Genomic DNA, 230686 nt, shown 5'->3' with positions numbered 1-230686 from the left:
GCACCCCATCGTCGGATCCTATAGAGAAAATGAACTCACCCTTCGTTTGACAATAAGCAAACTCAAAGCTCTCTTTTAGTAGCAGTTCTCGATCAGGACGGTAGTATTTAATACGTGGATCATCTAAGCGCTGAATAAGGTGTAGAGTGTCATCGTTATCAAGAGAACTGTTATCACTAATAACAACTTCAAAATCATTCCCTTGATCGTAGAGGCATGTTTTGAGTGTATGTTCCAATGTTTGCGCATTGTTACGGGTTGGAATCACAATGCTTATTAGTAAAGAGGGTGCACTCCAATCTTTAGAAACACTAACATTGTAGAGCTTATTTAAAGTATTATAGTAATCACCAAAAAAACTATAGGATAATACATCTTTCACTTCACGATCTGCAGGAGCAAATACAATCTCGAAACGATTACCTATGCCATCAACAGTATCAACGTCCTCAATCCTATCAAGTAATATTGAATTGCAAATGATACTACAGTGCTGATGGATACTACGTTCATCAGTAATTTTCTTAATAATATAAGGTGTAGTATCGAAAATATTATTTTTCGATTGAAACATCAGTGGCCGGATGAGATGAACACCATCTTTGTTCTCTATATTTTCGAAGATAATTTTCATGAAATCGCTCAACTCAGGTTGAAGAGAATCGTGAAGTTCAACTTCAATAGGATCAGAAAGATAAAAAATTCGGTTGTCCCACATCCTTAAGATAAAAGTTAGCAACATAAATACTATGTCTTCCCCAAAAGGTTTCTCAGTTATAAGGACAAAGTCTTGGTCCGTCGCAGTTCTGAAGCTATTGAAAACAATATAAATCTTCGAAATTTGCTTCATCTTATTTTCAATATCAGCTATTATACTTTTAATATCTTCTGAAGAATTATCTGCATAACGACAGTAAGCAGCGAAGCAAATGGCGCTTCCCACAAAAAGTTCATTTTCGAAGTAAATATAACCTAAATTGTAATATAGATCACTACACTCCGGATATCTGGATAGACCATCTATCAAAGTATCTTCTGCATCTTTGAGCTGTCCCATACTTAAGAGAAGTATAGCTTTAGCACTAATAAATTCTGGATCAGAAAACATAATTTCATCAAGAGATCTCATAATTTCAAGAGCAAACTCTAAATTTCCAGCCTCTATATATCCTTTCATTTGTACCACAGCATTTTCAGGATTCATTATTTCAGCTCCGCTCAATCGTAAGTAAGTTAATATAGGTTAGCAAAATTTCCATAGGTCTGGTATCTTCTCATACCAATACCTCTTAACAGGTCTAATAAGTTATATCGGCAATGTTCATTATAAACTTTACAAGGTACGGGTAGTTAAACCAAGAGGATAAATAATTTCAACTTGTTGAATCTGTTTTCAAATTGTCTTCGTAAAAAATGCTCACCTTTTTGAATTAAAAATCCATATAATAAACTCCGTTATTTGTGGCTCAAAACCTTCATCAATCATGATTAATACGAGAATTATCCAAGTCAGCACTTGACACAACTTGTGCCCAAAGACTGTCAACCACTAATTATGAGGTAGAACTTTTATTGTTAACTATAAAATTGTTTTGCTCTAACCAAACTCGTCGCTTTAGCTCTTATTATATATTTCGGTGTAATCCTCAATTTTTGTTAGCAATTTCACTAATAAAGAAAATTGAAAATATACCCATTTAAATATCAATCAAGTCCTTATTTAGTAGTCTAAAAAGTGCATATTTCGAGCTAGAAACAGACGAACATCTGTTAACCTTGCAGTGTTGAAAGCAAGCTTTACAGTTTATCAACGACAAAGACCCTTACACTGCTAATGAACAGCGAGGGTCTTTATCGTAATCTATAGTCTATTTTTACTACTTCCGTTTATCCATTAGATAGCTCTCTGATCCATACTTAGTTTCATATACACTCCGTTGTGTCTTCGCCGTATTTCTCAGGAGCAACCATTCTTGCGCTTCGTTTTTGAGCGAAGAAATACATTCCTCTATTTTCGCATCATATGTCAAAATACTTCTAATTTCTTCTTTTTGGCTATTAGTCATCCCTTGAACAGCAAAAATCCCCTGTAACTGTTGTACTAATAATTGACGCTCATTGATAAAGGTTTCTACATTCTCAGGAGTCTTACTTCCTATTTCATAGCTAAACTTCTGGGTCAATTCAACAAGTTGGCTGAGAACAACATCCATCTCATCCTTATTATTATTCATTTAGCAGAGTTCCTTGGGCTTGTTTACTAGCAACAGCCCAAGTTTCCCGCAGTTCCTGCAAGTATCCCAAAACCTCTTCCCCGTGCCTAACATCTTTTTTGATATTCGTTTGAATCAGTAAATAATTCATATATTCATACAGTGAAAATAAATTTTCAGCTACAGGATAGGTTCGATTTAAGGTAGACATCAACTCACTAATAATAGTTTGAGCTTTACTCAGGTTGACATTGGCTTTGAAGTAATCTCTAGTTTCAATTCCCTCCAAACCGATTTTTGTAAACCGGATGGCTCCATCATATAGCATAATAACCAACTGTCCAGGCGTAGAGGTTTGTACCGAGGATTGTTTATATTTCTCATAAGGAGATGTAATCATATGGAATTATTCCTCCTTTAATTATTGAAAGTAACTTGATAAACTCGACGACTGTGATTGGAACTGGTTCATCGCTTTTTCCATGGCAGCAAACTGCTTATAATACCGAGTTTCCCAAGCTGTCATTTTTCTTTCCAGATCAGTAATTCTTTTGTTGTAATTCTTTAATTGCTCACCCATGATACTTTCAGTCTTCAATGTCATGCTGGCGTCAGCATCTCTATTGGAAGTACCTACCTTTTTCACAAAAAGGTCTAATGTTGAATTTAACTCAGTTCTCAATCCACTAAAGATCCCTTTTCCATCGATATCCGAAATGGAGCCACGGAAAATACTCAAAACTTTATCTGGATTGCTTGACAGTGCATCATTAAGTTTGGCTTCATCTATTTGCAACTTACCTTTTTCATAATATTGCCCTGTTGTTATTCCCGCTTCACTCAAACCCTTTAAGTTACTAGTAATTAAAGTTCTCATTGAAGCTACTGCCGAGCTTAAAATAGTGTCATTTTTTAAAAGTCCACTTTTAGCTCTCTCTTCCCAGTTCTTAATGTCATCTTCTGTCATATCTTTCTTTTGTTCTGATGTCAGCGGAGCATAATCTCTATACTTTTGTTCTGATAATTTAGAGTTCATTAACCCCAATAATTCGTTGTATGTGTCAACAAATGATTTGATTGTTTCTATAGCTTTAGATGGGTCAGACTGTGTAGTAATTTTGGAAGGAGTTCCAGACGTCTCTTCCAGAAAGGTCAATTTAACGCCATTTACTGTTAGTGTATCGCTATCAGTGTCGAAAAGCTTACGAGTGGGATCTAAAGCACTAGTAACATAAACCTTACCTTTTGTAAAATTAAGAGTACCCCCTTCACCAAACTTTTTCCCGTTACCTAATGGATCTGCAGTAGTATCAGAGAAATTGAGTACTGAGAAAAGAGAACTGGATGTAGACTCGTTAACAACCGTTTCTTCACCTGTATCTGGATCGGCAACCTTTTTTTCGCCCAAATCCGTGATCGTTTTGCCAAACTCTTTACTAGTAATTGTGAATTTACCGCTTACCTCATCAAAAGCTGCGGTTACTGTAGGAATTGAAGAGTTAATACGTGCAACCACAGTGGATATTGAATCCCCTTTTAAAAATTGAACTGTTTTCCCATTTATATTAAGGTCAAACTCATTTTGTCCTGCATTACCTGATAACTCCCCCAACGTAGTGCTTGACTTCGCATTATCGCCACCCGTTGTAAGCAAGCCCGAATTGCTCTGTATACCAGATTTTTTGGCGAGTGACTCCACTTCAACAGTCAAACCTACAGTGCTAGCATCCGCGTTTGCTTCTGCTCTAACTGCTGTTGTATTACCACTGACCGTTGATTTTTGAGTATTTGTTGCTTTAGACATATTCATATCTGCAAGTTTTTGAGTAAACTGAACGATTTTGCTGTTTAACTCCCTGTAGCTGTTTCTTGTCCAATCGAGAATTTGTTTTTGTTGATTCAATTTATCCAGCGGAACTCTCTTCACTGTCATCATTGATTTAACCATACTATCGATATCCATTCCTGAAAAACCATTAATACGCATATTCATCTACTCAACCCCCTATACCTTTTCATCTATTATAATTCCGGCTATTTCCATCATCTTTGCAACTAGATCCAATGTTTTTTCTGGAGGAATCTCACGAATCAGTTCACCAGTTTCCTTGTTAAGCACCTTCACCAAAATTTGATGAGTCTTCTCATGAACACTCATCTCCAGAGTAGTTGTAGGTCCCTGTAGAGCTTTCACAGCCCGATCAATTGCTTTAATGAGATGTTCGTCTCCAAAAGGAATGCTAACCCCTTGTTGCTCAAGCTTAGATAAATCCACTCCATTCTTGACTGCTTGCAAAAGTTTACTACTTGAATTTATTGTTATATCGCTTGGCTGACTTACTGAACCTGACGTACCATTCACCATATTCGTTGAAAGTGAAAATTGTAGATTCATCGTTCATCCTCCGATGGAATTATTTAATATATATATCGGCTAAACAAGTTTTAAAATTTATAGACAAAGTTTAAAATGAGTGAGTTAAAGTGGAATTATCACTTATACTCTAGTGTCCAGATACATTTCAAAATTCAACCCTTCAAGCTAAATAATTCAATTTAGTAAAGAGTAAGTAAACAAGAAAATTTAAAGACATCATTTGACCTCTACTCAAATTTCATAATGAGAGGAAGACTTAATACTAGATACGTATCTAATTTAACCAAAAAGCATTACTTGCTATAAGACACACATTAGAAATTTTTATGTGGCTCATTTTAAACGAATTAGGTTTCATTCAAGGAAAACTCAATCAGTTTCTCTCTTTCATCCAGTTAACCATAGGAAACTTATTCATTAGTTCAAGTTTAAGTGTTGCCGAACTTTCATAATTTCCCATTGCTTTATGCAGCATATAATTTCTCTCATATGAACTATACTGTGGCTCTAGTTTTAAAAGTTTTGTATAGAACAGTTGGGCATCTTCAAAATAGTTATTTCTATAGCAAATATCCCCCAGTAATCGAACAAGTACTACATTATTTGAGTTTATCTTGAACATTGAAACCAATATATCAATTGCCAACTCGTCAAATCTATAATCGCTTAATAACTTACCTATTTTAAGTCTTAATACAGCCTTATTTTCAATCATTGTTTCAGCAAGCACCTGAAACTGTTCGAATTCTTGTAAGATAATCATTTGACGACAAGTTTCTAGTAATAATTCCTCAACCCTCGGAGTTAACATGAATTTGCTACCTTGATTGCAGATTACTTTTTCCAGGTACACCCTTTCTTTATCACTGAAATTCAGGATTTTTTGGATATTAGACAACTTACTCGCATCTTTAAGCAAAAATGCTAACAATAACAAATCTCGCCCATTCTCCTCTTCTATTATTTCTATATCAGAACATAACAAGTTAGCCTCTGTGTAGTGCTTACTGTAGATTTTTGAAGCGGCGAGAACATTAGGTTGCACCGTTATATTATATGTTGAAAGATAATAGTCTAACAGTGGACTTCGCACACCATACATAGTATCTAACAGCTGTTGTAGATCCCCTACACTTTTTATCGTATAAAATTGTTGAATTTCATTTTTTATTATTTCTGAACTCATATTCAATTTAAGTGTAAGGTTTAAGTAGCGCTGGATAGCTGGGATAAAATTCACCTTTGAATTCAATACTATATTTAACTCTCTATAACTATCTTCTAAGCGTCCGGTATCCTCATATAGTTCTGATAACCTCATATGAGCCATGTAACCACCACTACCTTCCGTAATAAGAGAACCCTGATCTCCCAGTTCTATACACTTACGGAAACAATCCTCAGCATCCAGATGATACTCAGCTTTCTGGTACAGCATCCCTAAAATATATCTCATTTCAGTTTCTTTCGGAAACATTACGATAGCATCATTTAGTATAGACAGAGCTGGTTCCATAAGGTTAGTTTCTGCTAACGAATAAGCGAGTTTAGTGAGCAGCTCTGGAAGGAACATTCTATTTTTGCTTATGGGATAAGCTTGTTTAAAATAATCTATTGCTTTAGTATACTCTTTTATAGCAAAATAGGTCTTACCCATATTGTAAAGATTATAAGCTGTTGGATTTTCTGCTACTTCAAGTTCCATAATAGGCAAATTCCGTTTATGCTTATCTTTTTCGAGCATCTTATCATCGGTATACCCAATATGGTTAATTAAAAAATTTGACTCCCCCTTGCTATATTCTATCCCACTGTGTATGTTCAAATGTTCATGTAATCTATTCTCATATCTTAACGATATATGATTTTTAAACATCCTGATCGCTCTAAAAATGAAATTTCGATTCAAAGAGATTTCATTCTTTATTCCGAATAAATAATAATCATAGTTTTTTTTTATATCTTCCTGTAAATTCACTCCTTCTTCTAAATATTCATCTGCATCCAAAATTAATATATAGTCAGAATTTGCATATTTCAATGACTCATTTCTCGCTGCAGAAAAATCACTAATCCAGTCGAAATAATATATTTTATCAGTATACTTTTTTGCAACGTCAAGAGTTTTATCAGTTGACCCCGTATCTACTATAATAATTTCATCAACGATACCTTGGACACTTTCAAGACATTTACTCAGTACTTTTTCTTCATTTTTGACAATCATACATAAAGATATAGTTTTACTCATGGTTGTCCTCTCATCTCTAATAGTCTTATACTATATGTCGGAGAATAGTTTACCTTTTGTTAGATCAATAAGATTCAAATTATTTGAAGTTACATTGAGTAAAACAAAAAAACTGCCAAGAAAACCTGGCAGTTTTTTTGTTTTGATATTTACGAAGATTAACGAAGCAATTGCAGAACAGCTTGTGGCTGTTGGTTTGCTTGTGCCAACATTGCTTGGGACGCTTGAGCCAAGATGTTGTTTTTCGTTTGATTCATCATTTCTTTAGCCATGTCTACGTCACGAATACGTGATTCAGCTGCAGACAAGTTCTCGGAAGTTGTTCCCAAGTTGTTGATTGTATGCTCCAAACGGTTTTGATAAGCACCCAACTTCGCACGCTCAGCGGATACTGTTTCGATTGCATCATTGATAGTTGTAATCGCTGCATCTGCAGAAGCTTGACTAGAAATACTGATACCATCATTTGCAACAGCTGCATTGCCAGCTGAAGCAGCTGCATTAGAGCCGTTAGCTCCAGTTACGCCCAATGTATCAGCATCCATAGCTTTAATTGTGAGGGAGATATTTTGTCCTGCATTTGCACCAATATGGAATGTCAAGTCCGCTGCACTTGTAACGCCTGAAGAAGTACTTGCAGATCCATCCAACAATTTCTTCGTATTGAACTCAGTTGTGTTGGAGATACGAGTGATCTCTTTAGCCAACTCATCAACTTCGTTTTGAAGAGCTTCACGGTCTTTATCTGTGTTCGTGTCATTGGAAGATTGAACTGCCAATTCACGCATACGTTGCAGGATGGAGTGAGTTTCGTTCAAAGCACCCTCAGCTGTTTGGATCAAGGAAATGCTGTCTTGACCGTTTTTAGTAGCCATATCCAAACCGCGGATTTGACCGCGCATTTTTTCGGAAATTGCCAAACCTGCAGCATCGTCACCAGCGCGGTTGATACGCAGACCGGAAGACAATTTTTCGATAGCCTTGTTTGTGTTAGTTGTGTTTGCACCCAGTTGACGGTGAGTGTTCATTGCAGCAATATTGTGGTTGATAATCATTAGAAATTTCCTCCCTGAAAATAAGTTAGTTCCACATCCTTGTGGTAAACGCCGCGACATTAAGGTCGGCCGCCCTGCCGAAGCAGCGTCTAAACTATATATCGACAGGAAGAGAAGAACTGTTAATAGTAAATTGGAATATTTTTATTTTTTTTTGTTTTCAATGCCTTGAAGCAATTCCATAAAAGCAGCGACACTAGGAGCATCGGGTTTTGCAGACTCTCGATTAGCCTCCTGAATAGATGCATATACCTCTTTCCGAAAGATATCAATGTGCTTGGGGGCGGAAATACCAATCCGTACTGTATCACCTTCCACGGCCAATACAGTTACCTCAATGTTATCTTGAATGATAATAGATTCTCCCTTTTTACGTGACAATACTAACATTTCAGACCCCCTCCTTCGCCGAAGTCGCTTCTTCTGTCCATATGAGATGTTTAGTCACATAACCTGTTTGCTGGAGAACTACTTGCTTGCCTACCCGATGTGCAGGATTAATTATAACTGGGGCCAAGAGATTCATCGTTGATTTTGTCACATCTGAATGTATAGTGACTATGGAGTAAACAGCTACGTCTTCTTCAATTTTAAGTTCTTCTTTATCTTCTTCACTTAGTTCAAAACTATAATCATGCTTAAACTCAAAAGGATTGACTACCAAGAAAGACAACTCTTTCTCCGTTAATGATTGTAAGTAACTAAATGGCGTGTCTTCCCAAGGGATTAGTGCAAAACTAGTTTCGTTTTCAAAACCAGGTAAACCTCTTGGAAATTGATATGTGCTGTTTTCATCGACTTCAATTTTACCCCACGTACTTGTCTCAATAAAAATAATAAACGCCTCCTTGGCGATGATTTTATAGAAAAAAGCTATAGCGGGGTATTATAACCGTCTATAGCTCTACATTATATATTATAATCCCATATCAATCGTAGGCGGAGTGTATTGTATGGAAGCATATTGCTGCACATAAATATCCAACTTACCACGTTGATATTCAATCTCTGGCTTGTTCACAATTACATTCATCTCGGATTCCGCTGCTTCAAAGCGAATGTCCGGTGCTTGCGTAAACACACGTACATCCACATTATCAGAGGAAGCTGCCGTGCGTGTCTCCGGGAACGGCTTAGCTTGCCAATTGGTTCCTACAATATTGGCAATTGTATTGCCTGGTTTGTGGATGGCTGCCATATCATTCCCTTGTTGCACACGTTCAGCCATATTCTGCATGAATAATTGCTGAATACCCGAATATATTCGGGCATTCATATCAATCATATTCCCACCATGATAGGCAGAAAAAGCCTTGGACTGATCCACATTCAGCTCTATTGCATGGCTTTGCACCGTTAATTTACTAGGCTTGGTATGGAGTTGGACCTCCGCCTTCGGCTGACGAATCGAATACTGACCAATGTCCGCATCGATATGTAATAGCGTGGGCGTTGTGTGTATTTGTACCACTGGAAGAGTATTCATCAGATGATCTCTCCTTTGTTATCTAAGAAAATCAACTAATGACTGAGATATAATTTTAGCACCAGCAGAAAGTGAAGCATTATATATGTTTTCCTGGATTTTAGACTTGATTGATAACTCAGCGTAATCTGCATCCTCAACCTTTGCTTGCAAATCCGTTAAGTTCACTTCAAGATCACTTAAACGACCTTGCATAAGTTCTACGCGATTGGTTTTCGCCCCAATTTCTGCACGGATAGCGAGTATCTTGTTTGTTCGAGTATCAATGTTTGCAAGCTGATTAGACAATTCCTTTTGATTCCCGCTGGCAAGTGCCTGACTAATCGTATTAAAGATTACGAATAGATTATCAGCTTCCGCAGTATCACCAAATACTTCATTACCGGTCACGTTAATTGGTAATTGGATACTCTCACCCACGATAAAATTAATTTTACCGGAATCAGTAACAACGGAAGCAGCATTCGTTGTATCAAACGAACCGTCAGCATTGGTAGGAAAGTCATAAGGTTTAACATCGTAGGTTTCACCATTGAATACATACTTCCCATTCAACGTGCTGTTTGAAATATCAACAAGTTGTGCTTTTAATTGCTTCACTTCTTCATTGATACTATCTAGTGCAGATTGCGGGTTAGTCCCCGTAGCTGCCTGCACCGTCAGTTCTCTCAACCGCTGAACTACGCTGCCTGCTTGATCCATAACGGTATCATTAAAATCCAACCATGATACCGCGCTATCCACATTTTTTTGATACTGCTCATTGGAAGATAGCTCTGCACGATAACGAAGGGAGTACGTAATCCCTACCGGATCGTCAGACGGTTTGTTGATCTTCCGTCCCGTTGCCAATTGAGTTTGTGTATTGTTCATCTGTTGTGCATTCCGGTTCAGGTTAAGAATCAATTGCGAGCTCAACATATTATTCGTAATTCTCATCGTCTGTTATGTCACTCCTTCCTTAATTATCTGCCAACCATACCGGTAGAATTAATCAGTTTATCAAGCAATTGATCATATGTGGTCATAAAACGTGCAGAGGCACTATAAGCATGCTGGAATTTGATCATATTGGCCATCTCTTCATCCAGCGATACACCGCTAACGGACTGACGTCTAGTGTCTACTTGCTCTACCAAAAATTCCGAGTTTGATGTCTGACGAGCAGCTTCCTGAGATTGAACACCCAACTGTCCAACGATTGCACTAAACTGAGCACCAATCGTTGCATTCCGCAATCCATCAACAGATTTCATTGGAGTATCCTTCAAATTAGCCAGTAGATTAGCTAGTGTATTGTTACCTTTAATCACACTTTCTGCTCCTGAAGAATCCGTAGTAGTTCGGAGGGAGGTTGCGATCTTATTCGGATCAGCCAAGATTTCGGCATTCAATGAAATATTGCCAGCTGTGATGGCTGTTCCACCACCTGCTGCTGTAAAGAAAGGTAATCCTGGCGAATTCGTTCCGTCCATACTGTATCCAAGCTGATGCAATCCGTTTAGGCCTTTGACTGTAACCTTCAGATCAGTTGCCAGTGTCCGTGCTGCACCTGTGTATGTAACACCATCCAGGACAGTATTGTCCGGCAAGACAGAGCCCGCAGGAAGAGTGATCTCAATATCCCCATTGGCAAGGGTATTAGCTAAGTCATCCATTTGTTTCTGATAATCAGTGACCAAAGTGTCTCTAGACTTAATCATGCCGTGGACCTCACCGTTGGTGAGCGTGCCAGCTGTATACGCAGCATTCAGAAAAGCAGGATCTACCGCTACTTGTACCGCCCCGCCAGTGACGAGTGCCTGTCCATTCATCTGAACCTGGTATCCTTGCGGAGAATCCGTAACGGTAACGTTCATGATTTTGGACAGCTTGTCTGTCATCAGATCACGTTGGTCACGTAAATCGTTGGCATTGTCGCCAAGAGATTCAACTTTTACAATGGCACTATTAAGGTTCGCAATATTACCAAGGTAGCCTTGAATTTCATTGCTTTTCACAGCAATATTACTGTCCAAATCCTGACTGAGTGCATCCAGCTGGCGGCTAATCTGGTTCATCGCATCGGTCAGAGCCAACGTCGTTTCTTTTACGATCCGCCGTGCTGTAACATCCTCAGGATTTTTACTCAGGTCTGACCATGATTTGTAGAAATTATCCATAACGGTTCGAAACCCGGTGTCCGATGGTTCGTTTACAATAGCTTCAAGTTTCTCAAGTGTATCTCGTTGAATGGACCAACTCCCAAAGTTGGTATTTTCATTGCGATACTGGTCATCCAGAAATTTCTCACGCACACGTGTAATAGAGTCGAATTCTACCCCTGTACCAAGCTGTCCTGGTGTTGTGCTATGCAGAAATGCGAACGGCTCCATTGGAATAGATGCCTGCATGTTTACCTTTTGTCGTGAGTAGCCTTCCGTGTTGGCATTAGCTATGTTATGGCCTGTTGTGCTAAGAGCTGTCGTCTGTGTGAACAAACTGCGTTTAGCCGTTTCGATTGAATGAAATGTAGATGTCACCTGGTTTCCCCCTAATTAATCAGGCACGCGTGTCAAACAGACCGATTCGCCCTGGATTACCGTTCTTATCAGCAGGATGCTGATATGTGGCATCCTGTTCTGGTCGAGAAGCGAAGATGTCCATTGAGAGATCAATAAACATCAAGGATTGCTCGATCAGCATTTGATTCAGTTGATTAATCTCTTTTAATTCATGCAGTGTTCCCGCCAGCTTTTTCTGGACTTCAAGCAATCGCAGTTTGTCAGCCGGATCAAAAATCAGCTTCGAGATCTCAGTAATATTCAGGTTCAGCATAGATTTGATTCCACGCTCCTGTAGCAGTTCGTGTACTGCACTCTGCCGTTCGATCTCCAATGGCTCCTGTTGTTTCATGAAACGAGATTCTTTGTTGAGGAGGGCAATGAGTTCATCTACATCATTTTTGACAATGACCTGTCTCTTGACCTCACTGAGTGCCAGCATATCGCGGTGACTTTGTTCCATTTGCTGCAAAATTGCAATCAATCTGTCCAGTGCTGCCATTACGTGATCACCTATTCCTTATCAAAAGACTTAAAATACGGTAGCAGCTTGTCAGCAAGCTTGCTACTATCTACCTGATACGTTCCCGAACTCACCTGTTCTTTGAGTTCCTGTATCCGTTGTATGCGTCCTGCATCCTGTGTACGACTTTGTTCCTCAAGCATCTTCATCGCCTCCGGAGAAATGGATACTTCGTCCTTACGGCGGCTCTTCTTGGCATCAGCCTGCTGATTGGATTCAACGTTCCTTTGATATGAATTGATGGCGCCAATTCTACTCGGTTCATTGATTTTCATTCAAAATACACTTCCTTCCATGATTAGGAGTTTATGTTGATATACGTTTTTCTTACTTTAATCTTTATGTTGTCAAAATGATTAGGATAATAAAAAAAACCGATAATCTTTAATAAGTTTATCGGTACGTTTCAAAACATTTGTTATAGCAAAACATGTATTTGAGCCCTCGCTCCTATTAATCGCGTAGTTTGTCGACAGCATTGTAGGTTCGTCCGCCTATATTGCCGTTATCCTTCTGACCTACTTCACGAGCTGCTCCTGCCAAGTCTTTCGTTAAACGATTACGGCAAGAGTCGCACATATGACCTTCACGAATCAATGTTCCGCATACTTCACAAGGATACATCATATTTGGGGCATTCTCGATGGAAATTCGTCCCTCACGGATGAACTTGGTAATGTTTTTAATTGAAACTTCTGTTGCATCGGATAGCTCCTGTATGTTGGTGCCCTTGTTTTCGCGCAAATAATCTACACAGATCTGATATTCCTTCTCTATTTCCTTAATACAGTTTGAACATACATCTCGAAAATTCAACGCATATAATTTACCACAGCGAGGACAATTACCTAGATTCATCGCTAAAACGCCCCTCTCAAACTTCCATTTCCGAATAGATAATAACTATACATTACCTTATTTTCTCTGATGAAGCCATAGTCTATTTACAAAACAAAAAAGGGGAACAGGATGCACATATATGCAACCCCGCTCCTCCTTATACATTACTAATTCAATGTTCTAATACTTAGTACAGAAGACCATATGCTTGTGTTCTGATCGTTGAATGCCCGAATGCGATATTTATGCGAACTGGACGGTAACAGGTCAGAATGAATAAACGTTGCATCACTGACAGTCGCCACAATTTGCCCATCTGCTTCAATTTCGTAAGACGAAGCACTCCCAACCGCGTCCCAAGTCAGAATAACGTTTGTTCTGTCCGAAGTTCCCTTCAGCACAGGTGTAGTTAATTGAGTCATTCCACTTATACTCTCACTCCAAGCTCCTGCACCAGAAGCATTTTTAGCACGAATTCGGAAGGTATGTTCCGTATTTGGTGCAAGTCCGCTCTTCGTATAAGCAACTCCACTCACGGCAACCACCGTACCATCAATCTCCAGATCATACCCTGTAGCTCCAGTTACAGCAGTCCATCTCAGCGCGATAGCCGCTGTAGTTGCAGAGTTAATACTTAAACCTGAGACACTGGCAGGTAACGTAGTTTGGGACAATATTGCTGTCCATGCACTCACATTAGTGTCGGTCAGGGCACGAATACGGTATTTATGCGCCGTCCCACCAAGTAATCCATTATGGACATACAAGGGATCACTCACCGTAGCAACCAATATGCCATCTGCCTCAATCTCATATTTTGTTGCACCAACAACTTCATTCCATGTTAGCGTAACTGCCGTTTCTTCAGGTACAGCTTTCAGCGTTGTTAGTACATTTAATTGGGTCGAAGCGGTTACAAACTCACTCCAGCTACCCATGCCAGCAGCATTTTTCGCACGAATACGGAAGGTGTGATCTGTATTGGCTAGAAGTGCTGTTTTGGTATAAGCCAGAGCCGTTACAGCGACTATTTTACCGTCAATTTCCAGATCATATCCTATTGCTCCCGTAACTGCATTCCATTTCATAGCAATGGCTACTGTTGTTGCAGAATTCATGCTCAATCCGGTCACAATGCCCGGGAAAGTGTTTTGAGTCAAGACCGTAGACCAAGCGCTACTGTTCTTATCCGTTAATGCACGCACACGATACGTGTGCGATGTTCCTGCAAGCAAATTACTATGAACATATGAGGGATCGGTTACTGTAGAAACAATTGTTCCATCTGCCTCAATTTCATATTTGGTTGCATCTTTAATATCAAGCCAATTCAAAGTAATAGCTGTTTCCTCTGATGTTGCTTTCAGAGCAGGTGTGGTTAACTGGGTGGTAACACCTGTTATATCGCCCCAAGCCCCAGCACCAGCAGCATTCTTGGAACGAATACGGAATGTATGATCCGTGTTGGCGATAAGTCCCGTTTTGGTGTAAACCACTCCACTAACAGGTACCACCGTGCCATCAATTTCAAGGTCATATCCTGTCGCTCCTGAGACTGCGTCCCACTTCAGAGCAACAGCTGTGTTCGTTACGCTTGTTACCGTTAGTCCGGTCACAGAACCAGGCAACGTATTTTGTGTCAAGACCGCAGTCCAAGCTCCAACATTGTTTTCGGTCAGAGCGCGTACGCGGTATTTATGTGCTGTTCCAGCTATAAGATTATTGTGAGTATAAGTAGGCACCTTAACAGTCCCCACTAAGCCTCCGTCCGCTTCAATCTCATATTTGGTTGCATCTTTAACTTCAGGCCATGTCAAGGTGACCGCTTGTTCCTCAGAAGAAGCCTTCAACACAGGTGTGTTCAGTAAAGTTGTGCCATCTACAATCTCACTCCATATGCCTGCACCTGCTGTATTTTTAGAACGAATACGGAACGTGTGATCCGTATTTGTCACAAGCCCACTCTTTGTATAAGCTACTCCCGTTACTGGTACAACTGTACCATCGATCTCAAGATCATATCCTGTTGCTCCCGTTACTGCCGTCCATTTTAAGGCAATGGCTACATTGGAAACAGAGCTAATACTTAAACCAGTAACCGAAGCAGGTATCGTATTTTGCGTCAGCACTGCAGTCCAGGCACCTGTATTAGAGTCCGTCAGTGCACGTACACGATATTTATGCGCCGTTCCTGGAAGCAAACTAGTGTGCACATATTTCGGTTCGCTAATTGTACCAGTAACGACTCCATCTGCTTCAATCTCATACTTGGTTGCATCTGCTACATCTGCCCATGTCAGTGTAATCGCAGTCTCTTCCGAGGAAGCTTTTAGAACAGGGGTATTTAATAACGTTGTACCACTTACCTCATCACTCCATGCTCCGGTCCCTGCCGCATTTTTGGAGCGAACGCGGAACGTATGATCCGTATTAGCCGCAAGTCCGGTCTTGTTGTAGGTTAATCCAGTAGCAGCTACTACCGTGCCATCAATTTCAAGCTCATAACCTGTTGCTCCAGTTACAGCATTCCATTTCAAAGCCATTGTTGTGTTCGTTACAGAGGTAATGCCCAATCCAGTAACTGAACCTGGTAGTGTATTTTGATTTAAGACAGCAGTCCAAGCCCCGTTGTTTGTATCTGTCAGTGCTCGTACACGATACTTATGCGCTGTTCCTGGCTGAAGACTTGAATGCACATATTTCGGCTCATTAACTGTTGCCACAATTGAGCCATCTGCTTCAATCTCATACTTGATCGCATCTGATACATCTGCCCATGTCAATGTAATCGCAGTCTCTTCCGAGGAAGCTTTTAAAACAGGGGTATTCAACAATGTCGTACCATCAATGAGATCACTCCATGCTCCGGCACCTGCCGTATTTTTGGAGCGCACGCGGAACGTATGATTCGTATTGGCTGCAAGACCTGTCTTGTTGTATGTTAATCCACTTACAGCTACTACCGTGCCATCAATCTCCAAGTCGTAACCGGTTGCTCCGGTTACAGCATTCCACTTAAGCGCGATAGCGACATTGGTTGCAGAGGTTACACTCAACCCTGTGACTGAACCCGGTAAAGTATTCTGAGTGAGAAGTGCAGTCCAAGGGCTAACGTTCATCTCCGTCAGGGCTCTTACACGATACTTATGCGTTGTTCCTGGAGTCAAACTTGCGTGCGTATATACTGGTGTCGTAACCGTAGCTACAACAATACCATCTGCCTCCACTTCATATTTGGTTGCATCAGTAACATCTGCCCAAGTTACTGTAATTGCATCTTCTTGGGAAGATGCTTTCAGAACAGGCGTATTGAGTTGAGTCGTGCCACTTACCACGTCACTCCACACACCCACACCTGCCGTATTTTTGGAACGGATACGGAACGTATGGTCCGTATTAGCTGCAAGTCCACTCTTCGTATATGTTAAACCAGTAACTGGAACTACCACTCCATCAATCTCCAAGTCATATCCAGAGCTACCGGTCACTGCACTCCATTTCAAGGAAATTGCAGCATTCGTTGTGGATGCTATATTGAGACCTGATACTATTGCAGGCAATGTACTCTGTGTCAGGACAGCTGTCCAAGCACTTGTGTTATTGTCAGTAGCTACACGAACACGATATTTATGAGAAGTACCTGGTAATATATTTTCGTGTGTGTAGTTTGATTCACTTACATTCGCAACAATTACACCATCTGCTTCAACTTCATATGCAGTAACATCTGGTATGGATGTCCACGTCAATGTGATTGCTGTTTCCTCAGAGGATGCCTTCAATACAGGCAAATCAAATTGCGTACGACCTGTTACTATTTCGCTCCAGGCTCCTGCACCTGCAACGTTCTTCGAACGAATACGGAAAGTGTGCTCCGTGTTTCCAGCGAGTCCACTCTTCGTATAACTTGTAGCTGTCAAAGAAATCGGGGTGCCGTCAATTTCCAGATCGTAGCCTGTAGCGCCGGTAACCGCATTCCATTTTACCGTAATGGCTGCATTGGAGACTGCACTCACATTCAACCCACTGACAGAGCCGGGCAAGGTATTTTGCGTCACTACTGCTGTCCAAGCACTCGTATTCGTCTCATTGATTGCCCGCACACGATATTTATGCGCTGTGCCTGGTGTCAGATTGGTGTGGTTAAAGATTGGATCTTCTAAACCTGAAGAAACAACTCCATCTGCTTCAATTTCATACGAAGACGCACCTTCAATTGGAGCCCACACAAGCACAACTTCCTCCGCCGTGGCATTAGACTGAACTACAGGTGTGCTCAATTGAGTGGTGCCCATTACTGGATCACTCCAACTTCCTACCCCACCTGAATTTTTGGATCTGATTCTGAAGGTATATTCTGTATTGGCTGCTAGTCCAGTCTTGTTGTATGTTGTTCCTGTTACCGCAACAACCGCCCCATTGATCTCCAGATCATATCCAGTGGCTCCCTTAACAGCAGTCCAAGATAACGACAATTTATTCAATGTAGCATCTGTGATTTTCAAACCATCTGCACGGTTAGGTACTGTCAATTGACTTAGTGGTTTACTCCATGAACTCTCATTGTCAGTTGAGAAAGCTTTCAGCACATAGGTATGTGTTGAATTGGCCTCCAAATCGTCATGCTCATATGAGTTCACATTGCCCAATTCAATAGGTTCTCCTCCGTCAATTCGCAATTGATATCGATCTGCAAATTCAACGGATTTCCAATTCAATGTATTCTTTCCCTCTTCGCCTTTTACGGTTAAGATCGGTTTTTCAAGTAAAGTTCTCAGAGAGACTGGATCACTCCACTCACCTATACCTCTTTGATTACTACCACGTAATCTGTAAGTATAGTTTGTATTATTTCTATAAGGACTACTTGTATAGTTCAGACCATAAAATGGACCTTTAGTTACACCATTTTCTTCAATCTCATACTGAACTGCTTGTTGTGCAGCTGACCAATTAAGGTTGATCGTCGCATCATTCGCAGTGGCTACCAGGCCAGTTGGAATAGCAGGAACCGTCGTAATTGGCTCCTTTGTTCCCGACTCCTTAACAAAGCTGAATGATTCTGCCTTGCGTGTGTAATATGGATTAAGGTTGGATACAAAATCTACCACAGCACCTGTATCCGCACTAATCACCAAACTAAGTTGAGAGGCTTCATAACTTTGTACATATCTGGGTGTTTCCATCCCAAATTCATCGACTCTGGAAATGTCCCAAACACCTACATTCATACCTGATTGTCTATATTCCATGGTACTGTAATATTCCCAAACCTCGGAAAAGTCAACGATAAATGCATTAGTCACTTGCCCAGTATAGGTAGAAGTATACTTACCAAAGGTGACATTCGTCATATCTTCAACAGTTCCTCTAATAGACTGACTTCTTGAGAAGGAATATCCTGTTGCTGAAAAGCTGTATGATCTTACCCAACCCAAATCAACCGGTTTCTGATTCACCATCAGATTTCCATTCTGTTCTGATAATACAAAACGATAATCATTACTGGATGCGATAATTCTATTACTCGTTGCAGCATCTGCACGGTTCCCCCCGTACACGCCAAACTGTCCGAATACCAGCATGAATACTAGTAGACGGACAGTCCATAAGTAAAATCCATTTTTTCTTTTTCCTGCGACCACTTTTGTTCTCCCCTTCAACAGATATGTTGTGCCACTCCCTATGCTGTCACCCTGTGGTGAACGACAAAACTATCTATTCTGCGCGAGAAAACCAATTCCTCTTTTTTACATGTAAAAAATTTCTTATTGCGCTTTCATTTATAATTTCATCAAACAACTAAATTCCATATGGTATAAATACGAAAACAGGAATTCGCAAATGTGAAATTATTAATACAGGAACACATTTTCCTATCTATTAGAATGTAAAGCGTAGGTTGTGTATGCAGGGAGACTTGAAGAATATTAAACATAGCTCAATATACTGATTTGCCGATTAGGATCTCGCCAGTGTCAGCGTGTAAATCTCGACTGGAATCTCCATGTAAAAGCCAGCATTTAGAATAACCCGCCCACAAGCGTCCAAGGTGCTACCTGTTGTGTAAATGTCATCAATCAGCAGTAACTGTATGGGTTTGGCATGTGTCATGCCCATATGTGTTGGTAGATGAGATCCCCTGTATAGCTCTTCAATTAACTTCATGCCATCCGGGTTGATGGAAAAAGCGTTCTTCATCGTTTCAATACGCTCACCGCGTGATTTGAAGCTTTGTTTGGTGGTGTTGATCTGGCGCTGCAACAGATCAAGGATGGGCAGGCGGCAGGCGGTGGCGAGCCCAGCAGCCAGCCGCTCCGCCTGATTGAAGCCACGTTCGGCCAGCCGCTCGCTGCTCACCGGGACATAGGTGACCGCGTCAGGCCGCCATTGTGGCTTCGTTTGTTGAGCATGTGTGGCGGAATGAGCCACGGGGGCTGGGGGTTCTTTTGCCAAAGCAGAATTCTGCTCCTCTCTCATCGCTTGAAAGGCTTGAATCAACAGCGCGGTTAAGAGCGGCGCGTATCTTTCATGGCCTCGAAATTTGTACATTCCAATCCATTCTCTCATAAGAGTGTTGTATTGTACGGCGCTGCGGTTGGCGATAAAAGAACGGTTTTGCATATGTGGACGAGCACAGTCCGGGCATCCGACACCCCGACCACAACGCAGGCAACGGATGGAACGGATCCATGGAATCTGCTTCACACAACGTGGGCATATGCCTGGATAGGTAGAAGACAGAATTGCTCGAGTCCCACATGTCAGACAAGTCGCTCCCGGCGGGGCGAGCAGATGATGAAGACGCTGGGTCAGGTACTGCGCGTGATCGGTTATGTTGCTGAGCCAGTTGAACATAGGGGGCATACCTCCAGTCTCGGGAATGTATTGTGATATGTGGATACGAACTGGGCAGATGACAATTATGTCTGGGATGGTGGATGCAGGTAGCCTTTGCGACGAGCGATGGTGTTCATTTTCCGAATCTGGGCAACGGCCTTCACCTGTGAGCGCGTCCGACGAGACGATGCAAAAACCACTCTACCCGCCGGGTCATCCATGGAACGCCCTGCTCTACCCGCCATCTGGACCAGTGAAGCTTCATCAAAGAGACCATTGTCTGCATCCAATATAAAAACATCACTGCGCGGAATGGTCACGCCACGCTCCAGAATTGTGGTGGTTACGAGCAGACGAATGTCGCGATCACGAAAGGCTGTAACTTTGCTAGCGCGATCGGGGTCTTGGGATGAGGTTCCTTCGATATGGATTCCAGGAAAAGTACGACGCATCAGATTCACAAACGCCTCAATCTGGGCAATACGTGTCACAAAAACAAATACCTGGGCGTCACGCTCCAATGAAATTTGGATGTTAGTCCTCAAGGCAGAAGGAAGATTTCGTTTCTTAATACATTCAGCAACGGTAACCATTTTGATCAAGCGCGGGACAGGCAAAGGATGACGGTGAAAACGTACCGGGACTTTGGCATGATTGAGTTTCCCCCGTGCTGCTTCCCTCTGAAGCCGAGCAGGCGGTGTGGCAGATAGATAGACAAAATTCCCGGCCGGTTTACAAGAGGATGCCGCCGCGTGAGCGAGCATGGGATCATTGTGATAAGGGAACGCATCCAGTTCGTCGATGATAACAAGATCAAACCCCTGATAAAAACGCATCAGTTGATGTGTGGTCGCAAGCGTGAGCTGAGCGTCTTTCCAACGTTCATCACTACCTCCGTAGAGAGTAGCGAGCGAGGTGTCCGGAAAAGCTTTCGCCAGACGCGGAGCTAGTTCCAGCACCACATCCCTGCGCGGCGTAGCGACCAAAGCTCGTCCGCCACGATCCAATGTATGTTGGAGTAGAGGGAAAATCATCTCGGTCTTGCCGGCCCCGGTCACGGCCCACAGCAAGAACCGCCCCGGCCCTTCCCCTGCGGGTGGCCGGGCCAAAAACGCAAGCGCCGCGGCAGCTGCCGCGCTCTGCGCTGCGCTAAGCCCCCACCGGGCGAGCCCGCCGCCGGTGGGGGCCAAGGCCGTGCCACGCGGTGCTTCGCCGCGTCGTTGCACGGCCCCTTGCGCTGCACTGCGTAGCAGCAGCGCACAAGCACGGCTGCGCCCCAGCGCGAGGCAAGCCTCGCAGTAGGCGCAAGCCGCCAGGCCGCAGGCAGCGCAGGGCACGCGCTGCCTGGCTTCGCTGCCACAACGGTGGCAGCGGGACGCGCTCCGCGCGCGTCCAAGCCACGCGTGCCGACGGCGCGTGGCAGGCCCTTCGAGGGCGGCTGTGATACTCAGCCGCCCGTGCAAGCGCGCGAGCTGCGCAGCCGCGCGCCATTCCCTTGGCGGCTGGGCGGTATCCGCCAGCAACGCCTCCGCCTCGGCCGCCAGTAATTGGCGGCCGTTGATCCGCTCAGCCAGCAGGGCCGCGTCCCGCTCCAGCTGAGCCCACTGCCCGGCGGGATACGGCTCTGGCATCCCGCCTACCTGATTGCCACGCACAGCAACACTCCCCGCTTTGCCCGCTATAACTTTTCTCGCCTCTGTTTCCCCCGAGGCCAGTTCATACACATCCAGTTTCCGTGCAAGATAGCTCTGCCATTCGTACTGCCCCCACCGATCCATACCTCGCTCCATCTCAAAATGTTCAACCAACCAGGATGCCTGGCTTAACGGCACCATCTTATCTAACAGCAACCAACGCAGCACATGTCGCCCACTTCCTCCCTCGAGCCACCAGGCCACATCCACTCGAATATCGAGGGACAAGATCATGCTCCACCCTTCCCCTACACGGTACACATACAAAGCGACCTTCATTTAATCTCCTCCCCCATCGCACTTTCTCCTGAACGCAAAAAAAAGCACATGCCAACCCGGCTGTTCGCCGGAGCATGTGCTTCATGTCCATATTCCATCTTCTTATGATTAATCTACATATCACTATACCAATTGAATCTTTACATCACAAGGTTAGTCACATTACATGATTCCATCATACAATTCTGCTAATAACCAGAATCTTTCTTTAAAATTGCGAAACTTTTTCCAATCTGAATCGTCTATACTTTTAAATTAAGAGTTCTGACTTCGAAAATCTTATTTCTGTGATCAAGAACTCCTCATACCCAGGCAATAACCATAGATTGCATAAAAACCCATTTTTAATTTAAAAGCAGACTTGGCTACAATTACAAAAAAAGACTACAGCTTCTGCTGTAATCTTTTCACTGTAGATCTGCGAAATGTTAATCCCATTTCCCGTTCACATGATGATTTATTGCTCTGACTCACGCAAATCAATCAGTCGAAAAGTGTGATCGGTCTGTGCTACCCGTTCAATATCAGCAGGGACAGCAGGCAGATAAGATGTCTCCATTCCTTGCCTTTGCATAAGCTTTTCAATAATCGTAATTGTTTCCGCTTCTGTACGATCAGCAACAACGGTTAATCTGAAGCTTTTTCCACGGTATAATAATTCCCGGCAAAGTTCTCTTACAATGCCTTCGATCCGCCCTGCCTGATTGGAAGGGATGAGCAGGATCTGCTCGAATCCTTCAGATTCCGGACGGGAAAGATGGCGCTGGTGCATGGCATGAACGGCCATTGCCGCCAGGAAGTATATGAGCAGAATCATAGTCAGATGAGCAACCATGGCAACTGCACCTCCTCGGAAGGTCATGCTCACCCATGGCGAACATCCCTGTATACAACAAGTATATGCTGTACTTCCTGAAGGGTTACACTTGCATTTCCTATCACTCATATTCCACGCTGATCGACACCGGACGAAGAAAGACAGGCCAGGTCATTCATTCACGCCTAAGCTTGAACATATGTTCCGCATAACCTTACGCTTTGCTCATTTGCAGTGATAAAGTCCATTAACCCGCAGACCAATCCAACATTCTGGAAAGGGCGCGAGTGAACACCAATCTATACTTCGTCAAGGTTGAATCAACCAATGGACTGACTTACCGTAAGAATACTGCTTTACGAAAAACATAAGGTATTAGAGCGTAACCCAACCATATTTGATCGAATTGATAACGGCTTGTGTACGGTCATCCACTTCCATCTTCTGCAGAATACTGCTGACATGGTTTTTTACTGTTTTTTCACTGATGAACAGGAATTCACCAATCATTTTATTGCTCTTACCTTCTGCCATCAAGCGAAGTACTTCAGCCTCACGACGTGTGAGCGGGTTATTGTCGCCAGCGACAAATTTAACGCCTGCTTCCTTCGAAGCTCCTTCACTCATTGCCCCTGTTTCATTAAGATACGTCATACGACGCAGCTGCATGATCAGTTTGCCTGTTACTTTCGGATGAATGAACGCATGTCCTTCATGCACGGAACGAATCGCATTGATCAGAGACTCAGCCTCCATATCCTTCAGCAAGTATCCGTTAGCCCCTTTACGAAGCGTCTCAAACACATAACTTTCATCATCATGAATGGACAAGATAATTACTTTGACATCAGGGAACAGCTCACGCAATTTCTCCGTTGCCTCAACCCCGTTTTCGATTGGCATGTTGATATCCATCAATACGATATCAGGTTTATCCTGATTGCAGAATTCGAGCACTTGAATACCATCGCCGCATTCGCCGATGACCTCAATGTCGTCCTCCATATTTAAAATGCGTTTCAGTCCCTCACGGAACAGCTGATGATCATCAGCCAAAAGAACTTTAATCGATGCTTTACCAGTATCACGGTTTTCCATCATCCTGCTACTCCTTTCCCTTATCCACGTTTGTCGGGATATGAATCACTATTTTGGTTCCTTGATTTTCTCCGGATTCAATCTCTATTCTTCCTTCTAACAGTTCAACCCGTTCTCTCATCCCAATCAGACCGAAGTGGGTATGATCCTTGCTTTTCTTCGCAAGAAGCTCCGGTTTGAACCCAAGCCCATTGTCCTGAACGACAATTTTGACGAGCTGAGCCTGGTATGTAATTTCCACTACAACATAAGTGGGATAAGCATGCTTTGCAGCATTCGACAGACCTTCCTGCACGAGGCGGTAGATCGCTGCCTCCATCGCGGAAGATAAACGGTGTTCTTTACCTCTTGTTTCAAAAAGCGACCGGATTTTCGTTTTTACCTCAAAATCCTGCACGTACTTCCGAAGCGTTGGAATCAGTCCCAGATCATCCAGTGCCATAGGACGCAGATTGAAAATAACTTTTCTCATTTCTTCAAGACTGGAACGAACCTGGCCTTTCAAATCTACTATTTCGGCCTGGACCATCTTAAAATCCTGCTTAATGAGCATTCTTTCTACAATTTCCGTCCTAAGCACTAGATTGGCGAGCATCTGCGCAGGCCCGTCATGAATCTCACGAGCAATACGTTTCCGCTCTTCTTCCTGGGCCAAAATTATTTTCAAACCAATCATTTGTCGATTTTTGGCTGATTCGATGATCCGGGTCACTTGACCCAGTTCACCTGACAGGTACTCGAGTACAACACCCATCTGCGAACCGATGGTCTCGGCACGCTCCACAGAAGCTTCCACATTTTTGGCACGCTTCTGCAGATCATCCCGACGAGCCTTCAGATACATTTCCTTCTCACGATAAATCATCAGATCCAGCTGCAGCTGTGTTGCTTTCTCATACGCCTGCTTGATATCATGCTCGGAATAACGGACAAAGTCGCGGCTAACCTCAGTCAGCCGGATCCGGGAACGGCGGTAGTTCAGCTCCAATTGATCTACTTTCTCGATCGTTTCCGCCGTCTCCTTCAGTACCGACTTTAACTCCTCGTTGAGTGTTTTCAGCTCATCACGAGTTGCGTCCATAATCTCGAACATTTGATATTTGCTGTTTTCCATGACTTGTATGGCGTTTTTAATGACGCGGTCTATGGCATCGGCTTGTAAATCCACGTTTGTTCGACTCCATTTCTATCGTTTCCGGTATATATCATACCATATCACGATGAGATGGTAACGGTCTTCGTTTTCTGTTCCCATTTTACAGTCAGACCAAGTTGCTCGGAAACGAGTCTAAGTGGGACTAAAGTCCTACCACCTGTTACGTATGGTGCAACAGTTGCGCTCTGTCTTTTACCATTCAGAATGAATTCTTTCTGCCCTACAACCAGATCAATCAGCTTGCCACCACGTAATACCGTGATTCGCTGATTTTTGCTATCCCAGCTTGCCTGACCACCAAAAGCGTCCAAAACATGTTTGATTGGCACATACGTCGTACCATTTTTCAGGACTGGTGCTGCATCAATCGCTTTTTTCGTTCCATTCACCGTCATCGATTTCTGTCCAAGCACAAGCGAAGCTGTTCCCGTAGGCAATCCGACTTCACTGGACTTGGAAGGCATCGTGAATGCGATGTTGTCAAAAGCAACCATACCTGATTTCGCACGCTCATCCTGCCCTTCCTCTACGTTCACCACATACACCCGCTTCAGCTTCGCCGGATAGGCGATGTTCAGTCCGTTCAGGTCCACACTCAGCTTCTTCCACCCGTTCCAGTCAATCGCCTTGGCGAGATCGGCATATACCGTTTTGCCATTGGCATCCGTGAATTCGGCACGCAGCCAGTTCAGGCTCTTATCTCCCAAAACATCCATGGACATTGATGTAGCTGCTGCAGATACCTCTTTACCTGTGGAACCGTTCAGTTGTGCATAAGCATACATTTTGCCTGTTCCAGCAGTCATATCATAATCGAGTTGCAGCACATTGGAGCCAGCTTTTTCACCAGTTCCTGCAGTAACAGTTGCCGAACCAGTCACACCCGCTGCGTTTGTCGTGAAGTTGATAGGATAATTCACGTTGTCGAAATTCTCCCAGATCGTTTCGCTGGCAGAAGCCGAGAGGACTACGACTGTGCTGTAACCATCGTAACGACCAATCGCATATCCCACTTGTGCACCAGAATTGACGGAAGATACGGTTAATTGGTCAGCAGTAACTTTACCTTTGAATCCGATAAATTCCCATGTCAGCGAGTCTGCCGGAACCGTAACACTTTGTCCGCTCTTCGTTGTTGCCGTTACAGGAATGGACATCGTTGTGCCTGCTTTGAGCGAACCGAGACCTGATCCTGCTGTCAGGGAAGCCAGTTCACTTCCACCCAATACCGATACTTTGATGGAGGATGAAGCTCCATTGCTCGTTGCTGTCAGCGTTGCTGTGCCTGGCTTCACGCCTTTGATTGTGCCGTTGCTGACACTCACGATGCCGTTGTTGCTGGACTTCCAAGACATGCTGATATCGCCTGTTGCGATCGGGTTGTAGTAGGTGTCATATCCTTTGGCTGTGTACTTGCCCTCTTGTCCCACCAGCAGCGTTTGGCTGCCACTCACGGCAAAGCCCTTCAGTTTACCTACAGGAGCCGTAGAGAACACACCCAGCGTGTTTACAACCTGACGTTGCTCGGTGCCATACTCTGTGTTGAACGTCAGACCGGCGGTTTGCTCACCTAACGGACGGGTTACCATTGTTGTGGAGCCGCCTCCGTCCAGGTTCATGCCTTTCCAGACACCCACACTGGTCATAAAGGATTGTAGTTCCGTCAGCGACATCCCGCTGCTGTTACTGTTTTTCTCCGCTGCAATGATGTAGACGTACCGACCATCCTGAGAGTATCCTACTGCCGTTCTTGCACGAATACCACCAATGCCAGAAGATGCGATATCACGGGAAAAGGAAGCTGCCTTACCACCATTCACAAGAATGGTGTGACCACCAATCATCATCTCCAGATTGCTTGGATCGACCGATTGCCCGGTTGTTTTGGCTTTCAGTTTGTAATCCGCATCCAGGGTTTGCCCAACGGATAGATGGCTCATGATCCATGTCGCCGCTGTTCCATGCGCACGCAAAATGTACCCATCCTGCGGCACCGTCATGTTTAACGCTTTTTTATCCGAGATTTGGGTAATTACCTCGTTCTGCACGAGAACCTCTGTTGGCGTTGTGGAAGGGTCATTTGGACGTTTGGTGGATGTCCATGCCGGTGTATAAATATACATCGAGTTGGCATGACTATATTTCACCGCGCCCGACTCTACTGTATAATCCTCTTTATTTATCCCACGCAAAGCAAAGGTTGAACCATCCTGTGCCTTCACGGTTCCGTCAAAAGAATACTCGTCGATCATTGGCTTGCCATCCTTGGTCACCGTGAGGGCATACATGCCCGACAGTTCAGAAGGTGTGGAGACCAGCACGCCATCGGAGACCTGTCCACCAATGGGCGCGAGCTCGCCGGATACATTAAAGTAATCGCCATTCACAGCAGCAACTGCGCCATTTTCTTTAGCCATGGCACCTGTGCTCTGTTTACTGTTCAGATTACCGCCCTTGCCTGTCATCACATCCAGCTTCACATACGGATTCTGCAGATCCACCTGGATGACATCCGCCAGTACGTTGACCTTGGAACCGGAACGTGTTGTTGTATATCTGTATTTCATGAGCTTCGCACCCGAAGTCAGAATTTCTTCACTCAACTTGCTTGTATTCGTAGATGCCGCTGCGGCCACCGATTGCCACGAAGTGCCTGACCACATCTGCCCGCCTGCACTCATCACCGGTGCAATCCAGATCACACCCGCCAGCGTCACAATCGCCCATTTCTTCACCTTACTGCCCTTAACGTCTTCCAGCTGTTTCCCATGTTTCCCCAGCATGTCTGAAACGTCTCTCCCATCTTGTATATCAATCTTAGACATCACGAACACTGCCAAGTAGGCAGCAGATAGCGAGATCTCTAGTATACTCTTCTATTAATAGACTGCTTTTTGTGGAAAAAGTTACGTTTGTCCCCTATATTAGCATGCATAGATTATGAAAATAGCACACTTTCATATCTCGGATGTAATATTCCATTCATATGTAGGTCTATATAAAAAGAAACACATCAGCGTGAGTAGTTCGGCTGATGTGCTTTTTAGATACATAACAATGATTATCTCTTTAAGATTAGCGGTTACAGATAACCAATTCTATTTAGCATACGTTTTAGCATGACTGCCGCTTGTGCTTTTGTTGCATGTGCCAGCGGCTTAAATTCAGTATCCGACACACCATTAATAATTTCTGTCTGTACTGCTTTGGCAACAATGTCCTTGGATTTAATAGATTTCTTATCCTTGAATTTAGATAAGGTATCCTCAACTGACAGTTGAAGGGTTGCTGTTTGCCCAGCGTAATTCATTGCTCTCATCAACATAATGGCCATTTGTTCCCGGGTGATGAATCTATTGGGTTGGAATTTATTATCGCCAACACCCTCAATAATTTTCGCCTCCACCGCAGCGCCTATATATGCATAAGTTGAACTGTTTGCATTCAAATCTCGGAACTGTTGTGCAGCTGCACGATTGCCTTTTAGCCCTAATCCTTTGGCAATCAACTCAGCAAACTCTGCTCTAGTGATTTTCATATCTGGCTTAAATGCAGTAAGGTTATCAGCACTTATGATCCACTTGGAGGCCAACTCTGTAATAGCATCTCGTGCCCATGGTTTTGCATTCGGGAAGCTTACCAAATGAGTCACGGGGGCTACGATCTGATTACCGTTTAATTTACCTCTAGCAACCAATCCAGATGTTATAGTTCTGAAAGTTGTTGGTACATAGGATAACGTCTGTGTGTTTGAATCAACAGCAGTTAATCCGGATAAGACTGTTGACGTGTTCCCAGGAAGTTGCATCCAAAAATGACTTTTGATATTCTGTTCTACAGTTTGCCCGGTATTTCCGTTATAGAGCTCAATATGAACTTCTGTCACGTTAGCCAGTCGCTGAGCGTTAGAACTTGTTAACATATACTCTAACGTTCCTAAGGAGAATATAGGAAGAGCCTCTAACTGCACATATAATATGGCAGTACCTGGGGCTGTTGTTATCCCTGCACTTTGTCCCATAGCCACAACTTCCAGTTGTGACAAGGACACAAGCCAGACACTATCACTATATTTAATGCCAAATGAACCAGTGCGGTAAGTTGCAGCTATCCGAGAGAGCGTATGGAACGGGATTCCTACAGATGCTGTTGCTTCACTCTCTGGAACTTCGAACATGACGGGTTGGTTTAGTTTCCCGCTAGAATACGCATATTCAAATGCTTGGGCAAGCTTGGTCTCATCAATGGTAAACTGCCGTGTTGGACGATTGTTCCGTGAAGTTATGGTTTCGACAGCAGCTGTATCACTTTTCATAATGTACATTGATTGTCCAAAACCGGATTCAGCTGCACCTACTTCACTAATCCATGAAGGACGCCCCTCCAATGGAGTAGTGGGTGTAGCTGTATTTACCTCTTTTACTTGTAATGAAAGTGGACCAAACGCCTCTACTTCAGTATTAAGAGCATCCCGAAGCGAAACTGCCCCCGGTGTATAACTAACGATACCTGTTTGTCCTGCAGATGCAGAAGTGGGCAACTTTAAAGTAACAACTGAGCCGGATGCCGATGCGGAGCTAACAGCTACGTTATTGCTACCAATCTGTACTCTGAACTGAGCTGGACTTAATGCAGAATCTGCCTTTAAAGCATTACGGAAGTTAATGAGTATCGTGTCTCCTTGTAACACACCAGACAGGATCGTTCCATTTCCATATGTGTACGTAACGGGGGTTAAATTCAAGTATCCCGCCGGGTTTCCGTTTAGGTCCGTTAGACGGCTCGTTCCAGGAACGTAAGATAGCGTCACAGTCTGTGTACTTGTAACTGGCGAGGCCAATGTCAGTGTAACGACATCATCTTCAATTTCCGAATCATTAACAAACACAGCTTTCCCGTCTACCAGTACCGAATACTGACTTTTCAAAGGTTTATTTGATCTACTTAGCGGTTCGTTGTAGCGAATCCATAGTTTATTGCCGCTGACCTCAGCGCTTTGGAACTCAGGGTTCTTCGTGTCAATACTATTACGAACGTAAAATTCGCTAAATCCGGCAAGCGCTTGACCGCGACTATCCTTTACAGCCCATTCACCCGGCTGATAGGATACACGGACGACTTCACCATTCGTAATCGAACGACTAAGGTTCAGGGTGACAAGTGAACTGTTATTGGTAGACATGCTACTTACACCCACAGACGTTCCATCCGCTGTCACGCTGAATTGTTTATATGCTTCACTAGAATTAATATATACGGTCTCAGGATAATAGAGATTAAGCGTACTGCTATAGACGCTGCCTTCTCTAGGTTTGGACATGATTGATTCCAAACTATTTTCCACGTCTCGGGCTCCGAAGGCTGCTGCCGAATTCATAGATAAATCCTGAATTTTGCGCGTTGATGATCCAGGTGAGTATCCAATGCGAACCACTTGTCCTACTGCTACACCTGTATCTAGAACAACGTAAACACTATCTCCAGACACATAAGACGTAGATACATTACGTGACTCCCCATTAACAGTAACGGAGAAACTGGATGGCAGAGGATCAAGACTTGAGAGCAATTTGTCATAGGTCAGACGAATGATGGTATTACTGTACATTTTGGAAGTTTTGAGAACAGGAGCAGTTCGATCTAACGTTAGTGTACGGAATGTCCACGATGTGGCTCCGTTAAGTCCTGTATACAGATTACCTGATTTGTCTCGCAACACTCCCCCTGGAATATCCACGGTATAGCTTGTATTGCTAGTTAGACTACTCGATGGGATAATTCGCAGCTGGCGATGATTCGAGCTATTGACAGACGTAGATGTTGTTATTACTGCTCCGCTCGCATTTCTTAGCGTTACTGATCCGGGATAGCGAGGATCAAGCTCTTTGTTAAATGTAACTGTTAGCTCTCCTGTCAGCGCGACTCCACTCACTCCGTTAGATGGTGATAGAGAAGATACCACTAAGGAAGTTGGGTCAGATTGAAAAACTGTAAATTGCCACCCGTTAATTCCTGTTCCCGCGACATCATGCCCTGCCTTGTCTCTTAAAGCTCCTTGATCTATGTCAACTGAGTATGTAGCATTATTGGAAAAACTTTTCGCGGGATCAATTGTAAGCGTATTGCCGCTAATCACGACACGAGACTGCGGTAGCGCCATGTCATACTTCTCAAATTCTGCACCGTTTTCGTAAATCACAATTTCTCCAACACCAGCATCAATTGGATTGCTAAAATTTGCTTGTAAATTGGAATCACGTGTAACAGACACTGCACCATTAATTGGAATTAGGGAATTTATAGTCGTAGCCCCAAGTCCCAAGGTGAAGAATGACCAAGCTTCTTCATTTAAGCCATTAAAAGGATCATTATCTCCGTATTCAAAGGATTTCGCTCCGATTCGAATGGCGTAGTGCCCACCTTTTAATGCTTCGTTCAACTGAAAATTTATAATTTTCCCTACACCCGGGATATCAGCGGAATCAGCTATAACGTTTACTTCAGAATTTACAGGAACTTCTGCAACCAGCTTGTTCTCCGGTAATCTGTATATGGATATGTTCTCTAGCGTACCTGTAACTTTTCTTACTGGCTTCTTGAAGACAAGACTAAACGGTAATGTACTATCAACGTTTCGAGCACCTAATGCTGGCATAGATGACTCAATCCCCAAGCCAGTTAAATCGTCATCTGCATATGCAGTACTCTCTTTCAACCCCAAACCACTATACCAACCTTGCGTAGTCAATAATACAATTAACAATCCGATGATCCCCTTGCGGATCAATCCTTTTATACTCACCTTTCGTTCCTCCCCATCCAGATTCAACTCTTTATTCCATGTATAGACCTCTTTAAGTATTTCGGCAAAAAGGAAATATTTGATTAGCAATTAGTTATAATATGTAAATCTATTTCCCCTTTTCGTAATGCAGAGATATTCCATGACGCTAATGTAAAAAGAAGCCCACGATTCCTTAAAGGAATCATGGGCTTCTACATGTCTTGGACAGGGTCTTACAGACCTGCTTGAGTTTTCAAAAGGTCTACTTTGTCCACTTGCTCCCAAGGTACATCCAGGTCTGTACGGCCGAAGTGACCGTATGCAGCGGTTTGTTTGTAGATTGGGCGACGCAGATCCAGCATACGAATGATGCCAGCCGGACGAAGATCGAAGTTGTTGCGTACAAGCTCAACCAATTTCTCGTCGCTGACTTTGCCAGTTCCGTATGTATCCACGTTGATCGATACCGGGTTGGCTACACCAATCGCGTAAGCGAGCTGGATTTCCACTTTGTCTGCAAGTCCTGCAGCTACAAGGTTTTTCGCTACGTAACGAGCCGCATATGCTGCGGAGCGGTCTACTTTTGTTGGATCTTTACCAGAGAACGCACCACCGCCGTGACGTGCATAACCGCCATAGGTATCTACGATGATTTTACGTCCAGTGAGGCCTGCATCTCCCTGAGGTCCGCCAATAACGAAACGTCCTGTTGGGTTGATGAAATATTTAGTCTGTTCATCCAGCAATTCAGCTGGAACGACAGGCAAGATTACATGTTCTTTGATATCTTTTTGGATCTGCGCAAGTGTAGTCTCTTCAGCGTGCTGAGTAGACACAACGATTGTATCTACACGTACCGGCTTGTCACCGTCGTATTCAATCGTTACTTGCGTTTTACCATCCGGACGAAGATATTCCAATGTACCGTTCTTACGCACTTCCGCCAGACGGCGTGCGATACGGTGGGACAGAGCGATTGGCAAAGGCATGAGTTCTGGTGTCTCGTTCGTTGCAAAACCGAACATCAGACCTTGGTCACCTGCACCAATGTTTTCTGTTTCACGAGCGACTTGTTCCGGGTCACGATTCTCAAGCGCTGCGTTCACGCCTTGGGCAATATCAGCGGACTGCTCATTCAGAGAAGTCAGAACTGCACAAGTGTTATAATCAAATCCGAATTTGGCACGTGTGTAGCCAATATCCTTAATTGTATTACGAACGATGGACGGAATGTCCACGTATTCAGAAGCTGAACTGATTTCACCGATGACAAGCACTAAGCCTGTGGCTACGGAAACTTCGCAAGCTACGCGAGCATTAGGATCGTTCGCCAGGAACGCGTCCAACACGGCGTCTGAGATCTGATCGCAGATTTTATCCGGATGTCCTTCGGTTACAGACTCCGATGTAAATAGATGCCGGCCTTTAACAGACATGAAGTTTCAACCTCCCATAACTAGTAGTATGGCGATTGCCCGAACAAAACATGACAGCGATTCGTTCACTGTACCCTCGAAGCTTTCCAAAAAGGAATAAGGACGCGGAGTCCGCAGTACCGAAGATAAGGATTTTTCAGGTAATTGCCTCAAACGAAAATCAACCTTTCCCTAGTGGAAAAGGTTGCATACCTCAAGTGCCATCTTAACGTATTTGTCAAGACGTGTCAAACGAAATGGGGTAAGGAAAATGCCCTATAAGTGCTGCTCTGCCTGACGAATTAGCCTTTTGGTGATCTCTCCACCAACCGATCCATTCTCGCGGGAAGTCAGATGTCCCCACCCTTTGTATTGCCCATAAGAGTGATCACTTACTTCACCCAGTTCAGATCCAAATTCTGTATCCGCACCAGCTAAACCTCTGCCACCATAACCCACATTGAGACCAAACTCTGCAGCAATCTCATACTTCATCTGATCCAGCATTTGACGACTTTCGGGTACCACTTTACGATTGCTTCTAGCCATGGTTCCTGCACCTCCATTAATTGATTGTCAACAGTTATAGAGTGAGCAGGAACAAGGTTGGCTAGCCGTATTAATGTTTGTTAGAACTGGGTAATCTGAGCAAATGAAAAGTATGACTAATGAATAATTCATTTAGCAGCTACAAATCCTATTTCAAAGTATATCCACCACGAACCATTACGGTTAGGCTATATTTGTTTCCTTCCAATACAGTTATTCCCCGTCCATCCCTTGGAAAAGAGAGCAAGTGATTGGTCGGCGCTGCCTGTCCATTCGTCAGGTCAATCCCGTCCGTCAGATCCGCTACACCATTCGTACCTTCACTGACGATCACAGCTTTGCCGCTACGTACAATGAACTCCGCGCCAGACTTGCCGATCAGCTGTTGCCCCGGCTTCACGGTTACGATCTCAACGGCATCAGAAGCGCCTGAGACCAGTGGAGGAAGTGAAGTGTCTCCTCCTGTGCTACCGGAGTTCCCTGTTCCCGTAGAGCCGGAATTATTACCGGATGAGTTACCAGAACCTGTGCTAGCACCGCCACCCAATGCTTTTTGAATCTGCTGATCTACATAACTCTTCGTTACAACCGGATCGTCTGCTGTTCCTGGCTGGCTTGTACCTGCACCGATGGCCGTATTGCTATATACCGACCCAACCCACACGCCAACACCAATCGCGAGCGCAGCAAGGGATACTTTCATATAAGGTTTCATGTGAATCATTTTCCTCCTCTGGTAATCTATTAACTTTAACTATAGAGAAAAAATAGGGATGCCACAAGCAAAACCTCGTTTCCGTTGGTGTGGAAACGAGGTTTTGTGGACAAATCTAACGATTATTCGAATCTATGCATCTATCTTATATCGACGGGTTCTTCCTTCGGAAGTTTGGTCAGGTCATATCCATAGCTTTGCTCCGCAAGACGAAGACGTTGCCCTTGGAACTGATCATCTACGCTTAAGCGATACGAACCACCACGCAACTTCTCGAAGAAGCTGTCTTCTACGCTCCAGCTCAGTGTTTGGTTGGTCCCCACTTTCAGATCGGTTCCCAAAGTCAGCTCTTTCTCATATGATTTACCTGCTTGATCCGTCATTGTAAGGATTAACTTATGCTCGTTCTCGCCCATCTCAATCTCTTCATTACGTGATAAGCTGTAATTCATCTCGATCTGTACAGACGAGCTGCCTGCCAGGTATGCTCTCACACTGTTGGCAGTCCAAGAGTAAGGATAGAGATCAATATTGGTTAACGAGCCTTGAACACTAATGGAGGTTGGCGGCACTTCGAATGCCAGAGCATTCACATAAGCAGTTGCTTCCCCTTCGCCCGTTACAAACTTGCTATCTGCAATACCTTCACCCACAATCAGACGCAAGTCTGAGAAGGTCACCGACTTCGGAATCTTAGCCCAGAATGTAACAATCGACTTCTGGCCCGGCCCAGGCAGACGCTCTGCTTGCTTCGCAGTTGCTCTGTAATACTGGCCATCCGATGTTTTGAAGTAACCTACAAGTTTGCCAAGCCCACTTTGACGCAATGATTTGTTCGTCATTTCGAATTCGGTATATACAATGTCCGATGACGTTCCTGGATAACGAATCGTTCTCCGCACACCCATTTCGGTCTCTTTATCCGCTGTACCCGATGTGTATGTCTTGCCGCTTCCAACATAAGATACAGGTGAAATCAGTCCAGACGTATTGAGCGTGATCCACTCATTCGTTTCTTCTTCACTAACTTTCTCGTTCAGACTAAGTTCCAGACGAGAGATACGTAATTCAGAAGGAATCTTGGTCAACAGGTACGCCTCGGTTGTCATGCCTGCTCCAAGTAGCTTGCCACTTTGTGTATAGATTAGCTTCTTGTCTCCCTCAATCTCAGCAGAATCAATCATAAACATTGCTTCAAGTTCAGGAAGTTGGACTGTTTTGTTACCTGCGTTACGAATGGTCACTTTTGCCGCAATAATATCACTGTCAAGCCACGGCAACCGCTGTAGCGATCCAAAAGACACACCAAATGTACCTTTGTTATTCTTAATGACCGTTTCGGTCGTCAATCCATCTCCGCTGGATACCGATTCAGGGATTGCGTAGACGCCTACAGGATAGGAAAAAACAAATCCATTGGTTGGAGAAGAAGCTGTTGCTGACTCTGTACTTTCATTTTTGTCCACCGGACTCATGACATAGAGCTTGATCTTTTTTGTATCACCATCACCCTGAAGAGTTGCACTGAGCTTAATCGTCTTGATATCGCCTGGGTTCAACTTCAATGTATCCAGAGCTTTGGTTTCGATCGGATAGACTGTTCCGTCGTTATTTCTTATTTCAAAGGTATACGTCGGCACCTTAATGGCTTTCTTGCCTTCATTCTTGAGTTTCATTTGTAGGTTAAGACTATATTCACCATCATCGATTCGAACTTTGGCAGATTCAAGCAATGTGGACAGTCGTTGTCCTTCAACAGAAATGATATTCGGCTGATTGGCAGCAACCTCTACATTCGTCTTGCTAGCCTCTGGCAATTGCAGAGCAGCAACAGGCAGAACACTCTTCTCTTCACCCTGTTCTTCTACCAGCAACAACTCAGACTTTTGCAGTTTCACTGACGTAGGAAGAGATGCCATCAGACTGAGAGCCTTATTAGCTTGAGCCTGGATGCTGACACTCGTGCTGTCTTTATCCGGGGTTAGCGGATAGTTTGTACCACTTGGCGTGCGCAAAATCCATTTGATATTCGGATTTTCAAGCAATTTATAACTGATATTGTTTAAATTCACGCCAATTTTCACATACTGTTTCTTATCTTCACCTGGGAACACTTTAATGCCTGACACTTTCACCTTCACGGCAGAGTCGCTTAGACGAACCGTCTTCGGCTTACCTACGGGTGTGGTAATGCTATAGGATGCGGGCACGTTAAATTTACCCAGCGTACGTTCATAGTTGGCTTGACTGAAATCCCACTTCACGATGAGGAAGTTCAGATCACTGAGTTTCACCTCGCGACCCACTTTCATAACATAGGTCAAGTCAACTGTTGATCCAGGCGCGACTGTTTTCTTTTCCTGATCTTTGGCGATCAGTTTAGGCGAGAACGATGTTCCACCCTTTGTCTTTACCTTGCTCCAGTAATCGAGCATCATCATTGGGGTGCTGTCATTGTTCTTATAAGACAATGTATACGTAACCACATTGCCATCGTCCTGGGCCAAAATATTGACATCTGTTAATCTTACGGAACTTCGTGCTGTCACTTTAACAGCCGATAGGTTACCGAGTGTATGTACAACCTGTTTCGTGGTTGTTGTCGTTTTCTTCGATGTACTGCTATTTGAACTGGTCGCAGACGTTTTATTGGTTGTGCTCGCCGCCATGGCAATGCCAGCCGTTGAACTGATCAACAAGACACTCGCGAGCAAGCTTACAAACATTTTCTTTTGATTCACTTCCAAACCTCCCATAAGTTGCTTGTTGCTCTTATAGTATAAACGTTTGGAAAGGTTAGAAAGTTACGATGTTGTTGTGTTTTATTGAATAAGCCACAATAAAAAAAGACCCTTAGATTCCTCTAAGGGTCTTCTCTGAAAAACTTATAAATTAGTACTGTCTTTGTACGGAAACGTTGGAAGCATCAGCAGCGTTACCGGATTTGTCAGTTACGAATTTGTTAGTTGCATTTGTAGAATTGAGGTACAGTTCTACATAAGAACCAGCCAATTGTGTAGTAGAAGCAGCTTCAAATGTAACTACTACTTGATTATTAGCACCAGCAGCAACTGCAATAACGGTAGCTTCGGATCCGCCAAGACGAGCCAAGAAGCCAGTAGTGTTGTTAGCAACATTTAGGTCTTCGTTGAATGTCAATGTAGCAGTGTATTGTTTCTTACCGTTTTGAACAGCACCTTCAACAACACTGAAGTTGTTGTTTGCTGCCAATTTAGGCGCGATACCATCAGTCAAAGCTTTGCTCAGACTTCCTGCAACTTTAATACCGTTAGGGCTTACGGATTGAATGTTTGCAGCAGTAATGGAAGTGAAGTTTGCATTTGCAGGAACAGCAGCCAAAGATTCACCAGTAGAGATTTCGAAGTGAGCCAATGTGTTACCGTCCTTAGTGTCAACACTGTTCAATTTCAAACCATAAGTTGCTCCAGTCGCACTAATAGCGAAGTCACTTGCACTTACAGAAGACAGGTATCCGTCAAATTGAACATCAATCTTTTTGTCAGATACAGCTTTAACAGACTCAACACCGATTGTTCTTTCAGCTTTAGCCACTACAGTTAAATCACTAACTACGTTACCAGCGATGTAGTTATCTTTAGTATCTGCAACATTAGCGATACGCAGTTTCAAAGTATCATTTGCGCCCAAGTATCCATTTTCTTTAGCAGGCAAGGAAATGCGTACTTGCTGTGCATTTACTTGAGTTACCTCAGTATTGTTTGGAAGTGGCAACAAAGGTCCATTGTTAATTTGGTAGTTATATTTGTTTGCATCGATAACGCTACCGTTACCAGTTGCAGCCATTTCTTTACTGAATGTAACATAGATGTCAAGATCTCTCAGAGAACCATTGCCAGTGTTCTCTTGAACGAACCAAGCATCGTTAACTTTTGGTTTAGCAATGTCACTTACATCCACAGTTGTGGAGTACGGCAACATTGTGTTTGCAATTGCAGCGATATCACGGATACCAGCGATTTCCAAAGTGTATTTACCTTGTGGCAACTCACCGATTGTAGTGATTTGAACACGCTTGTTACCAGTACCATCTACGAATTTAGGAGCATTAACTGGGTGACCAGCTGCTGTGAAGCCTCTAGTAGTAACCAGTTCGCCTTTTTCATTTTTCAAAGTGAAATTAGCGTTAGCTGTTTTCAGAACATCAGTAGATTCAACAGCTTTGCTGAATTCAATAGTGAATACGTGGTTGTTGTTGTAAACTTCAGCAGTTACAGAAGCAACTTCTGGACGAGTAGTGTCAATCACTGGAGTCACTTTAGAAGTACGTGTAGCAGAGTTGTTGCTATAGTCTGTTACGCCTTCCAAAGTAATTGTGTTTTCACCCAAGCTAAGCTTGTTGTCGTTTTCGAAGTCAACAGTTACTTTGTTATCTTCAACAGTAACAGTTCCTGTTTTACCAGAAGACGTGTGGTAAGCTTTGCTCACGGATTTAACAGACTCGTTAAACTCGATTTCAACTTTATTCAGGTTTGTAGCTTTAGCACTAACTACTTCTGGAGCTGTAGTGTCTTCAACTACTTCGAACTCAACTTCTTTTTGCAGAAGTTTGTAACCTGCATAGTCTTCAACACCATTTACTGTCAATGTGTGTTTACCAACGCTCAGGTCAGTTGTGATAACTGCAACACTTGGATAAGTGAAGTTAACATATCCAGAAATTGCTTTACCGTCGATGCGGAAGTTAGAAGTTGTGTTTACAGAAGAAGCTTTAACCGGCTCAGAGAATACAACTTTGAAAGCTTTAGTTCCGAGGCCTTTTACTTCTGAAACTTCTGGCAAAGTAGTGTCAACTGGAGTCACTGTTACTGTCTCTTTGAACACTTTTGATTTGTCAGAGTTTTTAACATTGCTTACATTCAACTTGTAAGCTTTTTGGGAAGTGAATGTTTGCTCTGCTGGCAGCAACAAAGTTACTGTTTTCTTGTCAGAAGACAATGTAGCAGATTTGAATTTGAATCCGTCTACTGTGTAGTTAGACTCAAGTTCAGCGCTATCAGCATCAACATCACCATCAAATGTTACAACAACTTGTTTAAGGTTGTTAGCAGTTGCACTAACAACTTTTTGAGCTGCAGTTACAACATAAGTAACTTTTTCAGTGAAAGTTTTATCTTTGTAAGTAAATTTCACTTCAGTTTCTTTGTTAGCTTCAAGAGCTTTATCCAAAGTTACTTTTACAGTTTCGCCGTCGCTGATTTTGAACTCAACTACTTTACCAGCTTCGGATACTGTGTAAGATTCAACTTTAATGCTTTGAGCTTGATCGATGGAGTAAGCTGCACCTACCAACAATTCACGGGAAGCATTACCAGAGAAGTTAGCGTTAGCGTCGATCAGACCTGCGTTGATCGCTGCTTGAACATAACCTTTAGCCCATGCTGCTGCGTTGTTGTTAGTTTCAGTTGGGATTTCAAGATCAAGTGCACGAGTCAAGATTGTAGCCATTTCAGCTACTGTCACTTTACCATTGAAGTCGAAGATTTTTTTCTCTACGTTTTTACCTTCCATGATACCTGCAGCAGTTACTGCTTCGATGTAAGGTACAGCCCAGTTTTTAGCTGTGTAGTTTTTGTCGTTGTAAGAAAGAGTTCCAGTGATCTCTTTCAGACCCAACAATTTAGTGATAACTTTTGCGAACTCAGCGCGAGTCATCTCTTTGTCCAGACCAGCTGTGCCATCTGGGTAACCATTGAAGATACCTTTTGCTTTCAATGCATCAAACTGTTGTTGTGGTGTTACTGCTGTGTCACCGAATGCTACAGATGCAAACATTGAGAATGCCATTGCTGTAGACAGTGCTACGGATAAAATTTTCTTCATAACCTTTTTGTCTCCTCCTTGGGCGTTCATAACATTGGAATTTTCTTTAATAGGGTCGCTCGTATTCCTCATTCTATTGTCGCACCCCCTTTCCAGAGTTATGAGCAAGTTAATATAAATGATGTCTGTGAGCATATCACAGAAACTTGTAAACAAGAATAAAAGATAGAATCATACGTAAATAGAGTAGTTTCCTAATCCTACCTTACGTATTATACAATGGGTCTCTCGTGCCGTAAAGCAATTTTTTCTAATAAATAGACAAGATTCTTCACGAGGTCATTCTTGGTAAGTTGCCCAATGTTTTCGACTCTACATCTTAAACGCAGCAGATTTCAAAAAGTTGCGGATTCCTCAAAAAAAGTTTTGAATTTATTTATGTATTGATGCAGTGCGGGTCTATAACGGGTTCAAAACCATTAATGCAGATGTATTTATGACGCTTTGTTCGAAATCACCATGTGTAAGAAATGATTTAGACGTTTATTTATACCCGTTATTTTCCACGATGAAGCGACAAATTCTACAAAATTAAAAATAAAAGAAGAGGGCCCTTAAGGGCCCTCTTCTTGGATAAGTGACTATAACTTAGCGGATCTTCATCGCTAGCTCAATAATCTGAGCACGCATATTCGGATCACTATTCAATCTCAGATACATATCGTCAATTGGTTGTCTGTTCTCCCGGTATGTCTTCTCATGCTTCATCGTGGTGTGAGACCATTCAATCAATTCATTCTCGGCCAGAACCAGACTGTTATACGCATCATGGAAACCAGTTGACTGTACAAGTCCTTCCATTACTTCCTGAGAGATCTCCTCTGTCTTACGTGTATCTTCCAACTTTTTCTCCAGAATGACTGCCTGCTTCTCGAACTGTGTCTTTGCCTTCATGTAACCCAATTGGGCTCTCGAATAAATCGGTTTCATTAGCTAACTTCACCCTCTAGATCATTGTGTATTTACCGTTATTGTATCTTAATCTCTAGCAAATTACAAAAATAGTTATTGGTAAAAAACAGATTTCTTCTATTATAAAAGAGTTCTATATCAGTTGCTACACAGTCATAAAAAGAACCCGCCCCTTTAGTATGAGGGACAGGTCCTTCCTAAAATTCATCAATTCATCTCAAAACTAGCTTAAGTTTTTAGGGAATACTTTTGTGCTCTTTTTCAGTAATTCAACAGCAATTTTACCTGCTTCTGCACGCGTGAGATTACCTTTCGGGTTAAATGCATATTGTGGCTTCTTCTGTCCAGCCACTGTAACCGGAGAACCCTCCATGATCTTGGCTTTGGTCACAGCTTGTACCGCTGGTCCAGCATAACTCTCCATGCTGCCGGAATCGATGAATGCCTTCGCAAGGGCACTTTGAAGTTTGCTATCATTAGCAGCCATTTTCAGTTCTAGTGCCCGTGCAATCATCACTGCAGCCTGTTCGCGTGTCAGCGGACGATCCGGTCCGAATACACCATCTGTCAAGCCAGTAATGATACCCGCTCTTGCTGCGGTCTCGATACTGTCATAATCCCATGTGAATGAACTTGTACCTGGTGCAACATCCGTAAATGTTCTTCTACTATCGGACGTAATTGGTAAATTCAGACCTTTCACAAGAAGAGTTGCAAACTCTCCACGTGATGTACGGTCATCTGTACCGAATTGTTCAAAGCGCAATGGAGCCATGAATCCTTTAGCATAGAGTGCATTTAGAATGTTTCTTGCCCACCCATGGTTCGTAATATCGTTATAACTTCTTCTCAGCTTCATTACTTTATAATAACCAAACTCATCAAAAGGAACGGTCACTGTATGCTTCTTCGAATCCACTTCGCCGCCAATCCGTCTCCACTCTCTGCTTGGAGAATAATAAAATACAGAGATTGTTGAACCAGCATCATCTACTACATTCGGATCATAAGCAAGAGTTAATGTACCCCGTTGTGACGGTTTGATTTTTCGCTCTGCAGGCGTCAAAGGATTACCGTATAACGAATCTACAGTATAGGGGCCAATTCCATTCGTTGGCTCTTTGTAATTATTATCTCCTCTTGTACCCGACTCCCCAAGGCCGCCGCTTACCCAGTAAATTTCGGAAATTGGGCTAAAGTTGACCGAGTCCCCTACAATTGCGGAGAACCTTCTATAATAGTCATCGGGAACGCTTAATGGATTCGGATCCTCTGCTTCTGTTCTGAAACCAACGATGCTGCCATAGTCGTTCTTCCGCTCCACAATTCCTGTGTTCGGATCAGCAATACCAAACAACAGCTTGTTGTTCGGATAGAATTTAGCAATCCCGCTGAGGTCTGTGCTCTGCATTACCGTGCCTTTCGGGAAACTCAGTTCCAGCTGTTTATTGAATGCTGAATATTTGTTGGCTACCTTAGGCGCCATATACTGAGAGTCAACACCTGTGTTGCTTGTATAGTACACTTCCACTGTATCATTTGTTTTGACACCATTGCGATCAATCGTCAATTTGATTTTATTCACTTTGTCAGCCTTAAGCCCAACATAATCCAAAGCAAAACGATCTGTTTCTGTGCCTTGAAGCTTTTTAGCCGTTTCTTTATCAATAACAACGGAAGTAGCTCCTTCAGCCTCAATATCAAAATGAACAAAGTTTTTGCTTACAACAATTTGACTGCCTGAAGTAGGACGTGGGGCCAAGATGCGATAACCCGCTGCTTCTCTGACCACTTCTACTTTTTGGCTCGTTTTTGCACCTGTTTTATTATACAAATCCAGTGTGTAGATGTATGTTCCTGGTGTCTCAGCTTTTAAGTCTCTCAACCGCACCACAAAGTCCTTCTGACTTCCGGAACGATCCACAATAACATTACCATTGTTCAGTGCATACTCAGGAGAGATTATTGGATCTTGCCAAGTTGTATTAGTTGCCGATCCATCTGGTATGTTCAAGTCAAAAATCGTTTGAGTACCCATACTCAAGCTCATTCGAGTCGCACCTGCACCACGGATAGCCAAGTCAAAGTTTTTCAGGCTGGTCGTATATTTCTTGTCCGCAAATGTGAAATCCGTGGACAGGTTAAACAGGTTCTTCACCCATTGGTCATCCGGATTATATGGATCAAGGAATGTCGAGCGATTTTTACTTGGTGCAGGCTGAAAATTGTTGATTGTAGATACATTGTTATCATTGATGTAAATACGCAATTCTTTAGTTACTTCATTCAGTTGGCCTTTATCTCCAGTCCCTGTTCCCGTTAATACAATACGGTTTTCCCCAAAGAATAATGGTCCTGTGTCTCCATCGATATCAATCTCAACATCCTTGAAACTTCCATCAGCACCCAAAGTCAATTGTTTTTGCTTAGTGTTCGCTACAGGATGTGTTGAATACACTTTAACCCCGTTCGCAAAAATCTCTGCTACAAAGTAGTTGCTATCTAATGTAGCAAAATCAACGTACTTACCTTCAAGCAACAATTTATCTGTTTTTTTGGAATTCATATCATATGTTTGGCCATCCGTCAGGTTGCTCACAAAAATATAGTTTTTGGACGCAAATGAGATCGTTGCGTTTTTGCTTGATTTTGATCCAGTAAATTTAAACTGAACGGTTTGATTTCCGTTTTTGAAACCTTTAATTTGATAAATATATTTCGTTGGAGATACCTGTATAGGCGTTGGTGAAAGTTCAATTGGGCTTGTGCTCCTTGGAAGATATTCCGCTGTCAACAAGCTTCCATTAGGATTTCTGCTAGTCTCTACGAGGATATAGAAATCTGCAGAAGTGACACTAGAACCTGAAAGTGGTACCCCTTCTGGTGCAACGCCAGAACCGCTGTAGTCTTTAAGGTATCTTAAATCCGTAATTACCGTTTCGTTCTCAAGATATTGAAAATTCATGTTTGCACTCGCAGTGTTTTTTCCATATTTGACAGTCAACGAATGATTCTGTAAAGAATCAATCGAGGTGACTGGAGGTGTGCCAATTGTTGATTCTGTAAACTTCAAAGATGGAATTTCGAATGAAAACAGAGAATATGAAGGTGTGTTGATCCCCACACTAGGAATAGGTTCAATCTTGGGAACAATGCTAGTCAACGTACCATCCACAGAAATTTCAGGAATAGCAGTGGTTTTATCATCCGGCAAAAGCAATTCAACCATCACACTGGCTTGTGCAGGATCCCCCCCATACGTAGGCCGATCAGTTAACATGCTCTGAGACAGCCCATCCGCGCCCTCTTTCAGATCGAGCTGAGAGAACGGATTTTCTTCATCATAGTAGAGCAGAGAATACGTGAATTTATTTTTGTCTACTCCGCTTTCAATCGTTACAACCAGATCATTCTTACCTGATTTTAATCGAAGCATTGGTGAGAAGAATGTACCATCTTGTGTAGATAAAGATGTTGGTAAAGCCTCACCATTATTCAGTGTTACTGTTACTTTGGAGGAGTTGTGAGCTACACCTTGAATCGTCACATCACCCGTATCCACAACAACCTGCGATCCTTCATTCAGATCGAGGTTATCCGCTCCACCCAAAACTTGCAGTTTCTCAATGTAGGGTACAGAGTCATACAAAATATAAAAGCTTTCGGAACGCTCACTTGGGCCTTGGGAGCCGGTAAACGTCACTTTGTTCATTCCGGGGAACAAGGTAAGTGTTGCGTTAAAGCGATTATCCGGTCGATTAGGATCAACTGTGACAACAGCTGGTGCTAATCTTGAACTATCTGGAACCCATGTTCCATCTTTTAAATTCAATAGCTGTACGTTGGCACCCAACGTTGAGCCAGTAACATTCGTAAACGTACCTGTTACAGCTTGCTCCGCGCTAGTTACCACAAAAGCAGTCGAACGAGAAAGAACATCAGAGCCTGTTCCAGTCATTTTGAGTCCTACTGTACTTTTCAATGGAACGTTGGCTGTATTATCAGGAGTAAAATAACTCGTCTGTCCCGCCGCCGATGCGACTGGTGCAAGGCCAGCTGGTATAAGAGATACAACCAGTGCCACCATCATCAGCCAGATTAACGGCTTTTTCGTACGTTGCATTCAATCATCTCTCCTCTTTTTAAGTCAGTTACCTTTATATATCGGCAAAAGGTTCCAATTATTTAGTAAAAACCTCAAAATAAACAAAAAACCTTATCCACAAGGGATAAGGTTGGGTCTGGAATAATATTCAAGAATAGCTGTAACCATTACATTTATCTATTTATGATTTCGAACGGGTCTCCGGATTTAGCTTGACGCGCATGCGCATCAGGAAGTTAATAACCGGTCTTCTCGTTTTGCTAACAAGTCCGATGACTTCTGCTCCCACCTGGAGGAAGAACATCATGATACAGATGACCACGAATGTTACCCAGTTCGCTTCAAACATGGCAGCGGACGATTGGATAATCGCCAGAACTCCGAAGAATGCGGCAATTCCATAAATGATCAGTACCGTCTGACGGTGACTGAATCCAAGTTCACGCAAGCAGTGATGCAGGTGACCTTTATCCGGTGCGAAAATCGGTTTCCGCTGTACTGCACGACGGATAATCGCGAAGAAGGTATCCGAGAGCGGCACACCGATAATGATCAGCGGGGTAATAAAGGACACGATAGCAATTTGTTTGAATCCGAGCATAGAGAGCATCGCCAGAGAGAAACCAAGGAATAGCGATCCGGTATCTCCCATAAAGATCTTGGCTGGGTGGAAGTTGAAAAACAGGAATCCGATAATACTACCCAGCAATACAAGACACATCAAGGCAATCATCATGTTACCCATTAGGAAGGACATCACGGCAATGGTACCAATTGCAATACCAGATACACCGGCTGCCAGACCATCGAGACCATCAATCAGGTTAATCGCATTGGTTACACCAACGATCCATAAGATCGTCAGCGGAATGGATACCCAAGCTTCGAGTGAAGAATAGGAATCCTGAAAAGGAATGTTAACGAAATCTACCCGGATATTAAATCCGAATACAACGACAGAAGCAGCAACGATCTGACCAAGCAACTTCACTTTGGCCGACAGTTCAAACCGATCATCGAGTGCTCCGATCAGCACGATAATTGTTCCACCAATCAGAAATGCGCTGACAAAACTCATGTCCCGAGTTGTGAACCATGCCGATACAAAAGGAAGCAATGCGGCAACTGTAATAATAAAGGCCAGGAATATCCCCAGACCACCAAGACGTGGCATGATCCGTGTGTGTACTTTACGTGCATTCGGCGTATCCATTGCGCCAATGCGGACTGCGAACTTTTTGACAAGTGGTGTCAGGGCAAGAGCCAGTCCCATTGACACGATAAATCCAATGATAAAGATCGCTACCATTTGAACATTCGACCCCCAATTATAATACCTGTACGAAATTATAAATCCCCTGATCTCTTTTTATATATAAAAAATTATTGTTAGTCACTTTTGATGAAATGCCATTTGCACCAGAACGGAGAGGGCAGAAATAACCTGTAGAAGCGAAGCGTTCGCCTTTATCGCGGGATTTCAACCTTGTAAAGGTGGATAAAAGAAATCCAGAGATAACAGCGATCAAAAGGTTATTCTGACATCGAAGTGGCAACGTGCAACTTAAAGTTTCATTTGAGTGGCACACATGTAATCCGGAATGAATTATACGCCGATCCCACCCGAAAAGCCATCCTCAATTTCTAGCAAAAACACGCATTTATCTCGCAATTACCTGTTTTTAACGGACTTTCGTCACGTTTTCTTTGTCCCGCATCACCTTAACAGCGAATTTCGGAAGCGCAAGCATCCGGCCAGCCCGGCTTGGTTCACGCAACAAGCGATAGAACCACTCCAGTCTTAACTTTTGGAACAGGATAGGTGCACGTTTGGTTTTACCCGAAATCACATCAAAGCTGCCGCCAACGCCCATGGTTACGGGAACTTGCAGTGCATCTTTGTATTTGTGAATCCACGGTTCTTGGGTGTCGGCCCCACGTGCTACAAACAACAGATCAGGTGCCGCTTCCCGAATGGAAGCAATGACCTGTTCATCCTCAGCCGGACCAAAATAACCGTCACGATAACCCACAATTCGAATCGCCGGATATTGCTGTTGTAACCGAACTGCCGTTTCTTGAATCACCTCAGGGGTGGAACCCAGCAGATATACGCCCCATCGATAGTTTTCTCCAACACGCAGCAATTCATGTAAAAGCTCAAAACCCGGCACACGCTCAGCTACAGGATCTCCACAATAGTTTGCAGCCCATACGACACCTGTTCCATCAGGAACAATCAAATCCGCAGCTTGCATGACTTCCATGATTGCGGGATTTTCCAGTGCAGCCATAACCATAATCGGGTTAGCTGTAATGACTTGGTGTGGTTGCTTGGACAGCACAGCATCCTGAAGAACCTTCACCGTTTCTTTCATCGTCAGTTTGGAAAAAGGAATGCCGTAGATCGAAACGGTAGGTATTGATCCGGTCTGACTCATCTTTATCTCATCCTTTGCGGCCTAAATAGTTAATAATCTGCTGTGCAGGCACTCTGGCTTCCTGCTTCAGTTCGGTGATGCCTTCTTCATGTTCCTTCAACCACTGTGAACGTTGATCCAGCAATCCAACAACAGTCTTCGCGAGTTTGTCGCCATCGAGTGTATCCGTATTTCCTGCTGGTTCACTGTCCAGACGAAGCAGGAATTGATCAATTTTCGGATCATACGAGATGCCCACCGGAGGCACATATTGCGAAGCCGCATAGATCAGACTGTGCAGACGCATACCGATGACGAGATCACACTTGCTGACTTCCTCCAGCATAAGCTGAGGATCGGTCAGGTCCTGTGTGATGCTAATCTCACTGCCTTTACTGGTCACATCACCGAGCATTTCCATAAGGAATCGTGAAGCCTGTTCATCAACTGGCAAGTGAAATGGCAGAAAACGCAAGTGCACAGCTCTTTTGGAGCACAGCTTTTTCAATCCTGCGGCAATAGCCGTAAGTTCCTTCCGGTCTGACTCCCAAAAACGTACCGAAACGCCGATCACAGGAAGCTTGGTACGTCCTTCAGTTGAAGGTTCCACTCGATTAGCCTGGTTAACAGCATCTGCTGAAGTAGAGCCTGCTACAGCTTTCGACTTTGTTTCAGGTAATGGCAAGCCCATTACTGGGTCGGGTACAACATGGATCTGATTCCACTGTAATCCAAGCCCACGCAGGTAATCCGCCGATTGTTCATCCCGAACGGATACATAGGTGCAGGCCTTAAAGACTGATTTGATCATCGGATTAAAAATTTTACGATTCACAGGGCCAATCCCCTGTGCATAGATAAACGTTGGTTTTTTCAGCCACTGGGCCAGCTTGATTACACCCAGATAATAAGGAATGGATTTCAGTCCAGTTGCATCCTGCAATAGACTTCCTCCGCCACTGATTAACCCGTCGCTCTCCTTGAGTGCTTCACGGACTTCCTTCAATTTCATACGATGCACGGAGCGGACACCGTACATGGCGGTTGTCGACTCGGGATCACCTGAGAGAACAATAGGTTCAATCGTTATGTTCGACCTTTGGCTTTCCTCTTCCAGCGCTGTCAAAATCGACTTTAGCACCGCTTCGTCTCCGCTATTGCGGAATCCGTAATACCCCGAGATGACTAACTTTTGAGAAGTGGTGACCATTTTTTCCAACATCCTTCCGCTACTTGCCACACACCCACAGCAATGATACCGAAGATTAAGCCAAGTCCCAATCCCATCACTCCACGAATGAGTGACAATACAGCCGGCGTATGGATATGCGCGAACGTATCCACCATGGACAATTGTCCAATCGCTGCAATAATGAGCACAAAGATGACTTTACGATATTTTAAAGCGGCGAACACGCCAACGATAAATAGCGGGTGTCCCAGCATAAATTCTTTGAATCTCGGACGTACACCGAACGTATCTTCCAACACAACACGAAGGAACATCTCAAATGGTGTTACCGAACCCGAGTTGCCTGTACGGCTCAAATAGTAATATCCAACAACGGCAGCAACAAGTCCCAGCACAACCATCACAACGGTAATCGGTGTACGAAGGATATTTTTAATTTGTTTAATGGAGAACGAACCCGCACCCCGGTAAAACACAATATAGATCGCTACCAGTGCCATAGGTGCAAAGTGCAACAGACTCACGCCGCGGAACTGGTTAATCACCAGACTGTACGTAATACTGTTAAGCAATGCGATGACAAAAGGTACCGCCAGGAACGACAGAATTGACGTTCTTACATATAAAACTAATGTCTGTTTCAAACGACGACCCGCAGATGCGTCGGGTTGACGCTGCTGCTGATAGTTCACTGTACGAACGGCCAGCACCATCGCTATGGTCGGCGCCGCTATGGCCACAAGCAAGGCAATTCCTTGCTCCAGCAGCGTTGGTTTCAAAAGGAACAATCCGGCACTGCCCACCAGTGCAACTACAAATGCGATCAAGGTCAGTAGTGGGATAAAATAAGAAACCATAAGTGCAATCATGGCAATTGCACCAACAAGAGCAACCAGCTTGGCATAACGCTGAATCGAAGAATCCTTAACTGTGAATGCTTCAGCTTGTCCTAGCTCGAATCCATGCTTCGCCATGCGTTCTACCGCATGACCTGGCTCACCCAGGCTGTTGATCAGATTCTCAATTGGATCTGTAATCATAGCCTTTGCTGTATTCCGGCTTGGCGATGCATTCATATAGAGCATACGAATGTTGCGATCCTTGGTTGCGAGAACAAAACGGTCAGCAATCGTGTCTACATCCAGGTTGGCATCTCCATCACTAAGCGAGTACAGACGCGTAACGTTGTAATCTGTTTTATAAGCGAGGGTCTGGAATCCAGACTGCGGTTTCTTCAAGTTCTCGATGGCTGCAAGACCAATATTGTGCTTGTTCAGCAACTGTGCAAATTGGTCGAGACTTTTCATCTCTGCATTATCATTGTACCCTTTCACAGCATCACCATCAAACAAGATGCGCTTTACGCCATTCTCTTCGAAGAAGGTAAGCAAGCGCTCCATCGATTCCTGGCTGTATGGCACACTGTCCGAGATCCGCGGCAAAATGTAGAACCCTTTATCACGCAGCATCTTCACGGCAACCGGATCGGGCTGCAAAGGCTGCATGTTGGCATTCTCCGGAGGAGTCTGCAATATTAAGCCGCTACGACCTTCATATTCCCATGGTACTACCGGAATCTGCCGATCAGCGAACGTTTGTTCAATAATAGGGGTATACGTCTGTGCGTTTTCCTCCGATGTAAATAACACATACGTGTAATTTTCATTAGAAGGAATCACATTTTTGGTCAAGTTCGCGAGATCTTGGCCATTGTACACCATCAGTCGGCGTGTCTTTCTTAGCTCGTCCAATGTACTTTCGAACACTGCCATCGTTGTTACGCCTGCGTCTTTTAGACGAGTCAATTGTTCATTCATGAAATCTTGCGGATGTGCCTGATACGCAGAGATATCCAGCAGACCTCTATAGTTGAAGACAAGCTCCACCTTTTTGGCAGAAGATTCTGTCTGCACCCGATCACTGATGACAGGGATGGACGCAACCAGACCGATAATAACGACGAGCCACAACCACTTCCGAGAAGCGTTATTCCAATAAAGCCATTTTTGACGCACTACATGTACCTCCTCAAGTGTTGGAACCAAATGCACGTTCAGCTCAAGTAATTCGTTCATTTAACATTCATACAATAGGTTACAAACAGCTTGTGTCAACAAGCCTTCTTATATGCTAGATCCAGCTGTAATATTATTTCAAAGAAAAACCCCTCCGCCAACCAACCTTACGGTGCGGAGAGGCCTTCTCATGTTCTTGCTCATTGTTGCATTCGTATTATTGTGCGTCTACACGCGACATCACTGTAGTCACCAGACGTTCGATCCGGCTTTCCGCATCTTCCAAGTTTTCTCCACGCACGGCGAAGTATACTTTGATCTTCGGCTCTGTTCCCGAAGGGCGCAAGCAGAACCATGAACCGTCTTCCAAAATGAACTTCAGTACGTTCTCCTTCGGAAGACCGTCCAGACCAAGGGAATAGTCCAGCACATCTTGTACCGCAATTCCCGCTACTTCTTGTGGCGGATTGGAACGCCAGTCCGTCATTTTGGCTTGAATCTGAGCCACGCCGTCTTTACCTTTCAGCGTACGGGACTCCAGCTTCTCCAAGAAGTATCCGAATTGGTTGTACAGCTCTTGCAAGACATCATACAGCGTCTTGCCTTGGCTCTTATAATACGCAGCTGCTTCAGCAATTAGCATCGAGGCAAGGACAGCATCCTTGTCACGGGCATAGTTGCCGGAAAGGTAGCCATAACTCTCTTCATATCCGAACAAGAATGTATGACTGCCTGTTGCTTCGAACTGGTTCATTTTTTCACCGATATATTTGAAGCCTGTCAGTGTGTTCATCACTTCTGCACCGTAATGTTCAGCAATGACAGCACCCATCTCACTTGTTACGATTGTTTTGACAACCGCACCGTTGCTTGGCAATGTACCCGTCTCTTGAAGGCGACTGAGCAGGTAATGTACCATAATGGCACCAGACTGGTTACCGGACAAGACGAAATATTTGCCATCGTTGTCTTTCACGACAGCACCCATACGGTCTGCATCCGGATCTGTACCGATCAGAATGTCAGCGCCCACGGATTCTCCCAGCTTCATCGCAAGCGTAAACGCTTCGCGTTCTTCCGGGTTAGGGGATTTCACGGTAGAGAACTCAGCATCCGGCTGTTCTTGTTCAGCCACAATGTGCACTTGCTCGAATCCGATCTGCTCCAGCACGCGACGTACAGGGATGTTGCCTGTTCCGTGCAGCGGTGTGTAAACGATTTTGAAATCACGGCCTATGCCGGATTGAATCAGTTCGCGGCTCAGACTGCGGCTTGCTACGGTATCCACAAACGCTTGGTCTTGGTCTTCACCCAACCAGATCAGGAGCCCTTGAGCTTCTGCTTCTTCTTGCGTCAGTTTCTTCACGTCAGCAAGGGAAGGCACTTCCTGGATGTACTGAATGACTTTTTCCGCTTCATCCGGTACCAATTGACCGCCCTCATGATTGTACACTTTGTATCCGTTATATTCCGGTGGGTTATGACTCGCTGTTACAACGATTCCGCCAGTTGCCTTCTGATGACGCACCGCAAATGACAACTCAGGAGTTGAACGCAGGGATGGGAACAGCTTGGCTACAATGCCGTTTCCAGCCAGTACAAGCGCAGCATCCAGTGTGAATTCAGGTGAGAAATGACGGGAATCATGAGCTATGACAACAGAAGGTTTGCCTTCTTGGTCACCATGCTGCTCAAGCAAATAACGCGCAAATCCTTGCGTCGCCCGACCTACGGTGTAACGGTTCATCCGGTTGCTTCCGGCACCAATGACTCCGCGCAATCCCCCTGTACCAAACTCCAGGTTTCTATAAAAACGCTCCTCCAGCTCTTTCGGCTGATCCTGCAAGTCACGAAGCTCTTGTTTCGTTGCTTCATCAATCGAAGCATCCTCCAACCATTGCTGCAACGTCTCTGCTGCTGCTGTGCTTAACTGTTCCATTCCGATAAACCCCTTCCGTCTATATAAATTCAGGTGTGCTGAGTTACTTCAGCATCTTGCATCATTCGGTCCGTCTACGTTCCTGCATGATGTAAGTGCTCACGTATGTAATCAGCTTGGGTCAGACAGTGCAAACATAATCTCGCCTTCAGCGACCACTTTGTCGTTCACTCGGGCAGTTGCTTTACCTTTACCGATAGAACCCTTCAGACGTGTAATCTCCACTTCCAGAATCAACGTATCTCCGGGCACAACTTGTCCACGGAATCGGAAATTGTCCAGTCCCGCCAAAAAGCCGATTTTGCCTTTGTTTCCTTCCAAATTCAGAATAGCTACTGCACCAACTTGTGCCAGCGCTTCTGTAATCAGTACACCCGGCATTACCGGATACTCTGGGAAATGACCAATGAAGAAAGGTTCGTTAATGGTTACGTTTTTCAAACCAACGGCACGTTTGCCATCCTCAATCTCTAGAATCTTGTCCACCAGCAGAAACGGGGGGCGGTGCGGGATGATTTCTTGAATCTGTTTGATATCGAGCACAGTGTAATCTCCTCTCGGGATGTTTATATGAGCGTTCTTCATCATGGATTGACTCTTAGCGCTACGGTGGTCGTTACGGTTACGGATCGTCCCTCTGATCGCTGTTGTCTCCGAATTTTTTTGATCAACCTCAGAGAGGTCAAAATTCGGTGACAAAGGCGAGCGCTTTGCTTCTTCTGAACGATTCCGTTCCCTCCACTTACTTCGGTGCTGCAAGGTCAACCCCCACATGACAAAGTCGAAGCTCATATAAAAGGTTTTTAATTTTAAATTTTGTATGGAAAGCATATTTTCGGTTAACACTAGTTATATCCTTCATGACTGCAGTAGTGAAGGTTAAGATAAGGGGTCTCTCTTCGCGATGACGAATGTCTTTCGCAGGGGAGGCCTCTTTTGTGACGTCAAACGTCATCCATCATTATACTGTTTTCAACGTCAAAAAGAAAACTCCTGCCTGAGCAGGAGTTTTCGCTTAACTCGTTACATTATGGAGCGAACACCAGATTATATACATGTTCCCATGTACTCCATTGCCATACGGAACCGATATCCTGTTTGCCCAGTACCACATATCCAGCTACCATTCCGCCAGCGAGGGCAAGAACAAGCAGGACCGGAACCAGGAACCATCTTGCGATGCGCCATCCACTCTTCTTCTTCTTGACTTCCTTTTTCTCCGGCTTACCGTTCTGCTGCTGTGTTTCTGTCATCACATTCACCTTTTACGCTCTCATATTGTTGGCAAGACCCAACATGGAATCACTTGATGTTAGCGCCTTTGCCGCCAGCTGATATGTCCGCTGTCCTTGCATAAGCAAAGACATCTCCTGTGTCAGATCCACATTGGATTGCTCCAGAAATCCTGGACGGATCAAGGCAGCCGCTTGACGTGTAGCTGCATTAGCGCCAAACACATCATCCTCGGTTAATCCCGCATCCAGTCCAAACAGGTTATCCGCATACTGTACGAGCCCCTCAGGGCGTTCAATGTCTACCACTTGCAGCTGTGCTCCAATGGTTGCATTTGCCGCATTACCGCGTCGGATTAACAGGTTGCCATTTTCATCAAAAGCAACTTTGCTATTATTCGGTGCCGTAATACGATTGCCTTGACGATCCAGGGCAAAGTGGCCTTCGCCATTGACCATCACCATCATATCAGGTGAATTCGGAGTAGGCTTAGGTCTTGTATCAGGTACAAAATGAAATGCACCCTGACGTGTCCACATTTTCTCCCCATTCGCTTCAACTGCAAACATCGCATTTCCTTCAATCGCCAGATCGGTCGGAAGGCCAGTCTCGTTCATGGGGCCTTGAGACATATCCTTCGTTACATCTGCCAAACGAGCACCAAAACCGAGGTTATATCCCATCGGTGTGGAACGTCCATCCAGTTTGTACTTGTCCGGTTGTTGTTGAACCCGGGTCAGCACATCCTCGAATGCCGCCTGCTTGCTCTTATAGCCTGCCGTATTCACGTTGGCAATATTATCGGAAATGACATCCAGACGCTGCTGTATGGCAGTCATGGAAACCTTGGCACTAATCATGGAATTATTCATTGGTGGTATACCCTCCCTTGTGTCCTGTCCACCCTCCCAAACCCTCCCTAGTAGGGAGGGCCCCAGATGGCGCTGCCCTCTGGACTCCCGAAACAGGCGGATTAGGTAAGTGGGGTACGATCTTGCTAAGTGGCGGTGGTGTGTGTGCGCCGCGACTGCCGCGCTATGATTAACGCCATAGTTTCACATGGCTGAATCATAACCCGGCACGCTCTTTATGCGGCTTTTAGCTCCGCGTGGTCTCTCCTTGCTTTGCTTCGCAAAGGACTGTCGAGACCGTCGCTGCGCTCAGGTAATGCTGCGCATTCCTCGCATAAGCTCGGCTGCGTCTAGGCTCTTGCGCTCCGCGGGGTCTCTCCTTGCTTTGCTTCGCAAAGGACTGTCGAGACCGTCGCTTCGCTCAGGTACTGCTACGCATTCCTCGCATAGGCTCGGATGCGTCTAGGGTCTTGCGCTCCGCGGGGTCTCTCCTTGCTTTGCTCCGCAAAGGGCTGTCGAGACCGTCGCTTCGCTCAGGTACTGCCACGCAATCCTCGCATAAGCTCGGCTGCGCTTAGTTTGCGCTTCACGTGAGCCTCTCTGCTTTGCTGCACAAAGGACGTTTGGCTCTCCGCTGCGCGGTTATATTTAAACGTCGGCGTTATACACGCCCGACTTCATTGACGGCTTTATCCAGACTGCGGTCGTAGAATTGTACGATCTTCTGGTTTGCTTCATACGCACGGAATGCGGCGTTCATGTCAACCGTTGCCTGTGAAGCATCAACATTGGAGCCTTCCAGGTAACCTTGACGGATCTGCACATTATCACCGGCAGCCATCATCCGGGCTGTTGCCCCATTTTGATCACTCAGACTGAAATTGCCATCACCTTGACGAACCAGTTGATTCGGCTGGTCAATGACACTGATGCCAAGAGTAACCCCTGTTGGTTCACCCGTTGCTGCATCCACCAAACGGCCTTGCTCATCCACTTTAAATTGCTCTACGGAACCTGTCAACACAACAGGTTGTCCATTATTATCCAACACTTGTGAACCTGTTGAGCTCAGCAATTGTCCCGTTCCTGTAATCTCGAAGTGACCATCGCGAGTATATCTGGTGTTACCTTCTGCATCCTGAACTGTAAAATACGCCTGAGGCTGGTAAGTTACCGTGCCATCGGCCCGTACAAATTTGCCTGATGCGTCAAACGGGACAGGTTGTCCAGTCTGCGGATCATTGACCGACATATTGGATGAAATCGAAAAATCATTTTTCTGCCCAGTCTCCATAATGGTCCCCTGCAAATTCATGGACAAACTCTCTTCCGCGAACACCCCCGTGTTCAGCTTGCCCAGCCGCTTTGTTGGAAGATTTGCATCTCCGCCTACCAAAGTAATGAGCATTTCCGGGAAGGAACGGCTTACGCTGTTCACCTGTTTGTATCCCGTGGTGTTCATATTTACGATATTCTGTGTTGCTGTGTCATGGCGGCGTTGTTGCGTAATCATTCCCGCAGTAGCGGTGTACAGACCTCTTAACATGAATTAACCCCTCTCCTCAAGCGCTTGACCTGCATCACAGGTTGGCTGCTTGTCCGTTCTGCTTTCCGAGCATGGCGAACCTTTGCTATTTATATCGGCAGATTAGAACTTTTTCTTAACTACCTGATCCAAATTATTAAGCATTATGCCTGTCCCCTTCACGACACAGTGCATTGGATCTTCCGCCACCCATACCGGTACATGCAATTCATTGGACAAAAGCTCGTCCAGTCCGTTCAGCAATGCACCTCCACCAGTCAATACAACACCACGGTCGATAATGTCCGCGGACAATTCAGGCGGTGTACGTTCCAATACCGACTTCGCTGCCACGATGATGGATTGTACGGAATCCCAGAGTGCTTCCTGTACTTCATTTCCCGATACCGTTACGGTAACCGGCAGACCGGATACCATATCGCGTCCGCGAATGTCCATCTCCGTTTGATGTCCACCCGGATGTACGGTACCAATCGCAATTTTGATATCTTCAGCGGTCCGTTCACCGATCATGAGCTTGTACTTGGCTTTGATAAACTTGATAATGGCTTCGTCGAACTTGTCCCCTGCGACTTTAATAGAAGAGGCGGTGACCACGTCGCCCATAGAAAGGACTGCAACGTCAGTCGTACCGCCGCCGATATCCACGACCATATTGCCGCTCGGCTGAAAAATATCCATTCCCGCACCGATCGCTGCCGCTTTCGGCTCTTCTTCCAGAAACACTTCTTTGGCACCGCTGCGTTCTGCCGCCTCACGGATGGCCTTCTGCTCCACGGAAGTAATGTTCGTTGGTGCACAGATCAGAATCCGAGGGTGGCTGTACCAGCTTCTTGCACCCACACGATTAATGAAATGTCTGAGCATCGCTTCTGTAATCTCGAAGTCCGCAATAACGCCGTCACGCAGCGGTCTAATGGCAACAATGTTACCTGGAGTACGCCCCACCATACGACGCGCTTCTTCCCCAACAGCAAGGACACGCTTCGTATCTCTTTCAATGGTCACGACGGAAGGTTCATCGAGGACAACCCCACTTCCTTTCACGTGAATAAGCACGTTCGCCGTGCCAAGATCAATACCGATATCCTTGCTAAACATAAAAGAGCCCCCAAAGTGATATTATTTGGTCAGCGTATCCTGTGAAAAAGAGTCCCTTATCACGTCACCGCTCGTTCGACAAAGTGCAACATATATATGTAAAAATCGGGCTGATAAGATGTCATAATTCGATCCTGTACCAGCTTTTAACATATCATACTTCAGGGGAGGGATTCAATGCATGTGTGAGCTTTTTGGCCTACGTCTTTGTGAAGATGCTTACGATTTGGCGGAAGCCAACACCTCACGTTTCTTGCCACTCGTTTTTTTGTATTTAATTTTGGTCGCTTCACCGCCCCGCAAATGGCGGATGGACTTGTGATACTCCAAAATGTGTTTCACCTGGTCAGCAAGATCAGGGTTGATTTCCGGCAGACGCTCCGTCAGATCCTTATGCACAGTACTCTTTGACACGCCGAATTCTTTGGCTATGGTACGGACCGTATTCCTCGTCTCAACAATGCAGCGACCAATTTTGATGGTCCGTTCCTTGATGTAATCGTGCACGCTCCCGCCTCCCTACTGTGTGGATAGTTTGGTACATTATATGAGGAGCATGCCTATATATTCGCGGTTTAGAGGTGTGACAAGCTTCGAAGGTCCCATTATTTTCTGAAAAGCACAAAAAGAGCAGAGGTTCAACCCTCTGCCCATCATGTTGCTGCGGTAAAATTCATTTATTTTTCCGGAAGATATCCTTGCGGGTTAACCGGCCGTCCGTCTTCGTACACTTCAAAGTGAAGGTGGTTGCCAAGCGTTTTACCCAATTCATTGACGCCAGCGGATGCAATCGCATCTCCCTGTTTCACTTCGTCGTCCTGTTTCACTTTGACGTCTGCCAAGCTTTGGTATACCGTCTTCAGGTTATCGCTGTGTGTGATTTCCACAACCTGACCTGTGAGCGGATTTTGCTCCACCCGGGTAACTTTACCGGCTAGCGCTGCTTTTACTTCAAATGTTTTGTTATCCCCACGTGCCAGATCCACACCCGTGTTTGGGATGAATGTATCATTGTACTGCACCATCGCCGCTTCATGTTCCTCGGTTGAAGCTTCGCTATCATAGAAAGGTTTCACTACCGAAATTTCGGACGGTACCGCTACCGGCCATACAAAATTCTCCGACTTTGCAACAACTTCCACACTTTCTTCTTCGCCTACTGCTGTTCCTTCTGTACCCGCCGATGCGCCTGTTTCTACTACCCCGCTAGCAGGGTCCGAGTTCAGCGTTTTGTCGCCTGTGCCCTGATAGACCCACACTAAGGTTAGTATAATGCCTGCTGCTGCGATGTAGGCTGCCGGGAAGACCCAGCGTTTGGACATTGCTCTTTTCCATGAAGAGGGCTGACTAGCCGGTACTCCTTGAGTTGTTTTAGGAGTTTCTTCTTGGACTGATTTTTTGTTTTGTTCATTCATCTTAATCACCTCAGTAACAAGTGTTACCGGGTGCAACTCTTTTATACACGCGCGACTCTAATTATTTTCACGGAGGTTTCAGAGAGTGCTATATATGTGAGGGGTGAGTGGTTAGTGCGTGCGCCGCTTCGGGGCCAGAAAACCTTTCGACCGGCTGTTCTCCCCGGATTTCCTGATTATATTCTCCCAAGGGAGAAATCCGGTGATAAAGGCGGGCGCTTCGCTTCTACAGGTCTTTTCTGTCCCCTGCGCTCTCCATACGCTAGCACTCTCGGCATATATAGCCTAATCTCGAAAGCTCCGGAATGGGTGTTGGTAGACTGGTCCGGATTGGTTGTAGAGGCCAATCCTTCTATGAAGTGCAATTATCGGTGAGAGCAAAATGATATAGGTTGTGACTGGATAATGCAGATTTAACCGCCCAGGTTCTTTAAAGTGAGATGTGAGATTAGAGATAGACAAGGCGCCCCACTACTGACTGTTCCATTTAACATCTAGATTTGAAAGAAGCTGAATCATGAATGGTTACAGTATAGTTAGAAGTTACCCGGTATACAGGGAACAAAAATCATTTTTTTAACCTTAGGGCTTGGAAAATTGATTTCAACGTTCTGATTTTGGTTTTGGTTCAGCTTGCTTATCGCGAATGAACATGTAGTGAATGACAGCACCCTCAATTTTGCTAATGATTAGATAATAAAATATTCTAACGAACTCAGGCGGCCTTATTGGCGGGGAAATCGTGGCTTAGGAATTTTAACGAACCGTAGACACGCTAATTACTCTTTTGGGCGCTAGTAATGGATCAGTTCGGTGGTATGTCGTGATATAACGTGTCTGAGATTCGTTAGAATTTTCATTCGTTGTGATAACGCCTAATAAGATCTATCAGATTCGTTAGCGCGCCAATGGTATATGGGGAGTCTGATGATTTCCAAACCTAAACTGCTCTCATCCCCATACATTTGCATACATTCACACACTTTCGTATCCATTCGAATTATTTCGCTTTATCCATCCGTGTTCATCTCTCCTACTTCGCTGCAAGCATCTTGGATGCCTGTCCGAATGAAATGCCGGTATAGTAGTGTTTGAGAATCTGGGTGGCCGTGTGTCCCTCCTGCGCCATGCCGTTTGCTCCCCATTGGCTCATGCCAACCCCATGCCCATACCCGAACGTTGTAATCTGGACCTCATCACCTGTGGTCTTCCAACTGAACTGGCTGGATCTTAATCCAAGCAACTTACGGACCTCGGGTCCGCTGAATGTTTCACCTGCGATCTGCATTTCTTTAATCCGATGCCCTTTGGTTGTAGACAATACTTCCATCCACGATCCACCCTTCTGAGCGGTAACCGGAATGGCATCCAGGTTTAACTTCTGCAGAATCTCATTACGCTTCATGGTAACGGTCTGCTTGAATCCTGGTGCCAGATTTTTGTCCCACGGACTGTCTACACTTTGCAGATACGGCACAGCGTTCCCCCATACATCCTCGGCATTCTCGGTATACCCATTACTTGTGGAAAAAAAGGATGCAGTGATTGCCTTGCCCTGGTAGGTCATCACCGTATCTCGACTTTCGCGTACAGCCTGTTGCAGCTTCTCCCATTCCTTTGCCTTCCCTAGACGCGTCCAATCCGCTTTCACCTGATCTGGCGGAATAAACACCTGATGGCTGACCGTATCCGTCACATCCGCCGCACCTGATGGAACACCGCTTGTATCACTAGCAGCAAGTCTTCGCACGATAAATGTGCGAGCTGCTATCGCCTGCGCCTTTAACGCCTCCAGTCTGAATTCAGCCGGCATCTCAGCTGCCACAACCCCGGTAACATAGTCTTCCAATGGCAGATTCATCGTTGTGCCCGTTGCAGACAGGTATACGCGCACTTTAGGTTCAGGGTAGGTAACAGGAACGGCTGGCGCAGGAGCTGGGGTTCTTGTACTGCTTGAATCTGTTGGAGCAGGGATCGGCTTTGGTGATTCGCTTGTCCGCGGCCATACCAAAATTACCGGAATCAGCAACGCCATTGCCAATAAGGCAGATACAGCGGCAGCAGGTTGCCATCGCGTCGTATTTCTTCCCCATCGGGGTTTTCGTCCAAATGTCCGCATTCGACGACGCTTCACACGGCGGAACTGGTCCAGCTCAATAACAGGTATATGAATATGCTCGGTTGTCTTTCGGTTCAGTTCATCTGTCGACACCCGTCCTGGATTGGATAATCTTGCAGGCTGTGATGGAACAGTCCTCAGGTTCGATGGGGCAGGCTTGTCTTTTTCCACTCTAGAAACGGTATTTCCCTCCGGCTCTTGCATACCTGGACGAGGGACAAGGGGGACCTTTACCTGTACACGAGCTTCTTTCATTCGAATATAACCCTCCGTTATCTATGGCCGGTCATGTGCCGGTCGTGTTGTTCAAATCCATAGTTTAGGTTATGAGCTGGCTTGATCTGATAGAACCTAATTTAAGAGAAACGAGGCCCTATTCGTTCTGTTTAATTTCCTGTTTTCTTTTGCTATGTACCTCTTAGAAACGTTGATCTGTCGCTGAATACCGGTGTTTAGCTGGATCCGACACCCTATATAAAGTTCGCTCTTTCATTTGGTTCAGAATCGATACAGAATACGATGTTATGCTATACAAGTTAGGACCAGCTATTAATAGAATCAGGTATCAAATATCTCGTTGTCTTCTTAAAAGTAAACACAAAAAAAGCCAAGCCAGATGGCTTAGCTTTATCATTTTTTACAATATACGTTCCTTCGCATTCATAATCCACACAACTGTGTGACTCATCATAGGGGGACCATATTTTTTCTATTCAATCCAGTGTTAAGCCAAAGTTGGTTGCACCTTAAACATCGGTACTTCTTTCTCCACTTTTTCACTAGGTGCTTTGGTTGCTTCAAGCTTAGGCTCATCAACAGAGATCCGATAGATGTCAGCGCCAAGTCCGTTAAGCTTCTCAGCGAGATGTACATAGCCACGGTCGATGTGATGAACACCGCCCACTTCCGTTGTACCTTCAGCAACAAGACCTGCAATAATGAGTGCGGCACCCGCACGCAAATCGGTAGCCGTTACTTTGGCACCCTTCAGTTTGGCATTACCTGTGATGATGGACGAACGTCCTTCAACTTTGATCTCCGCATTCATCAATTGGAATTCATCCACATGCATGAATCGGTTTTCAAAAACAGTCTCTGTCACGACACTTGTTCCTTCAGATGCGAGCAAGAGTGCCATCATCTGGGATTGCATATCTGTCGGGAATCCTGGGTATGGTAATGTTTTCACATCCACAGCCTTAAGAGGACGATCTGCGATTACACGCACGCCATTCTCATCCGGTTGGATTGTTACACCCATCTCTTCAAGCTTCGCGATAACGGAGCCTAAATGATCCGAGATTGCACCTTCAATGTACACGTCACCACCAGAGATTGCAGCAGCAGCCATATACGTACCAGCTTCTACCCGATCCGGAATAACTGTGTGTGTAACGCCTGTAAGTTTCTCCACACCTTCAATGCGGATCACTCCAGTACCAGCACCACGTACGATGGCACCCATTCCATTCAGGAAGTTGGCAAGATCCACAATCTCAGGTTCTTTTGCCGCGTTCTCCAGAACAGTTACACCTTCGGCTAATGTTGCAGCCATCATAATATTTTGAGTGGCACCTACGGAAGCCACATCCAGATAAATTTTCGCGCCACGCAACCGTCCTTGGCTACGAGCTTCGATATAACCTTGGCCCAAGCTGATCTCTGCGCCCATGGCTTCAAAACCTTTCAAATGCTGATCAATAGGCCGTGTACCGATGGCACATCCACCAGGAAGTGAGATTCTTGTATGACCCATTCGAGTCAACAAAGGCCCCATGACCAGGAAAGACGCCCGCATTTTACTTACCCATTCATACGGGGCTTCACAGGAAGTAAGTTTCTCCGCATTTACGGTAATCACTTCGTCCCGGTATGTAACTCCCGCTCCCAGCGATTCCAACACCTTGTTAATCGTCATCACATCGTCTAGAGGAGGCGCGTCAATAATAACGCTTTGTCCTTCTTCCCCTAAGAGAGAGGCAGCGATGATCGGAAGAACAGAATTTTTAGCGCCGCTAACTTTGACACTTCCGGTCAACCTTTTGCCACCGCGGACGATAAATTTGCTCATCATGGTTCCCTCCGCGCTTTTATTCCCTTTTCTTCATTCCGGAATACGTAAGCCCCACTATGCTAGAAAGGACTGTTGCTGTGTGTGGAATTTCGACATATTCTGGCATATTGCCACAGATGTCTGTTCAGAAAAGAATTGGTTTTTATAATCCATATCAATGATACCATGTGCCGTGCATCTTGCTATTCAGCATGTAAAATTAGTGTCTTACAAGCCAGCAGAGCATCAGAACAGACAGAGTGGGATGGTTATTAGCCGGCATGAACCGGATATCCCGTTTATAACTACAAAATAAGTGAACAATTGTGAATTCCCTAACTTCCATCATAACATTGTTGAATTGTACGATACAAGCATTTTTACATAAAACATCTCAAATTCATCCAATTTTACGTCACATTTTTTTCTTAATTTCTTTACCGACAACTCATACTCTAATTGTTAACACAATTAATCGATGTTATTCGACAATGAGCAGCTTGAAGAACCTAACAGATGATTAACCAACCATCTCAACATTAAAACAAATTACGCAACATTTGAGTCCAGGACAAGTAGTCAATGACAAAGCCAGCAACGGCATGCCCCAAAATGATGGCGAGCAACAAATGCAACAGTCTTCCCTGAGCACCTCGTGGTTGCCTGATGATTAATTCCAGTTTGAGATTTGTCAAAGCCCACCAAGACAATGCTATACATAACAGGGAGACGATGATTGAGACCAAGCCATTGGTGCTTAACGCTTGGTTCACCTGATTCGTCAGATCAGTATCCATATATTCTTTACCTCCACATTTGTTGCAGCGATCAGCATATCATATGCCCGGCACCCATAACTTGTTAGTATACTGGAATGTCTTAAGCACAACATACTGAGCGTACTGTCAGATTTACTCCTGCCAGGCAGGAATCTCCTGATGCCCAATCACCGAGCAGCAACAATGCGGCTGTGCATGACTATGGAATCTACTACGCAGCTTCCTGCTTCTGCTGACTCTATGGAATATAGGCTCTTTCATCATACATTGTCAATTACATTGATTTCCACTTCTAAAATATTTTAATTTTAAAATGCCGGGATTTTGTGACTAAAACGACATAAAAGAGCGCTATTTCGATATCGATTCTGTCATTTCCTCGGAAATAATTTATATTTATTCATGAAAAAAATGGTTCTCTTAGTGGTAAATGCGCCCACTACTTTAGTCCTACATTCTATTCAAATCCTCATCATCGGTGAATAATTTGCTTAAAATACTTCTGTTTACTGAAGGGATATGATGGAATTTGTGTCAGCCTTTTCGATATGTTCGATAAAACAATTCTATCAAACAAACTCAAAAAAGCCCGGCAGACTAAGCCGCCGGGCTTCCAAGAATCGTTTATTTGCCGAACACATTAATCCGGTTAACCGCTTTTTGCAGCGCAATCTCTGCACGACGGTGATCAAAGTGGTCCTGATTGCTTTGGCTTGCAAGCCGACGTTCTGCCCGCTCTTTCGCCGCACGCGCACGATCCACATCAATGTTTTCCGGGAATTCAGCACTCTCTGCGAGTACAACAACCTTATCTTTACGTACTTCAATAAACCCGCCACCGATAGCAACTCGTTTATTTTCTTTTCCGTTATGGATATAGATCGGTGCAATCTGCAAAGGTGTAACCATAGGAATATGACCGGGCAGAATGCCCAGTTCCCCTTCAATACCACGAGCCGTAATGCTATTCACCTGTTCTGAATAGACCAAACGCTCAGGTGTTACGATTTCCAACAAAAAGGTGCTCAATTCCATCCCTCCTGAAATATCCGAAGGATAGCCCGCTTCATAAGGACAATCCTGGATTCAGACTAAACCAGTGTTTTGGCTTTCTCCACTGCCTCTTCAATTGTACCAACAAAGAGGAAAGCTGCTTCCGGAAGATCATCATACTTACCTTCGAGAATCTCTTTAAAGCTGCGCACCGTTTCTTTAACTGGAACGTATTTACCCGGAATACCGTTAAATGCTTCAGCAACGTGGAAAGGCTGGGACAAGAAACGTTGGATTTTACGAGCACGGTATACAAGCGCTCTGTCTTCTTCACTCAACTCGTCCATACCCAGGATTGCAATGATATCTTGCAATTCATTGTAACGTGCCAAGATGCGTTTAACGCCTTGAGCTACGCTGTAGTGTTCTTCACCTACAACTTCAGGGGACAAGATCCGGGAGCTGGAAGCCAGTGGATCTACCGCAGGGTAGATACCCATCTCGGAAATTTTACGCTCCAAGTTCGTCGTTGCATCCAAGTGAGCAAACGTCGTTGCAGGAGCCGGGTCAGTGTAGTCATCCGCAGGCACGTAGATGGCCTGGATGGATGTTACAGAACCTTTTTTCGTTGATGTGATACGTTCTTGCAGCTGACCCATTTCTGTTGCCAGTGTAGGTTGGTAACCTACCGCGGAAGGCATACGTCCAAGCAAGGCAGATACTTCTGAACCCGCTTGGGTGAAACGGAAGATATTATCGATAAAGAGCAACACGTCACGGCCTTCTTCATCACGGAAGTATTCCGCCATCGTCAGACCTGTGAGGGCTACACGAAGACGTGCGCCTGGAGGCTCGTTCATTTGTCCGAAGACCATTGCTGTTTTGTTGATAACGCCGGAATCACTCATCTCGTGATACAAGTCATTACCTTCACGTGTACGCTCACCAACACCCGCAAATACGGAGATACCGCCGTGCTCTTGTGCGATGTTGTTGATCAATTCTTGAATGGTTACCGTCTTACCTACACCGGCACCACCGAAGAGACCGATTTTACCACCTTTAGCGTAAGGAGCGAGCAAGTCGATAACTTTGATTCCTGTCTCCAGCATCTCTGCTTGGGTAGTCAGTTCATCAAATGCAGGTGCTGAACGGTGAATCGGGTTCTTGTGCTCAGCAGCTACGGCACCGCCAGTGTCAATTGCTTCGCCGAGTACGTTAAATACACGACCCAGTGTTGCTTCTCCGACGGGTACAGAGATTGGTGCTCCTGTATCTAAAGCTTCCATACCACGAACAAGTCCATCCGTGGAGGACATCGCAATACAACGTACTCGGTTGTCACCCAGATGTTTCGAAGCTTCGAGTGTAAGGTTTACACTAACGCCGCTCTCACTTACTGTAGTGATCGTAATGGCATTGAGGATTTCCGGCAGACCGCCGCGATCAAACTCGACGTCAACAACCGGACCCATGATGCTCACAACGCGTCCTTTGTTCATCTTAACGTTCCCCTCCTACAAGCCTGCTACTTTTGCAAAAATAATGTACCGTTCGTTTATCTTTGCTCTGCAAGCCTTCATTAATAAAAAAACGGTTAGCCTTGTGCTGCGTTGGCACCTGCCACAATTTCCGTAATCTCCTGCGTAATCGCCGCTTGACGGGCACGGTTGTAAGTCAATGACAAGTCATTAATGAGTTTGGATGCATTTTTGGTTGCATTACCCATTGCCGTCATTTTCGCGCCGAGCTCACTTGCCTTACCGTTCAGAAGTGCACCATAGATCAGCGTTTCCGCGTAACGCGGAAGCAAAACCTCCAGTACAGCTTCAGCAGACGGCTCGTATTCGTAGCTTGCCGTTGGTCCTTCCGCAGCAGTTACCTCAGGTGTTTCCATCGGAAGAAGTTTTTCTACCGTAGGAATCTGGGTCAACGCATTCACAAAGCGGTTATAACAAATGTACAATTCATCAAATTCAGCCAGTTCAAACCCATGAACAGCTTCGTGTGCGATGGATTTGATGTCTGCAAATGAAGGCGAATCCGACAGATCCGTTGTTGTGGATGCCATCGCCATCTCACGACGTCTGAAGTAATCGCGTCCTTTACGTCCAATGACGAACAATTCGTAGTCATCCTGGGAGTTGTGGCGCTCTTTGAGCGTCTGATTAACCTGACGCAAAACGTTCGCATTGTATCCACCTGCAAGACCACGGTCCGATGTAATGATCAGGTAAGCTGTCTTTTTGACCGGACGGCTCTCCAGCATCGGATGCTGTATCCCTTGCGTGCTTGATGCAATGCTAGCTACAACCTCTTTCAGTTTCTCCGAATAAGGACGGGCTGCTTCCGCTTTTTCCTGCGCTTTACGCAGTTTTGCAGCAGCTACCATCTCCATTGCTTTGGTGATCTGCTTGGTGCTTTGTACGCTTTTAATTTGCCGCTTAATTTCGCGCATGCCTTTTGCCATGATTTCACCACCTTAAAGTTTTGACAAAGTCAAAACTACATCGTAAGCACAACCCTACTTTGACGGGGTCAAAGTTACTTCGTAAGCATCATCTTTTTTTTGACAGAGTCAAAGTATTACATGCAGACATGCGGAATCGGTTAGACAACTCCGCACCTGCAATCATTTATTTAGACAGAGACAGCAAAGCTCTTTCTGAACTTCTCAATTGCACCTTTCAGTGCATTTTCGTTGTCTGCAGTCAATTCTTTAGTATCACGGATGGATGCAAGAATCTCCGGATGGCTGCTCTCCATGAACGCGAGGAACTCACGCTCGAAACGAGTAACATCACCTGTTGGAATCTCATCCAGGAATCCTTTAACCGCAGTGTACAAGCTGACAACCTGTTGTTCTACAGGCAGTGGCTGGTTAACACCTTGCTTCAGGATTTCCATCATACGCGCACCACGATTCAGGCGGGCCTGAGTCGCTTTATCCAGATCGGAACCGAACTGGGAGAACGCTTGAAGCTCACGATATTGAGCGAGGTCGAGACGCAGGGAACCTGCAACCTTTTTCATCGCTTTGATCTGAGCAGAACCACCGACACGAGATACGGAAATACCTACGTTGATCGCCGGGCGTTGTCCAGCATTGAACAGGTCGGCTTCCAAGAAGATTTGTCCGTCCGTGATGGAGATTACGTTCGTTGGAATGTATGCAGATACGTCGGAAGCTTGTGTTTCAATGAACGGAAGTGCGGTTAAAGAACCACCACCAAGTTCATCATTCAGCTTCGCAGCACGCTCCAGCAAACGGGAGTGCAGGTAGAAGACGTCACCCGGATAAGCCTCACGGCCCGGTGGACGACGAAGCAACAAGGAAAGCTCACGGTATGCAGAGGCTTGTTTGGTCAAGTCATCATAGATGACCAGAACGTGCTCGCCTTTGTACATGAAGTACTCACCCATCGAACAACCGGAATACGGTGCGATGTACAAGAGTGGTGATGGATCAGAAGCTGCTGCAGTTACAACAATTGTGTACTCCATTGCGCCTTTACGACGAAGAGTTTCCACAACTTGAGCAACCGTAGACTGTTTCTGACCAATAGCCACATAGATACACTTCATGCCGCTACCTTTTTGGTTCAGGATCGCATCAATCGCGATTGATGTTTTACCTGTTTGACGGTCACCGATGATCAACTCACGTTGTCCGCGACCGATTGGAACCATTGCATCAATGGCTTTGATCCCTGTTTGCATCGGCTCATGAACCGATTTACGATCCATTACACCTGGTGCTTTACCTTCAACTGGACGGAATTCCGTTGTAGCGATTGGCCCTTTGCCATCTACAGGAATACCGAGCGGGTTCACAACGCGTCCAATCAATGCTTCGCCTACAGGCACTTGCATGATTTGACCAGTACGTTTCACTTGGTCACCTTCACGAATATCGTAGTAAGGTCCCAGGATAACGACACCGACATTGCTTTCTTCGACGTTCATGGCGAGTCCCATAACACCGCTTGGGAATTCAACCAACTCGTTGGACATGACGTTCTCAAGTCCGTAAACACGAGCGATACCATCACCAACCTCGATTACCGTTCCGACTTCGACTACATCGATATCGGTCTTGTATTGTTCGATTTGGCTCTTAATTAATGTACTGATTTCTTCTGGTTTGATACTCAAGTGTCCTCACCCCAATCTACTGTACTCGTCTGTTAAAAGACTGCTCAAGACGTTCGAGCTTGCCAGCCAAGCTGCCGTCATAGATCGTATCGCCAATGGCGACTTTCAATCCGCCCAGCAGAGTCGGATCAACAATGTTCTCGATACGAATCTTTTTATTCACACGGCCACCGAATTCACGGGCTACCGCTTCTTTTTCTTCATCATTCAACGCATAAGTCGAATAGACACGTGCATCAGCGATGCCCAGCGACTCACCTTGGATCTTCCGATAATCATTCAGTAAGTCTCCCAGCAATTCAACGCGTCCGCGCTCAATCAACAACAAGACTGTACGAAGGACTGAATCGGATACCTTGCCATCAAGACTTGAGTGAATTACGTTCTGCTTGGCTTCATCAGAAATGTTAGGGGATACGATAAATTTCTCGATATCTGCATCTCCGGTCAATGCACTGACTACTGCAACCAGTTCCTGTTCAACCTCAAGCACCTGCTGTTGCTGAAGAGCAACTTCGAACAATGCTTTCGCATAACGCTTGGCAACTATCGTATCGCGGCTCATTGTCGGCCTCCTACCTCATTGAGGTATTGGTTCACAAGCTCTTCTTGTGCAGGACCGTTCTCAACTTCTTTTTTGATCAACTTGGATGCAATCTGAACGGAAGCTGTACCCAGTTCGCTGCGAAGTGCTGCGACTGCTTTGTTCTTCTCGCTCTCGATTTCGCGTACTGCATCGTCTTTCAGACGATTAGCTTCAGCTTTTGCATCAGCCAAAATCGATTCAGCTTGTTTGCCACCTGTTTGTTTGGATTGTTCAATGATGTCGTAAGCATCTTGACGAGCTTGCTCAAGAGCTTGTTTTTGTTCCTCCACATAGGCAATGGCCTGTTCCCGAGTCTGTGCAGCCTCATTCATCTGCGTCATCACGAGTTCACGACGTTTTTCCATAATGGAGAACAAAGGCCCGAAGGCATAACGGCTAAGCAGCCAATATAAAATTGCAAATGCAACAATCGCAAGAAGCGTATTTTCCCATATGAAACTCAATCTGTTCACTCCTTCCTGGAGGTATCCTTGAAACGTCATCCGTTAGAACGGACATTACCTAAAAAGAAGGCGCGGATGGCTATGGCCTTCCCCGCCAAACCTTTAAAATTTAATTAAGCCATACCGTAGAACATGAACGCGAGTACCACACCGATGATCGGCAATACCTCGATCAAACCTACACCGATAAACATTGTTGTTTGAAGAGTGGATTTTGCTTCCGGTTGACGGGCAATACCTTCCACCGTTTTGCTGATTACCATACCGTTACCAATACCTGCGCCAAACGCGCCCAGTCCTGCAACAATTGCTGCTGCGATTAATGCCATTGCTCCCATTTGTATATCCTCCTTAAAATGATAAATCGAATTTTTTATTGTTCAGCCTGGTGAAGAAATCTTCGTAGGGCTTGAAACTTAATGCTCGTCGTGCGTCTCGATGCTCTGTGAAATGTACACCATCATCAAGATAACAAACACAAATGCCTGGATCGCGCCGATAAAGATACTGAAGCCTTGCCACACCATTAGTAGCGGAATCGCTGCAATAGCACCAAACACTTTAAATGTGGTCAGTTTCAGGATCGTTGCGATCAGTACCTCACCCGCGAAGATATTCGCGAATAGACGCATACCGTGTGTCAACAGCTTGGATGCCGTCTCAATCAAGTTGATTGGCAAGAACAAGGCGAATGGCTTAAGGTAATGCTGGAGATACCCTTTTGTGTTGCGGAACAATCCTAGTCCATGAGATACAAGGAACGCTACGAGAGCGAGTCCCATCGTTACAGACAAGTCGGCTGTTGGTGATTTCCACCAGGCCAGTTCAACGTGTGGGTGTGCTTCAGGGTCCTTGGCATGCGCTTCTTCAAACGCCTCCACCGCTGTAACAATCGGCTTACCGAATACCTGTGCCTGACTAACATCTGTTACCTCAGATACAGCTACGAGCGGAAGGCCTAGCATATTCCCTACAAAAATGAACATAATCATGGAAAGAGCGAGAGAGATAAAATGTTTACCTTTCTTCATATCCATTGTGCTGGAAATCAGATTGCGGACGAATTCTACTGCCCACTCCATAAAATTTTGCAGCTTGCCGGGATTTTCAACGGATAATCTCCGTGTTGCCAGTACAGCAAAAATAAAAACAATTGCACCTGTAACTACCAGCATCAACAGAACCGATAGATCCAGTCGAAATCCGCCAAGCATAATAATTGGAGCTTCATGCATATTTTTCTCACCCCTTTCTCGACTTGAAAGCTGCAGCCCTTAACATCATTCTGCTCTGCGGGAATGGACAATCCCTATAATCAGTAAGGAAAATTGTGCAATGACGAGACCGCCTGCAACCGCATATGTATTGAAGTACTGCGGAAAGCGCATCGATATGAATATACCGAGCACAGCGAGTGCCGCTCTTGTCAAAAATCCCAGGTTCACACGCTTCAAGTTACCTTCTGCCGCATCATCAGACATTTTCCTTACTTTGTAGCCCAAGTAAAATGCATTGATCCAGCTAATTCCTGTACCCAGGGCTAGTCCCAAAGCAATTGTCTCCACACGTGGCATAAAGGCCGCTGCGAGAAAACAAATCATAAGAAAGTACATGATGAAAACAGTCATCGATCTGCGGTATCTGGTTAGTTCACTCATCACTTTCCCCCATGAATTTTTTCGCGATAAAGTAGATGCTTACACCGCCTGCCGCAAGAAAAAAGAGAACGCTTACGGCGATCCATATTCCGTTACCTCCGATGGTCTTGTCCAACCAGGAGCCAGCGTAATATCCGGCAACAGCGAGAATGGCAATCTCGATCCCAAAAGCTGTCACGAGTCCCATCGCTTTCCATACATTATCGTCATGGTTACGGGATGAATTTGGTTTGTTCGAATCGGCCATTTTCCACGCCACCCTTGCAATCCCAGTTAATTTTACTGAATGATGAGAGCCTTTGTCAATTGAATGATTTTAGCGTTTTAAAGGGGAAAACGACGGGAATACAGACCCTCAAAGCCCATAAACCCGCGTAAACCGTACAGTTTAACTGTATGCTATGCCCTTTATAAATCCGTCAGAAAAAATGTATTATTTTTTGAATTTTCTGTGAAATGATTCCGGACGCTCACTATTTACACCAAAATGGTGCAAAATCGCATTGACAATTCTTTCCGAAGCATGTCCATCACCGTATGGATTGGCAGCCTGACTCATGCTTGCATACAGGGTTTTGTCTGTAAGCAGAGCTTTGGTCCGTTCATACACACGTTCCTCTTCGGTACCTACCAATTCCAGCGTTCCGGCTTCAATACCTTCCGGGCGTTCTGTTGTATCGCGCAATACGAGCACAGGCACACCAAACGAAGGTGCTTCTTCCTGCAAACCGCCTGAATCGGTCAAAATCAAGTGAGTGTGCGGGTAAAAGTTATGCAAATCCACCACGTCTAGTGGATCAATTAATTGAATACGGGGATGATTCCCCAAAATCGCGTGAGCCGGCTCCTTCACAGCAGGACTTGGATGCACCGGGTACACGATGGCAATATCTTCGAATTCGTCGGCAATCCGTTTGACGGCCTGGAAAATGTTGCGGTGAGGCTCGCCTTGAGATTCACGGCGATGAGCTGTCATCAGCACAAGGCGTTTGCCTTGGGCCCAATCAAGTACCGGGTGTGTGTAGTCCTCCCGTACTGTATATTGAAACACATCTGTTACCGTGTTGCCTGTGACGTACGTACTAGACTCCGATTTATTTTCTTTGGCAAGATTGGAAGAAGACCAATCCGTAGGCGCAAAGTGTAGATCAGCCAGTACTCCCGTCAGCTGACGATTCATCTCTTCCGGATATGGAGACAACTTGTTCCACGTCCGCAGCCCCGCTTCCACATGCCCTACCTGAATCTGTTGCAGGAATGCTGCATAGCTCGCTACAAAGGTAGTTAATGTATCCCCGTGAACCAGTACAATATCCGGCTTAGCTTCGGCTAACACCGGCTCCAGACCACCAAGCACACGAATTGTGATTTCATTCAATGTCTGACGGTCCTTCATCACATCCAGATCATAATCGGGATGAATGTCGAAAACTTCAAGTACCTGATCCAACATCTGGCGATGCTGCGCAGTTACGCAAACAATAGATTCAATAGACTCAGGGTGTTTTTGCAATTCCAAAATAAGCGGAGCCATCTTGATGGCTTCCGGACGCACCCCGAAGATCGTCATGACTTTAATTTTGTTGGACATTCGAGCAAAGCCCCTTTTCTATAAGTTCCGATTACAAGCATGCGATATGCTTATTTAGTGCCGTATAGACGGTCTCCTGCATCTCCAAGCCCTGGAACGATATAACCATGATCATCCAGACGGTCGTCCAATGCTGCTACATAGATGTCCACATCGGGATGTGCATCTTGCACAGCTTTTACGCCTTCCGGTGCTGCAACCAGGTTCATCATCTTGATTTGGGTACAGCCACGTTTTTTGAGCACGTCAATAGCTGCAATTGCCGAACCACCCGTTGCCAGCATCGGATCAATTACAATCAATTGACGCTCTGTTACGTCTGTAGGCAGTTTGGTGTAGTATTCTACCGGTTGCAGTGTTTCCGGGTCACGGAACAGACCAACATGTCCAACTTTTGCCGCTGGCAACAATTTCACAACGCCATCCAGCATTCCGAGTCCTGCACGCAGAATCGGCACCAGTCCGAGCATACGTCCAGAGATGACTTTACCTTGTGTTGCAGCTACAGGTGTCTGTACATCAATCGTTTCCAGTTCAACATCTCTTGTAATCTCATAAGCCATCAACGTTGCTACTTCATCCACCAATTCACGAAAATCTTTCGTATTCGTACGCATGTCGCGTATAAACGTCAGTTTGTGTTGAATCAAAGGGTGATCACATATTACTAATTTTCCCATCTAATTTGTCCCTCCGGTAAGTTCTTCATGTTAAGCATTTCCAAATATACCTAGCCACCATTCATGGGCTCGATAAATCCTGTATATTATATCATCACCAACAACGAATTACACCATCAAAGGGCACCCAATCATTACAGATTACCGAATCCTATAAAAAACAGGACCGGAAAATGATCCATCCGGTCCTGTTTTGCTCTTGCTGTTATGTCGTTGAGTATGTTCAAAAACGTGTAAACACTAATGGTGCTCCGCAAACCGAATGACCTTCCGATCGCTGTTATCCCCAGATTTCTTTGATCCAATTATAATTGTTGAAATCTGGGGATAAAGGCGAGCGCTACGCTTCTTCAGGTTCTTTCGGTTTGCTCCGCCTGCGTGTGTACATTAAGAACACTCAAATACAAACACCATTAGCAAAGTTTTTTAGTATTTAAGATCGGTATAGAGCGGGAATTGGTCTGTCAGTGCAGTCACTTCTGCACGGGCTTCATCCAGCTTCGCTGTATCTTTTGGATTTTTCAGTGTTTTGGCAATGATCTTACCAATAGCAACCATTGCTTCTTCGTTCATGCCACGGGAAGTTGCAGCAGGTGTACCAATTCGAATACCACTCGTTACAAACGGGCTTGTAGGGTCGAATGGAATTGCATTTTTGTTCACGGTAATACCGATGGAATCAAGCACATGCTCAGCTTCCTTACCTGTGATGTTCACACTGCGTGTATCGATCAGCATCAAGTGGTTATCTGTACCACCAGATACAATGTTCAATCCTTCAGCGATCAGTGTTTCAGCCAGAACCTGTGCGTTTTTCACAACGTTCTGTGCATATGTTTTGAACGAAGGCTGCAAAGCTTCTCCGAATGCTACCGCTTTGGATGCGATCACGTGCATCAGAGGTCCACCTTGGGAACCAGGGAATACGGCTTTATCAATCGCTGCTGCCCACGCTTTACGGCACAGAATCATACCACCACGAGGTCCACGCAGCGTTTTGTGTGTTGTTGTTGTTACGAAATGCGCATGTGGAACCGGGTTTGGATGCAAACCAGCAGCAACCAGTCCTGCGATGTGAGCCATGTCCACCATGAACAAAGCGCCTACATCATTGGCGATGGAAGCCAGCTTTTCAAAATCAATGGTACGCGGATATGCACTTGCACCAGCAACGATCAGACGAGGACGGTGTTTGAAAGCCGCTTTGCGTACTTCATCATAATCAATCAGGAATGTATCTTCCTGTACGCCGTATGCTACGAAGTTGTACAGCAAACCGGATGCGTTCACCGGGCTACCGTGTGTGAGGTGTCCACCATGGGCAAGGTTCATACCGAGTACAGTATCACCAGGTTTCAATGCTGCAAGATAAACTGCCATGTTCGCTTGTGCGCCGGAGTGAGGTTGAACATTCACGTGTTCTGCTCCGAACAATTCTTTTGCACGATCACGCGCGATGTCTTCAACGATGTCCACATGCTCACAACCGCCATAGTAACGTTTGCCTGGATATCCTTCAGCGTACTTGTTGGTCAGAACAGATCCCATTGCTTCAATTACTGCTTCACTTACGATGTTCTCGGATGCAATCAGTTCGATGTTGTTCTGTTGACGTTTCAGTTCAAGATTCATCGCTTCCAGTACTGCCGGGTCATTCTTGCGCAATTGTTCCATGATTAAATTCCTCCCAGTTTATAAGTGAATTTATAAAGTGAAACTAATGTTTACACGAAAACGGCGAGTGCAACACCAATCTGAAGAAACGAAGTAGTCGTCAAAAAGCTTTCTTTAGAAAGCTACTCCGGAAGCATAGGCTATCACCGGATTTCCCCTTTAAATAGGGAATAAAAAATCTGGGGATAACAGCGATCGGAAGATGGTGATGCAATCAAAGTCAGGAGTGTAACCCAATTAGTCTCGCTTTATATGTTAGTCACAAAATGTTGAATCTGGTTGTTCTTCCATACGATACACCGCGCGTTCGCCGCCAATCAACTTCGGACGAGTCAACGCTGTGGTCACACGTGCATCTCCAACATAGCGGAGCGCTGTACGATAGGGTACGGCTACATGCCGGAGATGCATCCCAATCATCGTCTCCCCAATGTCCAGTCCCGCATGGGCCTGCACATGTTCAGCCAGGCATGGATCGGTCAGCGAACGATATGCTGCGGATGCCATTGAACCTCCGGCCTTGGGCACGGGTACTGCACCAACCTCGGTCAATCCAAGACGAGTAAGCACAGAACGCTCCATTACCAGCGCACGGTTCAGATGCTCACAACATTGGAATACCGTGTCAAAACCGAATTCCTCCTGCACCTCGCGTATACCCGCAAGAAGCTGCTGTGCCACTTCAATGGCACCACTCGTACCAATCCGAGCGCCTGCGACTTCACTTGTGCTTGTACCGATCACAACGATCTGTCCAGGCCCAAGCTGTCCAGCAAGCGCCAGTTCATGCAGAATAGACGCGGTCTGTTCCTGCAATCCGGGTTGTTCCGAATCTAACTCTATAGTCATCCTATCATCGCCTCCCGATAAAATCATGCCCGCTGTCTCTTGGTTGTCCTTCGTATTCTTGCACGGCATCTCAGGTACTATTATAGCGAATAATCAGATGAAAGACGAAAAAAAGAGCAGTCTGCGGGTAACGCAGAATTGCTCTTTTGCCCAGGCGACCGGCCGTTTGTTCCGGTGCTCCATCGTGGTTATGCCCACTTCGTCGCCAGTTACACCGGATCCCTGTTTTCCCCTTCATCATAAAACAACCCGCGGCTAAAATCAACGGTTAATTTACATCACGTGTCCTATTTCTATAACCTGCCTCGCAGGATCAGAATTATCTCAGCTTATCCAAAAGCCGGTCCAATGCCGTCCGAATCTCAGCTGCAGCTATATTGTAATCATCACGACTTCCCCCAAACGGATCAGAGATGTCGAAACTTGGAATTCGTTGTCTAATCTCAATGGCTCGCTCCCGCTCCGATGCCAGGATCTCTTGCCCAAGGGCACGTTTCATCTCCAGCGTTGCAAACAGGCTGTCCAACTCCTGGACATCACTTAATACCTGTTCATCATCCTCCACATATTCTTTCAATGTATAGGTTTTGTGGACTGAATCGGGAAAAACCTGCATGACATGCTGCTTGTGACTCCGTGTTAATGTTAGAACCAGATCGGCCCAACCTACCAGGTTAGAGCTAAGTTGTGTGGAATGAGGTGGACCTTCAACGTTATGATCTCTCAAAACGGCTTCAGCATGACGAGAGATCGGCATACCCGACGTTGCTGCCACACCTGCGGAACGAACTTCTACCTGAATGCCACGCTCCGATGCCAGTTTTCGCAAAAGCCCCTCTGCCATGGGGCTGCGGCACGTATTTCCTGTACATACGAATAAAATATGTTTCATTGTGTTAGCCTCCCCATTTTAAGTATGATGCGAATGATATGATATCTCAAGTTTTATTCTAAAATATAAACAAAAGTCCAAACGCAAGCAAGATTGCGCCACCAATAGCTTCGCCGTAATCCCCGAGATTCTGACTCACCCGACGGCCTAATAGCAGACCCATAACCGACATCACCCCGCCACAAAAGCCGAAAGCAAGTACGGTTAAGATCAGATCACTGCTAAACATCCCTAAGGAAACGCCAACGGAGAACGAATCCACACTTACACTGAGGGAGAACAAAACAACGCCGAGCAGGGAACGGTGGTCCACCAGCTTAGTATCGCCTTCACGGAATGCATTCAGAATCATATGAGCACCCAGCAAAACAAGTAATCCACCTGCCGCATATGTTGTAATGTCACCGAGCAGGGAGCTGACGTATTTGCCCATATACATGCCGATGAGCGGCATGATGATATGAAATAGCGCCGTTACAATACTGATTCGCAATACATCCCTCAGCCGAATGCCCTTCATGCCAATTCCGATTCCGAGTGAGAAGGCATCGAGGCCAAGCGCAACAGCCATGATCAAAATGGTTACCAACTGCCCTACATGGGCAGACACATCCCACATCCCCATACCCCCAAGTCACGTAAAGGTTCTTGTACACGATATGCGGACAAGGACCTAAACATGACCGATGAAAGGCAAACGGCGGCGACGGATCTACTCGATATCCGTGGTGCATAAAGCTAGATTGGCGTGAAAGTGGATATGGTGGTTTATTGATTGTTTTGAAAAAGAGTACGTAGCTCTCCTGATATATGATCAGGAGAGGTTAAGAGGGTTGCTGGTTGCCAACTTGTATGAGTTGGTTCCCCGCAGCCTTGAGCAGCCGATTCATGACGGCTGCTCCCAGCCCTTCGCGTGAGCAGGCTTCAGCCACAATATATGTGGCGCCTTGCTCATCGCAGCTGCGCAGCGCGGCGTATAGCCTGCGCGCTGCCTCTTCCAGCTCGCTGGCGTCGCCCAGCGAGAACACGGCATCGGCGCGGTACTGCTCCGCGTGCTCGGCGAACGCCAGCACAGCGGTGCGCTCTCCGCGCTGCGCCGCCTCTGTGAGGGCGGCGCTGATCCAGGCCGCCACCGCTGCGGGCGGCCCTTCCACCACGCACAGCGCCCCTGCGGGTGCGTAGTGCGTGTACTTCATGCCCGGCGAGCGCGGCGCCGGGCTGCCCACGCCATCGGCCCCCTCCGCGAGTAGCGCGGGGTCCGTGGCGACACGGGCGGCAACGGCGGACAACTGTTCCGCCGTAATGCCGCCAGGGCGCAGGATGGTGACGGTACCGTCGTCACCGACCTGCACCACCGTGGACTCGACGCCCACCCCGGTGGGGCCGCCGTCCACGATGCCGCCGATGCGGCCATCCAGATCCTCGCGTACATGAGACGCGAGTGTCGGGCTTGGCCGCCCGGAGCGGTTGGCGCTTGGTGCAGCCACAGGGCACGCCGCCGCCGCGATCAACTGCAAGGCCACCGGATGGTCCGGCATGCGCACAGCCACCGTGTCCAGACCAGCGGTGACACGCGGGGACACCGCCCCCGGCCTAACCGGCAGCACAAGCGTCAGTGGTCCCGGCCAGAAGGCCGCCATCAGCGCTTCCGCCGTTTCGTTCACTTCCGTGACCAGCGTATCCAACTGGTCACGGTGCGCGATATGCACAATCAGTGGATTGTCGGAAGGTCGGCCTTTGGCGACAAATACAGCCTCCACGGCTGCTGTGCTACGCGCATCGGCACCCAAGCCATAGACCGTCTCCGTCGGGAAGGCCACCGTCTCACCTTGACGAATGCAGGCTGCGGCAGCCTGCAAGTCGGCGAGCGCCTGTTGATCGGCGCTCCCCTTTTTCACATCCAACATTTCAATATTACCCATTCCGTGATCATTTTCAGCGCTCACCAAGACGCGTACATCCCACATCTCAGTGACCAGCTCTCCCCGAGCTTTCATATCACGTTCTTCTCTACCATCCCTCATCTCAGAGGTGCGTTGCAATGGTTCATTTTCTCTGCTCATATATCATCATTCCTAAATTTCAAGTAGGTTAGTTCATATCCATATTCAATATAAGTAATTATAACATACCTGTACCGCCTCGGATGCCCTTCACACTTCACTCCACGCATAAGTCTCGCTATATCCTCGCCACTAATTCATATCAAAAGGGCAGCTCCCTGAATCGAAGTCGCCCTTATTCATAGTATAAATTCGTTGTTATGCGAACAATCCAGTTATCCAACTCCACAGTTTCACAGCCATATCCCACAGAAAGAATCTTGCTTCCGGTGTATCTCCCTGCACAGATGCCTCTGCATCTCCAGGTTCAGCTGCAGCGGCCGATAACGTTGAAGGTTTCGCCAGTGCATCCCCGGTCCCTGCATCAATGAAGCACAACGGCGGGAACAACACACACCACCAGTTCTGACCTTTGCCTTCCCCCAGCGTGATCCGAACCGCTTCATAATCTCCGGCAGGATAGACGGTGCCCCCATACAGCTTGGTCGGAAACGGAACGGAACCCAGCTCCACCTGATACTCATAATTTAAACCGCGACTGGCCAACTCTTCTCCTACTCTATTCTCAATCTCGGACAAATGCTCACGAATAACCTTGCGCGCTTCATCCAGACTTTGCGGATTCTCCAGTTCGGCTACCCACTCACCCATCTGAGCAACGACAGCATCCCGAATCTCGCGTTTCACCAATTGATCTCCCGGTGCATCCGAGTTTGCTAGAATACGCAAGCGAATCGATTGTTCCGGAATTGCTGTGGCCGCCACAGCTGCATCCGTTTTCTGACCTTCCCACATCATGATAATCATCATAAGACATACAATAATAAGTCCAATTTGCTTTACAATTCTTCTGCTCATTCCGTTCTCCCCCTCGGCTCTCTGATCACGTTGCCTGCAACTCTCTCATGTCTATCAGTATGCCCCAGAGAACCGGAAGTAAACCTAGCATTTGCAATAAATCTACTAGAGTTTGTTCTAAAAGCCTCGAAGTCTGTGCTGGCCGAACTTGGGCGAATGACTCTCGCGAATGAACAGTCGATGTTTTAAGGAACCGAGGAAGTCTTATTTGGCCTTCAGGTCTTCTTTTGAAATTGTAAGGAACACCAGACACGTTATTTCCCAAAATCATCTGACCAACAAGCTACAAAAGGCTGTTTATGCTGACATAACGTGTCTCAGATTCCTTAGCTTTCTCCGGGTACTTCCAATCCCCGAATAAGATGTGCGAGGTTCGTTAGCTCCTAACTTTTAACTCTTAACTCCTAACAGCTGGCACCTGAAATCCACACCATGCTTAACACTCTGTTCCCGATTCTTTTCAGGTACATTTCTACTTACGACAAGCTTGAAGACACCCTCTGCATTGATTCTCTCTTCTACCATCTCTCATTCACACTTTCTCACCCATCATGTTAAAAAGGCTGATCTGCACCTGGTTACAGGGCAAATCAACCTCTTCATTCCTACGAACGATTACGTTATACGTCCCACCACTTTACTTTTCACTGCACCGACTCAACAGTTACACAGCACTTTTCTCTTTCTTAAGCATATTCCATAAACGTTCCGACAACCGGGGTTGCTGCTCCCCCATCAGAAGTTCATCCTCCTCTTCCTGTCCATACAACTTAATGCTCATGACCACCCCAATACAAGCCATATTAATGAGCAAGGAGGTGCCACCGTAACTGATGAACGGTAACGTAATGCCTGTGAGTGGCATCAGTCCGAGGAACGCCCCCACGTTCTCAAACACCTGATACAACAACATTCCGATAATACCTACAATGATGACGGGTCCAGCGCGATCTCTGCAAGTCAGAGCAATCAGCACCATACGTTGAATCAGAATAAAGTACATCAGAATCAGTACAGATGCACCAACAAAGCCAAACTCCTCTGCGATCACGACAAAAATGGAATCAGAATACGTATAGGGGACTCGTCCACTCTGAACGGATGTTCCTTGCAAGTAACCTTTTCCGATGATACCACCTGAACCAATGGCTAATCCTGCATTTTTCGTATGCCAGGAAGCTTTGGAGGTAGCCTTTTCCGGTACAAGCCAGGGATCAATTCGCTCCGCCCAATGCTCACGTTTTATCTTTTCGAGGAAAGTGAATACTTCATCATGGTAGAAAGTATAGGCTTTAACAAAGCCAAAAAACGCCACGCCCACAATCGCCAGCGCAATCAATGCGTGCTTCAACCTCATATTCCCGATCCAGAATACCGCAGCCAGAATCACCACATACCCCAGCGCATTTCCCAGATCATTCTGAGCCATAACAAGGGCAAACGGAATAAACGTCCAGCAGCCAATCGGCACAATATCTCTCCAAAATTTCAGCGTGCCTCGTTGTCTCTTCACAATCAAATGGGCGAGGAACAGAATCAGAATCATCTTGAACAGCTCTGCCGGTTGAAAAGAAAAGTTATCGCCCAGCTTTAGCCAACCGTTGGCGTTATTGATCGAACTTCCCAGGACATTGGCCAGGATCAGTAGTATAATTCCCAAGCCATACAAATAAAACGCATATTTCACATATAACTTGTAATTCACAAGCCCAATCACAAGCACCGCAATGAACCCGGCCACATAGAAATAAATCGTTTTGACATGATGATTCGCCAGTTTGGCATCTGTCTGCGTTCCGCTATAGATCGCAAATACACTAATAATCATGAGCAACAGCATTACGAAGAGAATCACACCGTCCATCTTTTTCAACATTCTCACCATGACCCCGTCCATCCCCCTGAATCTAGCATTCTATGATTTCCAATTGAACTCAATATTACCATTGTATATAATTGGATAATAAAATGGAAATCTGGATCGCTTCAGGTTAAAAAAGTGAACTATTCAATGGCCTGAATTACACCGTAAAAACAATAAAAACCCCAAAACATCCACCCCAATGTGACTTGGGCTGATCTGTTCCAGGGTTCTATAGTTATCTAGCTTATATACATAAATCTAACGTGTTTCACGGTTTGATTCGAGAACGTTATTGCTCCTGCTGGGATGGCTTGCGTCTTAGCAATTTCATCACCAAATCGGTAATACTTGGTTGTTCCGCAGAGCCAAGAATATCCTCGTTCTCTTCCGTGTGGACCTTAATACTCATCACAAGACCCATGCTGATCATGTTGATCATAATGGAGGTACCACCTGAACTAATAAACGGTAGGGTAATCCCTGTCAATGGCATCAGACCAATGAACGGACCAATATTGACAAAGATCTGGTAGAGCAGCATCGCTATAATACCTACAATTAGATATGGCCCCGCGCGATCCTTACACTCCAGTGCAATCAGCACAAGCCTGTGAATCAGGATAAAGTACAGTAGAAGCAATACCGAGGCACCGATAAAGCCAAATTCTTCACCGATCTGTACAAAAATGGAGTCAGCATAGGCCAGCGGCACCCGATTTGACTGAATCGTCGTGCCTTCCATATACCCTTTGCCTGTAATCCCGCCAGAACCAATCGCAAGTTTTGCATTATACGTCTGCCAGAGCACATCTCTTGAGGTCAGCTCTGGTACAAGCCAAGGGTCAAAACGATCCGCCCAGTGCGAACGTCCAATGTCATTCAGGAATTTAACAATCTCATCATGATAATGAATATATGCCTGTGTACCGCCGATAAAGGTAGCCACAGCAATAATAAAGCCAATGAGGGCATGCGTAAATTTAATGTTGCCGATCCATAATAGGCCCACAAGAATGACAACATAACTCAACGCATTTCCCAAGTCATTTTGAAGCAATACAAGTAGTAATGGCGGCAGAACACAGAGTGAGATCGGAATAACATCACGTCCAAAATAGAGCGGACGATTCTTCTTTCGGGCCAAAAAGGCCGATAAAAACACAATCAGGCATAACTTGAACAACTCAGCAGGCTGCAAACTGACCCCGAAGATGGACAGCCAGCCTTTTGCCCCGTAGTACTCTTTACCAAAGAACATTACGAAAATGAGCAGCAGCATACCCACGCCATAGATATATAAATAATTTTTGATTATGAATTTATAGTTGATCATCGACATCCCAAAAAAGACTACGAATCCCAAAATATAAAAGATCACTGCACTTTTCGGGAGTCCCTCCAGCTTTGGACGACCAAACGTTGTACTGTAAATCGACAAAATACTGATAACCATTAGAATAACCAGTATAAACACAATAGAATAGTCTATCTTTTTAAATTTGTGCAGCATGTAATTATGTTCCCCCAAGCATTCAGAAATCTTCGGTATATCTCATTGTAGAGGATTTCACGGCAAAAAGAAAACCCGCGGAACCTTACATTTTCGTCACCTGTTCCGAAGTACGAACACCCAGGACATGCCGCTCGATTCCGGCAAGGTCCGGTACAATGATTATTTCCGGCCAATGTCCCGCCGATTCAAGCAAAGCTGCGATGTCGCGAGCTTGCCCCTGGCCCAGCTCAAAACCAATGATCTGTGGCGGCGCAGACAGCAGCGCCAGTTGCTCCAGCATGATACGGTACGGTGCAAGCCCGTCCGGACCGCCGTCCAGTGCCATACGCGGCTCATGATCGCGCACTTCTTTCTGTAACCCGGCGATGTCTGCCGCTGGGATATATGGCGGGTTGGACACCAGGATGTCCACCCGAGCCCCGGCGAACGGGGCCAGCAGATCGCCTTCACGGAAGTCGATCTGTACCCCGTTCGCGGCCGCGTTCCGCGCGGCCACTTGCAGGGCAGCCGCCGAGAGATCCCCGGCGCCGACCTGCCAGCGCGGGCGCAGTGAAGCCATCGTCACCGCGATGGCACCACTGCCCGTGCCAATATCGACGGCGAGCGGAGCGCCGTCAGGAAACACACGGTCGGCTTCGCGTAGCACAGCCTCGACCAACAGCTCGGTCTCCGGCCGCGGAATCAGCACGGCCGGCGTGACCTCGAACGGCAGCCCATAAAATTCCTGGCTGCCGATAATGTATTGTGCCGGCTCACCCGCAGCCTTGCGCGTGACGGCGTCCTCCCAGCGGCTGCGATGCTCGCTGGGAAAAGGCTCCGGCTGCATCATGTAATACGCGGCGCCATAGACGCCGAGTACATGTTCCAGCAGCAGCCGGGCATTGTTTTGCGGCTCGTACACGCCGCACTTCTCCAAAAAAGAGGAAGCCTCCACGAAGGCTTCCCGACAGCTCTGTTCCGGCGTCATGACAAACTGCGCGCGGGTCACAGATTATTCTCCTCTATCCATCAACTCGGTCTGCTGAGCAATCGTCAGTGCAGACAAGATATCTTCAATCTCCCCGTTCATGATCTGATCCAGCTTGTGCATCGTCAGACCGATACGGTGATCCGTCACACGGCTTTGCGGGAAATTGTACGTACGAATCCGCTCACTGCGGTCGCCCGTTCCCACTTTACTTTTCCGCTCAACGGAGATCTTCGCTTCCTCTTCCATACGTTTCATATCGAAGATACGTGTACGCAGAACCTGCAACGCTTTTTCCTTGTTGGAGTTCTGTGATTTTCCATCCTGACATGTCGCCACGATTCCCGTTGGAACGTGTGTTACCCGTACTGCGGATTTCGTGGTATTAACCGATTGTCCACCGGCACCACTGGAACAGAAGGTATCAACACGGATGTCTTTGTCATGAATTTCAATATCAAAATCTTCGGCTTCAGGCATAACCGCAACCGTTGAAGTTGACGTATGAATACGTCCGCCAGACTCGGTTGTTGGAATACGCTGCACACGGTGTGCGCCGCTTTCGTATTTCATTTTGCTGTATGCGCCGCGTCCGTTGATCAGGAAAACAACCTCTTTGAATCCACCGAGATCATTTGTGTTAACGTCCATCAGCTCTACACGCCAGCCTTGTGCATCTGCATAACGTGTGTACATCCGATACAGATCTGCTGCAAACAACGCCGCTTCATCTCCACCAGCTGCTCCGCGAATCTCAACAATAACGTTTTTGTCGTCATTCGGATCTTTTGGCAACATAAGCACACGAATCAATTCGTCCAGTTCCTTCTGGCGAGTGCTCAGTTCGTCAATTTCCATTTTGACCATTTCGCGCATCTCATCATCCAGTTTCTCCCCCTGCATTTCCTTCGCAGCTTCGAGATCCTGACTTACCTGTTTGTACTCATTGTACGCTTCATAAGTTGGTTGCAGATCGGATTGTTCTTTGGAATATTCCCGCAACTTTTTGTTGTCGCTTGCTACATCCGGGTCACACAAAAGCTCGCTCAACTTGTCATAACGGTCGGCTAACGCCTGTAATTTATCCAACATGTATAGTCACCTCACGCATTATTTTGTCCAAGCACATCACATTTTCAATACTTATTTCAATTCAACATTAATTACATCTATAATCTATATTCCACAACGCACAGGATTCTCACCGAATCCCCTGACCGCAGCATGTATTCACATTCATGTATGATCGACGTATAACATCGCTACAACGTCATCAAATCCTTTACTTTTAAAGTGATATCAAGAAATCGTGTACCCTGTGTGAAGCCCGCTTCAGCTCATCCGTTCGAGCGCGAAATTCAACGTGGTATACGACTCTTAATTATAGCATATTCTTATGGTTCTGAATAGTAACTGTTCCGCATGCGGATGAACTAATTTTTGTGTTGCAAAATACAAAATGAAATTGTTGTTCGATGTTGTTCCGAAATGTTCCTACTGTGGTATAAGTATAGCAAGTGTAAAATAAACAAAAGCCTCGATGCGCTAACATCGTGACTTCTCTAACAAAGGCCGGTGGGCGACCAACCTAATCCCGGTGGTTTTTCTTGTTCTGCGCTACTTTCCACGCACTGCATAAGGCTGTTAACCCCACTGCAAAACTCTAAGTCAAAGACCCCACGAACTTCACGAGAAGGTCGCAGGGTCTTGTTATTAAATCTACATATAAACGAGTAACAACCTATACGTTGAAACGGAAGTGCATAACGTCGCCGTCATTTACAACATACTCTTTACCTTCAAGACGAAGTTGTCCGCGCTCTTTGGCACCGTTCATGGAACCCGCTGCAACCAGATCGTCGTAGGAAACAACTTCTGCACGGATGAATCCGCGTTCGAAGTCGGTGTGAATGACACCCGCTGCGCCTGGTGCTTTCGTTCCTTTACGGATTGTCCACGCACGAACTTCCTGCACACCTGCTGTAAAGTATGTGTACAGACCGAGCAATTTGTAAGCCGCTTTGATCAACAGGTTCAGACCGGAATCCTCGATACCGAGTTCTTCCAGGAACATTTGTTTATCTTCGCCTTCCAGCTCAGAAATCTCTTCCTCAACCTTCGCACTGATTGGCACCACTTCTGCATTTTCAGCAGCTGCGAATTCCCTTACTTTTTGCACATAAGCATTGTTTGCCACATCACCGATTTCGTCCTCAGCTACATTGGCTGCGTACAGAACTGGCTTCAGGGTAAGCAAGTGCAGATCACGTATGATCAGAAGCTCATCATCGGTAAGTTCCATGCTGCGTGCCGGCTTGTCATCGTACAGAACAGCCTTCACTCTCTCCAATACTTCTACTTCTTGAGAGGCAGTCTTGTTGCCGCCCTTCATGTTTTTCTTGGAGCGATCGATTTTCTTCTCAACACTCTCGATATCGGCCAGGATCAGCTCCAGATTGATCGTCTGGATGTCGCTTACCGGGTCAATTTTACCATCGACGTGTGTAATGTTCTCATCTACAAAGCAACGTACCACGTGTACAATCGCGTCTACTTCACGGATGTGGGCAAGGAACTTGTTACCAAGACCTTCGCCTTTGCTCGCACCACGAACAAGACCAGCGATATCTACAAACTCAAACGCCGTTGGTACTGTTTTCTTAGGTACAACGAGTTCTGTCAGTTTGTCCAAACGCTCATCGGGTACTTCAACGATCCCCACGTTAGGGTCAATCGTACAGAACGGATAGTTTGCCGATTCGGCACCTGCTTGTGTAATTGCGTTAAACAACGTAGATTTTCCGACGTTCGGAAGCCCTACAATTCCTGCTTTCAAAGCCATGTATATGACAACTCCTCATTGATTACTTGTTCGGTATGGATAATCCTATACATTATATATGACAAACCTCAAGGCATCAAGGAACTTCGCCAATTCGACCAGAGTCCCATCCGCTTCCCGAAATCCCCAGTTAATGCAGTTAATTCGTTTTGCGCAGATCTTAAGTTTTGCCTAGAATATCCGCTATTAGGTTTACCCTTTGATTTCCTTATACATCGTCAGATCCGTTACCTCATATCCCATCTTGCGATACAGGCTGCTCGCCCGCACATTATGTCCAAAGACATGCAAACCAATGCGATCCACGCCAAGACTCAAGGCCGTCTGTTCAAGCGCCTGCATCGTCTCTGTTCCGTATCCCTTACCACGGTGTGCTTCTTCAACCACAATATCCAGCAAAAAAGCATCTTTTCCACGGCGATTATCCGTGATATTAAACCAGATATACCCCACGTTGCCGTCCACAGGGTGCACCAGATTGTAGAGATACGCTCCAGGTGTGTTCAAGCCTTCTGGCAGATAACGTTCATAAGATTCCTCCGCCAGTTGCTGTGCCTCTTCCTCAGCCCAGGTGCCCGCTTCTACTTTTTCCTGTGCAAAATCCTTAATCGATCGAATGCGAAAACTCGCATAATCTTCCTGATTCATTGGAGAAAGTTTCAACTTTTTCCCCTCCTTATTTCGAGTGATCTTGATTATGTATGAGTTCTGTGCAGTCCTTTTTGCACTACTAGTATCTTATTGTATCCTGTTCTTCCGCTTAGCGCATGAAGAATTCTGACGATTCGGATTTCAGTTTTCATATTTATCCATTTTAATTATAACTTTTGATCTCTTCCCATCGTTTATACCTCATGAAGGAAAGGAGTGGATCATTTTGTACACACGTCGCCGATTCTCAAAAAAGAAAATTATTATCTTGTCCGCCATCGTACTCGTCATAGGCATCATCGCCTTTAAGAGCTTGCTGAATGCAGTCGATCCCTTTCGCCATTTAAGGATCACGATCCACAACCAGTCCGACTATGATCTCACCAATATTCAGGCTAGCCTAGTCCAAGGCGACAACTCATCTAACAACAACGAGAGTGGCTCCACCTACGTATTTGATAAGGATATTCCCAGCGGAACAAACGTGAAATTCGCCCCACGGCTGAAACTTTCAGGCGAGGGCGCCATCTCCTTGACGTTTACGGACAGCCGCGGCAAAACCTATAACAAAATGGTTTGCGGTTATACGGAATACTTGTCAGGCAATTCCTACGTTACTGTAACCAATGAGAATGTCACCGTGAAAGAGGAATGTATGTAATAATTTGGCAACAGTATTATGTAAGTAATTGAAACATTATTACATAATACTGAATAAGGAGGGAATTACATTGTTATTCAATATAATTTTAGGTACAGGTGTAGCTTTGTCTATATTACTTTCTGCACATCCAGCTAGTACTGTTGAATTAGAGGATAGAGTGAAAGATGCTTTTACTCCCCCTCCAATCACTGTGGATCCGATTGTTACTCCAATGGATATACAGCTTATCAGACCATTCAATTACAGCAGTTACAATGCATACGAAAAATCCTTCACATTGGATCCTGACAATGGAGAAGATGCCGATGTTTGGATTCAGAACAATAGTAGGGATACTATTTATGCCAAACTTACTGTGGGCAATCTTTCCCCAATTGATATTCCAATCAAAAAAGGGACTCAAAAAACAACAAAAATAGGTGTCATAGGCACAACAAATGTCAAAGTTTATATCTATAGTTCAACAAGTCATAAAATGGATATGAATATAAGTGCCCGACAATTTTAATATAATAAATAGTGTAGAGGCTATTTCTTAATGAAGTAGCCTCTACACTGTTTTTGTTCCAGATTATATAGAAAGCAATATAAGTAGACTCAAAATATATAATTAAATAACTCCAATGAAGTTTATATCATCTTCATTTTGACCCCACGCCTAACGCCGTTCCACCAGACGTGACGTCTGCTGCAAATCCTCGATCCGACCTGCGCCAATGCCAAACATCACGGTACGCAGTTCAAATTCAACCTGTTCCAACCGCTCATTCAGCGCATCATCGGAAGCGACTGCAGATTCAAGAAGAGATCGGCCAAAACCAGCGAGATCCGCACCGAGCGCGAGGGCTTTGGCCGCGTCTACGCCCGTGTACAGTCCACCACTACCAATAAGTGCACCCGCTGGGTTCAGCACACGCACTTCCTGAATACACTCCGCTGTCGGAATGCCCCAGTCGGCAAAAGCTTCAGCAGCAGCCCGGCGTACCGGGTTATTGTTACGGTACTTCTCCACCTGTACCCAGCTTGTACCGCCTGCACCGGCCACATCGATAAACGCCACACCCGCTTCATATAGGCGTTGAGCCGTCACGCCATCGATGCCAAAGCCTACTTCTTTTACGCCAACAGGCACTTCCAGCTCACGACACAAGTTTTCAATCCGCTGAAATAATCCGCTGAAATTGGTGTTACCTTCCGGCTGGAAAACTTCCTGCAACGTGTTCAGATGAAGCACGAGCATGTCCGCACCCGCAATATCTACGGCGCGCTGGAAATCAGCCGTGGTAAAGCCATAGTTCAGCTGCACCGCGCCCAGGTTGGCAATGACCGGGATGTCCGGTGCCCAGCGCCGCACATCGAAGGTACTTGCGAGTTCCGGCTGTTCCACGGCAGCCCGGATCGAACCTACGCCAAGCGCCCAGCCTCTGGCGTTTGCTACTCGAGCGAGGCGCTCATTGATGGCGCCTGTTGTTTTGCTTCCACCCGTCATCGAACTGATGAGCAAGGGTGTACGTACTTTTTTGCCAATAAACGAAGTCTCCAGATGCACCTCTTCAAAATCCAGTTCCGGCAGTGGGTGATGGCGAAACGCAAACCGCTCCATACCGCTGGTTACCCCTTCTCCTGCCACATTCTCCTCAAGACAGAGGCGCACGTGTTCCAGCTTTCGTTCTCCCGTAGCCACTTCGGGAAGCAGCCGTTCGCCGGCTCGCTCTTGTTCATTCATGATGAGACCTCCTATGTGAGAATCGTGCGGATCGACAGGATAACCTGCCCGTTCCTTGCTTCTATGTATATACGTCTTTTGTAAAAGACAAAAACATTAATCCTATAAGCATTGCAGCTCAAGCAGTTTAACTCTATCCAGTATAACGTTCCAAACCATCTATTGAAAGGATGCCCCGACACCAAATGTCTCACTTAAATCTCGGAGCACCACTATTTTATACCTACGCAAAAGCACGGATCATCTGTCGCATCTTTAAAGCTCTGGTTAGCGCGGACGACGCACATAGGTGTGGATCAACAGAATGCACTTCCACTCCATCATCCGAACAACGAACTTATCTCAAAATTTCAGATGCTAACTGCTCACCAACAAGCTGCCCGGATAACGTCACAATCGGGGTTCCGCCGCCTGGATGTGTTGTACCGCCGACGTACCAGAGTCCTTGTACATCTTTACTTCGATTGCCCGGACGCATAAAGGTCTGCTTCACGGAGTTGGACGAGATGCCGTAGATTGAACCTTGATGCGCCAAAGTATCCCGTTCGATATCTCGCGGCGTATACCGGATCAGCACTTCGGATTGATTCAGCCCTGTAATTCCCCGCGCCGCCAATTGTTCCAGTACAAACGCACCGTAACGTTCCGTCTGCTGCTCCCAATTCCACGAATCCGACAAGTAGGGGGCATTGACTAGAATGAATAGGTTACTGGCTCCCGCCGGGGCCATGCCTGCTTCCGAATAACCGGAATAACAGATGTAGATTGTGGGATCAGCAGGCATTTTACGTTCACGGAAAATATGGTCGAACTCCGGTTCATACCGTTCCGGGAAGAACACCGTATGGTGCAGCAATGCATCATATTGTCTTCGCACACCTGCCAGCGTCACAAATCCCGAAATGGAGGGCTCATACTTCCGTATGCGGGCATCGCTCATCTCTTTCCGATGTTCCGGTGCGAGCAGCAGTCGATTCACGCTAAGCACATCGCCATTGGCAACCACCTGGTCGGCTTCCCGGAAACCTTGATCTGTATCCACGCCAGCCACTTTGCCATTCCGAACAACAATCTGCCGGACCTCTGTGCCGGTAATAATTTGTACGCCTTTTTCCTGTGCCAGACGAGTCATTCCTTCGATCAGTTGATAGGTTCCGCCTTTGACTCCATAGATGCCCACCTCTGCTTCCACATGACCCATCATGGCAAAGATAGAAGGCGATTGATACGGCGATGATCCCACATAGGTCGCGTACCGTCCGAACATAGCCAGCGTATGCGGATGCTTGAAATATGAGCGCAGCAACTTATCCAGCTTCACCATTGGCCGCACGCGGAGCAGGCTGCGCAGCATCTGGAGATTGTATTTGTCAGAAGGAGACAGCAGCAACTTACCGAGAAAATGACGATTGGCTTCCGCATACAGTGCAGCAGACTCATCCATAAATGCATCATAACGAGCCGCATCCTCCGGACTGTACGCCGCGATCTGCTCCTTCATCCATCCACGATCACCTGACAAATCTACCACTGCGCCATCTGCGAATATATTACGTGTGCGCGGCTCTAACTCATATAACTGTACGTAATCTTCCATTGCTACACCCGCGTAATCAAACACTGAACGAAAGGTGGATGGCATCGTGATCGTGCTCGGTCCTCGGTCAAAATGATACCCGTCCCGCTCAATCTGCTGCAGCTTGCCACCTACATGTTGCTGTCGTTCCAGAATGGTCACCTGCACACCTTGTGAAGCCAGTCGTATCGCACACGACAGACCTCCGAACCCTGCACCGATTATAATGACGTTACCTCTCAACTGTACCGCCTACCTTTCCATACATACCCCTTGCCGGAGCGGCCTGCCTGCCAGGAAGCGAGTCCGATGGCAATGACACAGGCCATGCTGACCGGTTGCAGAAGGGCGAGCCACCAGGGTTGTCCGCCAGCATGATCCGCTACTCTTTTCACAGCCATACCTAATAAAGTTCCTATCAATCCATACAGAATGAACATCGAACTGCCCGTCATGAGTCCAATAATCAAGCCGAGCGCAGGCACAATATACATCAGTGTATACATCAACATCGTTCCAAGCAGCAGTACGTCTTTGCGTCCCATACCTTCGTACATATTTTTCTTATATCCGTTCCATACTTCTGCCCCGTTCTGATACATGCGGGTATTTGTTACGTCATGCACATCGGTCAACATCACCGGATGGCCCGCACGCTTGACTGCTTTGGCGAGACTCATGTCATCCACCAGATGCGCCTGAATGGCAGCATGACCACCGGAAGCCTCGTAACTGGAGCGATGAATCAGCAAAAAAGCCCCCGTAGCGGCCACAAACATCGGACTGGATGATCTGCGTATCATGAAAATGGGCAGATGACTGATGATGGTGAAGACCATCATGGGCACAACAAGCTTTTCCATCCACGTCTTCGTTACCTGATAAGGAAAACCGGTTACCAGCCCCCCGCTCTGCTCACACCCTGCTGCAAGAGTCTGCCGAATGGCACTTGGCTCCAGACGCACATCCGCATCCACGAACATATACCATTCTCCCTTGGCCTCCTGAACCAGCCTGTGACACGCATGGGATTTACCCATCCAGCCCTCGGGAAGATCGACACCAGGCAGCAAACGCACACGTGTATCGCGATCCGCAATCGCCTGTACCATGGCCGCTGTCTCATCTTCGGAGCGATCATCCAGCACCAGCACTTCCATCCGGAATCCCGATGTCTCGCTCGCTAGTACACTTTCAAGACATCCTTCGATATGTAGTCTTTCATTTCTGGCCGGAATCAGTACCGAGACCAGCAGGTCTGGTGGTTGTATCTTATCTGCCCGGAATGAACGTACTTTGGGCAGACAGGAGACGTTCCATAGAGCGAACAGCAACTGTATGCCCAATATACATGTAAGCACAATCCAGAAGATTTCAGATGCATTCATGCTAACGGTTCACCCGCTTTCGTGCCGCATCGTATTTTTCACTTGTCGAACGTACATGACGAATCAACGGAAGCGCATCTGGCAAACTTCCCTGCCCCATCCGTACAAGTGCTGATCTATGATCGTCTAACTGCTGTTCCAACACATGGCCGAGTCTGGCGGCAATCTCTTCACTCTTCAACGCCTTCCAGTCTTCTAACACAGGCGGGCCTGCCTGCATCGATATTTCCGGTAAATCATGCTGGACCATTCCATGGCACAAGGTTACCGGTACGGCGATGGCATTCGGGGAGCGACGAAGCAGCAATCCGATGCCTGGACGGAACCGAATCGGTCTGGCCTCCTGATGCAGAATTTCTCCTTGTGGAAAAATCCAGACCCTTTTGCCCGAATTCAACAGCTCACTGGTGTACTGTAGAGAGGTCCGAATACCGGACGCACTCTCCTTATTGATCGAATACGCACCCAATTTACGAAAAAAAGCATATTGCTGAAGCTGTTGCTCCTCCATCATCACATAATGATCTCCCCGCGATGTCTGTCTGGCCGCATGATAGAGCAGCAGACCATCCCACCAGGAACTGTGGTTCATGAAATAGATCACCGGACGAGTCGGTTCAATCGGGGAGTTGTCCCTGATGTCCACCTGCGGGTCCAGTGACCCTGTGAGCGTGAAGGAGCGGAAGCGCCGACGTAGCAGATAATAGTGATTGTATAAGGCAAAAATATAATTAAACGGTTTTGATTTTACGGCGCGAATCATAGAGCCAGCTCCCTTCGGCAAGAAGCACACCAGCAATGGCGATGATAAAGCTGCCTGTAATCCCTTCCTTTAGAGCAAGCAGGCCGAACAGAAGAATAAACAGCTGATACAGCCATTTTGCACGCAGCAATGAGCTACGGTCATTAGGCATAGCCGGAAGGAAGAGGGATAGGAATGCACCCATGATAAACCAGCTTATGTAATTGGTCCACGGAACACCGTAGAATCCACCTGGGGCTTGCCACTCCCAGAATCCTCTTGCATGCGCAACAGGGTCGAGTACAAGATCAAGAACAATCGCCCAGAACCCGGTCTTCACTGCTCGAAGCAGTTTGCCAGTCCATGTTGAACCACCACCACTTAACAGCGCCGAGTTACCAACCACTGCGATCCAGGCAAAACCCAGCGTAACTGGCACACTGAACATATGAATCCCAAAGAAGTCTGAGTAAGCATACTCACCAAAAGGCCAGTGCGTATGCACTCCTATCCACTCTACGCCCATACCTCCAAGCCAGATGATCACAGAGGATATCCAGAGTCCGGGTTTCAGCCAGATGACTGACTGGTCGGACAGACCTGTCCGATTACGCCCTTGGTAGATCAGATCCAGCACATACAATGCATAGAAGATTAGAAATAAACCATTTGAAAAAGACAATACGTCAGGCACACCGATCGTTAGCATCAAGGTTGCTCCAATGACATACCACGCCCAGTAAAGCCACTGGATCATCAGGATACCGCCGTTCGGGAGGCTTGATAGGCCAGCATCGGGTAACGTTTCACAATCGCACCCAGCATCTCCAGTTTCAATTCATCGCTAACATATGCCCGTTTGGTATATACGTCATAGTCGTTGCGTTCAACCGCGTGTAGAATGGTGGAGTAAAAGGCTGCTGCCAGCTCGATGGAAAACGCACTTTCCGTTGGGTACGTATCCAGACGATCCATGCCAATACGGAACCAGTTCAATGCTGCAGCTTTTAATTCATGAACAATGGCAATAAAGCGTTCGTCCACGACCCCCTCTTCAAAGTCCTGCTCGGTGTAACCATGCTTCTCCATGATCTCCAGCGGAACATACCGGCGTACTCTGGCCCGATCTTCACCAACATCCCGAATAATATTAACGATCTGCATCCCTTTACCCAAAGCAATCCCGTTCATGGCTACTTCCGCGCCGTTATCATCCCGCAATACAGGCAACAACATCTCGCCTACGGTTCCGGCTACCAGATAACAATAATGCTCCAGTTCCTGCATCGTTGCATAATGCGTTACTTTAAGATCTGTGAGCTGCCCTTCCATCTGACGGAAAAATGGCCCCTTATCGAGATGAGGAAAACTGCTGAACAACCATCTCAGTGCTGGCCAGATAAAGTGTCCTTCCGCGTCGTCTAGCCGATCAAACAAGTCATGGATCTCGTGAATCGTATAAGGCGAATGTTCCGGCTCGTCTACACTGTCATCAATCATGCGGCAGAAGGCATAAATGACATATACCGCTTCCCGACGTGGACTAGGCAGCCCTCTAAAAGCCTGATAAAAAGAGGAAGAACCCTTTTGCATCAACTCTTCACACCTGCTCAAAATCGCTTCATTCATGTTCCCATCTCCTTCATGAGTTGATTGACGGCCATCCGTGCACTCTGCATTACAATCGGCACTCCGCCACCTGGATGTACAGATGCTCCTGCGGCATATAATCCCTTTATATTAGGGAATGGTTTGGGCTGCGGTCGGTATACACCGGACTGGAACAATACAGGTGCTATACCAAAGCTACCGCCCCCATAGAGCCCGTCTCGCTCTGCGTCAGCGGGTGTACGTACCTTTTTCCACTTGATCGCTGCACGAAGTCCAGGGAATCCCCGTTGCTCCGCTTCGTCCAGTACCCGTTCTGCCAATGCTTCACTCTCCTGATCCCAGTCGACACCTTCAGCATCTGGTACGGGAATGAGGAAATATAATACACTCTGTCCTTGAGGCGCTGCAGTTTCATCCAATGCGACCGGATTAAATACGTAAAATGAGGACTTTGCCGGAATGCGTCGCTGATTGAACACTTCCTGTAAACTGCCTTCAAGACTCGGTGGCAGGAAGAACTGGTGTGTTGTTGCATCTTCCCAGGTTTTGTCCACGCCCACATAGAGCAATACACATCCGGAAGAGGGACGATACGGTTTTCTTTTACGTGCTACCTCTGGTGATTGTCCAAGCAAACCTGATAGATGGGGGAAATCACCATTGTAGATAACTGCATCCACATTTTCTGCGCCTGCTGCCGTTTCTATACCTTCACACACACCATTTTTAATCGTGAGCCCGGTAACTTCCGCATTCAGCACGACACGCCCACCACGTGATATCAGTTCCTGTTCCAGAATAGCCGGCAATGCTGCATATCCACCTTTGACCATCCAGATACCATATTCATGCTCTGCGTAAGGCAAAAGGGAATAGATGCCAGGGGTCCCGAACGGTGATCCACCGATATACAGACTTTGCAGTGAGTATGCATCGAGCAATTCCTCGTGCTGAAAATAATCGCCTACCGCTTTCCGGACACTTTTGTGTGCGCGCAATCTGCCCATGAGTGACATGAGAGATGGTGTGAAGAAATCCCTTTTGCGCGGAAAAGCCCTTTCCAGGAACGCTGCCCGGCCTGCCGGAAACAACGTGTCCATATCTTTCATGAATCGTGTGAATCCCCGGCTCTCTCCCGGGAACAAACGCTCAATCTCCGCCGTCTGCTCTTCACGTGACGTCATCTTGGTCATGACACGACCACTGTGGTAATGCACTCTGTATAACGGATCACAGCGAAGTAACTCAATCTTCGAACGATCTACGCCTGCTTCCTCAAGTATGCCAAGTAACATCTCTGGCAGCAGCACGATGGTTGGCCCCTGATCGATCCGGTACTCCCCTTCCTGCTCATATCCAATGCGTCCGCCAACGCGGGAACCCCGTTCATACACGGTGACATCCCATCCCTGACGGTTCAATAACAATGCAGAAGTAAGTCCACCAATCCCTGCCCCTACAATAGCGGCCCGCTTCATGAATGCCCTCCGGCTTCTGCCGTCTTCACGTACGAGGATGGTTTGGAGCTTCTGCGCGCGTCCTCTTCCTGAATCAGTCTGACACTGATTCGTGCCGACTCAAAGATCGTTGGCAACCCGCTGCCCGGATGTGTTCCGCCGCCTACCAGCCATACACTTTTCAACTCTTCAAACTGGTTATGGGGACGCAGATACATCATCTGACCCAAATTATGAGCCATATTAAACGTTGCTCCGCGATACACATCCAGTTCATTTTCCCAATCGAGTGGAGTGAACAGCATACATTCTTCAATGCGGCTGCGAATGTCTGCCAGCTCAGGAATGCCCTCCATGCGTTTCATCATGGCCTCCTGCACATTCTCACGTTCTGCTTCCCAATCGATGTCTGCGGTAAGGTTAGGCGTAGGCATGAGAACATATAAAGCGGATTTCCCTTCTGGTGCCAGCGTCGAATCGAGTCTGGAAGGGTTATGAATATATAGAGATGGATCGGCTGACAACATTTTGTGCTTTGTAATCTCATCAACGTTCAACCGGTAGTCCTCTGGAAAATAGATCGAGTGATGCGGCAGGTCCACATCACCATCCACGCCCAGATACAGCATTGCTGTAGAGCAGGAATACTTTTTGCGTTTCATTTTCTCCGGGGTATATTTCTTAAGAACACCCGGTTCGAAGAGATGATTCACCGCATGTGCAAAGTCGGCGTTCACCACCACATGGTCCGCTTCGATGCGTTCACCGTTCTCAAGCAACACACCTTCTGCACGACCATTGCGAACGATGACCTGTTTCACCGGGGTGGAAGTATGTATTCGTCCTCCGTATTCTTCCACGACATCGGCCATGGCTTGGAAGATCCGATTCACACCGCCAATGGGGTGGAACAATCCGTAGTGGTGCTCAATGAACGATAGTATGGTAAAGGTTCCCGGACAATCCCAGGCAGACATGCCAAGGTACTTGGATTGGAATGTAAATGCCCAGCGTAGACGCTCATCTGTAAAATAGCGGGACAAGATTCCGTAGACCGTATTATGGACATCAAGCTTGGGTAGAGCTGTTACCGCATCTTTGCGCAAATAGTCAGTCAGCTTGCCAAAAGGACGGCGGAGCAAAGGCATGACTTTGCCAAATTTCACTTCTTCTTCTTGCATGAACCGAAGGTAATTGTCCTCATTGCCCGGAAACAATTCCTTAATCTGTGCAGCTGTATCTTCCCGATTACGTGAAGGCGTGAACACCTTATCACCAAAGTTCAGTGCGTACAGTGGGGTTAGCTCTTTCATATGCACATAATCTGATAACTTGCGTCCCACCACGTCGAACATCTCTTCAATCAGCTGAGGCATCATCAAAAATGTAGCACCCCGGTCGAATCGATATTCACCCAGTTCCAATCTGGCAGAACGCCCCCCGATGACTGGCTGTTTCTCATACACATCTACCTCGTACCCCTGACCGGACAATAACATCGCTGCTGCAAGTCCACCTGGACCTGCGCCAATGACAGCTGCACGTTTGCGTTGTTGATTCGGTATCATGCCACTCACCTTTCTATGTAGGGAATTCCTATAGTTCTCTAGCCCCTAACCTATTATTAAACCGCCCAAGAACACTTTAAGCGGTAACTAGCAAAAACATTATACAAATATAATACAAATATTATACGGCCTTGTAAACCAAAAAATGACTCACTGGTCAAAATACGTGGATACTCCATTTATCAACGCAAAAAAACATCCCTTGATCACTTCGTCAAAGGATGTCCTGTATTCACTAACCTATTCATATCATTTGAGATTATGTTTAATTATTGGCCTGTCCGAACCTTGTACCGGGTGATCGCTCGGAGAGATACTCACGCTCCATCCACGATTGCCAGTCCGCAGAACTCTCCGGCATAATCCATTGCGGATAACGCGCATGCTCTGCACGCTCATAGCCTTTACCTCCCAGTACAAAGCGAATATGCGGGAACTCGTTCATGATCCGCTCGACGAGCTGATCACATTTTTCAAGAAGTCCTGGACTTGTGATCGACAGGCAGACCAACTTGATCTTTTGCTCCCGGATAATCGGGAAGATGCCTTCCTCTGGCGTGTTGGCACCGAGATATAGTACTTCCGCTCCATTTTTACGCATAAAGAGAGAGAACAGCAGCAACCCGACCTGATGATGCTCCCCTTCCGGACACAACGCCAGAACTTTGGGCAGATGCGGATAGATCGGGAACAGATGGAAAAACTGATAAAACCGCTGTGATATCAGCTGTGTCATGAAGTGTTCCTGAGCCACCGAAGCCCTGCCTTGCTCCCATGCATCTCCAACCCGAACCAGAATGGGCACCAACACATGATAGAACATCGAGTCATACCCATACATGGTGAAACCAAAATCAATCAAACCATTGGCACGTTCACCCTGAAAGTTGTAGAGCGAGTCATAGATCTGATCTGCCATGCGTGCGTAGGCTTCTTCCATCGTAGGCACCGGAGCCATGATCGGCGTGGGCACAGCCTCGGGCGGATTTAATTTGTTTACTTTCAACATCCGTACCGCTTCCGAAATATTGGTCTGATGCAGCTCAACTTGTTCTTTCAACCAGCGCAGATCCGCAACATTCTCTTCGGTATACATTCGATAACCCGATTCCGTCCGCTCAGGGGTGACCGCACTATACCGATTCTCCCAAGCCCGGAGAGTTACCGTCGGGATACCGAGCATGGCAGCGACTTGTTTGATGGAATACACCTTATTACCCACTTTCTTTCCTAAATGTCCAGATTTCAAAGGTTATATCATTGGTTCCCCGTCCTTGTCAGGCATATGAAAACCCTAACATTCTACAAAAATAATACACTCATTATACACAACGCTCAGACACCTGTCGATTGCATCCTGCCAATTTTGCCATATGCATTTTACCGCTACATTCGTTATGCTAGCGGGTTCTCCTGCGTCAACGTTATCATCCGTGTGGTAATAGAAGTCAGCAAGTACAGAAGGGGGAGTCCACCGTTGGTCTCATTACGCCGTCATTCATCAGACCGCAAATCTTCACGCGGCAAATTTCCATACATACGAACAGGAATCGTCCTATTGGTCCTATGGCTCATCGCCGTCATGCTCTATCAAACCTACAAACCATTACCAGCGGGCATTTCCTACGAAAGTCCGGAGTATCGTGTGGATCAAGTCGAGTTCCTGCATGACCTCACTTATCCTTCCTCCGACGGACAGATGGAGCACGAACAGCAGATTTTCCAGCGCATGATGCAAATTGTGGAGGAAGCAGAGCAGTTTGTCCTGGTGGATATGTTCCTGTTCAATAATTATCAGCACAAGGGACAGAACTTTCCTCCCGTGAGTACTGAATTCACCGAGGCTCTGGTCGCCAAAAAAAATCAGCATCCTGATATGGATATCTGGTTCATTACAGATGAAGTAAATACCAACTATAACTCAGCACCCAATCCGTTACTGGAACAAATGAAACAAGCAGGCATTCATGTGGTCATCACGGATGTGGACCCTTTGCGTGATTCAACTCCAGTATACTCTGCGGTCTGGCGGACCTTCTTCCAATGGTTCGGCCAATCCGGAGATGGCTGGATCAAAAACCTGATGGCGACGGATGGTCCAGATGTAACTGTACGTTCCTATCTCAAGCTGCTCAATGTGAAAGCCAATCATCGCAAAGTTGTTGTTAGTGAAAAGAAGGCGATTGTCTCTTCTGGCAATATTCATGATGCGAGTGCCTACCACTCAAATATTGCATTTGAAGTAACAGGTCCAATCATTGGCGATATTCTTCAGTCAGAGCAAGCTGTTCTCGACATCTCAGGCGGAGGCCAGGTTCCTGCCTACACAGCTCCTCCCACGGATTCGAAAACGGGAGATTTGCGAGTCCGCTATTTAACTGAAGGCAAAGTGAATGACGCTGTACTCCATGAGATCAATCAGGCTGGCAAAGGTGACACCTTATGGATGGGCATGTTCTATGTGGCCTCTCCGAAAGTATTGGAAGCCCTGCTGGAATCCGCAAAACGAGGAACCGAGATCCGGCTTGTACTGGATCCAAATGAAAATGCCTTTGGTCAGGAAAAGATCGGCATTCCGAACCGTCCTGTCGCTGCTGAATTGCATGATAAATCCGACGGTAAAATTCAGATACGCTGGTATAACACCACCAAGGAGCAATACCATACCAAGATGATCTATATTGCCAAAGCAACCGGAGATCATATTGTCCTCGGGGGTTCAACCAATTTCACCCCCCGAAACATGAATGACTACAATCTGGAGAATGATCTATGGGTTGCTGCACCTCCAGACAATAAGTTCACGCTTGATATCGCGAATTATTTCGAGCGTATTTGGAATAATGATGATGCGGAGTTTACGTTAGACCTGGATGAGTTTCAGGAGAAGACTACGTTTTTGAAAGGTATCCTATATAAGCTGCAACTGATTCTGGGTCTTACGACCTTTTGATCAGAAACCACATCCATACCTGTTATATCCGCCTGTACTCTACTGTGCAGGCGGATATTTTCATCTTGACAGGCGATGTGAAGTGTGAAAATATAATTACCTAACGACCGTTAGGAAGGTGATTGAATGACTGCTCAATCCATTCGGGATGCAGCCCTGTTCCATTTTGCGAGAGATGGCTATGAGGGGGCTTCTCTGAGAGCTATTGCTGATGAAGTCGGGATTAAAAAACCGTCCATATATGCACATTTTAGCTGCAAGGATGACTTGTTTTTACACACACTGGCCTTTGCTTTTCACGAGGTAAAACGGCACACACTGGAATATTTCCGTGATCATGCGGATCTGCCATTGGAGCAGAGGCTGAAAGGCTTGTTGATCTGGTTCGAACAAGAATACAATGCCCATGCTTCGGCTCGTTTGATGTTGCGCAATTGTTTTTACCCACCACTTTCTCTGTATAGCGAAGTGATGGATCAGGTGTATCCGTTTATCGATGGCATGGAACGTGCTCTGAATCGTCTGCTGCAACGGGCAATGCGTAATGGAGATATACCGCCCCTTCCGGCGGAACAGGCTGCCATTGCATTTATGACGTTCCTCGACGGCATTACCGTGGAAATTATCTATGGAAGCTCACGTCGGTACAAGAGACGGTTGGAAGCATCCTGGCCTGTCTTTTGGCATGGCATTCATCATTTGAACGAAGAGGCACAACACGTTGTGCCGGAAGGAGATTTAACAACATGAACCGCAACTGGTTATATGTATTTATCGGTGGAATTATTGAGATTGTCTGGGTAAGCGGGCTGAAACATGCCTCGAATGCCTGGGAGTGGACTTTAACGGGGATTGCCATCGTGATCAGCTTTGGACTGATCATTGCCGCTTCCAAAAGGTTGCCTGTAGGTACGGTGTATGCCGTCTTTACGGGAATTGGTACGGCGGGTACCGTCCTTACGGAAATGGTACTGTTTGGTGAGCCATTCCGCTTGGCCAAAGTATTACTCATCGGGCTGCTGCTCTGCGGCGTAATCGGACTGAAGCTGGTTACGGATCAGCAAGAAGCCAAAGGAGGTGCAGTATAATGGCTTGGATGGCAATTGTAGGTGCAGGGATATGTGAAATTTTCGGCGTAATCGGTATTAATGGTGCTTCCACCAAGAAAGGATGGCCATACATCGTACTTATGCTGGTGTCGTTTGTGTTCAGCTTCTCGCTGTTGTCCTACGCCATGACGTCCATTCCCGTGGGCACAGCGTATGCCGTGTGGACAGGGATCGGGACTGTCGGCAGTACGTTAACAGGCATGTTCCTGTTCGGTGAACGGAAAGAAGCGAAACGTATCCTGTTTATCGCAATGATTTTGGTGGCAGCCGTTGGTCTGAAACTGATCACATAACGGAACAACTGAATTACACTCTATATCTCCGTTGGTTCTGCAATCTCCGTTATCGTGTAATTCTGAGCTTCCATTATGATATCTAGTAAATTTTAGCAATAAAGTTAGACGACTTCGATCAAGAAGTCGTCTTTTTGGGGTTATAATAGAAATAGGAAACCTCTCTATACTTTTCTACGTAAGAAAGGAAGTCGTAATTATGAAAAAATTATTGGCACGCATGGGCTCTTATACAGGGTATACCCTTCTGATCGGCATGGCCATCTTCTATCTCATCGCTCTGGTCGCCATTATTATACTCGCCTTGTACGCCTTTGCCGGGTAAACTAACTTATCCATTCTTGATACCTTATCCATAACGTACATACAAGCTACACCTTGTTACTTGCCGTCTCTACTTCCATTTGATCAACCTCTTTTCTCCGCTCTAATTTTCCAATTTACTCCCATTTGAATTCCTTCAACCAGATCGTTTATACTAAGTTTGACCCTAGAGTCAATTCAAGAACTCATAAGTTCCCTGATGAGGTGAAAGTATCGTTAATGAACCCTATACATGAGATGAATGAGAAGAAAAAACTCATCATTACTACAGCACTCAAGCTATTCTCGGAAAAAGGCAGTGCCGCAACCTCCATGCAGGAGATTGCAGAGATATGCGGGATGTCTAAGGGAAGCCTTTACCTTATATTCAAATCCAAAGAGGAATTGGAAGACAGCACGATGGAGTACTGCTTATTTACACTCATAGACGAACTATCCCAGATCGAACATGAAGCTGACCTTACTCCGAGAGAACGTTCACACAAACAGATTGAGACACTGCTGGGCCATGTGTCCGAGCTAAAGGAATTTTTGCGTGTACAGATGCAAAGCATGATGATGAATGATGAGCCACATCGCAAGGAAAAATGCAGCCCGCAGCATAAAGATCTGGAGATCCTTACCCTACACGGTTTCAAGGACAAACTGGAAGATATGTACGGACCGGAGATTGAACCCTATACGATAGATCTTATTTTGCTCATACAGGGTATGTTCCTCTCCTACGTTAAGATCTGGTTTACCGAAATGCCTTCCCTTACCGTCTCCAAAATGGCAACCAATATGCTGCAAATGATTGATTATGCAGCTTACGGATTGCTCGATCAGCGCCCTGCGCCTTTGATTTTGTTGGAAGACTGGCCCGCATGGAATAGTGATCCAAACACAGACTCCACTGTGATGCGTCATCCCATTCACATCATCAAGCAAATGCAGGATATCGCTGGTTCCGAATTGCCCGCAGGGCAAACAAAGAATGATGTGCTCGAAACTATCGCCATTCTCAGACAGGAGATGATGGAATTCACGCCTCGGCGTGCCATCATTATCGGCATGATGCACAATTTGGAGAGCGTATCTGCCATCAAACCTTTGCACTCTGAGCTTAAGCACAGTCTGGATGCCAAGTATAGCCGGTTTATCCAGGCTGACTCGTCACACATATAAACAGGAGAAACAGAGAGGAGAAGAAACCATCGTATGAAAGGTATTATTAATTTTTCACTGAACAACAAGTTTGCGATCTGGATTCTGACGATTATCATCTCTTTTGCAGGTTTGTACAGCGGATTGACGATGAAACAAGAGACAATCCCGAACATCAACGTACCGTTTCTGAATGTCACTGCCATTGATCCGGGGGCTGCACCGGAGGGGATTGTTGAGGATGTCACGAAGCCTCTCGAAGTAAAACTACGTAATGTAGATGGCGTGAAGACAGTCACCTCCACTTCCATGGAAAATGCAGCATCGATCACACTTGAATTTGATTATGGAACAGATCTGACCAACGCAACTGCAACCGTTCGTGAGGCACTGAATGAAGTACAACTGCCTGACAGTGTGCAGAAGCCGACCATTTCCAAGTTCAGCATTAACTCTTTCCCGGTTGTATCTCTGAGCTTGTCCGACAAGGACGGCGGTGACCTGGAACAATTGACACGACTGGTTGAATCGGATATTCAGCCTGCACTCGAAGATATTGACGGTGTAGCTCAGGTTCAGGTGTCCGGTCAATATGTGAAAGAAGTTCAATTGAAGTTTGATCAAGCCAAAATGGCCGAGCTGGGCCTGACCGAAGATACGGTAAACGGCATCGTTCAAGGTTCATCCATTCGTGTGCCCCTTGGACTGTTTGAACTGGATAAATCCCAGAAGGCCGTTGTTGTAGATGGAAACATCGTCGACATCGATGATCTGAAAAACCTTGCCATTCCAGTCGTACCCGGCGGTGCTGGCGCTTCTGCAGGTAATGGTGCAAGCGCAGCCCCACAAGGCTCTGGAGCACCAACTGGTGAAGCTGGTCAAGGTACCGCTCCAAGTGCTTCACAAGGAACGGACCAGACTGCAGGCCAGGCTGCTGGCGGTAATGCCGGCGTGGGTAGTCCTTCGGGCGCTGCCAACGCAGCTGGTATCCCTACAGTGAAATTAAGTGAAATTGCCAAGATCGAAGTCATCGGTCAAGCGGAATCCATTTCCCGGACAGATGGCAAAGAATCGATCGGTATTTCCGTTGTAAAATCCAACGATGCCAACACGGTTGATGTCGTTAACGCAGTCAAAGATAAAGCGGAAGAGTTGCAATCGCAGTTCAAAAATGCTGATTTGACTGTACTGCTCGACCAAGGTAAGCCGATTCAGGACTCGGTGAACACGATGCTGGGCAAAGCCGTTTTTGGCGCCTTGTTTGCCATCCTGATCATCCTGCTCTTCCTGCGTAATATTCGTTCAACCATTATCTCCATTATCTCGATCCCGCTCTCCTTGCTCATGGCATTGACTGCGCTCAATATGATGGATATCACCTTGAACATGATGACGCTGGGTGCCATGACGGTTGCCATCGGACGGGTTGTCGATGACTCCATCGTTGTTATCGAGAACATCTACCGCAGATTAACACTCAAAGGCGAGAGATTGAAAGGCCGTGAACTGGTCCGCGAAGCAACTCGCGAGATGTTCATTCCAATTCTTTCTTCCACCATCGTAACAATTGCGGTATTCCTGCCACTGGCATTGGTAAGCGGTATGGTTGGTGAGTTATTCACGCCATTTGCACTGACCATGGTATTTGCTTTGCTGGCATCCCTGATCGTTGCCATTACCATTGTGCCGATGCTTGCGCATACCCTGTTCCGTAAAGGGTTGAAGAATAAGCAGAATCATGAAGAAAAACCAGGCAAAATGGCGGAAGGTTACAAACGCCTGCTGAACTGGACACTGTCTCACAAACTCATCACGGTCAGTATTGCAGTGATCCTGCTGGTCGGCAGTTTGTTCCTGTACCCGTTCATCGGTGCAAGCTTCTTGCCGGAACAACAAGATAAATATGTGACCATTACGTACAGCCCACAAACAGGAGCTTTGCGTGAAGATGTAGAAAAAGAAGCACTTGTTGCCGAGAAGTGGTTGCTGGAACAACCAGGACTTGAGAAAATGCAATATTCCATCGGCGGAAGTAATCCACTGAGCAGTATGGGTGGCGGTGGTTCCAACTCGGCTCTATTCTATATTGAATATAACGAAGATACGAAAGACTTTACTCAAGTGAAGGAACAGCTTGTAGAAGGTCTGAAGAAGGAAGTTAGCGTAGGAACCTGGAGTGAGCTTGATATGTCCGGGGGTCTGGGTGGCAGTGGCTTGAGCCTGTCCATCTATGGCGATAATGTAGAGCAACTCAAACCTGTATCGGATGAAATTCTGAAACTGGTTGAAGCGGATAAGGATAATTTTGAAAAAGCAGATACAACACTTGCTGACACCTACGGGCAGTACACGCTCGTGGCAGATCAAGAGAAATTAAGCTCCCTGGGTCTGACTGCAGGCCAACTGGCTATGGCACTGAGCCCGGCACGGGAACGTCCTGTGCTCACGGAAGTTGATATCGATAATAAAACGTATAAAGTATATGTAGAGACAGACGATAAAACATTCAGCAGTATTGATGAGATTGAGGATGAAACCGTCACTTCACCGCTTGGCATCCAAGTTCCGATCAAAGATGTTGCCAAAGTGGAAGAAGGTACGTCCCCGAACTCCATCATGCAAATTGATGGTAAGGTTGTTGTGCAAGTTACAGCCAACATCTTGGCTTCGGATGTAACGAAAGCCTCGAGTAACTTACAGGCTGAGATCGACAAGTTGGATCTGCCTGATGGCGTTGAAGTGAAGTTCGGTGGTACAACCGAACAGATTAATGATACATTCACTCAACTGGGTCTCGCCATGCTGGCAGCCATCGCCATTGTATACTTCGTGCTCGTTGTTACATTCGGCGGCGGATTGGCACCATTCGCAATCCTATTCTCCCTGCCATTTACGGTTATTGGTATTATGGTAGGTCTGTTCATCGCTGGTGGTACGCTTGACGTCTCCGCCATGATGGGTGGACTGATGCTCATCGGTATCGTGGTAACCAACGCCATCGTGTTGATCGACCGTGTTATTCACAAGGAAAAAGAGGGTATGCCTACCCGCGAAGCCTTGCTGGAAGCCGGTGCAACTCGTCTGCGTCCAATTCTGATGACCGCTCTCGCAACCATCGGTGCCCTGTTGCCACTGGTAACGGGTCTCGAAGAAAGTGCGGGTATCATATCCAAAGGATTGGGAATTACCGTAATCGGCGGTCTGATCAGCTCCACGCTGCTCACGCTGGTTATCGTACCAATTGTGTATGAGTTCCTGATGAAATTTAAAAAGAAAAAAATCGAAGATTAAGAAGTCGTTGATCGTGCTCATGTAAAGATTTGAGTACAACTTAACTACAGGCTGTACGCTCTAACCTCTCGCCCCTTAGCCCATATTGGAATGATTGAATTCCGATGTGATGCTAAGGGGCTTTTTTATTTGAGTCGAAATTACGTCACATAGACTGACATAGAAACAATTCATTTTAATCAAAATCACAAAAAGAATAGTCTCGATTGTCATTTGAAACAAATGAACGTCAGATTTCAGCTCATCGTCTGTAAATCGACTTATAATATGGATTAATTATGCAAGTTGACGGATTCCAGACTCCAGATAGATCACATGTGATTGGGGAAGGATGGTGGTTGTGTGGGGGAGACAACGCTTCATATTCAAGTCAGAGACATGTTAAAACGTCCCGTGTTTCGCAAGGCGGAAGTTTTGGCCAGTGATCGTGCACTGGAGCGGTATGTTCGCTGGGTTCATATCATGGAAGTCCCTGAAGTAGGGGACTTGCTTAATGGCGGGGAATTGGTGCTGACGACAGGCATTGGCTGGCAGGAAGGTGAGCAGCAAGGTCTGTCTTTTCTGCGTCAGTTAATTGCACTTGGAGCTGCCGGACTCTGCATGGAACTGGGGGATCATACCAAGTCGCAGCTCGATGCCATGAAGGAAATTGCAGTCGCAGCGGATTTCCCGCTGATCTGGTTCCACGAACAAGTCCGTTATATTGATATTACGCAAGATCTGCATTTCACCCTGATTCGCAGTCATCAGCGGATGATCGCCGAACTCGATAGTCTCACCACCTCATTTAACCAGCTTCTTCTGAATGGAGATGGCGTACAACCTCTGCTTCGATTATTGTCACGAACTACCGGATGTGCCGTGGCATTATATCCACTTGAAGGGGAAGCAAGTGCCGTTCCCTACTGCCCTCCAGAGCAGCTGGAGACTCGTCGGCAGGATTGGTTTTTGCAGCGGGGACATTTGGCAGGAGAGGACATTCCAAATGTAATGCAGCTGTCAGATAACACATTACATGCGTTCAGCATGCCTGTTCGGGCGTTAGACTACACCTTTGCCGACCTTGTGCTAATGCATCAGAAGCTGCCGGATCACGATTCAAGCATACCGATCAAACCCTCAGATGAATTCATCATTCAGGCACTGGAACGTTGCGCGGCCGCGATTGCCCAGGACTGGATGCGAACCAAATACATGGAAGAGAAACGTCGCTACAAAGAAGATATGTGGGTCATTGACTGGCTTAACGGACATCACTCCACGAAGGAAATCCATGAATATGTATCCACCGTTAATCCCCTTCTCGCAACGAGCAAAGCCACGATTATCTTATTCGACAGTAACCCTGCATACACAGACAGCCTCAGACTTCAGAAATTATTGATCCAACGTAACATCGTCGCCCGTTCCGTGTTTGCTCGGGAGAACTTCACCCTCTACAGCACCGTTCTGAATCACCAGATCATTCTTATCATTCTCGACCCATTACCTGGATCTCAGCGCAAAAGCAGTCTCTGGCGCTGCATCGAACAACTGCAGCAGCACGAGCAGGAACAGACCCACTGCCTCTTCTCAGGCCTGTTCGGTATCGGTCATAGCTGCACGGACCTCTCCCGTCTCAAGGACAGCCTGGAATCCGCGAAGGAGACACTGCGAATCCAGAAGGACATCGGTGTGATGCAACAGCCCTTTTACAGTAATCTTCATTGTTACCGCATCATCGCCAGTATGAAGCAGAGTGGCAATCTGGATGATTTCATCGAAGAATATCTGGGGCCGCTCATCCGTTACGATGTAGAGAAAGGAGGTCAGCTGCTGCGCACGCTCAAGCAATATTTGGTCCTGTGCTGCTCCAAGCAAGAGACGGCCACCGCGCTATACATCGTCAGACAGACACTGTATCACCGTTTGGACAAAATCGAAGCCCTTTTGGGAGAAGACTACATTCTCCCAGAGAAGCGGGTAGCGATCGAACTTGCCATCTACGCCTATGAGTACGTACACGGCCCGATCGCATGAAAAGCTTCAGCATCGTCTACGCTCCCCGCTGCTCCTGAAGCTGGCGAATCAGGATGTGACTGAACCACTTCCGTCCAGACGCCGTGCCCACGTATTGCTCTTGTTTCTCTTCGGGAAGATCCGGGTGCCCCCACATGACGTGAGCACCCTCCAGATGTTCCCGTACCGCATAGATCCGATAACCCTGCGCAACCATTCGCTCTATGGCGATTCTCTCGGCCTCAAACATATCATGATCCGACATCAGCTTCTCCCTCCATTCACTGCCGTCACAGGCTGTTTCATCGGTATAGGTGCGCCTGCATCATACTTGTTGCGCTTCACATATTGGCCTGCCCCTGCCGTTCCGGCATACTGCCGATCTCGAATGACATACTCCCCGCGGCACAACACCGTCACCGGACAACCCTGTACCTGCATACCTTCAAATGCACTGTAATCCACATTCATATGATGCGTATCTGCCGAGATCACCCTGTTTACAGATGGGTCAAAAATAACGATATCCGCATCTGTCCCTACAGCCAGAGTTCCTTTCTGCGGAAATAATCCAAATAACTTGCTCGCTCTTGTCGAACACAGATCGACCCACTGATTGAGCGTAATCCGCCCCTTGACTACACCTTCCGAATACAGAATGCTGAGGCGATCTTCAATGACAGGTCCCCCGTTCGGAATTTTGCTAAAATCATCCTTGCCCAGGTCCTTCTGCCCTTTGAAATTAAATGAGCAATGATCAGAACCAATTGTCTGCAACTGACCACTTTTCAATGCATTCCATAGTACTTCCTGATGGGATGATTCCCGCAGTGGTGGTGACCAGACATACTTTGCACCCTCGAAGTTTGGCTGATCCATAATCGACTGATCCAGCGTCAAATACTGAGGGCAAGTCTCACCCCAGATCCGATAGCCCATTTCACGCATACGTGCGATCTGCTCTACAGCCTCCGCGCAGGTCACATGCACCACATACAGCTGTGAATCCGCAAGTGCAGCCAAACGGGCTGCCCGGCCTGTCGCTTCTCCCTCCAGCATGGATGGACGAGTCAACGCATGATGAATGGGCTCCGTGCGCCCTTCGGCGAGCGCCTGTCGAACCAGCAGGTCAATAACATCCCCGTTCTCGGCATGAACCATGACGAGTGCGCCGTACTCTTTTGCCTTTTGCAACGTCTGGAAGAGAATCCCGTCATCGGCCTGAAACTGGTTTTTATACGCCATGAACACCTTGAAGGATGACACACCCTCTTCGTCAATGATCTGCGGCAACTCTTCCAGCACCTGATCATTCATCTCGCCGATCATGAGATGAAAACCGTAGTCGATGGCAGCTTTACCCTCGGCTTTGGCATGCCACTCCTGGAGCGATTCAATTAATGGACGGCCTTTTTGTGTCAGACAGAAATCAATGATCGTCGTTGTACCACCAAAGGCTGCCGCTGTTGTTCCCGTCGCAAAATCATCCGCCGTTACCGTTCCACCAAATGGCATATCCAGATGTGTATGCGGGTCGATACCGCCCGGAATGACGTAACAGCCCGCTGCATCCACAACCTCCGTTCGTTCGTCAGGCACCAGCCCGATGCCAATCTGTGTGATTTTACCCTTTTCGATCAAAATATCTGCTTCAAAGGTATCTGACGCTGTCACCAACACACCATTACGAATCAATTTGCGGGTACTCATGATATCGCCTCCTTGGTTGATTGATCTCTAACCGATTGCAGCATGGCAATCGCAGACTGACGTTCATTCCAGGTTACAGGTTCCTGCTCAGGTACAAGCTCAACCATCTCAATCGCCCCATCCACCGGGCAAACGATCGAACACAGATTACATCCAACACAATCTTCTTCCACTACTTCCAGATAGGAACCGGACGGGTCGGTTAACATATCAATACACTGATGCGAGGTGTCCTCACAAGCAATATGGCATTTGTTGCAATTGATGCAGACATCGCGGTTGATGCGAGCGACGACTTTATAATTCAGATCGAGATTGCCCCAATCCGAGTAACGCGGAACCGTCTGACCTACCAGTTCTGCTACGCTGCTCAGACCCTTTTCATCCAGATAATCGTTCAGCCCATCAATCATGTCCTCCACAATGCGGAATCCATGATGCATCGCTGCGGTACATACCTGAACCCCTGTAGCACCCATGAGCAGAAACTCTGCCGTATCCCGCCAGTCCGAGATTCCACCAATACCCGAGATCGGCACACCCACCTCCGGATTACGCGCGCACTCAGCAACCATGTTCAGTGCAATTGGCTTCACGGCTGGGCCACAATAGCCGCCATGCGCTCCTTTGCCGCCCACATGGGGCACGGTATTCCACGAATCCAGATCCACACCTGCGAGAGAGTTAATGGTATTGATCAGAGAGATCGCATCCGCGCCGCCTCGTACAGCTGCCCGGGCTGTCGCCGTAATATCCGTGATATTCGGCGTGAGCTTCACGATCACCGGTGTGGTCGCCACTTCCTTCACCCACATCGTCTGGAGTTCTACGAGGTCAGGTTGCTGACCAGAGGCGGCTCCCATACCTCGTTCGGCCATGCCATGCGGGCAGCCAAAGTTCAGCTCCAGGCCATCGACGCCGACGGCCTCCACCTTTTTCACAATCTCATGCCACTTCTCTCGCGTAGGTTCCACCATCAGTGAAGCGACAACCGCACGATCCGGGAATCGCTTCTTGGTCTCGGCAATCTCCCGCAGGTTCACTTCCAGCGGACGATCGGATATCAATTCTATATTGTTAAACCCCGCCACCCGTTGCCCACCAAAATGGACCGCAGCGAAACGGGAGGATGTATTGATAATTGGCTCACCCAGCGTCTTCCACACCGCGCCACCCCAACCCGCCTCGAACGCACGCTGGACCTGATACCCCGTATTGGTCGGTGGTGCTGAAGCCAGCCAGAATGGATTGGGTGATCGAATACCTGCCAGATTAATAGATAAGTCAGCCATAACGATCCCTCCTTGGTGTTGTTTGAACTTACTATATAAGTTGAACTGAAGATTATTTACACTGACACTACGATGACAGAATAACCTTCCAATCGCTGTTATCCCCAGATTTTTTTGATTCCCTTTTCCGAAAGGGAAAATCCGGGGATAAAGGCGAGCTTATGCTTCCGATGCAGCTTTCTTTCAGAAAGCTTTTAACTCTCCGCTTCTTCAGGTTCTTTCTGTCCTCTCCGTTTCGTGTAAATGTTTAGTTCATTTTAAATGTTTAGTTCAATGTATATCGTTGTATTGGATATTTGGTCGTGCTCAGGATCTCTGCGTAGAACGGGTGTTTCTAGATAGTACGCACCTAAATTCTAACGAACTATACAGCTCTTATTGGGCTCATTAGCGGCACTTTCAAAATCTAACGAATCGTAAAAGTCTTATTTGGCTGTAGTAGCTCATTTCGGCTTCATTTCAACGGTTCTTCATCAACATAAGACGTGTGAGATTCGTTAGATTTATCAATCAACCATAATCGCCACTATAAGGTGTGTAGGGTTCGTTAGCGCGTCAGAGACAAGAGGATTTGATGTACCCACACTTCTTGCTCAGATCTGATCTACACCTTCAACACTCTAGTAGTCCCTTGCGCCCTCCCACCCGTACTCTCCTTGGATGCTCTCATTCCACGCTTTACGTGTACTCTCCACTTCCCTTTGTCTCCCTCACAACTCACGCCGTCTCTTCCACCTGTCCAGGCAATGCCTTCATGACAGCGGCAGCAGCCAGCTTACCCTGCTGTGCGGCCGAGACAACCATCGCCTCACCCTGGCCCTGACCAAAAATAACGTCTCCTGCCGCATAGATCTGAGGGTGCGAGGTACGAAACGTATGCGGCTCAATCTCAACGACGCCCCATTGGTGACGCAGCCCAAACGCTTCAATTAATGGTAATAAACGATGCTGTCCAATCGCCCGGATGACCGTATCACATTCAATCATGAACTCCGATCCCTCGACAGGCACAGGCAATGCACGCCCACCGCCAGGCGGGGTAATCAGTTCCATTCTCACGCATTCTACAGCCTGAACCCGACCGTTCTCGTCTCCAATGATACGCTGTGGCATCGTAAACCAGCGGAACTCCACACCCTCCTGCTTGGCAAACGTATATTCAAACGAATACGCCGTCATCTGGCTTTCCCCGCGCCGATATAACATCTGCACCCTCTCGGCACCAAGACGTACCGAACAGGTCGCTGCATCTACCGCCGTATTGCCCGCGCCAATAACGGCGACCTTTAGACCATTCAGCGCGGGTGGAACACCCTGCTTGGTAGACTCCACCAGTTCAATCGCATCATAGACACCTTCCAGTGTCTCTCCTTCAATGCCCAGCATAGGTACTGAACCCATGCCACAGGCCAGAATGACTGCTTCATGCTGCTCCAGCAACTGCGAAGCAGGGATATCCACACCGATGCGCACCCCATAACGGATCTGCACACCAAGCGTCTCCACCTGCTCCACTTCCCATAGCGCAACCGATTCGGGCAAACGGAAAGATACGATGCCGTACGTATTCAGCCCACCGCCTTTGGGTTTGGCTTCATAGATCGTCACCTCATACCCTGCACGCCCCAGTTCACGTGCCGCCGATAATCCCGCAGGACCCGCTCCCACAACAGCAACGGTTCTCCCATTGGTGGGTGCTGCCTGGAATAACGGCTCATTCTTCGCCCGTGCCCAGTCGGTGGCATATCGCTGCAAGTCACCAATCCGAATCGGCTTCGACGATTCGTTTAGCACACATGCGCCTTCACACAATTCCTCTGTGGGACAGACACGTGCGCAGCTGGCTCCAACCGGATTCGCATCCATGATGGTGCGGGCCGAACCTTTCAGGTGCCCTGTTGATATTTTGCTAATAAAAGAAGGGATATTAATGTCGGTTGGACAGGCCTTGATACAAGGTGCATCGTAACAGTACAGACAGCGGTTTGACTCTTCCATCGCTTCCTTACCTGTCATGGCGGGTTTCATCTCGGCAAACCGACTCTCCCACCCATAATCGGATAACGTTGTTCCTGAGCTGTTCATCAATGTCATGCACCTCCTGAAGTTTGATTCGCGCTAGCTTCCAGCCACTTTTACAGACTAACCAGATGTTCGTACGTTTCCGGTCTGCGATCACGGTAGAACTGCCATACATTACGCACCTCACGAATCATCTCGGTATCCATCTCGCCAATGACGACCTCATCCTGATCCCTGCTGCCGATTGCAACCATTCTCCCTCGCGGATCGACCAGGTACGACTGTCCATAAAATTCACCCATATTCCACGGTGCTTCCACGCCAACCCGATTGATCGCTGCAACATAATAGCCGTTAGCTACCGCGTGAGCAGGCTGTTCCAGTTTCCACAGATATTCCGATGTACCCGCAACCGTAGCAGACGGATTAAACACAATCTCTGCCCCCGCCAATCCGAGCAATCGTGCCCCTTCCGGAAAATGACGATCATAACAGATGTACACGCCGACTCTGGCGTAGGCCGTATCAAATACCGGGAACCCAAGGTTACCTGGTTTGAAATAATACTTTTCCCAGAACCCATTCGTACCCTCACCTGCTTCCACATGCGGGATATGATGTTTGCGATATTTGCCCAGATATGAACCATCTGCATCAATGACAGCTGCCGTATTGTAATACGAAGCAATGCCCTCCACCTCGTACACAGGTAAAATAATCACCACCGCAAGCTCCTTCGCCAGCTCTTGAAAACGTCTGGTCGTTGGCCCTTCCGGCACCGGTTCGGCGGATGCATACCATTTGGGACTTTGCTCTGTACAAAAGTACGGCCCATAGAAAACTTCCTGCAACCCGATGATCTTGGCGCCTCTTGCAGCAGCTTCACGGACCAGCGCAATGTGCTTCTGAACCGCAGCCTCTTTGTGAACTTCAACGGGAGCCGAACCTTCAATCTCATGAGAAGCCTGGATTAATCCGATGCTGATTTTGCCCATAACGTCACAACGCCTCCTCAGGTAAAATGGTTGGTTCATTCTCTCCACTGCACATCCTCCGAATGGCGCGATACAACACTTCCGTACCCAGTCCAATATCCTCCGGCGAAGAATATTCGCTGGGATGATGACTGATGCCGTCTTTGCTGCGGACAAAGATCATGCCATAATCACACACAAGCGAAAGGGCCAACGCATCATGGAACGGACCACTCATCAGTTCTGGCAAAGGAACCCCAATCTCTTCCGCGGATGAACGTATTACCGACATGATTGGCTCTGCACAATACCTCGGCTCACTGTTCGTATCCTCTGTCAGCGAATAAGTTAGACCATATCGGAAACTCACGTCATCCAAAATGTTCATCAATCGGGCTTCAAGCCGGTTCCTGCGCTCCATCTCCATGTCTCGCAAATCAACGGTGAAGCTGACTTCCTCCGGAATGATATTCCGGGAGTCTGGAAACACCCTCAGACTACCCACCGTACCTACGGTTGGGGCTTCGGGGTCTTCTCTCACCATATCGTCAAAAGCCGCAATGACTTTGGCGCTGCCTACTAAAGCATCATGCCGCATCCCCATCGGAACGGAGCCAGCATGACCCGCCATGCCTTTCATCGTCACCGTAAGCCATAATGGGCCCGAGATGCCCGTCACCAGACCCACAGGAGCATTCAGTGCTTCCAGCACCGGCCCCTGCTCAATGTGCAGCTCCAGATAACTACCTATGGAACCTGGCGGATAGATCGCTTCTTCAAAATCCGAAGGAGAACAGCCGAAGGCTTCCAGCGCCTCCCGACGGGTCACTCCGTTTTTATCCTGACGCTCCAGTTCGCCTTCTTCCAACTGACCGGTTATGCCACGCGAGCCGAACAAGCCTTTGTTAAAACGGGAACCCTCTTCATCACAAAAGGCAACTACCTCCATCGGCATACGTGGCTGAATGCCATTTTCGATCAAGCATTGCACCGCTTCGAGTGCGCCGAGCACACCAATCGCTCCATCATATCGACCGCCATAGGGCTGAGAGTCGATATGGGAACCAATCATGAGGATCGGCAGAGCCTGATCCGCGCCTTCCAGACGACCAATCAGATTGCCAAAGGGGTCAAGTCGCGTCGTCAGACCAGCACTTTCCATCCAGAGACGAACCTGAATGATGCCATCCATATCTTCCGGGGTCAGGGCAAGTCGGCAGACACCCGTCTCTGCGATTCGGCCAATGCGTGATAACTGCTCAATTCGTTCATTCAACCGAAGATGATTAATGAGTGTGCCTGTTGTGGTCTGCATCCTCCCTCGCCTCCTTGCGCATATTTATCGAGTAATGATATGAAAATCTCCAGCTCGCTTGCTAAACCGTAAACGTCTGTCGTACCTGTGTATGGCAACTAACCCGCGTCCAGACTACGGAGTACAACGAGCAAACTTCCAGCGATCAGATCCAGCTCTTCCTCGGTGGTGACAAACGGTGGTGAGATTGTCAAAATGTTTGCAAACCCCGGCACGGTATCACCGTTCTTGCCAATCAGAATGCCGTCCCTTTTACAACTGGCGAGTACCTTCATTACTTTATCTGCTTCCGCAGGAGAACCATCTGATTCAATCAATTCCACTCCACAGGCGAATCCGAATGAACGGATATCCCCCACAATGGACAGCTCTAGCAAAGGTTCCAACTTCTCACGAAGCAGGTATCCCAGTTCCTCCGCGCGGCTGACCAGATTCTCTCGTTCCAGAATCTCCAGATTCGCCAGTGCCACCCGGCAGGACACCGGATTCCCGCCAAATGTATTCACATGGCGAAAATGGGCATCCGGTCCGGGTTCGCGGAACGTGTCATACAGATCGGCTCGCACGGCCGTTGCTGATAATGGCGAATAGGCGCTGGTCATGCCTTTTGCCATCGTCACAATATCTGGCTGTACACCATAGTTCTGATGACCAAACTTCTGCCCAGAGCGGCCAAAACCACAGATGACCTCATCTACAATGAGCAGCACTCCATAGCGCTGACAGATCTCTTGCACGGTGCGCATATAATCCGGCGGGGGCACAATCATGCCGCCTCCTGTGATCACCGGCTCCATAATTACTGCGGCAACCGTCTCAGGACCTTCCCAACGAATCACCTCTTCATAGATGGTTGCACATTCGAGTCCGCATCCATCTTTGTTCCGTCCAAACGGACAGCGATAACAATACGGTGGAGGAACATGAGAGAAACCTACGCCGAGCGGCTCGTACTTGATCTTACGGGCGGCTTGCCCGGTCGCGCCCAGCGCGCCCATGGAGTTGCCGTGATAGGCACGGTGACGGGAGATGAATTTGTGCCGAGTAGGCTCACCATTCTGATGATGATACTGACGGGCTATTTTGAAAGCCACCTCATTTGCATCTGAACCCGAGTTGGAGAAGAATATTCGATATTCCCCCTCCAGCCAGTCATTCAGCTTCTCCGCCAGCAAAATCGCCGGTTCGTGACTCTGCGTCATCGGGACATAAGCGAGTGCTTTCATTTGTTCGTAGGCACTTCTCGCAATCTCCTCACGGCCATGCCCCACATTCACACACCACAGTCCAGACATCGCATCCAGATAACGTGTACCATCCTGATCAGTAATCCAGCTGCCCTCCCCACTTACCGCAATCATCGGATGATCGTTATGAGGCGAGATGTGATGCCACACGTATTTGCGATCCTTCTCCAGCCATTCTTCCTTCGTACCGCCAAACGGCTGAGGCTGCTGATCCACAGAACTCATTCGTCATCCTCCTTCTATAAGCTGATCCAATATGCTTTACACATGCCCACTCCGATTGCAGTACCATCTTCCGATCGCTGTTATCCCCAGATTTTCTAGATTCATTTTTCCTTAAGGAAAAATCCGGGGATAAAGGCGCACGCTTCGCTTCCTCAGATTGGTTCTGCACTCTTCGTTCTCGTGTAATGTTGGTCCACGCTTATTTCACCGCTTCTTCATAGATGCTTTTCTCCAGCGCTTCATCCAGGTTGGCCGCTTTTTTGATCAAACCATAATTCAGTGCAATATCCGCAGTCCGGGTAAATGACTCATCCACAAAGCTACCGACCTGCTGCTCCGTAAATCCTTCCGGGCGAATCAGCTTGGCAATCTCTTCGAGCATCGTGACCTGGTGTTCACGAGTGGTGCTACCCTCCGTCACATTACTCATCACGATATCCACCGTCTCATCCTGATTGTCGATGGCGTAATTCCAGCCTTTCAGAATGGCACGGGTCACTTTAACCGCAAGCTCACGGTTGTTGTCTACCCACTCCTTCTTGGCAATCAGCGTATCCTCCAACATGCCAACACCGGCATCTTCAATGTTGAAGACATCCAGATCGGATTCTTTTGTTCCACTTTCCAGCACCACGTGATATTCGTTATAGATCGTTGCCGTCGCCACATCTACCTGATCATTGAAAAACTGATCCATTGTGAACCCCTGCTTCACCAGTTCAATGTCTTTCTTCGGATCCAGGCCGTTCTTCTCCATAAATGCAAGCACCTGAAACTGCTGACTGCCAAACCAGGTACTGACCTTTTTGCCTTTCATCTGAGCGGGATCGGTAATACCTAGAGACTTCTTGGCAATCAAGCGATAACTGCTCTTCTGTGAGATCTGGGCAAGCGAGACAAGCGGCAAACCGTTATCCCGGCTGACCAGCAGACTGTCTACACCCGTGATCCCCACATCGGCCGCACCATTGACTACCTGCTGCTCAATCACGATATCCGGCCCACCTGGAATAATCTCGGCATCAATGCCTTCATCTGCAAAAAAACCTTTTTCCTTCGCTGCGTAGATCCCGGCAAATTGCGCCTGCGGCACCCATTTCAGCTGAATTTTCACTTTGGTTAACGGTTGATCTGCTTCTCCCGCCCCTCCTGAACTCGCAGCTACAGGCTCAGCCGCTGGCTCGGACTTCGTAGAACATGCGCTCAGCATCGTAACAACCAACAGGACCAATACCAGCAAACCCGGCTTCAACGTTTTGTACATGTACAGAACAACCCCCTGTGTATATACGATTTTTCAATCTGATAGTGTGAGGCTCTACTTCACCAGCTCTATCAATCTATGGTTGGTACCCTGATGTACGTTATTGATCTGTGCGTGCACGGTTCCACGGAATGAGTCGTTTTTCTGCCAGGACAACCGCTTCATACAACACAATACCGAGCGCGGCAGCGATGACAATGCAGGACCAGGCCAAGGGCATGTTCGCCAGTCTAATCTGATCCGAGAGCAAGTACCCCAGCCCTTGGGAGGCAATGAAAAATTCACCCACAATGGCCCCGATAATACTGGTGGACATGTTGATCTTCAGTCCTGCAAAGAGGGAAGGCAGCGCGTGAGGCAGTCTTAGCTTCCAAAAAAACTGCATCCTGCTTGCAGCAAGGCCGCTCAGCAGATCACTGTACTGCGGCTCAATGGAAGTCAGCCCTTTGAATAGGCTAACGGCCATGGCGGCCATCGTAATCACCGTGACAACAGCAATACGCGACCAGATCCCGTCTCCAAACCAATTGTTCATAATTGGGGCAAGAGCCACGATCGGAACAGCGTTCAGTGCAGACAGAACCGTAACCGCCGCCCTGCCGCTTGTTGGGAAGAACGATGCACCTGCCGCTGCCAGAGCACCGAGCAGTGAGCCGAGCAAGAAACCTCCCAGCATTTCGGCTCCGCTGTACACCGCATAACGAAAGAGCATATTGGCATTTTCCTGTATCGATGCCGCAATCGCGGAAGGCACAGGCAGTTGGTAGCTTTCCAGCGAGAATATCCAATGAAACAGCCTGAGCTGCCAGAGAGCGAGAAACATCACACCTGCCCCCCAAGGAAGCATGCTCAGTACAATTGAGCGCCCGCGAACGCTGGTTCCCGATCTGGCCTTTTCGGCTTGTCCCTGTTGTCCATGAATTTCCGATCCAGGGGCAGATGTCACCTGTGAACCCGTGAGGGGCGTAGCTGCTCCAGTTACAGCAGCAATTGCCACACCTTCATCACGCTTCCGTTGCAAAACTCTACCTTCACTCATGTGGCATCACCTCCTTTGGCCCTGAACTCAGGCTGCCAGGGGGTTAGCCAACGTTCAGCCAGACTGATGACCAGATACGAGATCAGGCCAATGCCAATGCTAAGCATGATGGTGGCCCAGAACATGCCAACTTGGGCATGGCCGTAATATAACGAACTGACCATCAGGACGCCGAGTCCGTCGGGAGCGCCCATCAATTCCACAACGATGGAGGAAGTCACCGCGAGCGGAGCAGCTATTTTCATACCAGAAAATAGTCCCGGTAGTGCTGAGGGCAGCAGACATTTGATATATCGTGCGGTCAGTGAAGCTCCACAGGAACGCATAAGTTCCAGATGCTCTGGTGCTGCACTTTTCAATCCTTTTAACGCATGGATAATGATCGGGAAGAAGGTGACATACGCCGCCATAACAATTCGGGCCCACTCCGCGTTGTGGATGATGCCGTACACGATTGGTGCGAGACCAATAACCGGAACCATCTGTGAGGAGACTACATATGGCGATAACGTGCGCTCCAGCCAGACAGCTGCGCTCATGAGCAGAGCTAGACCCAGGCCAAGCAGCGTTCCCCCTGTAAAACCAATCGCGGCATTGCCAAAGGTGACAGCCCCCTGCTCTGCCAGCGTACCCGAGTAACGAAACAAGGCTGCAAGGACATCATGCAGATAAGGAAGGCGAGACGCCGCCTGCTGGGGTGACAGGAACAGTTGGAGCGTCCAGGCGATTCCTTCCCACAGCACCAATACGGCCATAATCCAGATGACGATCCAAGATCGATATCCTGGTTTAAAGAACCTCAGGGACATGAGATTCATCACGCTCCTCGTAGAAGCAATTGCGAATGGTTGTGATCATGTGGTAGAAAGCTTCCGTTTCTCTCAGTTCACTATGGCGGTCAGAAGGCAGATTAACAGAATGAATGGAGTGCACTTGCCCCGGATGCGCCGAGAGTACGATGATCCGGTCGGACAGAAATACGGCTTCGGGGATGCTGTGTGTGACAAAGAGGAAGGTCTTGCCTGTTGAGCGCTTGATCTCAAGCAGCTCCAATTGAAGTTTTTCTTTGGTGAATTCGTCCAGGGCGGAAAAGGGTTCATCCATGAGCAGCAATGGTGGATCAAGCGCAAGGGCTCGTGCAATGGATACACGTTGCTGCATCCCTCCACTGAGTTGCCATGGATAATGGTCGGCGAAGCGAGTTAGTCCTACCATTTCAAGCAGTTCACTACTAATGCGGCGGCACTCCTTACGGCGGGTACCCAGCAGTTCCAAGGGCAATTCCACATTGTGACGAACGGTGCGCCAATCGAACAAGGCTGGTGTCTGGAAGACAATGCCGAACTGTCGCAGTAGCCGGGCCCGCTCAGGCTCCTGACCTGCAATGCGTACGTTGCCTGAGGTAGGTTGAAGTAGATCACCCACCAGCCGGAGCAAGGTCGACTTGCCGCAGCCGGAAGGGCCCAGCAGAGAGACAAACTCATTGGACTGGATCTGGAATGTAACATCCGACAAGGCAGTGACCTGTTGTGTACCTGTGCCAAAAACAACGGACACATGATCTACATCAATATGGCAGGCTTCGGGGACTGTAGCTGAGGATATGGAGGACATGGGCATTCTCCTTTGTGGGAAGTTGTTTTCATTGCACACCAAGGCTGAATGGGAGGTTTATATACACGAACGTAACAGGTTTTGCTTGTTAGATAATACTATATCGCTTTGGGCGGGGATTACATTATACAGTGTGTTTTGAGTATGGGCCTGTTCATGTTACACAATGTAAAATGAGATGGATTCTCAGATACATCCATGTGAGTTTTCTTCGTAGATAGCTAACATTCAATTCACCTAACAACAAGCGCACAATCATTTGTATTTATTGATTAAATATTCGGAAAATATGACATATCCCCTCGTATTCTTGTTCGTTTTCTTGTATAAAGATTGAATAGACGTACAAGGGCTTCCACCTCAACGTGAGTCAACGATCCTGAATGATGAAGGCGGTATCACTGTTCTGGATCAATCACCACGCAGGTTGGATTCCTCTGTCACATATCACTTTGAAAATCACATATATAGGTCTATCCAAAGATCAGTAGAACGAAGCTTTCAAATCCAGAAATCGGGGTGGTCATGATGTTTGATTGGCTGGGATGGAAAAAAGGATTGCCGCTGTGGCGATCGTATCGGTTGAACGCACATATGAAAGAAGATGTGGAACAGATTTTTGAGGGAATTGCCGAAACGAGACGGCAGCTTATGATGGACTGGGCAGATGAACAATGGAATCACCTGGATCGTTTGCTTCAACAGATACAGTCGGTCCAATTACAGGATGTATTACAAGGTTCACAGCAACTAAGCAAACTAGATGCATGGTTTCAATCCAGTTATATTCGAGCCGTAGACAGTACGGAGCTATTCATGCTGAACGAACAGAATCAGGTGGTATTCTCTACATATAAGAAACATATTGGACAGATTTATAAAGATTACGAAGCTTTAATTGGACCAGGATTGAAATACTCCAGAGCAGATCGTCATGGCAAAAAATGCTTGTATGGTCCATATTCTGATCCACTGACGTTGGACATTGGTCCACGCTCGTCCAATTTTCACGATGATGTCACCTTGCTGTTTATCTCCCCAATCCTGCAGGAAGGTCGATATGTCGGTTCATTATGCAGCCGTGTACCCGGGGATGTACTCGGTGACCTGATCCAACGAGAATCAGGTCATATCTATCCCGATTCTGGTGACAATTATCTCTTTATGGCTGAGTCGATTTTACGGCCCCATCTGCAACCCGGCACCGCCTTATCCCGAAGTCGATTCGAAGACCGCACCTTTACGCATGGGGAAAACCTCAAAGATGGTGTCACCACCGAATGGGGTATCGTATCCGTTAAGGAACATACCGAGCTGGAACTCATGTTCACTGATCCGTCGACCGGAGAACTACACCCCGGGGTAGCAAACACCATTCAGAATGGTTCCAATCTGTTCGTAGCTTTTCCCGGCTACTCGGATTACCGCCATATTTCTGTGATCGGCAAAGGCATCACCTTCCAGCTGCCACACTGTCCTGATCGCTGGGGCATGATGTGTGAAGGGGATCTGGAGGAAGTGTATCGGATACGAAGCATCGGCTGGCGCCAGTTCAAGCAGCACAGTCTCTTCACGCTTTTGTCAGGCGTTGCAGGAGCCGCTCTTGTCTATGCCCTCACTGGTAGTGGTTGGGGTGCGGCAGCAATGGGCGCTTTTAATGTGTTATTCGGATTCTTCACTGCATTACAGCTGCATCGTAGCCAATATCGACGGGTGCATGAAGACTTACGTCGCATCAGCCGATTTATTCGAATTAACGCCGAAGGCAGGGGGGATCTGACCCAGCGCCTGGACACGTCTGCTTTTGCCCAAGACGAATCGGGTGAACTGGCGAAGTGGATCAACAACATGATTGACTCTCTGGAAGGCATTATGCTGAAGGTACAACTTGCCACGGTAGACGTTATGGACAACCAGTATCAGATGCGAACTTCAACAGAGACAACCCAGGGTACGACTGAGCGTGTGAACCACAAGCTTGGATCGATGATTCAGGCTATTCGCACCCAACTGGAAGATCTCGACCAGGCCAGGATCGCTGCTGATCACATGCGCATAACGCTGCAACAACTCGAGACCTCTGCAACCGAACAGATCGGCGTGGCCCAGCAGGAAGTGGAACGAATCGGCGACAAAATGACCCAAATCTCAGGAGCGGTATCCGATACCAACCGTACCATCCTGTCCTTCATGGATACGATGAAAGAGATTTACCGTGCACTGGCTGTCATTGATGAAATTTCAGCTCAGACCAACCTGCTGGCTCTCAATGCTACCATTGAGGCTGCACGCGTGGGCGAACATGGCCAAGGCTTCTCGGTTGTGGCGGGGGAAATCCGTAAGCTGGCCGATTTATCCCGCTCTTCTACGGAAAATATTCATCAGATTCTGGACCGAATCTCAACGGCAGCAGGAGCTGCATCCCAATTGATTACTGAGGGTGACCAGGTACTTGCTGAGGGAACGACACTGGTTCAGGCCGCTTCGCAACTTCTGAAAAACGCTACCGCTGAAGAGCCTGAGCGCACACAAGTTGTGGATCAAGTGGTCATGCTAATGGAGAATATTGCTGCAATCAGCCATCAAAATCGGGCGACTTCTGCTGAGGTAGAAGCAGAGATGATGGAGCTGATCCGTGATATGTTACAGGTTCAGCATTCTTCGCATAACGTGGAAGCCATCACGGTCTTTCTGCAACAACTCGTGGGACAATTCCACCTGAACCACCCCGCCAAAAATGCTGTCATCTGACGTTATCGTTGACGCGGATTGGAGAAATAGCTAAAATTTGATGCAACTGTTCCTTTTGAAATTGTCGTATCATTTATAATAGAAGATTTCCAATCTGAACCGATGAAAGGGTGGTCTGCATGGAACTGCTTCAGGATTCATTTGGCCGGATACATGACTACATCCGTATTTCTGTTACGGACCGCTGTAATTTACGCTGTGTGTATTGCATGCCCGCGGAGGGCATGGAGTTTGCTCCACATGATGAGATTATGAGCTACGAAGAGATCGCACAGGTGCTGAAGGTGCTTGCTCCGATGGGCATGCGTAAAGTTCGGCTCACTGGGGGCGAACCGCTGGTACGCAAGGATCTTCACAAGCTCGTTGGCATGATCTCGGCGATTGAGGGGATTGACGATATTGCACTGACTACCAACGCTCTTCTACTGGATAAACAAGCTCAGGCGTTGAAAGATGCTGGATTAAACCGGATTAACATCAGTCTGGACTCCCTGCGCGCTGATCGCTTCTCCATGATTACCCGGGGCGGAGATGTGAACAAGGTACTGAAAGGCATTGAAGCTGCAACAGCCGCTGGCCTTGCTCCGATCAAGCTGAATGTTGTGCTGATGAAGGGTATCAACGATGATGAGATCAAGGATTTTATTGCAATGACGATTGATCAACCTCTCCATGTACGTTTTATTGAATATATGCCGATTGGACAGGCTTCGGATTCATGGCGCAAATCTTATTTGCCGCTGGAAGCCGTGACAGATGTATGTGCTGAAGCAGGCTGGACGGTAGAAAATACAACAGGCCCTGCGGGCAATGGCCCATCACGCAATATGAAAATTGCGGGCTCCGAAGGCACATTTGGATTGATTCATCCCGTGAGTGATCACTTCTGTGACAATTGCAACCGACTTCGGCTGACCGCTGACGGACATATCAAAGCCTGCCTGTACTGGTCGGATGAGTATAATGTTCGCCGCTTCGTGGATGATCCGGATGCCATGGCGGCGCTTTTCCTCAAAGCGCTGGGTACGAAACCAAAGAACCATGAGATGGCTCTGGCTTTGGAACAAAAAATGCAATCTCACACGCCGACGGTACGGCGCATGTCCCAGATTGGCGGATAGCAACAGTACGCATATAACACAACCGCGCATTCCTTCGTACGGTTACATATTTGTACCGTCAGGATGACCTCTTCACACAACGGATGAGATAACGCTGGCGCGGTGAACCCTTACGTAAATCAACATGGATCACGAGACATGGAGCATTCCATAGAATAAGTGGATAGCAAAGCAGACGAGAACTTGATTGTTCTCGCCTGCTTTTTCGTTATGTTTTCATAAATTCCTGAAAATCATCAATTCTCCTGTTTCATTTGTTAAAAATTTAATTAATATACCTTATTGCCCTTGTTGGGTCTTCAAGATTCCGATAATTCTGACGATGTATATACATACATCTAGATGATATGCACACATACACTATAGGAGCTGAACCTTATTGAACATTGTTGAAGCACTCGTTGCAGCGAGTCCATATTTTAAAATTATGCTCAAAGAACACGATATCATGATTGCGGTAACCGATACCGAGAAGTTCTGGTATTATGTTCCCAGCAACGAGCTTGATCTGGGCATCAAGGCAGGAGACCCCGTTTCCCTCGATGACCCTACACTCCGCCGGGCACTTATACATGGGGAAACTTCAGCGAACCGAATTGATGCAAAATTCTATGGCACATCAATCAACTCGGCGGCTACCCCACTTCGGGATGAGCAAGGAAATATCGTGGGTACACTTGCCATTGGTTTCTCTCTTCAGAATGAGGAAAAACTGGAGTACTTCACTGAATTGATCGGGGGGATCAGCGGAAAATTAACAGATATGGTGCAGACGGTAGCTGCCCAATCCGAGCAATTGACGGCCTCTTCCACGCAAATTTTGGATAATACCCGCATGGCTGTGCAGAACTCAGGTGAAGTGAACAAGGTCGCCGCATTCATCCGTGAAATCTCAGAACAAACCAATCTACTGGGCCTGAATGCGGCTATCGAAGCAGCCCGAGCAGGCGAAGCAGGCGCCGGATTCAGCGTTGTTGCATCTGAAGTGCGTAAACTTTCAACGGGTACCAAAGAAGCTACGGTGAATATCGAACGTTCCTTGAAGGATGTTCAGTATTCCATTCAGCAGATGGAGCAAGAGATCACATCCATCTCGCAGTCTAGCAGCCAACAGGCTGTGATGGTAACCGAGTTCAGCGAGGTCATTGATCAGTTGAACAGCGTAAGCCATGATCTGAAAGTGTTTATTGAATCCATGCTGCTGAAGGCAGAATAGATCCGATTACGATGACCTTAACTCAAATGACTAATCATATATAAGAGACGCTACACCAAAGCGTTATCGAGCACTACATGTTCCAACTCAATAACTAGATCAGCAGGTTATGCTGATCACCAAATTCAGCACTCATATTGAACTCCCTGCGCGATTAACGTCACGGGGAGTTTTTTTATTTTAAACAAGACGAGCCACATCACGGTCCTTCTAGGAATAGATGAGCTTCCACAGCATCATAACCGCCAGTCCAACCATGACCACAGCGGACAACCGATTAAACACCAGACTGATGCGTCCAGTTCGATCCGTTCTGCCAATCACCCTGCCTGCGCCTGCAAGTCCCAAGAACCATATCCACGATACAGCCGCGGCTGTCAGGGCAAAATAGATGCGCTCCACCCCTTCATACTGAAGTGAACTGGTGCCAATCACGGCAACCGTGTCCAGCAGAGCATGGGGATTGAGTAAAGATACCGATGCGGCAAACGCAATCTGTCGCCCTGCTGACATTACCGTCCCCGAACCTTCCACAGATTCGGATGACCTCCAGATACTCCAAGCCATATACAGCAAAAACAAGCTTCCTGCGCCATACAACACATTCGCCAGCAATGGCCAATGCAGCAAAATGAGTGATACTCCTCCGACGGCTGCCCCGATCAACAACGTATCACTGACCCCTGCCGTTATTACAGCAGGCAGGGCATGTATATAACGCCTCTGGCTCATGCCCTGGTTAAAAATAAATACATTCTGCACACCCAGTGGCAAGATCAGGCCAAACGCCAGAACCACTGCATGAATAACAACCTCCATCGTTCTTCCCCCTTATCTCTGTACTCCATAGTAGGGCAGATGATGGCTGACGTAACCAACCACTTGGATGGCATCAGACCCAACCAAATGATATAGTGTTTGTTACAAAGAAAAACGGAGGTGATTCTGCCGGTTATGGAATGTTCCGATTCCCGGCTAAGCATGGGGTGGAAGCCGAACCCTTCTCTCGACTTGCCCTTGTATCGCCAGATTGAAGCCTATATCCGCCAGAAAATCACAACGGGCGAATGGTCAGCAGGATACCATCTCCCCTCACAGCGAATATGGGCAGAGTCCATGGGGGTAAACCGCAGTACATTGGTCACAGCCCTTGATAATCTGGCCGCCGCTGGTCTAATTGAAGGCAGACATGGCGGGGGAACTTATATTTCCGGCTCCGGTTGGCATAGTATGGCTCACGGAGCGATGCCCAACTGGAATGAAGCCATCGAGGAGGGTTGGTATTACCCCAACCTGCCAGAGATCCAGCAGATTAATCAGGCTGAATTCCGACCTGGCATCATACGGCTTGGTACAGGGGAGCTTGCCCCGGAGCTGATGCCTCAGGATGCTTTTAACGACATTCTGTACGAACTGTCCCATCGTTCTCGTACACTGAACTACCTGGAACCTCAGGGAAGCCTGGAGCTTCGTGAGGCTTTATCCGCCCATTTGCAGACGACTGGCATTCAGGCCTCTCCAGATTCCATACTGATCGTATCCGGCTCTCTTCAGGCGCTGCACTTGATTTCGGTCGGACTGCTCCCTCGCGGATCAGCGGTTCTGCTGGAAAAACCGTCGTACCTCTATTCCATTCACGCCTTTCAATCGGCAGGGTTGAAAATGAGTGGTATCCCGATGGATGACGAAGGCCTACACATTGCACGTCTGGAGGATGCTGCGCAGCATGTCAAAGATCAAGATCACATCTCGCTTCTCTACACGATCCCGAGCTTTCATAATCCCACCGGCTCTGTGATGAGTGATCACCGCCGGGAAGAACTGATGACAACCGCTCGGACATTAGGCATCTCCATACTGGAGGATGCTGCCTACAGTGATCTGTGGCTAGATACTCCTCCTCCGTCATCGCTGAAGGCGCGTGACCAGGAAGGACGGGTGCTGCATATGGGCACCCTGTCAAAGGCGGTCAGCCCCGGTCTGCGCCTCGGATGGCTGGTCGGGCCAGAACCGGTTATACGCCGACTCGCAGATATCAAGATGCAGACCGATTATGGTACCAGCTCACTTGCGCAAGAAGCTGCTGCCCTATGGTTCGCCGAAGGTCATCATGCAGGACATATGGAACGCCTTCGCCCTGAGTTACGCAGACGCAGAGACTTCATGCTGGATCTGTTGCAACGTCACTTTCACGGCATGGCGGAGTGGAACATACCCGCTGGTGGATTTTACATCTGGCTGCAATTCACTGTATCCCCTCTCTCCATCCGCCAATTGTTCCATACCTGTCTGGAGCAGAATGTACTAATCCACCCGGGCTATCTGTATGACCGGCTGGACGCGAGTCACATTCGGCTCTCATATGCGTATGCTTCACCTGATGAGATGGAACGTGGAATACAATGCCTCGCAGAAGCTGCCCGTAAGCTCCTGACTTTCGGCTCTTGAGTTCACAACGCAAATAGCCTTGACCTGAAAGGACCATGTCCTTCAGATCAAGGCTATTTGCTTAAGTTTCCTAAGTGTGTTCGAATACCAGAAGCGCGTAGCTACCGGCGAAATTAAGAATTCCTTCGAATGTTTTACCCCTTTACAGCACCCTCTGCAATACCCTCCATGATGAACTTTTGGAAGAACGCGTAGATCAGAATAACCGGAATCGCAGTCAGTACCAGGGAGGACAGAATCAACGGCCATTCCTTGTTATATTCCCCAAACAGCATGTTTGTGGACAGTATCAGCGTATAACGATTCACATCGGTCAACATAAGCAGTGGTAACAAGAAGTCATTCCAGATCCACAGAAAGTCCAGAATCGCGATGGTGACTGTGATCGGAAGCAGCAGCGGGAAGATAATCTGGAAGAACGTCTGGAACTCATTACATCCGTCAATCTGAGCCGACTCCTCCAATTCACGCGGAATGGACTTCACAAACCCGTGATAGAGGAAGATCGCCATGTTCACACCAAGTCCGATATAGATCAGGGCCAATCCGTATGTGCTTCCCTGTACACCCATGCCTTTGGCTACCCGTGTCAGCGGAATCATGATCGAATGAAACGGCACCAGCATGGATGCAACAAACAGGAAGAAGATCAGGTTGCTCGCGCGGCCTGAGGTACGTGACAACTTGTATCCTGCAAGTGAGGCACAGAAGACGATTCCCCCAATCCCCAGAAAAGATACAATCGCCGAGTTCATCGAACTGCCTAACAGATTGATTTTGTTAAACGCGTCCGAATAATTCTCCCAGTGCAACGTCGTAGGCAGCGCGATAAAGGATTCGAACATCTCACCCTGTGTTTTGAAAGAGTTCACCACCGCCATATAGATCGGCAGCATGGCCACAAGAGAACCCAGAATCAGCAGCAGTCGAATCAGATAACTGTTCAGTCGTTGCATCCTCATGCTTCCACCTCTTTCTTCTTCATGACGGTGATCTGGATGAGTGTAAAGATGAGCACGATGATGAACAATACAACCGATTTGGCACTCGCATAGCCGTATCTGAAGTTGTTGGAGAACGCTTCTTCATAGATATTCATCGTGATAACCTGCGTGGCCCGGCCCGGTCCACCACCAGTCAGTCCATACACCACTTCGAACACTTTGAATGCTCCGTTGAGCGTCAGGAAGAAACAGATGGTCACAGCATGAGTAATCATCGGCAACACCACATTGCGCAGTACCTGGAAAGCGTTAGCCCCATCAATAACAGCCGCTTCCTTGAGACTTTTTGGCACACCCTGGAGAGCGGCCAGATAGATGATCATCATATACCCTACACCGTTCCAGAGCGATACGATCAGAATGGAGTAAAATGAAAACTTCGGATCACCCAGCCATTGCTGGTCGAGGAACGAAAGGGCCAGTTTCTCTGCGATTTGTGGCAACACCTGAGAGAAGATGAATGTCCACATGAAAGCACTGATGATTGTACTGATCATGTTAGGCATGAAGAACAGCGTCCGGAAAAGCCCTTTGCTGCGCGTCCGTGACTCAATCAACACGGCGAGTAACAAGGCAATTCCATTTTGCAGAATCAGCATAAATATTACATATTTCATCGTGAACCACAGGGAGTTCAGAAAGTCGGGATCTTCTTTGAACAATTCCACAAAGTTGCCCAGACCGATAAAGCTGTAATCCCGATTGAGTCCGTTCCAATCCGTCAGACTATAGAACATGCCACTAAACGTGGGATACAGCAGGAAAATCGCATAGATGACAAAGGCAGGCGCAGTGAACGCGAGCAGTGACAGATACTTCTTGAACACATTCGTAGCCATAGGTTCTCCCCCTTTTCACTCGAAGCGGATGATTGTAAACGAGGGAACGAAGAACGTTCTGCCTGCCATATCATCTGCTTGGAGACTGCGACGAAATAAAGTACCGCTAATTTGTTGACAAAACTCCCAAAACCGTTGAGATTTTGCCAACAAAAGCAGGTACTAAATTTCTCGCAACTCCTTACTTGTTGACTTTATTGTAGGATTTCCACGCCTTGTCGAGCGCATCGATAACCTGCTGTTGATTTAATTGCCCAGAGTAGTAGCCTTGCAACGCTTTGCCTGACTCGTCTTTCACCGCTTGAGGAAGGGATGGGTCCTCATAAGCTTTACCTTCACTCACATATTTCTGGGCATCGTCTACCCAAGGGAAGCTCTTGAAGTCATGGATCTTGGCAATCGGATTAAACTTGAGTGCTTCGTAGAATGCGCTTGAATCCTTGTCATCGAGAATGTAGTTCACGAAATCGAGTGCCACTTCTTTGTTTTTGCTAGATGACGATACTGCCAGTGAAGTGGAGGTGCTCAGATTGATTTTGGTATCATCCGGATTGTCATTGATCGGCATTGGTGCTACACCAAAGTTAAAGTCCGGGTTGGACTTCAGAATGGTTTCGGCAAACCATGGTCCCTGAATCCACATCGCGGCGCTTCCTGATGCGAAGGCTGCTGAACCATCATCTCCGCCCACTTCCAGCGCTTTGTCCGTTCCATTGGCATTGACGAGATCGAAGATATCGAACAATGCTTTCATATCGGAGAAGGAGCCCTGATCCTGATTCATCTTCTCCACGAAGTCTTTGTGCTCAGACTGAGTTAATGCACCCACGGTAAGTGGCAGGAATAATTGCGGAATCCAGGCTTCTTTGTAGGACAGTTCAAACGGTGTAATGTTGGCTGCTTTGAGTTTCTCCACGACCTCTTTCATTTCCGTTAACGTCGTTGGCACTTCCAGCCCTTGCTCTTTGAAAATATCTTTATTGTACAGATAGCCCCATGATACTGTTTCCAATGGAACAGCTACGATTTTGCCCTCCGCATCCGTTATGGAAGGTTTAACCGAATCCAGCAGCTTATCGACAAAAGGTTGGCCCGACAGGTCTTCCAGATAACCAGCTTTGCTGAATGGTGGAATCTCATTGACTGCATGCAGGGCGAACACATCCGGTGCATCATTGGAGGCGAGGCGAGTCTTCAGAATCTGAGGGGCATTGTCCGCTGGCGGCATCTCCAGTTGCACGTTCACCTCAATGTTTTTCTCTGCCTTCTCCTTGGCTTTGAACTGTTCTATATATTTATCGTAATGTTCTTTCAGCCGAGGTTGTGCAACGAATACTTTGAGTGATACCGTGCTGCCTGACGCCGACTCCTCCTGCCCATTGTCCGTTCCTGCATTGGAACCGCAACCTGCGAGCAGAACACTGACCAGTACCGCACTTGCTACGCTTTTCCATACTTTCATCTCTTATGACCTCCCGGTGTGTAACTGGTTTGTCTTTCATAGGCTCATTATATATCAGAAAATGAAAGCGCTTCATTGGACAAAATTAGACTTGTGTATTGGATTATTTTAAACCTTAATCCTGCCACAAATGCTCTCTCAAACGACTCATTCCGTGCTACTGCCTGAATTGCCTGACATACGAGCTTGTCCCTTCCGCATCTCCCCTGGAGATACTCCGAAATGCTTTTTGAAAACCCGATAGAAGTAGGACACATCTTCATAACCCGCCATCTCGGCAACATGCTTGAACGGAATCTGTTCATCCATCACCCATTCTTTCGCTCTCGTCATACGTAATTGGATAACATAGTCGGTCACGTTCACCTCATACTCCTTCTTGAATACCTTGCTGAGATATTCCTTGCTGACAAAAAAGATCTGGGCGAGCTGTTCCAGCGTAATCATCTCCATACAGTGCTGCTCAATGTATTGCTTCACCTCGTCCAGGTTCAGCTTGTTCTTGAATTTACGCTGCGCAATCAGCTGCTCCAAAGCCTGATAGTACGGAGTCGAAATCCATGCAATCGTGGATCCGATGGAAGCCAGCGCTGTTGAAGGAGGTAACGCCGTTGCTTCGGGCCGCTCGTACAAGCCATTTGAGACGCACAGTTCATCCAACAAAGCCTGTAGTTCATGAGCCACCCTTCCAAGCTGCCGAGGTCTGTTAATCTCGCATCGTTCCAGCTTCTGCTGCAATTGTTGGAACCACTCACGCAGACTCTGAACGTTCAGGTCATTAAACCGCAAGCGAGCCTGCTGCTGAAACAGGGAGAACTCACCTGCGAACGTAGAAGGATACGATTCCCATGATTCAGGCGCTGATTCAACCTTTTCCAACTCTTTTGCACATTTGGCAAGTACACCATTCAGTTCATCCGGATTCACCGGTTTGAGCAGATAATCTGCAGCCCGATGGCGGATCGCATGTTTTGCATAATTGAAGTCGTCATATCCGCTCACCACGATCACCTTGATCTGTGGGTACTGTCCGCTCAGCGTCTGTAGCAGCTCCACACCGTCTGTACCGGGCATGCGCATATCCGTAATGATAATGTGAGGCTGATGCTGCTTGACCAGTTGTATGGCCTGCTCACCATCCTCTGCCTCACCTGCAACGGTCATGCCGAGTTCATTCCAATCTCCCAGGTTGCGCAAAATATCCCGGTTCCACGGTTCATCGTCCACTAGCAGCACTCTGTACAGTTCTTTGTTCACAAGGCTTCGCCTCCTGTATTGCAGGGGATTCGTACCGTAACGCTCGTCCCCTGTCCGTATTCACTTTCCATGCTCATCCCATATTCAGGTCCAAAATGCATTATAATTCGTGAGGCAGCATTGACCAGTCCAATACTTGTACCTGAACTCCACACCCGATCTGCCTGCCGGGTAAGCCGCTCCAGTCTGGACTGCATCTCCGTTAGTCTCTCAGTATCCATCCCCACACCGTTATCACGAATTCGAATGGTTACATCTGTAGGTTCACAGACGACTTCAATACCCAGCTTCCACTCGCCCTGTTTCTTCTCCAATCCATGTAAAAATGCGTTCTCCACAATGGGTTGCAAAGACAACTTGGGAATATAACATGCCCGAAGTTCCCCGGTAATCTCCAGGGTATATTCAAGCCTGCCGGCAAAACGTTGCTTCTGAATCAGCATATAATGCTCCAACTGATCGAGTTCAGACTGTAGAGGGACAAGTCCATCCGGCGCTCGCACAATATAACGAAACATCTCGCTTAAGGCTCGAATGACTTTGTAACTGTCAGCCGGTTTTTGCGAGTAGACCATGCCGCCAATCATCTGCAACGTATTTTGCAGGAAATGCGGATGGATCTGAGATTGCAGTGCTTTGAGCTCGGCCGTCTGCTTCTCCAGATTCATCAGGTAGTTGTCACGAATATGTTCCCGAATACGATTAGCCATGCCATGCAGATTTTTCTCCAGCAGACCAATCTCATCTACCCGACCGCTTCGTACCACTTCCCTGTCCTTGATCAGCTGGATACCCTTCATGGAATTCGCCAGTCTGACAATGGGCTTTGATGTGCGCCAGGCCACGAATACAGCCAGACCCACAGAAATGACGGTTGCCAGGCCACCCACAACCAATCCGTATTTCATCGTTTCCAAGGCACTTTCATTAATGACATGGGCAGGTACAATCTTGATCACACGCAGTCCTGACGGCTCAATGGAATGAAAGAATACGTATTCCTTGGCTGTACGGATAAACCCCGAACTTTCTTTTGTACCTGCCAATTTCTCCAGTGCTTCTGCAGAAGGCTGAATCTCTTGATTTGGCTGATAGACCGGACTACCCGCGCTATCAGCAATGTATACCGCATAGTCTCCCCGGCTATCCAGCAGCTCCAGGGTCTGGTTGAACTCAGCCCACTTGACCTCCAAACTGATGGCGCCGATCTGTGCCTGATCCTCAAAGCGGTTCATACTGCGGGTCATGTGAAACTTCTGCGGATCGTCCGGATCATTGATAATCGTAAAATCTTTATGTTGTGCAAAAAGCTCATGATACCCTTCCGGTATTTCCGATACCGCCTTGATGCGAGAATCCATGGAGTTGAAGGTGAACAAGGTGTCCAATTCCTTCAGATACAATTCAACGCCAAATACATAATTGCCAGCAGAATAGTATACACTGTTCAGCATATTGAACATGGCCTTCTGTTCATCGAATCGGCTGGCTGCCGGTGCTTCCTGGTTCAACGCCAGATATTGATGCAATTCGTCACTGATCTGAATCGAATAGATAATATTGTTCATGCGGGCGAACTGTTCACCCAGATAGATGGAGGCCCAATTCATATTGGCCCGGTTGGTCTCCATAATCTCCTCTTCCATGGAAGAGCGGGTATTCTCGGCTGCCATAGCAGTCATGGCAATGACGGGCAGAACAGCCAGCAGCGTCATGGTAAGAATCAATTTATTGCGAATGCTGCGTTTAAAAGGATCTGTCAGCTTCCGATAACATTCGGTAAACACAGCGCATCCACTCCTGAGCTAAAATAGACAAACGCCCCAGCATGGAAGCCGAGGGCGCTTTGGTCTTTATATTCGTTTGGAAATGTTAAAATATCACGTTATACAATAGATTGAATGGTTACACGAGATCACTACGTGGTCAGAACAACCTTCTGATCGCTGTTATCACCGGATTTTTTTGATTCCCTTTTTCTAAGGGAAAAATCCGGTGATAAAGGCGAGGTGTATGCTTCCGATGCAGCTTTCTTTCAGAAAGCTTTTAGCTCCGCTTCCTCAGGTTATTTCTGCCTCTCCGTTAACGTGCACATGTTAAATTCAACTTATCTACCTATATTTATTATTTCCTATTATTGTTCAATGATCCGTATGCCCCATGGCTCAAGTTCGATCTTCTCTCCCGCAGCTATCGGGGTTCCTGCCAGAAGTTCAGTTCCTTCTCCATAAGCATTCACAAAGGATGTTGCCTCATCCGCATAATTGAAATAGTAGCGAATTGTGTTCCCTTGATCGTTCACACCTGTCTTCACAATGACAGGAAAAGCCAGCTCCTGATCAGCTCCCCACACGCCCGCTTCCTTCATGACACGTTCCAATACCTTACGGATCACCGCAGAACTGGTATAACAGCCGACATAGGTTGCTTTGCCTTTTCCATAGGCATTCTGGGTAATTGCCGCATATTCACCCCAATGTGGATGATCATACCAAGCAAGTACTTCAGCCGTTGTTGGTGTAATCAGTTCCATCCAGGTATGAATCTGGTTCTGCTCTTCACCAACTCCAAATGGATCCTCCCGCAGTGACACATGTTTTGGTTCTACAAAAAGGTTGTAGCTAATTCCACATGCCTCACTGATCAGGCCAGGCTGGCGGGTAGAGCGTACCTTGATATGCTCATTTGTGAATCCGCTTTTGAACGAGTAGACGATATGTCCACCATCCTGTACGAATTGATTTAATTTTTCCAGCAATGCATCCGAAGCTGCATACAGAGCAGGTACAACGAGCACATCATATTCCGCATAACTCTCAACAGACGGGTCGATGAGGTCACAGCCAATGTTCATTTTATACAATTCATCGTACATCCAGCGCACCACGTCATTGTAATTCTTGTCACTGGTGAAGTTAAAACCAAACCACTTGATGGATGTCAGGGCCTCATTGCTGAACAGCACAGCTACCCGATTCTTTTTCTTCAGATTAACGAGCTTTGGACTGAGACGGGCAAAATCCCTGCCAATGGTCTTTGCTTCGTTGTACACCGGATTCGGTTCAAAGTCATGACTGAGCAATCCTTTCCAATACGTCTCAAACGAATTGTGCAACGAATGCCAGTGCCAGTAAGCGACCATGTTCGCTCCTGATGCCAGATGACTGAATGCCTGCAAACGCAGCTGTCCCGGATACGGAACCCAATGCCAGAACGCCTGCGCTTCGGTCTCCAGTACCAGATAGTTCGATTGTTTGGTTGAACGCGCCACATCGCCGCCGAATGAAATCTCGATGCCCGTCAGATCATCCTGGGAAGGATGGTAGATGTCCACACTAGTGATGTCAAAAGGTTTCGATGCTGCAAAATGATCCACATCCCCTTGAATACCGTAGGAATATCCACGCCAATCGAAGTCAAAGTTCTGGGTAACAAACTGTCCTTCCTGTTTGTATTCATTCACGATCCCCACTTGCCAAGCCAAAAAGTTGGTTACCAGCTGTCGCTGGAACTTTGCAAATTCAGCGCCCAGACTACCGTTGATCGTTCCTACAACAGACGGGAAGTCTTCCCAGCTATTGATTCGATTGCTCCAGTAGTCGAGGCCAAATTCCTTGTTGAGTTCATCCAGAGAACTGAACTTGTTCCGCATATATTTGACGAATTGCAGTTGTACATTATCTCCGGCCGTATTGTAATGCTTCGTCTCGTTATCTGTCTGATATCCAATTACCGCTGGATGTGTGCTTACCCGAGAGATCAGCTTGCGGATGATCCGCTCGGCATAGAATAGATAGGTTGGATGGGTAATATCCATGATCTGTCTTGCGCCGTATTTACCAGGTCCCTGTGAGGTTGTAGCCAGAACGTCCGGGTGTTCCTTTACCATCCACGTTGGAACAGCATACGTTGGTGTGCCAACGATGACCTGAATCCCCGCCTCATGCATGGCATCCAGCACACGGTCTACGGAAGAGAAGTCAAATACGCCATTCTGCGGTTCATGGGTACTCCAGGTTGATTCTGCAATGCGGACCACATTGATCCCTGCATCCTTCATCATCTGAATGTCCTTGTCCAATCTTTCGTAAGGCATATATTCATCATAGTAGGCTACACCATATAATAATTTGTCCATGATTTAATCTCCTTTTTAGGTGGAAAATTTAATGATCTTGACGTGTGAAAGAGTTGACATATTCCAATCCACAATGGTAGCGTTTACATTATTATCGGTTGAAGAACTTCGATTGTTCAGCAACCACTTCAAACGCTGATGTGTTCCATGGAATATCCATGCCCGCGTTAAACTGATTATAATGAAGTATACTACGAGTGCCGATTGTATAAGGCAAGTTGTTTTTACCCTTTTCCGAGGTGAATATGATGGATATCCGATCACAGCTCCGAGAAATGCCTCACCATACGCTGGCCCACTGGCTACCTATTATCGACTGTAACATCAAATTCTATGGTGCGCACAGCCAACAAGTACCCTATGGATGGGCGATGCCGGAAGAATCACATCCGGGCTTTGAGATTATGTTGATCATCGAAGGTACGCAGGAGAGTGTGATTCATGGTTATACCTATACCGTGGAGGCAGGTTCCATTCTTCTCATTCCTCCCGGGTTCAAACATACGAATCAATGTGTATCCACGGAAGGCATGACTTATTTTAGCGCTCATTTTAATGTGGATGATCCCGTCTTCACCCTGAAGCTGATGTCACAGCATAGCCAAATCTACGCAGCAGATACAGCTGATAATAGGAAGTTGCGCGTTGTGCTGGAGAGTTGGATGGGGATGATTAACGTATCTGAAGCCTACACGTCCACTGACAAAATGATCATGCAGGCCCGCATGTTTGAACTGTTCGCCCTGTTGTCCCAAGCCGCTGACAATGAACCGGAGACCACCACTTCCGTTGCTGCTTCACATGCACCAGCTCCAACAGCCATGCATTATGCGGGAGCTATAGCGGAGGCAATCAAGCAGGCATTCCATGCCCAGCTTCGAACCAAGGAAAGCAGTGTATCCACGGTCAAAGTAGAGCAGATTATATCCTCGTTTGGCATCAGCCCGGGATATGGTCTACAGGTCTTTCGCAAGGTGTACGGGCGGTCGCCCAGGGCTTACCTGTCCAGCTTGAAGTTGCAGGAGGCCAAAGTACTGATCGAACAGCCAGAGCTGTCGCTCGGGGAAATTGCGTGGAAGCTCGGTTACACCCATCTGTCCCATTTCAGCAGACAATTCAAACGTTGGACAGGCCAAAGCCCGCTTCAATATCGCAATCATCATGCAGATGCATCAGGTGATCCTGTATCCTACAGATCGGAATCGAGTCCAGAAGCTTGATTACGGATACGTTCGTACTCTTCCGGCGTGTTCATATTACTCATTTGCATCGCTACTTGATGAACGCCAGCTCTCTCAAGCTCTTCCGCTTCGACATAACAGCAACCAATCTCTTCAAGCCATCTCATAACTCGAAGATGATCCTGAATCAGACGCTGCTCAAGATCAGGGAGCACTCGTTTGTGGTAAGCCCCTGCAAGAGGGTGGATATGTCCATCCACGCGTGGAACGATAGCAGAATAAGAGTTATACGATTCGGCCAGCTTTTTTATTCCATCAAAAAAAGACGTTTGCAGGAGCGGCATATCGCAGGCGCATACCAGATTCCAGTCTGTATCGGAAGCTTCCAGTGCCGCGTGAAGACCGGTGAGTGGCCCCTTCCCCGGATAGAGATCCTGAACGCAGTTGTAGCCCATTGCACCATAGGTTGTCACATTGGGTCCGGCAGCCACGATGATACGGGATACGGCGGGTCTCATGGCCTTCGTGACATGTTGTAGTACGAGGGAACCGTTCAGTTCCAGCATGGCCTTGTTGGTCCCCATGCGGCTGGATAAACCTCCTGCCAATATGATGCCTGTCCATTCCCTTGTGTTCATGATGTCTTGCTCCCTCCTGGTAACGATGTGGGCTTGTTATATCAATCGATCAACATTTTCTATAGATTGAATCCCCTTTCAACAAATGATACATTGAACAATATGCATTTGAAAGGAATGGCTTAATTGGACAGACCTGTACCTTCAAGAGGCAATACCTCATTAGTTTCTCTGAAACTATATAACTTTTTCATATATGGAGCCATCTCCATCTTTGCGGGATTCCTGCAGCTTTACCTGCAAGAGATTGGCATGACCAAACTGGAGATTGGCAGTCTCATGGCGATTGGACCCTTTGTATCCTTGTTTGCCAACCCGTTCTGGGGTTTCTGGAGCGATAAATCTCGCAACATTCGCATCATTCTGATGATTATGATGGGAGGCACATTTGTGCTCGCCCAAGGTGTATTCTATGCGCCCACGTATACATGGATCTATGTAGCCATGATTTTCTTTTATTTTTTTCAAAGTCCATTATTCGCACAAACGAACAGCCTGATTCTCGGATATATCGATGGTACAACCCAGAAATTTGGGTCATTCCGGCTCTGGGGTTCACTCGGTTGGGCACTGACTGCCGTCGCAGCCGGACCGCTCATTGACCGTTTTGGCATCGGCAGTGTATCCATTATATTTGCGTGTATGATTGCCACCGCCTTTGTATTATCCGTATTTTTACCCAGACAGCCGATTGCTTCGGATACACCCGTGGTTACTTTTCGGCGGTTTGGCAAAGTCATGTTCAATCCGTATTTTATGGCATTTATCGGCCTGGGTGTACTCGTATCGGTGCCTAATGCGATGAACAGTACTTTTATGTCACTATATATTGTAGAAATGGGTGGCGACAAACAGATGGTCGGCTGGGCCATCTTCACCTCATCCATTCTCGAAGTCGGCGTATTCCTGCTGCTCGACCGCCTACTCAAACGCAAGATGAGCATGCTCTTGGCATCTCTCATTTTGATCAGTCTGCTGTTTGCACTGCGCTGGCAGCTCATGGCACTGGCCATCAACCCGATGGAGATTGTATTCATTCAGTTGATGCACTCCATTACGTTTGGTGGGTACTTCTATGTGGGTACACAGCTGACTATGCTGTTTATTCCAAGACCTTACCGTTCCTCCGGTCAAGCGGTCTATACGATGGCCTGGGGCGGTCTCTCGGGCGTTATTGCCGGTCTGTTCGGCGGCTGGTTGTTCCAGAGCTTCGGTGCGGAAATCATGTATAGCATCGGCGTATTCTTCTCGCTCATCGGCGCTGTTGGATTTGGCATCATGTGGTTGTCGAATCGACGTAACGGCTATCAGCCGGTTGTGTTGACGGAGATGGGTAATATGGATGAGGAATAACGGAGTAAGACTGTGACACACCCTACTTGTCATCCATTAGACAAATGACCGATTTATGTACAGGCCACAGTTACTGGCTACACGTAATCGGTCATTCCTTGGATACGCTCTTCATTTTAATCTAGATCATCCAGATGATTGGGGAACTGCGCATTAAAAAGCTGTTTTGCTAGAGGATGACTCAGCGTAGAGATGTCTTATGAAATATAGTTAAATTATACAGGAATCGTAGGGAACTTTTTATTTTCTGACATGCTTTTTACCATTCCGAGAATACACTGAAGCAAATATTGAATGTCCTCTTCCGAATGATCTGCACTTAGGCTAATTCTTATGCTACTGGAAGAAATTTGTTGATCTTGACACATTTCCATGATCACCCTACTTATTTTATTTCCTTTTGAAGAACAGGCGGATTGAGATGAAAGATGAATTCCGTTTTTGCCTAAAAAATTCAACATTAAGGCAGAAGTAGACTTTGGATACGACAAATTCAAAATATGGGGAGCGCACAACGCTCCTGCTGGACTGTTTATAATAATGTCACTGTTATCACTCAAATGATGACGAAGTTCATTTTGAAACTTTTTTAACTTTTCGATACTGCTTGCTTGCTTGGAAATCGTAACGATCATTGCTTCTGTAATTGCGGTAACACCCGGCACATTAACTGTTCCGGGTCGTAATCCTGACTCCTGCTTTCCACCATACTGAATAGGAGCTATATCCACATGGTCTTTAACCATGAGAATGCCTATTCCTTTTGGTCCCCCTATTTTATGACCAGACAAAGTATACAAATCCATATTCTCTAGATTTACATCTAACTTTCCAAATGCCTGGACCCCGTCTACATGAAAATATACACCAGGTGCTTCTGATTTCAACATAGAACCGATTTCCTCGACAGGCTGGATAGCACCCGTTTCGTTGTTTACATGAATGATACTAACTAATACAGTATTTTTCTTAATCGCCCTCTGAACGTCTGTCACTTCCACGATCCCTGATTTATTCACTGGTAGAAAAGTCACCTCCACCCCTTCCGAACTGAGATGAACAGCACTTTCAAATATGGAGGAATGTTCGACAGAAGACGTAATGATGTGTATGGGATGGGACAACTTATTCTTAGCAACATTGGCAACACCAAACAAAGCAAGATTATTACTCTCTGTGGCTCCGGATGTAAAAATCACTTCTCTTTGTTTTACACCTAAAATTTTCGCGATTCTCTCTCTGCATTCATTCACTAATGTATTAGCTTCTTTACCAGGGAGATGCATTGAGGAAGAATTGGCATATACTCTTTGATACGTATCAAGTATAACCTCTTGGACTGACGGAAACAGTGGTGTCGAAGAACAATAGTCAAAGTACAGATTCTTCAAAAGGACCACCCTCCCTAACGAGATTTTCCATTCGAATTGTCTTTGTGGTATATTGCTGCACATAATCATCATGTGTTGCTATAACAATAGTCATATTCCCTTTTTCATACATTTTACTTAGAAGTTTCATTATATTCTCGGCAGATTGAAAATCCAGATTACCAGTAGGCTCATCAGCCAAGAGCAGAGTCGGATTATTCACCAAAGCCCGGGCTATTGCCGTTCTTTGTTTTTGGCCACCTGACAACTGAGAGGGGTAGGCGTTTTCTTTTCCCAAAAGTTCAACTTCCTTGATTATACTAAGACAGCGCTCTCTACGCTGAGATTTAGTAAGCTTTGCTTTAGATAACGCAAGTGGAATTTCAACATTCTCCAGCACCGTCATATCGTTTATCAATTTAAAATCCTGATATACAAACCCGATGTTCTCATTGCGTATTCGTGCATACTCACTTTCCTTGAGCTCATTAATCTGGCGACCATTTAATTTGATAATCCCACTTGTTGGATGCTCAACCAAGCCTGCCAAATGTAAGAGGGTACTTTTTCCAGAACCGGACCTTCCATATATAGAGACAAAATCACGATGATTAAGGGTCAAATTTACATTCTCGAACACAGGGGAATCTATATTCCGGTCAACAAAACTTTTACTGACATTCTGCATTTCAATAAGAGCTTTCATATCAACACCTCAAATCTCATTTATTTTCAACGAATTACTATTTGTCCGAACAACTGGAGCTGTTAGGAAAAATAGGATAAATATAAATAATAGGAGGCCACTAATTAAGGATGAAGTTACTGCTATTGGTATAATGGAGTAGCTCAATAATAGGACTGACAGAGCCACTAAAAATGCAGGTCCTATAAGTATTAGATTAGAGAATAGCACCATAATGGCCAAATCCCACCGGGTGGCACCGTACAGATAAAAAATAGTCAGACTCCTTGACTGGCTCAGGAAACGGACCAGGATAAAAGACATCATAGAAGTCAAAATAAGAATGGAAGATAACGAAACAAACACTAAAATGATACTTGTATAGATGGATTCTATGACAACATTTTGTCTCTCTGTTCCAATTAAACGTGCCACTCTGAAGTGTTGTCCGTCAGCCATTTCGGAAAGCCTTGTTGATAATGAATGAGCACTAATTTCTTCATCACTCACATCGAATAAATATACGGACAATTGAGTCGACTCTACTGGTTCCGTACTCTTCAAGAAAACAACATCATTTGCATTTTGCCAACTTGGAGGATTGATAATTTTCACCATCTCCTCGGCAATTCCGGCATTTAGGTGCAGTTCAGTCGAATCTTCATTATCGCTGATGAGATTCCATAATAACTGATTCGTTGTATATGTCATCCTTCCGTTATCCATCTCTGAATAATCTGCATTTAAGAAACCAATCTTCCCTGGAAATTGTTCCTCAAGCCATCTCACCTGCACCATGTTCCAACTTGGAATTTCCTTCTCATTACTAACAGTAGGCTGGATAAGCCAAGTATTTTTACCAACGACATGATCCAGTTGATCCAAATCATTTTGCTGTTCCCTAATCATGCCAATCAGTATCATTAAGAACAGAAATATGAAAACAAATTGAATATTAATCAGCAGGGTCGTTTTTAAACTTCTCCTTGCCATCCGCCAAGCTGTACCAAATAAGTATCTCATCGTCAGGTTCCAGCTCCTTTAAACAAATTGTTCCATATTTTTTTCAAGGTTTGTTCAACGGTAATTACAATGATGCATATGACCGTGAAAATTAGAATGATAAATACGGGTAAATTCAATTTTAGTTGAAATCCTTCGATATCGACATATTTGGATACCAGAAAGGTGAATACAGCAGACAGTAATGAAGCCACTATTACTACAAACCCAGATTCAGCGTATATTGCACGTTTCAATACTTTTCTTGAAGCTCCTAACTTCATCAAAATATCCCACTTATTTTTGTCTTTGCTTATTTTGAAGGAAAAAATATAAATAAAGTTCAACACGACATAAAGCATGAGACCTGCTGTGATAACAATAGCCAAAATTAGTAAGCTATAGAATTGTCCAAGTCTCTCTGCCTCTGGCGACTGTTTAGAAATACTAGGCTTATACGAAGTAAGAGTGGGTAGAACTTTTGCTTGAACTGTCTCTACACTCGTTTGACCAAAAATAAAAACACCCATAACCACATTCGTTTTATTACCATATAATTCAAAAAAGTTTTCAATAGAAATATATACGTTCTCCACCAAACTGGATTGATCAATAGCAGTAATCATCAATTGCTTATCAGCAATTTGAATCGTTTGTCCGATAATGTCCTCTGCCTGTAATCCTAAAAACATCTTGTCAGCAGCATTGCGAGAGATCACCACTTCATCTTGTCCTATTTGATCCACGGGAAGTTCTTTTTGTAACTTAAAATCCTTGTTAACGCCAAAAACGTGATACAGTCCGGATGCCCCATTGGTCTGTACATAATCTTCATTCGATAGGAGATAGGTCCATTGAAGGGAAGGAACTTCGTTCCATTTTTTCTCCAAGTCAGGAAGAGACTTTACAGAAACCGGTGTTCTGAGATCCACGACAATCCGATTTTTGGATTGCTCTACTCCTGCTGATATATTTTGATAACCCGTATTTAGAAAAGAGAAAATCACAGTAACTAGTGCCAAAGATATAGCCAGATTAAGAATAAGTATCCCCGTTAACATTGTGTTTTTCTGAATTGATTTTTTTACAATATTAAAATAGAAATAAATGGTTAACCACTCCTTTTCATATCCGTAATTGCCACATGGATAGGATAATCGTAACTGGCATGGCCGTTAATATATAGCCGAACCTGGTAATTCCCTCCTCTGACAACCAATCCTTTCATAATAAAATTGATGTCTGCCCCTGGAACCCTTTCGGCTGATCTGTGATTATAGACTACCTTTTTTTCAGTAAGTCCCCTTATATGCCCTTTATCATCGAGAAACTGTAATTCAAGCTCGTACGGTTGATTAACTTCAGATTTGGACAATCTCGCAAGTATATGTAACTCCAAAATAGCCGGAAACGTTGGAACTTCTGTTTCATTGATTAACTTGCCTAAGTGATGGCATCGCTCTGTTGGATTAAACCGGATGGTGTCACATACGATTAGAGATGTAATCACAGTACTCCACCCTCCAGTCTGGCTCTTTCTAAATAAAAGTGTACATCCTTGGCTTCATCTGCAATGCCCGAAGAAATCCGAATTCCATCTGCACTATAAATTTGCACAGTAGGTGTTTCATAAACTGCAAACTGGGTACCCATCTCTTGAGATTCTACTTGAACTACTGGCATTTTCCAATTAAAGTATTCCACCATTTCCTTATTCGTTTCATAGTCGCCGTCAACAAGTAATACAAAACGGGTATCCATGGATTGCTTGGTTACAATATCTCCAATATGCGGTAACAGATCAACGCAACGAAGACAATAAAGCGATAGGAAGATTAGACACAGCCTAGACCCTTGTGGTTCAAAGCTAACATGATCCCCATTCCAGTTCAAGTACTCCTTTGTTACCGGAATATTATCCATATACATACTTCCTTTCCATACTAAATATTTCATTTCTTTTATTAATGATGTTTCTGTATTCACTATTTTCACGTTTGTAAAGTTCTTGTGCATTACCCACTTCCGCAATTTCACCATCTTTAAATACAACAATTGTATCGGCCAGTTCAGCAATGTTTATATCATGAGTAACGACAATAACCGTTTTTTCCTTCTCTGTCAGAATGGAAGAAAAAAATTCAATCTCACTCTTGGGATCAAGTGCAGAGGTCGGCTCATCAAAAACAAGTAGCTCTGCATCCCGAATATATACCCTTGAAAGAGCAAGCTTCTGCCACTCTCCACCTGATAAAAAAACAGATTGTTCTGTCAAATATCCAAGATTGGTGTCCATATGATTACTGAATCTATCCAATTTTGGGAATCTCGATTCCCCTAATGCTTTAATGATCTGAGCATCCGTTATTTCACTTCTGTTAGAATTGGAAACGATCACATTCTCACGAATAGTCATCATATATTTCACGAAATCCTGAAACACAACAACCATAGCCTGATGAAGTGAGGACGTGCGAATCTGTTCCAAAGGTATATTATCAAAAGCGATCGTCTTCTCCGGAGAATCATACAGTTTCAACAAAAGTTTCAAAAATGTCGTTTTTCCCGAACCGTTTTCCCCGAAGATAACAACTTTATCCCCCTTGTTAATAGACAAATTGATATTTCGGAGCGCATAACGTTCCGAATTTGTATAACGAAAACTCAAATTATTAATGGTTAATTGATTCTCAAATACAAATTCCACTTTCTCATTCTCTCCTAGATCAGCTTCCTGTCTATCTGGATTATCATCTACGAATGAAAAGTAACTTTTAACATAGTTCTTGTCTTCTTTGATCATAAAAATATTTCTTAATAATGTGGAAATACTGTTGTCTGCAAGATTAAGTGAGAGAGTCAATCCAAAATACTCTCCAATAGATAGTTGGCCTTTTGACATATAATTGATAATAAGTATGGTAACTAAAGCCAAACCAAGATTGGAAAGTGAAAAGTTAAATAAATTAAAATTAATACTGTATTTTTTTAAAGAATTTCTGATTTTCTGGATTTCTTCCGAACTATCTTTCCATTTTTTAACAAGTATATCCGAAGAACCATATACCTTCAATTCCTTTTGAGTCTGGGTATCTATTAATACATTATAAAAATACTGAGGCACTCTTAATTTCGATTGAATAATCCGGTTAGTACTAATTCTCTTCTGAGTAAAATAAAAGATTAAAAACGTTTTGCTGCACGTAATAATAACAACAAAAAGGACTAGCCACAGGGAGGATACACCCAAATACCAGAACGCGATCATAGCGGTTATACCGTTTTGAAGTACCCCAAAGGAATTGGAAAACAGCGGGAAGATTTTTCCCATCCCCATGGTGGCCATGTTAATTGAGCTCTTGAATTCAGACTTTTCTTGATCTATAAGATTGCATGATCGCATCTTGTCCAAGATCTTCATCTCATGTTTGATCATAATTTCATTCATCGCTTCTTCATCCATTAGTGACGTCGCTTCGCTTAAAAACTGTTTAAGAAAATTAAAAACCGTAATTAAAATAATTATAAAAATGGCCTGACTAAAAACAGATTCGTTTAAGAAATCCAGAAGTTTCCCTGATAAATACACATTAAAGTTGGCCTGTAATGAAAGAAAAATCATCATCACCAAGTGTATGACTATAATTTTCCAATTGTGTTTTCTTACTATATCAGCAACTTTTAACAACTCTAAGTTACTGTTCAGCATTCTCCTCATTTCTCCTCCACCTCAAAAAAAGGTGATAATACATCGTAAATGGCAGATATTGTGGATGAAGGACCTGCACTTATAATTTGATTTACTCTATTAATTCCAACAACAAAGGGAACACCAGGTATGCCTATAGAGTCAATAAAATCGAAAATATTTCTTTTTAAAATATGAATGTTTTCCTGCTCTTTTATATACGTTGATTCCAAATTATCCGTAACCAGCGTAAATTTGAATTGGTCTTGTTGATCTTGAATAAATTCTTCGATTGCACCCATATTGCACGATGAACAAGTTGAACTCACAACAAACAGCACATTAGGTAAAGATGTCATCTCCCTTGAAGTCTCGGTTAACATGAAGTTATCGTCTATGTATGACCCAATGCTTAATGAAGTTCGATGATTATGTTTGAAAAACTTGCGGTGCTCCATGTTCATTTTCTCTTCTCTCCTTTATGCTGAGATACAATAGAAAAGGGACGGAAAGAACCCGTCCCATTCACATTTGAACTGCCGCCTAGCAACATCCTAAGTCATCAGTACGAGTATAATATTGCGATGTGTTTCCTGAACTGTCTCTGCAGACATCGTACACATGCTGAACTCGGGAAGATTTATTATCCCAAGGTACCCAAGTACAATAACCATTTGGCGTACAGAAATCAGTTCCGTAAGCTACACCAACAGAACTTGTTCCACCTGGACATGCCATGTTGACTCACCACCTTTTCGTTTGATTAACTACAACCGTAGAGTAACATATTATCGTTTATTTGAATTTAAATTCATGTTGAATGGAGGAAAAATGGCGTCAAACGGAAAATTTTGTGATATTAGTGAGTTTATTGTTTAATTATTGATGTTAATGGTACTATATAGGGAAAGTAGATTGGCTTATTATAATTCAAAAGAAAGGGATTGAGTTAAATTGTTCCAGATAGGTATTTATGAGGAAAATAAAACAGATCTAAAAAAACTACATGAATTTTTTATAAGATTAGAGAATAAGGGGCCTTACAGCTTTAAATTAATTAATTTTTCCTCAGAGGATGATCTGATTACTCATTATAAGAATCCTGACAAAATTAAACCACAAGTCATTATAATGAACATCAAGCTATCTGCCTGTAATGGAATTGATATCGCTTCCAAGATTCGCAAATGCTATGATCAAGAAGTTCTGATTGTTTTCCATACTAATTATATTGAATACATAATGCGAAGCTTTGATGTACAAGCGTTTCAATACTGGCTAAAACCAATAAACTACTCCTTTTTCGAACAAAAAATGCTTCTCATTTGCAAGCATATAAGCTCCTTGAAGTCTATTTTCTTTCCAGTAAAAGTTGATGGCGATTATCTTTTTGTTAGGTGCGCAGATATCATTTATATCAGAACAATTAAATGCCAAAATTCCTCAAACAATATTGAAATCACAACGAAGTCAGGCACTATTTTATTCACAGGTACATTACTGAAGTGTATAGCCGAACTTCAACACCCCTTTTATCTCATTCATCGTTCATTTATTATTAATATAAATCATGCACTAAAAATTAGATCCAACTATGTAGTAATGAACAATGGCGAAGAGATTCCTATAGGAAAGTCAAAATCCAAGACAGTAAAGCTTGCATTGTCTTACTCCTAACCTCTGCAATAGTAGATTTACCTTAAATTTAACTGACTTAAATCTTGCAATACAATAAAAGGGCGTCCCCTTCACAGCTAGTGCTGCGCAGGGGACGCCCTTTTACAATATATAATCTATACTTATGCCTTCGGCAGTTGGAATGAGCTTTTCAGGGATACGACCCGGTTAAATACCGGACGTCCTGGCTCGGAATGTTTTGGATCTACACTGAAGTAACCGTGACGGAAGAATTGGAATTTATCCTGAGCATTCGCTTCCTTCATCTCTTGCTCCACATACCCGTGGACAATCTCAAGGGAGTTCGGGTTCAGTTGATCCAGGAACGTTTTCTCCGGTTGCTCTTCCACAACCTCAGTTTCAGCTCCAGCTACTGCCACTTCCACCTCTGCTTCCGGTGCTTCATCCAGGATCAAAGGCTCATACAGACGGAATTCAGCAGGTACCGCTTGAGTCGCTTCTACCCAGTGGATTGTTCCTTTGACTTTACGGCCAGTGAATCCACTGCCGCTCTTCGTCTCTACATCATAGGTACAATGAATCTCAGTTACATTGCCTTCTGCGTCCTTAATCACATCGTTACATTTGATGAAGTATGCATGTTTCAGACGAACTTCGTTGCCAGGGAACAAACGGAAATATTTGTTCGGCGGATTTTCCATGAAATCGTCTTGTTCAATATATATCTCACGGGAAAACGGAATTTGGCGATTACCCATCTCTGGGTTCTCCACATTGTTCTCTGCTTCAAGCCATTCCACTTGTCCTTCAGGATAGTTGGTAATAACCACTTTGAGTGGGTGCAGGACAGCCATCGTGCGCGGAGCTTTCAGTTTCAAGTCTTCACGTACAAAGTGCTCCAGCGTTTGCAGGTCGATAACCCCTTGACTCTTGGAAATGCCTGTTTCGAATACAAAATCACGAATGGCTTCCGGTGTATATCCCCGGCGACGCAGACCCGAAATCGTTGGCATACGTGGATCATCCCATCCATCCACATGGCCTTCGTCCACGAGCAGTTTCAACTTCCGCTTGCTTGTCACCATCTGGGACAAGTTCAGGCGACCAAATTCGTATTGACGTGGTTGGCTCTCCATCTCACATTCGGCAATAACCCAATCGTAGAACGGGCGTTGATCCTCGAATTCCAGGGAACAGAGGGAATGCGTTACACCTTCAATTGCATCTTCGAGCGGGTGAGCAAAGGCGTACATCGGATAGATACACCATTTGTCGCCCGTGTTATGATGGTGTGCATGTGAAATCCGGTAAATCACCGGATCGCGCAGATTGATATTCGGTGCAGACATATCGATCTTGGCACGCAGCACTTTCTCTCCGTTCTTGAATTCACCTGCACGCATACGTGTGAACAGGTCGAGATTCTCTTCCACCGAACGATCACGGTACGGGCTGTTCTTGCCCGGCTCCGTCAGCGTTCCGCGCATTGCACGGATTTCGTCGGCGCTTTGGTCGTCGATGTAGGCTTTACCCTTTTTAATCAACAAGACAGCACGGTTGTACATCTCGTCAAAATAATCCGAGGCAAAACGTTTCTCGTTCCACTCGTATCCGAGCCATTTCACGTCTTCCTGAATCGATTGAACGTACTCTACATCTTCCTTGACCGGGTTCGTGTCATCAAAGCGCAGATTCGTTTTGCCGCCAAATTCGCCGCCCAGCGTAAAGTTAATCCAGATCGCCTTGGCATGGCCGATATGCAGATAACCGTTCGGTTCCGGAGGAAAACGGGTAATAACTTCCTGGACTTTCCCAGACCGGAGATCTTCGGTAATAATATTTTTGATAAAGTTAGGTGGGGTTGTACGATTGTCCACAGGTATCAAACCTTTCATGAATGGATTGGAGCCTTCGGGAATTGCAGCAATTCCGGCTATAATTCCTTAATAACGAAGTCATTTCCTGAAAAAATCTATTTTCTTGGAAAGTTTCGTACGCGTTTCATTTAAATATACCTTTAACGGGGGAGGAGTTCAATAAAGAACGGCACCAAAGTCAGGATCAGCCGTGCATAAATAGGCCCAAAACCATTTTGACGGGTTCGCTCGAATCATGTAGCATGATAGTAAAAACAAATTAAAGGGAGGGTTTCCCATTCCATCGAACTCGCTTAAACTGACCAAAGAACAGCAGGATGAAGCCATTCGCACCATACAGTCGTATTTCGAAGAGGAACGTGGCGAAGAACTCGGCGATCTGGCCGCTTGGGGTGTCCTCGACCTGTTCATGACACAGCTCGCTCCCTACATATATAATCAGGCACTCCGTGACGCACGCACAACAGTCAATCAACGCATGGCCTCAATGGAAGAAGACCTGTTTGCACTGGAGCAAAAGTTACCCAAGACTTCCCGTTAATCCACCAAAACTAAACCCATACTATACAAAGAAAGAAGGTTGCATTCATGTTTACCTATTCATTGGATGAATATACCGAACTCCGGCCACTGGCCATGGAACATACCAAACCGCTGTTCGAACTGACGGATCGTTCGCGGGATCAACTGCGACATTGGTTGCCGTGGGTGGATCATGTCACAGAAGTGGAGCACACCTCAAACTTCATTACTAACGCGTTAAAACAAGGTGCCGAGAATGGCGGATTCACCGCCGGAGTATGGTCAAAAGGGGATCTCGCTGGCGTCATCGGATTCCACGAGATTAACTGGACCAACCGCTCCGTAAGCATCGGATACTGGCTTGGCAAAGGTTTTGAGGGTCAAGGCTTGATGACAAGCGCTTGTCGCGTTCTGGTAGACTATGCACTGGTGACCCTGGATCTGAATCGCGTCGAGATTCGCTCGGCAACAAACAACAAACGGAGTCGCGCCATCCCTGAAAGACTCGGGTTTGTTCTCGAAGGTGTCATTCGCCAGGCAGAAAAGCTGCCTAAAGGTTACGTGAACCATGCAGTATACGGCATGCTTCAGCATGAATGGGAACTTTTGCGCTAATTCGCTTACATAATTGAGTTACATCTAACTGAAACCGTCCATATGCCCCTTTCCTGTGAGAATTTCAAACATAGGTGAGGGGCATTGTTGGTAAGAGCACCATTTTTTACTGCCAATTAAGGTTCCACTCAGCCTACCTTCATTCTTGCTCTCTAATATAACGTTGTGGGTGTACACCCATACCAACCTACAGAAGAAAGAAGGATGATCCAGGATGAAGAAAACCAAAACATCAAGAACAGTAGTGGTTACCAGCGCAATGGCTTTGACGATTGCACTCGGCGGAGGTATATTTGCACATTCAGTGGCTAATGCAGATCCGGCAGCTACTCCTTCAGGCCAGACCAAATCGGACAGCTCTTCTACATTAAATTCACATAAAATAAAACCAGAAGACGGAGTTAGAGGTTGGGGACCCGGGCTGCAGCGCCATTCGGACGAACTGACCTCCGTACTTGGCGTGTCTGCCGATGAGCTGAAAGAAGCGCGCAAAGCAGGCAGCACCATTGCCGAGATTGCAGCTACCCAAAATGTGGACGTGCAGACCGTCATTGATAAACTGGTCACAGCGGAGAAAACAGAACTACAACAGCAGTTGACCGATGGCAAAATCACGCAAACCCAGTACGATGAGCTTACAGCTACACTTACACAACGTGTGACTGACCTGGTAAACGGTAATATGAAGGAAGTTGGGGCAGGTGGACGTGGTCCGGGTGGATTCGGTGGACCAGGAGCAGAACGGTATGCCAAGGAACTGGCTGCCATCCTCGGGGTTACAACAGATGAACTAAAGGAAGCGCGTGAAGCAGGCAGTACAATTGCCGAGATTGCAGCCACCAAGAACGTGGAAGTGCAGACAGTTATTGATACAATCGTTACTGCCCAGAAAACAGAACTACAACAGGAGTTGACCGATGGCAAAATCACACAAAGCCAATTCGATGAGCGTGAGGCAGACATCACTCAACGAGTTACCGACCTCGTCAATGGTAAACTGCCAGAAGGTCCAGAAGGTCACGTCCATGGTCATGGAGCAAAACGTGACGGCGAGGCTAAGCCAATGCCGAAACCGGATTCCAGCAAAGTCGACACGTCAACTAATGACAGCGGCAAAGACTTATCTTAACAAAGCAATAGGCCCAAAACGTTGGGCAAGCTCGGTTTATCTATACACCCGGTATAATTGTTGTTAACGTTGTTAGGGAGCTCGTTTTTCCACACAATGCATGAATCAAAATTAAGCCCCTCCTTCTCCACAACAAGTGGACATTAAGGAGGGGCTTAATTTTAATAATATCGTAATCCGTTTCCTTATAACTTTGAATCTGTTGATCAAACTCCTCCCTTATAGGGCTCGGACCATGCCACCATCCACGATCAATGAAGTTCCGGTAATGTACGTATTGGCCCCGGATAACAGGAACACCACCGCTTTGGCAAACTCCTCTGGTTGACCATAACGGCCGAGTGGAATCTCCTTGCGGAACTGTTCAGAGACTTCGTCCTCACTGACTCCGTTCTGCTCTGCCCGTGCGGCATCCAGCTCACGGATGCGGTCTGTTGCAATACGACCCGGAGCCACCGTGTTGATCAAAATTCCGTATGGAGCCAGCTCCTGGGATAACGTCTTCGCCAATCCAAACACGCCGGTACGGAACGTGTTGGACAGCACCAGACCCGGAATCGGCTGTTTCACCGAAGTTGAAGCGATATTCACAATGTGTCCTCCGCTTTCTTTCATATAGGGAAGAGCGCCGCGAATCAGCCTTACATAACTGAGTACATTTAATTCAAATGCACGCTCCCAATCTTCATCCGTCAGTGACTCAAATGAACCCGATGGCGGGCCACCCGAATTGTTCACCAGAATATCAATCTGCCCAAACAGCTCCGCTGTCTTGTGAATCAGAGCCTCAATATCTTCCTTGCGTGTCACATCGGTTGCACAATATTCCACACGTCCACCACCACCAAGCGCCAGAAGCTCCTGCTTCACTGCTGCGAGCTTTTCTTCACTCCGGCTGGCAAGCATGACGTCAGCACCTTCTGCTGCCAATTGAGCGGCTACCGCTTTGCCCAGCCCGCGACTGGAAGCCAGCACCAGTGCTTTTTTACCCTGAAGCCCCATATCCATCGTTGTTCCTCCTCAACTAGTTTCTATTTGGTCTAGATAAAATAACCCATAAGAATATCGTCCACATACTTGCCTCCGATATAAAACTCGGACACCAGCCTGCCTTCCGTCACAAATCCACACTGTGTATAAAACGTGATGGCTCCCGGATTGCTGGAGAGAACGCGCAGCCTGAGCTTGCGAACGCCTTGTTCAAGCGCATGCTGCTTGATAGCATCCATCAAAGCTGTGGCAATGCCACAACGCCGATCATGAGGATGAACTGCAATATGGATCTCGTAGACATGACGGTTAACAGGCATACCTGTGGCTGGCTGGAAGCCCACATAACCACATACCCGCTCTCCCTGCACCGCAATCAATTGACTGCCTGGCGGACAATGCTGCAGGTATTGCTGTCTGGAGCGCCAATGCATCGGTGCAGGAGAGGTGTATTGGTCCCATACCAGGGTGTCCAACTCCATTAGCTGTGTTGCATCCTTAATTTCGGATGGACGAATCGTAAATGTATGGCTGGTAAGCATAATGATTCAACCTTTCGTGCTATAGTCGACAACGCTGTGCGCTACAACGTCGGGAAAGTTAAGAGAGTTAAGAACGTTGAGAAACTTAGGAATAGGAAGACATTGTTCTTTACTTCACTATTTAAGTTTTTTTGTTCTATATATTGTAGCATAGCCTCAGCTTTGACTAAAATTCCACTCAGTATTGAACCTTTTCGATAAATGAAATAAACACTTAACCTTGCCGTAACGTCATGGTTTATACTGATTCGATAAGGAGGGGATGCATGATGAATATCAAAGAGGCAGCAAGCAGGCTTGGTATATCGGCAAGAGCCATTCGTTTTTATGAAGAAAAAGGATTAATTCTCCCCGCCAAACAGTCCAGTAACGGGTATCGTACCTATACCGAGAATGATATCTGGCGGCTTCAGACCATTGCTGCGCTGCGTGAGATTGGCATGTCCCTACAGGATATAACACACGCGCTCGGAGAGATTGATCAAGGGAATCAGCAGCGGCTGGAAGAATATCTGGAGCTGCAACAGGCCGTCATGTATGCCCAGTGGATTGAGTTGAAACGTATGATGGATACAACCCAGCGCATGATTGACCTGAATCGTCAGGACGGTCCGCTGGATGTCAGCCATCTACACGATCTCGCGGACAGTGCGCGTCGCCTGCGCGAAGCCCGGCAGAACTGGCATGATCGGTGGAATTATGACACGCAGGCAGCCATCCATGATCAACGAGTGCAGGCAGAAGGCAGAGTCAGTACTGAACACCCCAGCATAGAGGGCAGGCATCATTCAGCCACCCCCTCGCCTTTAAGCGATGAGAATGAAGTTTCACATCCACACCAGGATGCAGATCATTCCGCGCCAGGCGATTCCAATGATACGGTACAGTCTTCCTTTTATCTGTATCACAACTATGAGGAAGCGCTCGAACAGACGGCTCAATGGATCTCTCCCGCCCTTGGTGAGAAAGGACTCGATATTGGTACAGGCACAGGTAATCTGGCTGGGAAACTGCTACAGCACGGCGCAGACATGACTGCAATCGACCAATCCCGGGAGATGCTGCGCAGATGTCGTATCAAATATCCCGAGATGCATGTGAAACTTGGGAATTTTCTGGCGCTGCCTTTTGCCGATTATTCCTTCGACTTTGTTGTGTCCAGCTTTGCTTTCCATCATCTGAGTCCAGATCAGCAAACATTGGCATTACAGGAGATGAAGCGGGTATTAACCTCGCGCGGACGTATCGGCCTAACCGATCTGATGTTTGTTGATGCGATTCACCGTGATTCCTATATTCGACAGGCAGAAACCACAGGACACGAGGAACAGCTGCGCGCCTTGCGCGAACGTCACTTCCCTCTACTCAGTGAGCTATGCGGCTGGCTGGAGCAACAGGGCTACGTAACAAAACATGTGCGGCATAATGAGCTGTTACATACGTTGCTGGCAGTTCCACTGCGGTAAGCAATCGTAAGAGCGTATGGCAAAAAGGCCATCCCGCCTTGAATAAAGGAGGATGACCTTGGTGTACATCATGGTATGAGATTACATGTAAATATCAACAACCGTACGCTCAGTTGCACTGCGTGCTTGTCTGAACTCATCAAGCGAGATGCTTACTCCGCCCTGACGGTAACGGTTCGCTGTACGCTCCGTGCGAATGTCTTTGCCGTTCACCGCTACACGGCTCACAGCACCTTCGTTCAAGTGATAGATAAACGTCACCGGCTCACCTGCATACTCGAATTCGAATTGCATGCCGTTCAGCTCAGCTGGCAATACCGGGTCAATGACCAGATCGCCGCCCTCTTGACGAATGCCAAGTGCATTGGAGATCAGCTGGTTCATATAGATTCCAGGGCCGCTGGAGTAGATTCTCCATCCGCCTTTCACTTGTACAGTCCCTTTACGAAGCTGGTCAAAATGCTCCTGTGCCTCGTAACGTGTATTAAACTTACCGTCCGAACTACTGAAGTATGAGTTCGCTTGGCGAATCTCCGCGTTAGGTACAACCTCGCCGATACCAACCGGGTTGATCATCGCGAGACCATTCCACACCTGATCTGTCTTACCCAGCTTCGCCATCGCTTCCACGTAACGGATATGTGCGTGCACATATTGCAAACCAATCTCACGTCCGAAGTTGGATGCTTGCTCTGCACGTTTGAAGTGTGTGCTTACTCCGCCAGCATATTGAGCCGGACGATTCATCAGACGCACGCCATCCGGGCACAGGAACTGTTCACGAATCAATGCGTAATGAGACTCTGCTTGCTCCGCATTCAGCAACTCACCAATCATGCTGCGCGTCATTGGCAACAGGCGATATTGAATGCCTGTCTCTGTATCCGTTGGATGAAGCATCAGCTTCGCTTGGTCCGCTTCTTCCATGTATACAAAGCCTGGAATCACATCTGTGCCCAGCATGTAACGGTTAAAGTCCTCACGAATGCCTTGAGCCAGCACATCAAGCTCCTGTGCAAAGTCTGCATCCTTAAATTTCAGCGCTTGTGAGAGCACATTCACGGACTGATACGTCAATGCCACCGTCCAACTGCTCACCATGTATTGCTTCAGCTGTGCATTGGCTGGTTGGAGCGTATCATCCCAGTCGCCATCGCCGTAGGAAGACAGGAACGTATCATGCAGGAAGTGCGAACGGATATATTCGATTTCTTTTTTCGCGTGATCCAGTACCGTTGCCGTTTCTTCGGTGAACCCGAAGCTATGTTTAACCGTATAAGGTACTTTCTCATCCAGGATTGCATAGTCGCGAGTCGCTGTCAGGTAATCCGCCAGAACTTTCAGCGGCCATACGATGATGTCGCCATGGCTCTCTTCCTGTTGGATCGCAAAGTATTTATCAAACATGAACCATTGCGGCCAGTTGCCATCATCTTCATATTGGTGGGTATAAACCATTTTGATGATATCGCGAACTTGCTCATATTTTTGCGTTGCCATAAAGTACTCCACCGGACCTTGGCACACATCCCGTGTACCCCAAGCCGCGCCGCCATACTGCTCCAAACCGTGAGGCACGGAGTAGTGAACCAGCATATTGTGGGTGTACCACCAAGCCAGCGCATTTACTTTGAACAGATCCTCAGCACTTTGACCTTCTCCACGGGACAAACGGAACCCGTTCATCACACCTGCGAAGAACTCGCGGTATGCCTGCACTTCCTCTTCAAACGTTAGGCTTGAACCTGCTACCACTGCGCTGTCCGCTTGGCCTTCCAATACCCCTTGTACCTTCAGCGTCCATTCAGCACTTGCTTCCAGACTAAGGGTAACCAGTGATGCGGAACCACTGCGGATACCACTTGCCAACAACGTTTCGTCACCTACATTTACAGCTGCGCCATCCACCGTCATGCGGTATTGCAGATCTGGGTACGTTCCTGCACTAATCGCTTGTGGATCAGCCTTGAAGATCAAAGTATCGCCATCCTGCGTCATATGCAGAGGATATTCGTATTCATTCACATTCATCGTAATCTGGTTTGTTACCAGGTAACGGTATGCCGTGCCACTTGTGGAGCGTACGTTCATGCTCACTTCAGTGGTGTGTGCCCCTGTATAGTTCGTCACGATGATCGTATCGGATGCCGTTTTGTAGATCCAACGTACATAGTTGAAGCCAATCTCGAACAGGGAAGGCATCGTCAGCAGACGATATTGTCCGTCCATTTCCACATAGATGCGTTGTCCCGCCGTTTTCGGCACGTTTAATGCATTCCGAGCATTACTGATCATTTTATTAAAATTGGTGTTACCAATAACGAGTTGTGAGTTGAAAATACCGTACATATACGATGTCGTCGTAATAACCTGTGCTCCAAGTTGCACGTTGCCACCACTCATCAGAATGTGACCGTGCGGACGCTCTACAAGCAATTCTTTTGCTTTCAGAACGATATGTTCATAGCTGCCTGTGAAGAAGGATAACAGTTCCTCACCGCTGTGCTCTTCCTGATGACGATCAGGGAACAGATCATGAATCTCATCTTGTGTCAGATCAAGCGTAACCAGTGGTTCACCCAGGAAGGAGGACAGTTTCACCTGTTCCAACGTATCACCATTTTCCACAGTCAGAGCCTGTACTTCATTCCATGCTGCTGTAACTTCATCTCCGAATTCCAGTGCAGAGATTCCTTCCGCATGATTAGGCTTCGCTAGTCCATAAAAGACCACCTGTGCTTCTCCGTTCAGATTCAGCAGTTCAGATTGCAGCGCCGTGTAGGCAAATTCATACTGATACGTCTCATTTGCCAGCGTTGGGCGCTTCAAGCTCTCTGGTTGATTCGTTTCCTTGTACGACAGACCGAAGAATTGGAATCCATCTGTGGAGTAACCGACTGCTTTCGTCAGGGAACCTTGTTGCATATAAGGAAATGCACCGCCCTGAGGCTGGTTTTGACGGGAACAAACGACATAACCTTTCGCTTCATCTTCAAACACCGTATGGTCAATGTATTGTGACAGATAAGCTTCATTACTGCGTACCGCACCTGGATCAGCAAGCCCTACATCCTGTCCGTATACCACGTCTACGTTATCTTGTTGTCCTGTGAGCTTCACATCCCAGAACCAGACACCTTGCGGTGTAGCCGTAAATACAACCTGGTAGCCAATGCCTTGTTCTTTGCCTTCCAGCTGGACTGTACCCTTCCAGATCAACTGGTTGCTGGACTGTGCTTTGCTTGTAATCACCTTGCTGTTCGAACGTACACCGAGCAACGGGAACGAGCTGATATTCTCTCCCTCGTGTACACGCAGGTACAGGTTATTCAGAGATCCATCAATCTGGTTGCTGAGCAACTGGTTCAACATCGTTGTGCCGGATGTGGCCTGATACAGGTCTCCACTGTTCAAAAAGGTAAAAGATAACTCCCCGGCGCTCAACCGGATCGGTGCATTAATCATCGTTGTCATAAGGTTCACTCCTTGAATTAGTATAAAATCGAAACGTTTCGATTAATCTGAAAAAGAATAGGGGCCTCTTCAAACCGGCTTTTAACAGCCCGTCCGGACGATAACCCCATCATTGAACTTTCACTTCAGCATGCAGGCATTTCTTGGTTGGTCAGACTCAGCCTAAACCGAACGTACAGAGCTACGCTCGATCATATTAATCGTTAACGTATATGAAGGGTCAACCGCTTCGCCATTGAGCATCTGGAATAACAGATGTCCGGCGAGCGACCCGGCTTCATGCTTCGGCTGGCGTATCGTTGTCAGCGGTGGATGCACATATTCGGACAACTGAATATCATCAAAACCGATCACGGAAATATCATTTGGCACCGATACACCACGCTCTTCCAATGCTTTCAGGCCACCAATCGCCATCTCATCGTTACCGTAAAATACAGCTGAGGGAAGATCACCTTGCATGATCATCATCTTGGTTGCACTGTATCCGCCCTCTCGCACAAAGTTACCGTTCAGACGCCATTTGGACTTTTCTTCAAGTCCCGCTTCCCGCATCGCCCGCAGATACCCTTGGTAACGCAGCGCATTGTCGTACGAGTTGGATGGACCGCTAATATATGCAATCTTCTGATGTCCTGCCTGAATCAGGTGGCGGGTAGCGAGGTAACCGCCCTGCTCTCCATCCACCAGCACGTTGACCAAATGGTCACTCGACAGCTGACGATCCATCACAATGATCGGAAAACGATGACCGGCAGATTCCACCAGAATATCATCATGAATGTTATGCGCCAGGATGATGGCTCCATCTACTCTTTTTTCACGCAAAAATCGCACTGCCGTTGAATCCCGTCCACCCATGGAGCTGCAAGCAATCAGGTCATACCCGTTCGCGAGGGCTACATCCTGTACACTACGGATCAACTCCGAGTAATACGGGCCCGACAGATCTGTAAGGATCAAAGCGATGGTGTTCGTCCGGCTCCGTTTCAGGTCCATGGCAAAGCCGTTCTTGCGGTAATTCAGTTCTCGTGCTGCCTCAAGCACTTTAGCCTTGGTCTTGGCACTAACCTTGCTATCCCCGCTCAGCGCATAGGAAGCAGTCGAGAGTGCTACACCTGCCAGCTTTGCCACATCCTTAATCGTTGCCATTCCACGTTCGCTCCTTCTAAACTATATATAAGTTCAACTAAAGAATATTTACACTTACCACTCCGATGACAGAATAACCTTCCGATCGCTGTTATCCCCAGATTTTTTTTAATTCCCTTCTTCAAAGGGAAAATCCGGGGATAGCGCATGCTTCCGATGTAGCTTTCTTGCAGAAAGCTTTTAGGCGAACACTTCGCTTCTTCACGTTATTTCTGTCCTCTCCGTTCTCGCGTAAAAAGTTTAGTTGAACCTATAAAGAACAAATTCAAGGTTACCCACATTTTATACGATACATGGTTAGAACAACCACTAAATCCTGTATTATCGTTTATTAATCTTTGTACATATCCTAGCGATGGATGTCAATCGAAACGTTTCGAGGTATTCTCAAAAAAAATCCTCGTTCCCATCCTTATGGGGCCACGGTTGAATGCGTCCCGTTCCAATCCATACCATAAGTGATGGTCATGACACGTCTTTCAATCTGGCGCTCTATAAACAGTTCGTGCCTAATACAGTGAAACTGGCAGTAAACGCTAGATTGAAACGTTTCGACATTTTCATTATAGTCGGTGTTGATAGCGATTTCAACCACTTTATCTATTTTTCATAGAAAAAGTTGATTTGTTCAATCTGTCCATCCACGTCACTTCAATTATAGTATATACTGCATAATAGTCGAGATCCGAGAATTACGCCAGTATACAAAGGGCATGAGACGAATAATGCCCCTGCTGACTTATGTAAGGAGACAGTTATCCAATGAATATATCCAAGACCATTTATCATAAAAAGTCGCTGTCCCGCCCCGTTTCCTTGCAGAAAATTCAGTCCATCCCCGATGCCCTGTTCAAGCTGCGCCATCTGGTGCAACTTCACGACCGTGAGGCGTTCTCCCGTACAGATGAGATGTGGAGTACCCTTCATGTACTATACGTTATTACTGCTGGCCAGGCCAGGCTGATCAGTGCAGAGGGTAAACTGACACTAAATGCAGGCTGTGCAGTCGTTCGACAAGCTGGAAGCCTGCTTCAGCACGAGAACAAGCGCGGCTCCCTGTCCCCAGTACAGGGCATTGCTATTGCTTTTGATTTCACTGAAAATGAACAGCTGTTCTGGCCGTTCGGGATACCAGCTCCCATTGTGAGTCGTACTCTCACCGATAGGGCAGTAGAGCTGGTTCAAGCAAGTTCAAATGGGCATGGTTCCAGTCCATTCAGGCCACATATGCTTTTCTATGAGTTACTGGATATTTTGCGGGATCATGCGGCTCATTCTGCTCATGAAGATCACTCCTGGCTCGATGCCGTGCTCAGACATATCCATCAGATGTATACCCATCCGTTAACCCGCGAACAATTGGCACGGGATGCAAATGTGAGTCCTGAGCATTTTTCACGGGAGTTCAAGAAACATACAGGTCTTACGTTTGTTGAATATGTAACTCGTCTCAGAATCAGAATGGCTCAAGAACATCTTTTGTTCGCGAACCCTACGCTACAGGAGATTGCACAACTGACAGGCTACAGGGACACCTTCTATCTGAGCCGCAAATTCAAACAGATGGTTGGATCAGCACCAACACACTACCGGAAAATGCCCAAGAAGATTGTATCTTTGACTTACAACTATACGGCCTCACTTCTGGCATTGGGCCACACTCCCCACATGGGCGCCGTTGCCAGCTGGATGGAAGAAAAACTGGGGGAACATGGTCATGATGGTCATGAACCATTTGAGCAACATTCCGAATATGAGCTGGTTAAACATACGGATCTGATTGCACACGCTCAGCCCGATGTCATTATCGGGTATGCACCGCATCCCGCTTCCGATGAACTACGTCTGATCGCACCGACCATTCTGATGCCCTTTGAGGAACTCGATTGGCAGGAGCAGCTTCTTCATCTCGGCCGAATTACCGGGCTTGAGTCCAATACACAGGCGTTGTTAAATCGATATCATCAACTTGAGCAAGAGGCCAATCATACATTAGATCAGTGGATGGAAGGGACACGTGGTTCCGCCGTTTGCATGTTTATGATTGGAGAGGACGGCGCTTATATCTATGGTCATGGCTGGGGCAGAGCTTCTTATGTGCTGTATCAATCGCTGGGCTTCACTCCGCCGTCACGCATGGAGCAGGATGGGCAATTACTCACGGGGTACGTTCATGTTCCGTTGTCTGAGATTCACTTGTATGCAGCAGATCACATGTTTGTCGCCTACCCTGAGGAACCTGCCGAACGAGAAATGTTGGATAACCTGCTGAATCAGGAATCTTGGGGCACCCTCTCCACCGTTCGTGAAGGACGCGTATATGAAATTGATGCCGACATGTTCTATGGATTTGATCCTTTGTCCGTTATGAAGCAGTTGCAGCATATCATGCGTCACCTCACATCATAATTGTCCATGCAGTAGTGATCATAGTTGTCCATGTACAAATATCACGTCTTCCTCTATGTTATTAATGAGAATAATAATCATTATTGATTATACATAGGGGGAACAAAAATATGTTTGCTGCAAAAAAACGCTTTTCCGGCTTGCTACTTATGCTCGCCATTATTATGATTCTGGCTGCTTGCAGCAGCGGAACAGGCTCGACTGCCACTGAACAGACATCGGCAACGGGAACCGAAGCGACAACCGGCTCTACCGAGACGAACACAGACACATCGGCCGGTTCGGATAATTCAAATGCTACACGAATCTACAAGTCATTAAGCGGGGATGTTGAGATTCCGGCTGAACCGAAACGGATCGTTACGGATATGTACGTAAGTGATCTGCTTGCACTGGGTGTGAAACCCGTTGGTGCTGTTCAATATTATTTGGAAAACCCGTTCTATGCCGATCAGGTGGCGGGCATAGAGGGTATCGGTGATCGGGCGGCTGTATCCATGGAGAAGGTTATTGCCTTGAACCCGGATCTGATCATTACTTACTCCGACCAGGCCAGCGAAATTGAGAGTTATCAAAAAATAGCTCCTACCGTAGTCATCCCTTATGGTACATTCACCAATGTACATGACGAAATCCGGGGATTCGGAGAGCTGATGAACAAATCCGAAGCAGCCGAAGCTTGGCTGAAAACGTACGATGAGCGAATTGAAGCCGCTCGCGCTAAGGTGAAAACAGTCATTAAACCGGAGGAAACCTTCTCCATCCTTGAAGTATCCGACAAGAGTTATTATGGATATGGAGACAATTTTGGTCGAGGAGGACAAGCGGTCTACAGTGCTTTGCAACTTGCCCCACTCGAAATCACCAAAAAAGAACTGATGGGTGATACCCAATGGAAAGAAATTTCACGTGAAGTTGTTGGTAATTATGCAGGGGATCATATCTTCTTAACCGTTGGAGAGAACAATAAAAATTACCAAGGTGATTCCATCTGGCAATCCCTGCCGGCTGTGAAAAACAATCAGGTGTATGAGTTGCTTGAAGATCGTTACTGGTACTTCGACCCGATTGCAATTCAAGGTCAGGCTGAAGAATTCGCAGATATGATCGTAGAACGTGCCGAGCAAAACCGCAAATAACATAAGCATGAAAACAGGTGTCCGGACAGGCTAATTAGCCTGCTCGGGCATTTATGTCATATCGAGGAGGACTTACATATGCTTCGCCGTTTTATGTCTTATTATCGCCCTTACAAAAGGCTCTTTATATTGGACTTTTCCTGTGCCATCGCCGCCGCGCTGCTGGAGCTGGCCTTTCCACTCGCCGTGAACCGGGTGGTAGATCAACTGCTTCCGGCTGGCAATTGGTCCATGATCTTAGCAGCGTGTGTCGGATTGCTCGGCATCTACCTGCTCAGTTCCTTTTTCCATTATGCAGTCACCTATTGGGGCCACAAGCTCGGCATTAACATCGAATCCGATATGCGGCGTGAACTGTTTCAGCGTGTACAGAAGCAGTCTTTCCGCTTCTTCGATAACAATAAGACCGGACATCTGGTCTCCCGCATGACCAACGATCTGATGGATATTGGTGAGATCGCGCATCACGGACCCGAGGATCTATTCATTGCCCTCATGACACTCGCCGGAGCTTTCGGGATTATGCTGGGGATCAACTGGCAGCTCGCGGTGATGACGTTCATCATCGTGCCGCTGATGATTTACCTGTCACTGTATTTCAGTCGCAAAATGTCCAAGGCGTTTAAGCGCATGTTTGCAGATATCGCCGATTATAATGCACGGGTTGAGAACAATGTGAGTGGCATCCGTGTGGTACAAGCTTTTGCCAATGAAAAGCATGAAGTAGGACGTTTTGTTGAGAACAACGAACGTTTCCGACTCACCAAACTGATCACCTACCGCATCATGGCCTGGAACTCTTCACTCAGCTTCATTCTGATGAAATTTGTATCGCTGTTTGTGCTGGTGTGTGGAACCTGGTTTGTTATTCAAGGAAGTATGACCTATGGGGAATTCATCGCTTTTGTGATGCTGTCCAATGTCTTCCTCGGACCAATTGAGAAGATTAACTCCGTCATCGAGACGTATCCCAAAGGCATCGCCGGATTCAGACGTTATCTGGAGCTTCTTGAAGCTGTACCGGATGTAGAAGATACACCACAGGCGAAACCGATTCCGGATGTCAAAGGAGATATTGCTTTCCATAACGTTACCTTTTCTTATGGAGAACACAAACCTACGCTGTCTCAGGTCAATCTGGATATCCAGGCAGGCCAGACGGTTGCTCTGGTTGGACCTTCGGGCGGAGGTAAAACGACGTTATGCAGCCTGATCCCACGTTTCTACGATGTGGATGCGGGACATATCTACATCGATGGCATCCCGGTGAAGGACATGACGCTGGAATCACTGCGCTCCCATATCGGGATTGTGCAGCAGGATATTTTCCTGTTTGACGGAACGATTCGTGAAAATATTGCATACGGCAAACTGAATGCTTCCGATGAAGAAATCTGGCAAGCCATTCGCCGGGCCCAATTGGAAGAGCTGGTACAATCCCAGCCGGATGGACTCGATACCATGATTGGTGAACGTGGCGTGAAATTATCTGGCGGACAGAAGCAACGTTTGTCCATCGCAAGAATGATCCTGAAAAACCCGCCAATCCTTATTCTGGATGAAGCTACCTCCGCACTCGATACCGAAACGGAAGCAGCCATCCAGCTGGCCTTATCCGAACTCGCTCAAGGACGTACGACATTAGTAATTGCCCATCGACTGGCAACCATAAGACACGCCGATCGTATCGTGGTGGTGGAGAACGGCAGTGTCGCTGAACAAGGAAGCCATGAAGAACTGCTCGCACGTAAAGGCTCGTACAGCCGACTGCATCAAGCCCAGTTTGGGTAAATACAACGACAAAACAACCTTCCCTCAAAACTAGAGGTGAAGGTTGTTTTATTCATTTCAGGTATCCTTTTGATTTCCAGAATCGCTTCGCAAATGATTCAGCAGCGTACGGCGGCTCCCCATTCAGTAAGTCCTCATTTGCTTGAATGAGCACTTGGCGTCCACGTTCGAGCAATTGAACGGCATGTAGTAATTGAGAGCCGCCTATATAATGAAGTTCAAGCAACACCGGTTCTTCTTCCTCATCCGCGTCCTTCTGAGCCGAGTATTCGATCAACACACTTTCCGTGCCGTCCTCATGTTGGTGCAGGGTATAATAGTATTTCTCCACCTGCGTCTCCCCTTGAGTATCCTTATACTCTCTTCCAATACGTAGCATAGCTGGCTGGGGAACACCATCACTCAGCTGACCTGCTTGTCGAAATGCATAATACAAGTCTCCAATCCACAGCCCATGCCGGTCGTCATCATAATAATCGTCATATGGCTCCACGATCGGCAAAGCTAATAAATCACGGATCAGTTGATGCGAAATTAAGGAACGGGCATACTGATAATTCGATACAGACTGCAACAAGGTGCTCCATCCTTGCTCGCTTAACTGCTGAATATCAGCAGGTGAGTTCTCCGAAAATACGTTCCATTCCGAATTCTCATTGTGCAGATAACGATATGCACCTGAGATCATCCAGACAGGTTTACCCGGTTGTAGGATATGTTTATCAGGAGAGTTGAAACCTTGATCTGATGGCTCCATCTTAAGCAACAATGCACAGTTATGGTCATCCTGAAAATAAAGACTGCGGAAATACCCCTCCGTATGCTCATCTCCATAGACCGATACTCGGCAAAATTGCTCGTTCAACCAAAATTCATAGCTGTTGAGTAACTCATCCTCCTCTCTTACAGGCAACAAAGATGGATGAGTAAGACGCTCTATATTCTCAGCGGTAATACGATGATCTTCGAACCAATCCGGCACATCTGGATCTGATTCATCAGCATGAATGTACTTTCGGTTGATTACAGGTCGTCCTTGCTGCAGCCTCTTTAACATTTCTTCTCGCCAAGGAAACGGCTCTGTATCTTCATCAATCACACATTCAGGAACCAATAACGCCAACATGTCAAAGCCCCGCCATGGTCCGAGATCCTCCCATTCCTCAAGCTGACGCTTCACATTACGCTGTCCTTGAACCTGAATCATATATTGCTCGGTACTTACCAGCAATCCACCTTCTACATTCCCTCTCACTGTCAATTCTCCATGGTTATAATCCCCCCAGAACATATCCTCCACATAGAGATTACCTGTAATATATATTTCCTGCCCACCCACGATCATATAGGGTGTTATGAGATTCCCAAGTACAACCAGATTTGAACTGGCCGCGTCGGAACTTGTATTTCCAATATAACGATCCACTGTCAGATTTCCTTCAACCAAGATCAAAAAAGGCCCTTCATCCAACAACAGTTCACTGATATGAAGGTCACCAGAATGTAACCATACTTCCTCGGCTTCAAATTCACCGTTGTGCGCTTCATTCTGAGTGTACATCCAACTTTCCTGAGGCAACTTCGTTTTGATATCAGCAAAAGACACCTTGTGACCTATCTGATGTATGGACATGTCCTGACACTCCTCATCCAATAATATATGGATAGAATCTATCTGATCTACAGATAGACGACTACCCATTTTTATTATACTAGAGGAAATATACACCATTCCATAACAAAAACCCTCACCCGAGTAGAATGAAGGTTGAGCTTGTGAACAACAACAGCCCCAAGCCCATTATATACATATATGATCTAGTCCATTCTTATAACTGCCCACCCAGGATGGCATTTGCCCGCTCACGGAAATCCTTCGCCGCCTGCTCAGGCGTAATTTTGCCAAACAGTAGCAGATCATACAACTCACGCAATACCGCAGTGACCTCGGGTGCACCTACGGGATCAGGGGGGTCCATCTGAGTGCTGTTATCCGCAACCCAATCAATATAGTCAAACACCTGCGCCAGCTCCGGTTCAACCACCAGCTTCATCCGCTCTTTGACACTGGATGAGACGGGCACACCCCGCTCCCCTTTGAGCAGCAGATTGGCATCCAAATCATTCACGAAAAAGCTGATGAACTTGGCCGCCTCCTCCTTATGTCTGGAATTGCCCGCCATGGAGAAAAACATGCCTGGCTTCAAGAACAATCCATCTTGGCTGTTTGGCCCAGGCATTGGGGAGATGGTTAAGGGTTTGCCATAACGCTGAGCGGTGCTGATAAATTGGTTGGAATACCCCCAGCTAAACAAAGCCTCTCCCAGATAAAACGGGTCGTTATCAGGCTGGCCAATATCTGATGTCCAGATATCCGGTGCAAAAATAAGCTTCTTCTCCGCGAGCTGCTGCATCCTGCCAAAGTATTCAATAAACAACGCATCATCTTCATAACCCAATCCCTTGCCATCCTCCGCGTACAGCTTGGAACCGTACTGTCTCAAGTAATACGCGAAAAACTGTTCGGGCGTGAAATAGGTTCCCAGATAGATGCCTTTCCCAAGTAATTGCTCGCCCATACGGTCAAAATCCGCCCATGTCCACGTATCCGTTGGCAATTCAATATCATTGGCCTTTAACACTTCCGGATCATAGATGCTGAGCATGGCGTTAACCCCTAAACTGAGACCATAGGTTTTTCCATTCAGGCTACCACTCTCCAGCTGTTCCTTCTCAATATCTGTCGTGTCAATCAGCCCGCTCTGCATGTACGGCGTCATGTCTTCCAACAGTTGCAGCGAACTGTACTGGGACAGATAAGAGATATCCATCTGAATAATGTCGGGCAACGCATTGCCTGCTGCATGTGGGGCAAGTTTTCTCCAGTATTCATTGAAACTGCTATATTCGTATTCGATGTTCACATGTGGATTCAACTTCTCATACAGGTCGATAACGGCTATCGTTGCATTGTTGCGGAACTCCCCACCCCACCAAGCGATTCGCAGTGTTATCGGCTCTTCGTCCACAATCATGCCTGGCCTTTGATCCAACTGGTTCACGCAGCCAGGAAGAGTCAGCATAAGGCAGAGCATGCCTATCATTCGCATCCATCTTCCCATAGCTTCTCCTCCTTACCTGGTGATGGGGGTGGCAGCAGCACCGTTACTCTCGTTCCATGCCCCGGCTTGCTCTCCAGCAGAACATCATATTCTTCGCCAAAAGCCAGACGTACCCGCTCCCTGATATTCAGCAGACCAATACCTGTGCCTCTGGTTTTCACTTCACCGCGCAGTACCTGTTCCACATATTCGGGTTCCATGCCGGGACCGTGATCCTCCACGATAAGGGCCAGCTTGCCACCTGATATCTCGGCATACACTCGAATCAGACATGATCCAACCTGTGGTTCCAAACCGTATTGAATGGCATTCTCCAGTAGCGGCTGTAGGGTCAACTTGGGAATGGCACAACCCAGATAAGAAGCAGGCACATCCATACGAAAATCCAGCCGCTGCCGGAAACGGTAGGTCTGAATGGTGATGTAATGATTGACGATCTCCAGTTCTTCGGCAATGGTAATGATATTTTGCTTGAAGCTGATGGAGGAACGCAGCAAATAGCCAAGTGACAGCACCATACTGGAGATTTGCTCCTGCCTGTTCTTTTTGGCGAGCCAATGGATCGAGTCCAGCGCATTATACAGAAAGTGCGGATTGATCTGCGCCTGCAGCGCCTTGAACTCCGTTTCTTTAATGACCAGCTGGCTTGCATAATTTTCTTTGATCAATGTATTAATATGTGTAATCATCAGTCGATACGTACGCTGTAGTAACCCCAATTCATCCATGTGCTGGTGTGTTGGAATGGACAGATTGGCATCCATATTCTCCAGATCCCCATACTGTACTTCCTTCATCTGACTGATGAGCTGCCTGATCGGCCTTGTCAGACTTCGTGCGAACACCATGCCGAGCGCGAGAACAACCAGAATGGCGATAAGATAGACGACAATCAAACTATTTTTTAGCCATATAATTCGTTCAAAAATTTCATCATATGAGGCCATATTATAATACACCCAGCCGGTGTATGCGGATTTCTTCTGGGAAAGAAATATCTCCCTCCCATCCAGATTCTTGATCTCATATCCCCCACTACCTGGAAGTGGATTCAGTCCAGTGGACACCGCTTCTGGAAGCTGACGATAAGGATAGACAACTTCACTGCCTGCTTTTAAAATAATGTCACTGTCCTGGCTGTCAATGCCCGCATACTCCTCAACGAGTCGCTCGATATTAATACGCAGAAACAGTATGCCTACCGGTTCCAGAGTCATCGGTTCGTAGGCTCGCACTTGACGCACCATAACCAGCATCGGGTCATCATCATCCGGGTATAACCAGCGCACTGCACCATTGGCCTGCTCCGCAGCCTCAATCATCCGATCATATTTTTCCGGGGATACGGTTAGTGTTTCGCCGTACTTATTCACTCTTCCCCTCGAATCAATCAGATGAACGGACTGCACATATCGTGCAGCCCCACTAATATGCTCCCATAGCCGGTCTGTGATCTTCTTCCGTTCAATAAAGCTTGAATATGCGCTATCGTCATCCAGCAAGGACTTCAAGGCCCTTTGAATTTGAGTATCGGAGATCATGTTTAATGATAACGCTTCCAACTTCTGAAGTTCAACATCCACTGTAGACGAGGAAAGGTTCAGCAGTCGGGACGACTTATCAAACAGCTGTTTGTCATAAACGGAGTACGTATAATACAAGGAACCAAACGCCAGGATGATAATAAACGCCATCATGAACATAATCATCAGAAACATTTTCATTTTGATGCTCAGTTTGCGGTAGGCTGTCATGACCAAAGCGCTCCTTTGAACCACGTGATACTACTAGGTATATCACATGCAGGAAGGTTTTCCCAAAGTTTTAGCGCTCGATTCTCACTTATTATTTGGACTGATATCGATCATAGGCTGCCTGATGAACCTCAATCGCCCGGTCAATGCCCATGCTCTTGATCGTTTCGGCCATGGTGTCAAATTCGGTGATTGGCTTCTGTCCGCTAATGATCGCAGTCATTGTCTCATTCAAGTACGTATTCACCTGGCTCATAATGGATGTACTTGTGCTTACCTCATCTGTTGACAAACGAATTGGCGGGAGTGTTAATGCCGAGCTTGCTTTCATCCATTCCGCATTCGCTGCACGCTGTCCATCGTCAAATAATAATGCATCCAGATAACGGCTATCCTGATTGATCGGACCGTCCATAATGGATAAAGCATAGGAAGCCAGTGCCTGGTCATACGTCAGACCGTTCGGATTATCAATGATGGTATCTGTGAATTTGACACCTTCCCCGTCACGAACATAACTGTCATTTTCGATACCAAAGTTGAACAGATCACTACCCTCTTCGCTATAGTTGTAGTCCATCCACTGAACAATATATTTCAGTTTGTCTTCGTCTGCAGAAGCCGTAATGGCCTCACCATAAGTCAACACTTTGGCATCCAGATTAAATGTCGCATACGAAGTTCCATCCTGAGATACAGGCCATGGTACGCCGGTTACATTAAAGTTCGGGTCCGTATCTCTCATCAGATTGAAGTATTTCCCCATGCCACTGAATACGCCACCCTGATATGCGCCTGCGAGATTGCTGGTGACCTTATAGTCGAATGCTTTTCCGTCATTCGTCATGATCTCGGGATCAATCAGCCCTTCCTTGTACCACTTGGCCATGGTCTCCAAGAAATCACGGTAGCCCGGCTGAATCGGTCCGAATTCCACCTTGTCCCCATTCATCTGGAAGCCACCAATTACGCCAAAAGCCGCTGCAAAATCATGAAGCTTGGTCAGGTTACCCGGACCCCAGTTTCCGGTGAAAGGAAGCTCATCAGCCTTGCCGTTGCCGTTCGGGTCCTGTTCCTTGAATGCCTTAAGCACCGTATACCACTCATCAATGTTGGTCGGGACTTTGAGATTTAATTTATCTAGCCAATCCTGGCGCATAATTAAACCGGAAGTGGCATTCAGCTTCAGTGCATCCAGCTTCAGCAGCGGGAACATATAGATCGTTCCATCATCGAGTGCAATCTGCTTCTTCACATCCGGATCGGATTCAATAATCCGCTTCAAGTTCGGTGCATAACTGTCGATCAATTCATTTAACCGGATGATCCGGCCGTCCTTGATCATTTTTTCCGGTCCGCCAACGGCATCCGCCCAGTTATAATAAATGACATCCGGCAGCTCCTTCGTGGAGATCAGCAGATTGAACTGGTCCCGCTGTTGTCCAAGCGGAGGATGCGTGAACTTCACTTTGATACCTGTCAGCTTCTCCTTTTCCTTATAAGCCGCCATATCGCCAAAATTGTTCAAGGAAGCTGTCAGTTTGGCATCATTGGCGCGCCAGTAATCAATGGTAAATGGCTCACTTGTAATCGGTAGCGGTATCTCAGTCAATGCCTGAACCGCAGGTTCTGTCCCCTCTGCTGGTTCTGCATTTCCTGGCTCCTTATCACCCGTACAGCCTGCCAGTAAAGACATGGTTAGTAACGATGACAACAGGATGGACCCCATTCTTTTTTTCACGCAATTCGCCTCCATAGGATACATTTTTTATTGTTTCACAGCACCGATTAGAGCGCCCTGAACAAAATAACGTTGGATGAACGGATATACCAGCATAATCGGCAGCGTGGAGATAATGATGGTTGCATATTTGATGTTCTCCCCAATGGCAAAGCCGGTATCGGCGCCCGCGCCCATGGCCTCTGTACTGCTGCTGATCAGAATATCACGCATAATAATCTGGATCGGATATAGCTCCTGACTGCGCAGGTAGAGCATCGGTCCGACATAATCATTCCAATGGTCAACCGCATAATACAGCATCATGACCGCCAGGATCGGTTTCGACAAAGGCAGTACAATCCGGAAAAGAATCAGAAAGTCATTGGCACCATCAAGCTTCGCCGATTCGATCAGACTGATCGGAATGCCTTCAAAGTTTGTTTTCATAATGAGGAAATAGAATGTACTGATGGCACCCGGAATAATAAGCGCGAAACGGGTATCCACCATCCCCAGATTTTGAATTAGAAGAAACGTCGGGATCATGCCACCGCCAAAAAACATCGTGAACGTAATTAATTTCATCAACGTTTTTCTGCCCATCAGATCACTACGTGATAACCCATAGGCAGCCAGCGAAGTCATGAGCAGATTGATGGCGGTACCCACCACAACATAGAACAAGGTGTTCATATATCCCGTGTAGATGCGAGTATCCTGAAATACTGACTTGTACGCTCCCAGCTGGAAGCCTTCAGGAATGAGCATGAGTGACCGGGAACGCAGCATCTGATCCGGATCACTGATTGAAGAATTGAACACGTACAGCATCGGGTAAAAACATAAAATCATGATCACCACGAGTAGCAGTGTATTGAATACATCAAAAACTCGTTCCCCTATAGACTGTTTCATCGCTTCACCTTCCAATTACCAGAGACTGGTTGAGTTAAGCTTTCTGCTGATCGCGTTCGCGATAATGAGCAGCGCGAAATTAATGACGCCGTTAAATAGTCCGATGGCGGTTGAATACGTATAGTTCCCCTCCAAAATACCGGATCGATAGACAAAGGTGGATATGACATCGGATGTCTCATAGGTCGGTGCCGTTTGCATCAGCAATATTTTCTGAAAATCCGCGTTCATGACCGCCCCCATACGTAGAATTAACATGATCACAATCGTTGGCATAATGCCCGGCAGTGTAATATGTAATAGCTGTCTCCAGCGGCCTGCGCCGTCAATTTTGGAAGCCTCATACAGCTGTGGATCAATTCCACTAAGCGCTGCCAAAAAGATAATGGAGGCCCAGCCTGCGCCCTGCCATATGTTGGACAGAATGTACATCGGACGGAACATATCCTTTTCCGCCAAGAACATAATCGGCTGCAGATCGAAAAAGTCACGAATGACGTTAAACAACCCACCGTCCAAAGATGAGAACGTTTTCAACATTCCGACCACGACAACAACCGAGATGAAATGGGGCATGTAACTGATCGTCTGCACCGTGCTTCTGAACCACTTTTTCCGTACTTCATTCAGTAACAGGGCCAGAATAATCGGAGCCGGGAAACCAAACACAATACTGTAAAAACTCAAAATTAGTGTGTTTTTAATCAGTCGCCAGAAATAATAACTTTCAAAAAACATGGTGAAATTGTCAAACCCGACCCATTCGCCTGCCAAAATTCCTTTGACCGGGCTGTAGGATTCCTGAAATGCCATCAGCAGCCCGTACATCGGCCCATAGCTGAAGATCAGATAATAGGCTACAACAGGAACGAGCATCAGATACACGTATCTGTTGCGGACAAGCTCCTTTTTCACCGAACTCCATTTGCCAGCTGGCTTCAAACGCCCAGGTTCGATCCCCCGGCTTCGATTCAGCTCCATCCACTCAACCTCCACTCGATGTTCATTACTTAACATGACACTTCTAATGATAGAATCGAGCGCCTTTTCTTCCCATGCTCATTTCCGTTAAATGGATGTTCAAAACCGAGTTCCGTCCGACAAAAAAAGACCCTGCTGCCGATGAATGGCAAACAGGGTGCTATCGTAGGTCGGATGTAGACTGGTTATACAGGTGAGCTATGTAGAAGCGACAGCAACGCTGTTTTAGGGTACTTTTTTGTACTCGGAAGGAGAGAAGCCGGTGTATTTCTTGAACATTTTGCTGAAATACGGCCAATTGGCACCAAACCCCGTCTGTTCAGCGAGCCAGGATACGGTGCAGTTCCCGTCCTGCTCCAGAAGCTCCAATGCTCTGCGGATGCGGTAACTTAACACATAGTTCGTAAATTTCTCACCGGTTTCTTTTTTGAACATTTTGCCGATGTAGTCTGGATTCATGTATATTTCCCCGGCGATGGACTGGAGTGTCAGTGTTTCGTCCCTGTAACGCTTCTCCACGATCTGCTTCACACTGCCTACCATCTGCGATTGTCTGGAGCGATGTTGTTCGTAGCGACGCAGCGTGATTTCCTTGGCGACGGCAAGCAGAAACTGTTGAAAAGAATGTAAGGTGCTGGATTCAATCATGCCTGGCAACTGGTCCATATACCTTTTCATCTCGGTAGAGCCGCTGAGCCGAATGATTTCCATAAACATCTGAATGAGATAGGACTTCGTTTGGGATATATCGTATCGTAAGTCAGCGAGCTGCTGAAACATCCGGTTCAGTTCTGTTCCGACTTCCTGCCAGTGTCCAGCCTTAATTGCAGTAGCCATCCGCTCTGGATCATATGCGAATTCGGGAAGAGTGCGCTCCCCGGGAGAGTACACATCTCGCTCCATAATGAGACTACCCTCACCGAGGTAAAAGCGGTAATTGAGATACACCAGCGTCTGCATATACAATTGTCGTGCCTGTGGAAGATCCCCTGGTTCGCTCAGCGCAATCGTGAGATCATCATGATAATATCGGGTAAATGTGGCGCGAATCTCATCGATATTATGGAACAACTGTGTTTCAGACAACTTGTCCTCCATCATCAATAACACATGCCCACCAACCGTGGTACTTAAGATCGGATTATGAAAAATATCCTCGGCAATGTTCTTCACCGCGAACAAGTGCAAATACTCATGATCCCCCTCAATCTCTACCAACAGCAATCGCACACGTTGATCCTGAAATTGTACATCGAACAATTCCTCGAAATATTTCCATTCCTTGAGGCCGTAAGTTCTGTTGGTGACCAGCTCTTTCAGAAAATATTCCTTGGCATGCGGCAGTACACGCTCCAGATTATATTGGATCGACTGCACAAAACACTCCTGATCGGTCAACTCCCGCTTCTCACTGACCAATTCACTAATAGCCTGTACAAGATGCTCTTCACTACAGGGCTTGAGCAAATAGTGCTTTACCCCATAATGCATAGCCGTCTTCGCATATTCAAACTCCGTAAAACCCGTGAGCATGATAAATGAGATATCCTGATACTTCTCCGCCACAGCTTCAACCAGCTGTAATCCATCCATGCCCGGCATGCGAATGTCCGAGATAATGATATCCGGACGTTGCCGCTCGATCGAAGCAAGCGCTTCCAATCCATCTTGAGCAATGCCGATCAGTTCTGTTCCTAATCGGGACCAGTTCACGACGCTGGAGATCCCGTCCGAGATCATAAATTCATCATCAACCAACAACACCTTGTACATCGTATGCACCCTCCTGCCTTTAACCAGTTCCATTCTATTATATGGGCATTATGCACAAATAGAGGGAAGAACGTTGAATGACATGGAATTGAAGCATAACAAGTCTGATTTCTGAACAATCCAGTCTCATCTCATCGGGAAAATCATTCACTAGCTGGCTATTGGAGCGGGTCCCTGCAAAGACAATACAACCCTCACCCGCTAAAGGGTGAAGGTTATCCTCGCTTCATTTTACAATATCATTGGGGTACGGGAAGATTATAATAACGTTACAATGTTACGTATCCATCCCATACTCCTTCACTTCACGATTGCGGTTCAACACCGCGTGCAGTACAAAACCAAGTACCGCAATCGCCGCTGTGCCTGTTGCCAGCCAAGCTACAGGAATAAGTCCTTGTTTGTCATACATGACCCCCATCGCATAGGGCCCGATAACCCGTCCAACCGCACCGATCCCACCCGATATCCCGATGTAAAAAGGTGCCGCCCTGCCCGCATGCTCAGAAATAAATGCAGGCGTTGCAGGGGAGATCAACATCTCCCCAAACGTGGCAAGTACCATTGCAAGCACCATGCCTGGATAGCTGTACATGGTAATCATGACAATGTAGGCCATGCCATAGAATACCGCACTCGCGGTCATCTGGGCAGTGGAGGTACGGGCCATGGTCCGTTTCACCCAGCTGGTAAAGGGTTGGCCCACAAAGATCAGCACCCCGTTCAGGGTCCAGAGCAGACCGTACATTCTTTTTTCCATACCCTCAGAAATGATATACGGGGACACACCTGTGTTCCAGATGGAGTTGCCGAATAACAGGAACAGCACGCCCAAGCTCATAAACAGATATAATCGGGTATTACCCAGCAATGCCCAGACGCCCGGCCCATCGGGAACGGTTCTGCGTTTGGTCAGATGCACTTCCCCCTGATCCGGTTCGACTCGCGATAGATAATACCAGAAGAAAATCGCAAATCCGGCCGAGGTCACCCCGTTCAGAACAAAGCTGAGGTGATAGGAAAAGTCAGCCAGAAAACCACTCAGCGCCGTACCAATCGCCACCCCGATATTGTTCGCTACATAGATAATATTGAATAATTCACCGCGTCGCTCCGCAAACCTGAAGCCAATAAAGGCCTGAATCGCTGGCAGCGACAATGAACTGAACAGACCAATCCAGCCCATAGCACATATAAATACGACCCAGTACGCACTAATCCACGGCAGCGCAAACAAACCTAACGCATTAAGCGCCAGTGAGCCAATGATCAGCTTCTTCACGCCCACCCGATGGTACAATGAACCTCCAAGCAATTGTCCAAAGATGCCACCCAGGGACTGAATGAGGATTACAAAACCCGCGTTAGCCATCGTCCGCCCTAGCTCATCAAACACATACATGGTGGTCAGCGGCCACATCAAGGCACTGCCGGTTGCGTTAACCAGACTTGCCAGTAGAAATACTCTCACTTCTTTTGGATAGTTATCCAGCCATCTCATCATCTCTAGTTCATTCTCCTTAATACGCTACACAACGTGATACCATACCAAAACAAAAAAAGCCTTAGCCCTGACGGCATAACCAGCCAGAGCGAAGGCCTTTGGAAGTGTTACTTTTTATTGCTCTTTATATCCTGCTACATTTTGTTCTTTGTTCATCTTACCTCAAAAAAATCACGCTGCAAGCACACTCATTGACGCTTCACTTCAACAGTGGCTGAGAAGAAGGTGGCTCCGTTGCCCATGTCAGACAACCGGTTGGACGTGAGCGAGTTCGCTCGCTGCTTCTTGCCGTCCCCGTCCCACCATAAGCCTTGGCTTATGACGGTTCCCGGCAACATGGCTTCACTTACCTTGGCAGTAAGTTCGATGCGCCCACGATCATTCCATACGACCACTGCATCTCCATCCTCCACGTTTCTACGGATGGCGTCCTCGGGGTGTATCTGCAATAGAGGCATCTTTTCCAAACGTTGATGTTTGGCTGAATTGCCAAAGGTGGAGTTCAGGAAATTATGGTTTGGCGGTGATAGGAACATCAATGGATACGTATCGGCAGGTCCAGCCGGATTCTCCCCATCATATCCTTCAACCAAAGCACTATAAGTAGGGAGCGGTGGAAGACCTCTCTGTTCCATTGTCTCTGAGTACAATTCAATTTTGCCTGAAGGCGTGGGCAGCTGATCCAGAAATGCAGCATGTGGCGTCATATCCAGCTTCACGAATCGGTGCTGCTTCAGTCCCTCCAACGTGACTCCATTCATGTAGGGGTTGCCTGTGTCCTGGAGAGCGTACTCAATCATCTGTTCCGGCGTTTCTCCGAAGATTGCAGGATCGTACCCCATAGCCTGCCCAAGCAGTGAGAACAGTTCCACATTGCTCTTGCTCTCCCCAATCGGTGCAATTACCGGCTCTTGCAGATGAACGTACTGATGCCAATAAGAGGTGTACAGGTCCGTCGCTTCAAAGGAAGATGTGGCTGGCAATACGATATCTGCATATTTCGCCGTATCCGTGATGAACAGATCATGCACAACCGTGAACAGATCCTCCCGTGCAAAACCTCGCTCCACCCGCTCGGTATCCGGCGCCACCACCAGTGGATTGCTGCAGTAGACCATCATGGCCCGGATCGGCTGCTCTGCTTCCAGCAATGCTTCACCAATCCGGTTCATATTCACCACTCGCGGCTCCGGATTCTGCCGCAGCTCCGGACGTTCCAGCGCGTCGCTATTCGTGCTCGCATAGCCGTTGGTACGAACGGCACCGCCGCCTTGCTTCAGCCATTGCCCTGTGATGGCAGGCAAGCATGCAACGCTGCGCACGTTCATGCCCCCATTATCATGATGCTGGAGGCCATTGCCGATGTGAATATGAGCTGCCTGTGCGTTGCCGTATAGTTCGGCCAGCTCGACAATGGTTTCCTCCGGCACGCCAGTAATGCGTGCAACACGTTCAGGGGTGTAACTGCGGACATGATCACGCAGTGCCTCATGTCCCACCGTATATTTTTGCATAAACGCTTCATCCGTCAGTCCCCGTTCGAACAGCACATGCATCAATCCTAGCGCCAGTGCGCTGTCCGTGCCCGGATACAAAGGAATAAACCAGTCGCCCCACTGGGCGGTACGATTACGATGAACGTCGATTACGACGATCTTGGCGCCTTTCTTGCGGGCTTTCTCCGCCAAAACAACCTGGTGCATATTCGTACTAACGATATTCCCGCCCCATACCAGGATGAGATCCGCATGCTCCGTATCTTCCGGCACCGTTCCATGGTTGGCGCCCATCGTATATTTCCAGCCGGTATTCCCGGCCGCATTACAGATCGTCTGCTCCAGTACACTCGCACCAAGCGCATTGAAGAAACGTCGGTCCATGCCGTCTACGCCGAGAATGCCCATGTTACCGTAAAAGCTGTAGGGCAGGATGCTCTCCGGGCCGTAAGTCTCGGACAATGCAGTGAATTTGGTCGTAATCTCGCGAATTGCTTCATCCCAACTGATTCGTTCGAACTTACCTTGCCCTTTGGCTCCTACACGTTTCATCGGATATTGTAGACGCTCAGGGTGATACACCCGCTCGGTCATATTTCTGACTTTATTACAAATGGCACCCTTGGTGATCGGATGATCCGGATTGCCTGCCACCTTCACAATTTTACCGTTCTCTTTATGTAACAACAGACCACAAGTGTCCGGACAATCGAGCGGGCATACCGCTGCAAATACCCCATTCTCCTGATCGATCATCGTATGGCTCCCCCTCTTTAAAAAAACTATCCCTATATCATATCTTCTTCGAGGTTATCACGTAAAGAGAACAGTATATTTTCGCCTAATATTAACCGCTATAGCAGCTTTAAATTATTTTCAAAAAAATGTTTTATCGTTTGATTCAACTTCAGAATTCAGGGGTAAATTAAAAACAAGGCATTAGGCTAGTGTTTCCCCACTTCCTCCTCATGCCATATCATGGACCACTCCCGAAATTCGCCATGAACAGGTTTCGTTCCCCCGAACCTTGTCATGGCGAATTTATTTTGCGTTAAACTCCAATAACGTCCCTCATACAAAAAACGATCCCGCCCTGCTCCATCACAGCATATTCGCCATGAACCGAACAAGATCAGAATCGTATTCACTTCTATGTGTATATGATATACGTGTATCGAGTAATGCATTGTAGTGCTATATTCCGCTACGCCTGCTTGCTCAGCATCACTCTACCCTCCGTCTCCACAGGTTCGATCGATGTTGCTACCTCTGGTTTCACTTTCGGCTCAGCTTGGCGCAGGTACACCATCCAGTAAGCAGCGGCTACAAACAGAGCTCCCCCAGTCAGATTCCCGAGCCATACTGGAATGAAATTCATGACATATTGTCCCCATGAATAATACCCCTCGAAGATTGCTGCTGGGATGAGAAACATATTGGCCACAACGTGCTGGAATCCAATGGCCACAAATGCCATCGTTGGAAACCAAATGCCCAGTACCTTGCCACTCATCGTATCTGATGCATAAGATAACCACACCGCCAGCGCAACCAGCCAGTTACAGCCGATGCCAGAGATGAAAGCTTGCAGGAAGCCGTCATGCAGCTTATGCCCAGCCATATCCACCACTTTCGCCAGATATACACCCTCTCCGGTCAGACCAAGCACATGTCCAAACGCGTACGCAACAAATAAAGCTCCAACAAAGTTGCCAATCGTCACTAAGGTTAGATTTTTCAACATGCTGCCCGCGGATAATTTCCGTGCAATCGTCGCGAGTGGAACAGCCATCATATTTCCCGTCAGCAACTCGCCACCACCGATGAGTACCATGATCAATCCCACTGGGAACACCGCTGCTCCAATCAGATTAACCAGACTCCCCCACTCTGCCGGAGCAGACGCAATCACCCGAATATCCAGTAGAAAACCCAGCGCGATAAAAGCCCCTGCCAGAAAACTGAGCACCAGTACAGAAGACACCGGATATTGAGCCTTTTTCATACCTGTTTGCGTCGTATATTGTGCAACCTCAAGAGGTGTTTTTGCTGCCATATCATTCATCCTCTCCTTCATTGTTCATCGTTTGGGAAAACAACCTAAAACACTTAACTTTGCGCTTAAACCCTATCACAATTGTATCTCGGTACCACGTAAAACTTTGTGCAAATTATCACAATCTCATTTATAAAAATCGTTATTAAATTTGTCATTCAATGACTATGACAGCAAGAGATATGCGCATGTTACTATGTACCTCCATACAAATATCAAAAAGACTGACGATATGTTCGCCAGTCTTTTTGCATCTTATGAGTCAGATGTTTATATACTTATCTACTTTGATTCCTAGCCGTGCTATTGAGTCACCTATACTGTTTGGTTATACTCTCTGTTTAAGCATCTATTCTGCTTCCTTACACCATTGCTGGTGCTTTTACTTCTATTGGAGGCAGTGCTTGCAGACCCGCCGTGTTCAGGAAGTTCCACGGTTTGTTGTAATGTGGCTGGAAGAAGAAGTCGATGAAGGCCAGCTCATCTACGGTCATGTTGTTTTGGATGCAGACCGAGATCGTATTAATCGATTGGGTCATATCCACCTGAGACATCACCTGTGCTCCGACGATCCGACGAGTTGCCTGCTCATATACCACTTTAAGCAACAGTTTTTCAGCCGTTGGCATGAATTCCGGACGGTAGCTGTCTTCCAGTACGACAGCTTCCACAATCAGACCTTCTTCAGCAGCAGACATTTCCGTCATGCCTGTACCCGCGATATTTTGCTCATAAATTTTGATACCCGATGTGCCTTGTGTACCCATATACGGTGTCGTAGGACGAACCAGGTTACGGGCTACGAGTGTACCCATCCGCACGGCGTTAGTCGCCAGTGGAATGTACGCTGCTTTACCTGTCGGGTTGTAATGAATAGCACAGCTATCACCCGCAGCGAAGACGTCTTTTTGACTCGTTTGCATATATTTATCCACGACGATTGCACCGTTCGGCAGCATATCCACTTGGCCTTTGAGCAGCTCTGTATTTGGACGGAAACCAATGCACAGAATAACCAGATCGGTTTCAAACTCCCCTTTGGACGTGATTACCTTGGTCACTTTGCCATTCTCTCCAGTAAATTTCTGTACCGTTTGACCGAGAGCCAGCTTGATACCGCGTCCAGTCAGCGTTTCTTCGATTGCATCGGTGAATTCAGGGTCCAGGTATTTGTTCAAAATCCGGTCCACACTGTCGATCAGGGTAACTTCCTTGCCGTTCATCTGGAACGCCTCAACCAGTTCAACGCCGATATATCCTGCACCCACAACGGTAACGCGTTTGGCATCTTTGGCTTTTTCAATAATCGTGTTGGAATGATTGTAGTTTTTGCAAAGTAAAATGTTGTCCATCTCAATGCCTTCAAGTTTCGGAACGACAGGCCATGAACCCGTTGTCACGATCAGTTTGTCAAACGTATCTTCAAATTCTTCCCCGGTTTGCAGGTTTTTAGCCCGAAGGGTATGACCCTTGGCATCAACTGCTGTAACTTCATGAAGCATCTTGGTTACAACGCCGAGATCTGCCAATTGATTAGGCGAAGAATAGAACAAACCGTCAGGGTCTTTCACAACTCCACCTACGTAGAGCGCAATGCCACAAGATAGGAAGGAGATATTGTCATTGCGCTCATACACCGTGATGGTAGCATCCGGGTACAATTTGGCGGTGTTTACGATGGCTGCGGTCCCTGCGTGTGTACATCCGATAACTGCGATTTTCATTAAAAGTTCCTCCTCGAAATATATAAATGAGTTTTGAATATAAGGTTGTTTTATTTGTGAAATATTTCACTTCTTAATCAATACTGTGTATGTGATTTATTTCACTTTATACACTCATTATAATGTGATCTTTTTCACATTGCAATAGGTTGAGCAAAAAAAGTTTGTTGAAAGAGGGGATTCCCATGTATTCAAGCCTTTCTTCCCTTCATTTTATTGATTTCATTTTCCCCGGATTCGAGTCAATTTATGCTATGCAAAGGCTTCCGCGTTCCCTGTATGGACGCATAAAGTTAGAAGCGTGCCCTGCATTCATGTTTTACTTGTACAAAAAATAAATGGCTTCAATTTTAATTACAGGGTTGATTTTTAAAATCGTAAGCGCTTACAATAATATCAATCCTTTAAATGGATTTTATGTAAATTAAACACCAAATCTCATTTCATTCAGGAGGCGTTCATTTGAAGAAACGTTCAATGCCTGTCGTATTCCGCATGGTTCCCGTTACGCTTGCCATCACTATGATGACAACTGGATTAGCCATCCCCTCTACTGCTGCTTCTGTCGATTCTCCACCCGTTACGATTAAAACGGAGGTTCTGTCCTCCAAACTCCCAGCAGGTGCCGATGTGTCTTCACTGCTTCAAAAGTTCAGGGATGTCAGTCATTTTGCAACTGGCGATCTGGTCAAAGATACGGCCTATGCCCTAAATATCGTTTCGTGGCAAATGCCGCACGGTGGATTTTACAAAGACATGGAAGAGCAATATGCAGCCCCTTGGGATGGTGTAACAGCACGATCAGGCTGGAAAGATCCAAATGGCATTGAACTTGGTACGTTTGATAATGATGCGACAACTTCCGAAATCCGCTTCCTGGCAGACATGTATGAGAAAACAGGCAATCTGGCCTTTAAGAACAGTGTTCGTAAAGCCGTAGACTTTATCCTGGTCTCCCAATATCCGTCCGGCGGATGGCCTCAGGTCTATCCCAAACGCAGTAATTACTCCGACGCAGTGACTTACAACGACAATGCCATGGTGCAAACAATGGTTTTGCTAGATGATATGGTTGAGCGAAGAAGTGGGTTTAACAACGATATATTGACCACCAATGACCGCAGCAAGCTCAAGAAAGCTCTGGACAAAGGAATTGATTATACACTGAAAGCACAAATTATCAATGATGGTTCGCCCACCGTTTGGGGTGCACAGCATGATCCTGCGACCTACGCTCCTGTGCCGGGCAGAGCGTATGAACTAGCCTCCAAGTCGGGATCAGAGTCGGTGGCGATTACTGCTTTTCTCATGTCCAGGCCCCAGACTCCCGAGATTGAACGAGCTGCGAAAGGGGCTCTGCGTTGGTTCGATACGGTGCGAGAGAATGGCACCAAGTATAACCGGCAAGGACCCGTGTATTTTGAACCGGATGCGGGGAGTGTGATCTGGTACCGTTTCTATAACGTGGAAGAAGATGTGCCTTTCTACGCGGATCGGGATGGACTGAAGTATATGAACATTCTGGACATCAGTGAGGAACGCAGACACGGCTACTCTTGGGCCGGAAGCTATGCTCTTAACCTGCTTAAGCTGGCCTCTGATCAAGGCTATTACACGCTAAGCAAGCCCTTGCCTTGATCCTGGAACCAACCTCTACCTACTGATAGATAAAGCCACGTCGTATACGAAGTCAATTAAAAAAAGCCTATCCTCGTTTATGCAAGGATAGGCTTCTCAACGTTCATGTATTAACCGAGCAATTTCTCGATATCTGCAATCATGGTCTCCGGGGATTCTTTCGGTTCAACACGACCTACCACTTCACCTTCACGGTTCACAAGGAACTTGGTAAAGTTCCATTGGATGTCGCTTGTTTCGCCTACGCCGGGTTGTTGCTCCTTCAGGTATTGGAATAGAGGATGTGTTTCCTCACCATTCACATCTACCTTGGCGAACACCGGGAAATTCACACCATAGTTAATCTGGCAAAATGATTCGGCTTCCTCACTTGTACCTGGCTCCTGCCCTCCAAACTGGTTACAAGGGAAACCCAGTACAACCAAGCCTTGATCGCGATAACGATCGTAGAGCTTTTGCAATTCACCGTATTGTGGGGTCAGTCCACACTTGCTGGCTGTATTGGCAATGACCAATACCTTACCTTGATACAGATCCAGTGAGACTTCCTGGTTCGCGGTAGTTACCGCCTGATATGAATATACGGACATGACTGATTCCTCCCATGACATATGTTGGTTTGGACTGTTGCGAGCACGTTGGCATAACCAATGAACCTACAGCCTGTCTTATTATTATAAACCTGATCGGATGCGATTACCAAATTTCGGATCTACCCATATCCCTTTGCTCCCGACTCACTTCAACCTGACTTGGCAGCCACAATCGCATCGTACCGCTCTTGCCGCTCGGCCTTGGTCAGTTTGGGACAGCTGTAACAGTAGTTCTGACCACCGTACACCTGATAGTGCAGGCAGCATGTCGGCTTCATTAGCATGGTCTCTCCCGGTTGATGGGGATTAGCAATCTCGACCGGTTTGAAGGATAACAAATTCTTACGCAACCCAAGAATCTCCGGTGGCAAGGCGATGACATGCTCATACCCCTGAATTACAGCTTCTCGTTCCGATTCCGTAATGTCCATCTTTACCACCGTCGTCTTGAACCATCTCAGGATGGATGCAAGCTGTGCCCACATCTGTCCCGTGTTTGCTTCTCCGGCAAGGGCCACTCCTTCAATTAATGGGCGCAGTTGTTCGGCGTAATATGCTGTAAGCAACTCATTCTGCCAGTGGGATGCATCTTCAACACCGTTGATGACTGATCCAGGATGGGCATGCCCGGTTGCATCTGCAAGTTGAAAATGGAGTACAGGACGCCCTTCCTGAACCTCCAACTGCAATTGGATATTCTCCAGCGAAATATTCAGCGATGCATCACACATAGACGTCAAGTAATGAATACCGAGCACCAGACCGCGAACAGAGTGCATGAAATATACAGCAGCAGAGCGAAGAGAATCTGCACGCAGGTGCTTATTATAGGCTTCGAGCATAAGCTTTGCGTTCTCCGGATGTCTTAACAATGTCAAAGGCATGTCAAAAACCGGTTCGTTAACCGGACCGGTCGTTATACGTCCATATTGCTCTAACCACGTGTAGTTGATTGCTCCCATTGGTTGCAAACCTCCCATGAATGCGAATGAGCCGCGTGCATTATGCACAGCGGCTTCATTCTATAATGTAAGGACCACGTATGGCCCATTTGGTTAACTTCCTGTCGCTTGACGAGCACGTTGCTCTGTCCGTCCGCCCGCATGAACCATCGCGCTGTTCATGACCATCTGCTCTGGCGTCTTCGATTGCTGACGTTCGCCTGCAAGAGCGTAAGGCAAGCAGAGCGGCACACCGGAACGCGGATCAATCACAATATCTGCTTCAATGTTAAATACTTCACGAAGTACATCCGAATTCATAACTTCTACAGGTGAACCATGAGCAATGGCTTTACCTTTTTTGATACCAATCATGTGATGTGCGTAGCGGGAAGCATGATTCAAGTCATGTACAACCATAACAATGGTACGGTTAGCTGTAGCATTCAGTTGCTCCAGTAATTGCAATACTTCGAGCTGGTGAGCCATATCCAGGAACGTAGTCGGCTCGTCCAGGAAAAGGATATCCGTCTCTTGTGCAAGTGCCATGGCAATCCAGGCACGTTGACGCTGTCCACCGGACAGTTGATCAATCGGACGATCATGGAATTCAGTCATGGCTGTCACTTCGATAGCCCATTCAATCATACGTTTGTCTTCCGCACGCATGGAGCCAAATCCTTTTTGATAAGGAAAGCGACCATACGATACCAGTTCAGTAACGGTAAGACCTTCCGGGGCTGTTGGATTCTGTGGCAAAATCGCAAGCTGCTTGGCAACTTCACGCGTGGACTGTTTATGGATGGACTTCCCGTCGAGCAATACATTACCTGCTTTTGGAGCCATAATACGTGCCATCGTTTTCAGGATGGTTGACTTCCCTGAACCATTGGCTCCAACAAGTGCTGTAATTTTTCCTTGGGGAATCTGAATATTCAGATCCTCTACAATTAGTCTTTCCTCATAAGCGATATCCAGCTTGGTCGTCTCCAGACGAAACATGCGATCATCCCTCTCTCATTTATCCCGGTTATGTAATCCGGCTATGACAACAAAAACGAAATTGTAATTCTGTGTATTTCCGACGCAAATATCTTCTACACTAAAGATACTGATAATCATTATCATTTGTCAACATAAAAAACCAAATTTTCTTCTCTTTTCGTGCTTTATTTGGTCTTTCTGTAGCAGAAATCCCGCTCTTTTCCCAAGTGCATATGAGATCTTTTCTCATTCATTCCGCGCACTTCATCATTTCTGACTGTCTTTCAAACTCTTAAATCGCAAATTTTGTGTCTGAATTGTGAATGTGTGAGTTTTTTTCATGCGTTTGCTATATCCGCCATATCAAATAAAAAAAGATGACCTTGAAATTCAAGTTCAAGGTCATCTCACATACGCTCGTTAAATAAGGTATGAAGTCAGCATTTTTCATTACTTGATCAAAAGACACTCAATGAATCTATGCAACACGCTCAAATAATATGATGATTTACAGCTTAATTAGGCTGCGGCATCAATTCGATTACCGTCATCCCGCCCTGAGTGCTCTGCACACTGGCAATGCTCTCGGCATCAATATCTGCTGGAAGATCGATCTGCAATCCATACGGATAAAGGCGATCTACCTCTCCAATAGACATCTGTGCAGGAGTGGTCGCATCCGCATCCTGTTCATTGGATACAGATGTGTCAGGTGATGTCGAACCTGTAGCTTGATCTGCATCAGTCCCTTGATCCGTGTCTCCACTCGCAGCATTGGATGATGCATTGGTCCCTGTATCCGTTGTTGCATCGGTAGCAGGATCTGAAGTGGCATCACCCGATGTGGCTGGATCTGCCTGCTGATCGCCATCCTCCGTCTGCTCTGTGTTCCCCGCGTTTCCCGTTGAGGAACCATCCGTGCTTTCTTCGGAAGTAATTCCTGAACCACCATCGGAGGGTTCTTGGGGATCAAGCTCTTCATTCCGATTAAAGCTCTCCCACTTACCTGTAGCATCCAACTCCTGCGTGCTACCATCTTTCATCGTCAATTGCAGTGAGCCTTGCTCAAACTCAGTGCTTCCCGTTTCATTCCTGAAACGGAGCACCAGTTGAGCAGCGGATTCCGTATCCTCCTGTTCAGTCGCAGGAATCATATAAGCAATCTGCTCCGCGAGCTGTACCTCAGGTTCAGCCGGAATGCCAGGCTCCTCGGTAGATGGTGGGGACGCCGCTGGCGGCTCCTCGGAATTATTCATCCATGCATATGTACCGCCAGCAATACCAAGAACCAGGATCAAGAGAATTAAACCAAACAGGTTTTTCCTTTTACCCGTTAACATCCGCACCAGTGGGGATGACAATTCTGTCTTGGCACGGTCATAGACCGGCTTCATTGTCTTGCTCGCTCTCGCATAATACGGTTTGAAAGCCGACTTCGACTTGAAAGCTTCACGGTCATGGGCTTTGAAGTACGCCACGATCGCATCCGCATATCCTTTATGCGCATTGGAACCCCGGACAAACATTCGATGATCTCCTGACCATTCGAAGAATGGATACAGCCCTTCCGCACGACTTGCATTGGTGCGGATGAATTCAATCAGGCCAGGATAATCCAACCGATTGCTGCCGCTTCCTCCCCGATAGAAGGCCATCGGCAAAGCTTCATATGCCGCGATCCCCGGATGAGCCTGCAGCTCTCCGGCAAGCCAGCGACGCGTCCAGCGTTGAAGTTCATTGCGTTCTGCTAGGGAAAGTGCTTCCAATGCCTCTTCTTCATTCCCCTCGCCACTAAGCCATGCTCTCGCAGCCAGCATCATGTTCGTTCGAGCAGATACATCAGAGCCCTGACGTGCTGCCCAATCCCGAACTTCATTGCCATGCTGCAAAATATCAATGCTTAACAGCTGTTCACGGTTAACCCGTTCCAGATCCAGATCCTGAATCATAAACAGGTTAATGACATAAGCGAGCTTGTCTGCAAGGCGGGTTAACTCCTCCTGATATGCCGGATCTTGACTGGCAGACGGAGATCCCCCTTTTCGATTAGGGCGGACTGTAGCTTCAGATTGCCCAATTCGTGCCGTAATGCCTGTATCATAAGTATCTTCCACAGACACCACCCTATCGAGCACACTAACCCGCTGGAGAGCTTCATTCGCAGACTGTACCGGATTAGGTGCAGAACATAACCGTTCACGCAGCTCATTGGCTGTCCGCTCCTGCAAGAAGCTGTAGTGGATCGCAGATGGATGGGACGTAACCCATCTTCGGATCACTTCCACGACGCCAGCTGCCGATTCGGTGCGTTTCAGCTGATTGTCCAGATAAGGCTCGAACAACAGCTTGGTGAGCGATTCATTGGCCAGCACTTTATCAAAGAAAGCTCGATTCAGTTGCGGATCTCGATCCAGCACAGCATACAATTCCTGTACAGCACGCATCCGCTTCTGAGCACGAGCATTATTTACACCGTAGATGAAATAGTCAACAATCCAGGATTGCACCACGGGCGCGGCAACACTGAAATATTCTCCAATACGAGCAGCGACGTCTTCTTCGGGTACGTTCTCGCGTTTCACACTGTCCAGTTCTCGGCTGAGCAAGGTCAGGAACAATTCGTTCAGACGTGAACGTTGCCGCGATCCACCTTCCGGCTTCAGATAGGTCAACAAACCACTCAGGACATGGCTTTTGTTATCCAGATACAGGTCTTCCATGCCTTGTTCAAGACCATAGAACACCGCAAGTTCGCCGTAAGCTTCAATGGAAAGATCCCTTCCAGGCTCCATGCCAGATAGCATTTCATCGGCAAACGTATAGAACGCATCCGCCGCAGCAGGTTCCTGCAATAAGGCCCAAGCGAATTCCGCATAAGGTAACTTCGCCACAGATGCATCCGCATGCGTCACTCTGCCGGATACCAGATCAAAGGTGAAATCCTTCTCCGTATTCCGATCTTTCGGACGCAACGTACCCCGCTCTACAAACTGAACGTGAATGCCTTTCTTGGCCTGCGGCTCCTTGGCAAACGTCATGAATCCCAGCTGCCGCCGGAATGCGTATGGTAAAGCCGTGTACAGCAAACGTAGCAATCCTTTGGCCCCTGCGGTGACTTCCTCTGCGGGAAGGTCCAGCGCAATATATACTTTTCTGCGTGTCGCTACAGACTGCATTACGGCGTAGAGCAAACGCTTGAAAAGCACTTCGTTCATTTTCAAGGCGCTTAGCACTTGGGTTGGTGATGAATCAGGACCACTTCCCGGTGAGATGGGCAATTCAGCAAGCGCCGGCAGGACTGTACCTTGTTCGATGTCATAGGACGTGGCGAACACGGCGTCCAACCAGCCGCCTTGCTTCATCTGCTCTTCCGAGCGTTCGGGAGACAAGACGTAATTATGAGCGAAAAAGGCACTGCGCAGCCCGGTAAAATCCGCCGACTGGTACACATTTTGCCCAAGGATCGTCTCTCCACTCTCCAGATGAAGCAGATGAATGGCAGCGGGAAACTTCGTCTCGTCCTTCTCGCTACGGCCTATTAGCTCCGCTGGAGCGTCATAGACACAGTAGGGGTGAAGCACTTTTTTGATAAAAGAAGGGTCCAGTCCCGGCGATGCCGCAACCGTATCGAACCCCTCTGTTGTGCGAAACACCCCGCGCCGCTCTCGGGTATACAACTGTTGTTCAATGGGCGGGGTTACGGAAGAACGCATCATCCCACTCTCCCCTCAATGTACTTCAGCTTGTACAACAGCCATAGGAAGGGTTCATCCACGCGAATCGGGCTAACCACACCCTGCAATTTCATATCCACTGGATTGCTGCCCAGCGCAGATACTGCGAAATAGGCTGTATCCTTGAAGTACACATCCATCGTGCCCTTGAACGGACGGTCCACCTTCTCGATAAAACGCCGGATCTCCCCGTCGATATTCTCGAACTCGGTTAAGTCAAACCAATCGCGGTGCACCATGTTGCGGAACACGTTACTATTCGATTTGATATAATCCCCCTCTTCATCCTTGAGGGAATGCAGCATGTCGCTTTTCGTGAGCACAACAGCTGTTGGAATATTGGTCTTGGCTTTGTCCTGGTACGCGATAAAATCTCCAAACATCGTCAGCACCACATCTCGCGGCTCATCGTATCGTGGTGTCCACTCTCCCGGCTCGTTGCCGAGGTTAATGCGGATTTTGTCCCGAATCGAACGAATCTGAAGCGGGTCCACCATGAACAGGATACCTGCCGAGTTCTTGATGTGCTGCCCGTGAAGTCCGAGATAATCCTGCTCCACCATACCTTCACCCGCAACGTCAAAGAACACCAAGGTCAACGGCGCTTTATCTTCGTCCTTGAACACAAACTGGAAGATAAACGGTTCTTGCAACTTCTCCTTCTGCGTGGAATCCAGCAGATCGCCCCGTTCAAACAATGGTTCTTCATAATCCGCACGGAACCGTCGGCTAATCTCCGCATTCAGTGGCATGCAAGCCGCGTCAAAATGATCCGCTGTATAATGCTGCAATGTATGAATTAATGAAGTCATGTAGACGGATTTACCCACCTGGGACGCACCAATAATGGAAATGATGTTGCTCGGTGCTTTACCTGCCGTAACAGGCAGCTCGTTATGACATTGCGGACACAACCGGCGGCGTGTAACGACACCGTATCGATCGTTCAGACCCATCACGATGTTATCAGAATAAATACGATGTTCCTCTGGTACATCATGCGGAGCCAATACGGCCTCCATATCAAATACCGTGTCGAGTCCGAACCTTTCACGATACCGATTCAGCTTCGCATCTTCCCCGAGTGCATAGTCCTCATCATCATCACGATGATGGGCAGCGCGGAACACAACCTCTTCCGGTGAAAACTTACTGAAACAATAAGGGCATACAATATCGTAAAACAGCGGACGTTCCTCCGGCTGTTGTCTCTTCAAAAACCGACTAAAAAAGCTCATAGCCACTCCCCTCCCCTGATCAGTTAGACTAAGGTGATTTACACTTGCACTACGATGACAGAGTAACCTTCCAATCGCTAGTCCAACTATCTAGTCTGATATAAGCCGATAGGCGGCTCCATATTTCGGTCCGTCTGTGAAGAATAACCGCACATAATCATCCTTAGCGACTTCCACGGGCGGCATCTCATTTCTTCCGGGAGCAAAATCACTCACAAAAGGATACACCGTACCATCTTCCTTATTCAGCGGAACCCCGCCCTGTTTGCGAACATAACAGAGTGCTTCCTTCGGAACAGGCACTTCCGCTGTGACGGTGATCAATACACTTTTCCGTTTCTGAAAAAAACCGCTCTTGTAGCGAATGGAAAAGCGGATGTCCGCCTTCCCTGCGCTTGCAATCACCATGTTGTCCTCGTCTCGTTGACGGATCAGCACAGGTCCATCTTCCTGCATCTGACACACATAAACTGTGTACTTGATGGCACCAAAACCCGTGATCCGATCCGTGTATCCATTGCTCGCCTTATATTCCTCTCTCGTGTACAGCTTCAGCTTTCCCTGTGCAGGCTGTTCTCCGGTACGATCATCGCTCATCATATCCAGCTCCAGCCGTTCCACATACACAGCTTCTACCCGTTCTGGCCAGAGCCAGCGAAGTGTACAACGTCCTTCGTCCACCGCAAGTGTCAGTTTTCGAATCAAGGGTGTCGAAGGGTCTGCATCCGTAAACCGCATTTCCATTGACCTCCCGACGTTAGAATCCTTTGCTGCGTGTATCTCTTGGTCTCTGACCGAACCCTTCAGCTGAAGAAGTTCCGCCCCCAGCTTCACGACGACCTCGGCTCTTCCGCGGCGTGTTCTCCTTAATCGGAACAATCCAGGAGAACAGGGTCAGTACGCCAGACAAAATGAGCATCGCACCAAGTCGTACGAATGTATCACCCACGTTCGAACCGTCGAGTCCCCACTCAAGCAGAAGCCCTGCCAGTAGACCCGATACGGCACCACCAATACCAAAGCTGAGGGCGAGATGACGGTTATCAAACACGAGTCCGAGTGATACACCCAGCGCCACGCCAATCAGTAACACGGCTGCTACACGGAAAATCGCCAGATAAACGCTATGCTCCATCATGCCTGTACGCTCCGTTACCAGCGTCCGTTCATCAATCGTATCGTAGATCTGCTGGAATGCCAGATTCAGACCATCGGAATCCGGTACATCATAGTACATGCCACCCGTTTGCTGAGCAATATTACGCAGCAGATCCGTACCTGATGGGTCCACCAGGCTTAGGCCAACCGTATTGATCGATATCTGTTCATTGGTATATTGGGACAAAATATCGGCCGTATCCGCTTCACTGAAGCCATCGGATAACAAGATGACAACTGTACCGCGTTTCGGGTCCTGTTTGCCCTGAATCTGTTCCATGCCTTCCCGCAGCACGGCATCAAAATTGGTGCCGCCTGAAGTCGTGACAATGCCATCGATTTTGCCATAAACCTCATTCTTGGCCGCGTCACTATCCAGCGCAATAAACGGCTGCAACAACTGCGGTTGGTCATCAAATGTAATGACAGCTACCTGTTTGTCACTCTCCATTTGACTGATCAGTGTCTTGGCTGCTTCAAAGCGTCCGTTATCCGGATCTGTCTCGCTCATGCTGCCCGAGTTGTCGATCATTAGTACGATGTCCTTGACTTGCTTCACACCGCCTGGATTGATCTGATACAACAATTGCAGGGTGAGTCCAACAACAAACAACAGAGCGAGTGTTGCCGGAACAAGCAGTTTCCACGACAGTCCCAGATACCGGAGCTTCCATGAAGCGCCATTCAGCTTGGGTGAGATCATCTCTGCGATCAAACAGAACAATCCAACGCTCAGCGCCAGTACGCCAAAGTATAATCCCATCAGCAACAGACGCGGCATTTCCCCAAGCCATTGTCGCAGCATGATTTCTCCTGCCGCAAAGCCCACTGCCCCGCCAATCAGGCTGAACAGGACCAGGAGAAGATTGATTTTTCGCTGCATGTCTACATGCATCCTTTCCATACCAGCCGTAAACAGGCTGAGTTAATACAAGATTGGTGCTGGGTGTAGGACACCGCCAGACGTCTTAACGAATGGGTGACAACTTCTCCACGAGACCTGCGGGGTGAAGTTCATAGCCATTCTCCGTGTACGAGTCATAATATACCTTGCCGTTCCGATACACCATGAGATCCTCCAGATGGAAACCTCCCATCAGATTGAGCTTCTCCACACCACTGCTACGTTCTTCGTACACCACACCCAGCTTGTAGATGCGTGACGTTTCTTCGGCATGTGCCGCGTAGTCCATGAAAGCACTATGATGGTCACCAAAGAAATACTTCTCTTCATACCGATGTTCCTGTGTATAATCGAATACCCGTACCCGAACGACCGCCTGATCCTCCAGCGTGTGGTATAACCTGCGGAACAGATCATCCCGGGTCAAAACGTCTTTGTCTCCGTAGGCAATCGTTACATTGGCCCGCTGCAACAGTTCTTCTTCAAATGGCAATCGCAATGGCTCGGCCGTAAGCAGCAACGAGTGACATACCTCCATCAGACGTTTCAGCAGACGGTCATCGCCTTCCGTTGCGAGCCGGTTCATATCGCCCATGTAACGGTCCTCAAACCATACATCCCGTCCGCGCTTGGTTTCCAAGTCAGTGATGAGCTCTTCCGTCACTTTGCCGTAGTACTCCATCACGTTCTGCCCGATGTATTCATCCGCAGCAGCGATACTTTGGACAGCCGTTTCTCGCAGTGTGCGTTCCAGCGCTTCAAGTGCTGCTGTAACGTGACGACTGAAACGGTGAAGCTCTTCCATCTCCGTATCGTAGATACGGAGCAGCTGTAACTCATTTTCCAATCGCAATAATTCCACTTTCGGTACATACACCCGCTCCAGCATACAGTCAATCAGATTGCGAACATTCTGTTTATCACGGAACAACGCTCGTTTGAACGACTGATCTTCCACTCGCTCTTGCTGACGTTGCTCCAGCAGAGCACGTGCCGATTCAAGCTGCATCGATTTATCCCGAATCAGTGCCAGCAGCGCTTCACGTACACTGCCAGGTTCACTGTCACTCCAGGCCGCCCACTGGAAGTAGCCAACCTCTGAATGCTCCGTTCGGGACTGTTCAGCCTGACGGCGCAGGGAACCGCTAGAGCTGCGCTCACGCACACGTTCCTCCACAAGACGAACGACGTTATCGCGGAAGTACGCCTCGGCTCCTTGTCCAAACAACGCTCTCTCCGCTTCACGCAACGAGAGCGGCTTGAGATCGGAGAAACCAACGTTATGCGTCATGATGCCACTCATGCCACTAACCAGATCTTCATCGGGGAGCAGACCTTCGACTTTGCGCTCCACCGAGGCCGCATCGAGTCCGAAGAAAGCGAGCTTGTCCTTGATGCTCCAGTCCGGCTCCTGCCGCATGCGTGCGAGCAGATACCGATACAGGTGGTATAAAACCGCCAGTGCAATTGGCTTGTTTGGCCGCCTGATCTCGGCAAAACCCGCGCTTGCATAACCATGCTGATCAGAGGTGGTACGAATATTGTTTTTAAAAGATGTATTGTTGTACGTGTTCGCTCCCGTGCTTGAAACGCTACCCGAGTGATCCGTATCCTGCTTCCGGTTCTTCAGCAGGCAGATGCGGCAGATGATCTCGGCATTTTCGATCCAGCCACCAGGAACGCCGGTTCCACGCTCATTTTTGTCAGACAACAGGTATACCAGATCAAACAACGGCGAAGCGGGATGTGCGACGGGAATGGAGATCCCATCCTCCGTCACCAGCAGTTTACCGCTGAACGTGTAGTCCAGCGACTGCATATAATCCAGTTCCCGCAGAAAAGCGAGGCCTGCTGCGCTGGCATATCCGAAGGAGTCCACCTGTTCCATCTCGCTGACCAATACATGCAGATCTGTCTGCACTGACTTGAAGGCTTGGGACAAAATGGTCTCCGTCAGCTTGGTGAGCTCTGGCAATAATACATTCAACGGATCATCCGCTCTGGTTACCACCGTAACGTAAATCCGATCAAATGACGAGTACAACCGTCCATATTCGGCAATTCGGTTACTGACCCGCCGAAGCGTACGATTCAGGTCAAATAGCGCCTGATCGGATTCGTGGAAACTGCGGTGCACATCCTTTCGCCGTGTTTTGGACGGTCGCTCCGTCTGCCCAGCGGACAAAGGCAAGTGGTGAAGAGTCACCTGCCCATCATCGGACGAGCCATCATTTCTCGTTTCACCCGGATGCTCTTTCTGATCTTCTGTACCAATCTGAACGTAGACCACACCGTCTCCGTTATCCCATTTCAGCCGATTGATCTCCTGCACGGCAGACACGGCAGGTGCAACCAGATCACCTACGAAAAGGAACAAAGCCGGGTAATGGATACTGCTGCGTCCATCACCCAGGCTGCCTTGACGCTCCTGCTCTATTGCATACTGTGCTGCATACTTCTCCAGATCGCCCTTCAGGGTATTGTTCGAATTGAACTCCATCCCGGTCACCATCTTACTTCAGCCTTCTGCGAATGTCGTTCAGCTTGGACGACATCGTTCTGTAGAACTGATAGATGTCTTCTCCGTTAGCCAGTTCTACCCGCTCGTATTCGAGACGATCACGCGATTCCATGAACAGTGCAGCCAGATCATCCAGCTTTGTCAGCAGTGGCGTGATATCCTCTGAAGCCGTAAGATCGTTATCGCGGCGGGAGGCTTTGCGCAGCAATGTACTGCGATCCTTCTCCGCCAGACCGCGGAAGTTGCCAAACACTTCATACTCGGCAAAGTTACGGCTCTTCATCAGGTTCGCGAACGGCTCCCATGCGTCTTCTTCCGGGTCACGGTCGTAGACGTAGAGTGCACCTTTTTTGACGATGGTGTCGGTATATAACGCTTCGATGAAGCGGTCATACCATTGCTCCTCGTCCTGGTACTGGGCAAGAATGCCTTCGAGTTCGGCGACTTTGGCCGAGATGGCATTCATCTTCGCCAGTTCCTCACGTACGCGCGCGATCAGCTGCGGGGAGCGTACCAGGTTTTCTTTGGCCATATCTTCATTAATACTGCCGAAAATATCCTTAACGCCTACACGCGGCAACCCTTCAGATTGCAGACGCTTCAGCTCGATCACGGCCCGCTTCACTTCGCCGAGGTTCGGTGTAGTGGACGTCAGACGCATGTCGTAGGCTCCCAGTTTGGCAGACAAATCAAACGCTTCTGTCGTCACAATCGCATACCGGTTGCTTGTATTCTCATCAATGGATTTGGCTGTCACAATGTTGTATCCAAGCGCCTGCTCGAATTCGTTACGCACACGGGCATTATACTGCTTCACGCGGGCGTTCTCGTACACATCTCCCCATGATTTCTCTGGAATCGGAGACGGCAGATAGGTCCAGTTGTTTTTCTCCGTTTGCACCAAGTGACGACCAATGCCTTCTTTGTCCAAAATGGTACGTTCATAACTTTCCTCATATACCTTAAGCGGTGTATAGACAAAGAGTGGTACCCCGTTGCGGGTGTTCAGCCAGAATATCCGGTTACGCACTTCACTTTCCTTAACGGTAAAATGAGATTTGCCTACCGCATTGTTCTGATAATTGCGAATCCCTTTCAGAATGCCTGGCGCCTGTGCAGGTACCGATACAAATCCCCATGAAGGGAAATGCAGACTGCCTGTACTGTTGCTCAGATTGAACACCGGAACAGCCTCATCATCCAACTTACCAGCAATGAAACGTTCCACGAATTTCTCAACCGACTCATCCTGACCGTATTTGATCACCAGGAAATCTTCCATGGAACGGGTAATCAGATCACCGAATTTCTCACTCAGGAAGTCAGAGATGGAGCTGACGATATCAATCTCGTTTTCTTTCACCCATTGGCTGGAGTTTTCCAGCAATTCACGAGAGAAGTCACGAATCAGATCATCCGTATCGCGCTTGTCCAGTAGTCCATCCACCACACTGACGATATCCGGTACACTTACGACGTTCCAGTAATATGTTTTGTTGCCTTTGTGATCGGCTTGTTCTTCACCACGTGTCAGCAAATCACCGTTCTTGGCGAATATCGAGCTAAGGGCATTCAGCGTTTCGGTAAATACGTTATAAATGCGGCTGTTTTCCTGGTTCAGCAACTCATACAGATCTTCATAGAACTCGATCATCTGATCGTTGCGTTCCACGTCGGCGTGCAGCCAGTACTCATGAATTTTTGCTTCAATATAAGCATTCTTTTTCTTCTCTTTGGAGACAAAAGCACTCTTTGCATCGCCCAGCTTCTCTTCGGACTGCTCCTGAGCTGCTTCAATATCACGCGGAATGCGGAAGGCATTCTCACGCAACGTTTCGATGTACGACTGAATCATTTTCAGTACACAGAAACCTTTTTCCGTATAAATCAGACGGGAGACATAGAACGGACCTTGTTCGGGGTGCAAAAACATACGCCGGATCTGTTCGGTGAACTGGCCGGCAATCTCACCCGGCAGCTGTTTCTTCGCCTTGATGTATTCTTCACGGGCACGAGCCAGGAAGTTCTGTTCCAGCTCGGTATCCATATTCACAACCTGTGATTTCACCACATTGCCATAGGACAGACGCTCGCTGTTCTGATAACCAGGGAGCGGCTCAGGCACACGTGCTTCAAAGGACTTGACCACACTTTCGAGATCAATGCCCAGCTTGCGGGCAAACTTCTCGGTATCCTCCTGGTTCGGTGCTTTGGAGAACATGGTGTTCATTTTGTCGAACATCCGGTAAGCCAGATACGTGGTCATCTCTTCAATCGGCAGTACAGCCGAAGAGGCACCGATGATGTTGTAATCATAGTTAGCCGGGTACACCTTGTTCATCTGTGCAATGTTAGTGCGAATGTTGCTGATATAGTCATGGATCGCGAACTCCTCACCCGACTGCTTCTCCTCACTTGCCATGAAATTGGTAATGTTCTCGGCCGTGACGTTCATGCAGTAATCGTAGGCGTTCTCCAGCAATTTGCCTTCGGTATTCGTTGCAGAGATCAGGTGACACAGGTTAAATGGCGGCAGTGGTGAGTTGACCGTTAAAATATTGCCGTACTTCTGTGTGAATCGCTCACCGCGGCTATCCACGTTCATCCAGTAATCCAGCTCTTTGAGCGCTGCATATCCGTTCTTACGAATGTATTCACGCGTGTGCTCGCTCAAGCTTTTGTTGGACAGGTTCACGTCTGGCGTGAACAGATATCCCAGCGTATTCACGCGGTCAATCCCGGCAGAGCCGTGATCCCGTTCGATAATGCCTCGCACGATATAGGAAATATCGAGGAAGCAACCACTGCCAGTACCGCCGGACAGACCTGTCAACAGGAACACCATCAGTTTTTTGTTGGTGCCTACGGATAGGGTTTTGATCTTTTTGTCGATGGCCTGAACGACCTGATTAATCTTCGTGAACAGGAGCAGACGTCCAGCCTGACGCACCCCTGCGGCGCCGTTCATGCCGTCCGTGATGCTCAGTTCGGGAGACAGCCAGTCCGTAATGTACGGCTCCAGCACGCTGCGGTTTTGAAGAAGTCCGCCAATCTCGGCATTGGACAGCAATACGAATTCATTGATTGGATCAAGTCCGATCCCTTTATACTTTTTGGCACGATCCTGTTCGTTCGTCTCAAAAGCCAGAAACTCCACATTATCCGGCTTGTCCATTTTTTTCTTGGATACCGGATCCTGTGGCAGCTTGAAACGACGGTTGATCTGATATTTGAGACGCAGCAACGCATCAATTCCCGTTCCTCCCAGACCAATAATCAGAATGGGGTTATCAATTGTATCAACTCTGATCTTCTCACTGACAATACCTCCGCCAAGTGATACATCCAGTTGCTGAATATGTTCTCTAACAATCGGTTTCATTCCATGTCCTCCCTTTAGTTACACCAAATACTCGATTAAAATCGTTTTGTCCGCCTGTTGCAGCGGGATGCTCAGTCGGTCACCGTTCTTCAGTTCAACGCCTGAGCTTGCATCGACTGCACGACCGGATTTCTCCAGCGTACCGCCTGCGGTGTTACGGATTATAATTCGATCCCCATTGCTGGGCGTAAATACATATTTTTCGGTTTCCTTCAGCTCAGGGTCCAGTTGCAATAACTGATGCAGATGGAATCTGCCGCGGAAGGATACCAGCTTTTTATATTGTGGATATGACTTGTCTCCCGTGTTCTCATCTCGAATCTCCACAATCATCTGACCTACAAATCCCCGGTTTTTGCGTTTCAACCAGCCCATCAGGAACCAGGCAGCAACACCTACCACAATCAGGGCTATAACACCCAAGATGACAGGCAACCAAGGAAACGGCTTGTCCTGTTCACCACCTGAGGTTGTCGGTTGAGATCCACTTCCGGCTGCTCCGCTCGCATTAATCGTGATTGGCGCACTTTCACGGTAGAAGCTGTCTTCTTCCGCACGGATGATCAACTCATAATTATGATTGTCCGGTACTTCAAATGTTCCGGCAAAACCAGAACCTGTGTTTTCCAGCGGTTGTTCCTCGCTTTTACCTGTATCTACATCTTTCACAACCAGCGTGGCCTTCATATCTGTATACAGATCATTATCCTGAAGTGGCTGACCGCCATTCTCCAGTTTGGCTGCAAGATCAACCTTGTCCCCTTTCGTATAGGACTTGGTCTTAATTGGGTCCACAACGAGCTGAAGATCATAGTTGAACAACAGGTTGATATCGATGCTGTCTTTCGGAGCCCCTTTTACCCGAAGTTTCCAGTCTCCCTCTTGGGGTTTCAACAGCTTCACGAGCGAATAACTCTTCGACGTCGAGAGCTTGGCTGCATCCGAGTTCAGATCCACGGCTTGCCCGGAAGGGTCTGTCAGTTGTACTTCCACCGGCTTCGAGGACATAATCGAGATGTTCGCTTCCAGTACACTGTCATTCGGCACGTTCACGGTAACTTCCTGATAACTGCCGTTTCCTGTTACAGAGGGTAGCTTCACCACGTTCAGTTTGGCATGATCGGCGAAGATCTCACTCAGAATCTGTGGCAGATCATCCGGCGTATCGGTAATGAATGACTTGCCTCCGGTCTGCTGCGCCAGATCTGCAAGTGCATCCTTATTCAGCTTGCCATCCGCGTTCAGTCCAATCGTATATACCGGAATACCCTGATCCTGTGCTTCCTTCACGGCTTTTGCGAGATCAGCGTCGGATTGTGCCTGTGTACGGCCTTTGGTTTTGTTAAAGTCATTGTTACCATCCGCCAGTAGCACGATCATCGGTGAGTGGGATGGGTCTGCACCATGATTCAGTATGTTCACGGCTTCGGCGACACCAACTGAGACATCGGTATATGGCCCCCGGCCGAGCTGATCAATAAAATCCTTCAGGCTGCTCTTGTCCGCATCGGACTGAATCTCCAGCATAGCCTTTTCCCGCTCCACCTGATCGGTATAAGCGACAATCCCTACCTTGTCCCCCTGGACTGGCAGCATATCAATAAACAATTTCATGGCTTCATTACTGATCTTGTCACGGTCACTTGTATTCATCGAGTTACTTACATCGGCTACAAGTACCGCATCGATTCCGCTCGTCTGTGCCTGAGCCGCTGCAGCTTGTGGCAGCAACGCTTGAGGCAGCAGTAGCGTTAGAATTGCCAGCAGAACCATCGTTCCACTGAGCCAGCGTATTTTGCGTGTCCGCAGCATTGGGTGTACTCCTTCACGTTTGAGATTAAAATGGGAATAGTTTATTATAGGCGTCAAGCCTTAAGGAAATCTTAACAGTCTACTAATAAATTCTGAAAAGCACCCCTATCTTGAGTTACAGTTTTGTAATGACTGACAAAAATCGACGATTTCACGTCTGTAACTGGAACAAAAGTACCAACTATGGAAATATGATATAGTTATTGCCAGCAAACTGCAATATAACAGCGCTTGTTTACCAAGCTATAGAAGGGAACGGATTATGGTTACATACGGATGCCTCGCCATATTGTTTCTTTTTGTCATCATAAAGGTAATTGCACTCCAGCTTCATCGGCGGAAACCGGTCTCCCGCGAAGACACGGATCGTACCCTCTACACTATTCTGAATGGTGAGCGTGATTGAGCATGAGTACTAAACTAGTTGTATCCATACGACCATTTCATCGAACGACCTATGCTTATGAAAAGTTGCAAGTCTGCTCCCGTTGTGGACAGTATACCTGCCTGTGGGAAGATGAGTGCACGGCCTGTGGCCGAGGTACCTTGAATTCCGTTCAGGAGAAAGCGACTTCCCGTGTGAAACGCCGGATTGCACGCGACCTGTTCATTACGATTTTGTTCGGTGCAGCGGCCACCTATTTCGGCGAGACCATAGATCAGACCATGGCGGCAGCCAGTGTTTCCCTGCTGCTTCTGGCCTTACTGATCTTCATGCAGAAACGTTCGTTCGAGGTAGAGCAGCAGCGCGAGTTGAAGCGCACGTTGCAACAGGATGAGGAACTCATCCGCCAGGGCATCAACCGCAACTGGGCTCTGGTCGCCGAAGCCCGAAAGCAGGATGAGGCACTTGCCTATGAGATGCTCCGCGAGATCGGCTCACTCGTCTACAATGACCGGATTCGACTGCAACAGGTTGCATTGTTGCAATCCTTTGTCCTGCGCAGTGATATGGACCTTCAGCTCAAGCCCTTACTGCTACACAGTTTCGAGCGGCTGCTCGCTGAATATATCGGTGAGATTGCACGGCTTAAGCCGGATTTGATCCGTGAAGATGCGATTCGTTATATCGCGACCTATGAAGTGAACATTTTACAGCTGCACAACGGAATTCAGATTCTTACAGCCGTTGCTGCTGCTGCCGTACGCAAGAGCAAATATATTGAGTTATTCCCTAGTCTTATTACCCGCTACGCCCGCTTTATGCCCAAGGATCGATTCATGAGACTTTATCACACGATTGAACGCTATCCGAGCAAGGCACGTGGGGGACTGGCAGAGTCGGTAGGCCGGGTGTATAACGAGAAATATCGGGATCAATACGCAGATGTTCATGTGTAGGGATGATATATCGAGATAGAAAAACGTAATTTAGTGCAAACTCACTCCGTGTATATAGACGAATGCAATTTCACCCACCCCTGCATGCGCGTCAGCACCACAGATCGAAGGTTATGCTTCTAATGATATAAGAAATGATCCAAAAACACCCCATCCTTAGGTCTAGGATGAGGTGTTTTGAAGTTTATGGCAGTTTGCCACGTACTATGCGAAGTACACGGACAGAAAGAAAAACTAGATGGGGAATATCTAAATGGCATCTTCCATGGATCAAGCAGGCGCGCAAACAGACACTCGCAGGTGACAAAAACAATAAGCGGAAATGATCATCTGTCCTATTGAAAAAGGGCCGCGACGTGGTTCCGTCGCGACCCTTGATCTGAGGGTTCGTTACATGTGTACCCGAACCCTCTCATATGTGCCATGCCAATCTCTGTGGCATGGCACAGTGCCTGCGCAATTGCGGCTACATCGCCGCTTGCGCCAAAAGCTTTACCGTCCGCGACGAGAATCGCGACGGTCACCCTTCGCCGGTCCGCGTCCTGCGGATTCCGGACGGCGAGAGCCTTCGCTGCTGCGCCCGGAGCTGCGCTTGTCGGCGCTACGGCCTGCCCAGCCGCTGCTAGCTGCACCGCGGCCGCCTTGGCCCGCTGCACCGCGACTGCTGTCGCTGCTGCGTGCAGAACCACGGCCTGCGCTGCGCTCGTCGCCACTGCGACCTGCACCGCGGCCACCTTGACCGGCTGCACCACGACTGCTGTCGCTGCTGCGGCCACCGCTACGACCACCACTGCGTCCGCCTTCACTGCGGCCGCCTTCGCCACCGCGGGAACCACGACCCCCACGTCCGCCATCTCTGCGATCGTTACGGCCTGCACCGCGACGGGCACTGCCTGTTCCGGAAGAGCGTCCGCCTGAACGTTCGTCATCACCCTGACTGTTGATGGAACGTCTAGCCGCTCCAGTTGAAGCAATTGGACCTTCGCTAGTCCACTGGATACGCGACAGCTTCTGGTCGATCCCTTGTTCAATACGTGCAAGCTCCGGTCTGTCGTGCTCTGTTGCAAACGTCACAGCAAGACCTGTACCGCCTGCACGGCCCGTACGACCGATCCGGTGAATATAACTTTCCGCATCATGCGGCATATCGTAGTTAAATACATGCGTGACGCCTTCTACATCAAGTCCACGTGCAGCTACATCAGTAGCAACCAGCACTTGCAGTTTGGCATCGCGGAACGCTTTCATTACGTTCTCACGCTTGGATTGGGACAGATCCCCATGAAGTTCATCACTTGCATAACCTGCTTCACGCAGATCTTGGTTCAGCTTGGATGCACGACGCTTGGTCCGGCAGAAAATGATCGCCAAGTATGGGCGATACGTATCAATCATGCCGCGAAGTGCTTCTAATTTACCGCGATCCGAACATTCCAGCACTTGCTGGCGAATCTGTTTGATCGGAATAACAGATTGGGAAGATACTTTTACATCTTCCGGATCTTTCATGTAGGTCTTCGCCAGGTTGCGAATACCCTTCGGCATCGTTGCCGAGAACAGCATTGTCTGACGTTTATGTGGCAGCTCGCTAAGAATCGTCTCCACATCGTCCAGGAAGCCCATGTGCAGCATTTGGTCGGCTTCATCCAGCACCAGTTTTTTCACATTATCAAGCTTCAACGTGCCCCGACGCAGGTGATCCAGGAGACGCCCTGGTGTACCAATAACGATCTGGGTGCCGTTCTGCAATTTACGCAGCTGCTTGTCCACATCCTGCCCACCGTATACGGCAAGTACATGCAGTTTATCGTCGTTTGCCGTGAGCTTCTTCGCTTCTTCCGTAATTTGCAGCGCAAGCTCACGCGTAGGCGCGATAATCAGCGCTTGCGGGGAGCGGTCGGATACGTTAATTTTCTGAATAATCGGCAGCAAAAAAGCCAGCGTTTTACCTGTGCCTGTCTGTGCCTCAGCAATAATATCACGTCCACCCAGCAGTACCGGAATCGAACGCTCCTGTACCGGAGTCGGCACGGCGATGCCCTGATGTTTCAGGATCTCGCACCATTCCGGGCGAATGCCCAGTTGTTCAAAGTTTGCCAATCGTTACACCTCTGTATATTCATTTAGATAAGTCCATTTCATAATGACCTTAGTATCAGTATCTGCCATCAAGACTAGTTTTCCTTATATCAATCATGATTATGAAATGAATTTTTTAAAAAGCAATCCACTCGTTGCTCTTCTTCTCCATACCCTGTAGTTTACACGTTAGTCAAGCAAAACAAAAGGGGATACAGCGTTACACCCCCAACTTGTAGCACAAAATTCCAAGATCAGCGTGACTTGTATCGACCAAGTGAGTTTGAGGTTGGTTATACGGCCGCTTCAATATCAATCTCATAGCCATAATAAGCTGTACACACCACATCCTCTAATAAAACAACGACGCCCTCTCCCCATTTTAGATTAGGGAACAAGTGCGCCGCTGATTAAAAAGTATCTTTATATGTTGTCTACTACATAGGGATGTCTAATATCTGCTCAGTTTGAGTTTTCATCTTGTCTGCGTAACCACATTACGACTTGCACCTTCGTCCAACCAAGTTACGAGCCGTGTCCTCCGGCTGTGGCATATCCACTTCGTTCAAGAATGCGAGTGCTCTCTTCGTTCAACCCGCGCAGGTGCACGGTTTTGCCAAGCTTCGCGTATTTGAATTTCACTTTGCCAATAGCCACAACCGCGGTATTATCCCAGATATGTGACCTTCCGAAATCAATCGTGATCTCCTTCGGATCAGCCTCTGCATCGAACTCATCTACAAAGCGGGACGAAGAACCGAAGAAGAATGGTCCGTGAATCCGGTATACCTTCTGCCCTTGCTCCTGGCTCGCCTGTACGCGGATCTTGGTCTGTTTCCAGCCAAAATGTAGCACACTGAGCACAACGCCGACCATGACCCCGATCGACAGATCGTGAGTATAGACCACAATCGCCACCGTCACGATCATGACAAAGGCTTCCGCCCCCGGTACGCGAGCAATATTTTTGATGGAGCTCCAGTCGAATGTTCCGATACACACCATAAACATCACACCGACGAGCGCACCCATCGGCACCTGTTTCACCACACCGCTAAACAGCAGCAACAGGATCGCGAGAAACGCACCCGCAGTAAATGTCGATAATCTTCCACGTCCGCCAGACTTCACATTAATGACCGACTGCCCGATCATCGCACAGCCGCCCATACCGCCAAACAAGCCGTTCACGAAATTTGCGATCCCCTGACCACGCACTTCACGGTTCTTGCTGCTCTTGGTCTCGGTCATCTCATCCACGATGGTTGCGGTCAGCAGGGATTCCAGCAAACCAACCAGTGCCATGGTGAATGAATAAGGCAGCAGAATCATCAGCGTGTCCCAAGTCCATGCAATATTCGGCAAATGGAACATCGGCAGAGTACTCGTTATATTCCCCATGTCACCGACTGTTCTTACGTCGAGATGAAACACCAAGGTAATAATCGTCATCACGATGATTGCAATGAGTGGAGCTGGAACGCCTTTGAAAAACCGTGGCAAAATATAAACGATCGCCAGCGTGCCCGCTACCATCGCATACATGATCCAGTTTGCTCCCGTGAAGTGGGTTAACTGCGCCATAAAGATCAGTATAGCCAGTGCATTCACGAATCCGGTCAGTACCGAATGAGGCACAAACGTAATAAACCGTCCAACCTTAAATATGCCCAGTAGAAACTGGATAATGCCCGTCAATATAGTCGCTGCAAAAAGATATTCAACGCCATAATCCTTGACCAGTCCAACCATCAGTACCGCCATGGCACCTGTTGCCGCCGAGATCATGCCTGGTCTTCCACCAGCAATCGAGATCACAATCGCAATTGTAATTGAAGCGTACAATCCGACCATCGGATCAACACCTGCAATGATGGAGAACGCAATGGCTTCCGGAATTAACGCCAGCGCTACCGTAATGCCTGCCAGCACGTCTCCGCGAATGTTGCCAAACCATTGTTGTTTTAAAGTATTCATATGTTCTTGCCGTTCCTCCTACGTGTATTCCTTATAATGGACAATTCTACTGAAGAGTAACGGAAGCCGTTCACACTAACCAACTACCCAGGACAGCACAAAACAACGGAATCCTCTCCGCATCATTCGCCTATGCTCCTGCCTGAATTGCATCATTCTTCGCCATCCGTATAGCCTTGACGGGTTATTGAGCGCTTACGTCGTTTCCGTTCCAGTGTGTACCGTTGGTGTTCCATTACTGCCTCAGCTGACTTACTCATGCGACATCAGGAGCTGATCCTGATGCCAATAGTTTTTCCCCTCTCAGAAAAACCGGGTCCGTTAATGTACTGACCTATTATTATAGTCACAGGACTGGATATGTACTAATACAATTAAGGCGAAAAAACAGAACCTTATCTCCTATTATCTTAATCTTTCTATAATTTACTCACCCATGCTCTATTCACAAAAAAATAACCCGTAAAGATCCTTTGATAAAAGTCTCTTTAACGGGTATTATCGCATTGCTATGCTAGAATCTTCCGGATTTGAATATCGAATAGAGCAGGAAAGCCACCATCAGAATCGCCACCAGGAAACCAATTTCAATGACCGGAATATCCCACAGCATCGTGGATTGATGACTGATGGACGAACCGATAATCAATCCCACCATGATGATACAAAAAGCGAGTAACACGATACTGAAGGACAGCCGATTGCTAATCTGGTCCATTCTACGCATGAGTGCATCCAGTTCAGGGACACTAATCTCCAGCCTCAGCTTGCCTTTGCTAATAATGGATGATAACTGCCTTAACTGCCCTGGCAGACCAATGACACTCTCGGCCATATCAGCCGCACTGCGGAACAACCGATTCTTGATTCTTCCTGCGCTAAAACGTTCCTTGATCAGCTTACGGCCAAAGGGTTCAGCCATATCTACAATGCTCAGGGAAGGATCAAGATGTTCAATCACACCTTCCATCGTCAGCAACGATTTACCGAGCAGCAGAATATCGGCAGGCATGACAACCCGGTGCCTCTGGGCTACGCCGAACAAGTCATTTAACGCCTGACCCACACTAATCTTGGAAAAGGGAATATCGTAATATTTGCTACGCAACTTGTCCAAATCCACATGAAGCCCACGCAGATCCATGTCATCTGGCATCATGCCCAATTTCTCAATGGCCCGGATCATACTGTCTGTATCTTTGCGCATTAACCCAATAATAAGCGAAGCAAGCTGCTGTTTCATCTCATCGCTCAGACTGCCCACCATACCGAAGTCTATAAAGGCAAGACGTCCATCCTTCAATACCATCAGGTTACCCGGATGTGGGTCAGCGTGAAAGAATCCATGAATAAAGATCTGATTCAATAATGAGTCCACCAGCCGCTCAGCAATATTATTCAGATCATGGCCGCGTCTGACCAGTTCTTCACGATCATTGAGTTTGATACCTTCGATATACTCCATCGTGAGCACACGTGACGACGTCTGATCCCAGTAAATTGTCGGGATTTTCACCTTGTTGTCCTGTTGGTATTGCTGTGCAATCTTTTCCGTATTCCGGCCTTCGACCGTATAATCCAGCTCAGCCATCAATGCCTGGGCGTATTCTTCTACCATTTGCGGAATCTGATATTGCTTCACCCAATCCCAGCGCTTCTCGGCCATGGCTGTCAGTTCACGCAAAATATCCAGGTCACGCTGCACAATACGCGATATACCCGGCCGCTGAATCTTGATGGCTACCGATTCACCGCTTCGAAGTTTGCCCAGATGCACCTGTCCAATGCTGGCCGCAGCTACAGGGGTATCCTCGAACCGGGAAAAGATCTCCTCCAGCGGTGTATCCAATTCCTGTTCCAAAATACCCCGTGCCGTCTCGGAAGAGAACGGCGGGACCTGATCCTGCAACTTCACCAACTCACGAATGACAGACTCAGGCAATAGATCTGCCCTTGTGCTTGCGAGTTGCCCCAGCTTGACGAAAGCTGGCCCCAGCTCCTGCAGCACAAGCCTGATGCGTTCACTCAGCGTTTTGGTGGTATGTGCTTCACGCGACATCCACCGTCTGGGCAGAGCCAGCAACTGGAACAATCCCAGCTCCTCGACCATATAACCGAAGCCATGACGCACGAGCGCCATGGCAATTTCACGGTATCTGCCGACATGTTTGATTCGCACTGCCATCTACTCGATCTCGTTTCCTTTGAGAGGAGGAGGAACTTCAAGTGGAGCTGGGGATTCATCAGGTTGAAGCTGTGGTGAGTGGCCCAGTTCAGCAAGTTTTTTCTCCAGAACGGCAACACGCTGTTCCAGACTGGTTACATCACTTTCGGATGCCACACCAGCTTCCTGAAGCACGCGCTTGACCTGTTCCTGAATCACTCTCTTGAACTGGCCTTGTTCTTCATCGCCCCGTTCCATCAGGCGTTCAACCAAAGCTTTGGATTCACCGGGCGCAAGTTCCCCACGCTTGACCAAATCATCCACGGTTTTCTCAATTTTTTCTTTGCTTACGACAGTAAGACCAAGCCCTAACGAGATCGCCTTTTTGAACAAATCGCTCATTTTTGTCATCCTCCTCTTCGTTGATCTCTATATTATACCCCTTACACTCCGCATGCAAAAATGTCAGTCCGATCAGACGTAACGTGCAGCCCATTTGCCTGCTTGCAGGAGTAACTTGCGGTATGTTTCGTGTGCAAAAGACGGTACATGGTGACCCGGCATCAAATAAACAATACGTCCAACACCATATCGATGAGCCCATACCGCAGGCTTTGGTCCATCTTCGGATTGATATTCAAGCAATATTTTCGTTTCGGCAAAAGAACCAAATTCGAACTGATACGGCTCTTCTTCCATTGTGAAATTCGAAATGCCCTCCGTCACGGGATGGCTTTCCTCCGTTACAGTGAATTCAAGTGGTGCATAAGCCGGATGATGCAGGAACTTGGCACCGATCATCTGTTTGAGTTCATAACGATTTTGAAGGGAAATGCCGTTATGTATAATGACCAGTCCACCTCCATTACTTACATAGGACAACAAACCTGCTGTCTGCTGTGGAGAGACTTTCCCCTTCCAATCGTCCATGTATGAGATACATACATCAAACCCGGTTATATTTTCTTGCAGCAGCATATTCCGATTCTCACTGCACTGCACAGTCATAGTATCATGGAAAATTCGGCTAATCTCCGCATCCACACCTTGAAGCGGGTGCCAATCCGGATGTGTATAATCGCCAAGTAGTAATGCTTTTTTACGATGATCCATTCAATCAATCTCCTTTCTTGTTCACCTCACTGTATCAATCAACTACCAGGGGAGCTTCTCGCCCTTGTAGTCCACATATGCGGGTTGATCTCCTTTAAACTGTTCATGGCGGTCGATAAGTACTGCGATATGCTGTGCAGATTGCTCGGGCGTGAGATCCGCAGCAACATCCAATTCACCCCGCATATAACTCTGTACCCAACCGGGATGCACAAGCATCACTTGTCCGCCTTCATCCTTCAGACCATTGTGCACAAGACGGGCCTGCATGTTCAAAGCAGCTTTGGACATACAATAGGCATACCACCCATCCCGACTGCATTGTTCTATACTTCCAGCCTCGGAAGAGATATCAACAATTAGCTTGACCTGTCCTTGAAGAAGGAGGGGTAACAGGGAATGAGTCACACGAAGTGTACCTAAGGTGTTCACATTAAATACTTCAGCCATCTCCGCCATATTCAACGGCCCGCGGATATGATCCGTAATACTTCCTAGTATAGCCGCATTATTGATCAGCATATCCAAATGATTCGTATCCAGCTTCAATGTCTCCGTGAACAGAGCTACCGACAGGTCGTCTGCAATATCCAGTTCGATGGCGCGCAGATGGTCCGGATATCCTTCTGCAAGCATACGAATTCCCTCGGAATCTTCCACGTCCAGACCGGCCGCATACACAAGATACCCTCTCTTCAGCATCTGTGCCGTCAAAGCCAATCCCAATCCCCGGGCAGCTCCCGTTACACATACGGTTCTCATCATGATGTCCCTCCCTCGCAAAATGATTCTGTCTTTTATTCATTCCACATATTCATCTGAAAACCTTTAATTCAGAATGGGATCGCCAACTTCACGACCAAAGACTCAGGAGGTAAAAGTGAGATTAGAGCCATTTTGCTTATTGAATTAAGCTATCTATTCAAGCTATAAATAGCTGCTATTATCTCTGTATATATCGCTCCTGCCGATAGGCTGAACAATGTTCCACCCATCTTCGAGCGGCTGCCGGATAAGAGCCCAGATGAACGTGCGTATACCCCGCCACGATGTTGCCTGCGGCATACCCTTCTTGGTTCAAGCCACGTAACCCCTTGGTCTCATACGCATAAGGGATCGTTTCTTCATCACGATAGGTCATTGTCGAATAATGAAATTCATGACCCCTAAGTACTTCACCCTTTTTCAGCAAAAAGGAATCCCGAACGCTACTTGCTTCACGGTAGCCAAGCGCAGCGCGCTTCTTCTGCATCTGCACCTGTGCGGGGATAATGCCCGCCATGTCGAAGGTGACGCCCTCACGGTCGGTCAACGTTTCTCCAAGCACCATGTAACCACCACACTCGGCGAATAAAGGCATGTTGGATTGTGCTGCCTGTCGAAGTCCTTTCAAGAACCCTTGGTTACCGGCAATCTCCGCTGCAAACTCCTCGGGAAACCCACCGCCCAAATAGACGCCATCCACATCTGTTGGAATGCTTTCGCCAGCGAGCGGACTGAAGTAATGTAATCGGGCCCCGGCTGCTTCGAGCAATTCCAGATTATCGGGATAATAGAAATTAAATGCCGCATCGCGCGCAACGGCTATAACAGGCTGTACCTCATATGATACATGTCGATTATTAACGTGGATCACTGAATTGGAATGTGGATCGTAATTCGAACCTGGTTCAGTATTAGCTGAATCTATGTGGGTAGTAGTCGCAGGACTCACTTTTTCTGCATTCAAAGGCGGGGCGCTTGCTGCCAGCTCCAGCAGAAGATCCAGATCGGTGCCTTCCATTAACACATCGGCAGCCCGCTGAAATAATGGTTCCAGTTCACCGCGCTCAATGGCAGGTACCAGTCCCAGATGTCTCTCAGGGATGAACATGCCCTCGTCCCGCTTCAGCCAGCCAACCACCGGAATGCCGCACATCTGCTCAATGGCTTTTTTCACAATGGTATAATGACCCGCACTTCCACACCGGTTAACGATCACTCCGGCAATATTTAATTCAGGCTCCAATTGTTGAAACCCCAGTACAATTGCGGCCGCACTGCGAGCCATGCTGCGTACGTCCACAACCAGGATGACAGGGGACTGCGTGACCAGAGCAATCTCTGCAGTTGAGCCTGTATTGCTGAGTGGATCTTTGCCATCATAGAGGCCCATAACGCCTTCTATAATGGAAATATCATGCCCCGCCGATGCCTTCTCGAACGTATCTCTCACATACTCAGGCGATGTCATCCATGCATCCAGATTACGTGACGGTCTGCCTGTGACAGCGGTATGGTATGTCGGATCAATATAGTCCGGGCCGCATTTGAACCCTTGTACACTTAAACCACGCTGGGCAAGTGCTCTCATCAGCCCCAGGGTTACTGTCGTTTTCCCTGCACCACTTCCGGTGCCTGCAATGATCAGTCGGGGTCTGGTGTTACGATTTGCAATGCTCATCGTCATTTCCACCTTTTCTTGCGATTATCGAATCCTTCAGCTCCGCTGAAAACGTATAGATTCTATAATATAAACAAAACCGCATCATATAGCGATGCGGTTAAGCTTAATGCACACTCTTTATTCATGAAGCGACGCCAAAAGCTTTTTGTCGAACTGATCTAAAAGCAGGCCACTAATCTCTAATCTTGGCCGCACGCCCTGCTGCAAAGTAACGTCCAAGCTCAACGATGAGTGCGCCCATCTTTTCTTCCTCCGGAATGACCAGCGCCTCAATGCCTTCTTCACGCATGGAGTTTGCTGTAACTTTACCTACAGACGCAGGAATTACACCTTGTCTGAAGGCTGCAAGCATCGGCTCAAGCTTGTCCTGAGAGGCCGCATATTGGGTCAGAAATCTGACCTGCGGTCCACTCGTGAACGCAACAGCATCTACCTCGAACTTTAGAATTTCATTCAATAACTGTTCCAGCTCTGCCTCTTCTGGCGGGACATGGCGGTAAGGAAGCACTTGTCTGACGATTGCACCTTGTTCTTCCAACCATGCAACGAGTTTGGGAGCTGTCTCCCCATGAAGCTGCAATATAACCTTTTTCCCTGCGAGATCATGTGGGGCGAATTCTCGAATGAGCCCATCCGTGCTACCGTCATCATCTCGTACCAGCGGTGTTAACTTGCGCTTTTTGAGTGCATTCACCGTCTTGTATCCCCTCGCTGCAATTGAGGATTCCGATAATACATCCAACAATTGGCCTGCGACATCCATATCCTCAGCCATTTCAAACAATGCATCCAATCCCATACCTGTCGTTAACACCGCCCAGTCTGGCGGGTCTGAGATCCAGGATACCAGCCCGTCCCTGATATTCCGATCATCCAGAAATACCGTTCCCTGTGCCGGTCGCACAAGCGGAATACCGCCCATTTTTTCAACCAGTATGGACATTTCTTTCGATTTTCGCGGTCCTGTCAATGCTACACGTACACCTGCCAAATGTTGAGCCATTCATGTTCCCCCCGTTAGTTCAGCCGAATGTTCATCAGTCTGACTACAGTATACAGGGTACTCCTGTGAAGGGAAACTGTGCTTCCCCTCTTTTTGCCCATTTCATCTATAACGATTTTTGATGGAATATATCAGGAAGGCTGGAGTTCTCCACCATGAGAATCCTGCCTTTTTTTCTCTCCATTCTTCTCCGAATCAGAGGCTTCTTGCTTCTCTTTCTTGGACTGGTCTCCCGATCTCTGTTGGGTAGATTCTTTTTTATCCTTTTTGCGAGGACGAAGAAAAAGAAACAGCACCATAGGGAACAGCACTTCAAAAACAATGGCGATCCATGTCCATTCCCGGGTAAAACGATAAAGCTGAATGGCGTTTCTGAAAAACCAGAATGCACAAACAAAGCCTAACAGTGCCACCGGACCTGTCATGACCTTTCCCGAAACGTTCGGGATCATTCGCTTCAGTCCCCAACAGACAAAGTACAGATCAAATGCAATCTTCGTAATCATGGCAGGCAAGGTCGCTGCTGCCAGTGCCAGGTCAAACCGATCCAGAAAATCACTAATTTGCAGCTGCCTTGCCAGTTCATATGAAGGGTATACCAGTCTGGAAGCAATAGGCACACCAATCGACGTGATGGTTTCCACAAGAATCAGCATCATCAGCAATCCCGAGATGATGATGCCCCATAACACAGGCTTGAAGCGAAAATCACTGCCTTTGACGACAAAAGGCAAGGCGATCATCTCTCCATAAAAAGAAAATATGTACCAACTTCCTTTGCCTACACCTGCCACATCGACATGAAAATAGGGCATCAGATTATCCATATTCAACTGTTGAATAAGCATGAAAGGCACAATGATAGAGTTCAACAGGAACAGGGTAACATATAGTTCTGACATTCCGATCAACGAACCCAGCCCACCTCTGACGATAAATACCGCCATAATCATGAGTGACAATACCACAATGGATATCGGCGTTGTCTCTAGCAAAGTTATACTTACATAATCACCAATTAATCGGATATCTCTAGCGAATATGAAGAAAAAAAACAAAATGTACATTACGCCTGCGAGTCTCCCCATAAAAGGGAACCGCTCAACAAGCGCCTCAAATAGATCCTGATTCGGAAATCTTCGCTGAATTCGGCTTACCATCAACATGGATATAATCATCACGAGAACAACTGGCACATACGAGAGATAAGCATGCTGTTCCGCATAATAAATGGCCTGTGCATGGGGTTGAATCAACGTGCCCGTCATACTGAGCAGCAGCACGAGTAGTACAAGTTGTCGAGAAGTCACACTTTGATTCATACTATACCTCCTTTCTTTTATTCAATCTGTACTCCGCACCATTTCTAGTCCGTATCTATGGAAGCGGTAAGAATCGCTGGATGACATGGCTGATCCATACCGCTACAAAAAAGGTTTTACTTAAATGGGTTACATAGAACCAAAGGCCAGTTCCTAATGCAATCAAGCCATAGGATAACCAGCGATTAATGACCGCCGCCTGCTTCAGATGTCTGAAATCCATCACAATCACGATGATGACCATCCCCAGATAGGTGAACAACAGTGGTTTAATCATGTACGATATCCTCCTCCATGACACCGATCGGTTTATTGACTACCCCTACATTTTCAATAATGACGTGGGGGACAACATTCACCTCAACATCAGGATAGATAACATCCCATCGATCCTTAAGTTTGTCCCATTCTTTAGGCAATTGTTGATGGATCGACCGACCAATCCCGAGAATATCGGCATGATATTTTTGCTGTATTAATCGAACCCCTTCAACGATATCCTCTTTTATTTTTTTGTGGATCGCGTCATTTAATTTTAAAATCTCTTTTTCACGCAGATCACCGTAATTGGATTCGTTATCTACAACCACACCTTTGGCATACAATTGAACGGTCACAGTAACCTTGTCATTCTTGACACTGGGGTGCAGTGAAGAATTGTTCTCGTTCAATTTGATGAATATATCTCCATCTCCGCGCGGAGCCTTGACCATAACTTCTGGTGCATTGGCTTCCCCCATGGCGAGAATCAGGGCATCAGCGGGAGCCTTGTCAATCATGCCAACCAGTTTATCCTTCTTGAAAATGGCCAATCCATCCAACTTGATGTTGGTTTTGGTGTCCTTCCAACTTTTCGGAACATTGTCCACTTTCGAAGCAACCGGCAGGAATGGATCTACCCCTTCACTAAGAATGGAATCGGTGAACGTTTTAAGAGAACGTGGATTACGCATATTTAGAAAGCACAACTCTCTCACCATCTCGGATGGAAACTTCTCTATAGGTGCATCCGTATCCATGACTTCATATGCCGCACCTTTCGTAACAACAGGTAATGCAGAGAATCGGTTGAGTGGGTACCGCGTAAACAAATCGAGCATCGGAGCCACGCCATCCCGGGCAAGGTCCTCTCCAATAAGCAGGGTACGACGATGCGCATAATAAATCGTTCGTGAGAGTGCTTTTTGGCCTTCAAGTGTAGTCCCCCTCAGTGTCTTCGCGGTGTTGGACAACATGAACCATGATTTGTCCCCGCTTGTACCACCGCCACCTCCCGAACTGCCGGTAGTACCGGATTGACCGGGAAGTGCAATCTGGAGACTGGATCTGTAATTGTCGTCCTCCTTATCAACAGCTACGCCAATCACAAAGGCAATATCATTAATTTCCTTACGATCCCAACATCCTGCTATGAAAAGGGTACACAGCAGTAACATCAATGCAGCGCGGAATTTACGAATAAGAAACATGTGTTCACCATCCTTCCTCAGCTTCAGGCGAACCATTGATCTTGTCTTTCATCCGTTTCTGGTTATCCTGAACCGTAGAAGGACGATTGATCATTTTCCACCACGGCACACGAATAAGAATATCCTTGGTATCTGTTTTACTGTACGGGCTAAGACCTGACAGATAAGGCACACCAAACGAAGTCATCTGTGTCAGATGCACCGAGATCAGGACCAAACCGATGACGATGCCATATAGTCCAAGCATACCTGCCAGTAACATGATCGGAAATCGGAGCAAACGCACGGTAATCGCAAAGTTAAACCGCGGAATTGTAAAGGAAGCTATACCTGTCATGGATACGATAATAACCATTGGTGCGGACACAATCCCTGCCTGAACTGCGGCCTGCCCAATCACGAGCGCACCGAGAATACTGACTGCCTGACCGACTGTTTTTGGTAACCTGACCCCCGCTTCACGGAGGGCTTCGAACGACAGCTCCATGATGAGAGCTTCAACCAGTGCCGGAAAAGGAATAGCTTCCCGTGCCCCGGCAATACTCAGTATCAATGTGGTTGGCAGCATGTCCTGGTGAAATGTCGTAATAGCGATGTACAGCGCTGGTAGAAATAGAGCAATGGCTACGAATAAAAAGCGAATCCAGCGTACCAGATTACTGATGAAGAATCGTTCATAGTAGTCCTCACTGGCCTGAAGCATCTGCCAGATCGTGACTGGAGCAATTAACGCGAAGGGCGTGCCGTCTACCATAATGGCAAACCGCCCTTCCAACAGGTTGCCTGCTACTGTATCCGGACGCTCGGAATAGTGCATCTGCGGGAATGGAGAGTACGGGTGGTCTTCAATCAGTTCCTCGATATACCCCGTCTCCAGAATGCCGTCGATCTTTATTTTTTCCAGACGTTTCTTCACGTCCCGGATCAACTTCGGATCAGCAATATCGTCCAGATAAGTCAGAACGATATCGGTCTTGGTTTCTGTGCCTAGTGTCATACTCACCATCTTGAGAGAGGGAGTTTTCAGCTTAAACCGCAGTAAAGCCGTATTCACACGGAGCGTTTCGGTAAATCCCTCTCGCGGTCCCCGAATCACGGATTCTGTCTGCGGTTCCTCCACACCACGTCTGACGCCGCCTTTGACATTGAACATCCAGGCTTTACTACTTCCATCAATCACCAGAAGGGCAGACGATGCCAGTACCCCTTCTGTCGCAGCAGCCCAGGTATCCACTCGCTTCACCTGTGTTAGCTCAACACGTGTATCATCCAGTGGAACATCAGGTTCATCTGTACGCTGCTGTACCAGCCCTCGAATAATTGGGCGCAGCATGTGCTCTTGGATGTCCGCCGAGTTAACAATGCCTTCAATATAGACCAGAAGCCCTTTCACTTCCGGCGTAATCATGACGTTGCGTAAAACCACATCCGAGCATTCGGAGAAGATCTCCTTTACCGCTTGAATCTGAGTTTCATGTACTGCACTAATCGGTTGCCGTAGAAAAGGCGGGGACGGCAGTCCCAAAGGGATATGTTTTTTCTCTTCTGAAGCTCGTCCCGGTTGTCGGGACTTGTCTTTCCCAGATGTTTTGTCTGCCATATGCCGCCCCTCCGTTCTTGTTTTTTATACAAGGTAGCTTGTGCCAGACAGCCGGGAATTATGTGGTCTTTTTTGCAAAATTACGATTAAATTCTCTGAGTTTTCAGACAGCAAAAAGGCCTCTGTATTTAACAGAGACCTTCCTGACACCCAACACATACATTGTTACTTCACTTTAGTTGATGCTTGCGTCCACTTCTTTAATCATTTCTTGAATGGATTCCAATCCACCGCCAGACAAATACCAGTAATTCGGATCCAGATAAACAATATGTCCTTCCTTATATGCTGTTGTATTTTTCACCAAGTCGTTCTCGATCACTTGTTTTGCCGGGGATGCCTCACCGTTACCTGCAACCACTGCACTGCGATCAACGACAAAGAGGTAATCCGGATTCTGCTCCATGACATATTCAAATGAAACGCTCTGCCCATGTGTGGATACTTCAATGTTCGCATCTGACGGAGTAAAACCAAATACGTCATGAATAATACCAAAACGGGAACCGGCACCATAGGCGCTCAGTTTACCTTCGTTTGTCAGGACGATTAGCGCATTTTTACCTGCAGCCGTTACTTTGTCATGTAGTGCCTTAACGGATGTTTCGATCGATGCAATGGCTTCTTCTGCTTCTTTTTCTTTACCAAAGATGTCCCCGAGTGTCTTCACGTTACTGGTCAGAGAATTCATATAATCTGCCGTATCTACCGCCATATATATGGTTGGTGCAATCTCACTCAGTTCTTCATACGAATCTTGGAGTCGTCCCGAGATTATGATCAGATCTGGTTTCATCGCGTTAACTTTCTCAAAATCAGCTTCTTTCAGACCACCAACATTGGTGTACTTCGCATCATTATACTTGTCCAGATAAGGAGGTACACCTTCCTGCGGAACCCCTGCAACTTCAACGCCAAGCTGATCCAGTGAATCCAGTACACCGTAGTCAAAAACAACGACCTTCTCTGGATTTTTCTTTACTGTTGTTTCGCCCAGTTTATGTTTGATGACCACTTCTTCACTTGCTTGATCTGCTGGTGCAGCAGCTTCTGATCCTGTGCCACTGCTTGCACCTGTATTATCCGCTGCCTTATTCCCACCACAAGCTGCCAGGACAACCGACAACACCACGAATAATGTAAACAACCAACCCTTTTTCATGTATAGACACCTCTCGCTCTCTATATTGGACTACCTTACTCACTCACGGAAAATATACACAAATCTTACGTCCATCAATCCATTGCACAGGGATGTGCATATCATAGACGCTCTGCAATACATCCGTATCGATGATGTCTTCCGTCTTGCCTTCTTTCACTACGCGTCCATCCTTGAGCGCAACAATATAGTCGGAATAACAGGAGGCAAAATTGATGTCATGAATGACAATGACAATCGTTTTGCCGAGTTCATCCACCATTCTGCGCAGCACCTTCATAATCTGAACAGAATGTTTCATATCCAGGTTATTCAAAGGTTCATCGAGCAAAATATACTCGGTGTTCTGGGCAATCACCATGGCGATATATGCCCGCTGCCGCTGTCCGCCACTCAGTTCATCCAGATACTTCTTGCGGAATGGGGCCAGTTCCATATAGTCGATGGCCTCCTGAATCCACTGTTGATCCTCTGGTGTGAGCCTTCCTTGTGAATACGGGAACCGGCCAAAAGCCACAAGATCCTCCACAGTTAACCGAATATTGATGTGATTGGACTGTTTGAGGACTGATATTTTGCGCGACAAGTCCTTGTTCTTCCAGCTTTCAATCTCGCGCCCTTCAATTAGGACTTGTCCTGTATCCTTGCTGATTAGCCTGGTAATTATGGATAACAAGGTACTTTTCCCAGCTCCATTTGGACCAATAAATGATGTAATCTTTCCTTTGGCAATGTTCAGTGATACGTCATCCACTACCCGGACGCCGCCGTATTGTTTTGTAACATTTCTGACTTCTACCACGACTTATTCTCCTTTAGCAGTAAATAGATGAAGTACACGCCGCCTATAAAATTTATAATGACGCTAACGGTCGTAGCAAAGGTAAACACCCGCTCTACAATGAGCTGTCCGCCAACCAATGCAACGACTGCGATCATGACCGAACCCCAGATCAACACTTTATGCCGATGTGTCCGGAATACCTGATGCGCCAGATTCACGACCAGCAGCCCCAAAAACATAATTGGACCCACCAGCGCTGTGGAGATCGAGACCAGAACCATCACCACCAGCAGCAGCCTCTTCACAATGTAATCGTAATCCACCCCGAGATTCACTGCGTGATCTTTGCCGAGAGACAGTACGTCGAGATATTTGGTAAACTTCTGCGCGTACAGCAGGATCAGAATAATCGCAGCGATTGAGATGATGAGCAGATCCGTATTCACATTGTTAAAGCTCGCAAACATCTTGCCCTGCAGCACAAGGAACTCATTAGGGTCAATCAGTACTTCCATGAATGAAGACATGCTCTGGAACAGCGTACCCAGGATAAGACCCACCAGCAGCAACAGATAAATATTACGCCCCTGTTCCCTGCGGAACATGAACTGATGCAATAGTAAAGCAAACAACGTCATGAGCATGACAGATATTGCAAAATTAAGATTTTTGTTCACAAAGCTGATATGTGTGCTTCCAAACACAAACACCGCAAACGTCTGAAATAGCATATACAAGGAATCGAGGCCCATGATGCCAGGTGTCAGAATTCGGTTGTTGGTTATCGTTTGGAAAATAGCTGTAGAGTACGCAATGCAGGCACCTGTCAGTACAATGGCGAGAATCTTTTTTCCTCTTCGAGGCAATATGTAATCCCAGTTCCCTCCGGATTGAATGACCAGAAATATGCCGATCAATAATACTGCCGCTGCAATTAACAAGATCAACTTCCATGTATTCGCCGTATATTTCATTCTCATGATCCATAAGCCTTTCTTCGAAGCAGTAAATACAGGAATAATACACTTCCCACAACTCCCACCGTCAGACTGATCGAAAGTTGATAAGGATAAATAATTAATTGACCCAGAATATCGCAGACCAGAACGAAGATCGCACCAAGCACTGCCGTATGAGGCAATGTATCACGTAAGTTATCCCCTTTGTACAGTGTTACGATATTGGGCACGACTAAGCCCAGAAACGGAATTGTACCTACCGTAATAATCACTACCGCTGAAACCATCGCCACCAGGATCAGTCCGATATTCACAACTCGTCGATACGCCAGTCCAAGGTTGGTTGAGAAATCTTCGCCCATCCCTGCGAGTGTAAAACGATTAGCAAACAGGTACACGATAATGAGCAACGGAATACTGATATAGATCAGTTCATAACGTCCCTTCATGATGGTGGAGAAGTCACCCTGTAACCAAGAAGAAATGTTCTGGATCAGGTCGTTTTTGTAAGCAAAAAATGTTGTCACGGAGCTTACAATGTTGCCAAACATAAGACCTAGCAAAGCGATATATATCGTATCCTTGAACTTGACTTTCTCCAGAATTCGCATGAAAATCAGTGTTCCCGCCAGAGCAAAGGCAAAAGCGACCAACATTTTTTGCAGAGGGGATGCTCCCGGGAACCACATTAACGTCACAAGAATACCCAATCTGGCTGAATCCATCGTTCCAGCTGTTGTTGGGGAAACGAATCGGTTGCGTGTCAGCTGCTGCATAATCAGTCCGATTACACTCATGCTGATCCCGGCGACAAGGATGCTGATCAGGCGGGGAAACCGGCTAACTTGTAATACCTGTAGCTGGACAGAGGACAAATGAAATATATCCAATGGTGAAATGTCTGAATTGCCAATAAATATGTATACGATAGACAATACAGCCAATACGATCAACATATAACGTAACTTCATCTCTCTACTAATCCCCTTACCGATCGCCGTAAAACATTTGTAGTTGCTCTACCTCGCATCATTTGATATTGATACTCATTATCAATTAAGTGAATTATATCGATATTAAATTCATCATGTCAACCTTCGATTGCTTCTTTTTTCTTAAATTTCATGAAACAACCTGAAATACATATACTATAAGATTAATAATATATAAGGAAAAAAGCCTTCCAAGTGGAAGGCTTAATATTTATTATAACGTGTAGTTAATCCGCAAAATAATCTTCAGGCACATAACGAATCTCCGACTTCGCATAGATGCTTAACGTGTGACTCTCCCTGTCATACACTACCCGTTCACCGTCTACGTAGTACCAGTGTTTCAAAAGGGGCTGATCCTTGCGTTGGACGAAGCGAAATACGTTTAACTCGTGTCTAAGCTCCATAATCTGTTCCACAATCTGCTTGTCCAGGCCCGTCACGGTAAATATGAAACCTGTACCCTCCTGTTGGAATCGGTAGGACAGGGAATCTGTTTTGCTATTAGCCAATCCTCGCCCGGTCACCGCATGTTTGACCATAAACCATTCCTGTTGCGCCATACGTGTATATCCTCCTTCATCTTGGAGTTCATTTCATCAGCCATCTACGGCAAATCAATAATCATATAGAACGTATCTTCGTTTCCTTGCAGTTCGATTGAATCCCGCTGTTCCACACGAGCCGTGTCGCCTTCGTTCAACAGGTACTCTCCATCCAATCCCAGCTTGCCTTCAATGGAGAAAATGTACATTCGGCGGCCTGCATCCTGATTAAAGGTTAACGTTTCGTCTTTGGCTAATCGGCCAAGGTAGATCGTCATATCCTGATGAATGGTCGCAACTCTTGGTCCCCCATCTGGCGATACAATCGGCACGAGTGCTCCTGCCAATGCCGCTGGATCAAATGATGTCGTCTCATAGGAGGGCTCCAACCCTTTTGTCTGTGGCATGAACCAGAGCTGAAGCAAACGTACTTCTTCGGTATCGGATGCATTATGTTCGGTATGAATCATGCCACTGCCTGCTGACATCCGCTGGATACCGCCAAAGCCTGTAACGGCTACATTGCCCAGATTATCTTCATGTCGCAACTTGCCGTTTAGTACGATCGATACAATCTCCATATCACTATGCGGGTGAGCTCCAAAACCGCGACCAGGCGCAATCACATCGTCGTTCGCTACCCGCATCGGTCCAAACGCCGTATTCTCCGGGTCTTGGTATTCTCCGAAAGAAAAGCTGTGACTACCACGGAGCCAGCCTCGATCGAAGCTGGAGCGGGCATCGGATGGAATGACGTTAATCATAAAATGCATCCTCCTTATTTTTTCTTAGTAGCATACTTATTCTCATTGTAACAAACCAAAGGCATGCCGTCCAAACGAAAAAAGTTCTCTACTGATCAGCCCGGTTCGCAAATACAATTCCCGAACCGGCCTGGCCAATAAAGAACCTCGTTACAGGACTCATCCTGCACTTCATTATTTTTTAGAATCGTTAGTCATTTCAAGCACTCACATTCTGGCGAGCGTTCCCCTGTCTGGAGAACAGATAATCCACGGCCAGGAAGCGGCTTCCTGTGAAGAGCAGTGTCAGGGAACCCGCCAGCAGCAGGTAATCTAACTCGGTACCACTCAGGAACGGCTCACCCATTTTGGCTGTAAACAGAACGCCAACCATCACGATGGCAAACAGGGCAGCAAACACACGTGTTCCCAGACCCAGAATCATCGCTGCACCACCCACCAACTCAATAATGGCTACAACGGATGCAAGAAATCCGGGAATACCGATACTTTCGAAAAAACCTACTGTACCGCTGATTCCACCTTCGAATTTACTCCAGCCGTGCAATACAAAGATCAATCCGATCATAATCCTTGAGAAAAATAATCCAATCTCTACACTTTTATTATTCATGTTCATCATCCTTCCTAGTGTTATACTCGAACTCACATTTAGCTAAGTTGATTCATCCAATGGACCAAACAAACAAGATAGACAGCAACAGGAAAACAGTAGCCGACATCAGAACGGCGTAGCGTGGTAACCTCAGCGTCACGTCCTGTTCTGGGTCCAGCAGACGTGAAATTCGGACATTCACCGAAGTATCCGCAAATGAGGATTGAACGGTCAGTTCTTTGGCTCCCCAAGGTTCAGGACAAGCACGGAGCAGCTTGAGCAAAGCACTGCCAATGCCTGCCACATTACCTGTACGCTCAATGGCCTCATTGTCTGCCAGAATTTCTCTAACGATATTGTAATGTTTCGAAGTATGCTTCAATACGGGAATATACGGCATCATGATTGCAAATACCGATAACAGTGTCGTCTTCAGTGGGTCACGGTGCCACAGATGATGGACTTCGTGATACACAACTGCCGTCTCCTCTTCTGTATCCAGCATCGTCAGAAGCCCCGTGGAGAGTACGATGCAAGGTCTCCATAAACCAATTGTAAATGCAACCGGAGATGACTTGTCCACCACAATGAATCCCGGCTGTCCGAGATGGTGATACTTGGACTCCAATTTGCGGGACAATGCACGCACTTCCATGGAGCGAAGTTTACGTACGGCTGCTCTCGTTTTCATCATACGCACCGTTAGCAACCAGCCTGTTCCCGCAAATGTCAGCAATACCAGTACCAGCAGGAAATGTCCCACAGATAACCATCCCAATCGACTCATCCAATGATTGCAGAGCCAGAGCAGATTAAACGGGATATCCCAGCCAAAAATTTTGTACATCGCGTACATGAACATCTGCATGAACACGAGTAACGGAATGCCAAACCCGACGGTAAACAAAAGTTTCGAGCGGGTCTTCCACATATTAATCGCTATCCTTTTTCCATTGTTTGATCTTCTGTTCCAGGCGTTCAATTAGACCCGCATCTGCTTCGTCCAGCGCATCCAGCATATGATTCAATGCCAGAGCTCCGAATTCATCCACCAACTCATGTGACAGTTCCTTGGATTGGTCGTTCATAAACTCCTCCTTACTCTGTACCGGTTGGTACAAAGATGTTCTGCCCTTCTGAGACTTTCCGAGAAGTCCCTTGTCCACGAGCCGGTTCATCACGGTCATGACTGTATTAAAATTGACGTCTTTGTCTTGTTCAAGTGCAGTCTGCACTTCACGGATACTGCTGCCAGGACGAGCCCATAAAATGTCCATGATCTTGGCCTCCAGCGGACCGAAAAATCGGTTGAGCCCACGCTCACCCACTTTGAAATTGTGTATTCTCATGTTCTGACACCCCTCACACTACCCATTGTAGTGCCATCAAATGAGAAGTCAACCTCTATGTCAGCTATTTTATGTAAATGATTTGTAAATTTGTTTTCCATTTCAGCAAAAAAAGCGAAAGACCGGGAAATTCCGCACGTTCACGGTTTGCCCGGTCTTCACCGAATATCAGTCATTATGATGTTGTGAGTACAGGGTCAAACTGTACTTTATTTTCCATCCTGTGACGGCATATGTGCAGAAATATCCACGCCGAGTCCATGAGCCAAACGTCCGCCAAGCTGTCCATCCGCCCGGAAGAAATGGCACAGGGCACGCATTTGAATATCGACAGATACTCCCTTAAGGTCATTGATCAGATTATCCAGCAAATGCTGCTGCTCTACAGGGGTAAATGAACGGAAAAGCTCCCCTGACTGCGTGTAATCATCCGTTTTCTCGATTTTCTCGCGTGTAACATGCCCTTGCAATGGGGCCTCACTGTCCCGGTATGCCGGATCTTCCTGCGGGCTGGTTCCTGAACTGTTGGGTTCATAATTCACCGGAGATGGATCTTGATTCACATTCATAAGTCCATCACGCTGATGATTACGAACAGGTGCATACGGGCAATTCACCGGAATTTGCAAATAGTTCGGTCCAAGCCGGTGACGCTGTGTGTCCGGATAAGAGAATAAGCGTCCTTGCAGCAATTTGTCTTCGGAAGGCTCAATCCCAGGTACAAGCGCACTAGGAGAAAAGGCAGCCTGCTCCACTTCAGCAAAGAAGTTTTGCGGATTCCGATTCAGGGTCATGGTGCCCACCGTATGGAAAGGCAATACATCTTCAGGCCAGGTTTTGGTTGGGTCGAGCGGATCAAAAGAAAAATCATCCATCTGCTCAGGCTTCAACAGCTGTACCTGAAGCTTCCACTGTGGGTACTGCCCGTTCTTGATATGTTCATGCAGGTCCCGGGTAGCATGATTAAAGTCTTGCCCCTGTACTTCGGCAGCTTCCTGACGAGAGAAGCCTCGTACGCCCTGTGCAGACTCCCATTTGTATTTCACATAATGGACCTGCCCTTGTGCATTAATCCATTTGAAAGCATGTACGCCGAAACCATCCATCTCCCGATAACTTGCCGGTGTGCCCAAATCTGAGAACAACCAGGTCATCATATGTGTTGATTCCGGTGAGAGGGTCATAAAGTCCCAATAACGGGCTGGTTCCTGAATGTTTGTATCCGGAGCCGGCTTCAAGGAATGCACCATGTCGGGGAACTTCATCGCATCACGAATGAAGAACACAGGCAGATGGTTGCCGACGAGATCATAGTTACCTTCCCGAGTGTAGAATTTGACAGCAAATCCACGTGGATCTCGTGCAGTCTCTGGTGATCCCGTACCATGAATAACGGTTGAGAAACGAACCAGTACATCCGTCTCCGTACCCGGATCTTGCAGGAAGTCCGCTGTTGTATACTCCTTCATGCTCTGCTCCAGCGTGAATACGCCATGAGCACCTGCACCTCTTGCATGTACGACTCTTTCTGGAATACGTTCACGGTCAAAGTGGGCAATTTTTTCAATGAGATGATAGTCTTCAAGCAGTGTCGGCCCTCTTCTGCCTGCTGTGCGGGAATTCTGGTTGTCACCTACAGGTGCGCCCTGATTGGTTGTCATACGTTCTGTCATCATGTCGTCCTCCTCTAATGGGTCTCACGGCTGCTATATATCTACTATTAAAATCATATTCGGCTTCGAATTAAATATACATTTAGACTTGATCTAACTGTTAAATTGATTCTAACATGTCCTGCTCTGCTCTTGCATGAGGTTCACATGAGTTTAAGATGAGGTTCTTCAACACTTCATGAATGAAGCATGAACATGTTTTTAAGGGAATGATCCATATCTGCCTATCTATTAAGTAGTACCCGAAAAAGCATGAAGTGAAAGATAAAATTTAGGCAAAAAAAAGCGGACTAATCCGCCAGGCGGTAGCCCACTCCTCTTACTGTTACGATATATTGCGGCGAAGACGCGTTATCGCCCAATTTTTTGCGCAAGCTTTTGATATGAACATCGACCACATTACTCCCACCGGTAAAGTCCGTCTCCCAGATATCACTGAGCATTTCCTCACGGGAAATGACTGCACCTTTGGCATCAATCAGCTTGAGTAACAGATCATATTCAGTCTTGGTTAGATGAATCCGATTATTATCGCGCTGCACACTCATCCGTTCCCGATCAAGCCACAGATCCTTAAATCCGATACGCTGCCCTTCCTCAGGCAAAAACCCACGTTTGGGCAGAGCAGGGCTGTTGCCAATCATACGCTGCACCCGATATAGAGCTTCCTGCGGGCGTGCAGGCCACACCAGCAATTCCTCCTGAAGCATCGGTCCACTCGCGCTGCCAATCATCTTCTCACCGACCAGATACAGACAAGGGGTTGTATGCTCAGCCTCACGATTCAATCGGCTGCTAATGCCAGCAAATGCATCGATCGTTCCGGCAACAGACAGGTCATAGATCAACAGATCAAAGACAAGACGCTCATGCAGATCCGGTTCCCAGCGATGGAAAACCAGTACATCAAAGCAGCTATCCGTTAAGGCTTTTACCAGTTCATGAACCTGCCCCGGCATCGGGCTGATCAGAATAACACGCCTTGTAACAGGACAATTGTCCACAAGCGGTGTTGAGTCGGACAAGGCGGGTTTAACCCTAAGGGGTAAACGGCGGCCAGGCAGTTTTATTTTTACTTGATCCGTTTGTTTCTGCATTCCCCGCAGACACCTCCAAAGACCACATGAGCATGATCGATTGCATATCCGGTTTCTTCAGCTACCTGTTTCATCCATTGTGGAGGAACCTCCGTCGTCACCTCGTCCACTTTGCCGCACACTTCACACATAATGTGCTGATGATCATCCATACGGGCATCGTACCTGCTTGCTGTCTCTCCGAGTTTAAGTTCCCGTATCAATTCTTTGTCCGTCAGATAACGAAGCGAATTATACACCGTACCATAGGCCAGATTATATCCTTGTTCCACGAGTCGATTCATGACATCAGCAGCTGTCGGGTGATCCTCCGAATGGCGCACCACATCGTATACCGCTTGCCGTTGTATCGTCAGATTTAAAGTTCTCACAACCAT

The 230686-nt window shown here is 46.9% G+C and carries 182 protein-coding genes and 1 riboswitch (1 of these 183 only partly in view); of the genes, 28 read left to right on the top strand and 154 right to left on the bottom strand.

The window, feature by feature from the left end; all coding sequences use genetic code 11:
- The 17 genes from NSQ38_RS08300 to NSQ38_RS08220 form a co-directional block, all read right to left on the bottom strand.
- A protein-coding gene (locus NSQ38_RS08300) for a glycosyltransferase family A protein (RefSeq protein ID WP_339788527.1) crosses the window boundary here: on the bottom strand, positions 1-1222 show its 5' portion. The gene continues 923 nt to the left of window position 1, outside the view; only the first 1222 of its 2145 coding nucleotides appear in the window; it begins with the start codon at positions 1220-1222; its stop codon lies beyond the left edge, outside the window.
- Between the two features lie 655 nt (positions 1223-1877).
- A complete protein-coding gene (locus NSQ38_RS08295) occupies positions 1878-2234 on the bottom strand; it encodes a hypothetical protein (protein WP_339788524.1) in 357 nt (118 codons plus the stop codon).
- Positions 2227-2613 (bottom strand): flagellar export chaperone FliS, encoded by a 387-nt coding sequence (gene fliS, locus NSQ38_RS08290; protein WP_339788521.1) that lies wholly within the window; start codon positions 2611-2613, stop codon positions 2227-2229. The genes NSQ38_RS08295 and fliS overlap by 8 nt, the downstream gene beginning before the upstream one ends.
- A gap of 21 nt (positions 2614-2634) precedes the next feature.
- Positions 2635-4206, bottom strand: coding sequence for a flagellar filament capping protein FliD (gene fliD, locus NSQ38_RS08285; RefSeq protein WP_339788517.1), 1572 nt, complete (start codon positions 4204-4206; stop codon positions 2635-2637).
- Between the two features lie 12 nt (positions 4207-4218).
- Complete coding sequence (locus NSQ38_RS08280) at positions 4219-4608, bottom strand: flagellar protein FlaG (protein WP_339788514.1); 390 nt, start codon at positions 4606-4608, stop codon at positions 4219-4221.
- A gap of 355 nt (positions 4609-4963) precedes the next feature.
- Positions 4964-6841 carry a glycosyltransferase gene (locus tag NSQ38_RS08275; protein WP_339788511.1) on the bottom strand — a complete coding sequence of 626 codons (1878 nt, stop codon included), beginning with the start codon at positions 6839-6841 and terminating at the stop codon, positions 4964-4966.
- A 158-nt stretch (positions 6842-6999) separates the two neighbouring features.
- Entirely contained in the window at positions 7000-7896 is an 897-nt protein-coding gene (hag, locus tag NSQ38_RS08270; protein WP_339788508.1) for a flagellin Hag, read from the bottom strand.
- Between the two features lie 144 nt (positions 7897-8040).
- Positions 8041-8286 carry a carbon storage regulator CsrA gene (gene csrA, locus NSQ38_RS08265; protein WP_024631614.1) on the bottom strand — a complete coding sequence of 82 codons (246 nt, stop codon included), beginning with the start codon at positions 8284-8286 and terminating at the stop codon, positions 8041-8043.
- 1 nt (position 8287) lies between these two features.
- A complete protein-coding gene (fliW, locus tag NSQ38_RS08260; protein WP_339790451.1) occupies positions 8288-8701 on the bottom strand; it encodes a flagellar assembly protein FliW in 414 nt (137 codons plus the stop codon).
- A 111-nt stretch (positions 8702-8812) separates the two neighbouring features.
- A complete protein-coding gene (locus NSQ38_RS08255) occupies positions 8813-9382 on the bottom strand; it encodes a DUF6470 family protein (protein WP_047840674.1) in 570 nt (189 codons plus the stop codon).
- Between the two features lie 18 nt (positions 9383-9400).
- The gene (gene flgL / locus NSQ38_RS08250) at positions 9401-10321 is read right to left on the bottom strand and encodes a flagellar hook-associated protein FlgL (protein ID WP_339788506.1); all 921 of its coding nucleotides are present in this window, start codon (positions 10319-10321) and stop codon (positions 9401-9403) included.
- A 26-nt stretch (positions 10322-10347) separates the two neighbouring features.
- Complete coding sequence (flgK, locus tag NSQ38_RS08245; protein ID WP_339788500.1) at positions 10348-11904, bottom strand: flagellar hook-associated protein FlgK; 1557 nt, start codon at positions 11902-11904, stop codon at positions 10348-10350.
- Between the two features lie 19 nt (positions 11905-11923).
- A complete protein-coding gene (locus NSQ38_RS08240) occupies positions 11924-12427 on the bottom strand; it encodes a flagellar protein FlgN (protein WP_339788497.1) in 504 nt (167 codons plus the stop codon).
- Positions 12428-12438: 11 nt separating this feature from the next.
- On the bottom strand, positions 12439-12723 hold the full coding sequence (gene flgM, locus NSQ38_RS08235; protein ID WP_047840678.1) for a flagellar biosynthesis anti-sigma factor FlgM: 285 nt from the start codon (positions 12721-12723) through the stop codon (positions 12439-12441).
- A gap of 178 nt (positions 12724-12901) precedes the next feature.
- On the bottom strand, positions 12902-13306 hold the full coding sequence (locus tag NSQ38_RS08230) for a TIGR03826 family flagellar region protein (RefSeq protein WP_339788494.1): 405 nt from the start codon (positions 13304-13306) through the stop codon (positions 12902-12904).
- A 149-nt stretch (positions 13307-13455) separates the two neighbouring features.
- Positions 13456-18873: a fibronectin type III domain-containing protein gene (locus NSQ38_RS08225; RefSeq protein WP_339788491.1), complete on the bottom strand. Its 5418-nt coding sequence runs from the start codon at positions 18871-18873 to the stop codon at positions 13456-13458.
- A gap of 376 nt (positions 18874-19249) precedes the next feature.
- On the bottom strand, positions 19250-19912 hold the full coding sequence (locus tag NSQ38_RS08220) for a ComF family protein (protein WP_339788488.1): 663 nt from the start codon (positions 19910-19912) through the stop codon (positions 19250-19252).
- On the opposite strand from NSQ38_RS08220, the gene NSQ38_RS08215 reads away from it, so the two are divergent.
- Positions 19913-20182 carry a hypothetical protein gene (locus NSQ38_RS08215; protein ID WP_339788485.1) on the top strand — a complete coding sequence of 90 codons (270 nt, stop codon included), beginning with the start codon at positions 19913-19915 and terminating at the stop codon, positions 20180-20182.
- Between the two features lie 29 nt (positions 20183-20211).
- Here NSQ38_RS08215 and NSQ38_RS08210 read toward each other — a convergent pair whose 3' ends face one another.
- From NSQ38_RS08210 to NSQ38_RS07955, 52 genes are all read right to left on the bottom strand, one after another.
- On the bottom strand, positions 20212-21465 hold the full coding sequence (locus NSQ38_RS08210; protein ID WP_339788483.1) for a helicase-related protein: 1254 nt from the start codon (positions 21463-21465) through the stop codon (positions 20212-20214).
- A gap of 1093 nt (positions 21466-22558) precedes the next feature.
- Positions 22559-22936, bottom strand: a complete 378-nt coding sequence (locus NSQ38_RS08205; RefSeq protein ID WP_036612497.1) for a hypothetical protein — start codon at positions 22934-22936, stop codon at positions 22559-22561.
- A 357-nt stretch (positions 22937-23293) separates the two neighbouring features.
- The gene (locus NSQ38_RS08200) at positions 23294-24016 is read right to left on the bottom strand and encodes a response regulator transcription factor (protein WP_026081439.1); all 723 of its coding nucleotides are present in this window, start codon (positions 24014-24016) and stop codon (positions 23294-23296) included.
- Between the two features lie 7 nt (positions 24017-24023).
- Positions 24024-25184 carry a sensor histidine kinase gene (locus tag NSQ38_RS08195; RefSeq protein WP_074092506.1) on the bottom strand — a complete coding sequence of 387 codons (1161 nt, stop codon included), beginning with the start codon at positions 25182-25184 and terminating at the stop codon, positions 24024-24026.
- A gap of 47 nt (positions 25185-25231) precedes the next feature.
- Positions 25232-27955, bottom strand: a complete 2724-nt coding sequence (locus NSQ38_RS08190; protein WP_339790448.1) for a stalk domain-containing protein — start codon at positions 27953-27955, stop codon at positions 25232-25234.
- Between the two features lie 299 nt (positions 27956-28254).
- A complete protein-coding gene (locus tag NSQ38_RS08185; RefSeq protein WP_339788480.1) occupies positions 28255-31974 on the bottom strand; it encodes a SwmB domain-containing protein in 3720 nt (1239 codons plus the stop codon).
- Between the two features lie 215 nt (positions 31975-32189).
- Positions 32190-33392, bottom strand: a complete 1203-nt coding sequence (gene metK / locus NSQ38_RS08180) for a methionine adenosyltransferase (RefSeq protein ID WP_091036339.1) — start codon at positions 33390-33392, stop codon at positions 32190-32192.
- Between the two features lie 255 nt (positions 33393-33647).
- Positions 33648-33920, bottom strand: coding sequence for an alpha/beta-type small acid-soluble spore protein (locus NSQ38_RS08175; RefSeq protein ID WP_017691962.1), 273 nt, complete (start codon positions 33918-33920; stop codon positions 33648-33650).
- Positions 33921-34068: 148 nt separating this feature from the next.
- Positions 34069-34635: a hypothetical protein gene (locus NSQ38_RS08170; RefSeq protein WP_301880100.1), complete on the bottom strand. Its 567-nt coding sequence runs from the start codon at positions 34633-34635 to the stop codon at positions 34069-34071.
- 140 nt (positions 34636-34775) lie between these two features.
- The gene (locus tag NSQ38_RS08165; RefSeq protein ID WP_339788477.1) at positions 34776-37376 is read right to left on the bottom strand and encodes a hypothetical protein; all 2601 of its coding nucleotides are present in this window, start codon (positions 37374-37376) and stop codon (positions 34776-34778) included.
- 151 nt (positions 37377-37527) lie between these two features.
- Positions 37528-40569, bottom strand: a complete 3042-nt coding sequence (locus NSQ38_RS08160; protein ID WP_339788474.1) for an S-layer homology domain-containing protein — start codon at positions 40567-40569, stop codon at positions 37528-37530.
- Positions 40570-41085: 516 nt separating this feature from the next.
- The gene (locus NSQ38_RS08155) at positions 41086-41427 is read right to left on the bottom strand and encodes a hypothetical protein (protein WP_076332560.1); all 342 of its coding nucleotides are present in this window, start codon (positions 41425-41427) and stop codon (positions 41086-41088) included.
- A 205-nt stretch (positions 41428-41632) separates the two neighbouring features.
- Positions 41633-45532: an S-layer homology domain-containing protein gene (locus NSQ38_RS08150; RefSeq protein WP_339788472.1), complete on the bottom strand. Its 3900-nt coding sequence runs from the start codon at positions 45530-45532 to the stop codon at positions 41633-41635.
- Positions 45533-45695: 163 nt separating this feature from the next.
- Positions 45696-46823, bottom strand: coding sequence for an MraY family glycosyltransferase (locus NSQ38_RS08145; protein WP_036612523.1), 1128 nt, complete (start codon positions 46821-46823; stop codon positions 45696-45698).
- 373 nt (positions 46824-47196) lie between these two features.
- The gene (locus NSQ38_RS08140) at positions 47197-47955 is read right to left on the bottom strand and encodes a WecB/TagA/CpsF family glycosyltransferase (protein ID WP_339788470.1); all 759 of its coding nucleotides are present in this window, start codon (positions 47953-47955) and stop codon (positions 47197-47199) included.
- A 7-nt stretch (positions 47956-47962) separates the two neighbouring features.
- Complete coding sequence (gene csaB, locus NSQ38_RS08135; RefSeq protein WP_339788468.1) at positions 47963-49144, bottom strand: polysaccharide pyruvyl transferase CsaB; 1182 nt, start codon at positions 49142-49144, stop codon at positions 47963-47965.
- Positions 49120-51141 (bottom strand): DUF5693 family protein, encoded by a 2022-nt coding sequence (locus NSQ38_RS08130; protein WP_339788465.1) that lies wholly within the window; start codon positions 51139-51141, stop codon positions 49120-49122. The genes csaB and NSQ38_RS08130 overlap by 25 nt, the downstream gene beginning before the upstream one ends.
- A 217-nt stretch (positions 51142-51358) precedes the next feature.
- Positions 51359-53080, bottom strand: a complete 1722-nt coding sequence (locus NSQ38_RS08125; RefSeq protein ID WP_339788463.1) for a phospho-sugar mutase — start codon at positions 53078-53080, stop codon at positions 51359-51361.
- 111 nt (positions 53081-53191) lie between these two features.
- Positions 53192-53623: a 3-hydroxyacyl-ACP dehydratase FabZ gene (gene fabZ / locus NSQ38_RS08120; RefSeq protein ID WP_036613058.1), complete on the bottom strand. Its 432-nt coding sequence runs from the start codon at positions 53621-53623 to the stop codon at positions 53192-53194.
- A 485-nt stretch (positions 53624-54108) separates the two neighbouring features.
- Positions 54109-54333: a DNA-directed RNA polymerase subunit beta gene (locus tag NSQ38_RS08115; protein ID WP_339788460.1), complete on the bottom strand. Its 225-nt coding sequence runs from the start codon at positions 54331-54333 to the stop codon at positions 54109-54111.
- A gap of 12 nt (positions 54334-54345) precedes the next feature.
- The gene (locus tag NSQ38_RS08110; protein ID WP_339788459.1) at positions 54346-55185 is read right to left on the bottom strand and encodes a flagellar hook-basal body protein; all 840 of its coding nucleotides are present in this window, start codon (positions 55183-55185) and stop codon (positions 54346-54348) included.
- 640 nt (positions 55186-55825) lie between these two features.
- Entirely contained in the window at positions 55826-56710 is an 885-nt protein-coding gene (locus NSQ38_RS08105) for a flagellar hook-basal body protein (protein WP_339788457.1), read from the bottom strand.
- 102 nt (positions 56711-56812) lie between these two features.
- The gene (locus tag NSQ38_RS08100; protein WP_133386096.1) at positions 56813-57811 is read right to left on the bottom strand and encodes a rod shape-determining protein; all 999 of its coding nucleotides are present in this window, start codon (positions 57809-57811) and stop codon (positions 56813-56815) included.
- Between the two features lie 219 nt (positions 57812-58030).
- The gene (spoIIID, locus tag NSQ38_RS08095) at positions 58031-58318 is read right to left on the bottom strand and encodes a sporulation transcriptional regulator SpoIIID (protein WP_024632710.1); all 288 of its coding nucleotides are present in this window, start codon (positions 58316-58318) and stop codon (positions 58031-58033) included.
- 170 nt (positions 58319-58488) lie between these two features.
- A complete protein-coding gene (locus tag NSQ38_RS08090; RefSeq protein WP_339788454.1) occupies positions 58489-59226 on the bottom strand; it encodes a M23 family metallopeptidase in 738 nt (245 codons plus the stop codon).
- Between the two features lie 1033 nt (positions 59227-60259).
- Entirely contained in the window at positions 60260-61600 is a 1341-nt protein-coding gene (spoIID, locus tag NSQ38_RS08085; protein ID WP_339788452.1) for a stage II sporulation protein D, read from the bottom strand.
- 469 nt (positions 61601-62069) lie between these two features.
- Positions 62070-63416: a UDP-N-acetylglucosamine 1-carboxyvinyltransferase gene (gene murA, locus NSQ38_RS08080; protein ID WP_082762960.1), complete on the bottom strand. Its 1347-nt coding sequence runs from the start codon at positions 63414-63416 to the stop codon at positions 62070-62072.
- Positions 63417-63937: 521 nt separating this feature from the next.
- On the bottom strand, positions 63938-64195 hold the full coding sequence (locus NSQ38_RS08075; protein ID WP_339311078.1) for a DUF1146 family protein: 258 nt from the start codon (positions 64193-64195) through the stop codon (positions 63938-63940).
- 606 nt (positions 64196-64801) lie between these two features.
- Positions 64802-65206: a F0F1 ATP synthase subunit epsilon gene (locus NSQ38_RS08070; protein ID WP_091036299.1), complete on the bottom strand. Its 405-nt coding sequence runs from the start codon at positions 65204-65206 to the stop codon at positions 64802-64804.
- A gap of 62 nt (positions 65207-65268) precedes the next feature.
- On the bottom strand, positions 65269-66672 hold the full coding sequence (gene atpD, locus NSQ38_RS08065; RefSeq protein WP_047840699.1) for a F0F1 ATP synthase subunit beta: 1404 nt from the start codon (positions 66670-66672) through the stop codon (positions 65269-65271).
- 95 nt (positions 66673-66767) lie between these two features.
- The gene (gene atpG, locus NSQ38_RS08060; RefSeq protein WP_076209796.1) at positions 66768-67640 is read right to left on the bottom strand and encodes an ATP synthase F1 subunit gamma; all 873 of its coding nucleotides are present in this window, start codon (positions 67638-67640) and stop codon (positions 66768-66770) included.
- A 170-nt stretch (positions 67641-67810) separates the two neighbouring features.
- The gene (gene atpA, locus NSQ38_RS08055; protein ID WP_047840700.1) at positions 67811-69325 is read right to left on the bottom strand and encodes a F0F1 ATP synthase subunit alpha; all 1515 of its coding nucleotides are present in this window, start codon (positions 69323-69325) and stop codon (positions 67811-67813) included.
- 16 nt (positions 69326-69341) lie between these two features.
- Positions 69342-69890 carry a F0F1 ATP synthase subunit delta gene (locus NSQ38_RS08050; protein ID WP_036612565.1) on the bottom strand — a complete coding sequence of 183 codons (549 nt, stop codon included), beginning with the start codon at positions 69888-69890 and terminating at the stop codon, positions 69342-69344.
- Positions 69887-70375, bottom strand: coding sequence for a F0F1 ATP synthase subunit B (gene atpF / locus NSQ38_RS08045; protein WP_036612568.1), 489 nt, complete (start codon positions 70373-70375; stop codon positions 69887-69889). Before atpF ends, NSQ38_RS08050 begins: the two co-directional genes overlap by 4 nt.
- A 113-nt stretch (positions 70376-70488) precedes the next feature.
- A complete protein-coding gene (atpE, locus tag NSQ38_RS08040; protein WP_017691934.1) occupies positions 70489-70713 on the bottom strand; it encodes a F0F1 ATP synthase subunit C in 225 nt (74 codons plus the stop codon).
- 78 nt (positions 70714-70791) lie between these two features.
- On the bottom strand, positions 70792-71610 hold the full coding sequence (gene atpB / locus NSQ38_RS08035) for a F0F1 ATP synthase subunit A (protein WP_091036293.1): 819 nt from the start codon (positions 71608-71610) through the stop codon (positions 70792-70794).
- Between the two features lie 45 nt (positions 71611-71655).
- Complete coding sequence (locus tag NSQ38_RS08030; RefSeq protein WP_062836961.1) at positions 71656-72033, bottom strand: ATP synthase subunit I; 378 nt, start codon at positions 72031-72033, stop codon at positions 71656-71658.
- A complete protein-coding gene (locus tag NSQ38_RS08025) occupies positions 72026-72280 on the bottom strand; it encodes an AtpZ/AtpI family protein (protein WP_024632723.1) in 255 nt (84 codons plus the stop codon). The genes NSQ38_RS08030 and NSQ38_RS08025 overlap by 8 nt, the downstream gene beginning before the upstream one ends.
- A 186-nt stretch (positions 72281-72466) precedes the next feature.
- A complete protein-coding gene (wecB, locus tag NSQ38_RS08020) occupies positions 72467-73624 on the bottom strand; it encodes a UDP-N-acetylglucosamine 2-epimerase (non-hydrolyzing) (protein ID WP_036667768.1) in 1158 nt (385 codons plus the stop codon).
- 50 nt (positions 73625-73674) lie between these two features.
- Entirely contained in the window at positions 73675-74304 is a 630-nt protein-coding gene (upp, locus tag NSQ38_RS08015) for a uracil phosphoribosyltransferase (protein WP_017691929.1), read from the bottom strand.
- A gap of 426 nt (positions 74305-74730) precedes the next feature.
- Entirely contained in the window at positions 74731-75978 is a 1248-nt protein-coding gene (glyA, locus tag NSQ38_RS08010; RefSeq protein WP_017691928.1) for a serine hydroxymethyltransferase, read from the bottom strand.
- 255 nt (positions 75979-76233) lie between these two features.
- On the bottom strand, positions 76234-76827 hold the full coding sequence (locus NSQ38_RS08005) for a TIGR01440 family protein (protein ID WP_076254013.1): 594 nt from the start codon (positions 76825-76827) through the stop codon (positions 76234-76236).
- 141 nt (positions 76828-76968) lie between these two features.
- A riboswitch (ZMP/ZTP riboswitch) is annotated at positions 76969-77050 on the bottom strand.
- Between the two features lie 96 nt (positions 77051-77146).
- Positions 77147-77719 carry a low molecular weight protein arginine phosphatase gene (locus NSQ38_RS08000; protein ID WP_338588722.1) on the bottom strand — a complete coding sequence of 191 codons (573 nt, stop codon included), beginning with the start codon at positions 77717-77719 and terminating at the stop codon, positions 77147-77149.
- A gap of 58 nt (positions 77720-77777) precedes the next feature.
- Positions 77778-78338 (bottom strand): manganese efflux pump MntP family protein, encoded by a 561-nt coding sequence (locus tag NSQ38_RS07995; protein ID WP_338588723.1) that lies wholly within the window; start codon positions 78336-78338, stop codon positions 77778-77780.
- Positions 78339-78543: 205 nt separating this feature from the next.
- Positions 78544-79626, bottom strand: a complete 1083-nt coding sequence (locus NSQ38_RS07990) for an L-threonylcarbamoyladenylate synthase (protein WP_339790445.1) — start codon at positions 79624-79626, stop codon at positions 78544-78546.
- Positions 79627-79980: 354 nt separating this feature from the next.
- A complete protein-coding gene (spoIIR, locus tag NSQ38_RS07985) occupies positions 79981-80640 on the bottom strand; it encodes a stage II sporulation protein R (protein WP_339788450.1) in 660 nt (219 codons plus the stop codon).
- 664 nt (positions 80641-81304) lie between these two features.
- On the bottom strand, positions 81305-82525 hold the full coding sequence (locus tag NSQ38_RS07980; RefSeq protein WP_339788448.1) for an FtsW/RodA/SpoVE family cell cycle protein: 1221 nt from the start codon (positions 82523-82525) through the stop codon (positions 81305-81307).
- A 268-nt stretch (positions 82526-82793) separates the two neighbouring features.
- On the bottom strand, positions 82794-84014 hold the full coding sequence (locus NSQ38_RS07975) for an FtsW/RodA/SpoVE family cell cycle protein (protein WP_091036279.1): 1221 nt from the start codon (positions 84012-84014) through the stop codon (positions 82794-82796).
- 85 nt (positions 84015-84099) lie between these two features.
- Positions 84100-84984 carry a peptide chain release factor N(5)-glutamine methyltransferase gene (gene prmC, locus NSQ38_RS07970; RefSeq protein WP_339790442.1) on the bottom strand — a complete coding sequence of 295 codons (885 nt, stop codon included), beginning with the start codon at positions 84982-84984 and terminating at the stop codon, positions 84100-84102.
- A gap of 24 nt (positions 84985-85008) precedes the next feature.
- A complete protein-coding gene (gene prfA / locus NSQ38_RS07965; RefSeq protein ID WP_017691918.1) occupies positions 85009-86076 on the bottom strand; it encodes a peptide chain release factor 1 in 1068 nt (355 codons plus the stop codon).
- A gap of 649 nt (positions 86077-86725) precedes the next feature.
- Positions 86726-87826, bottom strand: coding sequence for a redox-regulated ATPase YchF (gene ychF, locus NSQ38_RS07960; protein ID WP_062836948.1), 1101 nt, complete (start codon positions 87824-87826; stop codon positions 86726-86728).
- Between the two features lie 192 nt (positions 87827-88018).
- Complete coding sequence (locus NSQ38_RS07955) at positions 88019-88489, bottom strand: GNAT family N-acetyltransferase (protein WP_289390517.1); 471 nt, start codon at positions 88487-88489, stop codon at positions 88019-88021.
- 214 nt (positions 88490-88703) lie between these two features.
- Between NSQ38_RS07955 and NSQ38_RS07950 the strand changes: the two genes are divergently transcribed.
- Complete coding sequence (locus tag NSQ38_RS07950) at positions 88704-89138, top strand: hypothetical protein (protein WP_339788445.1); 435 nt, start codon at positions 88704-88706, stop codon at positions 89136-89138.
- A gap of 70 nt (positions 89139-89208) precedes the next feature.
- The gene (locus NSQ38_RS07945) at positions 89209-89649 is read left to right on the top strand and encodes a hypothetical protein (protein WP_339788444.1); all 441 of its coding nucleotides are present in this window, start codon (positions 89209-89211) and stop codon (positions 89647-89649) included.
- Positions 89650-89799: 150 nt separating this feature from the next.
- Here NSQ38_RS07945 and fni read toward each other — a convergent pair whose 3' ends face one another.
- The 9 genes from fni to NSQ38_RS07900 form a co-directional block, all read right to left on the bottom strand.
- Positions 89800-90867: a type 2 isopentenyl-diphosphate Delta-isomerase gene (fni, locus tag NSQ38_RS07940; protein ID WP_339788442.1), complete on the bottom strand. Its 1068-nt coding sequence runs from the start codon at positions 90865-90867 to the stop codon at positions 89800-89802.
- 337 nt (positions 90868-91204) lie between these two features.
- The gene (gene crtI, locus NSQ38_RS07935) at positions 91205-92686 is read right to left on the bottom strand and encodes a phytoene desaturase family protein (protein WP_339788440.1); all 1482 of its coding nucleotides are present in this window, start codon (positions 92684-92686) and stop codon (positions 91205-91207) included.
- A complete protein-coding gene (locus NSQ38_RS07930; protein WP_339788439.1) occupies positions 92683-93831 on the bottom strand; it encodes a glycosyltransferase family 2 protein in 1149 nt (382 codons plus the stop codon). Before NSQ38_RS07930 ends, crtI (NSQ38_RS07935) begins: the two co-directional genes overlap by 4 nt.
- 1 nt (position 93832) lies before the next feature.
- Positions 93833-94594: a lysophospholipid acyltransferase family protein gene (locus tag NSQ38_RS07925; protein WP_338588739.1), complete on the bottom strand. Its 762-nt coding sequence runs from the start codon at positions 94592-94594 to the stop codon at positions 93833-93835.
- Positions 94563-95330: a carotenoid biosynthesis protein gene (locus NSQ38_RS07920; RefSeq protein WP_339788437.1), complete on the bottom strand. Its 768-nt coding sequence runs from the start codon at positions 95328-95330 to the stop codon at positions 94563-94565. The genes NSQ38_RS07925 and NSQ38_RS07920 overlap by 32 nt, the downstream gene beginning before the upstream one ends.
- On the bottom strand, positions 95330-96202 hold the full coding sequence (locus NSQ38_RS07915) for a phytoene/squalene synthase family protein (protein WP_339788434.1): 873 nt from the start codon (positions 96200-96202) through the stop codon (positions 95330-95332). The genes NSQ38_RS07920 and NSQ38_RS07915 overlap by 1 nt, the downstream gene beginning before the upstream one ends.
- Positions 96199-97662, bottom strand: coding sequence for a phytoene desaturase family protein (gene crtI / locus NSQ38_RS07910; RefSeq protein WP_339788432.1), 1464 nt, complete (start codon positions 97660-97662; stop codon positions 96199-96201). The genes NSQ38_RS07915 and crtI (NSQ38_RS07910) overlap by 4 nt, the downstream gene beginning before the upstream one ends.
- A complete protein-coding gene (gene crtI, locus NSQ38_RS07905; protein ID WP_338588747.1) occupies positions 97659-99209 on the bottom strand; it encodes a phytoene desaturase family protein in 1551 nt (516 codons plus the stop codon). The genes crtI (NSQ38_RS07910) and crtI (NSQ38_RS07905) overlap by 4 nt, the downstream gene beginning before the upstream one ends.
- A gap of 265 nt (positions 99210-99474) precedes the next feature.
- Positions 99475-100419 carry a MerR family transcriptional regulator gene (locus NSQ38_RS07900; protein WP_339788430.1) on the bottom strand — a complete coding sequence of 315 codons (945 nt, stop codon included), beginning with the start codon at positions 100417-100419 and terminating at the stop codon, positions 99475-99477.
- A gap of 267 nt (positions 100420-100686) precedes the next feature.
- Between NSQ38_RS07900 and NSQ38_RS07895 the strand changes: the two genes are divergently transcribed.
- The 8 genes from NSQ38_RS07895 (at position 100687) to NSQ38_RS07860 (ending at position 110344) form a co-directional block, all read left to right on the top strand.
- Positions 100687-102162: a phospholipase D family protein gene (locus tag NSQ38_RS07895; protein ID WP_339788428.1), complete on the top strand. Its 1476-nt coding sequence runs from the start codon at positions 100687-100689 to the stop codon at positions 102160-102162.
- Positions 102163-102288: 126 nt separating this feature from the next.
- Positions 102289-102912, top strand: a complete 624-nt coding sequence (locus NSQ38_RS07890) for a TetR/AcrR family transcriptional regulator (RefSeq protein ID WP_339788425.1) — start codon at positions 102289-102291, stop codon at positions 102910-102912.
- Positions 102909-103250: a multidrug efflux SMR transporter gene (locus NSQ38_RS07885; protein ID WP_017691902.1), complete on the top strand. Its 342-nt coding sequence runs from the start codon at positions 102909-102911 to the stop codon at positions 103248-103250. The genes NSQ38_RS07890 and NSQ38_RS07885 overlap by 4 nt, the downstream gene beginning before the upstream one ends.
- The gene (locus NSQ38_RS07880) at positions 103250-103564 is read left to right on the top strand and encodes a multidrug efflux SMR transporter (RefSeq protein ID WP_339788423.1); all 315 of its coding nucleotides are present in this window, start codon (positions 103250-103252) and stop codon (positions 103562-103564) included. Before NSQ38_RS07885 ends, NSQ38_RS07880 begins: the two co-directional genes overlap by 1 nt.
- Positions 103565-103763: 199 nt before the next feature.
- Positions 103764-103889 (top strand): hypothetical protein, encoded by a 126-nt coding sequence (locus tag NSQ38_RS07875; RefSeq protein ID WP_339788421.1) that lies wholly within the window; start codon positions 103764-103766, stop codon positions 103887-103889.
- Positions 103890-104107: 218 nt separating this feature from the next.
- Positions 104108-105055 (top strand): TetR/AcrR family transcriptional regulator, encoded by a 948-nt coding sequence (locus NSQ38_RS07870; RefSeq protein WP_339788418.1) that lies wholly within the window; start codon positions 104108-104110, stop codon positions 105053-105055.
- Positions 105056-105088: 33 nt separating this feature from the next.
- Complete coding sequence (locus tag NSQ38_RS07865) at positions 105089-108325, top strand: efflux RND transporter permease subunit (RefSeq protein ID WP_339788415.1); 3237 nt, start codon at positions 105089-105091, stop codon at positions 108323-108325.
- A gap of 342 nt (positions 108326-108667) precedes the next feature.
- A complete protein-coding gene (locus NSQ38_RS07860; protein ID WP_339788413.1) occupies positions 108668-110344 on the top strand; it encodes a PucR family transcriptional regulator ligand-binding domain-containing protein in 1677 nt (558 codons plus the stop codon).
- A 16-nt stretch (positions 110345-110360) separates the two neighbouring features.
- Here NSQ38_RS07860 and NSQ38_RS07855 read toward each other — a convergent pair whose 3' ends face one another.
- The 11 genes from NSQ38_RS07855 to NSQ38_RS07805 all read right to left on the bottom strand — a co-directional run bounded on the left by NSQ38_RS07855 (position 110361) and on the right by NSQ38_RS07805 (position 123025).
- Positions 110361-110588 carry a hypothetical protein gene (locus tag NSQ38_RS07855; protein WP_339788412.1) on the bottom strand — a complete coding sequence of 76 codons (228 nt, stop codon included), beginning with the start codon at positions 110586-110588 and terminating at the stop codon, positions 110361-110363.
- Positions 110588-112033 carry a dihydropyrimidinase gene (gene hydA, locus NSQ38_RS07850; RefSeq protein WP_339788410.1) on the bottom strand — a complete coding sequence of 482 codons (1446 nt, stop codon included), beginning with the start codon at positions 112031-112033 and terminating at the stop codon, positions 110588-110590. The genes NSQ38_RS07855 and hydA overlap by 1 nt, the downstream gene beginning before the upstream one ends.
- Positions 112030-113325: an NAD-dependent dihydropyrimidine dehydrogenase subunit PreA gene (gene preA / locus NSQ38_RS07845; protein ID WP_062836927.1), complete on the bottom strand. Its 1296-nt coding sequence runs from the start codon at positions 113323-113325 to the stop codon at positions 112030-112032. Before preA ends, hydA begins: the two co-directional genes overlap by 4 nt.
- Before the next feature lie 717 nt (positions 113326-114042).
- Positions 114043-115410, bottom strand: coding sequence for an NAD(P)-dependent oxidoreductase (locus tag NSQ38_RS07840; protein WP_339790440.1), 1368 nt, complete (start codon positions 115408-115410; stop codon positions 114043-114045).
- 50 nt (positions 115411-115460) lie between these two features.
- On the bottom strand, positions 115461-116342 hold the full coding sequence (locus tag NSQ38_RS07835; protein WP_076332522.1) for a nitrilase-related carbon-nitrogen hydrolase: 882 nt from the start codon (positions 116340-116342) through the stop codon (positions 115461-115463).
- A 4-nt stretch (positions 116343-116346) separates the two neighbouring features.
- Positions 116347-117636 (bottom strand): M20 family metallo-hydrolase, encoded by a 1290-nt coding sequence (locus NSQ38_RS07830; protein ID WP_339788408.1) that lies wholly within the window; start codon positions 117634-117636, stop codon positions 116347-116349.
- Between the two features lie 98 nt (positions 117637-117734).
- Positions 117735-119108, bottom strand: a complete 1374-nt coding sequence (locus NSQ38_RS07825; protein ID WP_339788406.1) for an aspartate aminotransferase family protein — start codon at positions 119106-119108, stop codon at positions 117735-117737.
- Positions 119109-119307: 199 nt separating this feature from the next.
- Positions 119308-120372, bottom strand: a complete 1065-nt coding sequence (locus NSQ38_RS07820; protein WP_339788403.1) for an ABC transporter substrate-binding protein — start codon at positions 120370-120372, stop codon at positions 119308-119310.
- A gap of 100 nt (positions 120373-120472) precedes the next feature.
- Positions 120473-121411 carry an ABC transporter permease gene (locus tag NSQ38_RS07815; protein WP_339788400.1) on the bottom strand — a complete coding sequence of 313 codons (939 nt, stop codon included), beginning with the start codon at positions 121409-121411 and terminating at the stop codon, positions 120473-120475.
- Entirely contained in the window at positions 121408-122220 is an 813-nt protein-coding gene (locus NSQ38_RS07810) for an ABC transporter permease subunit (protein WP_339788397.1), read from the bottom strand. Before NSQ38_RS07810 ends, NSQ38_RS07815 begins: the two co-directional genes overlap by 4 nt.
- Positions 122201-123025: an ABC transporter ATP-binding protein gene (locus tag NSQ38_RS07805; protein ID WP_339788394.1), complete on the bottom strand. Its 825-nt coding sequence runs from the start codon at positions 123023-123025 to the stop codon at positions 122201-122203. The genes NSQ38_RS07810 and NSQ38_RS07805 overlap by 20 nt, the downstream gene beginning before the upstream one ends.
- A gap of 525 nt (positions 123026-123550) precedes the next feature.
- On the opposite strand from NSQ38_RS07805, the gene NSQ38_RS07800 reads away from it, so the two are divergent.
- The 3 genes from NSQ38_RS07800 to NSQ38_RS07790 all read left to right on the top strand — a co-directional run bounded on the left by NSQ38_RS07800 (position 123551) and on the right by NSQ38_RS07790 (position 128113).
- On the top strand, positions 123551-125776 hold the full coding sequence (locus NSQ38_RS07800) for a methyl-accepting chemotaxis protein (protein WP_339788391.1): 2226 nt from the start codon (positions 123551-123553) through the stop codon (positions 125774-125776).
- Between the two features lie 119 nt (positions 125777-125895).
- Positions 125896-126897, top strand: coding sequence for a GTP 3',8-cyclase MoaA (moaA, locus tag NSQ38_RS07795; protein ID WP_339788389.1), 1002 nt, complete (start codon positions 125896-125898; stop codon positions 126895-126897).
- Between the two features lie 379 nt (positions 126898-127276).
- Positions 127277-128113, top strand: a complete 837-nt coding sequence (locus NSQ38_RS07790) for a methyl-accepting chemotaxis protein (protein ID WP_339788386.1) — start codon at positions 127277-127279, stop codon at positions 128111-128113.
- 210 nt (positions 128114-128323) lie between these two features.
- Here NSQ38_RS07790 and NSQ38_RS07785 read toward each other — a convergent pair whose 3' ends face one another.
- Positions 128324-128932, bottom strand: coding sequence for a LysE/ArgO family amino acid transporter (locus tag NSQ38_RS07785; protein ID WP_339788384.1), 609 nt, complete (start codon positions 128930-128932; stop codon positions 128324-128326).
- A 135-nt stretch (positions 128933-129067) separates the two neighbouring features.
- Between NSQ38_RS07785 and NSQ38_RS07780 the strand changes: the two genes are divergently transcribed.
- On the top strand, positions 129068-130561 hold the full coding sequence (locus NSQ38_RS07780; protein WP_339790438.1) for a PLP-dependent aminotransferase family protein: 1494 nt from the start codon (positions 129068-129070) through the stop codon (positions 130559-130561).
- A gap of 134 nt (positions 130562-130695) precedes the next feature.
- On the opposite strand, the gene NSQ38_RS07775 is transcribed toward NSQ38_RS07780, so the two are convergent.
- The 6 genes from NSQ38_RS07775 to NSQ38_RS07750 all read right to left on the bottom strand — a co-directional run bounded on the left by NSQ38_RS07775 (position 130696) and on the right by NSQ38_RS07750 (position 139261).
- Positions 130696-131523, bottom strand: a complete 828-nt coding sequence (locus NSQ38_RS07775) for a carbohydrate ABC transporter permease (RefSeq protein ID WP_339788381.1) — start codon at positions 131521-131523, stop codon at positions 130696-130698.
- Positions 131520-132404 carry a sugar ABC transporter permease gene (locus NSQ38_RS07770; protein WP_339788378.1) on the bottom strand — a complete coding sequence of 295 codons (885 nt, stop codon included), beginning with the start codon at positions 132402-132404 and terminating at the stop codon, positions 131520-131522. The genes NSQ38_RS07775 and NSQ38_RS07770 overlap by 4 nt, the downstream gene beginning before the upstream one ends.
- Before the next feature lie 181 nt (positions 132405-132585).
- Complete coding sequence (locus NSQ38_RS07765) at positions 132586-133866, bottom strand: extracellular solute-binding protein (protein WP_339788375.1); 1281 nt, start codon at positions 133864-133866, stop codon at positions 132586-132588.
- 147 nt (positions 133867-134013) lie between these two features.
- Positions 134014-135123 (bottom strand): response regulator, encoded by a 1110-nt coding sequence (locus NSQ38_RS07760; RefSeq protein ID WP_339788371.1) that lies wholly within the window; start codon positions 135121-135123, stop codon positions 134014-134016.
- Complete coding sequence (locus NSQ38_RS07755; RefSeq protein ID WP_339788368.1) at positions 135120-136910, bottom strand: sensor histidine kinase; 1791 nt, start codon at positions 136908-136910, stop codon at positions 135120-135122. Before NSQ38_RS07755 ends, NSQ38_RS07760 begins: the two co-directional genes overlap by 4 nt.
- A gap of 347 nt (positions 136911-137257) precedes the next feature.
- Positions 137258-139261 (bottom strand): beta-galactosidase, encoded by a 2004-nt coding sequence (locus NSQ38_RS07750; RefSeq protein WP_339788365.1) that lies wholly within the window; start codon positions 139259-139261, stop codon positions 137258-137260.
- 275 nt (positions 139262-139536) lie between these two features.
- Here NSQ38_RS07750 and NSQ38_RS07745 point away from each other — a divergent pair, with 275 nt between their 5' ends.
- Positions 139537-140481 (top strand): AraC family transcriptional regulator, encoded by a 945-nt coding sequence (locus NSQ38_RS07745; protein WP_339788362.1) that lies wholly within the window; start codon positions 139537-139539, stop codon positions 140479-140481.
- Here the strand turns inward: NSQ38_RS07745 and NSQ38_RS07740 are convergent.
- On the bottom strand, positions 140451-141080 hold the full coding sequence (locus NSQ38_RS07740; RefSeq protein ID WP_339788360.1) for a molybdenum cofactor guanylyltransferase: 630 nt from the start codon (positions 141078-141080) through the stop codon (positions 140451-140453). The genes NSQ38_RS07745 and NSQ38_RS07740 overlap by 31 nt on opposite strands.
- 126 nt (positions 141081-141206) lie before the next feature.
- On the opposite strand from NSQ38_RS07740, the gene NSQ38_RS07735 reads away from it, so the two are divergent.
- On the top strand, positions 141207-142433 hold the full coding sequence (locus NSQ38_RS07735; RefSeq protein ID WP_339788358.1) for an MFS transporter: 1227 nt from the start codon (positions 141207-141209) through the stop codon (positions 142431-142433).
- 215 nt (positions 142434-142648) lie between these two features.
- On the opposite strand, the gene NSQ38_RS07730 is transcribed toward NSQ38_RS07735, so the two are convergent.
- The 7 genes from NSQ38_RS07730 to NSQ38_RS07700 form a co-directional block, all read right to left on the bottom strand.
- Complete coding sequence (locus NSQ38_RS07730) at positions 142649-143824, bottom strand: cysteine desulfurase family protein (RefSeq protein WP_339788355.1); 1176 nt, start codon at positions 143822-143824, stop codon at positions 142649-142651.
- On the bottom strand, positions 143805-144509 hold the full coding sequence (locus NSQ38_RS07725; protein WP_211083982.1) for an ABC transporter ATP-binding protein: 705 nt from the start codon (positions 144507-144509) through the stop codon (positions 143805-143807). Before NSQ38_RS07725 ends, NSQ38_RS07730 begins: the two co-directional genes overlap by 20 nt.
- A gap of 9 nt (positions 144510-144518) precedes the next feature.
- The gene (locus tag NSQ38_RS07720) at positions 144519-145511 is read right to left on the bottom strand and encodes a hypothetical protein (protein WP_339788352.1); all 993 of its coding nucleotides are present in this window, start codon (positions 145509-145511) and stop codon (positions 144519-144521) included.
- A 2-nt stretch (positions 145512-145513) separates the two neighbouring features.
- A complete protein-coding gene (locus tag NSQ38_RS07715; protein ID WP_339788350.1) occupies positions 145514-146551 on the bottom strand; it encodes an ABC transporter permease in 1038 nt (345 codons plus the stop codon).
- Between the two features lie 445 nt (positions 146552-146996).
- Positions 146997-147413 carry a hypothetical protein gene (locus tag NSQ38_RS07710; protein ID WP_339788347.1) on the bottom strand — a complete coding sequence of 139 codons (417 nt, stop codon included), beginning with the start codon at positions 147411-147413 and terminating at the stop codon, positions 146997-146999.
- Positions 147406-149199 carry an ABC transporter ATP-binding protein gene (locus tag NSQ38_RS07705; RefSeq protein ID WP_339788345.1) on the bottom strand — a complete coding sequence of 598 codons (1794 nt, stop codon included), beginning with the start codon at positions 149197-149199 and terminating at the stop codon, positions 147406-147408. Before NSQ38_RS07705 ends, NSQ38_RS07710 begins: the two co-directional genes overlap by 8 nt.
- A gap of 5 nt (positions 149200-149204) precedes the next feature.
- Complete coding sequence (locus NSQ38_RS07700; RefSeq protein ID WP_339788343.1) at positions 149205-149480, bottom strand: hypothetical protein; 276 nt, start codon at positions 149478-149480, stop codon at positions 149205-149207.
- Positions 149481-150132: 652 nt separating this feature from the next.
- On the opposite strand from NSQ38_RS07700, the gene NSQ38_RS07695 reads away from it, so the two are divergent.
- Positions 150133-150855 (top strand): LytTR family DNA-binding domain-containing protein, encoded by a 723-nt coding sequence (locus tag NSQ38_RS07695; protein WP_339788340.1) that lies wholly within the window; start codon positions 150133-150135, stop codon positions 150853-150855.
- A 122-nt stretch (positions 150856-150977) separates the two neighbouring features.
- On the opposite strand, the gene NSQ38_RS07690 is transcribed toward NSQ38_RS07695, so the two are convergent.
- Positions 150978-152711: a glutamine--tRNA ligase/YqeY domain fusion protein gene (locus tag NSQ38_RS07690; protein WP_338588811.1), complete on the bottom strand. Its 1734-nt coding sequence runs from the start codon at positions 152709-152711 to the stop codon at positions 150978-150980.
- Positions 152712-152970: 259 nt separating this feature from the next.
- Here NSQ38_RS07690 and NSQ38_RS07685 point away from each other — a divergent pair, with 259 nt between their 5' ends.
- From NSQ38_RS07685 to NSQ38_RS07675, 3 genes are all read left to right on the top strand, one after another.
- Positions 152971-153234 (top strand): DUF2164 domain-containing protein, encoded by a 264-nt coding sequence (locus NSQ38_RS07685; protein WP_076253656.1) that lies wholly within the window; start codon positions 152971-152973, stop codon positions 153232-153234.
- Between the two features lie 47 nt (positions 153235-153281).
- A complete protein-coding gene (locus tag NSQ38_RS07680; RefSeq protein ID WP_036612698.1) occupies positions 153282-153830 on the top strand; it encodes a GNAT family protein in 549 nt (182 codons plus the stop codon).
- A 214-nt stretch (positions 153831-154044) separates the two neighbouring features.
- On the top strand, positions 154045-154959 hold the full coding sequence (locus NSQ38_RS07675) for a hypothetical protein (protein ID WP_339788338.1): 915 nt from the start codon (positions 154045-154047) through the stop codon (positions 154957-154959).
- Between the two features lie 219 nt (positions 154960-155178).
- On the opposite strand, the gene NSQ38_RS07670 is transcribed toward NSQ38_RS07675, so the two are convergent.
- Positions 155179-155967 (bottom strand): SDR family oxidoreductase, encoded by a 789-nt coding sequence (locus tag NSQ38_RS07670; RefSeq protein WP_017691870.1) that lies wholly within the window; start codon positions 155965-155967, stop codon positions 155179-155181.
- A 32-nt stretch (positions 155968-155999) separates the two neighbouring features.
- Entirely contained in the window at positions 156000-156491 is a 492-nt protein-coding gene (locus NSQ38_RS07665; protein ID WP_338588820.1) for a GNAT family N-acetyltransferase, read from the bottom strand.
- A gap of 266 nt (positions 156492-156757) precedes the next feature.
- Here NSQ38_RS07665 and NSQ38_RS07660 point away from each other — a divergent pair, with 266 nt between their 5' ends.
- Positions 156758-157957, top strand: a complete 1200-nt coding sequence (locus NSQ38_RS07660) for a methyltransferase domain-containing protein (protein ID WP_339788336.1) — start codon at positions 156758-156760, stop codon at positions 157955-157957.
- An 81-nt stretch (positions 157958-158038) separates the two neighbouring features.
- Here NSQ38_RS07660 and NSQ38_RS07655 read toward each other — a convergent pair whose 3' ends face one another.
- Together NSQ38_RS07655 and NSQ38_RS07650 are read right to left on the bottom strand one after the other, a co-directional pair.
- Positions 158039-161431: a cellobiose phosphorylase gene (locus NSQ38_RS07655; protein ID WP_339788334.1), complete on the bottom strand. Its 3393-nt coding sequence runs from the start codon at positions 161429-161431 to the stop codon at positions 158039-158041.
- 162 nt (positions 161432-161593) lie between these two features.
- A complete protein-coding gene (locus NSQ38_RS07650; RefSeq protein WP_036667797.1) occupies positions 161594-162583 on the bottom strand; it encodes a LacI family DNA-binding transcriptional regulator in 990 nt (329 codons plus the stop codon).
- Positions 162584-163345: 762 nt separating this feature from the next.
- Here NSQ38_RS07650 and NSQ38_RS07645 point away from each other — a divergent pair.
- The 3 genes from NSQ38_RS07645 to NSQ38_RS07635 all read left to right on the top strand — a co-directional run bounded on the left by NSQ38_RS07645 (position 163346) and on the right by NSQ38_RS07635 (position 167922).
- A complete protein-coding gene (locus NSQ38_RS07645) occupies positions 163346-164992 on the top strand; it encodes an AraC family transcriptional regulator (RefSeq protein ID WP_339788331.1) in 1647 nt (548 codons plus the stop codon).
- Between the two features lie 110 nt (positions 164993-165102).
- Complete coding sequence (locus NSQ38_RS07640; RefSeq protein WP_339788329.1) at positions 165103-166131, top strand: ABC transporter substrate-binding protein; 1029 nt, start codon at positions 165103-165105, stop codon at positions 166129-166131.
- A 78-nt stretch (positions 166132-166209) separates the two neighbouring features.
- Positions 166210-167922, top strand: coding sequence for an ABC transporter ATP-binding protein (locus NSQ38_RS07635; RefSeq protein WP_339788326.1), 1713 nt, complete (start codon positions 166210-166212; stop codon positions 167920-167922).
- Between the two features lie 52 nt (positions 167923-167974).
- On the opposite strand, the gene NSQ38_RS07630 is transcribed toward NSQ38_RS07635, so the two are convergent.
- The 11 genes from NSQ38_RS07630 to NSQ38_RS07580 all read right to left on the bottom strand — a co-directional run bounded on the left by NSQ38_RS07630 (position 167975) and on the right by NSQ38_RS07580 (position 184970).
- Positions 167975-169555: a hypothetical protein gene (locus NSQ38_RS07630; protein ID WP_339788324.1), complete on the bottom strand. Its 1581-nt coding sequence runs from the start codon at positions 169553-169555 to the stop codon at positions 167975-167977.
- A gap of 196 nt (positions 169556-169751) precedes the next feature.
- Positions 169752-171044 (bottom strand): ABC transporter substrate-binding protein, encoded by a 1293-nt coding sequence (locus NSQ38_RS07625; protein WP_339788323.1) that lies wholly within the window; start codon positions 171042-171044, stop codon positions 169752-169754.
- On the bottom strand, positions 171023-172798 hold the full coding sequence (locus NSQ38_RS07620; RefSeq protein WP_339788321.1) for a sensor histidine kinase: 1776 nt from the start codon (positions 172796-172798) through the stop codon (positions 171023-171025). Before NSQ38_RS07620 ends, NSQ38_RS07625 begins: the two co-directional genes overlap by 22 nt.
- A 91-nt stretch (positions 172799-172889) precedes the next feature.
- A complete protein-coding gene (locus tag NSQ38_RS07615) occupies positions 172890-174539 on the bottom strand; it encodes an ABC transporter substrate-binding protein (RefSeq protein ID WP_339788318.1) in 1650 nt (549 codons plus the stop codon).
- Between the two features lie 27 nt (positions 174540-174566).
- The gene (locus NSQ38_RS07610) at positions 174567-175436 is read right to left on the bottom strand and encodes a carbohydrate ABC transporter permease (protein WP_175381446.1); all 870 of its coding nucleotides are present in this window, start codon (positions 175434-175436) and stop codon (positions 174567-174569) included.
- A 15-nt stretch (positions 175437-175451) separates the two neighbouring features.
- Entirely contained in the window at positions 175452-176417 is a 966-nt protein-coding gene (locus NSQ38_RS07605; protein WP_062836891.1) for an ABC transporter permease subunit, read from the bottom strand.
- Between the two features lie 225 nt (positions 176418-176642).
- The gene (locus NSQ38_RS07600) at positions 176643-178190 is read right to left on the bottom strand and encodes a response regulator (protein ID WP_339788315.1); all 1548 of its coding nucleotides are present in this window, start codon (positions 178188-178190) and stop codon (positions 176643-176645) included.
- Between the two features lie 277 nt (positions 178191-178467).
- Positions 178468-179691: an MFS transporter gene (locus NSQ38_RS07595; RefSeq protein WP_339790436.1), complete on the bottom strand. Its 1224-nt coding sequence runs from the start codon at positions 179689-179691 to the stop codon at positions 178468-178470.
- A 191-nt stretch (positions 179692-179882) separates the two neighbouring features.
- Positions 179883-181946 (bottom strand): molybdopterin oxidoreductase family protein, encoded by a 2064-nt coding sequence (locus NSQ38_RS07590; protein WP_339788313.1) that lies wholly within the window; start codon positions 181944-181946, stop codon positions 179883-179885.
- Between the two features lie 448 nt (positions 181947-182394).
- The gene (locus tag NSQ38_RS07585; RefSeq protein WP_339788311.1) at positions 182395-183246 is read right to left on the bottom strand and encodes a formate/nitrite transporter family protein; all 852 of its coding nucleotides are present in this window, start codon (positions 183244-183246) and stop codon (positions 182395-182397) included.
- A 362-nt stretch (positions 183247-183608) separates the two neighbouring features.
- On the bottom strand, positions 183609-184970 hold the full coding sequence (locus tag NSQ38_RS07580; protein WP_339788308.1) for an FAD-dependent oxidoreductase: 1362 nt from the start codon (positions 184968-184970) through the stop codon (positions 183609-183611).
- Between the two features lie 462 nt (positions 184971-185432).
- On the opposite strand from NSQ38_RS07580, the gene pelA reads away from it, so the two are divergent.
- The gene (gene pelA / locus NSQ38_RS07575; protein ID WP_339788305.1) at positions 185433-186608 is read left to right on the top strand and encodes a pectate lyase; all 1176 of its coding nucleotides are present in this window, start codon (positions 185433-185435) and stop codon (positions 186606-186608) included.
- 110 nt (positions 186609-186718) lie between these two features.
- On the opposite strand, the gene NSQ38_RS07570 is transcribed toward pelA, so the two are convergent.
- From NSQ38_RS07570 to NSQ38_RS07525, 10 genes are all read right to left on the bottom strand, one after another.
- Positions 186719-187198 (bottom strand): glutathione peroxidase, encoded by a 480-nt coding sequence (locus NSQ38_RS07570; RefSeq protein ID WP_062836886.1) that lies wholly within the window; start codon positions 187196-187198, stop codon positions 186719-186721.
- 152 nt (positions 187199-187350) lie between these two features.
- The gene (locus NSQ38_RS07565) at positions 187351-188163 is read right to left on the bottom strand and encodes a (2Fe-2S)-binding protein (RefSeq protein WP_339788302.1); all 813 of its coding nucleotides are present in this window, start codon (positions 188161-188163) and stop codon (positions 187351-187353) included.
- Between the two features lie 93 nt (positions 188164-188256).
- Positions 188257-189144 (bottom strand): ABC transporter ATP-binding protein, encoded by an 888-nt coding sequence (locus tag NSQ38_RS07560; RefSeq protein WP_339788299.1) that lies wholly within the window; start codon positions 189142-189144, stop codon positions 188257-188259.
- A gap of 497 nt (positions 189145-189641) precedes the next feature.
- The gene (locus NSQ38_RS07555; RefSeq protein ID WP_339788297.1) at positions 189642-192842 is read right to left on the bottom strand and encodes a hypothetical protein; all 3201 of its coding nucleotides are present in this window, start codon (positions 192840-192842) and stop codon (positions 189642-189644) included.
- The gene (locus NSQ38_RS07550) at positions 192839-194098 is read right to left on the bottom strand and encodes a hypothetical protein (RefSeq protein WP_024632789.1); all 1260 of its coding nucleotides are present in this window, start codon (positions 194096-194098) and stop codon (positions 192839-192841) included. The genes NSQ38_RS07555 and NSQ38_RS07550 overlap by 4 nt, the downstream gene beginning before the upstream one ends.
- Positions 194099-194188: 90 nt before the next feature.
- Positions 194189-194836, bottom strand: a complete 648-nt coding sequence (locus tag NSQ38_RS07545) for a beta-mannanase (protein WP_339788295.1) — start codon at positions 194834-194836, stop codon at positions 194189-194191.
- A 19-nt stretch (positions 194837-194855) separates the two neighbouring features.
- Positions 194856-196139 carry a vWA domain-containing protein gene (locus tag NSQ38_RS07540; protein WP_339788293.1) on the bottom strand — a complete coding sequence of 428 codons (1284 nt, stop codon included), beginning with the start codon at positions 196137-196139 and terminating at the stop codon, positions 194856-194858.
- Positions 196140-196224: 85 nt separating this feature from the next.
- On the bottom strand, positions 196225-198672 hold the full coding sequence (locus NSQ38_RS07535; RefSeq protein ID WP_339788291.1) for a transcription initiation factor TFIID: 2448 nt from the start codon (positions 198670-198672) through the stop codon (positions 196225-196227).
- 1 nt (position 198673) lies between these two features.
- Positions 198674-202063: a tubulin-like doman-containing protein gene (locus tag NSQ38_RS07530; RefSeq protein WP_091036105.1), complete on the bottom strand. Its 3390-nt coding sequence runs from the start codon at positions 202061-202063 to the stop codon at positions 198674-198676.
- An 18-nt stretch (positions 202064-202081) separates the two neighbouring features.
- The gene (locus NSQ38_RS07525) at positions 202082-203875 is read right to left on the bottom strand and encodes a vWA domain-containing protein (RefSeq protein ID WP_339788289.1); all 1794 of its coding nucleotides are present in this window, start codon (positions 203873-203875) and stop codon (positions 202082-202084) included.
- Positions 203876-204137: 262 nt separating this feature from the next.
- On the opposite strand from NSQ38_RS07525, the gene NSQ38_RS07520 reads away from it, so the two are divergent.
- A complete protein-coding gene (locus NSQ38_RS07520; protein WP_165980303.1) occupies positions 204138-204281 on the top strand; it encodes a hypothetical protein in 144 nt (47 codons plus the stop codon).
- A 2-nt stretch (positions 204282-204283) separates the two neighbouring features.
- Positions 204284-205216: a hypothetical protein gene (locus NSQ38_RS07515; protein WP_339788286.1), complete on the top strand. Its 933-nt coding sequence runs from the start codon at positions 204284-204286 to the stop codon at positions 205214-205216.
- A gap of 492 nt (positions 205217-205708) precedes the next feature.
- Here the strand turns inward: NSQ38_RS07515 and NSQ38_RS07510 are convergent, their stop codons facing one another.
- From NSQ38_RS07510 to NSQ38_RS07395, 24 genes are all read right to left on the bottom strand, one after another.
- Positions 205709-207316 carry a DEAD/DEAH box helicase gene (locus NSQ38_RS07510; RefSeq protein WP_339788283.1) on the bottom strand — a complete coding sequence of 536 codons (1608 nt, stop codon included), beginning with the start codon at positions 207314-207316 and terminating at the stop codon, positions 205709-205711.
- A 504-nt stretch (positions 207317-207820) separates the two neighbouring features.
- Positions 207821-209272 (bottom strand): SulP family inorganic anion transporter, encoded by a 1452-nt coding sequence (locus NSQ38_RS07505; protein ID WP_339788281.1) that lies wholly within the window; start codon positions 209270-209272, stop codon positions 207821-207823.
- A gap of 514 nt (positions 209273-209786) precedes the next feature.
- The gene (locus tag NSQ38_RS07500; RefSeq protein ID WP_338588880.1) at positions 209787-211457 is read right to left on the bottom strand and encodes an AarF/ABC1/UbiB kinase family protein; all 1671 of its coding nucleotides are present in this window, start codon (positions 211455-211457) and stop codon (positions 209787-209789) included.
- Entirely contained in the window at positions 211458-211838 is a 381-nt protein-coding gene (locus tag NSQ38_RS07495) for a phasin family protein (RefSeq protein ID WP_253441470.1), read from the bottom strand. It abuts the gene before it with no gap.
- A gap of 72 nt (positions 211839-211910) precedes the next feature.
- On the bottom strand, positions 211911-212549 hold the full coding sequence (locus NSQ38_RS07490; RefSeq protein ID WP_338588883.1) for a ThuA domain-containing protein: 639 nt from the start codon (positions 212547-212549) through the stop codon (positions 211911-211913).
- 42 nt (positions 212550-212591) lie between these two features.
- Positions 212592-213314, bottom strand: coding sequence for an SDR family oxidoreductase (locus tag NSQ38_RS07485; protein ID WP_235193706.1), 723 nt, complete (start codon positions 213312-213314; stop codon positions 212592-212594).
- A gap of 178 nt (positions 213315-213492) precedes the next feature.
- On the bottom strand, positions 213493-214992 hold the full coding sequence (locus tag NSQ38_RS07480) for a cobyrinate a,c-diamide synthase (protein ID WP_339788280.1): 1500 nt from the start codon (positions 214990-214992) through the stop codon (positions 213493-213495).
- A 175-nt stretch (positions 214993-215167) separates the two neighbouring features.
- Positions 215168-215998 carry a uroporphyrinogen-III synthase gene (locus tag NSQ38_RS07475; protein WP_339788278.1) on the bottom strand — a complete coding sequence of 277 codons (831 nt, stop codon included), beginning with the start codon at positions 215996-215998 and terminating at the stop codon, positions 215168-215170.
- Positions 215999-216129: 131 nt separating this feature from the next.
- Positions 216130-217320: an endospore germination permease gene (locus NSQ38_RS07470; protein ID WP_339788276.1), complete on the bottom strand. Its 1191-nt coding sequence runs from the start codon at positions 217318-217320 to the stop codon at positions 216130-216132.
- A 55-nt stretch (positions 217321-217375) separates the two neighbouring features.
- Positions 217376-217597, bottom strand: a complete 222-nt coding sequence (locus NSQ38_RS07465; protein ID WP_338588895.1) for a hypothetical protein — start codon at positions 217595-217597, stop codon at positions 217376-217378.
- A complete protein-coding gene (locus NSQ38_RS07460) occupies positions 217590-218789 on the bottom strand; it encodes a Ger(x)C family spore germination protein (protein WP_338588898.1) in 1200 nt (399 codons plus the stop codon). The genes NSQ38_RS07465 and NSQ38_RS07460 overlap by 8 nt, the downstream gene beginning before the upstream one ends.
- A 4-nt stretch (positions 218790-218793) precedes the next feature.
- Entirely contained in the window at positions 218794-220389 is a 1596-nt protein-coding gene (locus NSQ38_RS07455; RefSeq protein ID WP_339788274.1) for a spore germination protein, read from the bottom strand.
- Positions 220390-220564: 175 nt separating this feature from the next.
- Positions 220565-221551, bottom strand: a complete 987-nt coding sequence (locus NSQ38_RS07450; protein ID WP_339788271.1) for a siderophore ABC transporter substrate-binding protein — start codon at positions 221549-221551, stop codon at positions 220565-220567.
- Positions 221552-221594: 43 nt separating this feature from the next.
- Positions 221595-222353, bottom strand: a complete 759-nt coding sequence (locus NSQ38_RS07445; protein ID WP_339788269.1) for an ABC transporter ATP-binding protein — start codon at positions 222351-222353, stop codon at positions 221595-221597.
- Positions 222347-223315 (bottom strand): iron chelate uptake ABC transporter family permease subunit, encoded by a 969-nt coding sequence (locus NSQ38_RS07440; RefSeq protein WP_339788266.1) that lies wholly within the window; start codon positions 223313-223315, stop codon positions 222347-222349. The genes NSQ38_RS07445 and NSQ38_RS07440 overlap by 7 nt, the downstream gene beginning before the upstream one ends.
- Positions 223312-224265 (bottom strand): ABC transporter permease, encoded by a 954-nt coding sequence (locus tag NSQ38_RS07435; RefSeq protein WP_091036063.1) that lies wholly within the window; start codon positions 224263-224265, stop codon positions 223312-223314. Before NSQ38_RS07435 ends, NSQ38_RS07440 begins: the two co-directional genes overlap by 4 nt.
- A 248-nt stretch (positions 224266-224513) precedes the next feature.
- Positions 224514-224849 (bottom strand): hypothetical protein, encoded by a 336-nt coding sequence (locus tag NSQ38_RS07430; protein WP_339788263.1) that lies wholly within the window; start codon positions 224847-224849, stop codon positions 224514-224516.
- A 44-nt stretch (positions 224850-224893) separates the two neighbouring features.
- A complete protein-coding gene (locus NSQ38_RS07425) occupies positions 224894-225595 on the bottom strand; it encodes a pirin family protein (protein WP_036612794.1) in 702 nt (233 codons plus the stop codon).
- A 199-nt stretch (positions 225596-225794) separates the two neighbouring features.
- Positions 225795-226208: a DoxX family protein gene (locus NSQ38_RS07420; protein WP_339788260.1), complete on the bottom strand. Its 414-nt coding sequence runs from the start codon at positions 226206-226208 to the stop codon at positions 225795-225797.
- 52 nt (positions 226209-226260) lie between these two features.
- Positions 226261-227097: a M56 family metallopeptidase gene (locus tag NSQ38_RS07415; RefSeq protein ID WP_339788255.1), complete on the bottom strand. Its 837-nt coding sequence runs from the start codon at positions 227095-227097 to the stop codon at positions 226261-226263.
- Between the two features lie 25 nt (positions 227098-227122).
- Positions 227123-227539 (bottom strand): BlaI/MecI/CopY family transcriptional regulator, encoded by a 417-nt coding sequence (locus NSQ38_RS07410; RefSeq protein WP_017691824.1) that lies wholly within the window; start codon positions 227537-227539, stop codon positions 227123-227125.
- 209 nt (positions 227540-227748) lie between these two features.
- On the bottom strand, positions 227749-229212 hold the full coding sequence (locus NSQ38_RS07405; RefSeq protein ID WP_339790433.1) for a catalase: 1464 nt from the start codon (positions 229210-229212) through the stop codon (positions 227749-227751).
- 290 nt (positions 229213-229502) lie between these two features.
- A complete protein-coding gene (locus tag NSQ38_RS07400) occupies positions 229503-230309 on the bottom strand; it encodes a winged-helix domain-containing protein (RefSeq protein ID WP_339788253.1) in 807 nt (268 codons plus the stop codon).
- Positions 230285-230680, bottom strand: coding sequence for a transcriptional repressor (locus tag NSQ38_RS07395; protein WP_339788252.1), 396 nt, complete (start codon positions 230678-230680; stop codon positions 230285-230287). Before NSQ38_RS07395 ends, NSQ38_RS07400 begins: the two co-directional genes overlap by 25 nt.
- Between the last annotated feature and the right edge of the window lie 6 nt (positions 230681-230686).

Source organism: Paenibacillus sp. FSL R7-0313 (assembly GCF_037969885.1).
Lineage (GTDB): Bacteria > Bacillota > Bacilli > Paenibacillales > Paenibacillaceae > Paenibacillus.
The sequence above is the reverse complement of the archived record's forward strand: the minus strand, read 5'-3'. Positions and strand labels throughout refer to the sequence as shown.

Bases quoted from the DNA above. Each gene is read 5' to 3' on its own strand.
- NSQ38_RS08295 (WP_339788524.1), bottom strand. From the start codon at position 2,234: ATGAATAATAATAAGGATGAGATGGATGTTGTTCTCAGCCAACTTGTT.
- fliS (WP_339788521.1), bottom strand. From the start codon at position 2,613: ATGATTACATCTCCTTATGAGAAATATAAACAATCCTCGGTACAAACC.
- fliD (WP_339788517.1), bottom strand. From the start codon at position 4,206: ATGAATATGCGTATTAATGGTTTTTCAGGAATGGATATCGATAGTATG.
- NSQ38_RS08280 (WP_339788514.1), bottom strand. From the start codon at position 4,608: ATGAATCTACAATTTTCACTTTCAACGAATATGGTGAATGGTACGTCA.
- NSQ38_RS08275 (WP_339788511.1), bottom strand. From the start codon at position 6,841: ATGAGTAAAACTATATCTTTATGTATGATTGTCAAAAATGAAGAAAAA.
- hag (WP_339788508.1), bottom strand. From the start codon at position 7,896: ATGATTATCAACCACAATATTGCTGCAATGAACACTCACCGTCAACTG.
- csrA (WP_024631614.1), bottom strand. From the start codon at position 8,286: ATGTTAGTATTGTCACGTAAAAAGGGAGAATCTATTATCATTCAAGAT.
- NSQ38_RS08255 (WP_047840674.1), bottom strand. From the start codon at position 9,382: ATGAATACTCTTCCAGTGGTACAAATACACACAACGCCCACGCTATTA.
- flgL (WP_339788506.1), bottom strand. From the start codon at position 10,321: ATGAGAATTACGAATAATATGTTGAGCTCGCAATTGATTCTTAACCTG.
- NSQ38_RS08240 (WP_339788497.1), bottom strand. From the start codon at position 12,427: ATGGCAGCACTGGACAGATTGATTGCAATTTTGCAGCAAATGGAACAA.
- flgM (WP_047840678.1), bottom strand. From the start codon at position 12,723: ATGAAAATCAATGAACCGAGTAGAATTGGCGCCATCAATTCATATCAA.
- NSQ38_RS08230 (WP_339788494.1), bottom strand. From the start codon at position 13,306: ATGAATCTAGGTAATTGTCCTCGCTGTGGTAAATTATATGCGTTGAAT.
- NSQ38_RS08225 (WP_339788491.1), bottom strand. From the start codon at position 18,873: ATGCTGGTATTCGGACAGTTTGGCGTGTACGGGGGGAACCGTGCAGAT.
- NSQ38_RS08220 (WP_339788488.1), bottom strand. From the start codon at position 19,912: ATGCAAAACCGTTCTTTTATCGCCAACCGCAGCGCCGTACAATACAAC.
- NSQ38_RS08215 (WP_339788485.1), top strand. From the start codon at position 19,913: ATGTGGACGAGCACAGTCCGGGCATCCGACACCCCGACCACAACGCAG.
- NSQ38_RS08205 (WP_036612497.1), bottom strand. From the start codon at position 22,936: ATGGTTGCTCATCTGACTATGATTCTGCTCATATACTTCCTGGCGGCA.
- NSQ38_RS08200 (WP_026081439.1), bottom strand. From the start codon at position 24,016: ATGGAAAACCGTGATACTGGTAAAGCATCGATTAAAGTTCTTTTGGCT.
- NSQ38_RS08190 (WP_339790448.1), bottom strand. From the start codon at position 27,955: ATGCTGGGGAAACATGGGAAACAGCTGGAAGACGTTAAGGGCAGTAAG.
- metK (WP_091036339.1), bottom strand. From the start codon at position 33,392: ATGTCTGTTAAAGGCCGGCATCTATTTACATCGGAGTCTGTAACCGAA.
- NSQ38_RS08175 (WP_017691962.1), bottom strand. From the start codon at position 33,920: ATGGCTAGAAGCAATCGTAAAGTGGTACCCGAAAGTCGTCAAATGCTG.
- NSQ38_RS08170 (WP_301880100.1), bottom strand. From the start codon at position 34,635: ATGAAACCTTATATGAAAGTATCCCTTGCTGCGCTCGCGATTGGTGTT.
- NSQ38_RS08160 (WP_339788474.1), bottom strand. From the start codon at position 40,569: ATGAGGAATACGAGCGACCCTATTAAAGAAAATTCCAATGTTATGAAC.
- NSQ38_RS08155 (WP_076332560.1), bottom strand. From the start codon at position 41,427: ATGAAACCGATTTATTCGAGAGCCCAATTGGGTTACATGAAGGCAAAG.
- NSQ38_RS08150 (WP_339788472.1), bottom strand. From the start codon at position 45,532: ATGCAACGTACGAAAAAGCCGTTAATCTGGCTGATGATGGTGGCACTG.
- NSQ38_RS08145 (WP_036612523.1), bottom strand. From the start codon at position 46,823: ATGGTAGCGATCTTTATCATTGGATTTATCGTGTCAATGGGACTGGCT.
- NSQ38_RS08140 (WP_339788470.1), bottom strand. From the start codon at position 47,955: ATGAGTCAGACCGGATCAATACCTACCGTTTCGATCTACGGCATTCCT.
- csaB (WP_339788468.1), bottom strand. From the start codon at position 49,144: ATGGTCACCACTTCTCAAAAGTTAGTCATCTCGGGGTATTACGGATTC.
- NSQ38_RS08125 (WP_339788463.1), bottom strand. From the start codon at position 53,080: ATGGAACAGTTAAGCACAGCAGCAGCAGAGACGTTGCAGCAATGGTTG.
- NSQ38_RS08115 (WP_339788460.1), bottom strand. From the start codon at position 54,333: ATGACAGAAACACAGCAGCAGAACGGTAAGCCGGAGAAAAAGGAAGTC.
- NSQ38_RS08110 (WP_339788459.1), bottom strand. From the start codon at position 55,185: ATGAATAATTCCATGATTAGTGCCAAGGTTTCCATGACTGCCATACAG.
- NSQ38_RS08105 (WP_339788457.1), bottom strand. From the start codon at position 56,710: ATGTTAAGAGGTCTGTACACCGCTACTGCGGGAATGATTACGCAACAA.
- NSQ38_RS08100 (WP_133386096.1), bottom strand. From the start codon at position 57,811: ATGTTTAGCAAGGATATCGGTATTGATCTTGGCACGGCGAACGTGCTT.
- NSQ38_RS08090 (WP_339788454.1), bottom strand. From the start codon at position 59,226: ATGAATGAACAAAACAAAAAATCAGTCCAAGAAGAAACTCCTAAAACA.
- spoIID (WP_339788452.1), bottom strand. From the start codon at position 61,600: ATGAAAGAAGCTCGTGTACAGGTAAAGGTCCCCCTTGTCCCTCGTCCA.
- murA (WP_082762960.1), bottom strand. From the start codon at position 63,416: ATGAGCAAATTTATCGTCCGCGGTGGCAAAAGGTTGACCGGAAGTGTC.
- NSQ38_RS08075 (WP_339311078.1), bottom strand. From the start codon at position 64,195: ATGGATACTGATCTGACGAATCAGGTGAACCAAGCGTTAAGCACCAAT.
- atpD (WP_047840699.1), bottom strand. From the start codon at position 66,672: ATGAACAAAGGACGCGTTGTGAGCATCATGGGTCCGGTTGTTGACGTC.
- atpG (WP_076209796.1), bottom strand. From the start codon at position 67,640: ATGGCAAAAGGCATGCGCGAAATTAAGCGGCAAATTAAAAGCGTACAA.
- NSQ38_RS08050 (WP_036612565.1), bottom strand. From the start codon at position 69,890: ATGAGCCGCGATACGATAGTTGCCAAGCGTTATGCGAAAGCATTGTTC.
- atpE (WP_017691934.1), bottom strand. From the start codon at position 70,713: ATGGGAGCAATGGCATTAATCGCAGCAGCAATTGTTGCAGGACTGGGC.
- atpB (WP_091036293.1), bottom strand. From the start codon at position 71,610: ATGCATGAAGCTCCAATTATTATGCTTGGCGGATTTCGACTGGATCTA.
- NSQ38_RS08030 (WP_062836961.1), bottom strand. From the start codon at position 72,033: ATGAGTGAACTAACCAGATACCGCAGATCGATGACTGTTTTCATCATG.
- NSQ38_RS08025 (WP_024632723.1), bottom strand. From the start codon at position 72,280: ATGGCCGATTCGAACAAACCAAATTCATCCCGTAACCATGACGATAAT.
- wecB (WP_036667768.1), bottom strand. From the start codon at position 73,624: ATGTCCAACAAAATTAAAGTCATGACGATCTTCGGGGTGCGTCCGGAA.
- upp (WP_017691929.1), bottom strand. From the start codon at position 74,304: ATGGGAAAATTAGTAATATGTGATCACCCTTTGATTCAACACAAACTG.
- glyA (WP_017691928.1), bottom strand. From the start codon at position 75,978: ATGGAACAATTGCGCAAGAATGACCCGGCAGTACTGGAAGCGATGAAT.
- NSQ38_RS08005 (WP_076254013.1), bottom strand. From the start codon at position 76,827: ATGACTATAGAGTTAGATTCGGAACAACCCGGATTGCAGGAACAGACC.
- NSQ38_RS08000 (WP_338588722.1), bottom strand. From the start codon at position 77,719: ATGAAACATATTTTATTCGTATGTACAGGAAATACGTGCCGCAGCCCC.
- NSQ38_RS07995 (WP_338588723.1), bottom strand. From the start codon at position 78,338: ATGTGGGATGTGTCTGCCCATGTAGGGCAGTTGGTAACCATTTTGATC.
- NSQ38_RS07990 (WP_339790445.1), bottom strand. From the start codon at position 79,626: ATGTTGGATGTGAAAAAGGGGAGCGCCGATCAACAGGCGCTCGCCGAC.
- spoIIR (WP_339788450.1), bottom strand. From the start codon at position 80,640: ATGAGCAGAAGAATTGTAAAGCAAATTGGACTTATTATTGTATGTCTT.
- NSQ38_RS07980 (WP_339788448.1), bottom strand. From the start codon at position 82,525: ATGGTGAGAATGTTGAAAAAGATGGACGGTGTGATTCTCTTCGTAATG.
- NSQ38_RS07975 (WP_091036279.1), bottom strand. From the start codon at position 84,014: ATGCTGCACAAATTTAAAAAGATAGACTATTCTATTGTGTTTATACTG.
- prmC (WP_339790442.1), bottom strand. From the start codon at position 84,984: ATGACGCCGGAACAGAGCTGTCGGGAAGCCTTCGTGGAGGCTTCCTCT.
- prfA (WP_017691918.1), bottom strand. From the start codon at position 86,076: ATGTTGGATAAATTACAGGCGTTAGCCGACCGTTATGACAAGTTGAGC.
- ychF (WP_062836948.1), bottom strand. From the start codon at position 87,826: ATGGCTTTGAAAGCAGGAATTGTAGGGCTTCCGAACGTCGGAAAATCT.
- fni (WP_339788442.1), bottom strand. From the start codon at position 90,867: ATGAATGAACAAGAGCGAGCCGGCGAACGGCTGCTTCCCGAAGTGGCT.
- NSQ38_RS07930 (WP_339788439.1), bottom strand. From the start codon at position 93,831: ATGAATGCATCTGAAATCTTCTGGATTGTGCTTACATGTATATTGGGC.
- NSQ38_RS07925 (WP_338588739.1), bottom strand. From the start codon at position 94,594: ATGATTCGCGCCGTAAAATCAAAACCGTTTAATTATATTTTTGCCTTA.
- NSQ38_RS07920 (WP_339788437.1), bottom strand. From the start codon at position 95,330: ATGATCCAGTGGCTTTACTGGGCGTGGTATGTCATTGGAGCAACCTTG.
- NSQ38_RS07915 (WP_339788434.1), bottom strand. From the start codon at position 96,202: ATGAATGAAGCGATTTTGAGCAGGTGTGAAGAGTTGATGCAAAAGGGT.
- crtI (WP_339788432.1), bottom strand. From the start codon at position 97,662: ATGAAGCGGGCCGCTATTGTAGGGGCAGGGATTGGTGGACTTACTTCT.
- crtI (WP_338588747.1), bottom strand. From the start codon at position 99,209: ATGATACCGAATCAACAACGCAAACGTGCAGCTGTCATTGGCGCAGGT.
- NSQ38_RS07890 (WP_339788425.1), top strand. From the start codon at position 102,289: ATGACTGCTCAATCCATTCGGGATGCAGCCCTGTTCCATTTTGCGAGA.
- NSQ38_RS07885 (WP_017691902.1), top strand. From the start codon at position 102,909: ATGAACCGCAACTGGTTATATGTATTTATCGGTGGAATTATTGAGATT.
- NSQ38_RS07880 (WP_339788423.1), top strand. From the start codon at position 103,250: ATGGCTTGGATGGCAATTGTAGGTGCAGGGATATGTGAAATTTTCGGC.
- NSQ38_RS07875 (WP_339788421.1), top strand. From the start codon at position 103,764: ATGAAAAAATTATTGGCACGCATGGGCTCTTATACAGGGTATACCCTT.
- NSQ38_RS07870 (WP_339788418.1), top strand. From the start codon at position 104,108: ATGAACCCTATACATGAGATGAATGAGAAGAAAAAACTCATCATTACT.
- NSQ38_RS07865 (WP_339788415.1), top strand. From the start codon at position 105,089: ATGAAAGGTATTATTAATTTTTCACTGAACAACAAGTTTGCGATCTGG.
- NSQ38_RS07855 (WP_339788412.1), bottom strand. From the start codon at position 110,588: ATGTCGGATCATGATATGTTTGAGGCCGAGAGAATCGCCATAGAGCGA.
- hydA (WP_339788410.1), bottom strand. From the start codon at position 112,033: ATGAGTACCCGCAAATTGATTCGTAATGGTGTGTTGGTGACAGCGTCA.
- preA (WP_062836927.1), bottom strand. From the start codon at position 113,325: ATGGCTGACTTATCTATTAATCTGGCAGGTATTCGATCACCCAATCCA.
- NSQ38_RS07840 (WP_339790440.1), bottom strand. From the start codon at position 115,410: ATGAACAGCTCAGGAACAACGTTATCCGATTATGGGTGGGAGAGTCGG.
- NSQ38_RS07835 (WP_076332522.1), bottom strand. From the start codon at position 116,342: ATGGGCAAAATCAGCATCGGATTAATCCAGGCTTCTCATGAGATTGAA.
- NSQ38_RS07830 (WP_339788408.1), bottom strand. From the start codon at position 117,636: ATGCAGACCACAACAGGCACACTCATTAATCATCTTCGGTTGAATGAA.
- NSQ38_RS07825 (WP_339788406.1), bottom strand. From the start codon at position 119,108: ATGAGTTCTGTGGATCAGCAGCCTCAGCCGTTTGGCGGTACGAAGGAA.
- NSQ38_RS07820 (WP_339788403.1), bottom strand. From the start codon at position 120,372: ATGTACAAAACGTTGAAGCCGGGTTTGCTGGTATTGGTCCTGTTGGTT.
- NSQ38_RS07815 (WP_339788400.1), bottom strand. From the start codon at position 121,411: ATGAGTGAAGGTAGAGTTTTGCAACGGAAGCGTGATGAAGGTGTGGCA.
- NSQ38_RS07810 (WP_339788397.1), bottom strand. From the start codon at position 122,220: ATGTCCCTGAGGTTCTTTAAACCAGGATATCGATCTTGGATCGTCATC.
- NSQ38_RS07805 (WP_339788394.1), bottom strand. From the start codon at position 123,025: ATGTCCTCCATATCCTCAGCTACAGTCCCCGAAGCCTGCCATATTGAT.
- NSQ38_RS07800 (WP_339788391.1), top strand. From the start codon at position 123,551: ATGATGTTTGATTGGCTGGGATGGAAAAAAGGATTGCCGCTGTGGCGA.
- moaA (WP_339788389.1), top strand. From the start codon at position 125,896: ATGGAACTGCTTCAGGATTCATTTGGCCGGATACATGACTACATCCGT.
- NSQ38_RS07785 (WP_339788384.1), bottom strand. From the start codon at position 128,932: ATGGAGGTTGTTATTCATGCAGTGGTTCTGGCGTTTGGCCTGATCTTG.
- NSQ38_RS07780 (WP_339790438.1), top strand. From the start codon at position 129,068: ATGGAATGTTCCGATTCCCGGCTAAGCATGGGGTGGAAGCCGAACCCT.
- NSQ38_RS07775 (WP_339788381.1), bottom strand. From the start codon at position 131,523: ATGAGGATGCAACGACTGAACAGTTATCTGATTCGACTGCTGCTGATT.
- NSQ38_RS07770 (WP_339788378.1), bottom strand. From the start codon at position 132,404: ATGGCTACGAATGTGTTCAAGAAGTATCTGTCACTGCTCGCGTTCACT.
- NSQ38_RS07765 (WP_339788375.1), bottom strand. From the start codon at position 133,866: ATGAAAGTATGGAAAAGCGTAGCAAGTGCGGTACTGGTCAGTGTTCTG.
- NSQ38_RS07750 (WP_339788365.1), bottom strand. From the start codon at position 139,261: ATGGACAAATTATTATATGGTGTAGCCTACTATGATGAATATATGCCT.
- NSQ38_RS07745 (WP_339788362.1), top strand. From the start codon at position 139,537: ATGCCTCACCATACGCTGGCCCACTGGCTACCTATTATCGACTGTAAC.
- NSQ38_RS07740 (WP_339788360.1), bottom strand. From the start codon at position 141,080: ATGAACACAAGGGAATGGACAGGCATCATATTGGCAGGAGGTTTATCC.
- NSQ38_RS07725 (WP_211083982.1), bottom strand. From the start codon at position 144,509: ATGAAAGCTCTTATTGAAATGCAGAATGTCAGTAAAAGTTTTGTTGAC.
- NSQ38_RS07720 (WP_339788352.1), bottom strand. From the start codon at position 145,511: ATGAGATACTTATTTGGTACAGCTTGGCGGATGGCAAGGAGAAGTTTA.
- NSQ38_RS07715 (WP_339788350.1), bottom strand. From the start codon at position 146,551: ATGTTAACGGGGATACTTATTCTTAATCTGGCTATATCTTTGGCACTA.
- NSQ38_RS07710 (WP_339788347.1), bottom strand. From the start codon at position 147,413: ATGGATAATATTCCGGTAACAAAGGAGTACTTGAACTGGAATGGGGAT.
- NSQ38_RS07705 (WP_339788345.1), bottom strand. From the start codon at position 149,199: ATGCTGAACAGTAACTTAGAGTTGTTAAAAGTTGCTGATATAGTAAGA.
- NSQ38_RS07700 (WP_339788343.1), bottom strand. From the start codon at position 149,480: ATGGGTGCAATCGAAGAATTTATTCAAGATCAACAAGACCAATTCAAA.
- NSQ38_RS07690 (WP_338588811.1), bottom strand. From the start codon at position 152,711: ATGAAAGGTTTGATACCTGTGGACAATCGTACAACCCCACCTAACTTT.
- NSQ38_RS07680 (WP_036612698.1), top strand. From the start codon at position 153,282: ATGTTTACCTATTCATTGGATGAATATACCGAACTCCGGCCACTGGCC.
- NSQ38_RS07675 (WP_339788338.1), top strand. From the start codon at position 154,045: ATGAAGAAAACCAAAACATCAAGAACAGTAGTGGTTACCAGCGCAATG.
- NSQ38_RS07670 (WP_017691870.1), bottom strand. From the start codon at position 155,967: ATGGATATGGGGCTTCAGGGTAAAAAAGCACTGGTGCTGGCTTCCAGT.
- NSQ38_RS07665 (WP_338588820.1), bottom strand. From the start codon at position 156,491: ATGCTTACCAGCCATACATTTACGATTCGTCCATCCGAAATTAAGGAT.
- NSQ38_RS07660 (WP_339788336.1), top strand. From the start codon at position 156,758: ATGATGAATATCAAAGAGGCAGCAAGCAGGCTTGGTATATCGGCAAGA.
- NSQ38_RS07655 (WP_339788334.1), bottom strand. From the start codon at position 161,431: ATGACAACGATGATTAATGCACCGATCCGGTTGAGCGCCGGGGAGTTA.
- NSQ38_RS07650 (WP_036667797.1), bottom strand. From the start codon at position 162,583: ATGGCAACGATTAAGGATGTGGCAAAGCTGGCAGGTGTAGCACTCTCG.
- NSQ38_RS07645 (WP_339788331.1), top strand. From the start codon at position 163,346: ATGAATATATCCAAGACCATTTATCATAAAAAGTCGCTGTCCCGCCCC.
- NSQ38_RS07640 (WP_339788329.1), top strand. From the start codon at position 165,103: ATGTTTGCTGCAAAAAAACGCTTTTCCGGCTTGCTACTTATGCTCGCC.
- NSQ38_RS07635 (WP_339788326.1), top strand. From the start codon at position 166,210: ATGCTTCGCCGTTTTATGTCTTATTATCGCCCTTACAAAAGGCTCTTT.
- NSQ38_RS07630 (WP_339788324.1), bottom strand. From the start codon at position 169,555: ATGTCCATACATCAGATAGGTCACAAGGTGTCTTTTGCTGATATCAAA.
- NSQ38_RS07625 (WP_339788323.1), bottom strand. From the start codon at position 171,044: ATGGGAAGATGGATGCGAATGATAGGCATGCTCTGCCTTATGCTGACT.
- NSQ38_RS07620 (WP_339788321.1), bottom strand. From the start codon at position 172,798: ATGACAGCCTACCGCAAACTGAGCATCAAAATGAAAATGTTTCTGATG.
- NSQ38_RS07610 (WP_175381446.1), bottom strand. From the start codon at position 175,436: ATGAAACAGTCTATAGGGGAACGAGTTTTTGATGTATTCAATACACTG.
- NSQ38_RS07605 (WP_062836891.1), bottom strand. From the start codon at position 176,417: ATGGAGCTGAATCGAAGCCGGGGGATCGAACCTGGGCGTTTGAAGCCA.
- NSQ38_RS07600 (WP_339788315.1), bottom strand. From the start codon at position 178,190: ATGTACAAGGTGTTGTTGGTTGATGATGAATTTATGATCTCGGACGGG.
- NSQ38_RS07595 (WP_339790436.1), bottom strand. From the start codon at position 179,691: ATGAGATGGCTGGATAACTATCCAAAAGAAGTGAGAGTATTTCTACTG.
- NSQ38_RS07590 (WP_339788313.1), bottom strand. From the start codon at position 181,946: ATGATCGATCAGGAGAATGGGGTATTTGCAGCGGTATGCCCGCTCGAT.
- NSQ38_RS07585 (WP_339788311.1), bottom strand. From the start codon at position 183,246: ATGGCAGCAAAAACACCTCTTGAGGTTGCACAATATACGACGCAAACA.
- NSQ38_RS07580 (WP_339788308.1), bottom strand. From the start codon at position 184,970: ATGAAAATCGCAGTTATCGGATGTACACACGCAGGGACCGCAGCCATC.
- NSQ38_RS07570 (WP_062836886.1), bottom strand. From the start codon at position 187,198: ATGTCCGTATATTCATATCAGGCGGTAACTACCGCGAACCAGGAAGTC.
- NSQ38_RS07565 (WP_339788302.1), bottom strand. From the start codon at position 188,163: ATGGGAGCAATCAACTACACGTGGTTAGAGCAATATGGACGTATAACG.
- NSQ38_RS07560 (WP_339788299.1), bottom strand. From the start codon at position 189,144: ATGTTTCGTCTGGAGACGACCAAGCTGGATATCGCTTATGAGGAAAGA.
- NSQ38_RS07555 (WP_339788297.1), bottom strand. From the start codon at position 192,842: ATGATGCGTTCTTCCGTAACCCCGCCCATTGAACAACAGTTGTATACC.
- NSQ38_RS07550 (WP_024632789.1), bottom strand. From the start codon at position 194,098: ATGAGCTTTTTTAGTCGGTTTTTGAAGAGACAACAGCCGGAGGAACGT.
- NSQ38_RS07545 (WP_339788295.1), bottom strand. From the start codon at position 194,836: ATGCGGTTTACGGATGCAGACCCTTCGACACCCTTGATTCGAAAACTG.
- NSQ38_RS07540 (WP_339788293.1), bottom strand. From the start codon at position 196,139: ATGCAGCGAAAAATCAATCTTCTCCTGGTCCTGTTCAGCCTGATTGGC.
- NSQ38_RS07535 (WP_339788291.1), bottom strand. From the start codon at position 198,672: ATGGTGACCGGGATGGAGTTCAATTCGAACAATACCCTGAAGGGCGAT.
- NSQ38_RS07530 (WP_091036105.1), bottom strand. From the start codon at position 202,063: ATGAAACCGATTGTTAGAGAACATATTCAGCAACTGGATGTATCACTT.
- NSQ38_RS07525 (WP_339788289.1), bottom strand. From the start codon at position 203,875: ATGCTGCGGACACGCAAAATACGCTGGCTCAGTGGAACGATGGTTCTG.
- NSQ38_RS07520 (WP_165980303.1), top strand. From the start codon at position 204,138: ATGGTTACATACGGATGCCTCGCCATATTGTTTCTTTTTGTCATCATA.
- NSQ38_RS07515 (WP_339788286.1), top strand. From the start codon at position 204,284: ATGAGTACTAAACTAGTTGTATCCATACGACCATTTCATCGAACGACC.
- NSQ38_RS07505 (WP_339788281.1), bottom strand. From the start codon at position 209,272: ATGAATACTTTAAAACAACAATGGTTTGGCAACATTCGCGGAGACGTG.
- NSQ38_RS07500 (WP_338588880.1), bottom strand. From the start codon at position 211,457: ATGGCAGTGCGAATCAAACATGTCGGCAGATACCGTGAAATTGCCATG.
- NSQ38_RS07495 (WP_253441470.1), bottom strand. From the start codon at position 211,838: ATGAGCGATTTGTTCAAAAAGGCGATCTCGTTAGGGCTTGGTCTTACT.
- NSQ38_RS07490 (WP_338588883.1), bottom strand. From the start codon at position 212,549: ATGGATCATCGTAAAAAAGCATTACTACTTGGCGATTATACACATCCG.
- NSQ38_RS07485 (WP_235193706.1), bottom strand. From the start codon at position 213,314: ATGATGAGAACCGTATGTGTAACGGGAGCTGCCCGGGGATTGGGATTG.
- NSQ38_RS07480 (WP_339788280.1), bottom strand. From the start codon at position 214,992: ATGAGCATTGCAAATCGTAACACCAGACCCCGACTGATCATTGCAGGC.
- NSQ38_RS07475 (WP_339788278.1), bottom strand. From the start codon at position 215,998: ATGGCTCAACATTTGGCAGGTGTACGTGTAGCATTGACAGGACCGCGA.
- NSQ38_RS07470 (WP_339788276.1), bottom strand. From the start codon at position 217,320: ATGAATCAAAGTGTGACTTCTCGACAACTTGTACTACTCGTGCTGCTG.
- NSQ38_RS07465 (WP_338588895.1), bottom strand. From the start codon at position 217,597: ATGATTAAACCACTGTTGTTCACCTATCTGGGGATGGTCATCATCGTG.
- NSQ38_RS07460 (WP_338588898.1), bottom strand. From the start codon at position 218,789: ATGTTTCTTATTCGTAAATTCCGCGCTGCATTGATGTTACTGCTGTGT.
- NSQ38_RS07455 (WP_339788274.1), bottom strand. From the start codon at position 220,389: ATGGCAGACAAAACATCTGGGAAAGACAAGTCCCGACAACCGGGACGA.
- NSQ38_RS07450 (WP_339788271.1), bottom strand. From the start codon at position 221,551: ATGAAAAAGGGTTGGTTGTTTACATTATTCGTGGTGTTGTCGGTTGTC.
- NSQ38_RS07440 (WP_339788266.1), bottom strand. From the start codon at position 223,315: ATGAGAATGAAATATACGGCGAATACATGGAAGTTGATCTTGTTAATT.
- NSQ38_RS07435 (WP_091036063.1), bottom strand. From the start codon at position 224,265: ATGAAGTTACGTTATATGTTGATCGTATTGGCTGTATTGTCTATCGTA.
- NSQ38_RS07430 (WP_339788263.1), bottom strand. From the start codon at position 224,849: ATGGCGCAACAGGAATGGTTTATGGTCAAACATGCGGTGACCGGGCGA.
- NSQ38_RS07425 (WP_036612794.1), bottom strand. From the start codon at position 225,595: ATGATTAACGTCATTCCATCCGATGCCCGCTCCAGCTTCGATCGAGGC.
- NSQ38_RS07420 (WP_339788260.1), bottom strand. From the start codon at position 226,208: ATGAATAATAAAAGTGTAGAGATTGGATTATTTTTCTCAAGGATTATG.
- NSQ38_RS07410 (WP_017691824.1), bottom strand. From the start codon at position 227,539: ATGAGAATACACAATTTCAAAGTGGGTGAGCGTGGGCTCAACCGATTT.
- NSQ38_RS07405 (WP_339790433.1), bottom strand. From the start codon at position 229,212: ATGACAGAACGTATGACAACCAATCAGGGCGCACCTGTAGGTGACAAC.
- NSQ38_RS07400 (WP_339788253.1), bottom strand. From the start codon at position 230,309: ATGCAGAAACAAACGGATCAAGTAAAAATAAAACTGCCTGGCCGCCGT.